Annotated in this window: 192 protein-coding genes, 8 tRNA genes, 6 pseudogenes and 1 riboswitch (2 of these 207 running past the window's edge); of the genes and pseudogenes, 97 read left to right on the forward strand and 109 right to left on the reverse strand. The window is 72.2% G+C overall.

The features are described from left to right. On the forward strand, nt 1–315 hold the end of the coding sequence (locus P3T27_RS00745) for a TetR/AcrR family transcriptional regulator C-terminal domain-containing protein (protein WP_280673559.1). 441 nt of this gene lie to the left of the window's left edge; the window shows 315 of its 756 coding nt (coding positions 442–756); its start codon lies off the left edge, out of view; its stop codon occupies nt 313–315. A 7-nt stretch (nt 316–322) separates the two neighbouring features. Here P3T27_RS00745 and P3T27_RS00750 read toward each other — a convergent pair whose 3' ends face one another. Beyond that, nucleotides 323–1195, reverse strand: coding sequence for an isocitrate lyase/phosphoenolpyruvate mutase family protein (locus P3T27_RS00750; protein WP_280673561.1), 873 nt, complete (start codon nt 1193–1195; stop codon nt 323–325). A gap of 157 nt (nt 1196–1352) precedes the next feature. On the opposite strand from P3T27_RS00750, the gene P3T27_RS00755 reads away from it, so the two are divergent. Next, entirely contained in the window at nt 1353–2039 is a 687-nt protein-coding gene (locus tag P3T27_RS00755) for a winged helix-turn-helix domain-containing protein (RefSeq protein WP_280673563.1), read from the forward strand. Nucleotides 2040–2071: 32 nt separating this feature from the next. On the opposite strand, the gene P3T27_RS00760 is transcribed toward P3T27_RS00755, so the two are convergent. Both P3T27_RS00760 and P3T27_RS00765 read right to left on the reverse strand, forming a co-directional pair. After that, complete coding sequence (locus tag P3T27_RS00760) at nt 2072–4594, reverse strand: terpene synthase family protein (protein ID WP_280673565.1); 2523 nt, start codon at nt 4592–4594, stop codon at nt 2072–2074. A gap of 176 nt (nt 4595–4770) precedes the next feature. Beyond that, entirely contained in the window at nt 4771–5562 is a 792-nt protein-coding gene (locus tag P3T27_RS00765; RefSeq protein WP_280673568.1) for an SDR family oxidoreductase, read from the reverse strand. A gap of 148 nt (nt 5563–5710) precedes the next feature. On the opposite strand from P3T27_RS00765, the gene P3T27_RS00770 reads away from it, so the two are divergent. Beyond that, nucleotides 5711–6283, forward strand: a complete 573-nt coding sequence (locus P3T27_RS00770) for a helix-turn-helix domain-containing protein (protein WP_280673570.1) — start codon at nt 5711–5713, stop codon at nt 6281–6283. A 276-nt stretch (nt 6284–6559) separates the two neighbouring features. Then, nucleotides 6560–7195: an HhH-GPD-type base excision DNA repair protein gene (locus tag P3T27_RS00775; protein WP_280673572.1), complete on the forward strand. Its 636-nt coding sequence runs from the start codon at nt 6560–6562 to the stop codon at nt 7193–7195. Nucleotides 7196–7357: 162 nt separating this feature from the next. Here the strand turns inward: P3T27_RS00775 and P3T27_RS00780 are convergent, their stop codons facing one another. Beyond that, entirely contained in the window at nt 7358–8842 is a 1485-nt protein-coding gene (locus P3T27_RS00780; protein WP_280673574.1) for an MFS transporter, read from the reverse strand. Nucleotides 8843–8947: 105 nt separating this feature from the next. Between P3T27_RS00780 and P3T27_RS00785 the strand changes: the two genes are divergently transcribed. After that, nucleotides 8948–9913 carry a YafY family protein gene (locus tag P3T27_RS00785; protein ID WP_280673576.1) on the forward strand — a complete coding sequence of 322 codons (966 nt, stop codon included), beginning with the start codon at nt 8948–8950 and terminating at the stop codon, nt 9911–9913. On the opposite strand, the gene P3T27_RS00790 is transcribed toward P3T27_RS00785, so the two are convergent. Next, the gene (locus P3T27_RS00790) at nt 9910–10302 is read right to left on the reverse strand and encodes a hypothetical protein (protein ID WP_280673578.1); all 393 of its coding nucleotides are present in this window, start codon (nt 10300–10302) and stop codon (nt 9910–9912) included. The genes P3T27_RS00785 and P3T27_RS00790 overlap by 4 nt on opposite strands. 5 nt (nt 10303–10307) lie before the next feature. Then, nucleotides 10308–10826, reverse strand: coding sequence for a YbhB/YbcL family Raf kinase inhibitor-like protein (locus P3T27_RS00795; protein ID WP_280673580.1), 519 nt, complete (start codon nt 10824–10826; stop codon nt 10308–10310). 259 nt (nt 10827–11085) lie between these two features. On the opposite strand from P3T27_RS00795, the gene P3T27_RS00800 reads away from it, so the two are divergent. After that, entirely contained in the window at nt 11086–12252 is a 1167-nt protein-coding gene (locus tag P3T27_RS00800; RefSeq protein ID WP_280673582.1) for a hypothetical protein, read from the forward strand. A gap of 21 nt (nt 12253–12273) precedes the next feature. On the opposite strand, the gene P3T27_RS00805 is transcribed toward P3T27_RS00800, so the two are convergent. After that, nucleotides 12274–13830, reverse strand: coding sequence for a helicase HerA-like domain-containing protein (locus P3T27_RS00805; protein WP_280673584.1), 1557 nt, complete (start codon nt 13828–13830; stop codon nt 12274–12276). A 190-nt stretch (nt 13831–14020) separates the two neighbouring features. Here P3T27_RS00805 and P3T27_RS00810 point away from each other — a divergent pair, with 190 nt between their 5' ends. Next, nucleotides 14021–14317 carry a type II toxin-antitoxin system VapB family antitoxin gene (locus P3T27_RS00810; RefSeq protein ID WP_030061387.1) on the forward strand — a complete coding sequence of 99 codons (297 nt, stop codon included), beginning with the start codon at nt 14021–14023 and terminating at the stop codon, nt 14315–14317. A 253-nt stretch (nt 14318–14570) separates the two neighbouring features. Continuing rightward, nucleotides 14571–15242, forward strand: a complete 672-nt coding sequence (locus tag P3T27_RS00815; protein ID WP_348534048.1) for a LytR C-terminal domain-containing protein — start codon at nt 14571–14573, stop codon at nt 15240–15242. Nucleotides 15243–15318: 76 nt separating this feature from the next. On the opposite strand, the gene upp is transcribed toward P3T27_RS00815, so the two are convergent. Beyond that, on the reverse strand, nt 15319–15954 hold the full coding sequence (upp, locus tag P3T27_RS00820) for a uracil phosphoribosyltransferase (RefSeq protein ID WP_189913140.1): 636 nt from the start codon (nt 15952–15954) through the stop codon (nt 15319–15321). 188 nt (nt 15955–16142) lie between these two features. Between upp and P3T27_RS00825 the strand changes: the two genes are divergently transcribed. From P3T27_RS00825 to P3T27_RS00840, 4 genes are all read left to right on the forward strand, one after another. Continuing rightward, the gene (locus tag P3T27_RS00825) at nt 16143–16379 is read left to right on the forward strand and encodes a hypothetical protein (protein ID WP_280673591.1); all 237 of its coding nucleotides are present in this window, start codon (nt 16143–16145) and stop codon (nt 16377–16379) included. Nucleotides 16380–16650: 271 nt separating this feature from the next. After that, nucleotides 16651–17214 carry a tRNA adenosine deaminase-associated protein gene (locus tag P3T27_RS00830; RefSeq protein WP_280673594.1) on the forward strand — a complete coding sequence of 188 codons (564 nt, stop codon included), beginning with the start codon at nt 16651–16653 and terminating at the stop codon, nt 17212–17214. Between the two features lie 51 nt (nt 17215–17265). Continuing rightward, nucleotides 17266–17793, forward strand: a complete 528-nt coding sequence (gene tadA, locus P3T27_RS00835) for a tRNA adenosine(34) deaminase TadA (RefSeq protein ID WP_280673596.1) — start codon at nt 17266–17268, stop codon at nt 17791–17793. A gap of 82 nt (nt 17794–17875) precedes the next feature. After that, nucleotides 17876–17965, forward strand: a tRNA-Ser gene (locus P3T27_RS00840). A 125-nt stretch (nt 17966–18090) separates the two neighbouring features. Here the strand turns inward: P3T27_RS00840 and P3T27_RS00845 are convergent. Then, nucleotides 18091–18514 (reverse strand): annotated as a pseudogene (locus P3T27_RS00845) (site-specific integrase); the annotation flags it as partial. A gap of 38 nt (nt 18515–18552) precedes the next feature. Here P3T27_RS00845 and P3T27_RS00850 point away from each other — a divergent pair. The 6 genes from P3T27_RS00850 to P3T27_RS00875 all read left to right on the forward strand — a co-directional run bounded on the left by P3T27_RS00850 (nt 18553) and on the right by P3T27_RS00875 (nt 24071). Then, on the forward strand, nt 18553–19080 hold the full coding sequence (locus P3T27_RS00850) for an HAD family hydrolase (RefSeq protein ID WP_280673598.1): 528 nt from the start codon (nt 18553–18555) through the stop codon (nt 19078–19080). 679 nt (nt 19081–19759) lie between these two features. Continuing rightward, the gene (locus P3T27_RS00855) at nt 19760–20683 is read left to right on the forward strand and encodes a hypothetical protein (RefSeq protein ID WP_280673600.1); all 924 of its coding nucleotides are present in this window, start codon (nt 19760–19762) and stop codon (nt 20681–20683) included. A gap of 641 nt (nt 20684–21324) precedes the next feature. Continuing rightward, nucleotides 21325–21489, forward strand: coding sequence for a hypothetical protein (locus P3T27_RS00860; RefSeq protein WP_280673602.1), 165 nt, complete (start codon nt 21325–21327; stop codon nt 21487–21489). Between the two features lie 113 nt (nt 21490–21602). Beyond that, nucleotides 21603–21896, forward strand: a complete 294-nt coding sequence (locus P3T27_RS00865; protein WP_280673604.1) for a Dabb family protein — start codon at nt 21603–21605, stop codon at nt 21894–21896. A 343-nt stretch (nt 21897–22239) separates the two neighbouring features. Further along, complete coding sequence (locus tag P3T27_RS00870) at nt 22240–23022, forward strand: RNA polymerase sigma factor SigF (RefSeq protein ID WP_280674093.1); 783 nt, start codon at nt 22240–22242, stop codon at nt 23020–23022. 143 nt (nt 23023–23165) lie between these two features. Beyond that, entirely contained in the window at nt 23166–24071 is a 906-nt protein-coding gene (locus tag P3T27_RS00875) for an RNA polymerase sigma factor SigF (RefSeq protein ID WP_280673605.1), read from the forward strand. On the opposite strand, the gene P3T27_RS00880 is transcribed toward P3T27_RS00875, so the two are convergent. Further along, nucleotides 24058–25056 (reverse strand): tyrosine-protein phosphatase, encoded by a 999-nt coding sequence (locus P3T27_RS00880; RefSeq protein WP_280673607.1) that lies wholly within the window; start codon nt 25054–25056, stop codon nt 24058–24060. The two genes, P3T27_RS00875 and P3T27_RS00880, sit on opposite strands and share 14 nt — an antisense overlap. A gap of 414 nt (nt 25057–25470) precedes the next feature. Here P3T27_RS00880 and P3T27_RS00885 point away from each other — a divergent pair, with 414 nt between their 5' ends. The 8 genes and pseudogenes from P3T27_RS00885 (at nt 25471) to P3T27_RS00920 (ending at nt 35693) form a co-directional block, all read left to right on the forward strand. Beyond that, nucleotides 25471–27822, forward strand: coding sequence for a hypothetical protein (locus P3T27_RS00885; RefSeq protein ID WP_280673609.1), 2352 nt, complete (start codon nt 25471–25473; stop codon nt 27820–27822). A 115-nt stretch (nt 27823–27937) separates the two neighbouring features. After that, nucleotides 27938–29452, forward strand: coding sequence for a GT4 family glycosyltransferase PelF (gene pelF / locus P3T27_RS00890; RefSeq protein WP_280673611.1), 1515 nt, complete (start codon nt 27938–27940; stop codon nt 29450–29452). After that, entirely contained in the window at nt 29449–30972 is a 1524-nt protein-coding gene (locus P3T27_RS00895; protein WP_280673613.1) for a hypothetical protein, read from the forward strand. Before pelF ends, P3T27_RS00895 begins: the two co-directional genes overlap by 4 nt. A 173-nt stretch (nt 30973–31145) precedes the next feature. Continuing rightward, nucleotides 31146–32138 carry an SDR family NAD(P)-dependent oxidoreductase gene (locus P3T27_RS00900; RefSeq protein WP_280673614.1) on the forward strand — a complete coding sequence of 331 codons (993 nt, stop codon included), beginning with the start codon at nt 31146–31148 and terminating at the stop codon, nt 32136–32138. 73 nt (nt 32139–32211) lie between these two features. Continuing rightward, nucleotides 32212–32913 (forward strand): annotated as a pseudogene (locus P3T27_RS00905) (sugar phosphate nucleotidyltransferase); the annotation flags it as partial. 125 nt (nt 32914–33038) lie between these two features. Continuing rightward, the gene (locus tag P3T27_RS00910) at nt 33039–33956 is read left to right on the forward strand and encodes an NAD(P)-dependent oxidoreductase (RefSeq protein ID WP_280673616.1); all 918 of its coding nucleotides are present in this window, start codon (nt 33039–33041) and stop codon (nt 33954–33956) included. Beyond that, nucleotides 33953–34648, forward strand: coding sequence for a spherulation-specific family 4 protein (locus tag P3T27_RS00915; protein WP_280673618.1), 696 nt, complete (start codon nt 33953–33955; stop codon nt 34646–34648). Before P3T27_RS00910 ends, P3T27_RS00915 begins: the two co-directional genes overlap by 4 nt. 73 nt (nt 34649–34721) lie before the next feature. Continuing rightward, nucleotides 34722–35693, forward strand: a complete 972-nt coding sequence (locus tag P3T27_RS00920) for an endo alpha-1,4 polygalactosaminidase (RefSeq protein ID WP_280674094.1) — start codon at nt 34722–34724, stop codon at nt 35691–35693. Between the two features lie 60 nt (nt 35694–35753). Here the strand turns inward: P3T27_RS00920 and P3T27_RS00925 are convergent, their stop codons facing one another. Beyond that, a complete protein-coding gene (locus P3T27_RS00925; protein ID WP_280673620.1) occupies nt 35754–35957 on the reverse strand; it encodes a hypothetical protein in 204 nt (67 codons plus the stop codon). Between the two features lie 154 nt (nt 35958–36111). Between P3T27_RS00925 and P3T27_RS00930 the strand changes: the two genes are divergently transcribed. Beyond that, on the forward strand, nt 36112–37077 hold the full coding sequence (locus tag P3T27_RS00930) for an aldo/keto reductase (RefSeq protein WP_280673622.1): 966 nt from the start codon (nt 36112–36114) through the stop codon (nt 37075–37077). 239 nt (nt 37078–37316) lie between these two features. On the opposite strand, the gene P3T27_RS00935 is transcribed toward P3T27_RS00930, so the two are convergent. The 7 genes from P3T27_RS00935 to P3T27_RS00965 form a co-directional block, all read right to left on the reverse strand. Next, nucleotides 37317–38357 (reverse strand): C40 family peptidase, encoded by a 1041-nt coding sequence (locus tag P3T27_RS00935; RefSeq protein ID WP_280673624.1) that lies wholly within the window; start codon nt 38355–38357, stop codon nt 37317–37319. Continuing rightward, nucleotides 38354–39625 carry an SPFH domain-containing protein gene (locus P3T27_RS00940; RefSeq protein WP_280673626.1) on the reverse strand — a complete coding sequence of 424 codons (1272 nt, stop codon included), beginning with the start codon at nt 39623–39625 and terminating at the stop codon, nt 38354–38356. The genes P3T27_RS00935 and P3T27_RS00940 overlap by 4 nt, the downstream gene beginning before the upstream one ends. Nucleotides 39626–39819: 194 nt before the next feature. After that, a complete protein-coding gene (locus P3T27_RS00945; RefSeq protein WP_280673628.1) occupies nt 39820–42522 on the reverse strand; it encodes an Ig-like domain-containing protein in 2703 nt (900 codons plus the stop codon). A gap of 44 nt (nt 42523–42566) precedes the next feature. Then, complete coding sequence (locus tag P3T27_RS00950) at nt 42567–42917, reverse strand: hypothetical protein (RefSeq protein WP_280673632.1); 351 nt, start codon at nt 42915–42917, stop codon at nt 42567–42569. A 403-nt stretch (nt 42918–43320) separates the two neighbouring features. Further along, nucleotides 43321–43396, reverse strand: a tRNA-Arg gene (locus tag P3T27_RS00955). A 33-nt stretch (nt 43397–43429) separates the two neighbouring features. Then, a tRNA-Arg gene (locus P3T27_RS00960) sits at nt 43430–43505 on the reverse strand. Nucleotides 43506–43723: 218 nt separating this feature from the next. Beyond that, nucleotides 43724–43817 (reverse strand) — tRNA-Ser (locus P3T27_RS00965). Nucleotides 43818–43995: 178 nt separating this feature from the next. Here P3T27_RS00965 and P3T27_RS00970 point away from each other — a divergent pair. Next, nucleotides 43996–47580 carry a PAS domain-containing protein gene (locus P3T27_RS00970; RefSeq protein ID WP_280673635.1) on the forward strand — a complete coding sequence of 1195 codons (3585 nt, stop codon included), beginning with the start codon at nt 43996–43998 and terminating at the stop codon, nt 47578–47580. A 65-nt stretch (nt 47581–47645) separates the two neighbouring features. Here P3T27_RS00970 and P3T27_RS00975 read toward each other — a convergent pair whose 3' ends face one another. Then, the gene (locus tag P3T27_RS00975) at nt 47646–49307 is read right to left on the reverse strand and encodes a long-chain fatty acid--CoA ligase (protein ID WP_280673637.1); all 1662 of its coding nucleotides are present in this window, start codon (nt 49305–49307) and stop codon (nt 47646–47648) included. A 166-nt stretch (nt 49308–49473) separates the two neighbouring features. Next, entirely contained in the window at nt 49474–50343 is an 870-nt protein-coding gene (locus P3T27_RS00980; protein WP_280673639.1) for a DUF1906 domain-containing protein, read from the reverse strand. 152 nt (nt 50344–50495) lie between these two features. On the opposite strand from P3T27_RS00980, the gene P3T27_RS00985 reads away from it, so the two are divergent. Beyond that, complete coding sequence (locus tag P3T27_RS00985) at nt 50496–51560, forward strand: EamA family transporter (protein ID WP_280673641.1); 1065 nt, start codon at nt 50496–50498, stop codon at nt 51558–51560. A gap of 44 nt (nt 51561–51604) precedes the next feature. On the opposite strand, the gene P3T27_RS00990 is transcribed toward P3T27_RS00985, so the two are convergent. The 7 genes from P3T27_RS00990 to P3T27_RS01020 all read right to left on the reverse strand — a co-directional run bounded on the left by P3T27_RS00990 (nt 51605) and on the right by P3T27_RS01020 (nt 58181). Further along, nucleotides 51605–52393 (reverse strand): pyridoxal 5'-phosphate synthase, encoded by a 789-nt coding sequence (locus P3T27_RS00990; RefSeq protein WP_280673643.1) that lies wholly within the window; start codon nt 52391–52393, stop codon nt 51605–51607. A 433-nt stretch (nt 52394–52826) separates the two neighbouring features. Then, complete coding sequence (locus tag P3T27_RS00995) at nt 52827–53156, reverse strand: hypothetical protein (protein WP_280673645.1); 330 nt, start codon at nt 53154–53156, stop codon at nt 52827–52829. A gap of 136 nt (nt 53157–53292) precedes the next feature. Next, entirely contained in the window at nt 53293–53547 is a 255-nt protein-coding gene (locus P3T27_RS01000) for a hypothetical protein (RefSeq protein WP_280673647.1), read from the reverse strand. Between the two features lie 63 nt (nt 53548–53610). Then, a complete protein-coding gene (locus tag P3T27_RS01005; protein ID WP_280673648.1) occupies nt 53611–54975 on the reverse strand; it encodes an FAD-linked oxidase C-terminal domain-containing protein in 1365 nt (454 codons plus the stop codon). Nucleotides 54976–55164: 189 nt separating this feature from the next. Beyond that, on the reverse strand, nt 55165–55992 hold the full coding sequence (locus P3T27_RS01010; protein WP_280673649.1) for a MerR family transcriptional regulator: 828 nt from the start codon (nt 55990–55992) through the stop codon (nt 55165–55167). Nucleotides 55993–56110: 118 nt separating this feature from the next. Continuing rightward, a tRNA-Ser gene (locus P3T27_RS01015) sits at nt 56111–56198 on the reverse strand. Between the two features lie 63 nt (nt 56199–56261). Continuing rightward, complete coding sequence (locus P3T27_RS01020; RefSeq protein ID WP_348534038.1) at nt 56262–58181, reverse strand: trypsin-like peptidase domain-containing protein; 1920 nt, start codon at nt 58179–58181, stop codon at nt 56262–56264. 247 nt (nt 58182–58428) lie between these two features. Then, a riboswitch (TPP riboswitch) is annotated at nt 58429–58576 on the forward strand. Here P3T27_RS01020 and P3T27_RS01025 point away from each other — a divergent pair. The 4 genes from P3T27_RS01025 (at nt 58569) to P3T27_RS01040 (ending at nt 62906) form a co-directional block, all read left to right on the forward strand. Next, the gene (locus P3T27_RS01025) at nt 58569–59999 is read left to right on the forward strand and encodes a cytosine permease (protein WP_280673650.1); all 1431 of its coding nucleotides are present in this window, start codon (nt 58569–58571) and stop codon (nt 59997–59999) included. Its footprint overlaps the riboswitch before it by 8 nt. A gap of 133 nt (nt 60000–60132) precedes the next feature. Continuing rightward, nucleotides 60133–60957, forward strand: a complete 825-nt coding sequence (locus tag P3T27_RS01030) for a glycerophosphodiester phosphodiesterase family protein (protein ID WP_280673651.1) — start codon at nt 60133–60135, stop codon at nt 60955–60957. Between the two features lie 317 nt (nt 60958–61274). Continuing rightward, nucleotides 61275–61817 carry an ATP-binding protein gene (locus P3T27_RS01035; RefSeq protein WP_348534039.1) on the forward strand — a complete coding sequence of 181 codons (543 nt, stop codon included), beginning with the start codon at nt 61275–61277 and terminating at the stop codon, nt 61815–61817. A gap of 105 nt (nt 61818–61922) precedes the next feature. Next, entirely contained in the window at nt 61923–62906 is a 984-nt protein-coding gene (locus P3T27_RS01040; RefSeq protein ID WP_280673653.1) for a DUF5926 family protein, read from the forward strand. 267 nt (nt 62907–63173) lie between these two features. Here P3T27_RS01040 and P3T27_RS01045 read toward each other — a convergent pair whose 3' ends face one another. Then, complete coding sequence (locus P3T27_RS01045; protein WP_280673654.1) at nt 63174–63851, reverse strand: bifunctional DNA primase/polymerase; 678 nt, start codon at nt 63849–63851, stop codon at nt 63174–63176. A gap of 616 nt (nt 63852–64467) precedes the next feature. Here P3T27_RS01045 and P3T27_RS01050 point away from each other — a divergent pair. Continuing rightward, nucleotides 64468–65901, forward strand: a complete 1434-nt coding sequence (locus tag P3T27_RS01050) for a PP2C family protein-serine/threonine phosphatase (protein WP_280673655.1) — start codon at nt 64468–64470, stop codon at nt 65899–65901. Nucleotides 65902–66026: 125 nt separating this feature from the next. Further along, nucleotides 66027–67526, forward strand: coding sequence for an aminopeptidase P family protein (locus P3T27_RS01055; protein WP_280673656.1), 1500 nt, complete (start codon nt 66027–66029; stop codon nt 67524–67526). Between the two features lie 68 nt (nt 67527–67594). Here the strand turns inward: P3T27_RS01055 and P3T27_RS01060 are convergent, their stop codons facing one another. From P3T27_RS01060 to P3T27_RS01070, 3 genes are all read right to left on the reverse strand, one after another. Then, the gene (locus P3T27_RS01060; RefSeq protein WP_280673658.1) at nt 67595–68851 is read right to left on the reverse strand and encodes a hypothetical protein; all 1257 of its coding nucleotides are present in this window, start codon (nt 68849–68851) and stop codon (nt 67595–67597) included. 262 nt (nt 68852–69113) lie between these two features. After that, nucleotides 69114–70580 carry a hypothetical protein gene (locus P3T27_RS01065; RefSeq protein ID WP_280673659.1) on the reverse strand — a complete coding sequence of 489 codons (1467 nt, stop codon included), beginning with the start codon at nt 70578–70580 and terminating at the stop codon, nt 69114–69116. After that, complete coding sequence (locus tag P3T27_RS01070) at nt 70577–71254, reverse strand: SigE family RNA polymerase sigma factor (RefSeq protein WP_280673660.1); 678 nt, start codon at nt 71252–71254, stop codon at nt 70577–70579. The genes P3T27_RS01065 and P3T27_RS01070 overlap by 4 nt, the downstream gene beginning before the upstream one ends. Nucleotides 71255–71487: 233 nt before the next feature. On the opposite strand from P3T27_RS01070, the gene P3T27_RS01075 reads away from it, so the two are divergent. After that, nucleotides 71488–72546 (forward strand): helix-turn-helix domain-containing protein, encoded by a 1059-nt coding sequence (locus P3T27_RS01075; RefSeq protein WP_280673661.1) that lies wholly within the window; start codon nt 71488–71490, stop codon nt 72544–72546. Nucleotides 72547–72596: 50 nt separating this feature from the next. On the opposite strand, the gene P3T27_RS01080 is transcribed toward P3T27_RS01075, so the two are convergent. From P3T27_RS01080 to P3T27_RS01115, 8 genes are all read right to left on the reverse strand, one after another. After that, nucleotides 72597–73370: a MerR family transcriptional regulator gene (locus P3T27_RS01080; protein ID WP_280673663.1), complete on the reverse strand. Its 774-nt coding sequence runs from the start codon at nt 73368–73370 to the stop codon at nt 72597–72599. 140 nt (nt 73371–73510) lie between these two features. Further along, nucleotides 73511–74671 (reverse strand): hypothetical protein, encoded by a 1161-nt coding sequence (locus tag P3T27_RS01085; RefSeq protein WP_280674096.1) that lies wholly within the window; start codon nt 74669–74671, stop codon nt 73511–73513. A 281-nt stretch (nt 74672–74952) separates the two neighbouring features. Further along, nucleotides 74953–76149: an LPXTG cell wall anchor domain-containing protein gene (locus tag P3T27_RS01090; protein WP_280673665.1), complete on the reverse strand. Its 1197-nt coding sequence runs from the start codon at nt 76147–76149 to the stop codon at nt 74953–74955. Nucleotides 76150–76578: 429 nt separating this feature from the next. Then, nucleotides 76579–77157, reverse strand: coding sequence for an NAD(P)H-dependent oxidoreductase (locus P3T27_RS01095; RefSeq protein ID WP_280673667.1), 579 nt, complete (start codon nt 77155–77157; stop codon nt 76579–76581). 108 nt (nt 77158–77265) lie between these two features. Then, nucleotides 77266–78150 carry an NAD(P)-dependent oxidoreductase gene (locus P3T27_RS01100; RefSeq protein ID WP_280673669.1) on the reverse strand — a complete coding sequence of 295 codons (885 nt, stop codon included), beginning with the start codon at nt 78148–78150 and terminating at the stop codon, nt 77266–77268. A gap of 65 nt (nt 78151–78215) precedes the next feature. After that, nucleotides 78216–78629 carry a hypothetical protein gene (locus P3T27_RS01105; protein ID WP_280673671.1) on the reverse strand — a complete coding sequence of 138 codons (414 nt, stop codon included), beginning with the start codon at nt 78627–78629 and terminating at the stop codon, nt 78216–78218. 43 nt (nt 78630–78672) lie between these two features. Beyond that, on the reverse strand, nt 78673–79089 hold the full coding sequence (locus tag P3T27_RS01110; protein WP_280674097.1) for a PPOX class F420-dependent oxidoreductase: 417 nt from the start codon (nt 79087–79089) through the stop codon (nt 78673–78675). A 70-nt stretch (nt 79090–79159) separates the two neighbouring features. Next, entirely contained in the window at nt 79160–79717 is a 558-nt protein-coding gene (locus P3T27_RS01115) for a heme-binding protein (RefSeq protein ID WP_280673673.1), read from the reverse strand. A 286-nt stretch (nt 79718–80003) separates the two neighbouring features. On the opposite strand from P3T27_RS01115, the gene P3T27_RS01120 reads away from it, so the two are divergent. Further along, nucleotides 80004–81242, forward strand: a complete 1239-nt coding sequence (locus P3T27_RS01120; protein ID WP_280673675.1) for a sensor histidine kinase — start codon at nt 80004–80006, stop codon at nt 81240–81242. 202 nt (nt 81243–81444) lie between these two features. Beyond that, nucleotides 81445–82083 carry a response regulator transcription factor gene (locus P3T27_RS01125; protein WP_280673677.1) on the forward strand — a complete coding sequence of 213 codons (639 nt, stop codon included), beginning with the start codon at nt 81445–81447 and terminating at the stop codon, nt 82081–82083. Between the two features lie 599 nt (nt 82084–82682). On the opposite strand, the gene P3T27_RS01130 is transcribed toward P3T27_RS01125, so the two are convergent. Then, nucleotides 82683–83201 carry a hypothetical protein gene (locus tag P3T27_RS01130; protein WP_280673679.1) on the reverse strand — a complete coding sequence of 173 codons (519 nt, stop codon included), beginning with the start codon at nt 83199–83201 and terminating at the stop codon, nt 82683–82685. A gap of 307 nt (nt 83202–83508) precedes the next feature. Between P3T27_RS01130 and P3T27_RS01135 the strand changes: the two genes are divergently transcribed. The 3 genes and pseudogenes from P3T27_RS01135 to P3T27_RS01145 all read left to right on the forward strand — a co-directional run. Continuing rightward, nucleotides 83509–84291: an alpha/beta hydrolase gene (locus P3T27_RS01135; protein WP_280673681.1), complete on the forward strand. Its 783-nt coding sequence runs from the start codon at nt 83509–83511 to the stop codon at nt 84289–84291. Nucleotides 84292–84494: 203 nt separating this feature from the next. Beyond that, nucleotides 84495–85610 (forward strand): nucleotide disphospho-sugar-binding domain-containing protein, encoded by a 1116-nt coding sequence (locus P3T27_RS01140; RefSeq protein ID WP_280673683.1) that lies wholly within the window; start codon nt 84495–84497, stop codon nt 85608–85610. 244 nt (nt 85611–85854) lie between these two features. Continuing rightward, nucleotides 85855–86217 (forward strand): annotated as a pseudogene (locus P3T27_RS01145) (hypothetical protein); the annotation flags it as partial. Nucleotide 86218: 1 nt separating this feature from the next. Here P3T27_RS01145 and P3T27_RS01150 read toward each other — a convergent pair. Next, nucleotides 86219–88756, reverse strand: a complete 2538-nt coding sequence (locus tag P3T27_RS01150) for an ABC transporter permease (protein ID WP_280673685.1) — start codon at nt 88754–88756, stop codon at nt 86219–86221. Nucleotides 88757–88761: 5 nt separating this feature from the next. Then, nucleotides 88762–89508: an ABC transporter ATP-binding protein gene (locus P3T27_RS01155; RefSeq protein WP_280674098.1), complete on the reverse strand. Its 747-nt coding sequence runs from the start codon at nt 89506–89508 to the stop codon at nt 88762–88764. A 466-nt stretch (nt 89509–89974) separates the two neighbouring features. On the opposite strand from P3T27_RS01155, the gene P3T27_RS01160 reads away from it, so the two are divergent. Both P3T27_RS01160 and P3T27_RS01165 read left to right on the forward strand, forming a co-directional pair. Further along, nucleotides 89975–90196 (forward strand): hypothetical protein, encoded by a 222-nt coding sequence (locus P3T27_RS01160; RefSeq protein WP_280673687.1) that lies wholly within the window; start codon nt 89975–89977, stop codon nt 90194–90196. Continuing rightward, nucleotides 90168–91328: a site-specific integrase gene (locus P3T27_RS01165; protein ID WP_280673689.1), complete on the forward strand. Its 1161-nt coding sequence runs from the start codon at nt 90168–90170 to the stop codon at nt 91326–91328. The genes P3T27_RS01160 and P3T27_RS01165 overlap by 29 nt, the downstream gene beginning before the upstream one ends. Before the next feature lie 363 nt (nt 91329–91691). Here the strand turns inward: P3T27_RS01165 and P3T27_RS01170 are convergent, their stop codons facing one another. From P3T27_RS01170 to P3T27_RS01210, 9 genes are all read right to left on the reverse strand, one after another. Then, on the reverse strand, nt 91692–92249 hold the full coding sequence (locus tag P3T27_RS01170; RefSeq protein ID WP_280673691.1) for a hypothetical protein: 558 nt from the start codon (nt 92247–92249) through the stop codon (nt 91692–91694). 22 nt (nt 92250–92271) lie between these two features. Beyond that, the gene (locus P3T27_RS01175) at nt 92272–93918 is read right to left on the reverse strand and encodes an alpha/beta hydrolase (protein ID WP_280673693.1); all 1647 of its coding nucleotides are present in this window, start codon (nt 93916–93918) and stop codon (nt 92272–92274) included. Further along, nucleotides 93915–94226, reverse strand: a complete 312-nt coding sequence (locus P3T27_RS01180) for a hypothetical protein (RefSeq protein ID WP_280673695.1) — start codon at nt 94224–94226, stop codon at nt 93915–93917. Before P3T27_RS01180 ends, P3T27_RS01175 begins: the two co-directional genes overlap by 4 nt. A gap of 960 nt (nt 94227–95186) precedes the next feature. Further along, entirely contained in the window at nt 95187–95777 is a 591-nt protein-coding gene (locus P3T27_RS01185; RefSeq protein ID WP_280673697.1) for a hypothetical protein, read from the reverse strand. Between the two features lie 7 nt (nt 95778–95784). Beyond that, complete coding sequence (locus P3T27_RS01190; RefSeq protein ID WP_280673699.1) at nt 95785–97458, reverse strand: DEAD/DEAH box helicase family protein; 1674 nt, start codon at nt 97456–97458, stop codon at nt 95785–95787. Nucleotides 97459–97461: 3 nt separating this feature from the next. After that, nucleotides 97462–99870 (reverse strand): ATP-binding protein, encoded by a 2409-nt coding sequence (locus P3T27_RS01195; protein ID WP_280673701.1) that lies wholly within the window; start codon nt 99868–99870, stop codon nt 97462–97464. 239 nt (nt 99871–100109) lie between these two features. Continuing rightward, nucleotides 100110–100298 (reverse strand): hypothetical protein, encoded by a 189-nt coding sequence (locus P3T27_RS01200; RefSeq protein WP_280673703.1) that lies wholly within the window; start codon nt 100296–100298, stop codon nt 100110–100112. Between the two features lie 102 nt (nt 100299–100400). Continuing rightward, nucleotides 100401–101093 (reverse strand): Eco29kI family restriction endonuclease, encoded by a 693-nt coding sequence (locus P3T27_RS01205; protein WP_280673705.1) that lies wholly within the window; start codon nt 101091–101093, stop codon nt 100401–100403. Nucleotides 101094–101289: 196 nt separating this feature from the next. Continuing rightward, nucleotides 101290–102123, reverse strand: a complete 834-nt coding sequence (locus tag P3T27_RS01210) for a GIY-YIG nuclease family protein (RefSeq protein WP_280674099.1) — start codon at nt 102121–102123, stop codon at nt 101290–101292. Nucleotides 102124–102239: 116 nt separating this feature from the next. Between P3T27_RS01210 and P3T27_RS01215 the strand changes: the two genes are divergently transcribed. Together P3T27_RS01215 and P3T27_RS40955 are read left to right on the forward strand one after the other, a co-directional pair. Then, entirely contained in the window at nt 102240–103559 is a 1320-nt protein-coding gene (locus tag P3T27_RS01215) for a DNA cytosine methyltransferase (RefSeq protein ID WP_280673706.1), read from the forward strand. Then, the gene (locus P3T27_RS40955) at nt 103556–104338 is read left to right on the forward strand and encodes a very short patch repair endonuclease (protein WP_348534040.1); all 783 of its coding nucleotides are present in this window, start codon (nt 103556–103558) and stop codon (nt 104336–104338) included. The genes P3T27_RS01215 and P3T27_RS40955 overlap by 4 nt, the downstream gene beginning before the upstream one ends. A 77-nt stretch (nt 104339–104415) precedes the next feature. Here P3T27_RS40955 and P3T27_RS40960 read toward each other — a convergent pair whose 3' ends face one another. The 7 genes from P3T27_RS40960 to P3T27_RS01260 all read right to left on the reverse strand — a co-directional run bounded on the left by P3T27_RS40960 (nt 104416) and on the right by P3T27_RS01260 (nt 112399). Further along, a complete protein-coding gene (locus P3T27_RS40960) occupies nt 104416–105729 on the reverse strand; it encodes an NUDIX domain-containing protein (RefSeq protein ID WP_348534041.1) in 1314 nt (437 codons plus the stop codon). Nucleotides 105730–106134: 405 nt separating this feature from the next. Next, nucleotides 106135–107181 (reverse strand): hypothetical protein, encoded by a 1047-nt coding sequence (locus P3T27_RS01235; RefSeq protein ID WP_280673707.1) that lies wholly within the window; start codon nt 107179–107181, stop codon nt 106135–106137. After that, nucleotides 107175–108197 (reverse strand): glycosyltransferase, encoded by a 1023-nt coding sequence (locus P3T27_RS01240; RefSeq protein WP_280673708.1) that lies wholly within the window; start codon nt 108195–108197, stop codon nt 107175–107177. The genes P3T27_RS01235 and P3T27_RS01240 overlap by 7 nt, the downstream gene beginning before the upstream one ends. Further along, on the reverse strand, nt 108198–109490 hold the full coding sequence (serS, locus tag P3T27_RS01245; RefSeq protein WP_280673709.1) for a serine--tRNA ligase: 1293 nt from the start codon (nt 109488–109490) through the stop codon (nt 108198–108200). Next, complete coding sequence (locus P3T27_RS01250; protein ID WP_280673710.1) at nt 109483–110193, reverse strand: histidine phosphatase family protein; 711 nt, start codon at nt 110191–110193, stop codon at nt 109483–109485. The genes serS and P3T27_RS01250 overlap by 8 nt, the downstream gene beginning before the upstream one ends. Next, nucleotides 110190–111149: an aminoglycoside phosphotransferase family protein gene (locus tag P3T27_RS01255; RefSeq protein WP_280673712.1), complete on the reverse strand. Its 960-nt coding sequence runs from the start codon at nt 111147–111149 to the stop codon at nt 110190–110192. Before P3T27_RS01255 ends, P3T27_RS01250 begins: the two co-directional genes overlap by 4 nt. Further along, nucleotides 111149–112399: a methionine adenosyltransferase gene (locus P3T27_RS01260; RefSeq protein WP_280673733.1), complete on the reverse strand. Its 1251-nt coding sequence runs from the start codon at nt 112397–112399 to the stop codon at nt 111149–111151. Before P3T27_RS01260 ends, P3T27_RS01255 begins: the two co-directional genes overlap by 1 nt. 210 nt (nt 112400–112609) lie before the next feature. Here P3T27_RS01260 and P3T27_RS01265 point away from each other — a divergent pair. The 4 genes and pseudogenes from P3T27_RS01265 to P3T27_RS01280 form a co-directional block, all read left to right on the forward strand. After that, nucleotides 112610–112828 (forward strand): annotated as a pseudogene (locus tag P3T27_RS01265) (helix-turn-helix transcriptional regulator); the annotation flags it as partial. A 186-nt stretch (nt 112829–113014) separates the two neighbouring features. Continuing rightward, nucleotides 113015–114001 (forward strand): hypothetical protein, encoded by a 987-nt coding sequence (locus P3T27_RS01270; protein ID WP_280674102.1) that lies wholly within the window; start codon nt 113015–113017, stop codon nt 113999–114001. After that, a complete protein-coding gene (locus P3T27_RS01275; protein ID WP_280673735.1) occupies nt 113998–114882 on the forward strand; it encodes an aminoglycoside phosphotransferase family protein in 885 nt (294 codons plus the stop codon). The genes P3T27_RS01270 and P3T27_RS01275 overlap by 4 nt, the downstream gene beginning before the upstream one ends. Before the next feature lie 45 nt (nt 114883–114927). Next, nucleotides 114928–116094, forward strand: coding sequence for a damage-control phosphatase ARMT1 family protein (locus P3T27_RS01280; protein ID WP_280673737.1), 1167 nt, complete (start codon nt 114928–114930; stop codon nt 116092–116094). A gap of 972 nt (nt 116095–117066) precedes the next feature. Here P3T27_RS01280 and P3T27_RS01285 read toward each other — a convergent pair. Both P3T27_RS01285 and P3T27_RS01290 read right to left on the reverse strand, forming a co-directional pair. Further along, a complete protein-coding gene (locus P3T27_RS01285) occupies nt 117067–117771 on the reverse strand; it encodes an endonuclease domain-containing protein (protein ID WP_280673739.1) in 705 nt (234 codons plus the stop codon). Between the two features lie 505 nt (nt 117772–118276). After that, a tRNA-Gly gene (locus tag P3T27_RS01290) sits at nt 118277–118350 on the reverse strand. Between the two features lie 278 nt (nt 118351–118628). On the opposite strand from P3T27_RS01290, the gene P3T27_RS01295 reads away from it, so the two are divergent. Beyond that, nucleotides 118629–118850 (forward strand): hypothetical protein, encoded by a 222-nt coding sequence (locus tag P3T27_RS01295; protein ID WP_153461495.1) that lies wholly within the window; start codon nt 118629–118631, stop codon nt 118848–118850. A gap of 72 nt (nt 118851–118922) precedes the next feature. Continuing rightward, entirely contained in the window at nt 118923–119498 is a 576-nt protein-coding gene (gene dcd, locus P3T27_RS01300; protein ID WP_280673742.1) for a dCTP deaminase, read from the forward strand. 73 nt (nt 119499–119571) lie between these two features. Here dcd and P3T27_RS01305 read toward each other — a convergent pair whose 3' ends face one another. From P3T27_RS01305 to P3T27_RS01320, 4 genes and pseudogenes are all read right to left on the reverse strand, one after another. After that, nucleotides 119572–120462 (reverse strand): metal-dependent hydrolase, encoded by an 891-nt coding sequence (locus P3T27_RS01305; protein WP_280673744.1) that lies wholly within the window; start codon nt 120460–120462, stop codon nt 119572–119574. 140 nt (nt 120463–120602) lie between these two features. Next, nucleotides 120603–121637 carry a YIP1 family protein gene (locus P3T27_RS01310; protein WP_280673746.1) on the reverse strand — a complete coding sequence of 345 codons (1035 nt, stop codon included), beginning with the start codon at nt 121635–121637 and terminating at the stop codon, nt 120603–120605. Nucleotides 121638–121937: 300 nt separating this feature from the next. Next, nucleotides 121938–123011 (reverse strand): annotated as a pseudogene (locus P3T27_RS01315) (NDP-sugar synthase); the annotation flags it as partial. A 378-nt stretch (nt 123012–123389) separates the two neighbouring features. Further along, on the reverse strand, nt 123390–125612 hold the full coding sequence (locus tag P3T27_RS01320) for a (Fe-S)-binding protein (RefSeq protein WP_280673748.1): 2223 nt from the start codon (nt 125610–125612) through the stop codon (nt 123390–123392). Between the two features lie 369 nt (nt 125613–125981). Between P3T27_RS01320 and dnaK the strand changes: the two genes are divergently transcribed. The 5 genes from dnaK (at nt 125982) to P3T27_RS01345 (ending at nt 131572) form a co-directional block, all read left to right on the forward strand. After that, entirely contained in the window at nt 125982–127820 is a 1839-nt protein-coding gene (gene dnaK / locus P3T27_RS01325; protein ID WP_280673750.1) for a molecular chaperone DnaK, read from the forward strand. Beyond that, nucleotides 127817–128446 (forward strand): nucleotide exchange factor GrpE, encoded by a 630-nt coding sequence (gene grpE / locus P3T27_RS01330; RefSeq protein WP_280673752.1) that lies wholly within the window; start codon nt 127817–127819, stop codon nt 128444–128446. The genes dnaK and grpE overlap by 4 nt, the downstream gene beginning before the upstream one ends. 224 nt (nt 128447–128670) lie before the next feature. Next, nucleotides 128671–129828: a molecular chaperone DnaJ gene (dnaJ, locus tag P3T27_RS01335; RefSeq protein WP_280673754.1), complete on the forward strand. Its 1158-nt coding sequence runs from the start codon at nt 128671–128673 to the stop codon at nt 129826–129828. Nucleotides 129829–129835: 7 nt separating this feature from the next. Beyond that, nucleotides 129836–130360 carry a helix-turn-helix domain-containing protein gene (locus P3T27_RS01340; protein WP_280673756.1) on the forward strand — a complete coding sequence of 175 codons (525 nt, stop codon included), beginning with the start codon at nt 129836–129838 and terminating at the stop codon, nt 130358–130360. A 201-nt stretch (nt 130361–130561) separates the two neighbouring features. Continuing rightward, nucleotides 130562–131572, forward strand: a complete 1011-nt coding sequence (locus tag P3T27_RS01345) for a helix-turn-helix domain-containing protein (protein WP_280673758.1) — start codon at nt 130562–130564, stop codon at nt 131570–131572. A gap of 43 nt (nt 131573–131615) precedes the next feature. Here P3T27_RS01345 and P3T27_RS01350 read toward each other — a convergent pair whose 3' ends face one another. Next, nucleotides 131616–131807 carry a hypothetical protein gene (locus P3T27_RS01350; RefSeq protein ID WP_280673760.1) on the reverse strand — a complete coding sequence of 64 codons (192 nt, stop codon included), beginning with the start codon at nt 131805–131807 and terminating at the stop codon, nt 131616–131618. 349 nt (nt 131808–132156) lie between these two features. Here P3T27_RS01350 and P3T27_RS01355 point away from each other — a divergent pair, with 349 nt between their 5' ends. Next, nucleotides 132157–132783, forward strand: coding sequence for a hypothetical protein (locus P3T27_RS01355; RefSeq protein WP_280673761.1), 627 nt, complete (start codon nt 132157–132159; stop codon nt 132781–132783). A gap of 7 nt (nt 132784–132790) precedes the next feature. Here the strand turns inward: P3T27_RS01355 and P3T27_RS01360 are convergent, their stop codons facing one another. The 4 genes from P3T27_RS01360 to P3T27_RS01375 form a co-directional block, all read right to left on the reverse strand. Next, nucleotides 132791–133777 carry a helix-turn-helix domain-containing protein gene (locus tag P3T27_RS01360; protein ID WP_280673762.1) on the reverse strand — a complete coding sequence of 329 codons (987 nt, stop codon included), beginning with the start codon at nt 133775–133777 and terminating at the stop codon, nt 132791–132793. Beyond that, on the reverse strand, nt 133770–133931 hold the full coding sequence (locus tag P3T27_RS01365) for a hypothetical protein (RefSeq protein WP_280673763.1): 162 nt from the start codon (nt 133929–133931) through the stop codon (nt 133770–133772). Before P3T27_RS01365 ends, P3T27_RS01360 begins: the two co-directional genes overlap by 8 nt. After that, nucleotides 133921–134910 carry a LuxR C-terminal-related transcriptional regulator gene (locus P3T27_RS01370; protein WP_280673764.1) on the reverse strand — a complete coding sequence of 330 codons (990 nt, stop codon included), beginning with the start codon at nt 134908–134910 and terminating at the stop codon, nt 133921–133923. The genes P3T27_RS01365 and P3T27_RS01370 overlap by 11 nt, the downstream gene beginning before the upstream one ends. Nucleotides 134911–135478: 568 nt before the next feature. Next, entirely contained in the window at nt 135479–136597 is a 1119-nt protein-coding gene (locus tag P3T27_RS01375; protein WP_280673765.1) for a TDT family transporter, read from the reverse strand. 70 nt (nt 136598–136667) lie between these two features. On the opposite strand from P3T27_RS01375, the gene P3T27_RS01380 reads away from it, so the two are divergent. The 7 genes from P3T27_RS01380 to P3T27_RS01410 all read left to right on the forward strand — a co-directional run bounded on the left by P3T27_RS01380 (nt 136668) and on the right by P3T27_RS01410 (nt 146421). Beyond that, a complete protein-coding gene (locus tag P3T27_RS01380; RefSeq protein WP_280673766.1) occupies nt 136668–137591 on the forward strand; it encodes a LysR family transcriptional regulator in 924 nt (307 codons plus the stop codon). Nucleotides 137592–137684: 93 nt separating this feature from the next. Then, entirely contained in the window at nt 137685–140291 is a 2607-nt protein-coding gene (clpB, locus tag P3T27_RS01385; protein WP_280673767.1) for an ATP-dependent chaperone ClpB, read from the forward strand. Between the two features lie 301 nt (nt 140292–140592). After that, nucleotides 140593–141153, forward strand: a complete 561-nt coding sequence (locus P3T27_RS01390; RefSeq protein WP_280673768.1) for a YbjN domain-containing protein — start codon at nt 140593–140595, stop codon at nt 141151–141153. A 694-nt stretch (nt 141154–141847) separates the two neighbouring features. Beyond that, a complete protein-coding gene (locus P3T27_RS01395; protein ID WP_280673769.1) occupies nt 141848–142249 on the forward strand; it encodes a hypothetical protein in 402 nt (133 codons plus the stop codon). 4 nt (nt 142250–142253) lie between these two features. Then, the gene (locus tag P3T27_RS01400) at nt 142254–144014 is read left to right on the forward strand and encodes an alpha/beta hydrolase (RefSeq protein ID WP_280673770.1); all 1761 of its coding nucleotides are present in this window, start codon (nt 142254–142256) and stop codon (nt 144012–144014) included. Nucleotides 144015–144031: 17 nt separating this feature from the next. Beyond that, the gene (locus P3T27_RS01405; RefSeq protein WP_280673771.1) at nt 144032–144577 is read left to right on the forward strand and encodes a hypothetical protein; all 546 of its coding nucleotides are present in this window, start codon (nt 144032–144034) and stop codon (nt 144575–144577) included. 683 nt (nt 144578–145260) lie between these two features. Then, the gene (locus P3T27_RS01410) at nt 145261–146421 is read left to right on the forward strand and encodes a pyridoxal phosphate-dependent aminotransferase (RefSeq protein ID WP_280673772.1); all 1161 of its coding nucleotides are present in this window, start codon (nt 145261–145263) and stop codon (nt 146419–146421) included. Nucleotides 146422–146446: 25 nt separating this feature from the next. Here the strand turns inward: P3T27_RS01410 and P3T27_RS01415 are convergent, their stop codons facing one another. Then, nucleotides 146447–147031, reverse strand: a complete 585-nt coding sequence (locus P3T27_RS01415) for a TetR family transcriptional regulator C-terminal domain-containing protein (RefSeq protein ID WP_280673773.1) — start codon at nt 147029–147031, stop codon at nt 146447–146449. Nucleotides 147032–147123: 92 nt separating this feature from the next. Here P3T27_RS01415 and P3T27_RS01420 point away from each other — a divergent pair, with 92 nt between their 5' ends. The 5 genes from P3T27_RS01420 to pyrE all read left to right on the forward strand — a co-directional run bounded on the left by P3T27_RS01420 (nt 147124) and on the right by pyrE (nt 153245). After that, the gene (locus P3T27_RS01420) at nt 147124–148551 is read left to right on the forward strand and encodes an amidase (RefSeq protein ID WP_280673774.1); all 1428 of its coding nucleotides are present in this window, start codon (nt 147124–147126) and stop codon (nt 148549–148551) included. A gap of 457 nt (nt 148552–149008) precedes the next feature. Continuing rightward, nucleotides 149009–149539 (forward strand): DUF2617 family protein, encoded by a 531-nt coding sequence (locus tag P3T27_RS01425; RefSeq protein ID WP_280673775.1) that lies wholly within the window; start codon nt 149009–149011, stop codon nt 149537–149539. A 139-nt stretch (nt 149540–149678) separates the two neighbouring features. Beyond that, the gene (locus P3T27_RS01430) at nt 149679–151319 is read left to right on the forward strand and encodes a polyamine aminopropyltransferase (RefSeq protein WP_280673776.1); all 1641 of its coding nucleotides are present in this window, start codon (nt 149679–149681) and stop codon (nt 151317–151319) included. 335 nt (nt 151320–151654) lie between these two features. Beyond that, nucleotides 151655–152677: a hypothetical protein gene (locus P3T27_RS01435; protein ID WP_280673777.1), complete on the forward strand. Its 1023-nt coding sequence runs from the start codon at nt 151655–151657 to the stop codon at nt 152675–152677. Between the two features lie 31 nt (nt 152678–152708). Further along, nucleotides 152709–153245 (forward strand): orotate phosphoribosyltransferase, encoded by a 537-nt coding sequence (pyrE, locus tag P3T27_RS01440; protein WP_280673778.1) that lies wholly within the window; start codon nt 152709–152711, stop codon nt 153243–153245. A gap of 124 nt (nt 153246–153369) precedes the next feature. Here pyrE and P3T27_RS01445 read toward each other — a convergent pair whose 3' ends face one another. Continuing rightward, the gene (locus P3T27_RS01445; RefSeq protein WP_280673779.1) at nt 153370–154095 is read right to left on the reverse strand and encodes a VTT domain-containing protein; all 726 of its coding nucleotides are present in this window, start codon (nt 154093–154095) and stop codon (nt 153370–153372) included. A gap of 342 nt (nt 154096–154437) precedes the next feature. On the opposite strand from P3T27_RS01445, the gene fbaA reads away from it, so the two are divergent. Next, nucleotides 154438–155460, forward strand: a complete 1023-nt coding sequence (fbaA, locus tag P3T27_RS01450; protein WP_280673780.1) for a class II fructose-bisphosphate aldolase — start codon at nt 154438–154440, stop codon at nt 155458–155460. Nucleotides 155461–155568: 108 nt separating this feature from the next. Here the strand turns inward: fbaA and P3T27_RS01455 are convergent, their stop codons facing one another. Further along, on the reverse strand, nt 155569–155988 hold the full coding sequence (locus P3T27_RS01455) for a DUF3151 domain-containing protein (protein WP_280673781.1): 420 nt from the start codon (nt 155986–155988) through the stop codon (nt 155569–155571). A 208-nt stretch (nt 155989–156196) separates the two neighbouring features. Between P3T27_RS01455 and P3T27_RS01460 the strand changes: the two genes are divergently transcribed. After that, entirely contained in the window at nt 156197–156991 is a 795-nt protein-coding gene (locus tag P3T27_RS01460; protein WP_280673782.1) for a DUF3152 domain-containing protein, read from the forward strand. A 104-nt stretch (nt 156992–157095) separates the two neighbouring features. Here P3T27_RS01460 and P3T27_RS01465 read toward each other — a convergent pair whose 3' ends face one another. The 4 genes from P3T27_RS01465 to purS form a co-directional block, all read right to left on the reverse strand. Further along, nucleotides 157096–157923 carry a maleylpyruvate isomerase family mycothiol-dependent enzyme gene (locus P3T27_RS01465; protein WP_280673783.1) on the reverse strand — a complete coding sequence of 276 codons (828 nt, stop codon included), beginning with the start codon at nt 157921–157923 and terminating at the stop codon, nt 157096–157098. 67 nt (nt 157924–157990) lie between these two features. After that, a complete protein-coding gene (gene purL / locus P3T27_RS01470; RefSeq protein ID WP_280673784.1) occupies nt 157991–160246 on the reverse strand; it encodes a phosphoribosylformylglycinamidine synthase subunit PurL in 2256 nt (751 codons plus the stop codon). Next, complete coding sequence (purQ, locus tag P3T27_RS01475) at nt 160246–160923, reverse strand: phosphoribosylformylglycinamidine synthase subunit PurQ (protein ID WP_280673785.1); 678 nt, start codon at nt 160921–160923, stop codon at nt 160246–160248. The genes purL and purQ overlap by 1 nt, the downstream gene beginning before the upstream one ends. Next, nucleotides 160920–161174: a phosphoribosylformylglycinamidine synthase subunit PurS gene (purS, locus tag P3T27_RS01480; protein ID WP_045692676.1), complete on the reverse strand. Its 255-nt coding sequence runs from the start codon at nt 161172–161174 to the stop codon at nt 160920–160922. The genes purQ and purS overlap by 4 nt, the downstream gene beginning before the upstream one ends. A 466-nt stretch (nt 161175–161640) precedes the next feature. Here purS and P3T27_RS01485 point away from each other — a divergent pair, with 466 nt between their 5' ends. From P3T27_RS01485 to P3T27_RS01515, 7 genes are all read left to right on the forward strand, one after another. Beyond that, the gene (locus tag P3T27_RS01485; RefSeq protein WP_280673786.1) at nt 161641–161958 is read left to right on the forward strand and encodes an Lsr2 family protein; all 318 of its coding nucleotides are present in this window, start codon (nt 161641–161643) and stop codon (nt 161956–161958) included. A gap of 140 nt (nt 161959–162098) precedes the next feature. Next, nucleotides 162099–162171: transfer RNA gene (locus P3T27_RS01490), tRNA-Gly, on the forward strand. A gap of 39 nt (nt 162172–162210) precedes the next feature. After that, nucleotides 162211–162286, forward strand: a tRNA-Gly gene (locus P3T27_RS01495). A gap of 203 nt (nt 162287–162489) precedes the next feature. After that, nucleotides 162490–163500 (forward strand): ABC transporter ATP-binding protein, encoded by a 1011-nt coding sequence (locus P3T27_RS01500; protein WP_280673787.1) that lies wholly within the window; start codon nt 162490–162492, stop codon nt 163498–163500. Continuing rightward, nucleotides 163497–164342, forward strand: a complete 846-nt coding sequence (locus P3T27_RS01505; RefSeq protein ID WP_280673788.1) for an ABC transporter permease — start codon at nt 163497–163499, stop codon at nt 164340–164342. Before P3T27_RS01500 ends, P3T27_RS01505 begins: the two co-directional genes overlap by 4 nt. A gap of 100 nt (nt 164343–164442) precedes the next feature. After that, entirely contained in the window at nt 164443–165672 is a 1230-nt protein-coding gene (locus P3T27_RS01510) for a histidine kinase (RefSeq protein ID WP_280673789.1), read from the forward strand. A 27-nt stretch (nt 165673–165699) separates the two neighbouring features. Further along, entirely contained in the window at nt 165700–166320 is a 621-nt protein-coding gene (locus P3T27_RS01515; RefSeq protein ID WP_280673791.1) for a response regulator transcription factor, read from the forward strand. A 33-nt stretch (nt 166321–166353) separates the two neighbouring features. On the opposite strand, the gene P3T27_RS01520 is transcribed toward P3T27_RS01515, so the two are convergent. The 4 genes from P3T27_RS01520 to purD all read right to left on the reverse strand — a co-directional run bounded on the left by P3T27_RS01520 (nt 166354) and on the right by purD (nt 172494). Further along, entirely contained in the window at nt 166354–167253 is a 900-nt protein-coding gene (locus P3T27_RS01520; protein ID WP_280673793.1) for a phosphoribosylaminoimidazolesuccinocarboxamide synthase, read from the reverse strand. Between the two features lie 101 nt (nt 167254–167354). After that, nucleotides 167355–168893, reverse strand: coding sequence for a N,N-dimethylformamidase beta subunit family domain-containing protein (locus tag P3T27_RS01525; protein WP_280673795.1), 1539 nt, complete (start codon nt 168891–168893; stop codon nt 167355–167357). A gap of 218 nt (nt 168894–169111) precedes the next feature. Beyond that, on the reverse strand, nt 169112–170695 hold the full coding sequence (locus P3T27_RS01530) for a hypothetical protein (protein WP_280673797.1): 1584 nt from the start codon (nt 170693–170695) through the stop codon (nt 169112–169114). A 551-nt stretch (nt 170696–171246) separates the two neighbouring features. After that, nucleotides 171247–172494 (reverse strand): phosphoribosylamine--glycine ligase, encoded by a 1248-nt coding sequence (purD, locus tag P3T27_RS01535; protein ID WP_280673799.1) that lies wholly within the window; start codon nt 172492–172494, stop codon nt 171247–171249. 368 nt (nt 172495–172862) lie between these two features. Between purD and P3T27_RS01540 the strand changes: the two genes are divergently transcribed. Further along, nucleotides 172863–173648 carry an SLATT domain-containing protein gene (locus P3T27_RS01540; RefSeq protein ID WP_280673801.1) on the forward strand — a complete coding sequence of 262 codons (786 nt, stop codon included), beginning with the start codon at nt 172863–172865 and terminating at the stop codon, nt 173646–173648. 103 nt (nt 173649–173751) lie between these two features. Here the strand turns inward: P3T27_RS01540 and P3T27_RS01545 are convergent, their stop codons facing one another. The 3 genes from P3T27_RS01545 to P3T27_RS01555 all read right to left on the reverse strand — a co-directional run bounded on the left by P3T27_RS01545 (nt 173752) and on the right by P3T27_RS01555 (nt 176495). Beyond that, nucleotides 173752–174399, reverse strand: a complete 648-nt coding sequence (locus tag P3T27_RS01545) for a hypothetical protein (protein ID WP_280673803.1) — start codon at nt 174397–174399, stop codon at nt 173752–173754. 115 nt (nt 174400–174514) lie between these two features. After that, nucleotides 174515–175639 carry a GntR family transcriptional regulator gene (locus tag P3T27_RS40965; RefSeq protein ID WP_348534043.1) on the reverse strand — a complete coding sequence of 375 codons (1125 nt, stop codon included), beginning with the start codon at nt 175637–175639 and terminating at the stop codon, nt 174515–174517. A gap of 58 nt (nt 175640–175697) precedes the next feature. Next, entirely contained in the window at nt 175698–176495 is a 798-nt protein-coding gene (locus P3T27_RS01555) for a carbon-nitrogen family hydrolase (protein WP_280673805.1), read from the reverse strand. A 173-nt stretch (nt 176496–176668) separates the two neighbouring features. Here P3T27_RS01555 and P3T27_RS01560 point away from each other — a divergent pair, with 173 nt between their 5' ends. Beyond that, nucleotides 176669–177490: a maleylpyruvate isomerase family mycothiol-dependent enzyme gene (locus P3T27_RS01560; RefSeq protein ID WP_280673807.1), complete on the forward strand. Its 822-nt coding sequence runs from the start codon at nt 176669–176671 to the stop codon at nt 177488–177490. A gap of 198 nt (nt 177491–177688) precedes the next feature. Here P3T27_RS01560 and P3T27_RS01565 read toward each other — a convergent pair whose 3' ends face one another. The 3 genes from P3T27_RS01565 to P3T27_RS01575 all read right to left on the reverse strand — a co-directional run bounded on the left by P3T27_RS01565 (nt 177689) and on the right by P3T27_RS01575 (nt 181763). Next, entirely contained in the window at nt 177689–179032 is a 1344-nt protein-coding gene (locus P3T27_RS01565; RefSeq protein WP_280673809.1) for an MFS transporter, read from the reverse strand. A 73-nt stretch (nt 179033–179105) separates the two neighbouring features. Continuing rightward, nucleotides 179106–180335: a M64 family metallopeptidase gene (locus P3T27_RS01570; protein ID WP_280673811.1), complete on the reverse strand. Its 1230-nt coding sequence runs from the start codon at nt 180333–180335 to the stop codon at nt 179106–179108. A gap of 204 nt (nt 180336–180539) precedes the next feature. Beyond that, entirely contained in the window at nt 180540–181763 is a 1224-nt protein-coding gene (locus P3T27_RS01575; RefSeq protein ID WP_280673813.1) for a benzoate/H(+) symporter BenE family transporter, read from the reverse strand. A 206-nt stretch (nt 181764–181969) separates the two neighbouring features. Here P3T27_RS01575 and P3T27_RS01580 point away from each other — a divergent pair, with 206 nt between their 5' ends. Then, complete coding sequence (locus P3T27_RS01580; RefSeq protein ID WP_280673815.1) at nt 181970–182959, forward strand: LPXTG cell wall anchor domain-containing protein; 990 nt, start codon at nt 181970–181972, stop codon at nt 182957–182959. Nucleotides 182960–183040: 81 nt separating this feature from the next. Here P3T27_RS01580 and P3T27_RS01585 read toward each other — a convergent pair whose 3' ends face one another. The 3 genes from P3T27_RS01585 to pdhA are packed head-to-tail and all read right to left on the reverse strand — an operon-like array spanning nt 183041 to nt 186626. Further along, nucleotides 183041–184477, reverse strand: coding sequence for a dihydrolipoamide acetyltransferase family protein (locus tag P3T27_RS01585; protein WP_280673817.1), 1437 nt, complete (start codon nt 184475–184477; stop codon nt 183041–183043). A 14-nt stretch (nt 184478–184491) separates the two neighbouring features. Beyond that, nucleotides 184492–185469, reverse strand: coding sequence for an alpha-ketoacid dehydrogenase subunit beta (locus P3T27_RS01590; RefSeq protein WP_280674103.1), 978 nt, complete (start codon nt 185467–185469; stop codon nt 184492–184494). Continuing rightward, nucleotides 185466–186626 (reverse strand): pyruvate dehydrogenase (acetyl-transferring) E1 component subunit alpha, encoded by a 1161-nt coding sequence (pdhA, locus tag P3T27_RS01595; protein ID WP_280673819.1) that lies wholly within the window; start codon nt 186624–186626, stop codon nt 185466–185468. Before pdhA ends, P3T27_RS01590 begins: the two co-directional genes overlap by 4 nt. Before the next feature lie 420 nt (nt 186627–187046). Between pdhA and P3T27_RS01600 the strand changes: the two genes are divergently transcribed. Then, entirely contained in the window at nt 187047–187706 is a 660-nt protein-coding gene (locus P3T27_RS01600; protein ID WP_280673821.1) for a response regulator transcription factor, read from the forward strand. A gap of 67 nt (nt 187707–187773) precedes the next feature. Next, nucleotides 187774–188874: a phosphotransferase gene (locus P3T27_RS01605; protein WP_280673823.1), complete on the forward strand. Its 1101-nt coding sequence runs from the start codon at nt 187774–187776 to the stop codon at nt 188872–188874. A 20-nt stretch (nt 188875–188894) separates the two neighbouring features. On the opposite strand, the gene P3T27_RS01610 is transcribed toward P3T27_RS01605, so the two are convergent. From P3T27_RS01610 to P3T27_RS01655, 10 genes and pseudogenes are all read right to left on the reverse strand, one after another. Continuing rightward, nucleotides 188895–190676, reverse strand: a complete 1782-nt coding sequence (locus tag P3T27_RS01610; protein ID WP_280673825.1) for a protein kinase — start codon at nt 190674–190676, stop codon at nt 188895–188897. A gap of 112 nt (nt 190677–190788) precedes the next feature. Continuing rightward, on the reverse strand, nt 190789–192243 hold the full coding sequence (locus tag P3T27_RS01615; RefSeq protein ID WP_280673827.1) for a protein kinase: 1455 nt from the start codon (nt 192241–192243) through the stop codon (nt 190789–190791). A gap of 257 nt (nt 192244–192500) precedes the next feature. Beyond that, the gene (locus P3T27_RS01620) at nt 192501–193109 is read right to left on the reverse strand and encodes a bacterial proteasome activator family protein (RefSeq protein ID WP_280673829.1); all 609 of its coding nucleotides are present in this window, start codon (nt 193107–193109) and stop codon (nt 192501–192503) included. A 222-nt stretch (nt 193110–193331) separates the two neighbouring features. Beyond that, the gene (locus P3T27_RS01625) at nt 193332–194141 is read right to left on the reverse strand and encodes a hypothetical protein (protein WP_280673831.1); all 810 of its coding nucleotides are present in this window, start codon (nt 194139–194141) and stop codon (nt 193332–193334) included. 150 nt (nt 194142–194291) lie between these two features. Further along, the gene (locus P3T27_RS01630) at nt 194292–195269 is read right to left on the reverse strand and encodes an NAD(P)H-quinone oxidoreductase (RefSeq protein ID WP_280673833.1); all 978 of its coding nucleotides are present in this window, start codon (nt 195267–195269) and stop codon (nt 194292–194294) included. 48 nt (nt 195270–195317) lie between these two features. After that, on the reverse strand, nt 195318–196364 hold the full coding sequence (locus P3T27_RS01635; RefSeq protein ID WP_280673835.1) for an NAD-binding protein: 1047 nt from the start codon (nt 196362–196364) through the stop codon (nt 195318–195320). Nucleotides 196365–196455: 91 nt separating this feature from the next. Beyond that, nucleotides 196456–197709: a molybdopterin molybdotransferase MoeA gene (locus P3T27_RS01640; RefSeq protein WP_280673837.1), complete on the reverse strand. Its 1254-nt coding sequence runs from the start codon at nt 197707–197709 to the stop codon at nt 196456–196458. Continuing rightward, a pseudogene (locus P3T27_RS01645) lies at nt 197706–198684 on the reverse strand (DUF6457 domain-containing protein). The gene P3T27_RS01640 and the pseudogene P3T27_RS01645 overlap by 4 nt, the downstream one beginning before the upstream one ends. 5 nt (nt 198685–198689) lie before the next feature. After that, the gene (locus P3T27_RS01650; protein ID WP_280673839.1) at nt 198690–199694 is read right to left on the reverse strand and encodes an MBL fold metallo-hydrolase; all 1005 of its coding nucleotides are present in this window, start codon (nt 199692–199694) and stop codon (nt 198690–198692) included. 122 nt (nt 199695–199816) lie between these two features. Continuing rightward, nucleotides 199817–200452 (reverse strand): NAD(P)H-dependent oxidoreductase, encoded by a 636-nt coding sequence (locus tag P3T27_RS01655; protein WP_280673841.1) that lies wholly within the window; start codon nt 200450–200452, stop codon nt 199817–199819. A 107-nt stretch (nt 200453–200559) separates the two neighbouring features. Here P3T27_RS01655 and P3T27_RS01660 point away from each other — a divergent pair, with 107 nt between their 5' ends. Further along, on the forward strand, nt 200560–200955 hold the full coding sequence (locus tag P3T27_RS01660) for a helix-turn-helix domain-containing protein (protein WP_280673843.1): 396 nt from the start codon (nt 200560–200562) through the stop codon (nt 200953–200955). Nucleotides 200956–201070: 115 nt separating this feature from the next. Here the strand turns inward: P3T27_RS01660 and P3T27_RS01665 are convergent, their stop codons facing one another. Further along, the gene (locus P3T27_RS01665; protein ID WP_280673845.1) at nt 201071–201835 is read right to left on the reverse strand and encodes a polyprenol monophosphomannose synthase; all 765 of its coding nucleotides are present in this window, start codon (nt 201833–201835) and stop codon (nt 201071–201073) included. A 328-nt stretch (nt 201836–202163) separates the two neighbouring features. Between P3T27_RS01665 and manA the strand changes: the two genes are divergently transcribed. Beyond that, nucleotides 202164–203354, forward strand: coding sequence for a mannose-6-phosphate isomerase, class I (gene manA / locus P3T27_RS01670; RefSeq protein ID WP_280673847.1), 1191 nt, complete (start codon nt 202164–202166; stop codon nt 203352–203354). Nucleotides 203355–203431: 77 nt separating this feature from the next. Here manA and P3T27_RS01675 read toward each other — a convergent pair whose 3' ends face one another. Together P3T27_RS01675 and dnaB are read right to left on the reverse strand one after the other, a co-directional pair. Continuing rightward, nucleotides 203432–204796 (reverse strand): acyltransferase, encoded by a 1365-nt coding sequence (locus P3T27_RS01675; protein ID WP_280673849.1) that lies wholly within the window; start codon nt 204794–204796, stop codon nt 203432–203434. A gap of 115 nt (nt 204797–204911) precedes the next feature. Further along, complete coding sequence (dnaB, locus tag P3T27_RS01680) at nt 204912–206561, reverse strand: replicative DNA helicase (RefSeq protein WP_280673851.1); 1650 nt, start codon at nt 206559–206561, stop codon at nt 204912–204914. Nucleotides 206562–207013: 452 nt separating this feature from the next. Here dnaB and P3T27_RS01685 point away from each other — a divergent pair, with 452 nt between their 5' ends. Then, the gene (locus P3T27_RS01685) at nt 207014–208354 is read left to right on the forward strand and encodes an MATE family efflux transporter (protein ID WP_280673853.1); all 1341 of its coding nucleotides are present in this window, start codon (nt 207014–207016) and stop codon (nt 208352–208354) included. A gap of 68 nt (nt 208355–208422) precedes the next feature. Here the strand turns inward: P3T27_RS01685 and rplI are convergent, their stop codons facing one another. The 4 genes from rplI to rpsF all read right to left on the reverse strand — a co-directional run bounded on the left by rplI (nt 208423) and on the right by rpsF (nt 210204). After that, nucleotides 208423–208869 carry a 50S ribosomal protein L9 gene (rplI, locus tag P3T27_RS01690; RefSeq protein ID WP_280673856.1) on the reverse strand — a complete coding sequence of 149 codons (447 nt, stop codon included), beginning with the start codon at nt 208867–208869 and terminating at the stop codon, nt 208423–208425. Between the two features lie 17 nt (nt 208870–208886). Beyond that, nucleotides 208887–209123, reverse strand: coding sequence for a 30S ribosomal protein S18 (rpsR, locus tag P3T27_RS01695; RefSeq protein ID WP_030304537.1), 237 nt, complete (start codon nt 209121–209123; stop codon nt 208887–208889). A gap of 79 nt (nt 209124–209202) precedes the next feature. Then, nucleotides 209203–209817: a single-stranded DNA-binding protein gene (locus tag P3T27_RS01700; RefSeq protein WP_280673858.1), complete on the reverse strand. Its 615-nt coding sequence runs from the start codon at nt 209815–209817 to the stop codon at nt 209203–209205. Nucleotides 209818–209913: 96 nt separating this feature from the next. After that, a complete protein-coding gene (gene rpsF / locus P3T27_RS01705; RefSeq protein WP_063348486.1) occupies nt 209914–210204 on the reverse strand; it encodes a 30S ribosomal protein S6 in 291 nt (96 codons plus the stop codon). A 316-nt stretch (nt 210205–210520) separates the two neighbouring features. Between rpsF and P3T27_RS01710 the strand changes: the two genes are divergently transcribed. The 3 genes from P3T27_RS01710 to P3T27_RS01720 all read left to right on the forward strand — a co-directional run bounded on the left by P3T27_RS01710 (nt 210521) and on the right by P3T27_RS01720 (nt 213199). Continuing rightward, nucleotides 210521–210820, forward strand: coding sequence for a hypothetical protein (locus tag P3T27_RS01710; protein WP_280673861.1), 300 nt, complete (start codon nt 210521–210523; stop codon nt 210818–210820). Between the two features lie 212 nt (nt 210821–211032). After that, on the forward strand, nt 211033–212151 hold the full coding sequence (locus P3T27_RS01715) for a peptidoglycan bridge formation glycyltransferase FemA/FemB family protein (protein ID WP_280673863.1): 1119 nt from the start codon (nt 211033–211035) through the stop codon (nt 212149–212151). A 13-nt stretch (nt 212152–212164) separates the two neighbouring features. Continuing rightward, nucleotides 212165–213199 (forward strand): alanine racemase, encoded by a 1035-nt coding sequence (locus tag P3T27_RS01720; protein ID WP_280673865.1) that lies wholly within the window; start codon nt 212165–212167, stop codon nt 213197–213199. Between the two features lie 3 nt (nt 213200–213202). Here P3T27_RS01720 and P3T27_RS01725 read toward each other — a convergent pair whose 3' ends face one another. Both P3T27_RS01725 and P3T27_RS01730 read right to left on the reverse strand, forming a co-directional pair. Continuing rightward, nucleotides 213203–214777 carry a glycosyltransferase 87 family protein gene (locus P3T27_RS01725; protein WP_280673867.1) on the reverse strand — a complete coding sequence of 525 codons (1575 nt, stop codon included), beginning with the start codon at nt 214775–214777 and terminating at the stop codon, nt 213203–213205. A 155-nt stretch (nt 214778–214932) separates the two neighbouring features. Further along, nucleotides 214933–217575: a transglycosylase domain-containing protein gene (locus P3T27_RS01730; RefSeq protein ID WP_280673869.1), complete on the reverse strand. Its 2643-nt coding sequence runs from the start codon at nt 217573–217575 to the stop codon at nt 214933–214935. 353 nt (nt 217576–217928) lie between these two features. Between P3T27_RS01730 and P3T27_RS01735 the strand changes: the two genes are divergently transcribed. From P3T27_RS01735 to P3T27_RS01755, 5 genes are all read left to right on the forward strand, one after another. Further along, complete coding sequence (locus tag P3T27_RS01735) at nt 217929–218630, forward strand: PadR family transcriptional regulator (protein ID WP_280673871.1); 702 nt, start codon at nt 217929–217931, stop codon at nt 218628–218630. 126 nt (nt 218631–218756) lie between these two features. After that, a complete protein-coding gene (locus P3T27_RS01740) occupies nt 218757–219839 on the forward strand; it encodes an inositol-3-phosphate synthase (RefSeq protein WP_280673873.1) in 1083 nt (360 codons plus the stop codon). 133 nt (nt 219840–219972) lie between these two features. Then, nucleotides 219973–221310 (forward strand): MFS transporter, encoded by a 1338-nt coding sequence (locus P3T27_RS01745; protein WP_280673875.1) that lies wholly within the window; start codon nt 219973–219975, stop codon nt 221308–221310. A gap of 90 nt (nt 221311–221400) precedes the next feature. Continuing rightward, a complete protein-coding gene (locus P3T27_RS01750) occupies nt 221401–222060 on the forward strand; it encodes a hypothetical protein (RefSeq protein WP_280673877.1) in 660 nt (219 codons plus the stop codon). A 55-nt stretch (nt 222061–222115) separates the two neighbouring features. Beyond that, the gene (locus tag P3T27_RS01755; RefSeq protein WP_280673882.1) at nt 222116–223153 is read left to right on the forward strand and encodes a hypothetical protein; all 1038 of its coding nucleotides are present in this window, start codon (nt 222116–222118) and stop codon (nt 223151–223153) included. Between the two features lie 62 nt (nt 223154–223215). Here the strand turns inward: P3T27_RS01755 and P3T27_RS01760 are convergent, their stop codons facing one another. Next, a complete protein-coding gene (locus tag P3T27_RS01760) occupies nt 223216–224640 on the reverse strand; it encodes a CCA tRNA nucleotidyltransferase (protein ID WP_280674104.1) in 1425 nt (474 codons plus the stop codon). A gap of 331 nt (nt 224641–224971) precedes the next feature. On the opposite strand from P3T27_RS01760, the gene P3T27_RS01765 reads away from it, so the two are divergent. The 3 genes from P3T27_RS01765 to P3T27_RS01775 form a co-directional block, all read left to right on the forward strand. Then, on the forward strand, nt 224972–227557 hold the full coding sequence (locus tag P3T27_RS01765) for a DUF6049 family protein (protein ID WP_280673883.1): 2586 nt from the start codon (nt 224972–224974) through the stop codon (nt 227555–227557). A gap of 57 nt (nt 227558–227614) precedes the next feature. Next, nucleotides 227615–230098, forward strand: coding sequence for a murein biosynthesis integral membrane protein MurJ (gene murJ, locus P3T27_RS01770; RefSeq protein ID WP_280673884.1), 2484 nt, complete (start codon nt 227615–227617; stop codon nt 230096–230098). Between the two features lie 307 nt (nt 230099–230405). Then, nucleotides 230406–230686: the beginning of a protein kinase family protein gene (locus P3T27_RS01775; protein ID WP_280673885.1), read on the forward strand. The gene runs 1786 nt beyond the window's last position; 281 of the gene's 2067 nt are visible here — the first part of the coding sequence; it begins with the start codon at nt 230406–230408; its stop codon lies off the right edge, out of view.

Raw genomic sequence — 230686 nt, forward strand, 5'->3', positions numbered from 1 at the left:
GAGGAGTCCGGCTTCGGCCTCGCCGAGGCCAACGACGCGATGGGCGCCGTCCTCGGCTACACCATCGGGACGGCCAGTGTGGAGGCCTCCTGGCTGAGAGCGCTGGCGCGGCACGGCCGGGAGGAGCAGGAGTGGATGGACCAGCTGCTACCCGCCGTCATCGACGCCACCAAGGACTACCCACGCCTGCACCGGCTGTACACCACCCAGGTGCGACAGGAGATCTCCGACGGCCGGGACAGCGAGTTCACCGGCGGCATCCGGCTGATCCTGGACGGCATCGAGGCCGGCCGGCGGACCCGCCAGGAGACCTGACGCGTCGTCACTCTCCGCTCAGCGCCTGGATCTCGGCATACCCCGGCACCGGACCGACCGCACCGCCCGCGGCGACGGCCGCCGCCGTGGCCACCGCCGCCGCCAGCGCGGAGCGGTACAGCAGCGAACCGAGGCTGACCCTGGCCACCCCCAGCGCGGCGAGTTCGGCGAAGCTCGGGCCGGTCGGCGTCCAGAGGATGTTGAGCGGGACGGCGAGCCGGCCGACCAGGCCTGTGATGGCCACCGGATCGGCCAGCCCCGGGACGAACACGCCGTCCGCGCCCGCCTGCTGGTAGGCCTCCAGGCGGCGGACCGTCTCCGGCCCGGGGTCGCGACTCCCGGCCCAGTAGGTGTCGGTGCGGGCGTTCACGAAGAGCCCCGGCGCGGCCGCCTTCACCGCCGCGATCTTCGCCGCGTGGACGGCCGACGGCGCCAGGGTGCCGTCCGCCCGACCGTCCTCCAGGTTGACGCCGACCGCCCCGGCCTGCGCCAACTCGACGGCCAGGGCGGCGACTTCTTCGGGGTCGTCGCTGAATCCGGACTCGGCGTCGACGCTCAGCAGGAACCCGTCGTGGCCGAGCCGGCGGGCCAGCCGTACGGTCTCCGCGCGGGTGGCGGCCGCGCCGTCGGGCAGGCCGGCGGCGGCCGCCACCCCCAGGCTGGTGGTGCCGATCGCGGTGTACCCCTCGGCGGCGAGGGCGGCCGCCGAGGCGTGGTCCCAGGCGTTCGGGAGCAGCAGCGGGCGGCCGGGGCGGTGGTGCAGGGCGGCGAAGGCGGTCATCGGGTCGCCTCCGGGCGTCACCAGGTCAGGGCCAGGGGTCATCGGGTCAGGGCCAGGGGTCATCGAGTCGTAGCGGGAGAACACCGTGGGATCGCTCATACCGGTCATCCTGGATCCGGCTCGTTTCGGCCCGCGCCGAAGTGTGCCGCCCCGGTTCGCTTAGGCCCGCGCCCTCAACGCTTCGGCCCGCGCCGCCCGGCCCCGCCCCGACGACGCTTCGGCCCGCGCCGAACCGTGCCGGGGCGACCATGGAGGCATGTCGCTAGCCGCCTTCGCCGCCCTGCTCGCCGACCCCACCCGCGCCGCGTTCTGCACCGCGCTGCTCGACGGCCGCGCCTGGACCGCCGGCGAGCTGGCCCGGCAGGCGGGCGTCGCGCCGTCCACGGCCAGCGAGCACCTGTCGCGGCTGATCGCGGGCGGGCTGCTGGCCGAGGAGCGGCAGGGGCGGCACCGGTACGTCCGGCTGGCCACCCCGGCGGTCGCCACCCTGATCGAGGACCTCGTCGTCTTCGCCGACCAGGGCGACGCCCCCACCCCGCACAGCCTGGGCGCGGCCACCCGGCAGAGTGCCGAGGCCCGCGCCCGCACCTGCTACGACCACCTGGCCGGCCGCCTCGGCGTGGCCGTCGCGGACGCGCTGCTCGCCCGCGGCCTGCTCACCGACGACGCCGGCCTCGCCGTCACCGGGCGCGGCCGGGCCTGGCTGACCGCGCAGGCGATCGAACTGCCCGAGCGGGCCGGCCGCCGGGGCGGGCGGCCGGTGGTGCGCAACTGCCTGGACTGGACGGAGCGCCGCAGCCATCTCGGCGGCGCGCTGGGCGCGGCACTCTGCCGGACGGCGCTGGACCGGGCCTGGGTGGAGCGGATCGGCTCCGGCCGGGCCCTGCGGGTCACCCCGGCCGGCGACCGCGCACTGCGCGAGCTCCTCGGCGTCAAGCTCTGAAGCGTCGCGCGCCGAGGAGCCCGGCTCGCCGATCAGCCCAGGGCCACCGCCCCGCCGGCCGGGGCCGCACCGGCCAGCGGCGGGCGCAGCGAGGCCGTCCCCAGACCGGTCGGCCCGACCGGCACACCGCCGGCGGGCACCGCACCACTCGGGGCCTTCGGCGCGGACACGACCCGAGCGGACACGACCGGCGCGGGCAGCGCCGGCACCGGAGCGGCCGGCGCCCGGAAGGCGGGTACGGCCCTCGCCTCGGCCGCCCGGCCCGCCCCCGCCCTCAGCTCCCGCTGCTCGCCGAAGTGCCGGAGCAGGTCCTCCTCGCGGTACCGACGGCAGTCCCGGTGCCAGACCAGGATGCCCGCGAGCCAGTTCTCCAGCTCCTTCACGTACCCGTCCAGCATCTCCCTGGCAGCCGGCTCCAGCGCGAAGTCGTCGTACAGGACGGGCAGTTCCTTCGCCGCGACGTGCTGGAACTGGTCCAGCCGGGAGTGCATCAGGTCGTCGACGATCCGGACGGCGGACGGGTAGTCGCAGTTGAAGAAGTTCTGCACCACCAGGACGGCGTTGTGCACCTCGCCCTCGTACTCGACCTCCTTCTGGTACGAGAACAGGTCGTTCATCATGCACGCGTAGTCCGCGGCCGAGTTCTCCAGCGAGCGCATCGAGCCGTGCTCGTAGACGCCCGGCGGCACGACCTGCCCGTGGGCGAGCCGGCACAGGCTCATGGTGAGGTCGGAGCCGAAGGTGGCGCGGCGCATCTCCAGGTAGTCCACCGGGTCCGGGATCCGGTTCTGCACCTGGTTGTTGAGCTCCCAGATCCAGCTCGCGGTCATGTCCTCGATCGCCTTGCGGAACCGACGCCGGGCGTCGGCCGTCATCGGGCCGGCGGTGCGCTCCCAGATGTCGGCGAGGCCGCGCTCCAGGGCGTTGGCCGGCTCGGGCGCGGGGCTGCCGTCGACCGGCATGAACAGCGGGAGCCGCTCGTTGGCGAGCTTGGCGCCGGCCAGGTCGCGGGTGCGCCCGAAGACCACCGGGTAGTAGTCGTCGGCCCAGGTGCCCCAGGCCAACCAGGCGGAGGAGACGTCGAGTTGGTCGGCGTTGGCGTCCGGGTGGATGCCGGCCGCGCAGAGCGGGAGGTCGTAGTCCCGCATGGACTCGGCGTCCCAGATGCCGGATCCGGGGATGCCGGGTTGCTCCTCCAGCATGCCCATCCGCTCGGCCCACTCGATCACCCGCTCCCGCGCGCCGTCCAGGTGCGGGCTCAGCGTGGCGGTGAACGGCAGCTTGAACTCGGGCAGTCGGGACGGACCGACGGGCCGGAACGGCACGTGGCCGTGCGACCGGGCCCGCCGCACCGCGGGCCCGACCCCGCCCGCACCGGCCGCACCGGCCGCGGGAGCGCCACCGGAACCGACCGCGGGAGCGCCGCCCATCGCCCCGCTGCGCAGGATGTCCAGCGCCGAGGTGCCCACCCCGCCGATCGCGAACGGGTCCCACCAGTTGCCGGTGCCGGGCAGCGCGCCGCCCGTCCCCGCCGCGACGCGGCCGCCCGAACCGGCCGCCGCGCCACCGCCGTTCATGTACCGGCTGGAGCGCATGTGCCACTCGTGGCCGCCGGACTGCCAGTCCTGCAGGCCCTTGACGTACGCCATCACCCGGGCGCGGTCCTCGGGGCCGAGCCCGGTCTCGGCGAACAGCACGGGCAGTTCGGTGAACACCGTGTTCTCGAACTGCTGGAGCCGCGAGGTGAGCAGGTCGTTGACCGCCTCGGCGGCCTCCTGGGTGGAGCACTCCAGGAACTTCTCCAGCACCAGGATGCCGTTGCTCAGCTCGCCCTCGTCCTCCACCTCCCGCTGGTACGAGAAGATGTCGTTGCGCAGGTGCACGCCGTCGGCGAAGGCGTCCATCAGCACCCGCAGCGCGCGCGAGCCGGAGACCTCCTTCGGGACCTCGGCGCCGGCCGCGTACTCGACCAGCTGGGCGGACCAGGGCGCCCCGCCGACCTTGCGGCGCATCTCGATGTACTCGACCGGGTTGGCGACCCGGCCCGCATCGATGTTGGCGAGCTCCCACAGCGACTCGTTGAGCAGGTTGCGGGTGCTCTCGGCGAAGCGGATCCGCCAGTCCCCGCCCATCGCCGGCACGGTGCGCCGCCACAGGTCGGCCAGGCCCGCCTCGACCGGGTTCTCCGGCTCCGGCACCGGGGTGGTCGGGTCGGCTGGCATGAACAGCGGCAGCCGGTCGAGGTGCGCCTTGCCGGCCTCGCGGTCGTTGGTGCGCTTGTACATGTCGAGGAAGTGGTCGTCGAAGAAGAAGACCCACACGTACCAGTCGGTGACCAGGGAGAGCGCCTCGGCGGAGGCGTCGGGGTGGGTGTAGGCGCAGAGCAGGCCGTAGTCGTGGGCGTCCAGGTCGGCCTGGTCCCAGATGCCGGATCCCTCCAGCATGCCCATCTCCCGGGCCCAGACGGTGGAATGGGCCCGGGCCTCGTCCAGATGGGGATTGAGGCGTGCCGGGTGCGGCACGTAGAAGGACGGCAGTTCGAACGGCTGAGTCACGGCGGGCGGGCCTTTCTGGACGCGTCGATTGGACCAAGAATGGCGCGCGCGGGCGGTGCCGCACCGGCGCAACGGAAACAGTCATATGAAATGACCCACTTGCTCGAACCCGCGCCGAACTTCCGCCCGAGTGAACGGTCCGGGCTGGATCGTACGTACGGAGCCCGGCCCTCCGGTCACACCGTCTTGACCGCGCCGCCGTCGATCACGTGGTCCGCTCCGGTGATGCTCCCCGCCAGCGGCGAGGCCAGGTACGCCACCAGCGCCGCCACCTCCGCCGGCTCGACCAGCCGGCCGGTGGTCATCCCGGCCGTCCCCGGCAGCGCCGCCAGCAGCTGCTCCTGCGGCAGGCCCAACGCCCCGGCCAGCGCGGCCCCGTAGCCGTCCGGCGCCTCCCACAGCGCGGTACGCACCGGACCCGGCGAGACGGTGTTCACCCGCACCCCGCCCGGCCCGAACTCCTCGGCCAGCGCCTTGCCGAAGGCCGTCAACGCCGCCTTCACCGTGGCGTACGGGACGGGCCCGGCGTGCGGCAGCCGGGCGCTGTTCGACGAGACGTTGACGATCGCGCCCCGCCGCCGGACCAGCCCGGGCAGCGCGGCCCGGGTGGTGCGGACGGCGGCCATCAGGTTGAGGTCGAAGGACTGCTGCCACTGCTGGTCCGTGAACGACAGGAAGCCGCCCACCTGCCGCTCGCCGCCGTCCCCGCCGCCGACGTTGTTCACCAACAGGTCGAGATCGCCGCCGAGTTCGGCCACCGCCGTCTCCACCAGCCGCCCCGGCCCGTCCGGCGTCGCCAGATCCACCGACACCGCGACCGCCCCGGTCCGCGCCAGCTCCGGTGTCACCGTCCGGGCGCCCGCCACCACGCGCACCCCCTCCGCCACCAGCGCCTCCACCACGGCCAGCCCGATCCCCCGGCCGGCCCCGGTCACCACGGCGGTCTTGCCGTTCAGCTGCAGGTCCATGGATGTCCCCTCCACACAGGCCACGAAATTGCGTCACTCCTGACGCAGAAAACGTAGAACATGCATCACCCATGACGCAACTAACCATCGATCGGCAACACCGCTGTAGCCTGTCCCCCGACCAGAGCCGCCACCCGGGAGAACCGCCATGCCGACGCCGCCACGCCCCCTCCGCGCCGACGCCGAGCGCACCGTCCGGGCCATCCTGGAAGCCGCCGAGCGCGTCCTGAGCGCCAATCCGGCCGCCACCATGGAGCAGATCGCCGAGGCCGCCGGGGTCGCCCGCACCACCGTCCACCGCCGCTTCGCCACCCGTGAGGCCCTGCTCGCCGCCCTCTGCGCCTGGGCCGCCCGCCAGTTCCACGCCGCCGTCGAGTCCGTCAGCGACAGCACCCCGCCCCTGGTCGCCCTCCACCAGGCCACCGCCAACGTCCTCCAGGTGAAGATCAGTTGGGGCTTCGCGATGAACGCCGCCGGCGACGACGACCCGGAGACCGCCCGGATCCACGCCGACGTCCTGGCCCGCTGCGACGCCCTCTTCCAACGCGCCCGCGCCGCCGGAGTGCTGCGCCCCGACACCGACCTCGACTGGGCCCGCCGCGTCTACTACGCCCTCATCCACGAGGCCGCCACCGCCGACCGCCCCGGCACCCCCGCCACCCCCGAAGCCCGCGCCACCCTCGTCCTCACCACCCTCCTCAACGGCCTCGGCACCCCCTGACACTCCCTCGACCGGATTCGCCGTCCGGCCGCACACCTTCAGGAGAGGCCGACCGGTCGGCGGGCTCGGCCGTGGGGGGCGAAAAATATGCCGTGAATTCCCCCGACCGATGGAGCGAACGCCTCCGGCAACCGCTCCGCCAACGAACAAACCAGGCATGACAAGGCCCTGGAACTCCAAGAGTTCCCCGGCTACGGGCGTGTTGACAGCCCCCGCCCCGGCCCCGTCCACCAGACTGGGCGCCGACCCGACGTCAACTCCGAGGAGGGCAAGCCCATGAACGTCACCGTCCGGCTCGCACAGCAGCCCGAGGCCGACGAACTACTCGGACGCAGTGCGCTGGCCGCGCTCGTCGGCATGCTGCTCGACCAGCAGGTGCCGATGGAATGGGCGTTCACCGGCCCGTTGACCATCGCCCGGCGGCTCGGACGGAACGACCTGGACGCCCGGGAGATCGCCGTGTACAACCCGGAGGAGTTCGTCGCCCTCCTCTCCGCGAAACCCGCCGTGCACCGCTACCCGGCGGCGATGGCCAAACGGGTGCAGCAGCTCTGCCAGTTCCTCGTGGCGCAGTACGACGGCGAGGCCTCCGCGCTGTGGAAGGACACCCGCACCGGCAAGGAGCTGCTCAGCCGCCTCAACGCCCTGCCCGGCTTCGGCAAGCAGAAGTCGCAGATCTTCCTGGCCCTGCTCGGCAAGCAGTACGGCGTGCGGCCGGAGGGTTGGCGGGAGGCGGCCGGCGCGTACGGCGAGGAGGGCTCGCACCGCTCGGTCGCCGACATCACCGGACCCGAATCCCTCGACCTGGTACGGGAGTTCAAGCAGGAGATGAAGCGCGCCGCGAAGGAGGCGAAGTCCGCGGCGAAGACCATGACCCGGACGACGGCGGCGAGCGCGGCCGGGGTGCGCTGACCACCGCCCGCCCCGCCCTGCGCCGCTCCTGATCCAGGCCGCTCGCGCGCAGCACCGAGGAGTCCACCGCCGTACGGTTCATGGCCCTCCCGGTGTGCGCCGAGGACCCCGGTCGCGCGGCGCGACCGGGGCCCTCGACAGCAGAACGTCACCGGCAGACCGTCAGGCCAGCGCGGGCTCCCGCTCCTCCGCGGCATCCGCCGCCGCCACGACGACCGGACCGGCCGCCTTGCGCCGCGGCAGCGCGAACATCAGCAGGAACACCACCAGCAGCGCCCCCGCGACCCACCACATCGCGTTGGTGAACGCCCCGCCGAACGCGGTGCCCACCGCCTCCGGCGCGACGACGTCGTCCATCACCCCGAAGAACGCCACCGACACCAGCCCGAGCCCGAGCGCGTTCCCCATCTGCTGGACGGTGTTGATCAGCCCCGACGCCGAGCCGGCGTGCTCGCGCGGCACCTCCGCCAGGATCGCGTCCGTGATCGGCGCGACGATCAGGCCCATCCCCAGGCCCATCACCACCAGCGGAAGCACCATCTGCCAGGACGCGATCGCCGTGCCGTACCGGTCCGCCTCCCAGATGTACGTCAGCACGCCCGCCGCCATCACCAGCGCGCCCGTCTGGAGCACCCGGCGCCCGAACCGCGGCACCAGCTTCTGCACGGACAGCCCGGCCGCCGTGGAGACGGCGAGCGAGAACGGGATGCCGGTGGAGCCGGCCTTGAGCGGGCTCCAGCCGAGCCCCACCTGCATGTACAGCGTCCAGACCAGGAAGAAGATCCCGCAGACCACGCCGAAGGCCAGCTGCACGCCGATGCCGGCCGCGAAGCTCTTCACCCGGAACAGCGACAGCTCGACCAGCGGCGAGCCGTCCCGCCGCGTCTTGGCCTTCTCGTACGCCACGAACAGCGCGAACACCGGCAGGCTGCCGGCCATCGACAGGTACCCCCAGAGCGGCCAGCCGGCCTCCCGCCCGTGCGTCAGCGGGTAGATCAGCATCAGCAGGCCGACGCTCGCCAGCGCCACCCCGACCAGGTCCAGCTTCAGCGCCTGCTCGGCCTTCGACTCGTCGATGAAGCGGCGTCCGAGCAGCAGCCCGGCGATGCCGACCGGCAGGTTGATCAGGAAGATCGGACGCCAGGCCAGGCCGAACAGGTCCCACTCGGTGAGCAGCGCGCCGATCAGCGGCCCGGAGACGGCTCCCAGCCCGACCACCGCGCCGAACATGCCGAACACCTTGCCGCGCTCCTCCGCCGGGAAGGTCGCGTGGATGATCGACAGCACCTGCGGCACCATCATGGCCGCCGTACCGCCCTGCAGCAGCCGCATCGCGACCAGCATCTCCGGGCCGGAGGCCAGACCGCACAGCGCGGACGCCACGGTGAACCCGCCGATGCCGATCAGGAACAGCCGCTTGCGGCCGTAGATGTCGCCCAGCCGGCCGCCGGTGATCAGCCCGATGGCGAAGGCCAGCGCGTAACCGCCGGTGACCCACTGGATGGCGCTGAAGGAGGCGCCGGTGTCCTCCTGGATGCTCGGGATGGCGATGTTGACGATGGTGACGTCCACCAGGTCCATGAAGGAGGCGACCATCACGATCGCCAGCGCGATCCACCTCCGCCGGTCCGTGTCCGCGGTCTTCATTCGGTACTCCTCATCCGTCCTGCTCGTCCTGCTCGTCGGCACGTCCGCGACCCTACGGGGGATGTAGGTCAGATCCTGTCCCAGTTGTCCGGCATGCTGGACGGCATGACCGATACGCCGGCCCGCCTGCTGAACCTGCTCTCCCTGCTGCAGACCCCGCGCGAGTGGCCCGGCAGCGAACTCGCCGAGCGGCTCGGCGTCAGCCCCCGGACGATCCGGCGCGACGTCGACCGGCTGCGCGACCTCGGCTACCCGGTGCAGGCCACCATGGGCGCGGTCGGCGGCTACCGGCTGGTCGCGGGGACGGCGATGCCGCCGCTGCTGCTGGACGACGAGGAGGCCGTCGCCATCGCGGTCGGACTGCGGGCGGCGGCCGGGCACGCGGTGGTCGGCATAGAGGAGGCCTCGGTCCGCGCCCTCGGCAAGCTGCTCCAGGTCCTGCCGGGCCGCCTGCGGCACCGGGTGGGCGCGCTCAACGCCGCCACCGTGCCGCTGCTCACCGGCGACGGCCCGACCGTCGACCCGGACGACCTCACCCTGCTCGCCGGCGCCGTCACCAACCGGGAGCGGGTGCGCTTCGCCTACCGGGCCGGCGACGGCGCCGAGACCAGGCGCAGCGTCGAGCCCGAGCGGCTGGTCTCGGTCGGCAGCCGCTGGTACCTGGTCGGCTTCGACCTGGACCGGGACGACTGGCGGCTGTTCCGTGTCGACCGGCTCAGCGAGCCCCTCGCCACCGGCGCCCGCTTCACCCCGCGCCCGCTCCCGGCCGAGGACGCCGCCGCGTACGTGGCGGGCAAGCTGCACCGCCCGTCACCGGCCCGCGCCCTGCTCGCCACCGTGCACACCCCGGCCGCGCACGTCCGGCGGCGGTTCCACCAGGGCGACGCCGAGATCGAGCCGATCAACGAGCACAGCTGCCGGCTGCGCTCCCGCACGGACTCCGTGGAGTGGACGGCGATGCGGCTGCTGATGCTGGACTGCGAGTTCGAGGTGCACGAGCCACCGGAGCTGATCGCCCACCTGCGCGACCTCGCCGCCCGCGCCAACCGGGCGACGGATAACGCTGGTTAGGGTCGGACGTCGTCGCCGAGCACGAGCTCCGCGGTGCGGGTCCCGTCGGCGCCGTACACGGCGGCGTTGGGCCGCCAGTCCGACCCGACCTGCTCGGCCCGGTAGCCGGCCAGCAGCATCCGGTTGCCCGGCAGCAGCGCCAGATGGTCCGGTGGGACCTCGGCGCCGGACAGCGGCACCCGCCGCGCCCCGCGCGGGTCGGCCACGACCACCTCGCCGTCGAACGGCAGCCGGACCGGCGGCCAGGATCCGGCCGGCTCCAGATGCTGCTCCGGCACCAGCAGGACGGCCAGGTCCCCGCCCGGCCCGACCGTCCAGGCCACGGCCCGGCGACCGGCCCGCCGATCCTCCTCGGACAGCCGCCAGACCTCGACCGGATGGGCGATCAACGCGCTCAGACCCCGTACTCGGCGGTCAGCAACGCCCGCCCCAGCGTGTGGAAGGTCAGGTGGAAGCCGATCTGGGCCGCCGGGGTGTCGGCGGAGACGTCCAGTTCCTCGACGTCCAGGGCGTGCACCGCGAAGACGTACCGGTGCGGGGCGCCGGGCGGCGGGGCGGCGCCGTCGTACTGGTTGCCCGGGAAGTCGTTGCGGCCGTGGAAGGAGGCCGCGCCCGGCAGGGTGTCGTCCGAGGAGCCCGCGCCGCGCGGCAGCCCGGCGGTCCCGGCGGGCAGGTTGAGGGCGAGCCAGTGCCACCAGCCGGAGCCGGTGGGCGCGTCCGGGTCGTAGCAGGTCACGGCGATGCCGCGGGTGCCCTCGGGCAGGCCCGACCAGGCCAGCTGCGGCGAGAGGTTGCCTGCGGCGTGGACGAACTCCTGGGCCAGCGTGCCGCCGTCGGTGATGTCCTGGCTGGTCAGCGGGAAGGACGGCACCTGCGGCAGGAAGTCGTACGGCAGCGGCGGGCGGACGCTCATGGGGTGGTCACCTCTCAACGGGCCGGGGGCGGCCTCGGGCCGGAACGGCGCCGAAGGCCGCCGGAATGACACGGCTCACTGTAGTGGGGGTGCCCCGCCGATCCGGCCGCCCCTACGGTCGGGCCTTGGCCTCCGCACTCCCGGGCCAGCGGCCTGGGCGACCTCGGCCGCCGAGCCGTCCGAACCACCAGGTATAGACCAGTCCGGCCCCTGCGGCTAGCGTGAGCAGCGCACCCGCCCCCTGCTCCGGAGCCGCACCGTGGAGTCGTCCGTCCTCGCCTTCGCCACCGACCTGCTCGACGAGGGCGCCGACACGTTCTTCGGCAACCTCACCGACCGCGCCGGGGTCGGGGGCGTCACCCTCGCCTCGGTCTACCACGAGGCCCGGGACGTCTTCCCGCACAACCCCCGCCGGGTGATCCGCTACCTGGAGCCCGGCGCGGCGTACTTCCGCCCCGATCCGGCCCGCTGGCAGGGCCGCCGCCTCGCCCCCGTCCCGTCCACCGCGATCGGCGACCGCGACCCCTTCGCCGAGGCCGCCACCGAGGCCCGCCGCCGGGGGCTGAAGCTGCACGCCTGGACGGTGTTCTGCCACAACGACCGGCTCGGCTTCGCCCACCCGGACTGCGCCCCGGCCAACGCCTTCGGCGACCGCCACCTCACCGAGCTCTGCCCGGCGAACCCGGAGGTCCGGGAGTACGCGCTGACCCTGGTCACCGAGCTGGCCCGGTACGGCGTGGACGCGATCCGGGCCGAGTCGCTGCACTTCCACGGGCTGCGCCACGGCTACCACCACGAGCGCTACTTCGAGGAGCTGGGCCCGACCGCCGAGGCGCTGCTCGGGGTCTGCTTCTGCGCGCACTGCCGCGCCGCCGCCACCCGCGCGGGCGTCCCGGCCGAGGAGGTCGCGGAGGCCGTCCGCACCGAGCTGCGCCGCCGGCTGGCCGACGAGGCGGCCGCCGCCGAGCCCGGCGCCCTGGACACCCTCGCGGACGGCGCCTTCGCCGCCTACGTGGACGCCTCCGCCACCACCGTCACCGCGCTCGCCGCCGAACTGTCCGAAGAGGCCCGGCGCCACGGCATGCGGCTGAGCTTCATGGACGGCGGCGGCCCGGGCAAGGGCTGGCTGTCCGGCATCGACCTGCCCGCGCTCGCCAGGGCGGCCGACCAGATCGAGACGCTCGGCTACGCGAAGACCCCGGAGGCCGTCCGGGAGAAGATCGCCGCGTTCGCCCTGCACGGCGTCCGCCCGCAGGGCCTGGCGGTGATCCTGCGTCCGATGGCCTCGGACTGCGACGGCCCGGCGAACCTCGCCGCCAAGATCACCGCCCTGCGCGAACTGGGCATCCCCGAGGTCGAGTTCTACAACTACGGCCTGATGCGGCTGTCCTCCCTGGACCGGATCGGCGCCGCACTGGCCGGGTAGCGGCCACCGGGCCCCGCAGCGCTACCGCCGCCGCTTGGACGTCCCGAACAGGCTGCGCGAGATCTCCTGCCCCAGCTGCTTCCCGGCCGAGCGGGCGAAGTTCTTCACCGTCGGGTTGCTGAGCAGCGATCCGAGCAACCCGCCCGCGCCCGTCGGCTCCTTCGGTTCCTTCGGGTCCGCGCGCCGCCGCGGGGCCTCGTCCACCGGGGCGCTCTGCGGCCGCGCCGCCCGCGCCGCCAGCTTCTCGTACGCCGACTCCCGGTCCATCGCGTCCCGATAACGGGCCGTCAGCGGCGAGGCGTCGACGACGGCCCGCAGCGCGCCCGCCTCGATCGGCCCCATCAGTGATTGCGGCGCCCGCAGCCGGGTCGCCGCGACCGGCGTCGGCGCGCCCTTCTCGGAGAGGACGGTCACCACGGCCTCGCCGGTACCCAGCGAGGTGAGCACCGCGCCGAGGTCGTACGAGGAGCGCGGGAAGGTCGAGACGGTGGCCTTGAGCGCCTTGGCGTCGTCCGGGGTGAAGGCCCGCAGCGCGTGCTGCACCCGGTTGCCCAACTGGGCGAGCACGTCGGCCGGGACGTCGCGCGGGGTCTGGGTCACGAAGAAGATGCCCACGGCCTTCGAGCGGATCAGCCGCACGGTCTGGGTGATGGCCTCCAGGAAGGCCTTGGAGGCGCCCTTGAACAGCAGGTGCGCCTCGTCGAAGAAGAACACCAGCTTGGGCCGGTCCAGGTCGCCGACCTCGGGCAGCTCCTGGTAGAGGTCGGCGAGCAGCCACATCAGGAAGGTGGAGAACAGCCGCGGCCGGTCCTGCACGGCGGGCAGTTCCAGCACCGAGACCACGCCCTTCCCCTCCGGTGTGGTCCGCAGCAGTTCGGCGGTGTCGAACTCGGGCTCGCCGAAGAACGCCCCGGCGCCCTCGTTCTCCAGCACGGTGAGCGCACGCAGGATCACCCCGGCGGTGGCCGCCGAGAGGCCGCCGATGGTCCTCAGCTCCTCCTTGCCCTCGGGCGAGGCGAGGAAGGCGATGACGGCGGTGAGGTCCTTGAGGTCGTACAGCTCCAGGCCCTTGGTGTCGGCGTAGTGGAACACCAGGCTGAGCGAGGACTCCTGGGTCTCGTTCAGGTCCAGCACCTTGGCGAGCAGCAGCGGCCCGAAGCTGGTGACGGTGGCCCGGATCGGGATCCCGGCGCCCTGGCCGCCGAGCGCGTAGAACTCGACCGGGCAGCCCTGCGGCGTCCACTCCTGCCCGACCTCGGCCGCGCGGGCGGTGGTGCGCTCGCTCGGCGCGCCGGGCGCGGCGATGCCGGAGACGTCCCCCTTGATGTCGGCGAGGAACACCGGCACGCCCTGTGCGGAGAGCTGTTCGGCGATCAGCTGGAGGGTCTTGGTCTTGCCGGTGCCGGTCGCACCGGCGACCAGCCCGTGCCGGTTGAGCACACCGAGCGGGATGCGCACCGGGGCGTCCGGGTAGGCGACGCCGTCCAGCAGCACCGCGCCGAGGTCGAGGGCGGGCCCGGTGAAGGCGTACCCGTCGGCGATCTCCCGGACGGTCGGCGGGGTGGGGGCGGAGGACATCGGGGCACACTCCTGGGCGGGGCGGGATCGGAACCCGGTCCTGAGCGGGCCGGAGCCCGATCGGAACCGGGGCGATGTTCGCGACATTTCCCATCAAACAGCCGCAATCACCCGCCCGCAGCTCACACCCGAGCGCGTGGCGACGCCGCGGCTGCTGCGCCATCCGCCGCCCAAACGGTAGGCTTTCCGTGTGATCTTCAAGCGCATCGGCAATGGGCGGCCGTACCCGGATCACGGCCGGACGAGCACCCGCCAGTGGGCTGACGTCGCCCCACGTCCGGTGCGGCTCGACCAGCTGGTGACCACCAAGGGGCAACTGGACCTCGAAACCCTGCTCGCCGAGGACTCGACCTTCTACGGGGACCTCTTCGCCCACGTGGTGAAGTGGCACGGCGACCTCTACCTGGAGGACGGGCTGCACCGGGCCGTACGGGCCGCGCTGCAGCAGCGCCAGGTCCTGCACGCCCGGGTCCTCGAAATGGAATGACGAACCCTCGCAGCGGGTTTTCGGACCGCCCCCTCGCCACCCGGCGGAGGGCGGTCCGCGCGTACCCGGGTACCTCCTTTCGGGTACCGAGGTACTCCAGACGATGATCGTTTAGTACCTTCGCAGCCGGACGGCACTACGCTGCTGACTACGGCCGCGACCAGGGGATCCACCCGCACCAGGGGATCCGCCCGCTGCGTCCGATCCGTCATCCCGACCCCGCCCTGGCACGAGGGGGAGACAAACCGTGAGCATGTTGACTCCCCAAGGCCTCAAGGGGAAGCAGTACCGCATCACCGGCAACGCCTATCCACGGCTCGGCCGTCCTCCGAAGAAGAGCCGCAAGGTGATCGCCGCGCTCGCGGCCCTGCTCGCCCTGGCGCTGATCGGCCTCGGCGGCGTGCAGCTCTACGACATCTTCAGCGGCAAGAACAAGAACGCCTCGGCCCAGGCCTGCGCGACGCCGTCCGGCAAGCCGCTGGCCGCCCCCGGCCCGGGTGATCCGGCGGCCTCCGGCGCCCCGGCCGCCGCCCAGGGCGACCCGCACGCCATCCCGCAGCCGGCCGCCGTCACGGTGAACGTCTACAACGCCACCGCCAAGAGCGGTCTGGCCGGGCGGACCGCCGAGGAGCTCAAGAAGCGCGGCTTCACCATCGGCAAGGTCGGCAACGCCCCGGCCGAACTGGACAAGAAGGTGCCCGGCACCGCCCAGGTGATCGCCGGCCCGGCCGGCGCCGGCGCCGCCACCCTGCTCGGCTCGCAGATCGCAGGTGCCACCGCCACCGCCGACGCCCGCACCGACGGCACCGTGGACTTCGTGATCGGCGACAGCTACAACGCCCTGCTGGACGAGACCCAGGCGGCCGCCGCCCTCGCCCTCGCCACCAAGCCCTCCCCCGCCCCGACCGCCACCGGCAGCTGCTGAGGCCCGGCCGACACGCAGACGCAGGAGAGCCCCCCGGCACCGCGCCGGGGGGCTCTCGTCCGTTCGGGGGGTCCGCTCAGCCGGCGGTGCCGTACAGGCGGTCGCCCGCGTCGCCGAGGCCGGGCACGATGTAGCCGTTCTCGTTGAGCCGCTCGTCCAGGGCGGCGGTGACCACGGTGACCGGCAGGTCCGCCAGCTCGCGCTTCATCACCTCGACGCCCTCGGGCGCGGCCAGCAGCACCACGGCGGTGACGTCGGTGGCGCCGCGCTCGATCAGCATCTTGATCGCCGCGACCAGGGTGCCGCCGGTGGCCAGCATCGGGTCGAGCACGTAGACCTGGCGGCCGGAGAGGTCGTCCGGCATCCGGGTGGCGTAGGTGGAGGCCTCCAGGGTCTCCTCGTTGCGCACCATGCCGAGGAAGCCCACCTCGGCGGTCGGCAGCAGCCGGGTCATCCCGTCCAGCATGCCGAGGCCCGCCCGGAGGATCGGTACGACCAGCGGGCGCGGATAACTCAGCCGGGTGCCGAGCGTGACCGCCACGGGCGTGGTGATCTCCACCTCGTCGGTGCGGACGTCCCGGGTGGCCTCGTAGGCGAGGAGGGTCACCAGCTCGTCGGTCAGGCGACGGAAGGTCGGCGAGTCGGTGCGCTCGTCGCGCAGGGTGGAGAGCTTGTGGGCCACCAGGGGGTGGTCGACGACGTGGAGACGCATGTACCGAGGTTAGCCCGGGTCTGCACGCCTGTACGACTCGCCGCGTGCCACCGGCCCCTCCGCCCCACCTCGGCGACCCGCCCCGGCGGGGTTCACGCTGCCGTGACACGCCGTGACGCACCGCGAATGTCCGGGCGCGAGCGCCCTCCCGTGGTATCAATCCGGCCGATCTGGGAATGTCACCTCTTATGACGAGCAACCCGAACGCCGGGGACGGCTCGGCGGACGAGCCCACAGGCCGGTCGGGCGATCGCCCCGGTCCGCCGCAGGACCCCCCGGAGACCGAGGCGGAGCGGCGCAGGCGGCGGGCCGTCTTCCTGCGCGAACTCACCGAGGCCCGCGAACTCCGGGAGCGGGTCCAGCCCCGGCGGACCAAGGAACGGCGGATGCGCGAGGCCATGCGAATGCGAACCTTCCGGATCTGACGCGGATTCGACGCGGATTCGACGCGGTTCCGGCGCGGTTCCGGCGCGACGCGCCCAGCGGTTCCGGCGAACCCCGGGCGGCGCGGCCGGCGCTTCACCGGCCGCCGGCCAGCCCTTCCGACACGACCTGCAAAGACGCGCTGCCGAACACCCCCCGCAAGGGCGGGCTTTCTGTCACGATTCCGATGGGACGGTCCGAACGAGCGGACCGCCTCTGGCGCGGGGGCGGCCAGTTTTCCGCGTTGCCCGAACGCGCCGACAGCCGAGACCGATGATCTTGGGAGTGTCCCTGGTGGCGTACTTCGCTGCAGTGCTTGCTCGCACCGAGGACGGGTGGGATGTGAGCGAGACGGAGCTCGACGACGTCGAAACCCTCGCCGACCTGACCGACCTGGCCCGCGACTCCACGCAGGACGACGACAGCGTCCTGATCTTCATCGAACAGGAGGATGCCTGGTTCGCCATCGTCCGGGTGGACGGCGAGGAGGACCCGCGGATCTTCGTGTCCGACGGCGCCGCCGCCGCCCGGAGCTCCTACGGCTCCGTCCTCACCGACGAACTGGTCGACCAGGCCGGCGAGAGCGAGTTCGGCGACCTGGACCACCTGGTCGTCGAGCTGGAGGACAGCGAGGAGGAGGAGTCGGAGGAGCCGGACGAGGACGCCCGCGGCGGCGTCCCGGTCGGCCCACTGGGCGACGCCCACCTGCTGACCGAGTTCGGCCTGGCCGCCGACGAACTCCTCGCCCTCAGCGGCGAGGGCGCCGTCCCGGGCGACGCCCTGGAGGAGATCGCCGAGGCCCTCGGCTGCGGCGAGGTCCTGGAGGCGGTCCGGTAGCGGTCGGTGGCCAGGCCGGTGCCCGTCGCCGGATACCCGACACTGGATTCCATGCAGCCCGCATCCGTTCCGCAGACCGTCCCCCGGATCGCCCCCCTGCCCGCCCCCGTCCGCCCCGACCCGGTCCGCGACCGCTGGGCGGCGCCGATGCGCCTCGCCATCGCCGAGGCCGCGCTGGCGCCGGCCACCGGGGACGTCCCGGTCGGGGCGCTCGTCCTGGGCCCGGACGGCGAGGTGATCGGACGCGGCCACAACGAGCGCGAGGCGGTCGGCGACCCGACCGCGCACGCCGAGGTGGTCGCGATCCGGCAGGCGGCCGAGCGGATCGGGGCATGGCGGCTCAGCGGCTGCACCCTGGTCGTCACCCTGGAGCCCTGCACGATGTGCGCCGGCGCCATCGTGCTGTCCCGGATCGACCGGGTGGTCTACGGCGCCCTCGACGAGAAGGCCGGCGCGGCCGGCTCGCTCTTCGACGTGATGCGCGACCGCCGACTCAACCACCGCCCCGAGGTGATCTGGGGCGTCCTCGCCGACGAGTGCGGCGAGCAGCTGCGCGAGTTCTTCGACACCCACCGCTGACGCCCGCCGCCGACACCCGCGGCCGGCCGCCCCGGCGATACGGATTTCGTGACCGCGCCACCCGTCCGGTAGAGTTCCCCTCGGTAGCGTGTCCGAGCGGCCAAAGGAGCACGCCTCGAAAGCGTGTGTGGGGGCAACTCCACCGTGGGTTCGAATCCCACCGCTACCGCCATTGAGCAGTAACGAAAGGGACCACTTACCAGATCTGGTAGGTGGTCCCTTTCGTTGCGGTCTCAGTTTTGGTCTCAGTTCACCTGTTAAGCGGCCCTCTCCGCGCCATCCGGCCCGTCCCGCTCGTCGTCGAACGCGCAGGGCGCCCGCCTCCAGGTCGACGTCACGCCACTGGAGTCCGAGCGCTTCACCCTGCCGCAGGCCGAGCGCCAGCGCGATCGCCCACCGGCCGCTGTTCCGGTTCTTGCCGGCCTCCAGGAGGAGCGCCTGCACCTCCTCCACCTCGTACGGCTCGACCTCCTCTTCCTCCACCTTGGGTGCGACGGCTAGCGACGCGACGTTCCGGGTGAGGTGTCCGCGCCGGATCGCCTGGTTGAGCGCCGTCCGGATGGTGCGGTGTGCCTGGTGGGCGGTGGCAGGCTTGCTGCCGTTGGCCTGCATCTTCTTTGTAGAGCCGTTCCAGGTGCTCCGGCTCCAGCTTCTCCAGCCGGTGAGCACCGACCCCGGGGATCAGGTGGACGTTCACCGCCACCCGGTACCCGGCGAGGGTGGGCCGATGATGAGAGCGATCCGCTTGCCCTGCTCCGGTTGGTCTCGGATGCCCGGCCAGACCTCACGGAGAGCACGGACAGCGCGCTGGCCACCCTGGAAACTGAGGCTGTCCAGGTTGGCCGGCCGCCCCCGGGCGGAGAATCGGTTCTCCGCGCCTGTGCCCGCTCCGGCCGGCTGGTCTCGGTGGTCAGCAACAACGCGGGTGCGGCTATCGAGACCTACCTCACCGAGCACGGTCTCAGCAGCTTCGTGGCGGGCGTCTTCGGGCGCACCCCGGGCGACCCCTCCTCCATGAAGCCGAACCCTCGCCTGCTCCTGGAAGCCATGGAAGCAGCGGGCGCGGAGCCAGAGCACTGCATCTTCATCGGCGACGCGGCCCGCGACGTCGAGGCCGGGGAAGCGGCCGGCGTCCCCACGATCGGCTACGCCAACAAGCCGGGGAAGGATGCCAAGCTGACCGCCGCTGGCGCAATCGTCGTTGTCGACTCAATGCAGGCGATTGCAGAAGCAATGCAGCAGAAGCAATGCAGTCGACCAGCTACTGATTCCCTGCAGCAGCGCTGAGCCCTGGGCGGGCGCTCCACAGAACGCCATCAAGGCCGCACTGGCATGCGATATGAGCTGTCAGGACGCCCAAGTGGCAGCTGTAACAGCTACGCTGATGTTCAGCCAAACAGCCGATACGTCAGTGAGTTACGAGACCTGGCAGACCCTCCTGCCAGGATCCGCGAGCGCGCAGAAGGGCACTCGTTGTCCCAGCACAAGGCCACACCACCCGCCCATGCGAAAGCGCGCTCAGGGCTGAAGGCTCGCCGCGAGGGTCACCCTCCGTGGATACGCAGCGAGGCCGACGGCCAGCCCAAAGAGGTGGACTGATGGTCGGTGCATCACTCCGTGCTTCGGATCACTCCAAGAAAGAGATCCGGAAGGTACTCGAGAAGCTGACTGCCGCTGGATGGACCATCCACGCCGATGGCCACTGGGGGAAGCTCTACTGCCCCTGCGACTCGCAGTGCACCACGATCCCCGTCAGTAGCACCCCGCAAAATGACGTGAACCATGCGCGTCGCATCGCCCGATTGGCGGCCCGCTGCCCGCTGCCCGAGGACTCGCCGCAGCGAAGCCTCACGGGCAAGCGGCGCGATTAGTCACATGGCAAAATGTCCGATTAGACCAGATTTTACTGTTGACGGTTGACAACACGTCTGCCATGGTTGACCCTAAGCAGAGTTGGGGGCCAACCATGGAGTACGAGTTCACGTTCGTCGTGTCGGGTGTCGACGTCGACGACGAATCGTCGGTAGACACCCTCCGCGAGTCCCTAGATGCAATGCTGTCGCGGGCTGGCGGCTTGGATCTTCTCACCGTCTCCTACGAAGGCGAGAGCGCGGTACAGGCCGCCCTGGAGTGTGCCGCGCAAGCTAAAACCGTCGTTCCGCGTCTGCGCGTGCTGCGACTCGACCGCGACCTTGTAGGCGTGCATGAGATCGCAGAACGGACCGATCGCAGCCGCCAGAACGTCGCCCAGTGGGTCAATGGCGAGCGCAAAGCCCAGGGATCGCCTTTCCCGGCCGCAGAGGGGACTGCAGGGCGGTCTCAGGTGTGGCTCTGGACAGAAGTGAACGCCTGGCTAGAGCAGCACGATCTCGCAGACGGCATGGCGTACCCGACGCGTGCTGAGATGACGGAGATCGACTTCGCGCTAGCAAACATGTTCTCGCTGTCCTTCCGCATGGCAACGACAGACGAGGCACACAGCTCGGCACGTAGCGCGATCATCGAGGAACTCCGCACGGGACACATCCCGGGCTTCCTCAACTACCTGCGCAGCCTTGAAGGGATTACCGACCCTTCGGGCAGCCATGTCCTCATCGTCGCCGCTGCCCAAGAGCCGGCCATCGAGGTGATGCGGCTCGTCTCCAGCTTCGAGCACCAAGTGGTGCTGATCACGATGGTCGACGGCGACTTCATCGGATCAGTGATGTCATCGCAGGTGCCCGCCCGGCCCACGCGCATCGTCGAGGTGCCGCTCGACGCCACTGTTCGCGACTGGATGCAGTTGCTCAAGGACAACCCTCGGGTCGCCTTCGTCCCAGCTGTCGACCGATCCGTCACCGACATCGATCAAGCGCCGAGCATCCAGCAGGTACTCGGTATCGCTGCCTAGCGCTGCCACCGCGTCTGGCAAGCGGTCTCAGTTCTGGTCTCATTCGCCCCCGTTCGCTGGGGTTCACCGCACCCCAAGCCCCTCTCACCAGGGGGCGGAACCCCGGCGAACACCGCCGAACCCGGCCGCACAGACCTCGAAAGCGTGTGTGGGGGCAACTCCACCGTGGGTTCGAATCCCACCGCTACCGCTTGGAAAGCCCGAGGGCCCGTCCGATCCGGACGGGCCCTCGGCGTTTCCGCGCACCCTCGAACGCGGAAAGGCTCCGTACTCAGGGCCGATGACCACCAACGCCCGGAGAGTACGGAGCCTGGAGGGGGGAGCGGCTCGGGGGGACTGACCGCTCCCCCGGCGGAGTCCCACAACCGGTGCCGCGTCGGGGGGAAACCGCGGCGCCCGGTCCCACAGCGGGGAACTCCGGATCCACGCACCGGGGATTCCTGCCAGATCCTCGGTACGTCTTCCATCCTGCCGCCCGGGCCGCGGACGGGCACCCGGAGAAAGGCCCCACTCACGGGGACCTTCGTCCCGCCAGGCGAACGCGTCGCACACTTGATAGCCCGTCCGGTGGATAAGCTGCTTCCGCAGGGCCGCTCGGGGACCCGGATGGCGGCGGCCCACAGCAGGGAGGAAGGCACCCGATGGCGCAGGCGAAGAAGATCGGCATGGTCCTCCTCCTCATCTTCGTCCTCTACTCGATCATCAGCTCACCGGCCCGCTCCGCCCAGCTCGTCCAGCTGGGGTTCGAGGGCATCTCGAACGCGGCCAAGGCGGTCGGCACCTTCATGACCGGACTGATCAAGTGACCGGGCCCATCACGTGACCGGTCCGGCCATCTAGCGGGCGGCGGTCGTCCGGCCCCGGCACACCGGCTACGGTGAGCGGGACCCTCTGCCCCCGTCCGCGAGGAGCGGCAATCGTGATCCGCCATCTGGTCCTGTTCAAGCTCAACGAAGGCGTCGCCAAGGACGACGAACGCGCGCTCGCCGGCGCCAAGGCGTTCTCCGAGCTCGGTTCGCTGATCCCCGAACTGCGCGCGTGGGAGTGCGGCTGGAACACCACCGAGCGGGACATCGCCTACGACTACGCGATCAACAGCCTGGTCGAGGACCGCGACGCCCTTCAGGCCTACCTGACCCACCCGGCCCACCAGGCCGCGGCCGGCCAGTGGCGCGAATTCGCCACCTGGGTGATCGCCGACATCGAGGTCTGACCCCTCCCAGGTACCCCGGCCCGTCCCCCGGACGGCCCGTTGCGCCCCGTCCGGTCGCCGGACGGGGCGCCTTGCTCTGCCCCGGAACGATCCTTGCGGCGCCTGGTCGGGAGGCCGGGTGAAGCCCCGACGCAGCACCAACACACCTCCATCGGGTGCTTGCCCGACCTGCGCCCACCTTGTGATGCTATGACCGGTTTTGCCGGACATGGCGAGGTGGTGAACCAGCCGCGACACCCGATCCGCAGGGCCCGTCGTTGTCGACTGAGGGAGGGGTGACGTGTCCGTGGACGAAGTACTGGCGGCGATCATCAGTCCGGCCGGCGAACTCCGCCCGGACGGTCTGCGCGGCCCCGGCGGCCGACCCGTACTGGACGTCCGGACGCTGACCCGGGTGTTGTTCGAACGGCTCGCGGAGCTGCCTCCGGACGCCCCCGAGCGGGAGCGGGTCCGGGCTGCCCTGATCGAGGTGAACATCCCGCTGGTGCGCTACGCGGCCACCCGCTTCCGCAGCCGCAGCGAGCCGATGGAGGACGTCGTCCAGGTCGGCACCATCGGCCTGATCAACGCGATCGACCGGTTCGACCCGAGCCGCGGGGTCCAGTTCCCCACCTACGCGCTGCCCACCATCCTCGGCGAGATCAAGCGCTACTTCCGGGACAACGTCCGCACCATGCACGTCCCGCGCCGGCTCCAGGAGCTGTGGGTCCAGGTCAGCGGCGCGATGGAGGAGCTGACGGTGCTGCACGGCCGGGCCCCCAAGGTGCCGGAGATCGCCGCCAGCCTGCGGATCCCCGAGGAGGACGTCCGGGCTTGCCTGGACGCCGGGCGGGCCTACAACGCGGCCTCGCTGGAGGCGGCGCAGGAGCACGAGGGCGGGCTCGCCCTACTGGACCGGCTCGGCTACGAGGACGCCGCGCTGGCCGAGGTCGAGCACCGGGACATGGTCCGCCACCTGCTGGTCCAACTGCCCGAACGGGAGCGACGGATCGTGATGCTGCGGTTCTTCGCCAACCTGACCCAGTCGCAGATCAGCACCGAACTCGGGATGTCCCAGATGCACGTCTCGCGGCTGCTCTCGCGCATCCTGACGAGGCTTCGGACCGGCAACTCCTGGGAAGACTGAGATTGCAGCGCGTTACCCCCGCGTGACATCTTGCGACGTTCGGGTTTGCCGTGGACCGTGTTCCGGTATGGAGGGGGAGGGCCCCGCCGGGAACCACCGTGCGACGGCCCCCGTTCAAGTGTCAGTCACAAGGGGGTGGGTGCATGTCCGGAGAGCTGGGCACTGCGGGGATCCACGCTGGTCAGGCCATTGGTACGGCGGTCGCCGAGGACCGGATCCCGCTCCAGCGGGTCCCGGCCGCCGCGCCGCCCGGCCCCGCGGCGCCGCCCGAGACGCCGACCGGCTCCGGGTTGGACACCCGGACGCTGTCCCGCTCGCTGTTCCTGCGGCTGGCCGCCCTGGAGTCCGGCAGCGAGGAGCACACGTACGTCCGCGACACCCTGATCGAGCTCAACCTGCCGCTGGTCCGGTACGCCTCCGCGCGCTTCCGCAGTCGCAACGAGCCGATGGAGGACATCGTCCAGGTCGGCACCATCGGCCTGATCAAGGCGATCGACCGGTTCGACCCCGAGCGCGGGGTGGAGTTCCCCACCTTCGCGATGCCCACCGTGGTGGGCGAGATCAAGCGCTTCTTCCGGGACACCAGCTGGTCGGTCCGGGTGCCCAGGCGGCTCCAGGAGCTGCGGCTGGCGCTCACCAAGGCCGGTGACGACCTGTCCCAGCGGCTGGACCGCTCCCCCACCGTCGCCGAGCTGGCCGCCTGCCTGGGGGTCAGCGAGGAGGACGTGGTCGAGGGCCTCGCGGTGGGCAACGCGTACACCGCCAGTTCGCTCGACTCCAGCCCCAGCGAGGAGGACGGCGACGGGCCGCTGGCCGAGCGGCTGGGCTACGAGGACCTCGCGCTGGAGGGCGTCGAGTACCGGGAGTCGCTGAAGCCACTGCTGGCCAAGCTGCCGCCGCGCGAGCGCCGGATCATCATGCTGCGCTTCTTCGGCAACCTCACCCAGTCACAGATCGGCGAGGAGATCGGCATCTCCCAGATGCACGTCTCCCGGCTGCTCACCAGGACGCTGACCCAGCTCCGCGAGGGCCTGATCAGCGAGGGCTGACCGGGTCGGCCGAGGCCGGACTCCCGCCGCCGTCCAGCAGGTTGGCCCGCAGGCCGGCCAGGACGGCGGCGTCCAGGCCGAGGCCGTCCCGCCAGAACGCGTCGAAGTCGGACCAGCCGGCCCCGACCTCGTCGAAGGCCGCCGCCAGGTAGCCGGGGTCGGCCCGGAACACCGGCTGGAGCAGCCGCGGCTCGCGCATCAGGCCGCGGGCCTCCAGGTCGCCCATCACCCGGCGGACGACCGGGGCCGAACGCTCGTTGGTGAGCAGGTAGTCGGCGAGGACGGTCTCGCGGTCGACACCGAGGGCGGTCAGCACGAGGGCGGCGGCCCAGCCGGTGCGGTCCTTTCCGGCCGAGCAGTGGAACAGCAGCGGCGGCCCGTCCGGAGCCGCCAGCAGCCGCAGCAGGATGGCGAAGCGCTGTCGGGCCACCGGGTCGGTGACGAACCAGCGGTAGAGGCCGACCATCATGGCGGCCGCCCGGCCTTCGCCGAGCAGGGCGCGCTGCTTCTGCGGGCTGCGGTCGGCGAGGGCGCTCCGGATTGTCGCATAGATGTCGAAGTCCTTTGCGAGCAAAGGGAGATGATGCAGGGTGACACCGTCCGGCGCGGCCGCCTCGACGGTCACCGCGGTGCCCGCGGTGACCGCGGGGGCGGCCGCGGCGAGGTCGGCGACGGGAAGTCCGGGCAGCCGGTCCGGTCCGGTCTCGCGGACCTCGTCGAGGCTCCGGAGGTCGACCACCCGACGCAGGCCGAGCGCGCGCAGCGGCGCGAGATCCTCGGCGATGACATGGTTCAGGCCATCGCTTCGCAGGGCCACACCGCGCCGCAGCACCCGTCCGCCGGCCGTCCGGTAGCCGCCCAGATCGCGGGCGTTGACCGCACCGCGCAGTCCGAGACTGCGCCCGACCAGCGCCGTTCCGGCCGGCTCCGGTACCGCATTCCGTCCGCCCCCGATTGCACCGGACTCGGTCCGCTGATCGGCCACGCAAGCGCCTCCATTGCATATTCGGACTGTCACATGGCACAGCGGTGTCAGATATTGCATGAACCTGCCCGACGGACCGGCAAGATGTGCAAGAGTGTCATGCGCGACGACGACAGTGTAGGTGTCCGCGCGACCCGCCCAAGCCGCACGGGCGGTAACCAGGTGTAGCCCTCAGCTTCCGCTTTTTCATTCTCAATTCATTATTTGCATGGCCGGTCCGGTTCCGGTCACAATCAGCGCCTTCATGACTTCGCCATGAACGTTGGTAACAGGTTCGCTGCACTCTCGCCCAATTGGTCCCGCGCGGAGCCACCCCTCGACCAGGATGGGCGCCGGGCAGCCTGCTGCCCGCGAACAGCTACAGGGCAGGCGAGCGCTGAGCAGCGAGGCGCCTACCCCAAGGGGAGGATCACCATGGGTCGAGCGACCCGAAGAGTTGCCGCGTGCGCGGCGGCAGTTCTGCTGGCCAGCGGCCTGCAGACCACCCTGGCCCACGGCGCCACGCCGCCCAGGATCGACCTCACCATCCTGGTCATCGACGACGGGGGCCCGTCGGTCGCGGCGATCACCGCCGAACTCAAGAACCAGGGCACCCCGTACAAGGTCGTCAACCTCAATGACACCAACCGTCCCGTCATCACCTCCGCTTTCCTGAGTGACACGGTGAACGGCCAGCCCCGCGGGAAGTACCAGGGCATCGTCCTGCCCAACGAAAACCCCTTCCCCAACAGTGCGGCCGAGATGACGGCGATCGCCGGCTACGAAGCCGCATTCGGAATCCGGCAGATCGACGCGTACACGTTCGCAAGTCCTGCGGTGGGCCTGAACTACGCTCAGAATCCCGGTTACTACGGCACGTTGGACGGTTTCCAGGGCGCGACCACGGCGGCCGGCACTTCGGGCCCGTTCGGCTACCTGAAGGGCAGCGTCCCGTTCGAGGACAACGACCCCACCGTCAGCGAGAGTTACGGATACCTGGCCACGCCGCTGGCCAACCTGCCGGCCGGCGCCTCGTTCGTTCCGCTGGTCGACGCCGCGATCCCGAGCACCACCTCGCGCGGTTCGCTGGTCGGTGAGTACACCCACGACGGCCGCAAGGAGCTGGTCGTCACCTTCGTCTACAACCAGTACCAGCAGCAGTACCGCCTGCTGGCCCGCGGCATGGTCGACTGGATCACCCAGGGCGTCCACCTCGGCTACGACCGCAACTACTTCGCGGCCCACGTGGACGACGTCTTCCTGGCCGACGACCGCTGGGACACCGTGCTCAAGTGCACCCCCGGCGACGTCACCTGCCCGCCCGGCACCCCGGACACGGCCAACCCGATCCGGATGACGCCGGACGACGCCCAGCACCTCAAGCAGTGGCAGACGGCCAACAACTTCACCCTGGACATGGTGTTCAACGGTGGCGGCAGCGAGGACTGGAAGGCCGACCACCAGACCACGGTGGACCCCACGGCCAACCAGATGATCACCGACCAGAACAGCTACCGCTGGGTCAACCACACCTACAGCCACCCGTACCTGGGCTGCGTCCAGGACGTCACCGTGGTGCCGTGGCGCTGCACCAAGGACGCCTCGGGCAACACCGTCTGGACCGACCAGGCCACCATCTCGGGCCAGATCAAGGACAACTTCGACTGGGCCGCCAAGAACGGCCTGAAGGTCGACCCGCAGGCCCTGGTCACCGGTGAGCACTCCGGTCTGCTGACCGCTCCGCAGGAGAACAGCGACAACCCGAACCTGGCGCCGGCACTGGCCGCCAACGGCATCAAGTTCACCGGCAGCGACGCCTCCCGCGAGTCCGGCCAGCGGGCCGTCGGCTCGTCCACGCTGACCGTGCCGCGCTACCCGATGAACGTCTTCTACAACGCCGGCACGGCGAAGGAGGAGGCCGACGAGTACAACTGGATCTACACCAGCAAGGCCAACGGCGGCAGCGGGATCTGCGAGAACAACCCGAACTCCACCTGCCTGCCCCAGCCGCTGGACGTCAACACCGGCTACCAGTCGTACATCGTGCCGCTGGAGGCCCGGATCGACCTCGGGCACGTGCTGAGCAACGACCCGCGGCCGCACTTCATCCACCAGTCGAACCTGTCCGAGGACCGGATCCTGTACCCGGTGCTGGAGAAGATCCTCGGCACCTACCGGTCGCTGCACGCCGACAACACCCCGATCGTGAACCTCGGCGAGCGGGAGATCGGCCAGGAGTTCCAGCGCCGCGGGGCCTGGAACGCGGCCGTCGCGGCCGGTCAGGTCACCGCCTACCGGGTCGGCAACACCGTCACGGTCAACGCTCCGGCCGGTGTTCAGGTCCAGGCCACCATGCCGACCGGAACTTCTCAGAAGCTGGTCATCGGATCGACCGCCTTCGGTTCGTCCTACGCCGGTACGCTCTCCGGTTGGGTGTCTCCGGGCACCCTGCAGAGCAGCGTCGCCCTGCAGCTCCCGTCGAGCGCCGCCCCGGCCGCCCCGGCCGCCGTCGCGCCCGGCGCCGCGGCCAAGTCCGTCCCGGCTCCGGCCCCGGCGGACAAGAAGGTCGTCCCGCAGGGTGTCGCCACTCCCGTCCCGGTGGGCCCGGGCGACACCGGCCGCACCAGTGCACCGTCCCTGGTCCCCGGTAGCGGAACCCCGGTGCCCGGCAAGGACGTCGCCACCAACGGCAACGGCGCGGCCGCCGCGGCCACCAAGAGCGGTAAGGCCACCGGGGGGGCGGCCTCGCTCGGCACCAGTACCACCGGACGCTCCGGCAACCGGTAACCCGCAGCACCCGACGGCGGGGCCGGGCCGGTCGCCCGGCCCTGTCTCGGGTACCGTTCCGGCCACCCAGGCCGGACACCGACGCAAGGAAAAGGAACAGGAGGGGGGACAGGAGATGCGCGTCACCCTGCTCACCGAGGGGACGTATCCGCACCAGCACGGCGGCGTGAGTGTCTGGTGCGACCAGCTCGTTCAGGGCATGCCGGACGTCGACTTCGACGTCATCGCCGTCACCGGTACCGGCCACGAACCACTGGCCTGGGAGCTGCCCGCCAACGTGCGGTCGGTCACGACCGCACCGCTGTGGGGCCCCGCCTCCGAGGCCGGGCCGCCCCGCGGCAAGGAGATGCGGCGCTTCCTCAACGCGTACGAGCGCTTCCTGCACTCCGTCCTCGATCCGGTCTACACCACTCACTTCGGCACCGAGCTGTACGGCTTCGCCGACCTCGCCCGGCGCGGGCTGCTCAGCCCGGCGCTGCGCAGCGAGCGGGCCCTGCGCACCCTCCAGCACGTCTGGACCCGCGACTACCTGCCCACGGCCGTCTCCCGGCCGACCATGCACGACGCCCTGAACGCCACCGACCTGCTGGAGCACGCCCTGCGGCCGCTCTCGGTCGAACCGCCCAAGGACGGCGTCGCGCACGCCGCCAGCGGCGGCCTGGCCACCCTGCCGGGGCTGATCGCCGCACAGCAGTACGGCGTACCGTTTCTGCTGACCGAACACGGCATCTACCTGCGCGAGCGCTACCTCGGCTACCGCACCGGCCCGTACCGCTGGCCGGTCAAGGCGCTGCTGCTCGGCTTCTACCGGATGCTCGCCGAGGAGAGCTACCGGCAGGCCGCGCTGGTCACCCCCGGCAACCGGTACAACCGGCGCTGGGAGGAGCGCGGCGGCACGCCGTCCGCGCACATCCGCACCGTCTACAACGGCGTGGACCCGGCGGCCTTCCCGCCCGCCGGGCCCGAGCCCGAGACGCCGACCCTCAGCTGGGCCGGCCGGGTCGACCCGATCAAGGACCTGGAGACGCTGATCCGGGCCTTCGCCATCGTCCACCGTGAGATCCCCGAGGCGCGGCTGCGGCTCTTCGGTGGAACTCCCAAGGGCGGCGAGGCCTACCGGGACGGCTGCATAGCCCTGGCCGCCGAGCTCGGCATCGCCGAATCGGTGGCCTTCGAGGGCCGCGTCGCCGACATCACCGACGCGTACGCGGCGGGCAACGTGGTCATGCTCTCCAGCATCAGCGAGGGCTTCCCGTTCACCCTGATCGAGGCGATGTCCTGCGGCCGCTCGACCGTCTCGACTGACGTCGGCGGCGTCCGCGAGGCCGTCGGCGACACCGGGCTCGTCGTCCCGCCCCGCGAACCCGAGCCGATGGCGGCCGCCGCGATCGAGCTGCTGCGCGACGCCGAGCGGCGCGCCCGGCTCGGTGAGCAGGCCCGGCTGCGGGTCATCGAGCAGTTCACGCTCCGCCAGAACATCGACGGCTTCCGGGGCATCTACACCGAACTCCTCGGCACCGCCCGCTGGATGCCGGACGGCGTGATGGCCGTCACCGACCAGTCCCCCGCCCCGGACTGGGACCAGCAGCTCGCCGCCGCCAGCCCGCAGCCGAGCGAGGTGGGAGCGTGAGCGGGCCCCTGCGCCTCGTGCCGGACGAGGGCGGCTCCGAGCGGACGATGCAGCTGCGCACCCTGCCGCTCAAGCGCCGCCGCCCCGCCGGGCCGGCCCAGCCCGAGCCCGAGCCCGAGGAGCAGCTCGACCTCTCCGCGGACCCGCTGGACGAGCTCGCCGAGCGGCTGCACGACATCTGCGCCGACGCCGTCCACCCGTACGAGATCGCCGCGTTCCTGGAGTCCGACGGCCTCTCCGACGAGCAGGCCGCCCTGCTCTACGGCCGGCCCGACTCGTTCACCCTCGCCGAGGAGCTGTTCGAGAAGGTCGAGCGCCGCTACCCCGGCCCGAGCTCCGAGTTCGCCAACCCGTGGCGGGCCGACCCCTGGCGCTGCGTGGTGCGCGGCCTGGTGTTCGCCCTGCCCGGGCTCGGCTACCTGCTCGGCGCCAACCTGTTCGCGGCCACCCGGATGCGCTTCGGCCTGCCCTCCGGCATGCTCGCGCTGTCCGTCGCGACGCTGGTCAGCTGGGGCTTCAACCAGGCGCTGGCGCACCGCTCGTATCGCTGGCTCGGCCGGCTGCGGCGCCGGGAGGCCGCGATCTGCCTGGCCGTCGGGGCGCCGCTCGGCGCGCTGGTCGCGTCCGCGGCCGCCTACGTGGTCGGCGGGCCGCTGGGCGCGCTCTGGTTCGCCGCCGGGCAGTCCCTCTACCTGGGCGCGGCCACCGTCCTGCTGGTGCTCGGGCGGGAGAAGTTCCTGCTGCTGGCCCTGGCCCCGGCCTCGGTGGGTGCGGGCGTGGTGCTGGCCACGGACGTCCCCCCGGTCGTACGGACGGTCGTGCTGCTCGTCTCGCTGGTGCTGGCGGTCGGCCTGGCCGCGCGGGAGCTGCTGTTCTGCGTCCGCGGCGGCGAGAAGGAGTCCGTCGCGATGAGGCTGCCGATCCGCCAGGAGATCCCGCACCTGCTGTTCGGCCTGGCCTGCGGCGCCCTCACGCTGATCGCCGGCCTCGGCGAGACCATCCACCAGGCGGTGCAGACCGGCGCCGCGCACGACGCGAAGGCCACCCCGACCGGGCCGGCCATGATCGCGCTGACGCTCAGTCTCGGCCTCGCCGAGTGGCTGCTCTTCCGCTACCGGGCGATGGCCGTGGCCGCGCTGCGCACCAGTCACACCAGCGGCCAGTTCACCCGCCGCACCGGCGGGATCCTGCTCGGCTGCCTGTTCATCTACCTCACCACCGTGGCCGCGCTGGACGCCGCCGCGACCGTGCTGTGGCCCGGCGCCCCCGCGCTCGGCGTGCCGCAGCTCGGCGCGATGCTGCTCCTCGGCGGCTCGCTCTGGCTGGCGCTGCTGCTGAACGCCTTCGGGTTCAGCTGGAGCACCGCCCTCATCTGTCTGGCCGCCGCGGGTGCCGAGAGCACCGGGCTGCTGACCGGTGTGGATCCGATCGTCCTGCAGCTGACCGGCTGCGGGGCGGCCGCGCTTCTCCTCACCGCCATCGCCGGGCCCGTGCTCGGCCGCACCACCCAGCACCGCTGAACACCGAAATCACGCACGCCCACATCGCGTGCACCGCAGGACCCGCTCCACCTGAACAGCACTTCACCTGAACAACGCTCCACCTGAACATGCTTCACGGCACAGCTGAACCACCACCGGCCGGTCACCACCGAGAGTCCGGCTGTTCCCAAAATCGAGAGAGCGAATCACGCATGAGCAGCGTCGCGGTCACCGGAGCCGAGGGCTTCATCGGCTCCCACCTCGTCGAAACCCTGGTCGCCGACGGGCACCACGTCCGGGCGATGGTCCAGTACAACTCCTTCTCCTCCTTCGGCTGGCTGGAGACCCTGTCCAAGGAGGTGCTGGAGTCGGTCGAGATCGTCCTCGGCGACGTCCGGGACCCGGGCTCGGTCAACGGCCTGGTCAAGGGCACCGAGGCGGTCTACCACCTGGCCGCCCTGATCGCCATCCCGTACTCGTACCGGGCCCCGCACTCCTACGTCGACACCAACGTCACCGGCACCCTGAACGTGCTGGAGGCGGTCCGCCACCAGGAGATCCCGCGCCTGGTGCACACCTCCACCAGCGAGACGTACGGCACCGCGCAGACCGTGCCGATCACCGAGGACCACCCGATCAACACCCAGTCCCCGTACGCCGCCTCCAAGGCCGGCGGGGACCGGCTGGCCGACAGCTACCACGCCAGCTTCGAGACCCCGGTCGTCACCCTGCGCCCGTTCAACACCTTCGGCCCGCGTCAGTCGATGCGCGCCGTCATCCCGACCGTGATCGCCCAGCTCGCGGCCGGCGAGACCGAGATCACCCTCGGCGACCTGCGCCCGACCCGCGACTTCATGTTCGTCAAGGACACCGCCCACGCCTTCCGCACGGTCGGCACCGCACCCGCCGAGACCGTGGTCGGCCGGACCTTCAACGCCGGCACCGGCGGCGAGATCTCGGTCGGCGACCTGGTCACCCTGGTCGGCAAGCTGATGGACGTGGACGTCGTGGTGAAGGAGGACGAGCAGCGCATCCGTCCGACCAACTCCGAGGTCATGCGCCTGGTCGCGGACGCCACCCGGCTGCGCGAGGCCACCGGCTGGGCCCCGCAGTTCACCCTGGAGCAGGGTCTGGAGCAGACCATCGAGTTCTTCCGCGACCCGGCCAACCTGGCCCGCTACAAGACGGACATCTACAACGTCTGACCGCCGTACCGATCATGCCCGTCCTGGTAACCAAGGTTCGTGTCCTGCACATCCTTTCCGTGGGGGAAACACCATGCATGCAGTGATCCTGGCCGGCGGTAAGGGCGTCCGTCTCCGCCCGTACACCACCGCGCTCCCCAAGCCGCTCGTCCCGATCGGCGACCAGCACGCGATCCTGGAGATCGTGATGCGCCAGCTCGCCGCCGCGGGCTTCAAGACCGTCACCCTGGCCATCGGCCACCTCGGCCACATCATCCGCGCGTACGTCGGCAACGGCTCCCAGTGGGGGCTGCGGGTCGGCTACGCCGTCGAGGACAGCCCGCTCGGCACCATGGGCCCGCTGCTCACCATGCAGGACCGCCTGCCGGAGCACTTCCTGGTGATGAACGGCGACATCCTGACCGACCTGGACTTCGCCGGGGTGCTCAAGCACCACGAGGCGTCCGGGGCACCGCTCACCATCGCCACCTACGCCCGCCAGGTGAAGATCGACTTCGGCGTGCTGACCACCGAGTCCGGCACCATCACCGGCTTCCAGGAGAAGCCGAGCATCGACTACCGCGTCTCGATGGGCGTGTACGGCGTCTCGCGCTCGGCGCTCGCCAAGTACACCCCCGGCCTGCCGCTCGGCTTCGACGAGCTGGTGCTGGACCTGCTCGCCGCCAAGACCCCGCCCGCCGCCTACGACTTCGGCGGCTACTGGCTGGACATCGGCCGCCCGGACGACTACGACCGGGCGAACGCCGAGTTCTCCTCCATCCGCCCGGTGCTGATGCCCTTCGAGTCGGCCGACGCCGTCCCGGGCGTGGCGGAGCTGCCGATCCCGGCCGCCCGCACCGCCCCGGACGACACGGCCGAGGTGCCCGCCGCAGCCGGTGCCCAGAGCGACGGACGGGCCGCGTGAGAATCCTGCTCCTCGGCGGCGACGGCTTCCTCGGCCGCCACGCCACCGCCGTCCTGCGGTCACTGCCCGGTGCCACCGTGCTGACCGCGGGCCGGCGGCCCGCCCACGACCTGCGGCTGGACCTGGCCACCGTCCAGGCCGGCCCGCTCGGCGAGGAACTGGCCGCGCTGGCCCCCGACGTGGTGGTCAACTTCGCCGGCGCGGTGGCCGGCAGCGCGGTCAAGCTCGCCGAGGTGAACGCGCGCGGTCCGGCCGTGCTCTGCGAGGCGCTGCAGCTCGGCGCCCCGAAGTCCCGGCTGGTGCACATCGGTTCGGCCGGCGAGTACGGCGTCTGTCCGGCGGGCAGCTCGCTGTCCGAGGACTCCGACGCCCGCCCGGTCGGCGTGTACGGCGCGACCAAGCTGGCCGGCTCCCTCGCGGTGGCCGGCTCGGCGCTGGACGCGGTGGTCCTGCGGGTGTTCAACCCGGTCGGCCCGGGGGCCCCGGTGGGCTCGCTGCCCGGCCGGCTGGCCGCCGAGCTGCGCCGGGTGGCGCCCGAGGGCGCCGACGGCGTGATCACGGTCGGCGACCTCTCCGCCTACCGCGACTTCGTCGACGCCCGGGACATCGCCCGCGCGGTCGGCCTGGCCGCCGCCGCGGACCGTCCGCTCCCCCGGGTGCTCAACCTCGCCTCCGGGCAGGCCCGGCAGGTCCGGGCGATCGCGGACGGGCTGGTCGCCGCGGCCGGCTTCACCGGCCGGATCGACGAGAGCGGGGCGGGCTCCGAGCGCTCGGCCGCGGTCTCCTGGCAGCAGGCCGACGTGTCGGCCGCCGCCCGGGAGCTCGGTTGGCACCCGGAGACGGACCTCGCCGACACCCTGCGCGACCTGTGGCTCGACACCGCCGAGCCCGCTACCCACCCGGTCGTCGCATGACCGGCGGGATCATCCCCGACGGCCGCCTGCTGGTGCCGCTGTACGTCCACCCCGCGGTGGACCCGGCGGCCTGGCAGGCGGTCGCCGCCGCCGACCCCGGACGGATCGCCGCCGTCGTGCTCAACCTCGCCGACGGGCCGGGCGAGAACCCGGACAACGTCTTCGCCGAGGCCGCCGACCAACTCCGCGCGGCCGGCCTGCCGTTGGTCGGCTACGCCGACACCGACTACGGCCGCCGACCGCACGCGGCCGTGGTCGCCGACATCCTGACGTACCGTCAACGCCACGACATCACCGGCGTCTACCTCGACCAGGTGACCACTCACCCGGGCGCGCTGGCGCACTACCGGCGACTGGCCACGGCCGCCCGCGCGGCCGGCTGCGGCACCGTGATCTTCGGACACGGCGAGCACCCGGACCCGGGGTACGCCGAAGTCGGCCTGGCCGACCTGCTGGTCACCTTCGAGGGCGACTGGGACACGTACCGCGCGATGACGCTCCCGATGTGGACCGGCCGCCACGCGGCCTCCCGCTTCTGCCACCTGGTGTACGACGTCCCGGCCGAGTACGCCGAGGACGCCACCGCGCTGATCGCCGCCCGCCGGGCCGGCGTCGGCTGCGCCGTACCGGGCGCCGGGGAGAACCCCTGGCGCACCCTGCCCTACGGCCTGACCGCCGCTGAACTGACCTGACCCGATCCGGAGTTCGACTACCGTGAACCGCCGTACCCGGCTCCTGCCGGCCGCCATCGCCCTCGCCGCCGCCATGCTGGCGACCTCGTGCAGCAGCTCGGGCTCAGACGACGACAACGGCTCCTCGGCCGACGGCTCGCCGAGCAGCCCGCCCGCGGCCACCGCCCCGACCACCCCGGACGGCGGCACCACCCCGGCCACCCCGCCGGACACCGGCACCGCGACCGCCACCCCCGGCACCCCCAGTGCCCCCGGCCCGCCCACCGCGCCCGGCGCCTCCACGCCCCCGGGCGCCACCCCCGCCCCGGGCACCCCGGGCGGCACCACCGCCCCGCCGCCGGCCGGCGCCCGCTGGCAGCCCACCCCGGGCCTCGCCTGGCAGTGGCAGCTCGGCGGCACCGTCGACCAGTCGGTGGACGTCCCGGTCTACGACATCGACGGCTTCGAGAACGACGCCTCGGTGGTGGCCGCGCTGCACGCCAAGGGACGCAAGGTGATCTGCTACATCAACGCCGGGTCCTGGGAGAACTTCCGCCCCGACTCCGCCACCTTCGCCAAGTCCCTGCAGGGCTCCGACACCGGCTGGAAGGGCGAGAAGTGGTTCGACATCCGCAAGCTCGACCAGCTCAAGCCACTGATGGCGGCCCGCTTCGACATGTGCAAGAGCAAGGGCTTCGACGCCATCGAGCCGGACACCATCGAGGCCTACAACCAGAACAGCGGCTTCCCGCTGACGCCTGACGACCAGCTCAGGTACAACCGCATGCTGGCCCAGCTCGCGCACGAGCGCGGCCTGGCCATCGGTCTAAAGAACGACCTCGACCAGATCCCGGCGCTGCTGCCGGACTTCGACTTCGCGGTCAACGAGGAGTGCTCGCAGTTCGACGAGTGCGACCGGGTCGCGCCGTTCGTCAAGGCGGGCAAGGCGGTGTTCCACGTCGAGTACAAGCTCGACACGAACCAGTTCTGTGCCAAGGCCAAGTCGCTCGGCTTCAGTTCGATGCAGAAGAAACTCGACCTGAACGCCTGGCGCAAGCCCTGCTGAGCGCCCACGCGCCGGTTTCCGTCGCGCGGGTGACCCTCGTCCGGGTCACCCGCGCGAGGATCACTTGACCGCCAGCCAGATGACGCCGCCCACCACGGCCAGCACGATGACGGCGACCAGCGCGATCACGCCGGTGCGGTTACCGCCACCGCTGCTGCGGCCGTAGGTGGAGACGGAGCCCGGAGCCTGCGGAGCCGGAGTCTCGTCGACGAACGCCCGGAACATCTGAGTGCTGCCGGCGGGGTCGTAGTCGTTGTCAGCCATGGCACGGACTCTAACGAATCCGCCCACCTCAGGGACACCCCGGACCCCTCCCCGGCAGGCCCCACCACCCGGCCGTGCAACGGCACTACGGCAAGCGCGTGGAGTCCGCCCGACGCGCGGAATGCCGCGCGGCGTGATCCGGTTTACTGCGACCATGACCGGAAACCACAGCGACGCCCCGGGCCGGGTCCGCCTCGGCGCCTCCGACCTGTCCGTCTTCCCGCTCTCCCTCGGCGGCAACGTCTTCGGCTGGACGGCCGACGAGCAGCAGTCCTTCGCCGTCCTGGACGCCTACGCGGCGGCCGGCGGCAACTTCGTCGACACCGCCGACGTCTACTCCGCCTGGGTTCCCGGCAACACCGGCGGCGAGTCCGAGACCATCATCGGCAACTGGCTGCGCAGCCGCGGCAACCGCGAGGACGTCGTGGTCGCCACCAAGGTCGGCCTGCACCCCGAGGCCCGCGGCCTGAGCGCGGCCAACATCAAGGCCTCGGCCGAGGGTTCGCTGCGCCGCCTGGGCGTCGAGCGGATCGACCTGTACTACACCCACCAGGACGACGACACCCCGGTCGAGGAGTTCGTCACCGCGCTGGACGAGCTGGTCCGCGAGGGCAAGGTCGGCGCCGTCGCCGCCTCCAACATCGGCGCCGAGCGGCTGGCCGCGGCGCTCGCCTTCGCCGATCGCGAGGGCCTGGCCAAGTACGTCGCCGTCCAGCCGCACTACAACCTGGTCTCGCGCGGCACCTTCGAGGGCCCGCTGGCCGACGTGGTCGCCGAACACGGCCTCGCCACCGTCCCGTACTACGCGCTCGCCTCCGGCTTCCTCACCGGCAAGTACCGCCCCGGCGGCCCCGGCGTCGACAGCGCACGCGCCGAGGGCGCCGCCCGCTACCTGGACGACCCGCGCGGCCCCAAGGTGCTGGAGGCCCTGGACACCGTCGCCGAGCAGCACGGCGTCGCCCCCGCCACGGTCGCCCTCGCCTGGCTGGCCACCCGCCCGACGGTCGTCGCCCCCATCGCCAGCGCCCGCACCGTCGACCAGCTCCCGCCCCTGCTGGCCGCCCCCGCCCTCCGCCTCACCCCCGAGCAGACCACCCTGCTCGACACCGCCTCCGCCTGACCCCACCACCCCCCGCAGGCTGCGAACCCGCCCCCACCCGGCCCCCGTTCGCAGCCTGCACCCGTTTCCCGCCGAACGTGAGGCGGCGAACCCCGTGGTGGAGCAGGACGCACTCCGGGTCTTCGCCACGCGCTCGGCCGAGCTCCACGGCTGCACCGACCTGAAACTCCCCTGACCGACACGCGGGCCCCCGGCGGATCACACCCGCCGGGGGCCCGAGCCATGAACCGTGATCCGCGCTACGGCCGCCCGAAGTGGGTCGGGTAGTAGCCCGAGTTGAGCGTGGAGACCCGGACCGTCTTGCCCGGCCGCGGCGCCTCCACGAACGTGCCGCCACCCAGGTAGATCCCCACGTGGTGGATCCCCGAGGCCCGGCCGCTGTCCGACCAGAACACCAGGTCACCGCGGCGCAGCTGCCCCGCACTGATCGGCGTGGTGGCCGCGTACTGGTCGTCGGCCACCCGCGGCAGGCTGATCCCGCTGCGCCGGTAGGCCTGCTGGACCAGCCCCGAGCAGTCGTAGCCGGACGGACCGTTGCCGCCCCAGACGTACGGCTTGCCCAGCTGGGCGAGCGCGTAGCCGATGGCCGACTCCATACTGCCGGAGGCCGACTCCTCGTCCGTGGACAGCCTGGCCGCGGTCCGGGCGGGAGCCGGGTCCGACTCGCCGCCGGACTGGCCGGTACGGCTGACGTAGACGTCGTAGTGGCTGGTCCACCGCCACTCGCCGCTGCCGCTCTTGAACCAGTACTTCGACCCGTCCCAGCCCTGGCGCAGCCCGGAGGACGAGGCCGAGCCGTTGGACACGGCGGCCGCCTTGACACTGGAACCGCTGGAGCCGCCCGAACCGCCGGACTGGCCGGTGCGGTTCGCATAGACGTCGTAGTGGCTGGTCCACCGCCACTCGCCGCTGCCGCTCTTGAACCAGTACTTCGACCCGTCCCAGCCCTGCTTCCCGGCCGCGGCGTGCGCGGATCCGGCACCGGCCGTCAGGCCGACCACGCCGGCGCCCGCCAGCACGGTGGTGGCCAGGCAGGTACTTCGCACGGCGCGGTGTATCCGGCTGCCGCCGGCCGCCGTCGCGGGGCGGGCGGCGCGCGGCCGGGCCGCGCAGTTCGGGCAGCCGCAGCCCGCGATCGCGGGGATGCTGCCGGTGCTCTCCTCGAACCCGATCAGGTCCCGGCCAAGGGTGTCGAAACCGGCGTCGAAATCGGCGTCGAGGTCTGCGTCGACATCGAGGTCGAGACCGGGCTCGGCGTACGCGCCGGTGGCTATCCTCATGCGGGTCGTCCTTCCTTCCGCCCGGCCCGGGCGGCCGGGGGCGGTACCGAGGCGGCCACTCCGGCCGGGGCGACGAAGGCGACCAGCAACTGCTCCATCAGCGCGCTGCGGGCGGCCTCGTCCAGTTCGTGGGCGGTGGCGCGCTCCAGGCGTCGGACGGCGAGCGCCGCCGCCTCGACCGCGTCGTCCACCAGCACCGTCCGCAGACCGGCGTCCAGGTCGGCCAGCCGGCGGCGGCGCATCGACTCGGCGACCTCGGGCGCGTAGTCCAGCGCCAGCGGCTGCGCCGAGTACACCTCCAGGCCCGCCGGGGCGACCTCGGCGGCCAGCGCCCTGGTCAGCTCGTCGGCGAACCACTGCCCGTCGCGCAGCGCGGGCCCGGGCGCCGCGTTGCTGTCGCACGGCAGGGTCGACGCGGTGCGGGTGAGCACGGCCTGGACCTGCTCGCGCAGGTAGCTCTCGTGGTCCTCGATCGCCATCAGCGCCCGCGCGGTGTCCTTGACCCGCCAGACGATCAGCAGCCGGACCACGATCGGCGTGCCGGTCCGATCGACCACCTTGACCAGTTCGCTGCGCCAGTGCCGCAGCCGCACGTCCACCCGGCGCCGGCGCAGCAGCGGGTTGACCCACACCAGGCCGGTGCGGCGGACGGTGCCCCGGTAGCGGCCCCAACGGGTCAGCACCCGGGTCTCACCGCCGGCGTTGGCCAGCAGCCCGGCGAGCGCGAACACCGCGAGCAGGCTGGTCGCGCTGACCGCGGCGATCGACTCGGCGTCCGCCTCGGCCCGGCCGCTCGCCTGGGCGGCGGCGCTGCGCAGGTCGGGCAGGACGTCCCAGTACGGGATGACGCCGTCGCGCAGCATCATCAGCAGCACGCCGGCCACACCGACCAGCACCACCAGCAGGGCGATCCAGCCCGGCAGGAAACTGGCACCGTACTCGCGCAGCGCCTGGTCGGCGCGCGGGGGGCGGCGGGAGGTGGCGGCGGCAGGAGCGCCGACCGGGGTGGCCTCGGGGATCTCGGCGGTCTCCGACGCGGCCTTCTCCAGCGGGTCGCGCAGGTCGGCGGCGCCGACGGCCGGGCCGGGGACGACGGCCAGCGGGGTGGTCACCGGGCCGCCGTCGGCCGGGCCGATCGACTTGGCCGTCTTGACCGCCGCGGCCTTGACCAGCGGGCTGGCGCCGGAGGCGGAACGTTCCGGCAGAGCCGGAGGGAGCGCCTTGGGCAGGTTGTCGGGTCGCTGCGAAGAATCGCGGGTGACGTCCATGCACGGATCCTCGGGGTCGGTGTGTCGCGCAACGGGCGGCCCGGATCTGACGGGCAGTGCCAGAGTCAGGCTAAGTTCATACGTCATCAAATGCGACATTTAAGGTGAGGTGTGTCGACATTTACTGACGTATCGTCCGAATCTGACCTGACGCGCAGACACATGCGCGGATGGTCGGGATGGTTCGGCGCGGGTCAGCGCCGCCGAGCACCGGGCCCCCAGGTGAACACCCGACGGGTGATCAGCCCGATCCCGGTGAGCACCAGCAGGCCCCCGGCGAGCCCGTCGCGCCAGCCGCTCGCGGCGGCCCGTTCGGACGCCGCGGGCGGGGCCTCCACAGGGGCACCCGCGGGCGACACACTCGGCGGCGGCAACGGCAACGGCCGGGCGTTGTCCGCGGCGGACGCGGCCGGTTCAGCCGTCGGCGCCGGTGCCGGGGTGGAGGTCGAGGTCAAGGAGGTCGGGGTCGGGGTCGGGGTCGGGGTCGGGGTCGGAGACGACGCGGCGACACCGACGGCCGCCCGGGACGGACTGGCACCCGGGGATGGAACGGCACCGGGAGTCGTTGGGACGGAGAGAACGGGAACGGTCGGGGCTGCTGAAGTCGCAGGAGTAGCGGGTACCGACGCGGAGGGCACGGCCACCGCCGCCTGCGGCGGAGCCACCGCCGGGACGACGATCGGCAGCAGCCCCGCCGGCCCCGCCGTGAGCACCGGCGCATCGGGTGCCGCAGCCGGGCTCGGCGAGGCGACTACCGTCGCCGAACGCACGGGCGTGGGCGTGGGCGTGGGCGACGCCGCCAGACCGGACGGGGAGGCGGCCACCGGAGCGGGCGCACTGGCCGAGGGCACCACCGGCACCGCCACACCAGGACTCGGCACCGCGGGGACCGACACCGCCGGGCTGGGCACCGCGGGACTCGACACGGCCGGACTCGGCACCGCGGGACTCGACACAGCCGGTGCCGACACCGTAGGGCTGGGCAGCCCAGAACTCGGCGCCGTAGAGCTGGGCACCACCGGAGTCTGCACCGCGCCGCTTGGCACCGCCACGCTTGGCACCGGGCTCGGCGCCACCGGCGCTGGCACCACCGGCACCGCCACGCTCGGCACCGCCGGGCTCGGCGCCGACGCCGCGACGTGGACCGGCACCGCGTCCGCCTCCGCCCCGTTCCCCGCCAGGTCGGTCGCCGTGACGACGAGCCGCTGCTCACCGTCCGTCAGATCCCGGTTGGCGGTGCAGGTCCAGCTTCCGTCGAGGGCCGCCGTCGCCCCGCACAACACCGTCCGCTCGCCCGAGGCCGATGCCGATGCCGATGCCGATGCCGCCCCCGCCGAACCACCCGCCCGCGCCGTGACCAGCACCTTCGAGCCCGGCTCGGCCCGCCCGGTGAACTTCGGCCGGCTGACTCGCAGGGTCTCCCCGGCAACCGGCGCGCCGAGCACCGGCCTGTCCGGCGGAACGGTGTCGACGACCAGCGCGATCGCCTGCCCGGCCGTCCGGTTCCCGGCCGCGTCGATCGCGACGGGGGTGAGCAGGTGGCGCCCGTCCACCAGGTTCTCCACCGGCAGGCAGGACCACTGGCCGTCCGCCCGGACGGCGCTGCTGCACAGTTCGGCGGACTGGTCGGTGACCGAGACGATGCTGCCCGCCTCGCCGGTGCCGGTGAGCTGCAGCCCCGGGTCGTTGGTGTACTCCGGGAGGGTGAGGACGGGCGGGGCGGGCGGCGCCGTCTTCACGGTGACCCGGACGGGCTCGCCGCGCAGCACCACGCCACCACTGGTGATCTCGACCGGGGTGAGGGCGTGCGGGCCTGCGGTGAGCGCGCCATCCGGCCGACAGGACCAGTCGCCGCCGCGCTCGACCCGGGCCCGGCAGACGGTGGCTTCGCCGTCCCTGATCTCCACCGAGGCGCCGGCGACCGCGCCGGCGCCGTGGATCCGCGGGCGGGCGTCGGCGAGGGCAGCGCCGTCGACGGGTTCGGCGATCTCGGGCCGGGCGGCGCCGACGGTCATCTTGATCCGCTGGTCGGCGACCTGCCCGGAGTCGGCGAAGCCGCCGGAGGAGACGAGTTGGCCGGCGTCCCGGGCGATCCGCAACCGGGCCCAGGTGTCGCCCGAGGCGGCACCGGCCGGGACGGTCCACTCCAGGGTCGCGGTGTCGGCGCCGGCCGGGACCTCGGTCTGCACCCGCTCGGCGGGGTCGAAGCGCCCGTTGTGGTCGAAGTCGACCCAGCCGGCCAGGGTCGCGGGCTGGTCGTCCACCGCCACCGGGACGGTGACCCGGTAGTAGCGGCCGATCGCGGCCTCGGTCGGGAAGCCGATCGACGGGTCGGCGCCCTGGTACTCGCCGCGGCCGGGCTGGAGCTCGGGCGGCAGCGGGCTGGCGAAGACGCTGCGCCGACCGGCCCCGTGGTCGAGTTGGACCAGCGGCTCACCGTCCTGGCCGGCCGAGCCCGGGGCGGCGGCGGGCCTGGACCGGGCCCGCCGGGTCGCATTGCCGGCGTCGGCGCCGAGGAACAGGTCGGAGACCACGTGCGAGGTGTTGCCGTAGCCCTGCGGGGCGGTGCCGAGGTCCTCGTCGACGGTGACGGTGTAGGCCTGGCGCAGGACGGGCGGCGCGGTGGTGCTGCCGACCCGGGCGGTGGCGCGTTGCTCGACCCGGAAGACCGCGGTGCGCAGGGTCCCGGCGAGTTCCAGGGTGCCCTCGGCGGCGGAGCCGGCCGCGCCGTCGGAGCCGCCGTCGGCGCCGGCGGGCGCGAGGGTGTTGGCGTCGACCGTCCAGCCGGGCCAGTCGGTGCGGTTGACCAGGGTGGGGGCGGCGGGTGAGCCACCGGTGACGGTGAGCCTGGTCGCGGTGCTGGTGGTGCCGGATTTCCCGGTCGCGGTCGCGGCCATTCCGCTGAGGTGCAGCCGGGGATTCCGGACCGGTCGGGAGAATGTCAGCCGGAGTGTTCCGACGGTGCGCCAGGATCCGTCCGTCTGCGGACGCTTCTCGGTGACGCTGAAGGTCTGCGCAGGGTCTCCGGGGTGCATTCCGTCCGCGTACAGGCCTGCTGCGCGCCCCCTCCGGCGCGGTCGGCCAGTTCGCCGGCCTCGGCCGTCACCCCGGCGCCCGGGGAGACGGCGAATTCGAACTGGACGGAGAGGCCGGAGGGCAGGACCGCCCGGTGCTCCCCCGACCAGGCGTCAGGGGATTGCTGGGCCACCGAGAGTGGGGCGTTCCAGCCGGTCAGCAGCCCGGCCGCGAGGACGGCCAGGGCGGCGGCCGTGCGGGGAAACTGTCGGCTCATCCGGCTCTCCTTCGCAGTCGGCTGCCGGGGTGCCGGGCAGTCTTGGTACAAGATCCGACAAAAAGGAATCACGATCCTGAACCGGTCATACTGCGACACCTGCGCTTCTGGCCGTGTCCCACCCGATTGGCGGTCATCCGAGCGGCAGGACGGGATGTACCCGAAACAGATGCATTTCATCCATTAGGCCCGCAAACCCGGCATGAACCGGACGAGGCGTCCTACAACGGTTACCCGGGGTACGAGCGGCACGCGGGGTGCGAACGGCACGCGGGGTGCGAACGGCACGCGGGGTGCGCGGCGAGCCGAGCCCGGCCGCCGCCCGGCCGGAGGCCCGACCACCCGGACGGCCTCGGGGCCGGAAACGGGAGAAGCCCCCGGCCGGTGGCCGGGGGCTTCTCGCTGGTGCGCTCAGCAGGATTCGAACCTGCAACCTCTTGATCCGTAGTCAAGTGCTCTATCCGTTGAGCTATGAGCGCAAGGAACGGGCGAACCCGATCTTGCGGAGGTTTTGGTGCGCTCAGCAGGATTCGAACCTGCAACCTCTTGATCCGTAGTCAAGTGCTCTATCCGTTGAGCTATGAGCGCTCGCCCTGGTGAACAGTGCCAGCGGGGCGGTGCGGGGACAACATTACATGACCTGCGACGCGGGGCGAAATCGATTGCCCCGGGGCCCCCGGCCGACCCCCTGGAGCCGCCTTGGCGCCCGCGGTCGGCCACGGTCGCCCGCGGTCGGCCACCCGCCCGGAACCGGCCCCGAGATGCGGAAAGCCCCGCCGACGGGACCGTCGACGGGGCTTTCCGACTGGCGGAGGCTGAGGGATTTGAACCCTCGATGGGCTTTAAGACCCAAACCGCATTAGCAGTGCGGCGCCATAGACCGGACTAGGCGAAGCCTCCTCCACATGGACCACGCCCGCGTGAGCGGACCCGTTCCGTGTGCCTGAGATGATGCCACAACCGTGGGGCTCGGCACCAACCACCGCCCACGTTACTAGGCGGGTCGTCCCCGCCGCAAAGAAGAATGAGATACTGCCGTCTCCGGAGGAGCTGCCCTGAGCCGAGGAGACCTGTCGACGTGAGCAGCAGGCCGATCCGAGGCGCTGCTCGCCTCGCCGCCATACTCGACGCCCTGCCCGACGCGTTGTTGCTGGTGAACAGCAACGGCACCGTCGTGGACGCCAACAGCGCGGCCGTCCAGGCGCTCCAGGCGCCCGGCACCTCGCTGGTCGGCATGGGCGTACTCGACCTCCTGCCCGAGTTCGACCCCAGCCGGATCCCCGGCTCGATGCGCCCGGCAGCCCGCGACGGCGACGAGCCCGACCGCCCGGTCCGGATGACCGCCCGGCGCACCGACGGCACCAGCTTCCCGGTCGAGGTCTCCGGCAACGACTTCCCCGACGACGGCGTCGGCGAGGGCCGCGGCTACGGGCTCGCCCCGTACGACCCGTACCGCGAGCGCTCCCGCCCGTCCTCGCCGAGCGACCTGCTCCTGCTGCTGGTCCGCGACCTCTCCAGCCGGCTCGGCGTCGAGGCCGAGCTGCGCCGCCAGCACAAGCAGACCGAGATGATCCTGCGCGCCGCCGCCGAGGGCGTGCTCGGCGTCGACCTCGAAGGCCGCTGCGTGCTGGTCAACCCGGCCGCCGCGCACATCCTGGAGTACCGGGCGAGCGAACTGGGCGGGCGCGAGCTGCACCCGCTGATCCAGCACTCCCGGGCCGACGGCACCCCGCTGGCGCTGGAGGAGTCCGCGCTGCTGGACACCCTGACCTCCGGGCGCAAGCACCGGGTGCGCGGCACCGTGCTGTGGCGCAAGGACGGCCGCCCGGTCACCGTCGACCTCACCACCGCCCCGGTCCGGGACGGCGACCAGCTGGTCGGCGCGGTGATGACCTTCACCGACCGCAGCCGCGAACTCGCCCTGATCGCCCGCAACGAGCACCTCACCGCCGTACTGGAGAGCGAGCTCGGGGGCGCGCTGACCGCGCTGAACCAGCGGCTGGACGCGCTCGCCGCCGACCCGGCCGGGCAGCTGTGGCCCGAGGCCAACTGGACGCTGCGCCGGCTCGCCGACGAGTGCCGCCGGTACGGCCGGCTGATCGAGGGCGTGCTCGCGCACCAGCGCTCCGAGGCCGGCGAGGCCGCCCCGGCGGACGGTAAGGACGACAAGGCCGGCACGGACACCGAGGACGGCAAGGCCGGTCGCCGGCCGACCGAGCGGCGGGTGCCGGTCGGCCTGGACAAGGTGGTCCGCCGGGCCGTCGAGGAGGCTGGCGAACTGGTCGGCCCGGGCCGGGTGCGGTTCTCGGTGCACGCCGCCGCCGTCGAGGTGATCGCCGACGAACGCCGGCTCGCCCAGGCGCTGGCCCACCTCGTCGCCGACGTCAGCGGCGTCGGCCTCGCGCTGGACGCCCCCAAGGCCCCCTCCCCCGGCCTCAGCGCCCCCGGCGCGCCGGCCGCGCTGCCGTCCCCCGGCGAACCACCCACCGTCGTCCTGGCCGCCGCCCAGCGCGGCGAGGTCGCCCGGGTCGAGATCCGCGGCCCCGGTCTCGGCGGCAGCCCCGTCCACCTGCCGATAGCCCGCGCGGTGGTCGAGCGCCACGGTGGCGTGCTCCAGCCGCACGAGCTGCCCGGCAAGGCCGGCACCACGTACGTCGTCGAGCTGCCGCTGGACCCGGCCGCCGCGAAGGCCGCCGCCGAGCGCGCGGCCGCCGAGGGCCGCTCCGACCGGCCCAAGGAGGGCGACAGCGCCGTCCTGCCCGACCTGCCGGGCATCCCGCAGCTGCCCAGCAGCGACGAGGCCGCCGAGTCGGAGGCCGACGGCGGCGAGCAGCCGGGCCGTGAAGCCCCGGCCCCGGAGGCGGAGCGCGCCCCCGCCGCGGAGCCCGTCGCCGAACGCCGCGGCCGCCGTGGCCGACCCGCCGCCGAGACCCCGGCCCCCGCCTCCCCCGCCGTCCCCGCCGACCAGTGGCCGAACGCCCCGGCCCGGATCGAGCGGGCCGTCCCCGAACAGTGGAACGGCACCGGCAACGACCCCGCGTACGGGCGCCAGGGCCTGGCCGGCCCGGACGGCGTGCAGCGCGACCCCTGGGGCAAGGACGACGGCCGCTCCGGCCCGGCCTACGCCGTACCCGTCGGGGGCGAGCGCCCGCAGCCGAACCGGACCGGCGGGCGCGAACCGCTCGCGCTCGGCCCCGGCACCGGCGGCGCCCCGGCGGGCGGCACGCCGGCGGGCGGCACGCCGACCGCGGAAGGCGCCCCGGCGGGCGGCACGCCGGCGGGCGGCACGCCGGCGGGCGGCACGCCGGCGGGCGGCACGCCGACCGCGGAAGGCGCCCCGGCGGGCGGCACGCCGACCGCGGAAGGCGCCCCGGCCGCCGACGGCGAGACCAAGCCCCGCAGACGCCGCGCCCTGCCCGCCACCGAGGACTCCTCCGGCGGCTTCGCCCTGCCCGGCGTCGCCGACACCCCGGTGTACCCCGGCCTGGAGCACGCCCTGCCGGCCTCTCCGGCGCCCGCACCCACCGAGCCCGCCGCCGCGCCGACCGGCCGCCGCCGCCGTCTGGCCGTGCCGCCCGGCCCCGGCCCGGAGGCCCCGGCCGGGCCGTCCGCTCCGGACGCCCAGCCGGCCCAGCCCGTCCGGAGCGGCCAGGACGCCCCCGGCGGCCCCGCCGCGCTGGAGTCGGCCCGCCCCGCGCTGCCCGCCGCCGAGGACCCGTCCGGCCCGCGCCCGGTCGGCACCGGCCTCGCCGAACTCGCCCCGCCGCGCCCGCTCGGCGGCTCGCCGGTGCCCGCCGTCGCACCGCAGCCGCCCGTCCCGGCCGAGGCCAGGACCGCCCCGCGCCCGATGGCCGAACTGCCCCCCGCCACCGGCGACCGGGCCGGCACCGAGCAGCCGCAGGTCGCGACCGGCACGACCGGCGAGGACGGCGGCACCCGCCGGCTGCTGGTCTGGCCCGAGCCCGACCCGGCCACCCGGCAGGCCCTCCAGGAACGCGGCTACCGTCCGGTGATCGTCCGCTCCCGCGAGGAGGTGGACGCCCAGGCCGGCGGCTTCCCCGCGGCGCTCTTCGTCGACCCGCTGACCAGCCCGATCACCCGCACCGCGCTGCAGTCGCTGCGCACCGCCGCGCTCAACAGCCGCATCCCGGTGCTGGTCACCGCCGGCCTCGGCCAGGCCACCCGGGACGCCGCGTACGGCGCCGACCCGGCCGTGCTGCTGCGTGCCCTCGCGCCGCGCGACGGCGAGCACCACGCCCCGCGCGTCCTGCTGGTCGAAGGCGACCCGGACATCGCCGCCGCCATGATCAGCAGCCTGGAGCGGCGCGGCATGCACGTCGAGCACGCGGTGGACGAGAACGACGCCGTCGCCCGGGCCAGCAGCGTGCAGCCCAACCTGGTGGTGATGGACCTGCTCCAGATCCGCCGCCGCCGGGTCGGTCTGCTGGACTGGCTGCGCGCCAACGACCGGCTGCACCGCACCCCGCTGGTGGTCTACACCTCGGTGGACCTCGACCCGCGCGAACTGCCCCGGCTGCGCACCGGCGAGACGGTGCTGTTCCTCGCCGAGCGCTCCACCAGCGCGGACGTCCAGTCCCGGATCGTCGACCTGCTCGGGCGGATCGGCGCGATGGGTGAGGCGGGCGTCGCCGCGGCGGGCTGAGCACGTCCGAGGGCCGGTCACCCCGTTCCAGCGGGGTGACCGGCCCTCCGTGTTCCACCGGGCGGCTACTCCTTGCCGAGCACCGTCACGTCCAGCTCGTCCGCCGCGTAGCCGGCCCGGATCACCTTCTTGTCGAACTTGCCGACCGAGGTCTTCGGCACCGACTCGACGATCGACCAGCGCTCCGGCAACTGCCAGGAGGCGACCCGCTCGGCCAGGAACGCCCGCAGCTCCCTCAGCCCGACCGTGGCGCCCGGGCGCAGCACGACCGTGGCCAGCGGGCGCTCGCCCCACTTCTCGTCCGGGACGGCGACCACGGCGGCCTCGGCCACCTCGGGGTGGGCCATCAGCTGGTTCTCCAGCTCGACCGAGGAGATCCACTCGCCGCCGGACTTGATCACGTCCTTGGCCCGGTCGGTGAGGGTCAGGTAGCCGTCGGCGGTGATGGTGCCGACATCGCCGGTGCGCAGCCAGCCGTCCTCGGAGAACTTGTCGTCCGGACGGACCGGATCCTGCCCGGCGCCGCCGTAGTAGGCGCCGGCGATCCACGGGCCGCGCACCTCCAACTCGCCCGCCGCGACGCCGTCGTGCGGCATCCGCTCGCCGGCCGGGCCGATCAGCCGGGCCTCGACGGAGGCCGGGAAGATGCCCTGAGTGACCCGGTACGGCCACTCCTCCTCCGGGGTGAGGCCGCCGGGCGGCTGGGCGAAGGAGCCGAGCGGCGAGGTCTCGGTCATGCCCCAGGCGTGCAGCACGCGGATGCCGTGGCGCTCCTGGAAGCCCTGCATCAGCGAGGGCGGGCAGGCGCTGCCGCCTATGACCACCATGCGCAGGCTGGAGGTGTCGTAGTCGCCCGCGTCGAGTTCGTCCAGCAGGCCGCTCCAGATGGTCGGGACGGCGGCGCTGACGGTGGGCCGGGCGGCGGCGATCATCTCGGCCATCGGCTTCGGCTGGAGGAAACGATCCGGCATGAGCAGGTTCGCACCGGACATGAAGGCGGCGTGCGGGATGCCCCAGGCGTTCACGTGGAACATCGGGACCACCGGCAGCGCGGTGTCGCGCGGGGTGAAGGCGAAGTTGTCGCCGGTGTTGACCTGCAGGCAGTGCAGGTACACCGAGCGGTGGCTGTAGAGCACGCCCTTCGGGTCCCCGGTGGTGCCGGAGGTGTAGCAGAGCACGGCCGCCTGGCGCTCGTCGATGTCGGTCCGCCACGGGTAGGCGGTGGGCCGGCCGGCGAGCAGCTCCTCGTAGTCGTGCACGGTGCCCGCGAAGCCGGCCAGCAGCGAGCGGTCACCGGGGCCGCTCACCACGATGTGCTTGAGCGTCGGGGCCAGGTCCGGCAGGACGGCGGCGAGCAGCGGGAGCACGCTGCCGTTCACGATGACGACCCGGTCGGCGGCGTGGTTGACGATGAACGACAGCTGGTGGGCGGGCAGTCGCAGGTTGAGCGTGTGCAGCACGGACCCCATCGCGGGGACGGCGAGGTAGGCCTCCAGGTGGACCGAGTTGTTCCACATCAAGGTCCCGACCCGGTCGTCCCCGGTCACCCCCAGCTCGTCACGCAGCGCGTGGGCGAGCTGCGCGGCCCGCGCGCCCACCTCGGCGTACGTTCGCACGACCGGCCCGGTGCCGTCCCAGGTGGTGACGGTGGACCGGCCGTGGACGGTGGACCCGTGCTCCAGAATCCGGGCGACGGTGAGCGGAACGTCCTGCATCGTGCTGAACACGGGTCCTCCTTGACCTGGCGGCACTGGCGGCTGCGCCTGCGGCACCTACCCGGCGGTAATGCGCGCGGACGTGCCCGATTGTCCCGCTCCGCCCGTCCGCTGTCAGCATCCCGACCCCGTTGAACGGATCACGGCCCCGCCCCGGGCCCTCCTCCCACGTGGTGCGTCAGTCGGCCGTCGGGCCGTCGACGTGGTTGCGGTCGATGGTGAGGGTGGCGCCGCCGTAGGTCTCCTCCACATTGCCGCGGTACTGGTGGACGCGCTGGTGGGAGCCCCAGAGGTCGGGGCTGAGCGCGCCGGAGCCGGCGGTGTCGGCGTGGTCGTCCCAGCGGGCGTACCAGAGGGCGTCGGGCAGCGGGGAGCTGCCGGCCCGGGCGGCGGCGGCCAGGTCGGCGATGCCGGAGTCGAGGCTGGAGTAGAAGCCGGAGCCGTAACCGGCGGTGTGCAGGGTCTGGGTCCAGCTGACGGCGAAGTCGACCACGGCTTGGCCGCAGGCCGGGTCGCGCATCGGGTACGCCTCGATGTCGAGGTAGACCGGGCTGCCCTGATCGAGTCCGAGCGAGCGCAGCGCGTGGACGGCTTCGGTGGCCTCGTCCCGGCCCTGCTGCACGGCGTGGGCGGGATCGATCCGGCGTGGTTTGCGGCTGAGTTCGCTGCACGGGGCCTGGAGCCCGACGTGCACCGGCAGGAACCGCCAGCCCAGGGCGCGGGCCTGATGCACCCACTCGGCGGTGAGCTGGGACTGCCCGCAGGCACGCTGGGCGCCGCTGACGTAGACGCCGAGCGCGCCGTACGGGGAGGCGCCGTGCCAGGCCCGCAGGGTGTCGAGGGGCGGCGCGGAGCAGGCGTCGAAGGCGGGGCCGGTGAAGCCGTCGCGGATCTTGGGCGGGCCGGCCCGGTCGGGCAGGGTGAGGGCCCGGATGCGGGGGAGGGCGGCGGCGGCCGGGTCGGCATCGACGCTCACGCCCGTCCCGTCGGTGGCCAGCAGGAGCACGAGGGAGGCGGCGAGCAGGGCCGCGGGGCGGAGATAGCGCACCCGCCCTTGCTACTGACGGACCATCGGACGAACACCGCAACCACGCCGCACGCTCCGGGCGAGCCCACCCTTTCGGGCGCACCCGTCCGCATCCGTCCCGATAGTTGTAACGAGCTTGCCCGTTTGTCACTCCTTACGGCAAACTCGCCCATATGCCCACCTCCCATCCCAGCGAAACCGCCGCCCCGACGCCGGCCGCCGCCGTCGCCGAGGCACTTGCCATGCCGCCCGCCCCCAAGGGCGAGCCCGCCGGCGAGCGGGGCAGCTGGCGACGAGGCGGGGCACCCGGCTCCACGGCACCGCCCGACGCGCACCCCGGCCGGCCCACCGGCCGGTTCCCGAAGGTCCTGCGGCGCCCGGAGCAGATCCCGGCGCCGCTTCTCTGTCTGACCGCGATGTTCCTGGTGCAGACCGGGATCGCCCTGTCCAAGCCGCTCTTCGGCCCGCTCGGGGTCAGCGGCACCACCTTCCTGCGGCTGGGCTTCGCGGCGGTCATCCTGCTCGCCGTCACCCGGCCCCGGCTGCGCGACAAGCGCCCGCGCGACCTCGCCGCGGCCGCCCTGCTCGGCATGGCCTCGGCCGGGATGACCTTCCTGTTCGCCGGGGCGATCGACCGGCTGCCGATGGGCACCGCCGCGACCATCGAGTTCCTCGGCCCGCTCGCGGTCGCCCTGGTCTTCGCCCGGCGCGCCAGCCACCTGCTCTGGGCGCTGCTCGCCGCCGCCGGCGTCGTCCTGCTGACCCTGCTCGGCGAGGGCGGCGACGGGGGCGGGCTCGACCCGGTCGGCCTGCTGTACGCCTTCGGGGCGGCCGCCTGCTACGCCGCGTACATCCTGTTCACCGACAAGGTCGGCGCCGCCTTCCAGGGCTTCCAGGGGCTGGCGGTGTCGATGACGGTCGGCGCGCTGACCCTGGCGCCGTTCGGGCTCGGCCAGGCCTGGGACGGGCTGACCGCGCCCGGCGCCTCGCCGGTGGCGCTGCTGGCCGCGGTCGCCGGGGTGTCGCTGCTGCTGCCGGTGATCCCGTACGCGCTGGAGATGACCGCGCTGCGGCGGATGCCGCAGCGGGTCTTCAGCGTGCTGGTCAGCCTGGAGCCGGCGGTCAGTGCGCTGGTCGGCCTGGTGGTGCTCGGCCAGCTGCTGGGCGTGCCGCAGCTGGCCGGGATCGGCTGCGTGGTGGCGGCCAGTGTGGGCGCCACGCTGACCGGGCGGCGGTAGGGGCCCGCGCGGTCGGGCGGCCACCCGGCGCGGTCGGGCGGTCGTTACGGCCAGAGCAGGGTGCGCGACCATTCCGGGGTGCGTACCGGGCCGGTGCGGGTGTAGCGCAGCCGGACGTGCCGGCGCTGCGCGTCGCCCTGCCAGTACTCCACCTCGTGCGCCCACAGGGTGTAGACCGCGTGCCCGGCCGCGACCGCGTCCGGGGTGGCCTCCAGCCGGCGGCGGGCGACGGCGACGGCCTCGTCGTACTCGGCGAGCGAGCTCATCGGCTCGCTCTGCCGCCCGACCAGTGCGCCGACCCGGGCGGCCGGCGAGCGGGTGGCGAACTCGGCGGCGGCGACCAGGTCGGCGGCCCGCTCGACGGTGCCGCGGACCCGCACCTGACGGCCCAGCTGCGGCCAGTAGACGCTCAGCGCGGCGGCCGGGTGGTCGGCGAGCTGGCGGCCCTTGGGGCTGTCGGCGGCGGCGGAGAAGTTCCAGCCGGTGCCGGCCGCGTCGACGTCGCGCAGCACCAGCACCCGGGCGTCCGGCATGCCGTCCGCGTCGACGGTGGAGAGGGTGAACGCCTGCGGGTCCAGCACCCCGGCGGCCAGCGCGGTGGCGAGCCAGTCCACGAACAGCGGGCCGGGCTCGGCGGGGGCGGCCTCGGCGTCGAAGGACGGCAGCGGGCGGGCCATCGGCGGGCGGCCGAGCAGCAGCTCGGGCACGGACCTCGGCTCGGGCCGGTGCTCGGGCCCCGGGCGTACGTCCGACCCCGATCCCGATCGCGGATCCGGCTCCGGTGCAGGCCAGGCCTCGTCCGGGCCGGTCAGGCCCTCCTCCTCCGCCGCCATCGCGCGCCCTCTCCTCCGGTTGCCGCGGTCGCCGCCCCGGCCGGGCCGTTCTTCCCGGGCCCGGGCACGTGGTGCGCTGTCGGAGCGCAACCGTACCGCCGAGGGCCGACGGCTCCGGGCGCGGGCCCTCGATGGACGCGTTCGGCCCGCCCGGGCGGGCGTCGGAGGGCGGGCGCGGACGGCCGGCACCAAGGGCCGTTGCGGGCGGACCCTCGCGTCCGGCTCCGGACGCACTCGTGGGCGGTGCCGATGGCGGCACCGCCCACGAGGCCGGTTTCGCGGCGACCCTTTCCGCTGGCCGGTCATGCGCTTTTCTGATCCGCGCCCGGACGGGAATCCCGCCCGGAGACTGGTTCGAGCCCCTCCGCGAGCGCTCAGCTCACCCGCGGTCACCCACCTCCGGCGCCCCCGCCGTCGGTGGTGCCCGATCGGATCAGCTGAAGATCGGAGCGAACACGACGTTGATGTTCTTGTTGGACTGCCCGGCCAGGATGGTGCCCGAGTTGTCCTTCACCGCGAGGGTGTTGTTCTGGTTGGAGGCACCGGCGCCGGTGGCGGTCTGCTGGGTGGAGATGTAGTTCCCGTCGACCGAGCCGAAGACGTTGCCCGTGCCGACGTTGGACACCACGCCGGCGTTGGAGCCGGCCCCGGCGCCCGCGCCGTTGTCGGCGGCCGCCGCGCCGGCACCGGCCAGCAGCAGGCCGGCCGCGAGCGGGGCGGCGAGCAGGAGTCCGGCCACCCGACGGGTGTGGATGCGAGCCATCAGAGCCTCCAAAAAGCTGTAAATCGTGCAATGTCGAGCATGGTGTGCGGGAGTTCGCCGGCCAGACGAACACCTGCGGGCTGCGACGCCGAGAGACAGACTTCCGCAACAAATCGACAAAGCACTAGCTCGTGGATCATTTTTCGCCCGTTTGCGTGATATCCACCAGGGCTGCGCATATCGGACCCAAAAACGGAGAGCACACCGATCCACCGCCGATGAGCTGGTATTTTGCCCGAACGGCGACCGTCCGGACACTCCTCGGGATGCGGCGCTTCGGCGCTGCACGAACCACCAGGCGCACCACCCAGCGCAGAGTGCGGACGGACGCGCTCCCCCAGAAAGTTCGATTGCCCTTCCATGTCGACATTTCCAGCCATGCGTAGACCATCGGAAAGTCATACCTAAAACGTCGACGCAAGGGCCCGAAAAGCTCCGTGCGGTCGGATGAAAATCAGACCATCTTGCCCGGGTTCAGAATTCCCAGCGGGTCGAAGACCGCCTTCAACTGCCGCTGCAGGTCCAACGCCACCGGCCCCAGCTCGCGCGCCAGCCAGTCCCGCTTGAGCAGCCCCACCCCGTGCTCCCCGGTGATCGTGCCGCCCAGCTCCAGCCCCAGCGCCATGATCTCGTCGAAGGAGCGCTGCGCCCGCGCCGCCTGCTCCTCGTCCGAGCCGTCGAAGATCACGATCGGATGGGTGTTGCCGTCCCCGGCGTGGCTGACCACCCCGACGGTCAGCGCGTGCCGCTCGGCGATCACGGCCACACCGTTCAGCATCTCGGCCAGCCGGGAGCGCGGCACCGCCACGTCGTCGATCATCGTGGTGCCCAGCCGGTCCAGCGCGGGCAGCGCCAGCCGCCGGGCCTCCAGCAGCAGCGCCGATTCGGCCTCGTCCTCGGCGGGCACCACCTCGGTCGCCCCGGCGGCCCGGCAGAGCTCAGCCACCCGCGCCAGTTCGGCCTCCCGGTCCGGCCCGTCGAAGGCCACCAGCAGCAGCGCCTGGGTCGACTCGGGCAGCCCCATCCGCCCCAGCTCGTTGACCGCCCGCACGCTGACCGCGTCCATCAGCTCCATCAGCGACGGGGTCAGGCCGTGCGCCATCACCTCGCAGACGGCCGCACCGGCCGCGTCCGCGCTCGGGAACTCCGCCGCCAGCGCCAACTGCGGCGCCGGCGCGGGCCGCAGCGCGAGCACCGCCCGGACCACCACGCCGAGCGTGCCCTCCGAGCCGACCAGCAGCCGGGTCAGGTCGTACCCGGCCACGCCCTTGGCCGTACGGCGGCCGGTGGACAGCAGCCGTCCGTCCGCCAGCACCACGTCCAGGCCGAGCACGTACTCGCTGGTGACGCCGTACTTCACGCAGCACACCCCGCCCGCGCCGGTGCCGATGTTGCCGCCGATCGTGCAGGACTCCCAGCTGGACGGGTCCGGCGGGTAGGACAGGCCCAATTCCTCGGCAGCACGGGAGAGTTGGGCGTTCACCACGCCCGGCTCGACCACCGCGATCCGGTTCACCGGGTCGAGCTCCAGGATCCGGTTCAGCTTCACCGTCGACAGCACGATGCAGCCGTCCACGGCGTTCGCCGCCCCCGACAGCCCGGTCCGCGCACCCTGCGGCACCACCGGCACCCGCAGCCCGGTGGCAGTGCGCAGCACGTGCTGCACCTGCTCGACCGTCTCCGGGAACACCACCACCGCGGGCGTACCGGCCGCGCAGAACCCGGCCATGTCATGACGGTAGGCCTCGGTCACATCCGGATCCACCACCACCGACCCGGCCGGAAGACCCTGCGCCAGTCGGTCCGTCAGGTCACTCATCGCCGCCTCCACTCGCCGCCCGCCGCCTCCACCGCACTCTGCCCGCCCGCCGGGGGCCGGGCAAGTGGGCCCCCGGCGGGCGGGGCGGCGGCCCCGGCACCCCCGGTCAGGCCCGACGCAGCGCAGGGGCGACCGGGGCCACCAGGCCGGCGAGGCCGGTGGCGAGCGCGCAGAGCAGCGTCGGCAGCACTACCGGCGGACCACCGGCTCCTGGAACTCGGTGACCCACCCCGCCGGGTCGTCCGGGCACTCCAGGTAGAGCTCCCGGGCGTAGCCGACCGAGCGGTAGCCGTTCGCGTCGATGAAGCGGGCCAGCTCCTGGAAGCTCCCCATCGCCTCGTCCATCGAGCCGCGGTGCACGATCGTCGCCGCCTGCTCGATCGGCGGCAGGTCGAGCACCTCGAAGTCGTGCCGACCCGGCTCCACCGACGGCCCGACCGGGACGGCCACCCGGATCAGCACCGTGCCGTCGCCCTCCGGCACCTCCTCGTACCGGGCGACGGACGGGCCGGTCTCGGCGATCCCGGCCTCGGCCAGCCGCCCGCACAGCTGCGCGAACAGCGGGCCGATCACCGGCCCGATGTCCTCGGGCTGGTAACTCGCGGCCACCCCGGTCAGTTCGGCCACCCGGACGGACGGCACCCGCTTCACCACGACATCGTGTGCGGACATGGTCCCCTCGCTCTCGATCGTCCGGAGCCTCGCCTCCACCCGGGCCAGCCGCTGCTCGTCCGCCGCGATCGCCTCGGCGAGTTGGGCCCGCCGCAGCCGCAGCATCCCGCGCAGTTCGGCCGCGTCCACCTGCTCGTCCAGCACGGCCCGCACCTGGTGCAGCGTGAAGCCGAGCTCCTTGAGCGCGATCACCCGGTTGAGCCGGGCGAGTTGGGCCGCCTCGTAGGAGCGGTACCCACTGACCGGGTCCACCCGGGCGGGCCGCAGCAGCCCGATCGCGTCGTAGTGGCGCAGCATCCGCACCGACACCCGGCCGTGGCTGGCGAAGTCTCCGATGTTCAACATGGTGCCCCCACTCCACCCCCTGCCGCCGTGTCAGGGTCAACCCCGCCCGCCGCAAACACCGAGGGCGGGTACCGACTCGATGTCGGCACCCGCCCTGAGCAGGTGGTTCCCCTACCAGCGGAGAGCGTGGGATTCGAACCCACGGTGACGGGTCACGCCACGACAGTTTTCAAGACTGTTCCCTTAGGCCGCTCGGGCAGCTCTCCAGGCGGGGGCCAGCCTAACGGGTTCGGCGGGGTTCGGTGCACACCGTTTCGCGCGGGTGGGGATCAGCCGTTGTCGCCGTCCCGCTGGCCGAGGGTGACCTTGGTGGTGAACTGCTGACCGTTGCGGGTGTACTCGACGTCGACGATCTCGCCGGGCTTGTGCGTCCAGATCCGGCTGACCAGGGCGGGGCCGTTGTCGATCGGCACACCGCCGAGCTTGGTGATGACGTCGCCCGGCTTGAGGCCGGCCTTGTCGGCGGCGCCGCCGGGGGTGACGGCCGGCTGGCCCTGGATGTCGCGGGTCTGGATCTGCGCGCCATCGCCCTTGTAGTCGTCGTTGCGCAGCACGTCGAGCTTGGCGTAGACCGGCTTGCCGGTCTTGATCAGGGTGTCGGCGACCCACTTGGCCTGGTTGATCGGGATGGCGAAGCCGAGGCCGATGCTGCCGGCCCGGCCGTTGGCGGAGGCGTTGGACTGGATCGCCGAGTTGATGCCGATCACCGCGCCGCCGGAGTCGAGCAGCGGGCCGCCGGAGTTGCCGGGGTTGATCGAGGCGTCGGTCTGCAGGGCGTTCATGTACGAGGACTGGCCACCGGTGTCGTCGCCGGAGGCGACCGGACGGTCCTTGGCGCTGACGATGCCGCTGGTGACGGTGGACTCCAGGCCGTACGGCGCGCCGATCGCGACGGTGGCGTCGCCGACGTTGACCTTGTCGGAGTCGGCCAGCGGAAGCGGGGCCAGCTTGCTCTTCGGCGGGTTGTCGATCTTGACCACGGCGACGTCGTAGCCCTCGGCGTGGCCCAGCACCGAGGCGTTGTAGGACGTCCCGTCGGCGAACTTGACGGTCAGTTTGCCGCCGTTGAGGGTCGGCGCGACCACGTGGTTGTTGGTGAGGATGTGGCCCTCGGTGTCGAAGACGAAGCCGGTGCCGGTGCCCGACTCGCCGTTGCCCTGCGCCTTGATGGTGACGACGCTGGGCAGCGCCTTCTGCGCGATGCCGGCGATCGAGCCGGGGGCGGGCTCGTTCTTCTGGGTGTTGCTGGCCTGGACGGTGGTGCTGCGGTGGTCGTCGGCACTGGTGCTGCTGTCGTTGCGGTCCGCGACGGCCACGCCGAGCGCACCGCCGGCCACACCGGCGACCAGCGCGACGGCGGCGATCAGGGCGACCAGGCCGCCGCGCTTCTTGCGCGGGCCGCCGGGGCCGCCGGGGCCGCCGGGGTAGTCGGCCGGGTAGCCGAGCGGACCGGCCGGGCCGCCGGGATAGCCCGGGCCGCCGCCGGCGGCGTCGTGGGCGGCGCCCCAGCCGCCGAGCGGCTGGCCGGCGCCGAACGGGTGGTGCGCGGGCGCGGGGTGCGCGGCGGGGGTGCCGTACGGGTCGTGCGGTGCGGGCTCGGCCGGGGCGCCGTACGGGTCCTGCGCGCCGGCGGCGGGGACGCCGTGGGCCGGGGTGGCGTACGGGTTGGCGACCGGCGGCAGGGCCGGGCTCTCGGCGGCGGGCGCGGCGGGCGCCACGGGCGCGGCCGGCGGGGCGGGCGGCAGGGCTGGCGGCGGCGCGTCGATGTAGCCGGTGGCGGGGTCGACGGGGACGGCGGGTGCCTCGGCGGCGGGGGCGGCCTGCGGGGCCGCCTCCGGCGCGGGGACCTTGCCGAAGGCCACGGTGGGCCGGTGCCCGCCCTGGGCCGGAACAGCCTCAGCCGGTACGCCCTCAGCCGGTACGTCGCCGGCCGGCGCCGCCTCGGGCTCGGGGACCCGGCTGAACGCCATGGTCGGCTGGTGCCCGCCGTCCGCCGACGCCGCCTCGGCCTCGGCCGGGGCGGGCGCCTGCGACGGGGCCGCTCCCGGCTCGGGAACCCTGCCGAAGGCCATCGTCGGCTGGTGCCCGCCCGAGGCGGAGCCGTCGGAAGCGGGAACAGCCGCCGCCTGGCCGCCCGAGGGCTGCTCCCCCTGCGGCCCGGTGGGCCCAACCTCGCGCTCGGTGCTCACGGACGACCTCCATAGCTGACAGAACCAAGGACCATAGTTTTTCGCACTGTCGATTCGATTGCCGTAAGGACCCCTCTGAAGAACTCATAAGAATCCTTAGCCGGCACCGACAGTCAACGCCGACGACCAGCGCCGACGGCCGACACCGACGGCCGGAGACTCCCCCACCTCCGTCGGACGTCCCGCGATGCGGACCGCACACCCCGTGGCCTTGGCGTTCAACCCCGTGCCGGTTAGCCTGGCGCTCTAACTGACACGCGGGAGCTTGGACCTTCCAGGCTGAGAGTGCGCTGGTCGACCGTACGCCACGGGATCGTGGGCGGACCGTCGAGGGGGCGCAGACCGCCGGAACCTGTCCGGGTAATGCCGGCGTAGGGAGTATCGGCCATGCCGCCTGCTTCGCCATCCTCTTCTTCGGACGCGTCCGCGTCCAAGGGTTTCCCCGATCCGTCCACGGGCGCCCCCGCCGGAGCGGCGACCGCCGTCCTGGACCGCCCGGAGCGTACCGAGGCACCGCTCGTGCTGGACACCGAGCCGCCGCGCACGCTGCGCTTCCGGGACCACTTCGCGCTCTGGATGAACCTGGGCGTCAGCCTGATCGGCTTCTCCACCGCCGCCACCGTGCTCGGCGCCAAGGGCAGCGAGCTGTCGCTGGCCGCCGCGGTGACCGCGATCGTGGCCGGCACCGTGGTCGGCACCGCGATGCTCGGCGTGGCCGCGCTGATCGGGGCCCGCACCGGCGCGCCCGCGATGGCGAACCTGCGCGGGCTGTTCGGCACCCGGCTGTCGTACGTCCCGACGGTGCTGAACATCGTCCAGTGCGTCGGCTGGGGCGTGTTCGAGCTGCTGACGATCGCGGCGGGCGCGCAGACCGTCGCCCACACGGACGGCTACCGCTGGCTGTTCGTGGTCCTGGCGGGCGCGCTGACCACCGCACTGACCATCTGGCCGCTGGGCTCGATCGCGGTGCTGCGCCGCTTCGTGGCCGGTGCCGTCGCCGTCGCGATGGTGTACTTCACCGTCCAGCTGGGCCGCCAGGGGGTGCCCGACCCGGGCGCCGGCAACTGGCACGGCTTCCTGGGCGCCACCGACGCGATGATCGCGGTGTCGATCTCCTTCGTCCCGCTCGCCGCCGACTACACCCGGCACTCGCGCACCCCGCGCTCGGCGTTCTGGGGCAGCTTCTCCGGCTACACGATCGCCCAGGTCTGGTGCTACGTGCTCGGCCTGATGGCCCTGCTGCAGTCCGACGGCGACCCGAACCGGATCTTCGACTCCTTCCTCGGCGTCTGGGCCGGCTGGCTGTTCCTGCTGGTGCTGGTGCTGCGCGAGACCGACCAGTCCTTCGCCAACGTGTACTCGACGGCGATGTCGGTGCAGAACCTGCTGCCGAAGGTGGACCGCCGGGTGCTGACCGGCGGGATCGGGCTGCTGATCACCGTGCTGGCGCTGCAGATCGACAAGTTCACCGACACCTACACCAACTTCCTCGGCCTGATCGGCTCGGTCTTCGTGCCGCTGCTGGCGGTGCTGGCGGTGGACTACTTCTTCGGCGCCGGCCGGCACGGCTGGAACCTCTCCGCCGACGCGCCGTCGCGCCCGCTGATGGTGCTGCCGTGGGTGCTGGGCTTCGCGGTCTACCAGTTCATCGCGCCGACCCCGGTGGCCGGCTGGTGGACGGACTTCTGGACCTCCGTCCAGCACGCCCTGCACTTCACCCCGCAGGAGTGGACGTCCGCCTCGCTGTTCGCCTTCCTGGTGCCGGCCCTGGCCACCTGGGCGCTCACCGCGCTGGCCCGCCGGACGGCGCGGAGCTGAGCGAGCGGCACCGCGGACGGAACCGCGCGAGCAACACCGCGCGGACGGAACCGGGCGAGCGACACCGAAGACGGCCCCGCAGGTTGGGGCCGTCTTCGCCTCCGCGTCACTTCGGCCGCCTATCGTGAGCCCTGTGACCAGCCCAGACCCGTCCTCGGCGGCGGCGCGCACCGCGCCGGCCGTCCAGGTGATCGCCCACCGCGGTTCCTCGCACGCCCTGCCCGAACACACCCTGGCGGCGTACCGACGCGCGCTCGACGAGGGCGCGGACGCGGTCGAGTGCGACGTCCGGCTGACCCTCGACGGCGAACTGGTCTGCGTACACGACCGCCGGATCGGCCGGGTCTCCAACGGGCAGGGCACCGTCTCGGCGATGACGCTCGCCGAGCTGGAGGCGTACGACTTCGGCGCCTGGAAGACCGGCCGCCCCAGCACCGACCCCGAACTGCGCGGCGTGCTGCGGCTGGAGCGGCTGCTGGAGCTGGTGGTGGACTGCGGCCGCCCGGTGGACCTGGCGATCGAGACCAAGCACCCGGTGCGCTACCGCGGCCGGGTGGAGGCCGAACTGCTGCGGACGCTCGAACGGTTCAAGATCGGCGCGACCCGGGAGGCCGAGCGCCCCGCGGCCCGGATCATGAGCTTCTCCTCGGTGGCGCTGGACCGGGTGGCCGCCGGGGCGCCGGACTACCGGCGGGTGTTCCTGTTCGAACGGACCCTGCCGCTGCTCGGCCGGCTGCGCCCGGGCTCCCCGCTGCCGGGCGGGGCGCGGATCGCCGGTCCGGGCATCGAGCTGGTGCGGGCCCGCCCACAGCTGGTGACGCGACTGCGCGAGCTGGGGCACGAGGTGCACGTGTGGACCGTGGACGAGCCGGCCGACGTGGAGCTCTGCCTGGAGCTCGGGGTGTCCGCGATCATCACCAACCGGCCCGCCGAGGTGCTGGCGCAGCTCGGGCGGTGATCCGCCGCCGGCTCGGGCGGTGATCCGCCGCCGGACCGGCAATGTCACCCGCAAAGCCCGGGACGCCATCCACTCCTTCTGGTCGGCAGTCAAACCTTCCGGGCACGTTATTGCCGGAATGCATGCGTCGGCGCGACGGAGGGTGAGCGGGGAATGACCTGAGGCCACCCTCGGTCGCCTCGCTTGAAATGTCCTCGCGGGATCGTCCGGTGGTCGTTTCCGACGCATTACCAAGGGGCATCCATCCCTCGGCATACGCTGAAGGAGGTCCGGGGGTGGCGTTGATGGTGGCGCGTGAAGTGCCGACTTCATCGACCATGGCAGTGCCGCACGGCCCAGCGAGTGTCGGGGTCGCACGGCGCCGACTGCGTCGAGATCTTGGCGACCGGGAGATACCCGAACCGGTCATTGATGATGCCGTATTGATCCTTTCCGAACTGTTGAGCAACGCCTGTCGGTACGCCCGTCCGCTCGGCCCGCTGCGGGCCCTGGGCCGCAGCGCCCGGGCCGAGGTGGTGGACCAGCTGCTGGTCGGCGTCCCCACCGGGACGCACCCCGCGCCGGGCGGCCGGGAGCGCGACGAACCCGGCGGCGGAACGGACGACGGCGTACTGGTCCGCTGGCAGATGCACGCCGACGGCGTGCTCACCCTGGAGGTCACCGACGGCGGCGCGACCACCCGGCCGCTGCCCGCCAGCCCCTCGCTGACCTCGCGCGGCGGCCGCGGCCTGAGCATCGTCGACCAGTTGGCCAGTGACTGGGGCGTGCGCGACGCGCCCGGCGAGGTGACGGTCTGGGCGGCGCTGCCCGCCCGCGCCCGGCACGCCCGGCGCACCGGTGGTGACGCCCGCAGCGCCTGAACCGACGCGCGCCCCGCCCGGCCGCCCGGCGCGTGCCCGCGCGCAGGGGGGAACGTCAGTAGGCTGCCCGGAGCAAAGGACCACCGTTCCCGGGAGAGCCGCACCATGGGCAAGAAGGCCGCCAAGAAGGCGCCGCAGCGTCAGTCCACCACCGCCGTCACGGGTGAGATCCCCGTGGTCGGGGCCCGCGAGAACTGCCCCTGCGGCTCGGGCCGCCGGTACAAGGCCTGCCACGGCCGGGAGGCCTCGCACGCGGTGCAGGAGCTGGTGCACCGCCCGTTCGAGGGCCTGTCGGGCGAGGCCGACTGGGTGGCGCTGCGCGAGCTGGTGCCCGCCGCCACGGTGCCGCTGACGCTTGCCGCCGGGGTGGCCGAGGGCGCCAACGGCGAGGTTCCGTCGGTGACCCTGGCCACCGTGCTGCCGCTGGCCTGGCCGGCCCTGCGCCGCCAGGACGGCTCGATCCTGCTCGGCCTGCAGACCCAGTCCGCCTCCGGCGACCTCAGCCGCGACCTCGCGGACGCCCTGGAGCTGGCGCTGGCCACCGAGCCGGGCACCCCGGTGCCGTCCCGCCGGACCGAGGCGGGCGGACGCCGGCTGCAGGACCTGCTGGACGTCACCGCCGAGTTCACGCCCGCCGTGCACGCCGGCTTCGAGTTCTGGCTGGAGGACGCCGAGACCGCCACCGGCGAGGTCGCCGCCTCCCTGGAGCGCGCCAACGCCTCGGCCATCCCGACCGAGAAGCTGGACAGCGTCGACGCCGCCTACTGGTGCGGCACCCCCGACAAGAACCACCTGCGCTGGGTGATGACCGTGCCCGAGGAGCGGCTGCTGGACGCGCTGGCCCGGCTGACCGCCGCCGACCGGTCCTCGCTCGGCCCGGACACCCGCCTGGTCGGCTCGTTCCGCGCGCACGGCCTGACCGTCCCGGTCTGGGACCTCCCGCTCGCCATGACCGCCACCGACTGCGAGAAGCCGGCCGCCGAGTTCGCCGAGCGGCTGACCGCCGTGCTCGCCGACGAGACCCCGCTGACCGCCGAGGAGCGGCGCGCCCGCGCGAACCTGGTGAACCGTCAGGTCACCTTGAACTAAAGCGCACGGGATCCGGGTGATACGCGTCACATTGTCGCCGTGAAGCCGCAATTTCCGGGCGTGCAGGGGGTCTTGGAAATTGGCGCGGGCGCGGATCCTTGTTACTGTCTAAAGAGTCCGGCCGCTGGTGCATCCCCCGTCGCCAGCGGCCGGATCTTTTGTTTTTCCGCCCGGCCCGGGAGCGTCACCAGGGGTGACCCCGAAGCGGACTCCGGCGGATCCCGGCGGATCAGTGCGCCGGACCGGTACGCCGAGCCGTACGCCGCGTCAGTACGCCGAGCGACCGCTGTCCAGTCGGACCGTCGCCTCCACCAACTCGCCCAGCAGTGGCCCGACCTGCGGCAGCCACACCCCGCCGTCGGCGGCCGGGCGCGGGGGCAGCACCCAGCGCACCCGCCCGGCCGCGCCCCCGGGCGGCAGCGGCAGGAAGCCGCCCGGCCCGTGGTAGCGCAACGAGCCCGGTACCCAAGGGAGTTGGGAGAGCATCTCGCCGAGCGCGTCCAGCGAGTACGGGGCCACCAGCAGCGCGTACCGGCCCGGCATCGCCGCCACCGGCCCGAGCGGCAGGCGCAGTGCGCCCAGGTGGACCAGCGCGCGGGCGCCGGCCGCCGCGGGCAGGCTGACCGCCGAGAGCACGGAACCGGTGGCGGCCAGCACCGGCGCGTCCGGGCTCTGCCGCTCCCACCACCAGCGCACCATCCGGGCGTCCGTGGTGGCGGCCAGCAGCGACGGGTCGTGCGGGTGCCCGCCCGGCACCGCGCAGTCCTGGTCCCCGCAGGAGCAGTGGCCACCACGCAGCACGGTCCCCGGCACCACGGGCCAGCGGTGCTCGACGGCGGCCGTCAGCGCCGCGGCGAGGCGGTCCGGGCGGTGCCGGGCGGCGTCCTCCTGGGCGGGGCCGTGGTGGGTGACGGGCGGACACGGATCTTTCGGGTTCTCACGCATGGCGCTCGTTCCTTTCCCTGACCGCTCGGTTCGCTCCGCCCCGCCGGCACCGTCGGTTCCCGCCACGCGGACCCGCGGCGGCACGGCCCCGGCGGCGCGAAGGAGGGCGGGCGGCATGGCGGGCGGCGCGGCGACGGCGTGGATCACGGTGTGGAGCACGACATGAGAAGGGCCGCGCACTGGAACAGCCCCTGGAACGAGAATCCCGTATGCGACCGGATGGACGCCGCCCGGGCGCGCTTGGTTCCACCGTACGAGTGAGAGACTTCCGGCCGACCCGGGCCCCGGGCGGCGCGGGCATACGATCCGGACGGCCGCCGGGTCCGTCCCCTCCGTTCTGCCCGCTCCCGGTCCGCTCCATGCCTCCCGGCCGGACCGGCGCGCGCACGAACCGTACGCGCCCCCCGACCGGGTCGTGGAGATGTGGAACCGGCCACCGCATCGTCCTGGATCTGGACATGCCCCAAATGGCCTGTGTAGAAGTGGTGGCATTGCTGTCGATCAATGACGAGTAGTAGCGAATCGAGGCGAAACGCGCCCTTTGGCCGTACTCGCTCCACCTCGGCCGTACCTGGGGGTTCCGCATGGCACGAAGCACCGCGTCAGGAGTGGCGGCATGACCGAGTCCCACCCGTCGTCGACACCCTCCGAGCCGGGCGAGCCCGGCAGCGCCGGCGGGCTCACCGTCCTCGACCCGCCGGGCTTCCCCGGCCCCACCGACGCGCAGGACGGCGCGGCGGACCTCCGCACGGCACCGTCCGCCGGGATGCAGGACCGTTTGGCCGGACGGCTGTCCGATTTCACCAAGCTGCACCGGCACACCGAGCAGCTCGCCCGCGCCCGCAGCCTCGCCGCCACCCTGGACACCGTCCTCGCCTCCGGCGCCGCCCTGCTCGGCGCCCGCCGCGGCGTCCTGGTCACCCGGGTGCCGGGCGGAAGGCCCGGCCAGCCGGTCGGCCTCGGCCTCGACCGCGCCAGCCTCGGCGCGCTGGAGACCGTCCCGCCCGACCAGAGCCTGCTCGCCCGGCTGCTGCGCGAGCAGGACCGGCCCGAGCGGCTGCACTCCCCCGACCTCGCCGGGGACCCGGCCACCGGCGACCGGCTGCGCGAACTCGCCACCCACCTCGGCCTCGGCGGCTGCTACGGCCTGCCGCTCGCCACCGAGGAGGACGGCCCGCTCGCCGCCGCCCTCTGGTTCTACGACGAGCCCGCCGAACCCACCGAGCGCCAACGCGAACTCGCCCACCGCTACTGCGAGATCGCCGCCCCGATGCTCGCCAGGCAACTGGAGGCGGACCGGGTCCAGCGCACCACCGAGGCGCTGCGCCGCGGCCTGCTGCCCGACCGGCTCCCCCAGCCCGCCGGCCTGCGGCTGGCCGCCCGGCTCGTCCCGGCCGGCCTGGACCGCTCCTGCGGCAGCGACTGGTACGACGCCATCCCGCTGCCCGACGGCACCGTCGGCCTCACCGTCGGCTCCGTCTCCGGCGACGGCCCCGGTGCGGGCCCCTGCTCCGCTCCCGGCGCGGCCGCCGCGATGGGACGGGTCCGGGCCGCGCTGCGGGCGTACGCCGTCCTGGAGGGCGAGGACCCGGTCTCCGTCCTCGGCGACCTGGAGCTGCTGCTCAAGACCACCGAGCCGGCCCGCACCGCCACCGCCGTCTACGCCTGGGTGGAACCCGGGGAGCGCCGGATCACCCTGGCCGGCGCCGGGCACTGCCCGCCCGTCCTGGTCAGCCGGCACGGCGCCGAGTTCGTGGAGACCTCGCTCTCCGCCCCGCTCGGCATGCTGACCTGCTGGGAGGCCCCCGGCGTCGAGCTCACCGCCGAGCGCGGGGACACCCTGCTGCTCTACACCGAGGGCCTGGCCCGCCGCTGCGGCCCGACCCTGCACGCCGGCCAGGCCAACCTGCGCCGGGCCGCCGCCGACGCCCCGCGCGACGTGCGGATCGACCCGGACCGGCTCTGCGCCCACCTGCTGGCCGTCTGCCCCGTCCCGGAGGCCGGACCGGCCACCGACGACCTGATGCTGCTGGCGGCCCGGTTCGAATAGCCGTCCCGACCCCGAAAGGGCGAGCGGCCGGGCGTCCGTACCATGGACGCACGGCCGCCCGCGCGTGTCGCGATCCGGCACTCCCCCGAGGGGCGGCCGGTACCACCCCCAAGGAGGCGTTACCCGTGACCGAGGACCGCACGCCCGCAGTGGCCGAGAACCCCGAGTCCGCCGGCGGCGAGGAGCCGCAGCAGTTCAAGGGCCGCAAGAACGGCCTGTACGCCGAGATCTCCGACGAGCTGGCCGCTTCGATGAAGACCGGCTGGGCGGACACCGAACTGCACGGCCTCACCCCGGTCGCCCAGGCCCCGTACGCGGCCGAGCGCCGCGCCCGGCTGTCCGCCGCCTACCCCGGCGAGCGGCTGGTCGTCCCGGCCGGCAACCTGCGGGTGCGCTCCAACGACACCGACTACAGCTTCCGCGCCGCCAGCGAGTACGTGCACCTCACCGGTGACCAGACCGAGGACGCCGTGCTGGTCGCCGAGCCCACCGGCGACACCGGCCACGCGTTCGCCCTCTACCTGCTGCCGCGCTCCGACCGCGAGAACGGCGAGTTCTGGCTGGACGGCTACGGCGAGCTGTGGGTCGGCCGCCGGCACAGCCTGACCGAGCAGGAGCAGCTGCTCGGCCTGCCGGTGCGCGACGTCCGCAAGGCCGCCGAGGAGCTGGCCGAGCGCGCCAAGGACTCCGCCGCGCCCACCCGGATCGTCCGCGGCTACGACGCCGGCCTGGAGAAGGCGCTGGCCGACGCGCTGGACGCCGACCGGGACGCCGAGTTCACGGAGTTCCTGAGCGGCCTGCGGCTGGTCAAGGACGAGTGGGAGATCGGCGAGCTGCGCGCCGCCTGCGACGCCACCGTCAAGGGCTTCACCGACGTGGTCCGTGAGCTCGGCCAGGCCGTCGCCACCTCGGAGCGCTGGATCGAGGGCACCTTCTGGCGCCGCGCCCGGGTCGAGGGCAACGACGTCGGCTACGGCACCATCGCCGCCGCCGGCCCGCACGCCACCACCCTGCACTGGGTCCGCAACGACGGCGACGTGCGCCCCGGCGAGCTGCTGCTGCTGGACGCCGGTGTGGAGACCACCACCCTCTACACCGCCGACGTCACCCGCACCCTGCCGATCGGCGGCCGCTTCGACGACCTGCAGCGCAGGATCTACGACGCCGTGTACGAGGCCCAGGAGGCGGGCATCGCCGCGGTGAAGCCCGGCGCCCGGTTCCGCGACTTCCACGACGCCTCGCAGCGCGTGCTCGCCGAGCACCTGCTCGCCTGGGGCCTGCTGGACGGCTCGCTGTACGACGTCGAGAAGGTCCTGGAGCTGGGCCTGCAGCGCCGCTGGACCCTGCACGGCACCGGCCACATGCTCGGCCTGGACGTCCACGACTGCGCCCACTCGCGCCGCGAGGAGCACGTCGACGCCCTGCTGGTGCCCGGCATGGTCCTCACCGTCGAGCCCGGCCTGTACTTCCAGCAGGACGACCTGACGGTGCCCGCCGAGTACCGGGGCGTGGGCGTCCGGATCGAGGACGACATCCTGGTCACCGCCGACGGCAACGAGAACCTCTCGGCCGGCCTGCCGCGCCGCTCCGCGGACGTCGAGGAGTGGATGGCCTCGCTCGCCTGAGCCTCCGGCCCGCGCGCCGAGGGCCCGGCTCCCCGCAGTGGGGGCCGGGCCCTCGGGCGTCCGCGGGATCAGCGGACGTCGGGCCGGACCGTCACGGTGTCGCCGTAGTGGCCGTCCGACCCGGCGCCCACCCGGAGCTCCAGCGGGCCGCCCTGCCACGGCTTCGCCATCCCGACCCGGAAGGTGTACGAGACCGGCGCGCCCGTCATCACGCCGACCAGCTGGGACGGGGCCACCCGGTACCGGCCCTCGCAGTCCTGGTCCAGCTCGAAGGACTTCCACTCGTCCCCGACCTTGGCCTCGATGGTCACGTCCTCCGGGTTCACCCGGTCGCTGCCGGGCGAGGCCAGCACGACCACCGGGCGCAGACCGGCGGCGCCGTCCGGCGACGAGACCTTGAAGGTGAACTCGGTCGGGGTCCGGCCGACGACCATCGCGGTCGGGGTGGACACCGAGGTCACCACCGGGCGGTGGTGGTCGACGACCGCCACGTTCAGCACGCCCCGGGCCATGTCCCGGAAGGACGTGACGAACGGCACCGGGGCGTCCGCCTCGATCGCCAGCCGGCCCGGGTGGTTGGCCGCGTCCAGCCGCATCCGGTACTCGACCGTCCGGCTCTCGCCCGCGCCCAGTGTGAAGGCGGCGTCGTTGCCGGTACCGGCGTAGTCCATGCCGCCGCCCTGGCTGAGCGAGGGCAGGCTCTTCCAGCCCGAGGCGTCCTTGCGCTCCAGGGTGCCCTGCGCCATGGCGAGCACCACCTGGCACGGCGCGCCCTCGAACTGTCGGGTCGCCACCACCGGCGCCACCGCGCGGCTGCCCGAGGCGTCGTTGTTCTTCCAGGTCACCGAGAACGACACCAGGTCGCCCACCTCGACGCTCTGGCCCTCGCCGAGGCCGTTGAAGGTGATCCCGACGCCGCCGGCCGCGACGGGGGCGGGCTTGGCGGCCGGCTTGGGCTCCGTCGTGGCGGCGGGGTTGGTGGCGGGCTTGGGCTCCGTCTTGGCGGCGGGGTTGGCAGCGGTCTTCGACGCGGCCTTGGCCTTGGCGGCCGCGACGGCGGGGACCTCGACACTGGCGGCCGGCGTCTCGGCGGTGGGCGCGGGCGCTGCGGTCGACGCCGTGGACGGGTCGGCCGACGGGGTGGCGACCGGGGTCTGAGACGCGGAGACCGCGGGGGCCGGGGCCGGCACGCTCGCGGCGGAGCGGACGGCGGTCGGGGCGGCCAGCGCGCCGGTCTCCGGCGAACCGCAGGCGGCGACACCGACGGCGGCGACGACGGCCAGCGGAACAATCTTCACAATACGGGCGATAACGGACGCGTTCATGTGACAGTCCCCCCAGAGGACAGAGCGATGGCGTGATGGTGTGATCGAAGAGGCGGCGCGTTCCTCGCGCCCCGAGAAGCCGGCCCGAGCTCCGGCCCCTGCCGGCTCGCCCTCCCCGCCTCTCACCCTGATAGACGCGCATCCCCCCGAGGGGTTGCAGGTGGATCCAGACGTTTTCCCGCGACGTCGGCCCGGAACGCCGAAAGGCGCCGTGAGCAGGGCCTCCCCTGCTCACGGCGCCTCAACGACGGCACGTCGCGCGCTACTTCACGACGCGCACCGGCACGCTCTTCTCCCCGATCACGGTCAGGCTCGTGGTGCCGTCGTACGGCAGCGTCGCCCGGGCCGTCACCGGCATCACTCCGGCGCCGTCGGCGGCGTCGAGCGCCATCCGGTACTTCACCGTCCGGCTCGTGCCCGGTGCCAGCGGGAAGGAGGCCGCCTTGCCCTGCATCGCGTAGTCCGTGCCGCCGCCGGGCGAGAGCGGCAGCGGGACCCAGGCGTCGCCGTCCTGGCGCTCCAGCTTTCCGGCGTTCATAGGGATTGTCTGGTTCTGCGGCGTCCCCGCGTAGGCCTCGGTGTAGACCAGCGGCTGGACCAGTGCGTACGAGGTCTGGCTGGTGTTCTTGTACGTCACCGAGAAGGCGACCGGGGTGCCCTTCGCGGACACCTGCTGGCCGACGCCGAGGCCGTCCAGCGTGATGGCGACGTCATTGCCGTTCGACGAGGTGAGCGGCGCCTGGCGACCACTGAGGTCGAGGGTGTCGAGGATCGACACCAGGCCCGCCTGGTAGTCGGACTTGAGGCCGTTCGCCACGATGAACACCTGGTCGTCCTTCAGCCCCCACATCTGGCCGGTGAAGTCGTCGCCCGGCTTGCAGGTGACCTGCCACTGGGTCTTGGCGATCGGCCGGCCGGCCACGATGTCCCTGGTCCGGACCGGCGTGCCGACCTTCGCGTAGGGGCCGGTGGGGACGTAGGGGTGGCCCCAGACCGGGCAGTCGGCCTGGCGGCTCCAACCTCCGTCCGAGTCCAGGTCGTTCATCGTCGGCCAGAGCGCGTTCTTGACCTCGTCGGCGGTGTTGTAGGCGACGATCCAGACGCCGTACGGCTCGCAGGCCTGCGGGGTCCAGTCACCTTGGGCGCCCGCCGACGCGCCCGGGCTCAGGATGCAGACCCGGTCGTCCGTCGACTTCGGCGGCACCACCGACCAGCCGGCCGGGACCTTGAACCTGACGCCGCGGAAGGTGTACGGCGTCGCCACCGACGAGGTGGGTGGCGAGCTCGGCGGCCCGCTCGGGGTCGGGGTGTTGTCGGCGAGCGGCACCTCGGTCTGGGACGGCGCCGAGGGGGTGCCGGTGTCCGTCGGGGTGGCGGCCGGCGGCGGGGTCGGAGTGGGGGTGGCGGTCGGCTCGGCGGTCGGGCTCGGCGAGGTCGACAGGGTGGCGGCCGGCGGGGGGACGTCCTGCCGGGCCACCGGATCGCCGTGGAAGGTGAGCAGGCCGATCGCCAGGGAGGCGGCCAGGGCGAAGATCGGCACGGCCGTCAGGTACACCGGGCGCAATCGGCGCACCCGGCGGTTCGGCGGCTCCGCCGGGCGCAGGTCGTGTGCGGTGATCAGCGAGGCGCGGGCGTTCATCGCCTCGCGCAGCAGCCGTTCGGTCGGTGTCTCGGCCGGCCCGTCACCGTCCCGGCCTCCGCTCTTTCGGCCGGGAAGCTTGTCGGTCATCGAACCTTCTCCAGATGCTTTTCCAAGGCGTCCAGGGCCCGGCTGGCGGTGGACTTCACGGCACCCCGGGACAGCCCCAGGGTCTCGGCTATCTGCGCCTCCGACAGGTCGGACCAGTAGCGCAGCACCAGCACCTCACGCTGGCGGGTAGTCAGCTCCTGCATGGCCACGAGCACCCGCCGGTGCTCGTCGTTGAGCACCGCGTGGTCCTCCGCGGAGGCGGCGTCGGGCTCGTGCGGCGGCACGTACTCGCGGGCGGTCTTGCGGCGGCGCAGCATCGAGCGGGCGCCGTTGACCACCGAGGTGCGCAGGTATCCGAGCGCGTTGTCCAGGTCGTCCAGCTCCTCGCCGTACCGCTGGTAGAGCTGGGTGAAGGCCTCCTGCACGACGTCTTCGGCGAGGTCCTGATGGTCGACCAGGAGCACCGCCATCCGGACCAGGCCCAACCGGTGGGCGTGGTAGAGGTCGGTCAGGGTGGGCCGGTCCTCGACGGGCTTGCGTCCGCCGCGCAGCAGCCGGAAGCCGGAGCGCCGCTGCGCCGCCGTCTGCTCACCGCTCGGACCGGCGGGTTCCGCACCGGCCTCCTGCGCGCCGAACAGCAACCCGACCAGTCCGCGGACGGAGAAGCCGCGCCCCCTCGTTGGAACGGCGATCGGCCCGATGGCCATGGACATGTACGTTCTGCTTTCCCCCAGGACGGTGCGCGCGGCTCCGCGAGCGCCCGTCAGGACACCTGTCAGTTCGTGATCGAGGGAATCCTGCCAGCGCCCCCTGCCCCGGCAACCGTCACCCCCTATCGATGGACGTCCGGGCCGGGCTGAGGTTGCAGGCGACTGCGCAGGGATTTCCGACTGGCCGGAACGGCTACACTCACCGCCATCCCGCCACTTGTCAGCAGGGGGTCCGTATGGCCGAACAGCACGTCGAGGGCCCGGTCGCCACCGGGTCGGGCCCGGTGGCCGTCACCATCGGCCGGCGCCCGGAACCGGTGCACGACGTCGCGGTGTACGCCTTCGAGGGCATGGCGCCCTTCGAACTCGGCGTGGTGGTGGAGGTGTTCGGGCTGGCCCGGCCCGAGCTGGGCGGGCTGCTGGCCGCACCCTGGTACGGACTGAAGGTGTGCGCCGACCGGCCCGGGACGGCGCTGGACGCGGTGGGCGGGTTCACGCTGACCGCCCGGCACGGGCTGGACGACCTGGCCGCGGCCGACACCGTGGTGGTCCCCGGGGTGGCGAACGCGTTCAGCGGCGAGGTCTCCGCCGGGCTGGTCACGGCGCTGCGGACGGCGCACGAGCGCGGCGCCCGGATCGTCTCGATCTGCTCGGGCGCCTTCGCCCTGGCCGCCGCCGGGCTGCTCGACGGACGCGAGGCGACCACCCACTGGCGGTACGCCGACCTGCTCCAGCAGCGCCACCCGGACGTGCGGGTCACCCCGGACGTGCTGTACGTGGACAACGGCGACGTGCTCACCAGCGCGGGCAGCGCCGCCGGGATCGACCTCTGCCTGCACCTGGTCCGTCGGGACCACGGCGCCAAGGTCGCCAACAGCGTGGCCCGCCGCTTCGTGGTGCCGCCGCACCGGGACGGCGGGCAGGCCCAGTTCATCGAGGCGGCGATCCGCCCGGTCGAGGAGGAGGACGACGGGGTCGCCCGCAGCATGCGGTGGGCGATGGACCATCTGGCCTCCCCGCTGACCATCTCGCTGCTGGCCCGCGCCGCCCGGATGTCGGACCGCTCGTACCTGCGGCACTTCACCGCCCGCAACGGCACCAGCCCGATGCGCTGGGTCGTCACCCAGCGCATCGCGGCCAGCCTGCCGCTGCTGGAGTCCCCGGAGGGGACGGTGGAGGAGATCGCCGCGGCGGTCGGCTTCGAGAGCGCCGCGACCTTCCGCCACCACTTCGGCCGGGTGATGCGCACCTCCCCGACCGCCTACCGGCGCTCCTTCGGACGCGGGGTCGCGTAGCCCCCCGACCACGCGGCTCCGTGCCCGGCCTGCGCGGCCCCGTACCCCGGCTACGCGTTCTCGTGCCGGTCCGCGTTGGCGAGGATGGCGTCGTGCAGCCACTGCGCGAGGCCCGGGGCGAGGTTCTCGTAGGTGGTGGTCCACCGCGGGTCGGAGACGTACAGTCCGGCCAGGCCGCGGTGGATGGTGAACGTGCAGTCGTAGAAGTTCTGGCAGATGTGCTGCCGGTGCGCCTCGGCGAGGTCCATGGCGGCGGCCCCGTCGGCGGGCTCGCCGGCGGTGAGCGCCTCCACCAGGCGGGTGTTGAGGTCGGTCATCTCGGCCTGGATCCGCTGCCAGTCGGCCTTGCCGTAGCCGCCGGTGCGGCGCTGCGACTGGGCCCAGGCCTCGGTGGTGCCCCAGCGCTGCTCGGCCTCCTGCTCCCATTCCTCCTGGTAGCCCTCGCCGAAGATCTCGAACTTCTCTTCCGGGGTCAGCTGAATGCCCATCCTGCGTGCCTCCATGGCGTGTTCGACGGCCGTGGCGAGGTCCTGGAGGTGCCTGATCCGGTCGGTCAGCAGCGCGTGCTGCCGCCGGAGGTGCTCGCTCGGGCTGACCGAGTCGTCGTCCAGGATCGCCGCGATCCCTTCCAGGGGGAACCCGAGTTCGCGGTAGAACAGGATCTGCTGCAGCCGGTCGAGGTCGGCGTCCACGTACCGGCGGTAGCCGGCCCGGGTGCGGCCCGCGGGGGACAGCAGGCCGATCTCGTCGTAGTGGTGCAGGGTGCGGACGGTCACCTTGGCGATCTTGGCCACGGCACCGACCGAGTAGCCCTCGCTGCTCATCCGGTGTTCCTCCTTCGTGCTGACCACCACCCTCCGCTCTCACGCCGCGTGAGGGTCAAGCCGTCGTCGCACGGTCGGCCGGGGCCGCCTCGGAGGCCGGGCCCGGCCGGTCGGGCCTCCGGCGGTCGGGCCCGGACGGGTCAGGCCCCGGTGCCGGCCAGGACGCGCTCGCGCCGCCGCGAGGAGCGGCGCCGCCCCTCACCGTCCGCCGGGGGCCGCGGGCGGCGGGTCTGCTGGGTGGGCCAGAACAGCACGTACGCGGCGGAGACCACGACGAAGGCCAGCCGGACGAGGCCGCGGGCCGAGTCGGACGGGATGAACAGCGTCCCGCCGTACAGCGCGGCCAGCGCTATCCAGCTCCACCACGGGACGAGCCGCTTCTGCCCGACCGCGTCCCAGAGCAGGGTGCCGAGCAGGATCGAGGCGGTGTAGTAGGTGTAGACGCTCGGGTCGAGCAGGATCCGGGCGTCCGCGCCGAGCAGCACCACGGCCGGCCAGCGGCCGCGCCAGACGGCGACGGTGCCGAGGCCGAGGCCGAGGGCGAACTGGGTCGGGCGGTCCCACCAGGGGGTGGCCGGGTCGGTGACCCCGAACCAGCGCAGTGCGGAGGCCGGCTGGTTCGGGATGGTGAACTTGGCCGCGGCCAGGGTGTCCAGGTTGCCCAGGTAGAACGGCAGCCAGGCGATCGCCACCAGCCCGACGAACCAGATCGCGGTGCGCAGCCAGGCGGGCCTGGGAAGCGCCAGGATCAGCGGGGCGAAGGCGATCGCCCAGGGCTTGGAGTCGACCGCCAGCGCCAGGTAGACGCCGACCATGGTGGGCTTGCCGCGGGCGAGGGCGTGCGCGGCGAGGGTGGTGAAGAACAGCGCCAGGACGTCGTCCAGGTGCGCGAAGCGGACCGAGACCTCGACCCACATCGGGATGAACGCCAGCCCGGCGATCAGCAGGCGCTGCTGGAGCCGGCGGTGGTTGATGCCGGTGCCCAGGTAGTACAGGGCGGCGGTCCTGCCGATCAGGACCAGCATCACCAGGCCGAGCCCGGACATCGCCGCCTCGGCGATCAGCTGGCCGACGTGCGGCGAGAACGGGGCGGTGAGCCTGGCCGCGGCCAGGCTGACCGGGCCGATCTGCAGCTCCGGATGGTGGGCGTAGATCGCCAGCCCGCCGTCCGGCTGGCCGCTGAAGAGCAGCTGCTCGCCCTGGCGCAGGTAGTGCCAGGAGAAGCCGCCGCTGGGCTCGACCAGGAAGAACCAGAGCACCGTCCAGACGACCAGCAGAACGTGGTGTCTGCGCAGCGGCAGTCCCGCGATCCGCCCGGTCGCCGCCTCGTAGTCGGTGGCAGCCCGTGCCGTGCGTGATTCCCGCACCTGTCCCTCTCCCCGCCGGTTCCGCCCCCCTCCGGCCGGACATCCTATGTGACGGAGGTGTACCGTCCGCGCCGCCCGGAGGTCCGTGGGACGGACGGCCGGGCGACGCGGACGGCATTCAGGCAGTACCGCCTCGGTGTGGCGGCAGGGCTTGTCCGACAATTCGCGTCACATCAGCGCGCGGCGGGAATTGTGAGACAAGCCATAGGCCGCGATCAGCCCTGCTGGGCCGACTTGCGGCGGCGCAGCACCACGAGGGTGCCGACACCGGCCAGCAGCACGGCGCCGCCGGCGGCGGCGATGGCGGTGGTGTCGTCACCGCCACCGGTCTGGGCCAGGGCCTTGTCGCCGCTGTCGGCGGCGGCCTTGGCCTTGGCCACCACGGCCGGGGTGAGCGGCGGGGTGGGGAGGGTCGGGACGGCCACCGGGAAGTCGATCGGGCCGGCCGTGTCGCCGTTGCCGTCGCCCGGGGCCGGGGCGGCGGTCGAGGCGGAGGCGGAGGCGGACGGCGCGCCGGTGGCCGGGGTGGTCGCCGGGGCCGAGGTCGACGGCGTGGTCGGCCCGGTGCTCGGGGTGGTGGTGGCCGTCGCGGTGGCGGTGGCCGTCGGCGAGGTGCTCGCGCTGGGCGAGGTGCTCGCGGTCGGCGAGTGGCTGGCCGTGGGCGAGGTGGAGGCCGTCGGCGAGTGGCTGGCCGTGGGCGAGGTGCTCGCGGTCGGGCTGGGCTTGCCGGTGTGGGTCGGGCTGACGGTCGGGCTCGGCTTGCCGCCACCGCCGGCCTTGATCACGAAGCCCGCGCCGCGGACGCCGTCGCAGCTGAGGCGGCCCTGGTCGACCGGCTCATGGGTCTCGTCGTCGAGCTCGGCGGAGAACACCACCGGGACGACGCCCGCCCGGCCGAGCGGTGCCTCCGAGGTGAAGGAGACCCGGACCTTGATCGAGAAGCTCTTGCCGCGGTTCACGACGAGCAGGTCGTCGCCGGTGGGGTTGCCGTCCGGGCCGAGGGCGCCGAGCAGGGTGAGGACGGACTTGTCCTCGTCCTCGCTGCCGTCGGGGGCGACCGAGCCGGTCTGCCACTGGCCGCCCGGCAGCTGGTACTGGACCTTGAGGTCCTTCGCCCTGAGCGAGTCGGCCTTGTTCTTGAACTTGAGCAGCGGCAGGAAGATGAAGTCGTGGTTCGTCGAGTTGTCGACCTTGAAGGTGAAGTCGCGGGCGTCGCCGCCCGCGATGAAGGTGCCGGGCACCCCGTTCACCGAGAGGTCGAGGCTCTGGTGGGAGCCCTTCCCGGCCTGCTGGGCGGCGGCGGACGGAGCGCCGGTGGTGCCGACGGCCATGGCGCCCTGGGCGCCGGACAGCACGAGCGAGGACGTGAGCGCGGCGGCGCCGGCAAGGGCAAGACTGCGACGTATGGACAAGGGAGACCTCACGGAAGAGTCCGGGCGAGGCCCGGGGCGCGGTGGGGCGGCCGTGGACGCCGTGAACCCCCGCGAAGCTTGAAAGTCCGACGGAGATTACCGAAAGATCCGGCCACTCCGGAAGGCGGGTGTCACACGACGGTCCGCTCATGGGACAGGGGTGCCCGAATCGTCCAACTCCGTCCGTCGATAAGGCTTTTGCTCTTTACCGAAAGATGACCGGAGAGTGACGGGTACACGCCCGGACGACCGTATCGCACGGGCCCGGCATGGCTGGAAGCGATCGGTCGTGTGAACGTCCGGCGAACGCCCTGCGGTCGACCGCCTGAACATCCCGTGCACGCCGGTCGGAGTGTTCTCGTGCTCGGACCGCGACGAAGCGCGCGCTCAGTCCGGGTTCTCGTGCTCGGACCGCGACGAAGCGCGCGCTCAGTCCGTGAAGAAGGACTTGGCGGCGATCAGCGCCCGCTCGTCGCGCAGCACGTCCCCCGGACGGGTGCCGTTGCCGAGCAGCGCGCCGCCCCACCGCATCCCCAGGTACTCGGCCGTCAGCCGGAGCGTACCGATCAGCGGCTCGGCCTTGTCGACCTCGGTGGCGAGGGCGGTGACACCCCAGATCGTGCCGCCGCGCATCCGGGCGCGGAAGTCCGCCCCGGGCAGCCGGAGCCAGGCCGACCAGTGGTCGAGGTAGAGCTTCGCGCTGGTCGGCAGCGAGTACCAGTACAGCGGTGCGACGAAGACCAGGTCGGTGGCCGCCAACGTGGCCTCCAGCAGCGTCCGTTCGTGGCCGACCGGCTCGGGGTAGCGGCCGTCCCCGGTGTGCCGCAGATCCTCGAAGGGCGGCAGCGGGTGCTCGCGCAGCCGCAGCCAGCGCTGCTGCGCCCCGGCCGGCAGGCTCGCCCCGGCGGCCAGCCGGGCGAGCTGCTCGGAGTTGCCGTCGGCGCGTGAACTGGCGTTGAGGAACAGGAAGCTGCGCGGCGCGTCGGCGCCGGCGTGCTGATCGGCCATCGGTACTCCCCCGGTCTGGTGGTGCGATCGGAGGTGCGAGCACGCCGTGCGCCCCGGTTATTCCGGGCCGGGGCCCCGGAGTCCGCTTGGGCCGGAGGGGCCCAAGCGCTAGTCGGGCAGGCCGGCCCGGCGGCGGGCGACGGCCGCGACGGCCGCCCAGTCCTTGTCGGCGTCGCCGTGGGCCAGCGCGTCCAGGAAGGCGTCCCGCAGGATGCCGCCGAACGGCAGCGGGACGTTCCGCGCGGCCCCGGCCTCCAGGGCGAGGCCGACGTCCTTGAGGCCCAGCGGCAGCCTGAACCCGGCCGGCTCGTAGCGGCGTTCGGCGACCATCGCGCCGTACCCGGAGTAGACCGGCCCGGGGAACAGCGTGCCGGCGAGCATCTCGACCAGGTCGGTCGGCCGGACGCCGTGGGCCTCGGCCAGGCTGCACGCCTCCGCCATCGACTCGATCGCGCAGGCCAGCAGGAAGTTGGTGCTGATCTTGGCGGTGTTGGCCTGCCGCGGGCTCGCCCCGAAGTGCCAGGTGCGCTCCCCCATCGCGGCGAACAGCGGCTCCGCCCGGGCCAGCAGCTCCGGCGCGCCCGCGGCCAGGATGTTCAACCGGCCGGCCGCCGCGACCGGGGGCCGGCCGAGCACGGGTGCGGCCAGGTAGCCGATGCCGTGCTCGGCGTACACCGCCTCGGCGCGCTCGGCGAGCCCGACCGAGACGCTGGCCATGTTGACGTGCAGGGTCGCGGCGGCGCCGGAGAGCAGGGCGGGGTCGAGCAGCAGCCGCTCGACCGCCTCGTCGTTGGCGAGCATGGAGACCACCGTGTCGGCGGCGAACACCTCGGCGAGCGTGCCGGCCGCCTCGGCACCCTGGGCCGCCATGACGGCCACCGGCTCGGGCGAGCGGTTCCAGACCCGGACGGTGTGGCCGGCCCGCAGCAGGCTGCCGGCCATGCCCTGCCCCATCGCACCCAGCCCCACGAAGCCGACCGTCGTCCCGGCCATCCCACACTCCCGTCGCCGTCACCGTATCTGCGGCCGACTGTACGTCAGGTGCGGGCGGACCGCGTTCACGCGCAGGCGCGCTCCGGCAGGCGGACGCGGCCGCGCTCCAGTTCGGTGACCACCCGGTGGCGCAGCAGCTCGTACTGGGCCTGGAGCCGGCCGGGGCGGGCCGGGCGGGCCACCGGACGACCGGGGCTGACCAGCTCGTCCGGCCCGAACTGCTCGCGGGTGAGGTCGATCTCGAAGCCGGTGGCGAAGCGGTTCCACCAGTGCAGGTCCGTCCGGATCCCGCCGACGTGCACCTCGCCCATCATCAGCTCGCCGCCGAGCAGGTCGTGCACCACCATCGCCGTCACCCCGCACTGACCGCGGGCGGGGTTGTCGGGACGCCAGTGGGCCAGATCCTCGGGCGCACAGGTGTCGACACCCCAGGAGGAGCGGATCGCACGTTCGATGTCGTTGAGGGTCCACGCCGTCATAGCGGGAAGCCTGCCATGCACCACTGACAGCAGCACCGGCTTTTCAGAGGGCCACCCCGTGTTCTGCGGAGACCTTCTCGATCTTCACCCGAACGAGCAGTTCCCCCGGCACGCCGTTCCGGGCCCCGTACTGCTCCGCGAGGTCCTCGCCCATGTACCGGGCGGCGATCCGGGTGGCCCAGGCGCGCACCTCGGCCAGGTCCTCGCTCAGGCGGGCGGTGCCCTGCAGGAGGACGTACGAGAAGGGCGGCCGGTCGTCGTCCACGCAGAGCATCACCCGGCCGTCGCGGGCCAGGTTGCGGCCCTTGACGGTGGCGGCGCCCGTGTTGAGGACGAGCTCGTCGCCGTCCAGCAGGAACCAGATCGGCGCGACGTGCGGGCGGCCGTCGGCTCGGGTGGTGGCGAGCTTGGCGGTGCGGGTGCCCTCGGTGAGGAACGCCCGCCACTGGTCATCGGTCATCGTCGGCATGGCGCCCATCCTGGCCCGTCGGTCCACCCCGCGCATCGGGGACGGACCGACCGGCCGGGGGTCACTTCGCCAGCGCGGCGACGCCCGCCTGCGCGAACTGCTCGTCCAGGTCGCCGCTGGGCGCGCCCGCGACACCGATCGCCGCGACCGGGGCGCCCTTGGACTGCACCGGGGCGCCGCCGGCCAGGAACAGCGTGCCCGGGATGTCCTTGAGGGTCGGGGCCTGGGCCAGCCGCTTGGTCAGCTCCGAGGTCGGCGCGTTCCAGGAGACCGCCGTGAACGCCTTGCGCTGGGCCGACTCCGGGGACTGCGGGCCCGCGCCGTCGCCCTTGAGCAGCACCCGGGTGACGCCGTCCCGGTCGACGACCGCGACCGAGACGTGCTGGCCCGCCTTGGCCGCCGCGTCCAGGGTGGCCTGGGCCGCGCGGGTGGCGGCGTCGATGGTCAGGCCGGTGCTCTGGGCGAGGTTCTTGTTCTGGGTGTCGACCTTCACCGCGGCGGGCGCGGCCGGGGTCTCGGAGGTCTCGGCGCTGGCCGAGACGGCGCCCGCGGTCGCGGCGAGCGCGGCGGCGGCGAGGGTGCCGGTCAGCACCCGGGTGCGCACGGAGATCTTCTTCATGGTCCAGCTCCTCAGCGGGTCGGCGAACGGGATCGGGGACGCCGGGCGACAGGGGGTCCGTCCGGCTCTGCCTCGATCCTCCGGCCGCGACCGGCCCGGCCACATCGACGCTCCGGCGCGACCGCGCGGGCATGATGGAGGACACCGGCGTCAACCGATCGGCTGATGCGGGACCGGGCCGGACGGGTCACCATCGAGGGATCGGTGCAGGTCAGTGCGCCGAGCTTCCGTCCAGGTACCGGGTGCCCGCCCGGAGCCCGAGCGCCCGTCCAGCCAGGAGCCACCCGTGCAGCAGTCCCGCCCCGCCGCCGGCCGCGACAGCGAGCTTGGCAGTGACGGCCCGGACGCGGGCCGGCTGGCGCTGTTGCTCGACTCCGCCTTCCTGCTGCTGCTCGCCGCCGCGCTCAGCCGCTACCTCTCCCACCACGCCGGCAACCCCTGGACCCCCTGGGTGATCGGGCTGAGCGCCGCGCTGGCCGTCGCCCAGCCGGCCGGCTCCTGGCTCGCGCACCGCCACCCGCCCGAGCCCGGGCCCGGTGGTCGGGCCCCGCGTCAGCGCCGGTGGCCGCTGGCGATGGTGGTCGCGCTCTGGGTGGTGCTGGTGCTGCTCGCGCCGAGCTTCGCCTGGTGCGCCGTCCCGCTGGTCTACACGGCGCTGCGCACGCTCCCCGCCCGGGCCGCGATCCCGCTGGTGGCGGCCCTGACGCTGCTGGTGGTGGTCGGCGAGATCCGGCTCCCCGGCGGGGCGGACGCCACCCTCGTCCTGCTGCCGCCCGCGGTGGCCGCGCTCGCCACCGGCGTGTTCCTGTTCATGGCGCGGCAGGACGCCCGGCAGCGCGCCCTGATCGCCGACCTGGTCCGCACCCGGCGCGAACTCGCCGCCACCGAGCGGCGGGAGGGCACCCTCGCGGAGCGCGAGCGGCTGGCCATGGAGATCCACGACACCCTGGCACAGGGACTGTCCAGCCAGCAGATGCTGCTGCAGGCCGCCGAACGCACCTGGGACACCGAGCCGGCGACCGCGCGCACCCACGTCCGGACCGCCGCCGACGTGGCGGCCCGCAACCTGGCCGAGGCCCGCCGCTTCGTCCACGACCTCGCGCCGGCCGAACTGGCCGACGGCCGTCCGCTCGACCGGGCGCTGGCCGCGCTCGCCGAGCGGGAGGCCGCCGAGAGCGGACTGCCCGTCCGCTTCCACCTGGACGGCACGCCCGTCCCGCTGCCCGCCGCCGCGCAGTCCGCGCTGCTGCGGATCGCCCAGGGCGCGCTGGCCAACGTCCGGGAGCACGCCGGAGCGTCGGCCGCGGCGATCACGCTGTCCTTCCTCGGCGACCAGGCCGTCCTGGACGTCGCCGACGACGGACGGGGTTTCGACCCGCGGGCGGTCGGGGCGGCCGGCGGCCGCGGGTACGGGCTGCCGGCGATGCGCGCCCGGCTGCGGCAGTTCGGTGGCACGCTGACCGTGGAGAGCACCCCTGGCGAAGGCACCGTCGTCTCCGCCGCGATCCCCCTGGAGCACCAGTGAGCGAACGAAGCCAACTCGTCCTCGGCAGACGGGCGGTGGGCCCTTCCCGCCGCCCGGTGGCGGCGCTGTCGGCCGACGGCCGCCGTGGCAGCGGGCGCGACGAAGTGAGCGGGTGCGGCGGGGTGGGCGGGTGCGGCGGGGTGGGCGGGCTCGGCGGGGTGGGCGGGCTCGGCGAAGTGAGCGGGCGCGACGGGGTGTGCGTATGAGCACCGCCGGCTCCCCCGTCCGGCTGCTGGTCTGCGACGACCACGCGGTGGTCCGTGCCGGGCTGCTGGCGCTGCTCGCCAGCGCGGGCGACATCACGGTGGTCGGCGAGGCGAGCACCGGCGAGGAGGCGGTCGCGCTGGCCGCCCGGCTGGCCCCGCAGGTGGTGCTGATGGACCTCCAACTCGGCGACGGCATCGACGGCGTGGAGGCCACCCGCCGGATCACGGCCGCCGCGGGCGGCCCGCACGTGCTGGTGCTCACCACCTACGACACCGACGCCGACATCACCCGGGCGATCGCCGCGGGCGCCACCGGCTACCTGCTGAAGGCCGAGCAGCCGGAGGAGTTGTTCGCCGCCGTGCACGCCGCCGCGCGGGGCCGCACGGTGCTCTCGCCGCCGGTCGCCTCCCGGGTGATGGCGCAGATGCGGGCGCCCGCGCCGCAACTCACCGAGCGCGAGCAGGACATCCTCGCGCAGCTGGCGCAGGGGCTGGGCAACCGGGAGATCGCCCGGGCGCTGTTCATCAGCGAGGCCACCGTGAAGACCCATCTGGGCCGGATCTACGACAAGTTGGGGGTGGACACCCGGGCCGGCGCGGTGGCGGTGGCCAAGGAACGCCGGCTGCTGCGCTGACGGCACCTCACCTTCGGCCGCGTCACCGGCCATACCGCGCACCGCGACCCGCCCGGCCCGCGACCCGCGACCCGCCCGAGCCGGCTCGACCACCCGCCGACGAGCCGCTCGACCGCCGACCGGCCCGTCGGCTGCGCTCAGCGCTCGCGCGGTGTCACTGCGTGCTGCCATGATGATCGGAGTGTCGGATTCCACCGCCGCCCGTGTCGAGCGCGCGGCCCGTACGGTCGCTCGGCGCGCGTGTCGCCGTACGGTCGGCGGATGCCCCGCGGTACTCAACCCGCTGGTCCGACGCCTTCCGGGACCTTCCGGGCCGACCGTCACGTTTGTGGATTTTTCGTGGATCCCGCTATTGACAAACCAACCACGCGGTTTGTTAGCGTGATACCAACGACGTCCCCGGGGGTGGGGGCTCGCCGGGGCCTGTGCGGACCGCTCTCGCCGGAGGGTGCTGCCAGGGGGGAACGGCGAGGCTGCCGGGGAGTCGGGGGGAGCGGCAGCGCCGAAGCCGCGCGACGAGGCGGTGCGGAGCGAGTCCGGGGGGACTCGCTCCGCGCCTCCCCTTCCCCCTCCCGTTTCCAGCCTTCGGCCCGGCCCGGCTAGACCATCGCGCTCCAGTACGGGCAGCACACGTGCGGCAGCGGCGCGGGGCCGCGACCGCCGGCGCCCTGCAGCGGCGGCAGCCGCTCCGAACGGGCCACCCCGGGCGAGTCGGCGGTCAGCCCGGCCTCGCCCAACTCGCCGAAGCGCAGCGCCAGTCGATAGCCGTCCAGGGTGACGGCGGCGACTCCGGGGCGGTCCCGGCAGGCGTTCAGCGAGGTGATCGTCCAGCCGCGCTGCCGCCAGTGCCGCTCCACCGCGCCCACCAGCGCCGCCCGGCGGGCCGCCGAGACGATGGTGAGGATGTCCCGCCCCCGGGTGACGTACCAGAGCACGTCCGAATCCGGCCCCGGCAACGGCAGCCGCGCACCCGCCCCGGGTGCCGCCCCTTGCCAGGCCGGCGCCGGCCGAACGGCGTCCAGGGTGTCCTGGAGAAGCGTCTCGCAGCGCTCGGCGGCGTCGAGTTGATCGACCGCCACCGCGGGGCCGGGCCACCGGGCGGGCGGCACGACCGGCACACCGCCTCGGCCTCCGTTCGGGAGTCCGACGTTGAGTTCGGCACCACCTGGCTGCACTGGGCCCCTCCGCTCCTCCCGGCGTTCAGGCCGGGCAGGGATTCCGTCACTGCTTGGACGGCGGACGCGGGTGGACAGTTCCGCCCTCACCGTTCCCACACCCTCCCCCGCGCCCCTCCGGTGCGCCCTTCACGCCCCCTTCATTGCACTACACGGTGCAGTTGAATCACTGATCTGCACCGTGTAGTTTACTTCTCGTCGACGGAAACCGCCCGCCGACCGCCCGACCAGCCGGAAAGGCCCAACACCCATGCCCACCATCACCGTCGGCACCGCCCGCATCCCCTACCGCGTCGTCGGCTCCGGCCCCGACACCCTCGCCCTGGTCCACGGCACCGGCCCCGGCTCCGCCATGTGGGACGGCCTGCTGGACGCCTTCACCGACCGCTACACCGTGCTGCTGCCCGACCTGTCCGGCAGCGAGGCCGCCGAGGACGACGGCGCCGCGCTCACCCTGGAAACCCTCGCCGCCCAGGTCAACGCCGTCATCGACGCCGCCGGCCGCGGACCCGCCGATATCCTCGGCTTCTCGCTCGGCGCCGTCGTCGCCACCGCGGCCGCCGCCCTGCGCCCCGACCAGGTCCGCCGCCTGGTCGCCGCCGCCGGCTGGATCAGCGCCGAACAGGACGAGTACCTGCGCCTCTCCATGGCCACCTGGCTGTCGCTCGCCGACCACCCCGCAGCCTTCGGCGGCTACGCCACCCTCACCGCGTTCAGCCGCGGCTTCCTCAACCGGATCGGCCGCGAGGCCGTCGAGGCCAACGCCGCCTACCTGCAGCCGACCCCCGGCACCCTGCGGCACATCGCCCTCGACCTCAGCCTGGACCTCGCTCCGCTGCTCCCCCGCGTCCAGGCCCCCACCCTGGTGATCGGCTGCACCCAGGACGCCACCATCCCGGTGGAGAACACCCGCCGCCTGCACGCCGCCCTGCCCGGCAGCGAGTACGCCGAGTTCGACACCGGCCACATCGTGATCGCCGAGGAGACCGCGAATTTCACCAGGACCGTCCGGGACTTCCTCGCCGCCGCCTGAACGCCGCGACCCGGCCGACCCGTCTGACCAGGGACGCCGTCCCGTCAGAGCACACCGAGCGCACCTTGGCAAGACCCGTGACAGAACGTCCGATAACCACGCCCCCACACAAGTTCGAATTGACCGATCGTCAGCTCGCGAGGAGAGACTGATTTGACCGCCGATGTTCGCACACAACCCGCGATTCCGACCGGGAGACCACCATGCGCATACTCTTCACCGGCCCGGCCGCCGCCGGCCACCTCTTCCCGATGGTGCCCACCGCCCAGGCCCTGCGCGCCGCCGGACACGACGTCCTGTTCGCCAGCGCGCAGCCGCTGGAACAGCTCCGGTCCGCCGGATTCCCGATCGTCGAGATCGGCGACGGACGCGGCCTGCGGGAGATGTTCCAGGAGTTCCTCGGCGAGGAGATGCAGTACGTCTCCCCCGAGCGACCGCAGGCCGAGATCCTCGCCAACGCGGCCCGCGCCTTCGCCCACGGCTCCCGACCCGCCGTCGACCACCTGCTGGAGGTCGCCGCCAGCTGGAGCCCCGACCTGCTCATCCACGACTCCTTCCACGCCGCGCCCCCGCTCGTCGCGGCCAAACTCAAGATCCCCTCGGTGGTCCACAACTTCGGAGTCACCCCCGGCGGCGCCATGGTCAAGCTCCTCGCCGAGAGCTTCACCGACGTCTACGAGCGGCACGGCCTCACCGGGCCTGCCGAGGCCACCGCGCTGAACCTCGGCCCGCTCGGCGGCGACCCGGACGGCCTGCGGATGCGCTACGTGCCCTACAACGGCGGCGGCGTGGTCCCCGCCGAGTTCCTGCACGCCGCCGACCGCCCCCGGATCACCATCACCCTGGGCACCGTCCTCACCGAACTCGACGGCGTCAACGCGGTCGTCCGCCTCGTCCAGGCCGCCGCCGAGGTCGACGCGGACTTCCTGCTCGCCGTCGGCGGCGCCGACCTCACCCCGCTCGGCACCCTGCCCGCCAACGTCCGCGCCCTGCCCTGGGTGCCGCTCAACGAACTGCTCGGCCGCTCCGACGCCCTGATCCACCACGGCGGCTCCGGCACCATGCTCACCGCCCTCCAGGCCGGCCTGCCCCAGCTGCTCCTGCCCCAGGGCGCCGACCACTTCGCCAACGCCGAGGCCCTCACCGCCGCCGGAGCCGCCCTGCGCTCCACCTCCGACACCGTCGACACCGCCACCCTGAACCGTCTCGTCACCGACCCCGACCTCCGCGCCGCCGCCCGCTCCGTCCAGGCCGCCAACACCGCCCTCCCGACCCCCGCCGCCCTCGTCCCCGCCCTCGAAGCCCTCACCACCTCCTGACTCCCGTCCCACCCCGAGGAAGCCGCAGGCCGCCAACCTGCGGCTTTCCGCACACCCTCTGACCTCGCGTGGATTCTGCTCAACTCCCCCGCAGCGCCTCGGCCCTCGGCCCTCGGCCCTCGGCCCGACTCACAGCCCGATGGGCCTTCGTCCAGACGAAGTACCGCCGAGGTTTCTCGCCTCACCGCGATACGTCGACACTTCCGGCTTCAAGATCGGACACAGCGGCCACAGCGGCCCCGAAGTCCTCCACCCGAACATCTGGCACGGCCACGGTCCCGGCCAGGTCCCTCTCTGGCTGGACAGGGCCAGACGGGCCGGGCTCGCCCTCGTCGACCCGCTCGAAGGTTGGCGTCAGGCCCTGATCGCCGCGGACGTGGTCCTGGGCGACTTCGGCTCGGTCAGCTCCTACGCGGCCGCGTGCGGCACCCCCGTACTGCTGGGAGCCGCCGGTCTCGATGCGCTCGGGGAGTCGTCACCCGTCGCGGCGTTCGTCCGGTCCTCCCCCCGCCTCGATCCGTACGGCCCGCTGTTGCCCCAGCTGGACAAGCTGCTCGCCGACCACCGCCCCCTCGACGGGCCGGCCGAGTCGACGACCTCGGTTCCCGCTACTCGCGCAGTCCCATGGCCTCGACCGGCTCTCTGCGCAGCGCCAGCCGGGTGGTCAGCAGCACCGTGCCCAGACCCAGCAGCGCCGCCCCGCCCAGCACCGCGGCCGCCCAGGCCGCGGGAACGGAGGGCCAGGCCGAGCCGGTGAGCGCGAGGCTGACGGGCACCAGGACGGCGGCGGTGACCGCGGCGCCGAGGACGAGGGCCACGCCGACCGTGATGCCGCCCTCCCAGGCCATCATGCGCAGGATCTGTCGGCGCGTGGTGCCCACCAGGCGCAGCAGGGCGAACTCGCGCAACCGCTCGGTCGTGGCCATCACCAGGGTGTTGACGACGGCGATGGCGGTGAAGAGGCTGATCATGCCGAGGAGCAGCCGGCCGACGGCCGTGGCCGACTCCTGCCGGTGCCTGCGCGCGTTGTCGTACGTGGCCCGGTCGCTCGTACGGGCCATGGGGTAGGCGGAGGCGAGGTTCTGGAGTTCCCGGCCGACCTGCTGAGGGTCGGCGTCGGGGGCGGACCGGACCAGGACCGTCGGCGCGAGAAAGTTCGGCGTGTGGGCGGCCGCGAACTCGGTGGGCAGGAGCGCGTCGGCGAACCGCAGGTCGCGGTCATAGACGGCGACCACCGTGGCGATGCTCTCGGTGCCGTCCGGCCAGCCGATCCGGACCTCGGTGCCGACGCCGGCGTCGAGGGCGGAGGCGGACCGCTGCCCCAGCGCCACGCCGTCTCCGCGTAGTTGGGCCAGCGAACCCGCAGTGACCCCGGGTTCGAGCAGCTCGGACAGATCCTGGGGATCGACCACCTGGGCGTCGATCCCCTGCGAGCCGGCGGTGCCGGGCGACGCGGCGGACACCATGGTCATGGTGGGGACGACCCCACTGACCGCCTTCACACCGGGCAGTCGGCGAGCGGCGGCGACGAAGTCCGGGGGCAGCCCGATCCCGTCGGCCTGGACCACGTGATCGGCCCGCAGCCTTCGACCGTCCTCGGTCACGGCGGCCTGGGCCTTGACGCCGGGGACGAACAGCACGGTGCTGGTAAAGGCCACGGCCAGCGCCAGCGGGGTGACGGCGGCGGCGAAGCGGCGAGGCTGGGTGCGCAGGGCTGCGGACGCGAGGAACCCCGCTACGGGGAAGAGCCTGCCCACTGGTCCACCGATCACCACACTGGCGACCCGCCCGATCACCGGTCCGAGGAGTGCCACCCCCAGGAGGAGGAGCAGCACCATGCTCTCGGCCGTGCCGGCCCCGCTGCGGCTGCCTGTGGAGGACGACAGCACCACGGCGCACACGGCGAGCGTCCCGGCCCCGAGCACCGCCCGTACCCAGCCGATCCGTGGCGCGGGCGCAGAGGACTCGCGCAGGGCCTGGGTCGGTTCGACCCGGGACGCCCGGCGCGCGGAGGCCCACACGGCGAGTTGCGCGGTGACGACGACCCCGCCGACGACGGTCAGCAATGCGGTGGGCCCGACGTGGAGCGGTACGTCGGAGCGGACCACACCGCGGTCGACGAGTGCGCCGCGGAGCAGCGAGGCGACGCCGACCCCGACCGGGCATCCGACCAGCGCGGCGCCGATGGTCAGGACCAACGTCTCCATCGCGATCATCCGCCGCACCTGTCCCGAGGTGGCGCCCACGGCCCGTAGCAGTGCCATCTCCCGCAGGCGTTGCTGGACGGTGAGCGCGAGCGCTCCCGCCACCACGAACACCGAGATGAGCAGGGACAGGATCCCGACGGTCCCGGCGAGCGAGGCCAGGCCGTCCCCGGGCCCGGGTGTGTTCGAGAACTCCCACTCGCCCCGCTGGGCACCGGTGTTCACCCAGGGCCCGGACCAGAGCTCCGTGCCAGTGGCCGGGAAGGTCTCGGCGAGGACCTGTTCGGCCTGCGCGGCCAGCGCCCGCGGGTCGGCTCCGTCCCGCGCCGTGATGCCGATCGCGTCCGCGCCCCTGGTGGTACCCGCGAGCCGGGCTGCCTGGTCGGGGCTGAAGAAGAGGACCGTCTGGCGTGCCAGCTTCCTTGGGGGTGAGGCCAGTCCGGCCACCGTGTAGGCGCGGGGGGCCGTGGTGGTGGCCAGCCGTACGGTGTCGCCGGGCTTCAGCCCTCCGCGTGCCGCCGTCGCGCTGTCGAGGACCACCTCGTCAGGGCCGGTCGGCGGGTGACCGGAGGTAAGTTCGAAGGGGGCGAGGACGGCGCTGGTCCAGGAGTGCCCGAGGGAGGCTCCGCCCTGCGGGCCGGAGAGAATCTGCCCCGATTCGGTGATCACAGCGGCAGGGAAGGAGACCTCCGGGGCTGCAGTCCCGGCGCCGGGCAGCGCGGCCAGCTGTCCGATCAGCGGATCGACGTCGGCCATACGGGTCGAACCGCCGATCACGACCGGGGCCGCGGCGTAACGTTCGGTGGGGGTGCCCGCGCGCAGAGCGGACTCCAGCAGGACGCCGCACGCGGCGGTCAGGACGAGGGCGAACGACAGTGCGGTGAAAGCCCCGGCGAAGCCCGCTTTCCGGGCGCGTACCGTCTGCCAGGCCAGTAGGAGCATGCCGTTCAGCGCCTTCCCAGGTGGGTCATCCGGTCCGCGACCTGCTCGGGCGAGGGGGCGGCAAGGGCCTCGGCGAAGGAGCCGTCCGCCAGGAAGAACACCTGGTCCGCGTAGGAGGCGGCGACCGGGTCGTGCGTCACCATGATCACGGTCTGCCCCAGTCCGTCGACCACGTGCCGCAACAGTCGGAGGACCTCTGTTCCGGTGGTGCTGTCCAGGGCGCCCGTGGGCTCGTCCGCGAAGACGACCTCGGGCCGTGTCACCAGGGCCCGAGCAATCGCCACTCGCTGCTGTTGGCCGCCGGACAGCTGTGTGGGCAGGTGCCGCACCCGGTCGGCGAGGCCGGTCCGGTCGAGGATCTCCGTCAGCCATGTCCGGTCCGCCCGGCGCCGGGCCAGTCGCAACGGCAGAGTGACGTTCTGCTCGACCGTCAGGGACGGCAGCAGGTTGAAGGACTGGAAGACGAAGCCGATCCGCTGCCGGCGCAGGACGGTCAGCTCGGTGTCGCCGAGCGTCCCCAACTCCAGTCCAGCCAGCCGGACCTGCCCGGATGTCGGGCGGTCGAGTCCGGCAGCGCAGTGCAGGAACGTGCTCTTCCCGGACCCGGAGGGGCCCATCACCGCGGTGAACCCACCCCGCCGGAATTCCATCGACACCTCGCGCAGGGCGTGCACGGCCCCCGCTCCGCGCCCGTACACCTTGCTCACCCCGTCGAGCCGGACCGCCAGGTCCGGTTCCGAAGTGGAATGGATCTGTTCCGGATCGCTGGAATCCGCAGTCCGAGAGAAAACGGGAATCCCCTCCTCGATGTGGCACCCTGCCCTCATCGACCGCAAGCCTAGCCAAATCCACACCGCCCGCCTGAACCTCCGGCGACTTCCGGACAGCGGCCGGGCGGCGGCCACGAGAGCATTTCCCCAGGCCATCCGGTCGCCAAGTCTGCCGATTGCCCGCCCGGGAGGGTCTGGAAGTGGACAATCCATGGACACATCCATGCGAATCGCATGGGGCATTTCATGGAGTACCTCGTAGCCAAAAGCGCGCCCGGATGCCGGGATCGTGCTTGTTCGAAATAATCAAACGCGAACCTCCGGAATGCGGCGGAAAAATCTTCCAGTCCGACTGCCCGGACTTCCGACGGTTCGGCCGATCATTGCCTTGGAGTACTTCAGAGAAGTCACGGGGGCGGCAATGCCTCGGCATTATGACGTGTATTGCATGGCCGATCCGACATTCTTCGACTCACCCGTCGAGTTGAAGGAGGAGGGCCTGGATTTCGCCCTGTCCGACCGGGCGGTACCCGAGGGCTGGAGCCGGATCCAGAACGGTGACTGGGTGATATACCGACCCGAGGGTGGCACGCCGCTGCCCAAGCAGGGCTGGAAGATCCACACGTCCGGCCGGGCGGAGAATGCCGGCACGGCGCCCCGGCGCTGGTAGCTTCCAGGCTCGGTACCTCGACGCGAACGGCATCCTTCGGCCGGCGCCGGAGACCTTCGAGACCAAGACCGACGCGGATGACTGGCTGGCCGAGATGCAGACCAGCATCCGGAAGAAGGACTGGCGTGACCCCGACGCCGGGGCGGTCAACTTCGCCAAGTACGCCGACGCCTGGACCACCGAGCGCGGCCTGATGCCGACCACGCTGGAGCTGTACCGCCGACTGCTCCGGCTGGACCTCGAACCGGCCTTCGGGGAGCTCGACTTGGACGAGATCACGCCGCCGCTCGTCCGTGCTTGGAGGGCCGAACTCCGGGCCACCGGCAAGCACACCACGGCCGCGAAGGCGTACCGCTTGCCGAAGTCCGTCATGGCAACCGCTACCGATGATGAGCCGATCCGCCGGAACCCGTGCCGGCTCAAGGGTGCGGGCAAGGAGTCGGCCGAGGAGTGCGGCATCGCCAGCATCGAGCAGGTCTACGAGCTGGCCGAGTTGGTGGGGCCACGTTGGCGCGCCATGGTCCTGCTCGCTGACTTCACGGCGCTCCGCCCGGAGGAGCTGGCTGAACTCCGGCGCAAGGACATCAACCTCGTGGCCGGTACGGTCCAGGTCCGGCTCGCGACCCCCGAACTCAACACCGGCCGGCGCGCGCTCGGCGACACCAAGTCCGAAGCGGGCAAGCGGGTCGTCACCATCCCCGCGGCTGTCCTGCCTGCTGTCCGGCTGCACCTGGAGCCGTTCGCGGGGAAGGAGCGGGAGGGTCTGCTGTTCGTCGGCGAGAAGGGCGCCCCGTTCCACCGGACCACCTTCGGCCGGGGCGTGGCGCAAGGCACGCGCCAAGGCGGGCATGCCGGGCTTCCGCTTCTACGGCCTCCGGCACACCCTGGCCGCCGCGACCGGGTCCAGCCTCAAGGAACTGATGGCGCGCATGGGGCAGTCCTCCGTCCGATCCGCGCTGATCTACCAGCACGCCACCCGCGAACGGGATCAGAAGATCGCAGACGGCAGGGACGCCGAGATCGACCGCACCCTCGGTCGGGGCGCGACACCGCCCGACGAGTCATAGGGGCATGCAGGGGGGCGCGAGAGCCCAGAAACGCGAAAGGCCCGGCTCGGGGATCACGCCCCTGAGCTGGGCCTTTACTGCTGGAGCGGGCGACGAGAATCGAACTCGCGCTCCAAGCTTGGGAATCTTTGGACCTTCGAGCCCGAAAGGCCTCTGACCTGCGGCGATGCTCGACAGTCGAAGTACTGGCGCGGCTGGCCCAGCCCCCTGCCGACCGCTGTCTTCCGCCCGTTCTGGCACGGATCTGGCATGGGACTGTCGCGAGACGCCGCTATCCGTGCCAGTTGGCGCCAGTGCTGGCGTCGACCGGTGCTCAGCTCAGGTCGCTCGTTCCTCCACGTTGCGGTTGTGCGGTCGCACAGCCGCAACGCCCCGGAGAACGGGAGCAAGTGCTTGCGGATGGGGCGTTGCAACCGGCGACGGACCGGTCAAGGGGTGGGGGCAGGCGATGCGGACGGGGGCATCAGGCACGGGGTGGTGACGCTCAGGACCATGCGGTCGTTGCCCGCGGTGCTGGCGACGTCGACGACGTACCGGCTGCTGGGGTGGCGTGCGCTGACGGTGGAGTCCGGTTCCGCGCCTTGCGTCTCCTGGTATTCGGTGATCTTGAGGCCCTCGCTCGTGAGGCGGTCGCGGACCTTGCGGACGACATCGTTGTGCTGGGCGTTGGGGACGTTGCTGTGGACGCCGTAGATCAGGATGTAGCGGTCGTCCGGCGCAGTTTCGCCGTTCTTACCGATGCACGAGGTGAAAACGGGGTCGGCGGGTTCGTCGTTGATCCGGATCCCGGCGGTCTGGGCCAGGTGCTCGGTGAGCTGCTTCGCCCAGTCGAGTGTCTCCTGGCGGGTTTTGACGGGCAGGGGGTCGTTCTTCCCTGTTCCGGGGCTGGACATGCAGGCTCCGAGAGTCGTGACCATCAGCGCCGTTGCCAGGAGCTGCTTCAGCCGGGTGCCGATGACAGGCGGGTGGGTGGTCAGGTTGCGCATGGGATTCTTTCCGGTCAGCGGTTCAGTGGGGTATCGAACCCCAGAGCGGATCCTCCTTCCATGTGGTGTGGGGTGGCTTCCCGGCGATGATCTTGCCCTGGTTCTTCACGCTGTCCGAGTTCTCATCCCAGTAGCCGCCGTGTCCGGACGTGTCGATGTTGATGTTGTTCCCGCCGAATCCCGCGATGTGCGGGCTAGGACCGAGCGAGAAGCCGCCGACCAGACGTGTGGGGTCGTCAGTGGCCTCGCCGATCCAGAGGTGATCGGGGTTGACATTCAACTGTTCGGCAGTGAGCACGCCCATGCCCGGGCTACCGAGGGTGACGATGTCGTCGGCGTCCAGGCCGTGGCTTCCTCCGCTGTCGGCGACGCCCACGGCGAAACTGCCGTAGCTGTGCGCGATGTAGCTGAGGTGAGTCCTCGGCTCGCCGTGCGCCACCCTGAGGCCGTTGGAGAAACGGCGCATGTCCTCGGCGCCGTCGAGTCCGCGCATGGGACTCGACGCCCCGGGGAGACTCTCCGGGGCGTCATAGCCGAGGTAGGAGATGACCGAAACGGTTTCGCCGGCCTTGGCGTACTGCTTGCCATAGCCCTGCAACTGTCGGATGCGGTCGATCTGGCCCGGCACCCCGTTGAAGTCGGTGTTCGTTCCGGGCACGAATACCGAGGTGTGGCTCGCCTTGTCGGGGTTGCCGGTCGCAACGATCGCGCGTCCGTCGCCCCCGTACGCCTCTGGGTCGATCGCGAGAAGGAACAGCTGATGCTCCTCGTCCTTCGCGTTGGCGTTTTCCTCGAGCTTCTTCTTGATCTCCGCCAGAGCGGCCTTGCGCTTGTCGTACGCGGCCTGGTCGAGGCCCAGAGAGGTAGGCGTCCCGGCCTGGAGGGCATCGAGTTTCTGATCGAGGACGAGGCGGTTGGCCTCGTCGCGGGCGCTCGCCGGAATACCGTCCAGGTTTCCGATCTGGGCCGCGTTCAGGGCGAGGTAGGTCTCTTGCTGGTCGGGTGTGAGGCCCTTCCACCAGTCGGCGTTCTTCTGCGGGTCCTTGCCGTCAGGAATGTACGGATCGACCAGCCCGAGATCCTTCATGACATCGGCGACGTCGGTGCGAGTCTCGGCCATGGCGCCGTTCGCCCGCTGGTCGCCGAGGATGTCGGCGCCGAGATGGCCGAGGGCCTTGTTGCCCTGGTCACTGGCCGCCTGTGCGTCCTTGATGGCCGTGTTGATCCGGTCCTGGAAGCCGCTCTTGAGATTAGCGAGGCTACGGCGCGCGGCCTGCGCATCGGGGTCGTTATGCTCCCCCGGGCCTTCGGGTGGGAGATCGACGATCCCGTCGGCGGACACCGTCAACTTGGCATCCAACGCGCGGTGCACGGCGTTGGTCAGGTTGGTCTGCGCCTGGTACATCCGGTCCGCGACGGTGTTCAGAGTCAGCGCGGCCGCCTCCGCCTCGACCCGGACGACACCGAGTCGCTGCTCGGTCCGGTCCATGAATGGAAAGGCGGCATCGGCGTCCGCGCCCTTCCACCCACGGCGCAGCGGGCCGTTCACCTGGTTGCGATGCCGCGTGCTCGCACTCTCCATACTGTGGGCAAGGGCCTTCCACGCCTTCGCGGCGTCGCGCAGCCCGTGCGGGTCGAACGCGACCAGCAGTTCGTACGCACTACTCACTGCGCCGCCTTCTGCTGGCTCCACGCTCCTGCGGTCGCCTGCTCGTTGTGCGCGTGGGCGTCGGCGTTGGCCTGCAGGTTGGCACTGGTGTCGGAGAGTCGTTTCCGGAGCGCGTCAAGCGGCGCGGTCCAGTCACTGCCGATCTTTCCGAGCCCTTGGGCAATCGACCAGCCGGCGAGCTGACCAGAGGCGGTAGTGGCCGAAGTCAGCGCGTCCTTAACAGGTTTGGCGACTTCCTCGGCGAGGTTCTTCGCCACTCCCGAGGAGGCGATGAGCGCTTGTGGATCAACGGTGACAGTGTCCGCCAAGGCGATTCCCCCCAGAATCAGATGATGAGCGTGTGCATGGACCAGCTCGACGGCATTCCGTTGGCACGGCGTTAGGCATCCATACAAACACTAAGATGATATGAGCATTAGGGGGTGCTGCGGTACGCCTTCTGCCCGTCCAGCCTCAGCACGAGGTGCGGCCCGGGCGACTGCGAGGGGGAAGGCGGAGAGCCGGACGGCCAGGGATGGCGGCGAAGACGGCCTGCTGTTCGTCGGCGAGCACGGTGCCCCACAACCCTCGCACCGTCCGCTTCGGACTCTCACCCGACCAGGACGCCCGCCCCGCCCAAGCCCTCGGTACCGCCGGCCGACTACGGCCCCTGACAATCCCACCGAGCACACGACTCCTGGAGACAAGTGGGTCTTGCCGTTCTTGTGATCGACGAGTGGCCGGCAGCAAGTAGATCTCGCCATTGGAAGAAGATCGCCACTCGCCCGCCCAGGGTGCACGGCCCCGAGTAGAAATCCGTTGATCAGACCCAGCGGCAGCCTTCCAGCACGGATCTAACAGGCATGCCCCGATTGGCCCAGACAACGCGAAAGCCGCAGGTCAGCTGACCTGCGGCTTTCGGTATGGAGCGGGCGACGAGAATCGAACTCGCGCTCTAAGCTTGGGAATCTTTGGACTTCCCGGCCGGAAACAGCCTCTGACCTGCGGCGATGCCTGGCCAGATGGGTCAGCCGAGCTGCCAGCTCTAACCACTGCTGCCCCTCGTTCACCGCTGGTTCTGGCACGGATCTGGCACGAGACTGATTAGCTCCTCCGACCGGCCTCGCCAACAGATCTCCGCGTGCCGCGATGCCGCGCTTCAGCCTCTCACGCTTGGCCCCTCAGTCATAGACCTGATGGCCCGTCTCCCCTTGTGCAGCGTCGCGACTCGTAGGGACTCGACAGTCACCGAAGCCGATGCCGGCCGACTCCATCGTCGCTCGTCGCCATCACACGCGCGTGAGCCGGAGGGTGATGTGGCGTAGCTCGATGCCCGCCACCTTGGCGAGGAGGCGATGCCGATGCATCTCACCCTCGCTGAGCCGCGTTCCCTGGGGGGAGGTGACGACGATGAGCGGTTCGGCTCCGCCATCCACGCGGGCGTTGATGCCGGCCCAGACAAGGTCGGCTAGCTTCGCGGCGGGCCCCCAGATCATCAAGGCCTTCGATCCGGGCCCTCGCACCAGGCAGCGGTTGGGCTTGACGTCCACCGTGTCTGGGTCGGCCTGCCAGTCTGGGCCGATGGCTTGGTGAGCGATCTGCTCCATTCCGGGGTAGCGGCTCACGGCGAACTGCGCGTAGGAGCCGATGCCGTGGCGGGCCCGGGGCAGTTCTTTGATCGGCCCGTCCTTGATCCACACGCGGACCCGATCGCGTTCGATGAACCGTGTCAGCTTTCCGCCAATGAGCGGGTCGTCGATCCAGCGCACGTACCACTGCGAGCGCTCGCGTGGAGCCATGCCGTCCCAGTCGAGCTCGTCGACCTGCCGGTAGACCTCGGCAATCACCTCGCGGCGAATCCCCTCGTCGATGTCACTCATCGCTACCTCATCCCCCAAAGGCGGCCGGGTCGGGAAACTGGAGGCGACTCTCCTCCAACGAGGTCTCCAGACTGGCCGCGTCCTTGATCCATTCGCGCATCAGGCTCTCCGCGCGCTGGTCGGTGAAGTCGAAGCTCGTACCGCGCTCCGCCAGGCGCAAGGTCTCGACTTCGTCTTCGGCGATCTGTTGGCGGATGTTCAAGATAGCGGCGACGCGGCGGATGTCGCTGACGAAGTCCAGGACCTCCACGTGCGACTTTCCCGGACGGAGCCGCAGGCCCCGGCCGAGTTGCTGGACGAAGATCCGGCGGCTGTGCGTGACCCGGGCGAAGCAGAGGATGTTCACGTCCGGAATGTCGACGCCCTCGTTGAGGATGTCGACGGCGGTCAGGATAGGGACCTCCCCGCTGCGGAAGCTCATCAGCCGGGACTGCCGCTCCCGCTTGTTCAGGCCCGCGTGCACGGCGAGCGCCCCGCGCCACTGTGGTACCTCCGCGAGCAGCGCCGCCAGTCGTTCGGCGTGTTCGACGGTGCGGCAGAAGACGACCGCGCGGGGCTGCTGAGTTCGCGCCCAGACCTCCATCAGCTGCTCCCGCACTCCTTCGTCCCGTTCGGGGAGGAAGAGGCGGGCGTTGAGGTCCTTGATCGAGTAGCTGTGGTCGCTGACGCCCCGGACGAAGTCCCAGTCGATGTTGTCCGCGTAGAGCCGGTAGCGGACCTCGGACAGGTAACCCAGCCGCATGCCGTCCTCGATGCCGAGCGTGTAGCTGGGCTCTCCGAAGCGCTTGCGAATGTCGAAGCGGTCGCCGCGCCAGGGGGTGGCCGTGACCCCGAACTGCCGGCTGGCATGGAGGATGTCGAGCAGCTCAGCCAGTTGCCCGTCCTCGGCGACGTGATGGGCCTCGTCGACCATAACCAGTGCGGGTCGATAGCCAGCGCGGGCGTAGCTGAGCGCGCTGGCGGTAGTGGCGCAGGTGACGCCTCGCAGGTCGTCGGGTCGGTGATCGCCGGTCAGGAGCTGAGTGCGCACTGTCTTAGGCAGGTGGTGCCACAGCGCCCGCTCCAGCTGTTCCACCAGGTCCTTGGCCGGGGCAACGACCAGGACCTTGTCTTGGGGGCGTTCGAGCAGGTGGTGATTGATGGCCTCGCCGCCGACCACGGTCTTTCCCAGGCCTGTGGCCAGCACCAGCAGGGCGCGGTCAGCGCTATCGAGGTCGGCGAGGACCGCCCGCAGAGCCTCGTCCTGATAGGGACGCAGCGCGCGGGCCGGGAGCCGGTCGGTGGTGAACTGGTCGTCGGCGTAGAGGTCGGCCAGTTCCTGGCCCGACCATAGTTCCACTCGCATTCCAACCGCCGCGAGGCTGTCGCGGCGCTTGCGGGTGAGCGGCCCAAAGCGGCTGTTGGTGACTACTACGGCGTGGTCGGCGCCGTACTGGGCTTTGGCTTCCAGGACCTCGTCGATGGCACTGGGCGGCACCGCCGCTCCCGCCTTCCACTTGGCCTGGAACACCCACAGGCGCCCCTCGCGGGTGGCGAGGATGTCGCCGCCCTGGTCGTTCGCACCGTCGATGTTGACGACATCGGTGAATCCCAGGTGGAGCGCCAGCCGTTCCAGCTGGCGGGTGAATCCGAACGGTCCCACCCAACGCAGGAAGTCCGGGGCCGTGAACGAGGTGATCATCGGTTACACCGGCCCGGCGACGCTCTGGTCGAGCATGTCGAAGGTGATCCGCGCCAAGGACAGCTCCAGGCGTGTCTTCGTGCCCGGATCGGCCAGGAATTCGCTGACGACCTCCAGGGGCCGCACGGTCTGCGCCACTTGCCGGTCCTTGACCGCAGTGTCCGACCAGCCGCTCCAGGACGTCTTGAACACCGCCCCGTCCAAGAAGGCGGCCGGGCCGACCCGGACGACGGCCGCGATCCCGGCTGCGTCCAGGTGGGCGACAAATGCCCCGTCCTTGACTACGGCAGGCCAGTCCAGAGAGGCGTCGGCTCGCCCGGCGTCCCGCTCGGCGCGCAGCTTGACCACCTCTGGCAACGCCTCCCACAGCTCGCCAGCCATCGGCGCGACGATCGGCGCCATCAGCTCGCGCACCCGGCCCAGCAGCGAGTCGGCCCGGTCGCGTAGCGCTGACTCGGTAACCCGCTGGTCGGGGAACTGCCGGGTGACCTCGGCTGCGACCGCCGTGACCTTCTGCCCGTCCGGTTCAAAGGCGTGCAGGGTCTGTGCGATCTCCATCAGCGCGTAGTCGCGCGGATCGCGTCCGTACTCGCGGAACACCTGGTGCTCGCCGTGGACGAACACCTCCAGATTCACGCCCTTGCCCATGCGGGCCAGCGAGGGAACCTGCCGCTCGCGGTCGTCCAGCAGCGGCGTACGCGTGTCGAAGACCGTCACGACTTTGCGGCCCAGTCGCGGCAGGGTCACCTCGCCCGTCAGATCGAAGACCTGACGGGCGTCGGCGCGGTAGCGCTCGAAACGCTGCTCTTCCGTCTCCACCGGCTCGGGCTCGGGAGCCGGGGCAGGCGACGGTGCGGGCGACGCGCCGCCCAACCCGTGACCGCCGGTCGACGAGCCGCCCAGGGGGGTCAGCCCGGTGCGGCCGGTCAGCGACGGGCCGCCGGCCCCGCTGTTGCCGGTCGACCGCGCGGGCGCTCCGCCGTTGTCTCGGGCCTCGTCATGGGCCAGGACCGCCTGGTACCAGATCTCGTCCGAGAGGAACTCGGGATGCTGGCCCGAGTGGAACTTCGCGCCCCACTCCCGAGCCGTGTCGTGAATGGCCGTGCTGCCGTTGCCAGGAATCAGGCAGCCAGCACCAGGGCGGTTCTCCTGGTAACCCTTGAAGATCTCTCCGAGAGGCGAGGCGTTCAACGGGTACCCGAGGGCCTTGGCCTTCTTCGGGCGCATCGGACCCTCGCCACGCAGCGCGATGACAGCGTGCCGCCAGTCGCGGCTCTCCCGGTTGAAGTCGGTCTTCTGGTAGCCCACCGGGACGTGGTCAAGGTGGATCTCGCCCACGATGCGGCCCTGAGTCGCGGGGATATCCACCGGGTACTCCGGGACCTGAGTCCCGTCGTTCGGGTTCTCCCAGGAGAACAGGGAACGGTCCCCGATCCGGATCTTCCTGCCGTTGCGCAGGAAGTCGATTCCGTAGTCGCTCTCGTCCAGGTATCGCTGAACCCCGAACCAGCCGTGGATGCGGCGCTCGCGCAGCTGCATGTCGTCGCCGTCACACTCCGCGCATCGGTCCAGCGCGAGGTCTGGGCTCTGCCAGTGGCCGCACTTCATACACGCCAACGCCGACGCAAGCGGAATGTCCACCGACCTGACAGCGGCGATCTCCCGCCCTTCCTTAGTCACCGTCCGCGACGCCGACCAAACGCAGGGCAGGCGAGGGGAGACGGTCTTCCCGTTCACCTTCAGCCGGAAGCCGCGCCCTGCCATCGGGCCGTCCGGAACGCCGGGGACCGGGTTCTCGCCGCGCAGTAGGTACGAGTAGACCCGACCCAGATCCGCGCGGACCGAGGCGTGGCGGTTGGCCTTCTTCAGATCTTCGGCGATCTCGGTGCGTAGACGACGGACGATCACCTCGGTGCCGTGCTCGGAGATGTCTTGCTTGGGCTCCCGCCGAAGCGGCGTCCTGAAGCTGTCGTTCTGCGCGAGCCGGCGCAGATCGATCTCCACGACCAGCCAGTCCGGGTCGCCCGCCCGTGTAGTCCGCACCTCGGTGTGGTGCCCCAGGCGGGCCGTGGCGATGTTGAATCCCATGCCGAACAGGCCCAGGCTGCCGTACCGCCGCTTGCCGCTGTAGCCGGCCTTCAACGCGCTCTGCAGCGTCTCCAGGCTCATGCCCCGCCCATTGTCGAGCAGGCCCACGATCGGATCGTCGTCGGTCGGCTTCGGCAGCGTGATCCAGACCTCCTGCGCCTCACTGCGGTCTGGGTCCGTCAGAAAGTCGTCGAAGGAGTTGTCGATCAGCTCTGCCAGACACTGCCACGGCTTGTAGGGGATGTCCCCCAACGCCTCCAACAGCTGCGGAGAAGGCGTGAGGTCGACCTCCTCGAACGATGCCCCTTCGGCGTCAGTCGACAAAGCACTGCTCCCGTCTGAAAGTTGTTCTGAAGGACACCAGATGATCCAGCTCTGGCAAGAGATATCGCACGGCACGGACAATTAGGCAGAGTCATGTCGGCCTGCCACTGCGCGGCGGGCCTCCTCGCCGCGTGACTCGCAGCCCAGCCCTGGTCGATGATGACGCCTCGTCAAGTAAGTCCCGAGATCCATGACTTCGCCCGCACCCCCGACCTGCCGCGGGCCGGAGGCCGGGGGCCTCAGAGGTTGCCATGCTCCAGAAGATCACGGAGGGCGTCGCCCTGGCGTCGGATGACGATGCGCCCATCCCCGTCGCTGTAGATCATGACGACCGCTCCGGGATACAGACCCGTCTCCGCAAGCACCCCGAGCGGGACCTCCACAGTGCCGTTCTCACCAACGGTCGCTTCAGCCGGTTCTCTGATCATGCGTTCAGTGTTCCATCCCCATCCCGGTGTTGGTCGACATCGGCTTTCGGGGGGGGCTCGCCCTCGCGCTCCCTGCGTACAGCAAGCTCGCGCTCGCGTCGGTCAGATCACGCCCGGTGGCTGACCGGCGGCATCTGGGTGGGGCTCCGCGTGGAGTGCCAGGTGAGCACGTACTTGCTGCCGCAACGGCTCGGGGCCGCTGGGCTGAGGCGGCATCCCGTCGGCCCAGTCGACGCCGACATGCACTTCGTGCCACTTCGGGCGTAGCTGGGCGCCCTCTCGGCCAGACCCCTGCGGGTTCACGCCGAAGCCTTCGAGCACCACGTTCCAGACAGGTCGCAGGTCGCTGATCATCAGGCGCTCGGCCATCGGGGTGAACAGATCGTCGGCGGGAAGGTATCGGGCGAAGAAGTCCTCCACGTTCAGATCGCTAGTCTTATGGATCTTCGCCTTGTGCTTTCCGAGCCTGCTCCACAGCGGGGTTCCCTCCCAGGCTTTCCCCACCGTCACACCCTTGCGCCCCCCGCTCGGGTCGGCCTTGCCGACGTAGATCGGCACTTCGAACTTGTCGGATGCGATCGGAGCGTAGAGCTCGTGGTCGCCCGCGTAGTAGATCGCGTAGATCCCGCAGCCGTTGAAGCGCGGGATCCGGTCCAGCCGCACAGCTTCGCGGGAGGTCAGCGCCCACAGCACACTGCGCCCGAGGTTCTCCCGTCGCAATGGGTCGTAGATGGAGTCGGGCCCGGTGTGGGGCTCGGCGTCTATGACACCGTCGAGGGCGGGCTGCGTGGCCACTGTTGGGTTCTCCGCTCCGGTCGAGGGTCGTGTGGTTGGTCGTCGAGGCGGGCGTTCGCGCCCCTGGCGCTTCGAAGGGATGGTGCTGCTCGCAGGCGCCGACAGTTCGAACAGGGGGTCCATCTCCACGGTGGCGATCCGTTCCCAGCTGGATGGTGCCAGCGGCGGCCGGGCACGTGGCGGCCGACCCAGTCGGTCAGCCGTCTTGATCCGGCTGGTCGACCTCCACGTCTCCCGCTGGCTCGGCTTCGGGCTCGACATCGATCGCTTGGCCAGCCCGGTAGTAGCGCCAGGCACTGTTGTAGGCGGCGGGGCTGTCGTCGTACATGATCACGTAGCCCACGAGAGCGGTGATCTGCCATTTGTCGGGTATCGCCGCCGAGATCAGCCGGAAGACCTCGTCAGCGGTCGCCTGGCCTTCGGGCACCGTGATGAGTTGGTCCTTGAACGCGGCGGACCTCCCGTACCTGAAGTTGTACGGAAGGCCAGCCTTCACCTTCTCCAGCAGGTCGTGCAGGGTGATCTCGCCGGGCTCAAGGCCCTCGACCGGCCGATCGAGGTCGATGGGGAACTGCACGTCGAAGCGGTTTGGGATGGTGTGGTCGCGCTGGCGGCCGGGGTCCTTGTTGCCGAAGCCGTTGTTGTTCCAGGGGATGTTGCCCATGCCCTTGTGGTGGCTGATCAGCAACTGTTCCGGGGCGAGCGCGGAGAAGTCTTCCGCCACGTACAGGCAGGAGAAGGTCGTGTCCTCCAGCGAGATCCGGCGGCGACCGGAGATCTTCAGGAGGTGATTGCGGAGGCGGGCCGGGAGAGACCGGTCGGCCTTGCCCACATAGACGAACTCGCCGTTCAGATAGAGCTGGTAGACGCCAGCCCTCTCCTTGAGCTCCTTGATGCTGTCCTCGTGCAGCGGCACCGGCTCCAGGCCGTTCAACGCGGCCGCCAGCTGATCCCCGAGCGCCTTGGTGATGCTCAGCGTGAAGTCCTTGTGGTACTGCAGCCCTTCGTCGAGCCCCACCCCCGGCGTCATCAGCGCCACTCCCTAGGTCGACGTGATCTAGGAAACCCTATCGGCGCACGCCACACCCGGACGAACTTTCGCGTCAAATCACTTGAAGATCGACAACTCCGCGGTATGCTTTCACCATGGCTGAGCTGCATGAAGAATCAAAGAAAGATCGCACCGGCGTCGAACTGTTCGCCGGTGCTGGCGGCCTAGCCATGGCCGTGCACCGCGCGGGGTTCCGGCCGCTGCTGTTCAACGAGTTCGCCAAGCGGGCCTGCGAGACCCTGGAGGCCAACGGGGCGAAGCGACTGCCCGAAGGCGAGAAGCCGACAGAAGCCCCAGAACCCGGCCAGAAGGTCCCACTCGTGGCCGGCGATGTCCAGGACCTGGAGATGGGCTACCTGAAGGGCCAGGTGGATGTCCTCGCCGGCGGTCCGCCCTGCCAGCCCTTCAGCCTCGGCGGTGTCGCCAAGGGCGACGAGGACAAGCGGAACATGTTCCCGCAGATGTTCAAGGCTGTCCGCCAGATGCAGCCGAGAGCCGTGATCTGCGAGAACGTCCGCGGCCTGCTCAGGCCCTCGTTCAAGGATTACTTTCAGTACATCCTGCGCGAGCTGGAGCTGCCCTTCGAGGAACGTGGCGAGGGCGTCGACTGGCGGGAACACAACGACAAGTTGATCGAGCGGCTGGCGCAAGAGCCGGATGACCTCAAGCTGGACGACCTCAAGAAGCGGTACAAGGTCGTCATGACGCCGGTGAATGCGGCTGACTACGGTGTGCCGCAGATCCGCAACCGCGTCATCATCGTCGCCTTCCGCCGCGACCTGAACGTCGACATCGAGCTATTCAAGGAACTCGTGAAGCCGACGCACTCCGAGACCGCGCTCATCCGATCCATGATGGACGGGGGAGGCTACTGGCAGCGGCATGCGGACGTTGAACCGCATGTCCGCGAGTGGGTCAAGAAGCGCCTACCGAAGGTCGCACCCAAGGATGATGGGCTGCTGCCCTGGTACACGCTGCGAGATGCGATCAAGGGCATCGGCGACAACAAGCCGCTGCCAGAGATCACCGATGACATGCTGGACCGCACCGAGCGTTACATCAAGGGCTTCACGGAGCACATCGGGTGGCCGGGCGCGCGCATTTACGACGGCCACACGCCCAACGAACTGGACCGACCGGCCAAGACCGTGAAAGCCGGCGTCCATGGAGTGCCAGGTGGCGAGTCCGTCATGCTCACCGACGAGCTGATGCCCGACGGCGTGACCTACAAGCACCGCTATATGACGGTCCGCGAGACGGCCCGCGTGATGACGTTTCCGGACACCTGGGAGCTCAAGGGCCCACGCGGCGAGAAAATGCGTCAGCTCGGGAACGCGGTGCCCGTCGTCCTAGGAGAGGTTTTCGCGAAGGCCGTCGCCGCCGTCCTGGACGAGGCGGAGGAGCGTCAGAAGTGACCAGGGCAGCCAGCGTGGCGCAAGGGCGCTGGAAGCACGACCCGCCACCAGACCGTGCTTGGAAGGGGCGGCCACACCGGACCCGTGAGGCTCTGGCGGCTGAGCAGGATCGGGCCGCCGGCGGCCGCCATCGGCGCTCGGTCGATCTCGGCGACGGCCGATTCGCCCGCGCTTCCGTCGAATTGAAGGTGCTGCCGGATACGCGGCGCATTCGCGCCTACCTTCGCTGGTCGGATGCGGGCAAGTCCCCTGCCCGCTACCTGGGGGAAGTCGAGCACGACACCCGTGCGGCGAACCTCGCTGAAGGCTGGAGCCTGGCCTGGCAGAAAGGTCTTCTGACCGAGGAGCCGCCAGTAGAGGGCTCCTGGGCTTCCTCGGCCGCCGTCCGAGCTTCGATGCAGGGCAACCGGAACAAGGACACCAAGCCAGAGCTTCGGCTGCGGTCGCTGCTACACAAGCAGGGATTCCGATACCGCGTCGCGGCCAGACCCCTCCCCGAGCTGCGACGCACCGCCGATGTCGTCTTCCCGAGACTCAAGGTGGCCGTCTTCGTCGACGGCTGCTACTGGCATGGCTGTCCCGAGCATCTGCGAGCTTCCAGCAAGAACGCCGAGTTCTGGCGGGCAAAGATCGAAGGCAACCAGGCCCGGGACGCGGAGACGGACCGTCTCCTCCGCGAGGCCGGGTGGACGGTCATCCGCGTCTGGGAGCACGAAGATCCAGCCGAGGCGGCTGCCAGGATTGCTGGCGTTGTCCGAGCCTCAGCGTCACACGGATAGGCGCCTCAGCGACCGAAGGTTTCCCACCCGCTGTTGAGCGGCCAGCGTCTCGTCATCGAGCGGCCTGGTCGTCTGAGTCAAAGGCGAGCCGTCCCGTGCTCCAAGTAGGAGGTTGCCGCGCGAGATCGGGCGTCAAGGGCGGCCTGGACCCGCCGGGCAAGGCGAGGGATGAGGAGCATGTCGATCTGGTCGGCGGTGTGGAAGGCGTACTCACCTATCTCCACACCGTCCAGGTTGATCTGAGCTCGCTCCTCCGCGGGGAGGATGCCTCCGTCGAAGACGAAGAGCAGTTTGTCGCCCTCGGTCGGGTGGGGTGCCCAGTCCGCGACGAGGAGGCGGCCGACGGGCGGGGTGATGCCGAGCTCCTCCTTGACCTCCCGGGCCGCGCCATCGCTCGGGGTTTCACCGGGGTGGAGGTAGCCGCCCGGGATCTCCCATCCCGGCTTGTACGTGGGCTTCACCAGGAGCACGCGGTCAGCTTCATCGAAGAACAGCACGCCGGCGGCGGTGCGGGGCTGAGCAACAGCCTCGGGTGCGTCGGGGCCGGAGGTGCGCTCGGTTCCACTCACGGATGCCAGTCCACTCACGACGCTGTTCAGGCTTCGGTGTGGCGCCGCAGGCTGGCGGCCGGGCAGCACAGGTGATTTGGATGACCGAGCGGGCACATCCGATGACGCGTGCGAGGGGGGTAGCATCCGCGAAGGGCGTCTTACGGCGGGGTAAGGTGCGGGCAAGGCCGGATCATCCAGTACACGGACCACCGGCTTCCGGTAACAGACGGCCACACCGGACGCGGTGGTGAGTTCCACCAGTTCAAGTGCGAGGTCGCACGTCGTCGGGCCGTCGGCCTCGGTCAGTGCTCGCTGCAGGTCGGCGACCGTCTTGGCCAGCTCCCACGAGCTACTCACGAAGCGGAAGCGCCCAAGCGCCGGCTCGTCGGCGAGCTTGAAGTTGATGCAGATGCTCGGCGCGGGGCCTCGGCCGGACTTCGCCGCCAGCTTCCGCTCCTCGAAGGTCTCGGGGCACCCGCACGGCTTGCCGGCGTTCGCCTCTGGTGCGAGCAGGCGGGTGCCGTCGCAGTCGTGAAGCACCTTGCCCTGGTAGCCGAAGAGCAGCATGCGGGCCCGGATGGCGGATGGACCTTCGACGATGATCCGGACCATGTCGTAGTCGGTGAGCACCTCCAAGGAATCCTCGGCCGTCGTCTCCCACTCCGCTGGCTCACCGCCGAGCAGGCTTGCGACACCTGTGGCAACGTCCAGGGTAGCCGTGGTCACACGCCATGTGTCCAGCGCCTCCGGTCGGTTGCCGGCCAGCCGCCCGGTCCGAAAGCGTCCGACGTATTCCGACTGGCCCTCCGAGCCGCAGGCGGAATCCTGTTCTCTCCGCACCACAGTCAGCAGCTCCTTCGCAGGTGTACAACGACCAGTCAGGTTGGACGGCGAACCTCCCGGCCGGTGATGAGCGTATGTCGGGAAGGGACAGCCTTGGTGCAGTGCGCCGTTGGGGCACCGGCCGCTGCGCCCCGCGCTACATGCAGGATGCCGCCCGTCTCGTCGCGGCGGCCCACGCATCGGCCAACTGGGCACGGAGATGCGCCTGGCGGGCATGGTGGTGCTGCCTCTCCAGTCGCCAGGCGCAGAGATGGCACGCCGCAAGTGTGACGGTCTGCCCTTCAACGGTGAGCGTGCCCATCTCGGCGACTTGGGTGACCTCCTCGCACTTGAAACAGAACCCGGTCGTCCAGACGAAGCGGAGGCGGAACTCGGCAGGCGGGTTCCGGTCGCGTCGGGGTCTCACGTCCTGTCGCTCCAACTCGACCGAGGTGTTGGAAGTGAGGCGGCTGGGGCAGCGACGCGGCGGCATATCTCGCGCTCTATGACGGACGCGACCTCCGGCCATGGCACGGCCATCGGTGAGGTGAGGCTCCAGAAGCCATGGCTCGCCCGGACCAGAGCGCCGACTCCGAGCGGTGCGGCGCCGGCGGGAACGGCAGCGAGAATTCGACGGACCACGCCGCCAGCCCCTCGCGCCGCTGGGGCAATACCGTTGCCGACGAGGATCGTCGCGGTTCGGACGGCATCGAGCACGTCGGGAGCCACGTCGACCGTAGCGAAGGAATCGAAGACCAGCTCCCACCAGGGGCGGCGGGTGCGTGCCCAGGCCAGGCGTTCGAGTCCGGAGCCCAGGTCCACCGCCATGCAGCTGGGATCCGCAGCGTTCCAGAGCAGGACGATGTCACCGATGGGAAGGTCCAGGTGTCGGAAGTGCACTGTGAGGCCGCAGACCTCGCGGCGCTGCCAGACGGCGTTGCGGCCGTGGATGGTGATGTGTCTGGCGTGGAGGCCGATTCGGGAGAGCAGCGTGAGCCAGTGGTCGAGGATTCCGGTGAACTCGGCCTTCCGGGTGACGGGTTCGATGCGTGAGATGTTGACGAACGAGGTGAGAAATCCGTCTCGGAGGGCACCCGTGCCGTCTCTCTCCCCGGTTAGCCTGACGACCGGTTGAGGGAGGTACCCCCGGCGAAGGACGTACGGCTCGCCGTCCTTGAGGAGGGGATCGAGCGCTTGAACGGCGGAGATCGTCAGCTCGGTGTCCCGGCCCCATCGCATGGGCAGTGGTCGGGCGCGGCTGACGCCCGCCGCACGGAAATCGCTCTCCAACCGCTGGAGCAGACCGGCCCACGGTAGCGGTCGAGTCGTCGGCCGGTAAGGCGTCCCTCGGTCACGGTGACGGATTTCGAAACGGCCGTCAGCACTGTGCTCGATCTCCCAGTTCGGTCCGAGCCCGAGGCCGTCGCTGAGGAGATCAACCTGCCGCGACGGTGGGTCCGCGGTCAGCACGGACTGGCCGCCAGAGCGCGGAAGTGCCGCTCAGGGTCGAACCGGTGCAGGCCGATGTCCTGCACGGTCGATGCGTTCAGTTCCAGGCAACGCTCGATCGCTGTGGCAAGCGCCAGGGCCGCGACCTCGTCGTCGTGCTCAGGATCGACCCTGGCAACGGCTCCGGTGATCTCGCACAGGGCTGCCTCCGCGCAGGTGCCGTCTCGCCAGCAGAGCGCGGCGACGGGTGTGCCGGCGCGCAGGGATTCGCCAAACACGGCGGCGCCGGCCTCCACGTAGTTTCGTGAGCAGGTGTAGACGTAGACCGCGGCATCGGAGAACGCGGCTGTCTTGGCCGCCCCGCCGACTTCGCCAACCCAGCTAACGTGCTCAGCTGCGAAGAGCACCTCGTGCCGTCGCACGTAGTCGTTGTCGAATACCGGTCCGACGATGCGTATCCGTCGGCCGAGCAACTGGGCCGCGCGCACCGCGAGGTGCGGCGCCTTCTCCTCGTCGATCCGGCCGAGCCAGACGAGGTCATGGCCAGGCACGGCTGGTGGTTCAGCTTCACCAAGCCCGAGGTGGACTGCATGCTCCAGCACCGGCGCGTGGGCGGCGTACAGCCCTGCCATCTCGGACGAGTAGCAGTACAGCCGGGAGCGCTTCGCATCAAAGGCGTCGGCCGCGTGCTGAAAGACCGGTGAGTGCTGGAAGGTCGCGACGTCGCAGTCGAGGTCGGCCCAGGCTCGACGCCACCCGGGGTGCGAGGGGTACTCGTGGCCGACCACCAGCAGGTCGTAGCTGGTGGAGCGGAGTTCGCGAGTCTTCCGGGTACCCGGCCGGAGGTCCTCGAGGCGGACCGGATAGGTGGTCCAGTCCTCACCGAGGTCGGTCCTCCAGCCGGAACCGAGGAGGTGTACGTCGGCGCCTGCGGCTCGGGCGCCTTCCGCCACTGCCCAGAGCCAGCGTTCGATCCCGCCGTAGCCGGCGGGCGGGAAGGTGTAGCTGCTGGGGAAGTCGCAGATGCCGACTAGCACTTATGCCTCCGTTGTTCCGTCCGCCGAGATCCGGCGGAATCCGAGGTAGGGCACCAGGGCCTCGGGCAGGACGATCGAGCCGTCCTGCTGCTGGCACTGTTCGAGAAGGGCAGCCAGGGTGCGGCCGATGGGCAACCCGGAGCCGTTGAGGGTGGCGACGGGCTTGGTCTTGCCGTGCTCGTCCCGGGTGCGGATGCCGGCGCGGCGGGACTGGAAGGTGCCGCAGTCCGAGACGGAGGAGATCTCGCGGTAGGTCTGCTGGCTGGGCAGCCAGACCTCGATGTCGTAGGTGATCTGGGCGGAGAAGCCGAGGTCGCCAGCGGCGAGCTGGACGACCCGGTAGGCCAGTCCCAGCTCCTTGAGGCAGGCTTCGGCGTGGCTGAGCATCTTCTCAAGCTCGGCCTGCGAGTTCTCGGGGGCGCAGATGCGGACCATCTCGACCTTGGAGAACTGGTGCTGGCGCAGGATGCCGCGGGTGTCGCGGCCGTAGGAGCCGGCCTCCGAGCGGAAGCACGGGGTGTAGGCGGTCAGGGCCAGGGGGAGTTCGGCCGGCGGGATGATCTCGTCCGCGTAGAGGTTGGTGAGCGGGACCTCGGCAGTCGGGATGAGGAAGAGCTCGCGGTCGCCCATGCCAGTGGCGAAGAGGTCCTCTTCGAACTTCGGCAGCTGGCCGGTACCGGTCATGGTCTGCCGGGTCACGAGGTACGGGACCGCGTGCTCGACATAGCCGTGCCGCTTGGTGTGCAGGTCCAGGAAGAACGTCGCCAACGCGCGCTCGATGGCGGCGCCGGCACCGCGCGAGACGCTGAACCGGTAGCCGGAAAGCTTGCTGGCACGGGCGAAGTCGAGGATGCCGAGCGCCTCGCCGAGGTCCACGTGGTCCTTCGGCTCGAAGGAGAAGGACGGCGGCGCACCGACCCGCCGGATCTCGACCGCGTGCTCGTCCGAGTCGCCCTCGGGGGTGCTGTCGAGCGGAAGGTTGGGGATAGTCAGGAGGACGTCGCGCAGCTCCTGCTGTACCTGTTCCTGCTCCGCCTCGGCCGAGCGGATCTCTTCCTTGAGTTCGCGGGCCCGATCCTTCAGCGCCTCGGTGTCACCGCCCTGGCGAGCCGTCTGCTGGACCTCCTGGGCGACCCGCTTCGACTCGGCCCGCAGCTCGTCCACGCGACTGATGAGCTGGGATCGGCGGGACTGAAGAGACTCCAACGCAGAGAGATCCAGGGTGTAGCCGCGGCGGGCGAGGCGGCGGACCGCCTCGGAGCCCATCTCGATGAGGGCGCGGGGATCATGCATGGGAGTTCGTCTCCTCCAGCTGGACAGATGGTCCATCGAAGGTAGCAAGCACGCGCCGGTCTTCTGGCCGCGATGACCATCCGCCCGCTGCCACGGTCTCCTTCTCCTCCGACTCCATGACTTCGAACAGGGTCGCGGTGAGGTCTTCGAGTTCGCCGTCCTCGATCCTGACCAGGTACAGACAGGGCACCTCATCAAAGAAGATCGGCATCGCCCGACCCCGGTCGTCGCGCGAGGTCTGTCTCTGCCACCGCAGCACGGAAGCCAGCAGCCCATGCGCGACGACCGCCCGAGGCGAGGGCAGCTGGAGCGCGCTCCGGAGGCCGGTCAGCATTCTGCGGATGGCTCCGCGCTGGGACTCGGCAGCGCCGGGCGGATGCTCCCATGATCCGGCGGTGGCGAGCCAGCGCGCGTACTCCGTGAAGGGACCGCCTTCGAACTGCCCGTAGTCCACTTCGTTGAGGGCGGCCTCGACCCTGACGGGTTGATCGGCATCGCCCATCAACAGCCGGGCCGTCTCACCCGTCCGGGCGAACGCCGAGGTGAGCCAAATCTTCGGCTGAACGGCAGCGATCACGCCGCTACCGGTCCGGCAGGCGACGCGCCCCGCCGGATCCAGTGGAAGATCGACAGTCGGGTCGCCGTTGACCCGGTGGGCCGCGCTGTAGTGGGTACTGGAATGGCGCAGAAGGTAGGTGGTCACGCCTGGCCGCCCTTCTCCGGCAACGCAGTGAGATCGAGGTCGCCGGCAAGCCCCGCGATCACCCGCTCCATCACGGAGGCGCGGTTGTCTTCCACCTCCCGGTAGTAGAGGAGCCCGTCCACGCAGAGTGCGAGGCTCCAGTGGCGCAGCCGCCGCGGATCGAGGCCAGCGGTGGTGACGGCGATCTCGAAGCGGTCCCGGGTGCCCGTGCCCAGGTCGTAGTAGACGGTCCAAAACGCCCAGTCGAAGACCTCGTCGCCGACCATTGGCAGGGGGTCAGCCAGGACCGGCTTCCGATGGTCGTCGAAGAGGACGTTCTCCCGGTAAACGTCCGCGTGGAGGACCAATGCCCGTGTCGCGTCCGGGTGCAGCCCGGTGACCAAGCGCTCGCCGAGCCTCGCCCAGTCAACCGGCAGCTGGGGACGTTGCGCCGCCAAGCGACGGTGCACTCGCGGGATCAGCTCACATTCGAGGAAGTCATGGAGGCTGGGAAGCGCTGCGGCCATGGTGTTCGCGCCCCGGCCGAGACGATGCAGTTGCCGTAGAGCGGAAGCCACTGCCTCGTACTCGTGCATCTCCGGTCCGGCGGAGCCGCCGGGTACGGCTGCCACCACCTCCAGGGCGGCGACGCCGAGGTCATCTGCGTGCTCGAGCACCCTGACGGCCGGCCCGGCTGCCCAGATCCCCAGTGCGATCATCTCGTTGCGGTAGCGGCTGTGGTCGGGCCATGCCTTCAACAGGACCTCGCGCCGGCTGCTTCGCTCACGCGCCACCATCAACAGGGAGGCGTGGCCGGCGTCGTGGTAGCTGTCGAGAGTCAACTGCCAGCGGCGCGACGCTTCGTTGAAGAGCTCAGGGGCGCGTGCCAGCCACCCGTGCACCCCCGGGCCGTAGTGCTCCCGGAGTCGCTGCCAAGCGGCGCGCGGGGGCAGGAGCGTGTGCGCTTCGGTCTGCATCAGCTGAGCCGGACGCCGTGGTGAACCAGCTCGGCGGTGAGCTCCGGGAAGCCACCGAGGGCCAGGGCGACCTGGGCCTGCACCTTCTCGATCTCCGGCTCCTCAGCCCCGAGCCGGACCAAGACCTTCCAGGGCTGGTCGAGACGCTGGCCGGTCGCGCTGACCAGGTGCACCTCGGCGTAGCTGCCGGTCTCCTCGTACAGGCGCTGGGCGAGCCGGGTGGCCGCCAGGTTGTACAGCTTCCCGACGTGGTAGACGGGGTTCTTGCCGCTGGCCCCTTCCAGGTTCATCGGGCGAAGCGGGGTGATCAGGCCGTTGACCCGGTTGCCGCGACCGACGACCCCTTCGTCGCCCGACTCGATGGAGCTGCCGGTGTAGGTCAGGTAGAGCTCGTCCTTGTCCGGGACGTCGCGGGCGTTGAGGAGGAAGGTGACCTCGACGCCGGGAAGGTGCTGTTCCGCGAACCGGCTGCACTCGGCCAGGACCTCCTCCTTATTGGCGAGGTACGCGGCGCGGTCGGGCACGTGCGCGGACTTCTGCGGGACGCACAGGACCGCCTCGGCCTTCGTGCCGTCGAAGTGCCCCATCAGCTTCACGTCGGAGCCGCACCACGGGTTCGCCCGGGTGAACTCGCTGACGCCGGACAAGTGGTTGACGAGCGCGTGGGCGAACTGCTCGAACGGGGCCATCGGCGCCCAGCCGGTCCCGAGCGAGGTGTCGTTGGCGAGCAGGACCTGGCGCTCGCGCAGGTCGTCCACCGAGCGGGGGGCGAACCAGCGCGATCGGTCGGTGCCGCCCTCGTCGGTGACGACCGCGCCGGGGCTGGGGTTGCTGGTGATGTTGAAGACCAGGTCGAGGTGGCCGGCGAGCTCAGGGAGCCGGTCCTGGAAGAAGGCCAGGACGGCCTGTTCCGCCAGTTCCCGTACCGGGATGTCCTCACCTCCGCAGGCGTACGCGGCCCGTCCGTTGATCAGCACCTTCACCGGGACCGTCATCCGCCCTGCGCCGTAGCGGACCTCGCAGGACCCACCGAGCAGAGCGAGCTTGTCGAAGTTGTGGTGGAGCACGGCGCCGAACCGGTCGAGCGTGTAGCGGCTGTACGCGCGGGAGAGCTCCTCCGCCAAGTGGTCGGCGAGGGTGTCGGGGTGGCCGAGCCCCTTACGTTCCAGCAGGACGAGGTCGGTGGGGAGCTGACGCCCAGTCTCGATGGTGATGCTGCTGTTCTGCACGGTCGTGCTGACTCGCTGCATGGCGATCTCCTCTTCCGTCGGTCCGGCTACGGCGGGCAGGCACGCGCCTTCGTCGCGCTGATGTGCCGAACACCTGCACGTCAGACCCGTAGCGGTGTGTAATGGGCGCTGAGCGCTGGGAAACATTCAGCCCTGCCGGTGAGCCGCCCGACCAGTGGTGGCATTCGGACAGCGACCGCTGTCCACAAGAGACGCCCTGGGGGGGATCAAATGCCGCGACCACTGAAGCCTCTGGACCCCACTCGATCCGCAGCCCACTGGTTCGGCGCGGAACTTCAGTACTGGCGGAAGCTCAGAGGGCTGAGCCAGGACCGGCTCGGGCAGTTGGTCCACCTGAGTGGGGACCTGATCAGCAAGATCGAGCGGGCGGTGCGGCCGTGCAAGCTTCACCATGCCCAGGCGTTAGACGCGGTCTTGAACACCGGCGGAGTGCTCGCGCGAAGCGTGTCGCTGGCCGAGGCTGAATTGGACAACCGCTCACGGGAAATGGACAAACGGCTCGGTGGGGCCGTCAAGCCTCCTCGAGGAGCTCTGCTCGGGGGCACGCTGGAAGAGCCACCGCCCGCCCCCGAGTGGAACGAGTCCGACGCCGTGGAACGACGCAACTTCCTTGCCGTGACGAGTGCAGCTCTCGCCGCAGGCCCGCTGGCCCAGCTGCTGACCTCCACCCCGGCCGCTGCCGTACCCACGGTGGTTCGGCCCGCCGACGTCGAGCAGATCCGCACCGCAGCGACCACGCTCCGCAGCTGGGACAACCTCTACGGCGGCGCCGGCGTCGTCCGCGACACGGCTCTCGCCCAACTCCGCTGGGCCGCAGGTCTCCTGAACAGCCGTTGCCCTGCCCCACTGCGGGCTGAGCTGTTTGGCGCCGTCAGCCGCCTGGCGACCGTGGTCGGCGCCTCGGCCTTTGACGCCTTCGCCCACGACGACGCCCACCGTCTGTTCGCCTTCGCCACCTCGTGCGCCGAGGAAGTGGACAACTGGCCACTGCGAGCTATCTCCTACAACCTCCGCTCTCGCCAGGCCATCTGGCGCGGCGATCCCGACACCGGTCTCACGTTCGCCGAACTCGGCCTGGCCCGCGCCGACCGGCTCTCCCCCGCAGAACAGTCCATGCTCCACAACGCTCGCGCCCGAGCCCTGGCCAAGATGGGCCGCGCCCAGCAGACCCTTGCCGCGATCGGCGCGTCCGACGACTCGTTCGCTTCGATCTCCCCGGCCGCTGAGGGACCGTGGATGGCGTACTACGACGGTGCCCAGCACCACGGCGACACCGGCCACGCTCTGTTTGACCTCGCCCTGGCCGGCCATCCACCGCAGGAGGCACTCCGGAGGCTGCAGGCCGCAGTGGACGGCCACGGCGACGGCTTCGCCAGATCCCGCGCGTTCTCCCGCACCAAGCTCGCCACGCTGCAGATGGCGTCTGGCGACCCCGAGCAGGCGTTGGCCGAGGGCCGCAGCGCACTCACCGAGGTCAGCGACCTCCGCTCGCTGCGTGCCAACCACGAGCTGGCCGAGCTCGGCCGGGTCGCCCACCGTCACCGCAGCCTCGGCGATGTCCGGGATCTGCGGGAACAGATCGCCGCTACGGTGGCAGCGTGAGCAACATCGAGGACTCCCGCTCCACACTGCTCAAGGCGTGCGCGACGGTCGGCCTGTCCGCAACGGGCGCCGAACCGATCCGGATCGGGGAGAACGCGCTGTGGCGCTTGCCGCTGGGGGTCGTGGCCCGGATCAGCCGCCCAGGGCAGTCGGCTGCCGCCAGCCGCGAACTGGCGGTCACCCGGTGGCTGCGCGACTGCGGGGTGCCTGCGGTGCGCCCGCTCGATCATCTGCGGGAGCCGCTGGATGTGGACGGCAACCCGGCGACCTTCTGGCATGAGCTGCCCCCACACCTGCCAGGAACCGCTGCCGACATCGCGCCGCTCCTCCGACGCGTCCATGAACTTCCAGTTCCTGACTTCCCATTGGGCAAACTCGACCCGTTCGTCCGGCTCGCCAACAGGATCGACGGCGCGGCCACGCTCGACGACACGCAGCGGCAGTGGCTCCGCGACCGCCTGGCCGAACTCCAAGGAGCATGGTTGAGCCTCCCGCCAGGCTTGCCCGCGAGCGTCATCCACGGCGATGCGTGGGGCGGCAACGTAGCGGTCACACCGACCACCACCTACCTGCTCGACTTCGAGCGAACCTCCCTGGGGCCTCCCGAGTGGGATCTCACCGCCACCGCCGTCGGCTACGGCACCTTCGGCACCGTTTCGGACAGCGAGTACGCCGCCTTCTGCAAGGCCTACGGAGCCGACGTGATGACCTGGGCCGGCTACCCGGTACTGCGGAGCATCCGTGAGCTCCGAGTCACCTGCTTCGCCCTCCAGCATGCGGCGGCCGATCCGGTCCGACACCGAGCGGAAGCCCACTACCGTCTCTCCTGCCTGCAAGGGGAGAACGGTCCACGCCCGTGGGGTTGGACAGCCGTCAGCTGAGAGGGCGACAACCATTCGCCGCCGACGAGAGAGACGAGCCCAAACGTGTCGACCGCACCCGTAATCAGCATCGACGTCCCGGGATCTTTCGCCTGGGGCGTCTTCCACGAACGTCACCCCAAGCTCATCCAGCAGGTCCTCGACGCGCTGCCGCACGGTCCCGACGAGCGGACAGCGGTCGAGCGGCTGCTCGCGGAGAGCACCACCGGCGTCCTGGAACCACTGGGCGCGGACGCTCCAGATGCCGCCCAGTGGCTGGAGTGGGGCGAGGGCCTGTGGGGCAAGCCCTGGGACGAGGCGCCGTTCCTATGGGCAGAGAGCTATTTCTACCGCCGACTACTCGACGCCACCGGCTACTTCCGGCCCGGCGCGTGGCAGGGCGTCGACCCGTTCGCGCCGTTCAAGAACGCCGAGCTGGCCGGGGCTGCAGTGGACGACGAGCTGGCCGCGCTGAGCAAGCTCCCCGGACTGACGGAGAGCCAGCGAGCGGAGGCACTGCTGTCGTCCGCGCTGTGGGGCAACCGCGCTGACCTCAGCTTCCAGATCACCGCAGAGACCGGCGCGCCGACCACGTCCGATCTGGTGGCCGACGACAGCGACTTGCTCTGGGCTGAGCTGGAGCGGGCCAAGGGCGGGCGCGTCTGCGTCGTCGCGGACAACGCCAGCCGGGAGCTGCTGCCGGACCTCGTGCTGGTCGACCATCTCCTGGCCTGCGGTCTGGCGGCGCAGGTCGTCCTGTACGTGAAGCCGCAGCCGTACTACGTGTCGGACGCGACGATGGCCGACGTCCTCGCCTCCGTCGAGCGCCTGCGAACCGCGCCCACGGAGGCCGCCAAGGCCGTCGGCGAGCGGCTGTGGCACGCGATGAACAGCGGCACGCTCGCGGTCCGTACGCATCCGTTCTTCTGCGCGCCGCTGCCTTTCCACGACATGCCCGCCGATCTCCGGGCCGAGTTCACCGGCGCGGCGATGACGATCCTCAAGGGCGACCTCAACTACCGCCGCCTGGTCGGCGACCAGCTCTGGCCGCCGACCACCTCGTTCACCGAGACGGCGGGCCACTTCCCCTCTCCCGTCGCGGCGCTGCGGACGCTGAAGTCGGACGTGATCGTCGGTGTCGACGCCGCTACCGTCGCCCGGCTCGACAGCACCGGGACGCCGTGGCGCACCGATGGCCGCCACGCCGTCATCCAGCTCCACCCCCGCCCGTAGCCGCAACACCGGCCCGATGCCCCGCCGACTCCGTACCTCCGAGGCTCACCCAGCGGTCGCTGTATCCGGACTGATCTGCAGCATGCCCTTCGCGGCGCGGAGCAGGCACAAGCCCGTTAGCCGAGGTAGGTGTACCGGAAGAGCCCGTCGAATCCGAGTCCTCGGTACATGTCCTCGAAGGATGCCCATTCCCGCTCGTCTCCGGTATCGCTTCGGGCGGCGGTGACGTGGGCGGTTTCCAGGTCGTGTTCGCGCCATTCATGGGCGCAGCGGCATCGGACGAAGACGAGGTCGAGTTGGACATGGATCAGCAGCCAGTCGCGGGCGGCGTGGCAGACCGCACAGGTGATGGTGATGCCGCGCGGGTTCAGGGGTGCGGGGTGGGGAACGGCGAGGACGGCGGTGCGGGCGGGTTCGGGGGCGGGGAGCGGCGTCCTGGTCGACCCAGACGGCGCCCTCCTCGTCCCCGATCGGCTGCAGGCACACGTCGCAGATTGCCTGAAGGTCTGGAGTGGGTCGATCGTCGCTCATAAGGGCTCCATCGAACTGCAGGGTGGTCGAACAGGCAGAAGCCGTTGCAGTGATCAGGTCTGACGGGCGGTGGAGCTGTCAGGACTGTCGTCGCCCAGCATGTGCTGGAACGTGGGGCAGTCCACTGCGTGCCACTCCCTCGCGAGAACCCCGTCGCCGTCACGGATCATCTCAGCGTGCCAGGGCAACAGTCGTGGCACGGCCAGATCTCGTAAGGCGTGCCGTCCGGACGCTCGGCCGAGAGGGCGGTACGTGAGTTTGGCCTTTCCTGGTCGCCGCCGCCACGGTCGGCAATCGCAAGCAAGTCGCCCGCTCTATCGCCAAGGCGGCAGTCGCGACACAGTGAACCTGCACCCGCAGCTGGATCCCGGCATCGGCCCTCGGGATCCTCATGTCGGCGACGGCTCAATTTGGGTTCTGGGCTCAACTTCTATGGAGCACCTACTCGCTGTGACCCTTGATCTCCGTTCGGCCCTCGGCGAGATCTTCCCGCTCGGGGGATTCGCTACTGGACTGCTGCTGGCAGCCGTAGCTCACCCTCACATCCGCCGAGTCCGGCTCTCCGTGGAAGCGGATACGGCGCCCGACCCACTCCTCAAGGACAGGGATCGGCTCGTTCCCTTCCTGCCGCATCCATGCGCCCTCGTACCAGGAGACCGCACGCCGGTTACACGGCACACACAGCAGGCCGCGCACACAGGCCGTGCAGTAGGACATCGGCTGGTGGCCGGCGGTGCAGTCGTGAGAGTGGTCGAGCTCCCAGCCTTCCGGCCCCGGATCGACCGTCCCACACAGGCAGCGTCCGCCCTGCAGCGCGAGGATCGCATCCCGGGCGAACTGCGATATCCCCCGCCCGTAATGCACGATGCACAACCCCCGCGAATGAACGTCGCTCCTGCAAGCCCCATACCGGCAGAGCGGCCCCCATTCCGACTGAGACCTCCAACCCCGAATCCGGGTGAGCGGCTTGCCATCGTTCTTCTGCTGGTAGTGGGTGGAGCAGTACCCACCGGAGGAATGAGGCCGGTCACACTGCGGATCGTCGAACAGGCACCCCGTGTACTGGCCCGCCTTCACCTTCGCCTTGATCGGCTTCAGCAGGCGCCCCGTACGCGCCTGCTCATAGTGCGACTTGCAGAACAGCACACCATCTCTCTGGGCGTGCCCCGCCCTCCCACACCCCTGAAAGCCGCACTCCTCCACGACGTCGCCCGCCATCAGCGACCCCCTCCCGGTCCGTAGCCCTCCCCGCCCGGGAATCTACCCCACCACCGACACCACGGCTCTTGGAACTGGTCCAGCACCCACTACGGCCCCACACCGCCAGCTTCGGGCTCTCCGACAACCCCATCAGACGCTCCAGTTGTCGACCATCTACAAGTCGGCTGGGCTGACCACCAAGCTCCGAGGGCCGCCCTCTCGTGATCCAGATCGGCCAACCAAGCTCGCGGCAATGTGATGCAGATCACCAAAAGTTGATCTCATGATTTGAGACGCCCGCTGCCCGCCCACCCAAGGAGGCACCGACAGTGACCGAATTTCGCCGAATCTAACGCCACACCAAGGCCCATCTGGCACGAATCTGGCACGACGACCCAATATTGGTCCAGACAACAAGTAAACCCCAGGCCATTGACCTGGGGTTTACCGCTGGAGCGGGCGACGAGAATCGAACTCGCGCTCTAAGCTTGGGAAGCTCATGTTCTACCATTAAACTACGCCCGCCTGATGAGCTGTCAGAGACCGCTCGATCCAGTGTCACTGTACCCCATCCGTGACTGTGGTCGCACGGCCCGCCCGGGGACGTGGCGGAGCGGGGTGGAGGCGGGTGAGGGGCGTACTGTGTGGGCCGCGTACGAGTGCTCCGGTGGGGTGGGGTCGGGGCGGCGAGCCATGGTGTGGAATGTCCGGAACATCCCCTAATGTGACGCTGTCCCGGGGCTCGGTCCGCCGGGGCGCGATGAGTACGGGTGAGTACTGGGTTAGGGATGGGAAGGGGATCGATGGAGCAGCGCGCCGTCGTTCGTTGTGCCGAGGGGCACCTGTTCAGCACCACCACGTTCCCGATGCAGAACCTCGGTCCGGGCCGGCTCGGGCCCGGGCGGCTGATCCGCTGTCCGCAGTGCGGACGGCTCAGGAGTTCGGTGCTGGCCGACGTGCAGGAGCTGTCGGCGCCGCAACTGGCGCGGGCGATGCGGCTGGAGGCCGCGGAGTTCCTGGCCTGACGGTCGACGCGAGGACGGAACGGGCCCCGGGCGGATTCGTCCGGGGCCCTGTCGTGCACGTAACCTCGAAGCGTGCTGCTCTCTGACAAGGACATCCGGACCGAAATCGACCTGGGCCGGGTCGTCATCGACCCGTTCGACCCGGCGATGATCCAGCCGTCGAGTATCGACGTGCGCCTCGACCGCTTCTTCCGCGTGTTCGAGAACCACCGCTACCCGCACATCGACCCCTCCGAGGAGCAGCCGGACCTGACCCGGCTGGTGGAGCCCGAGGGCGACGACGCGTTCATCCTGCACCCGGGCGAGTTCGTGCTGGCCTCGACGTACGAGGTCATCTCGCTGCCCGATGACGTGGCGTCCCGGTTGGAGGGCAAGTCGAGCCTGGGCCGGCTGGGCCTGCTGACGCACTCGACCGCCGGCTTCATCGACCCCGGTTTCAGCGGCCACGTGACGCTGGAGCTGTCGAACGTCGCGACGCTGCCGATCAAGCTGTACCCGGGGATGAAGATCGGGCAGCTCTGCCTGTTCCGGCTCTCCTCGCCGTCGGAGCACCCGTACGGCTCGGAGCGGTACGGCTCGCGCTACCAGGGCCAGCGCGGCCCGACGCCGTCCCGCTCGTACCTGAACTTCCACCGCACCGAGGTCTGACCCGCAGCAGAGCGCACCGGACGGGCGGCCATCCCTCGACGAGGGGTGGCCGCCCGCGGCATTGGTGGGCGGCTCAGGCCCGCTTGGGGCGGGTGACGGCGACCAGTTCGGTGCCGTCCTCGGAGAGCCGCAGTTCGGTGCGGAGTTCGGCGAGTTCGCCGAGGTGGTGGAGGTGGGTGCCGCCGCAGAAGATCTGCGCGCCGCCTTCGGGCAGCTCGCAGTGCCACTGGCGGCGGGCGGTGAGCTCCGGGCCGGGGACCTCGATGCGGACCGGGGCGTCGGAGGCGACCCAGGCGGCGAGCCGGGTGTTGACGGCCTCGGTGAGGGCGGGCAGGGCGTCGGCGAGCGAGGGGAGCTCGTCGGTGGCGTCCGCCGTGAAGCCCTTCTTCTTCAGCGACTTGCCCAGCCGGTAGGTGTCGGTGCTGGCCTCGGTGTCCATCACCGAGGTGGCCATCGCGAGGCTGTCGAAGTCGGGGTTCCCGAAGGCGTCGGAACGGCCCGGGTCCTTGCGCCAGCGCGGGGCGAGGGCTTCGTTGAGGGCGAGGGCGAGCAGGTGGCAGCCGCTGTGCGAGGCGCTGAGGGCGCCCCGGCGGTGGGCGTCGACGGTGAGGACGGCGGTCTTGCCGGCCAGGTCGCCCGGGTCGCCGTCGACCACGTGCAGGACCAGCCAGGACCACTCCTCGTCGCCGCGGCGGACCGGGATGTCGGCGCCGACCAGGGGGGCGCCGCCATCCGGGCCGACCGCGCCGGTCAGGCAGTCGACGACGGCCAGTTCGGCGCCGTCCACGGTGAGGGTGCCGAGGTCGGCGGGCTGGTCGGGCCAGGTGTGGTCGAGCGGGTGGAACGGGGTGGCGGCGGTCACGACGGCGTACCGGCCGTCGGCCAGCGAATGCACCGCGAGCACCGGGGACTCCCCGGTCACCGCCCCGGACGGGAAGCTGACGTGGGTGCTGGGGAGGGTCATTCCTGGCTCCGGTGACGTGAAACGACGAGGGTGGACGGGGCCCGGTACGACCGGGCCCGTCCACCATTCTGCCGTCCGCGGTGCGGCGCCTTGATCAGTACGGGGTCGGCGGCTCGATCAGTACGGGGCCAGCGGTTCGATCAGCCCAGGGTCGGCAGCTTGATCAGCACCAGCAGCGCGAGCAGTTGCAGCGCCGAGGCGGCGGCCGCCTTGCCCCAGGGCAGGTCGTGCACCCGCCGGACCATGCTGGTCAGCAGGAACGCGCAGAGGGCCCAGGTGGCCCAGCCGGCGACCTGGACGACCGCGCTGCCCGAGGGCAGCACCAGGTCGAGCAGCAGCCGGGGTGCGTCGGTCAGCCAGCCGATCAGCGCGGCCAGGCCGACCGTCGACTTCCACGGGCCGTCCCCGCCGAGCTGGCGGGCCAGCGCGTAGGTGACCCCGCCGAAGATCGCTCCGGCCACGGCGAAGCCGATCGCGGCGGCGACGATGCCGGTCAGCGCGACGGTGAAGGTCGAATTGACGATGTCGTCGTGGGTCAGGCCGATGCCGAGCACCGCGAGGGCGCCGTACAGCATCGAGACGGTGAGCGCCGGCAGCCAGACCTGGTGGTCGCGGGTGCGGTCGAAGGTCGCGGTCGGGGCGCGGAAGATGCCGAGGAGCAGCTCGCGCCAGTGCGGGCGGGGCCCGGCGACGTGCGGGGCGGACTGGCCGCCGGCCCGGTAGACGGTGACGTTGTCCTGGCCGTACGGCTGCTGCTGCGAGCCGTAGCCGCCCTGGTCGTGGCCGTCGCCCGGCGGGTACCCGCCCTGGTCGTAGCCCTCCGGGCCGTACCCCTCCGCCGGGTACCCCGGGTACCCGGCGTACTGGCCCTGGTCGTAGTACCCCTGGTGGGGCGGCTCCTGGCCGTACGGGTCGCCGCCGGTCGGGAAGGCCCGGGTGCTGCCGGGCCGGTCGGCGGCGTACGGGTCGTAGCCGCCGCCCTGTGGTCCGGGCACGCCGCCCGGCCCCCCGGGTATGCCGTCGGGGCCGCCGGGCGCAGCCCGGTGCTGGGCCGTGAAGTACTCCGGCCCGTCCGTCTGCCCGTGCCCCCCGGGCGTCCCCGCCGGCGGCGGAGGGGGCGCCCACCCGCCGTGGGGGTCGGCGCCCTGACCGCTGTCGTATCGATTACCAGCCACGCTCTGACGGTACCCGTCCGGCCCAATCCGCGTACGGCCTGGACGGAGCCGGGGCCGGTTTGCAGCGAGCCTGAGACGAACGCGGCCGAAACCCGGCCTCCCCGGCGGAGCCACGGCCGTTCGGCGGCCCCGCCTCGGACACCAGCGGCCGAACCGCAGCCCTACCGCTGCGCGGCCCTACCAGCCCGCAGCCCTACCGCTGCGCGGCCCCACCGGCCCGCGGTCCTACCGCTGCGCGGTGACCGAGGGCCCGTGCACCGCGGCCGCCGCGGCGGTGCCGGCCGGGCAGCCGCCCGGGCCGGCCGAGGTGCGGACCGCGCCGACCGGCAGCAGGGTGCCGCAGGCGATCCGGATGCCGTTCGGCAGCTCGTTGTCGGACTCGACGATCGCGCCGTCGCCGATCACCGCGCCGTCCAGCGCCGAGCGGGCGCCGACGGCGGCGAAGGAGCCCACGATGGAGTCCTTGACCAGGGTGTCCGGGCCGATCACCGCGCCCGGCAGGATCACGCTGCCCTCGACGATCGCGCCGGCCTCGACGACCGCGTCCGCGGAGACCACGGTGCCGCCGCTGAGCACCGCGCCGCGGTGGACGGTGGCACCGGGCAGCAGCAGGGCGTCGCCGGTCGGCCCGGGGACGGCCGGGGAGTCGACCTTGCCGAGCACCAGGTCGGCCGAGCCGCGGACGAACGCGGCCGGGGTGCCCAGGTCGAGCCAGTACGAGGTGTCGACGACACCGCGCAGCAGCGCGCCGGTGGCCAGCAGTTCGGGGAAGGTCTCGCGTTCGACGGACACCTCCCGGCCGGCCGGGATGCGGTCGATGACGGACCGGGTGAAGACGTAGCAGCCGGCGTTGATCTGGTCGGTGACGATCTGCTCCGGCGTCTCCGGCTTCTCCAGGAACTCCAGCACCCGCCCGTTCTCGTCGGTCGGGACGAGACCGAAGGCGCGCGGGTCCTCGACCCGGGTGAGGTGCAGGGTGACGTCGGCCCCGGCGGCCACGTGGCCGTCGCGCAGGGCGGCGATGTCGACACCGGAGAGGATGTCGCCGTTGAAGACCAGGACGGGCTCGTCGGGGCCGCAGGTCAGCCCGGTCGCGGCGTTGCGGATGGCGCCGCCGGTGCCCAGCGGCTCGCGCTCGGTCAGGTAGACCAGCTCTATGCCGTACGGGGTGCCGTCCTGGAAGTGGTCCTCGAAGACCTCGGCCAGGTACGAGGTGGCCAGCACGACGCGGGTGACGCCGGCGGCGGCCGCGCGGGCCAGCTGGTGTGCGATGAACGGGACGCCTGCCACCGGCAGCATCGGCTTGGGGGTGTGGGTGGTCAGCGGACGCAGTCGCGTGCCCTTACCACCGACCAGCATGATCGCCTCGGTCATGGTTTGCGCTGTTCCCCTTGTGGTCTCTGCGGCCCGGCCCGGCGGGCCGATACCTCCGTCGGTGGTCTGGACCCGTTCCGGGCGTCCGGAACGGGTCGACCGGCACGAGGCCGGTCTGGCGCCTACTGTATTTCCTTCCAACCGGGGCGCACTCAGGCGGCCGTGCGATTGGCACCACTCCCCCACAGGTCCGGCAGCGCCTCCGGCCCGCCGCCCGCTCCGCGCCGGACCCCGAACAGGGCCCCAACAAGCGCCGAACGGGCCCCGAACAAGCCCGCGACAGGCCCGCCGCAGGCGCCCCAAAAGCCCGGCCCGGCGGGCGCTCTCGCGGCGCCCACCGGGCCGGGCAGTTGTAGCAGAACTGTCGAACAGGGGTCGCTACGCGTCCACCGTCGCGGGCTCGTCGGCCGCGGCCGGCGGGGTCGCCTTCACCGAGTCGAGCAGCAGCTGGGCGACGTCGACCACCTTCAGGTGCTCCTTGGCGGCGCCCTCGTTCTTCTTGCCGTTGACCGAGTCGGAGAGCATCACCAGGCAGAACGGGCAGGCGGTGGAGACGATGTCCGGGTTGAGCGACAGCGCCTCGTCCACGCGCTCGGTGTTGATCCGCTTGCCGATCCGCTCCTCCATCCACATCCGGGCACCGCCGGCGCCGCAGCAGAAGCCGCGCTCCTTGTGCCGGTGCATCTCCTGCTGGCGCAGCCCCGGGACCTTGTCCATGATCTCGCGCGGCGGGCTGTAGACCTTGTTGTGGCGGCCCAGGTAGCAGGGGTCGTGGTAGGTGATCAGGCCCTCGACCGGGTTGACCGGGACGAGCTTGCCCTCGTCGATCAGGTGCTGCAGCAGCTGGGTGTGGTGGATGACCTCGAAGTGGCCGCCCAGCTGCGGGTACTCGTTGGCGATGGTGTTGAAGCAGTGCGGGCAGGTGGCGACGATCCGCTTGACCGGGGCGTCCTCCAGGGCCGCGTTCAGCGTCTCGACGTTCTGCGCGCCGAGCATCTGGAAGAGGAACTCGTTGCCCAGACGGCGGGCGGAGTCACCGGTGCAGGACTCCTCCTTGCCGAGGATGGCGAACTTCACGCCCGCGGTGTGCAGCAGTTCGGCGAAGGCCTTGGTGGTCTTCTTGGCGCGGTCCTCCAGGGCGCCGGCGCAGCCGACCCAGTAGAGGTACTCGACCTCGGCGGGGTCGATGTCCTCGCCGATCACCGGCACCTCGATGCCGGTCTCCTTCTTGAGCTCCTTGACCCAGTCCAGGCGGGCCTTGGTGGCCATGCCCCACGGGTTGCCCTTGTTCTCCAGGTTCTTGAGCATCGTCCCGGCCTCGGTCGGGAACGAGGACTCGATCATCACCTGGTAGCGGCGCATGTCGACGATGTGGTCGATGTGCTCGATGTCCACCGGGCACTGCTCGACGCAGGCGCCGCAGGTGGTGCAGGACCACAGGACGTCCGGGTCGATGACGCCGTTCTCCTCGGCGGTGCCGATCAGCGGGCGCTCCGCCTCGGCCAGGGCGGCCGCCGGGACGTCCTTGAGCTGCTCGGCCGTCGCGCGCTCCTCGCCCTCCATGTCCTTGCCGCCACCGGCCAGCAGGTACGGCGCCTTGCCGAAGGCGTGCTCGCGCAGGCTCATGATCAGCAGCTTCGGCGAGAGCGGCTTGCCGGTGTTCCAGGCCGGGCACTGCGACTGGCAGCGGCCGCACTCGGTGCAGGTGGAGAAGTCGAGGATGCCCTTCCAGGAGAAGTGCTCGACCTGGGAGACGCCGAAGACGGCGTCCTCGGCCGGGTCCTCGAAGTCGATCGGCTGGCCGCCGCTGGTCATCGGGCGCAGGGCGCCGAGCGCGGTGCCGCCGTCCTCCTCGCGCTTGAAGTAGATGTTGAAGAAGCCGAGGAAGCGGTGCCAGGCCACCCCCATCGAGGGGTTGATGCCGATGGTGGCCGCCCACGCGAACGAGATGCAGATCTTCAGCATCGCGAACAGGTAGATCAGGTTCTCCAGCGTGCCGTGCGACAGCCCGCTGAACGCGGAGACCAGCGGGTACGAGACCAGGTGCTCCGGCCCGTAGGAGTCGACGCCGTTGAGGGCGCCCTCCAGCGCGCGCAGCATCAGGATGCACAGGCCGATGCCGAGGATCGTGTACTCGACGTAGAAGGCCTGCCAGGCGATCGAGCCGGCGAAGCGGGACTTGCGGCCGGACCTCGACGGCAGGCTCATCAGCCGGATCACCATCAGCGTCGCGATGCCCAGCGTGGTGAGGGTGCCGACCAGTTCGACGAAGAGCTGCCACAGCATCCAGTGGCCGATGATCGGCAGCGCGAACTCGGCGTCGAAGAGCTGGCCGAAGGCGTTGACGATGGTCAGCACCAGGCTGAAGAAGCCGACCGCGACGAACCAGTGGGCGATGCCCACGATCCCCCAGCGGTTCATCCGGGTGTGGCCGACGAACTCGACCGCGACGGTCTTCACCCGCTGGGCGGGCTGTCCGAAGCGGCTGGAGTCCGGCTGGCCGGTCCGCACCACCTTGTAGATGTACAGCGCCGCACGGGCGGCGAGCGCGGTGCCGATCACGAACGTGACCAGCGAGATGACGATCGCTGCTAGCTGCATCGGCTCTCCGTCTCCTGCGGCTTGCTGTTGAGCAGTCTCTTGGTTCTGAAGGTGGTTCTGGAGGTGGTTCTGAAGGTGCTTCCAAAAGAAGTGTACTCGTCGGTAACTTTCCGGGCCGACGGCCCGGACAATACCGCCCACCGACAGTTCTCCAGAAGGTTCCCAAGCTATGGCGACAGTCACGTGGCGCCACACGTGACGCCACCCGCGCCGCCACCCGCGCCGCGATCCCGGGGGCCGGCCGTCCACACCCGGGCCCGCACCCGCTCAGCAAAGTTGAGTGGGTCCGGCTCATACCTGTTGACGGCGCCCGCCCCGTCGTGCATCCTTGAGCCTGTAAAGCTCAACTCTTCCGTGGAGGTACCTACGATGGCACGCGCGGTCGGCATCGACCTCGGCACGACGAACTCGGTCGTCAGCGTTCTGGAGGGTGGCGAGCCCACCGTCATCACGAACGCCGAGGGCGCTCGGACCACGCCGTCCGTCGTCGCCTTCGCCAAGAACGGCGAGGTCCTGGTCGGCGAGGTGGCCAAGCGCCAGGCGGTCACCAACGTCGACCGGACCATCCGCTCGGTCAAGCGCCACATGGGCACCGGGTGGAAGATCAACCTGGACGGCAAGGACTTCAACCCCCAGCAGATCAGCGCCTTCGTGCTGCAGAAGCTGAAGCGGGACGCCGAGGCGTACCTGGGCGAGACGGTCACCGACGCCGTCATCACCGTCCCGGCGTACTTCTCCGACTCGGAGCGCCAGGCCACCAAGGAGGCCGGTGAGATCGCGGGCCTCAACGTCCTGCGCATCGTCAACGAGCCGACCGCGGCCGCCCTGGCCTACGGCCTGGACAAGGACGACCAGACCATTCTGGTCTTCGACCTCGGCGGCGGCACCTTCGACGTCTCCCTGCTGGAGATCGGCGACGGGGTCGTCGAGGTGAAGGCCACCAACGGTGACAACCACCTCGGTGGTGACGACTGGGACCAGAAGGTCGTCGACCACCTGGTCAAGGTCTTCCAGGCCGGCCACGGCGTCGACCTGTCCAAGGACAAGATGGCCCTGCAGCGTCTGCGCGAGGCCGCCGAGAAGGCCAAGATCGAGCTGTCCTCGTCCTCCGAGACCTCGATCAACCTGCCGTACATCACGGCCTCCGCCGAGGGCCCGCTGCACCTGGACGAGAAGCTCACCCGGGCCCAGTTCCAGCAGCTGACCTCGGACCTGCTGGAGCGCTGCAAGGTCCCGTTCCACAACGTGATCAAGGACGCCGGCATCTCGCTCTCCGAGATCGACCACGTCGTCCTCGTCGGCGGCTCGACCCGTATGCCGGCCGTCGCCGAGCTCGTCCGCGAGCTGACCGGCGGCAAGGACGCCAACAAGGGCGTCAACCCGGACGAGGTCGTCGCCATCGGCGCCGCGCTCCAGGCCGGTGTCCTCAAGGGCGAGGTCAAGGACGTCCTGCTGCTCGACGTCACCCCGCTGTCCCTCGGCATCGAGACCAAGGGCGGCATCATGACCAAGCTGATCGAGCGCAACACCACGATCCCGACCAAGCGCTCGGAGATCTTCACCACGGCCGAGGACAACCAGCCGTCCGTGCAGATCCAGGTCTACCAGGGCGAGCGCGAGATCGCCGCGTACAACAAGAAGCTCGGCATGTTCGAGCTGACCGGTCTGCCGCCGGCCCCCCGCGGCCTGCCGCAGATCGAGGTCACCTTCGACATCGACGCCAACGGCATCATGCACGTCGGTGCCAAGGACCTCGGCACCGGCAAGGAGCAGAAGATGACCGTCACCGGCGGCTCCGCGCTGCCGAAGGACGACATCGAGCGCATGATGCGCGAGGCCGAGCAGTACGCGGAGGAGGACCACAAGCGCCGCGAGTCGGTCGAGACCCGCAACTCCGCCGAGCAGCTCGTCTACTCGACCGAGAAGTTCATCGCCGACAACGCCGACAAGCTCCCCGCCGACGTCAAGACCGAGGTCGAGACCGCCATCGGCGAGCTCAAGGAGGCCCTGAAGGGCGAGGACATCGCGAAGATCCGCGAGGCGTCCGAGAAGGTCTCCACCACCGCGCAGAAGCTCGGCCAGGCGCTGTACGCCAACGCCGACGCCGCCGGTGCCGCCCCGGCCGGCGAGTCCGCCCAGGCCAAGGACGACGACGTCGTCGACGCCGAGATCGTGGACGACGAGAAGCCCAAGGGTGGTGCGGCATGACGGAGAAGCCGCAGGGCGGCAAGCCCGGCGACGACTCCGCCGCCGACGAGGCCGTGATCAAGGCCGCCGAGGAGGCCGCCGCGGCCGGTGCCGCCGAATCCGGTTCCGGTTCGGACGAACTCGCCACCGCCAAGCGGGAGTTGTCCGAGCGCACCGGCGACCTGCAGCGCCTGCAGGCCGAGTACCAGAACTACCGCAAGCGGGTCGAGCGCGATCGGCTGACGGTCCGCGAGATCGCGGTCTCCAACATCCTGGAGTCCCTGATCCCGGTGCTGGACGACATCGGCCGCGCCCGCGAGCACGGCGAGGTCACCGGCGGCTTCAAGTCCGTCGCCGAGTCCCTGGAGACGGTCGTCGCCAAGCTGGGCCTGCAGCAGTTCGGCAAGGAGGGCGAGCCCTTCGACCCGACCATGCACGAGGCGCTGATGCACAGCTACTCCTCGGACGTCACCGAGGACACCTGTGTGCAGATCCTCCAGCCCGGCTACCGGATCGGCGAGCGGATCATCCGCCCCGCCATGGTCGCCGTCGCGGAGCCCCAGCCGGGCACCCAGACCACGGCCGCGCCGGACAGCGAGGCGAAGTCCGGGGACGCGGACAAGTCCGACGGTGGCTCGGACAGCTGACAACCCGTGACAGCTGAAAACCAGTGCGCTGCGGAGTCGTACGCCGGCCAGTACGGCGGCCGGCTCCGCAGCGCGTTGTCAGCGGCGGCCGGCGGACGGGCTGTTGACAGCGCAGCGACGATGGACATCGGGAGGTGGCGGCAGCTGATGAGCAGGCGCAGCGAGCGAATCGTTGGCAGGTGCGTGTTGCGCGAAGCGGCTGCCGAGCGGAGCGAGGTGGACGCATGAGTGGCAAGGACTACGTGGAGAAGGACTACTACAAGGTCCTCGGCGTGCCCAAGGACGCCACCGCCGCCGAGATCAAGAAGACCTACCGCAAGCTCGCACGCGAGTTCCACCCGGACGCCAACAAGGGCGACACCAAGGCCGAAGAGCGGTTCAAGGACATCTCCGAGGCCTACGACGTCCTGTCCGACGAGAAGCGCCGCAAGGAGTACGACGAGGCCCGCAGCCTCTTCGCCAACGGCGGCTTCCGGGCCGGCGGCCCCGGCCAGGGCACCGGCAGCTACAGCTTCGACTTCGGCGACCTCTTCAGCGGCAGCCAGAACACCGGCAGCGGCGGACTCGGCGACGTCTTCGGCGGACTCTTCAACCGGAGCGGCGGCCGGCAGGCCCAGCCCCGGCGCGGCGCCGACGTCGAGACCGAGGTCACCCTCGCCTTCGACGAGGCCGTCGACGGCGCGACCGTCCCCCTCCGGATGACCAGCCAGGCCCCCTGCCGCAGCTGCAACGGCACCGGCGCCAAGTCCGGCACCACCCCGCGGGTCTGCCCGACCTGCGTCGGCGCCGGCACCGTCAGCCGCGGCCAGGGTGCGTTCGCGCTCTCCGAGCCGTGCAAGGACTGCCGCGGCCGCGGCATGATCGTCGACGACCCGTGCGCCGACTGCCACGGCAGCGGCCGGGCCAGCTCCGCCCACACCATGCAGGTGCGCATCCCGGCCGGCGTCCAGGACGCCCAGCGCATCCGGCTCAAGGGCAAGGGCGCCCAGGGCGAACGCGGCGGCCAGCCCGGCGACCTCTACGTCACCGTGCACGTCGACCCGCACCCCGTCTTCGGGCGCAAGGGGGACAACCTCACCGTCACCGTCCCCGTCACCTTCCCCGAAGCCGCCCTCGGCGGCACCATCGAGGTGCCCACGCTCAACGGCCCCGCCGTGAAGCTCAAGCTGCCCCCCGGCAGCGCCAACGGCCTCACCATGCGCGCCCGCGGCAAGGGCGCCACCCGCAAGGACGGCACCCGCGGCGACCTCCTCGTCACCGTCGAGGTCGTGGTGCCGCAGCGCGTCTCCGGCGACGCGCTGAACGCCCTGGAGCAGTACCGCGAGGCCACCGCCTCCGACGACCCACGAGCCGCCCTCTTCCGGGCGGCGAAGGGAGCGTGACGACCAGATGATCCCCGACAGCCCCATCGGCCCCGGCATCGGCCCCATCGGGCCCGGCATCGGCGAAGGCCTGCCCGGCGACGGCCGCCGCACCCGGCGCCCCGCCGCCCCGCCGCAGTACGTACTCACCGAGGACACCCCGGTGTACGTCATCTCCGTCGCCGCCGAACTCTCCGGTCTGCACCCGCAGACCCTGCGCCAGTACGACCGCCTCGGCCTCGTCTGCCCCGACCGCACCGCCGGCCGCGGCCGCCGCTACTCCGCGCGCGACATCCAGCAACTGCGCGAGGTCCAGCGGCTGTCCCAGGACGAGGGCATCAACCTGGCCGGCATCAAGCGGATCATCGAGCTGGAGAACCAGGTCACGGCCCTCCAGTCCCGCATCACCGAGCTCGTCGACTCCCTGGAGGGCGCCGCCACCGCCCTCCAGCAGCGCGAGGCCGCCGTCCACGCCTCCTACCGCCGCGACCTCGTCCCGTACCAGCCCCCCACCCAGTCCAGCGCCCTCGTCGTCTGGCGCCCCAAGCGCTGACTTGGCTGAACACCTCCAGCCGCCGGCTCCCCTCCACCCGGGGGGTGCCGGCGGCTGGTGTGTAGTGAGAGAGTGCCCCTGTGCCGCAGCAGCGCCCGGAGTTCGCCAGGACACCCGGGAGTGGATTTGGTGCCTAAGATCCTCATCGAGCGCCGCACACCTAAGCTGCAGAGCAGTCCAGTCAGTGACGAGGAGCCACCGATGAGTGGGACCGAGGATCCCGGGGTGACCACGGGCGGATTGGGCGTACTTTCCTCCGAGGCCCGGGCTCTGTACCGAAACACCGTGCTCACCGGGGGAAGAGTTGTCACCGCGGATGTCAGCAGCGACGACAAGGACCGTCTCGCGGAGCTACTCGACATCGGGCTGCTCGTCGCGGACATCGACGCTCCCGGCGTGCTCATCGCGGTCGACCCGGCACAACTCTCCAAGGGGCTAAGCGCCGCCTGGCAGCGAAAGGCGCTCAATCTGCTGACGCGCGCAGCTGCACTCCCCGGTGATCTGCAAGAACTCGCCGACACTTATCACCGGCCGGAGCAGGCCGGTGGAACCATCGAATACATTCGGGGGAAGGTTCTTATCAACCAGCGGCTGCACCAGCTGGTGACCAGCGCCTCCGAGGAGATACTCGCGGCGCAGCCCGGTGGCCCGCGGCCACCCGAGGCGTTGACCACGGTCATAGGCCGCGACCTGGACACGCTCCGCCGGGGCGCCTCACTGCGGACGATCTACCACCCCAGCACCCGCTACCACGCGCCCACGCGCGAGTACGTCGCCACCGTCACCTCGGCGGGCGCCCAGGTGCGCACCCTGGACGAGCCCTACACCCGGCTGTTCGTGATCGATCGCCGGTCGGCCGTCATACCGGTGATCGAGGACCTCAACGTGGCCGCTTTCATCCACGACCGGGCCATCGTCAGCTACCTCGCCGACGAGGTCTTCGAGCGCAACTGGAGCCGGAGCCTGGACTTCGACGGCTCGCGTGCCGTTCCGCAGGAGGTCGTCTCAAGCCTTCGCCAGGCGATCATCGACCTGCTCCTCGACGGCGTGAACCACCGCGTCATCGCCCGCAGACTGGGGATCAGCGAACGGACCCTGGCCCGGCACCTCGCCGAGATGCGCGAGGACTACCAGGTCGAATCGCTCTTCCAGCTGGGGTACGTGCTGGCGCGTTCGGCGATGTCGGACGCGGAGAAGGACTCGTTCGGCTGACGCGGCCCGCACTGGCCGTCGACACCACCCCCGCTCAACAGGCTTAGGTCCAGGCCGTGTCGGACTCGGTCTGCATGGCGGCGACGATGTGCGTCGAAGCACTCCCGGCGCCCTGGTCGGCCCGGACGAACGACCAGTAGGTGTCGTCCCCAGGTGTTCCACCGGAAACACCGGCGACGAAGGCAACTGCAACCGAAACGATGACAGCCGCGGCAAACCTGCGTATACGAGACATCCGAGACTCCTTCTCAGTACCTTCCAAGCTCGCACGCTCCGGCACGTCGAACAATCGACCACATAATGCCGCAGACAAGCGGCTCGTGTCACCAAGGCCCTGACCCATGAGTGCGTCATCTCTCTGCCATGCAGAGAGATGACACCGTGCGGCGGTGGACTCCCGAGCCGCCCACTAGGGACGATCAATGGCACGCTGACGCCACCAGCTCGATCACGAAGACAAAGCAGAGCAGCAATGCATCATGGCCGCGACAAAAGTAGTCGGCGTTAATTCCACCACAAATCGTTCAAAACGTCGCCAAATGCCGGGAATTGACACAACTCGGCGCCCCTCCCCCGGAGTCGACATGACTGAGCCCTACCTGCGTCACCACGACAGCCAGGCCCCCGAGGGCCGGCGTGCACGTGTGTTTCTGGCCGCGCCGCTGATGCGGTTGACCGGGCCCGCGGACAGCGTGGTGACGCTCGCCAGCCGGACGCGGCTGACGACGCTTCGCACCACGCTGCTCCGCAGCGGTGCCGCCGTGTACAGCGCGCACCACAGTGATGCCTGGACCGTCGCCGGGCAGGCGCCGGAGCCCCGGGTCCCGTCCGACTTCCGGGCCCTGCAGTCCGCGGACCTCGTGTTCGCCTACGTCGGGGCGCCGCTGTCGGCCGGGGTGAGCCTGGAGCTGGGGTGGGCGTCGGCGCTGCGGAAGCCGATCGTCCTCCTCGTCGACGAGGCCATCACGCACAACCCGCTGATCGCCACCATCGAGCAGGTCGCCCCCGTCCTGCCGCTGGTCTTCGACGACACCTGGTCGCAGGAGGCCCTCAACCACACCGTGGAGACCGCGCTCGACTGGGCCGGCATGGCGCTGTCCCTGCGCGAGGGCTTCTGGACCGCCCCCGGTGAGCAGTTCAACGTCCCCCGGCAGCAGCCCCCCGTCGCCGGCCGGGCCGGCTACTGGCCGACCAGCGCCGCCACCGGCTGAGCGACGCTCACCCACCGGACTCTCCGTCCCCCGTCCGGGATCCCCGCATCTGCCAGCCCAGTTGGAACAGCGTCTCCGCGTCGTACAGCTCACGCAGCCGGGCGATGTGACCGGCCACCGTCCGCTCGCTCAGCCCGAGACGGCTGGCGATCGCCCGCTGCGTGAGCCCCTGCGCGAGCAGGCGGCCGACCTGCTCGTGGATGGTGGGCTCCGCCCCGCCGACGGCGAGCGCGGCCCAGTTCACGCCCTCGGCCTGCCGCCAGTGCAGCTCGAAGTCCCGCACCAGGAAGTCGACCACGGCCGGATCCTCGACGAAGGCCGCGCTGCCGTGGTCCGAGGCGGCGGGGATCACGGCGACGGCCCGGCCGAAGATCATCAGCCGGGTGAACGAGACGGGCAGGACCCGGATCGCGGCGCCGAGCTCGGTCGACCTGGCCGCGAAGGCGACCGTCGCCGGATCGAGCCGGGCTGACACCTCGTAGATCGTCCGCAGCGCGCCGCCTCGTGCGAGGTGGCGTCGGCTCTGCTCCAGCCCGTCGTCCATGAGCGCGGAAGGACGAGCACCCCCGGGCTGCATGGCGAGGGCCTCGCTCGGGTGGTCGTTCTGCACCTGGGCGATCCGGTGACGGATCTGCAGCATTCCGGCGACGTACTCCACTCCGGGCGAACGCTCGGGGTAGCGGCGCGGCACCGCGTCGTAGGCCTGGGTCAGGTCGTCCAGCATCCTCGGCAGGAGCGCCGCCCGGGTGATCAGCCGGGCGCCCTCCTCCCGGAGTTCGGTACCGATCCGCTCACTGACGGCTCGTGGGTTCATCGCCGAGTAGACGCCGTCCGCGGCCCGCAGGACGAGCAGGCCGAGGTCGGTGAGCTGCTTCACCGCCGCCTCGTCCTCGGGGCGGATCTCGCCCACCCGGATCCGGCCGCCCTCACCCAGGATCGCCCGGTAGAGGTCGCGGGCGGCGTCGTCGGGAGGGTCGAGTACGGCTTCAGGCATCGCGGTCTCCCCTCATCTGCCGGCCGAGTTGGAAGAGGGTGTGGGCGCCGTAGTGGTGGCGGAGCCGGGCGATGTGGGCGGCGACCGTGCGTTCGCTGAGGCCGAGGCGGGTCGCGACGGCGGGCCGCTCGGCGGGGCCGGGTTCATCGGTCATCGCGGGCGCCTCTCATCAGCCAGCCGAGTTGGAAGAGGGTCTGGGCGCCGTGGCGGTCGCGCAGGCGGGAGACGTGGGCGGCGACGGTGCGTTCGCTGAGGCCGAGGCGGGTGGCGACGGCGCGCTGGGTGAGGCCGCGGGCGAGCAGCCGGCCGACCCGGTCGGGGATGGTGCGGGTGGGGCCGAGGGTGGCGGCGGTCTCGGCGGTGTCGGCGCGGGCCCAGTCACGTTCGAAGGCGCCGACCAGGAAGGTGATGGCGGCCGGGTCGGTGATGAAGGCGGCGGTGCTGTTGTCGTCGTTGGCGGAGATCACGGCGACGGTGCGGTCGAAGACGAGCAGCCGTTGGAACGGTTCGTCGAGGACGCGGATGAGGGAGCCGTGCCGGGTGACCTCCTCGGCGTAGGCGCGGGCGGGCGGGTCGGCGAGGGCGACGGGCTGGTAGATGGTGCGCAGGGAGCAGCCGCGCTGGAGGAGTTGGACGTCCTGGAGGAGGGCGACCTGCAGGGTGTCGGCGGGGCGGTGGCCGGGTTGGGCGGCGAGGACTTCGGAGCGGCAGTCGGAGACGAGCTGGGAGATCCGCTGGCGGATGTGGACGTGGCCCTCGACGTGGACGGCGCCGCCGGCCCGGCCGGAGGGCCGGGGCATCGCGTCGTAGGCGCGGGTGAGGCCGTCGAGGGCGCCCGGCAGGTTCTCCGCGCGGACCAGCAGCCTGGTCGCCTCGCTGCGGAGTTCGGCGCCCAGGCGGTCGCTGACGGAGCGTGGGCTGATGGCGGTGTAGCAGTGGTCCATCGGGTTGGCGATGAGCAGGCCGAGGTCGATGAGCTGCTGGAGCGCGGTCTGGTCGGCGTCCTGGGTGTCGGTGAACGGGATGCGGCCGCCCTGGGCGAGGGTCGCCAGGTACAGCTGCCGGGCGGCCTCGTCGGGCTCCTCGCCCGGGGGCTGTCCGTGCCGCGGCGCGACCGCCGGTTCCGCCGTCACGTCGCACACTCCCTGCCGGACTCTTCTCCCCTGGTGCCGCCTTCGCGCCGTCCGGCGCGGGGCTCGGCGGTCACGGTACCGGCCGGACGGCGGGCCCCCGGGGGCCGGGTGCCGTCGCACTCCGGGGCGTCCGGGGGCCGCCGTCGCCACGCCATGGCCTGGCGCCTTCCGTCGAGGCGGAGCAGCAACGCCTCGACGGCTCCGGTTCCGGGGGCCATCACCACACATGGCGCCCCGGCCGGCGCTCTTCCCCCCCGTTCCACAGGTACGGGTCGTTGCACCTGCAGTCAGTTCCGAAGAGCAAGTCGCCACCATCGGGCTGCGGTGCCCGGACGGCCTGGCGTGACTCCCACCCTCACAGCGTGACGGCCGGTGAACAAGTGGCGCCCGAGTGCATGTTCGCGCAATTGCAGCTATCTGCACGGGGGGCTGGGCGGGGCGGGCCGAGCGGTGGGCCGGGTTCCGGTAAAGGCCGAGGCCAGCGGGGTGGGTGGGCGGATCCCGCCCGTACGGTCGGTTGGCTGCGTACGGTCAGGTTGCGGGGCGGGTTCCTGCAACGGCGGCGTGCTCAGCGCGCCAGCAGCCGCCCGCGGGCGAGCCCGGCGGCCGTCCCGCCGGCGGCGAACACCCAGGCGACGGCCAGCAGCAGGTAGAGCCCGGCGGCGAGCGCGGTGAAGCCGCCGAACCCGGTGTGCCGGGCGAGCGCGGAGGCGCCGGTGACGCAGGTGCCGATCGGGAAGGTGTACGCCCACCAGGTCATCGCGAACGGCATCCCGGCCCGGCGGGCACGCAGGTTGGCGGTGAGCGCGACGGCCAGCCAGAGCATCGCGACGCCGATCACCGCGACGCCGTACAGCTCGGCGAAGGGGAGCATGGCGGGCGCCAGGGTGGGCAGCACCGGCCGGGCGGCATCGGCGAGTTGGTGGACGGCGGTGACGGACTGGCCGAGCGGGCCGAGCACCAGGAACAGCGAGGGGGTGAGCACCAGGGTGGGCAGCTTGCTGTGGAACAGCCCGGTGAAGACCACCGGCAGCAGCACCAGGGTGGCCAGCAGGCCGACCCCGAAGAGGGCCCAGCAGCCGTACAGCATCGCCTGCTGCGCCGGCCCGGCTGGCAGGTGCGGGATGAGCGCCGGGCCGGTGGCGGAGGCGACCAGCGGGGCGACCACCGGCAGCAGCCAGGTCGGGTTGGCCTCCAGGGCGGAGATCGGGTGCCGGGTGATCATCAGGTACGGGATGCCGCCGGCGACGGCCAGCGCGTACAGGGTGCCGACGCCCCACAGCACGGCGTCGACGGCCACCGCGGGGCCGGTGCCGATCACCCGGGAGCCGAGCAGCAGGGTGCCGAGGCCGACCGAGAGCAGGGCCATCGGCGGGCAGCCGTAGAAGACGGCGGTGGCCGGGTTGTCCAGCAGTTGGGTGCGGGCGGCCTCGCGGTGCCGGGTGAGGTGGACCAGCCGGGCCGCGCCCAGCACCAGCAGGGCGGCGAGTCCGAGCGCCCACATCACCTCGCCGAAGCCGGTGAGCCCGGGCAGCCGGACCGGCAGGACGGCGGCGCCGTTGCCCAGGATCGCGGTGCCCATGACGGCGGCGTACCAGTTGGGGCCGAGCTGGGCGAGATCGAGGCGGGCGAGGCGGGAGTTCAGCGCGGGGCGGGCGAGCGGGCGGGCATCGGCCAAGGTGGACATGGTTCCACCGTGCCGATCCGGGCGGGGCTCCGGTAGCGCCGCGGGCTCTATGAGGACATAGCCTGAACCTATGGCCCTCTCCCCCCGTGTCCCCGAGCTCGGCGCCCTGGAGCTGCTGCTCGCGGTGGCCCGGCTGGGCAGCGTCGGACGGGCGGCGGCCGAGCTGGGCGTCAGCCAGCCGACCGCCAGCGCCCGGATCAAGGGCATGGAGCGGCAGGTCGGCGTCCCGCTGCTGGAGCGCTCCCCGCGGGGCAGCAAGCCGACCGAGGCGGGCCGGCTGGTGGTCGAGTGGGCCCGGCAGGTGGTGGAAGCGGCCCAGTCGCTGGACGCCGGGATCGACGCGCTGCGCGAGCGGCGGGACGCCAAGCTGCGGGTGGTGGCCAGCCTGACCGTCGCCGAGTACCTGATGCCGGGCTGGCTGCTGGCGCTGGCCGAGGTCAGTCCGGGGACGTCGGTGACGCTGCGGACGGCGAACTCGGCGGAGGTCGCCGGGCACGTGCTGGCCGGGGACGCCGACCTCGGCTTCGTCGAGGGCCCGTCCACCCCGCCCGGGCTGGCCGGCGCGGTGGTGGCGGCGGACCGGCTGGTGGTCGTGGTGGCGCCCGGCCACCCGTGGGCGCGCCGCCGGACGCCGCTGACCGGGCCCGAGCTGGCCGCCACCCCGCTGGTGCTGCGCGAGTCGGGCTCCGGCACCCGGGAGGTGCTGGAGATGGCACTGGCGCCGTACGGGGGCGCGGTGCGGCCCCGGCTGGAGCTGGCCTCGACCACCGCGTTGAAGGCGGCGGCGATGACCGGGGCCGGGCCGGTCTGCCTGAGCGAACTGGCGGTGGTGGAGGAGCTGGCCACCCGGCGGCTGGTGGCGGTGCCGCTGGCGGAGGGGCTGGACCTGCGGCGGCCGCTGCGCGCGGTGTGGCCGCCCGGGCAGCGGCCGAGCGGGCCGGCCCGGGAGCTGCTGGTGCTGACCCGCCGGACGCCCGGGTCGAAGCGGTCCTGAGAACGCGAGGTGAAAACTTGAGCGTAATAGACTCAACTTAGTGCATGCTGTAGGTAGCAGCACTGAAGGACAACGAGGGAGGATCCCCCAGCAGTGGACGCCAGCAAGTTCACCACCAAGACGCAGGACGCCCTGTCCGCCGCGATCCGGCAGGCGGGCGCGGACGGAAACCCGGACGTCAAGCCGGTGCACATCCTGATCGCCCTGCTGGAGCAGCCCGAGGGCATCGCCCGGCCGCTGCTGGAGGCCGTCGGGGCGAACGTCACCCGGATCGACGCCGAGGCGCGCCGCCAGCTGGCCGCCCTGCCCACGGCGATGGGCTCGACCGTCGCCGCGCCGCAGCTCGCCCGGGACACCCTCGCGGTGCTCACCGAGGCCGGCAAGCGGGCCGACGACCTGGACGACCAGTACGTCTCCACCGAGCACCTGCTGGTCGGCCTGGCCGCCGAGGGCGGGCCGGTCGCCGAGCTGCTGGTGCAGCAGGGCGCGACGGCCAAGGCGCTGCTCGCCGCGTTCAAGGACGTGCGCGGCAGCGGCCGGGTCACCTCGCCGGACCCGGAGGGCACCTACAAGGCGCTGGAGAAGTACGGCACCGACCTGACCCAGGCCGCCCGGGACGGCAAGCTCGACCCGGTGATCGGCCGGGACCAGGAGATCCGCCGGGTGGTCCAGGTGCTCTCCCGCCGGACCAAGAACAACCCGGTGCTGATCGGCGAGCCGGGCGTCGGCAAGACCGCCGTGGTCGAGGGCCTCGCCCAGCGCATCGTCGCCGGCGACGTGCCGGAGTCGCTGCGCGGCAAGCGGCTGGTCGCGCTGGACCTCAGCGCGATGGTGGCCGGCGCCAAGTACCGCGGCGAGTTCGAGGAGCGGCTGAAGGCCGTCCTGAACGACATCAAGCAGAGCGACGGCCAGGTCGTCACCTTCATCGACGAGCTGCACACCATGGTCGGCGCGGGCGCCGGCGGCGACTCCGCGATGGACGCCGGCAACATGCTCAAGCCGATGCTGGCCCGCGGCGAGCTGCGGATGGTCGGCGCCACCACGCTGGACGAGTACCGCGAGCGGATCGAGAAGGACCCGGCCCTGGAGCGCCGCTTCCAGCAGGTGCTGGTCGGCGAGCCCAGCGTGGAGGACTCGATCGCGATCCTGCGCGGCCTCAAGGGCCGGTACGAGGCGCACCACAAGGTGCAGATCGCGGACGCCGCGCTGGTCGCCGCGGCCACCCTGTCCAACCGCTACATCACCTCCCGCTTCCTGCCGGACAAGGCGATCGACCTGGTCGACGAGGCGGCCTCCCGGCTGCGGATGGAGATCGACTCCTCCCCGGTCGAGATCGACGAACTCCAGCGCTCCGTCGACCGGTTGCGGATGGAGGAGCTGGCCCTGGAGAAGGAGTCGGACGCCGCCTCGATCGACCGGCTGGCCCGGCTGCGGCGCGATCTCGCCGACCGGAACGAGCAGTTGAGCGCCCTGAACGCGCGCTGGGAACAGGAGAAGAAGAGCCTCAACCGGGTCGGCGAGCTCAAGGAGCGGCTGGACGACCTGCACGGCGCGCTCGAACGGGCCCAGCGCGACGGGGACTTCGAGCGGGCGTCGAAGCTGATGTACGCGGAGATCCCGGCCGCCGAGAAGGAGCTCACCGACGCCCAGGAGCGCGCCGCGGACCAGGACGCCTCCGCCTCGATGGTGAAGGAGGAGGTCGGCCCGGACGACGTGGCCGACGTGGTCGCCTCCTGGACGGGCATCCCGGCCGGCCGCCTGCTGGAAGGCGAGAGCGCCAAACTCCTGCGCATGGAGGAGGAGTTGGGCCGACGCCTGATCGGCCAGGCGGAGGCCGTGCAGGCGGTCTCGGACGCGGTGCGCCGTACCCGTTCCGGCATCGCCGACCCGGACCGCCCGACCGGCTCGTTCCTCTTCCTCGGCCCCACCGGCGTCGGCAAGACCGAACTCGCCAAGGCCCTGGCCGACTTCCTGTTCGACGACGAGCGGGCCATGGTCCGGATCGACATGAGCGAGTACGGCGAGAAGCACTCGGTCTCCCGCCTGGTAGGCGCCCCGCCCGGGTACGTCGGCTACGAGGAGGGCGGCCAGCTCACCGAGGCGGTCCGCCGCCGCCCGTACAGCGTGGTGCTGCTGGACGAGGTGGAGAAGGCCCACCCCGAGGTCTTCGACGTCCTGCTCCAGGTGCTGGACGACGGCCGGCTCACCGACGGCCAGGGCCGCACGGTGGACTTCCGCAACGCGATCCTGATCCTGACCTCCAACCTGGGCAGTCAGTTCCTGGTGGACCCGGCCATCCCGGAGGACCGCAAGAAGTCCCTGGTGCTGGACTCCGTCCGGGCGACGTTCAAGCCCGAGTTCCTCAACCGGCTGGACGACATCGTGGTCTTCGACCCGCTGGGCACCGCCGAACTGAGCCGGATCGTCGACCTCCAGGTGGCCCGCCTCGGCGAGCGGCTGCGCGAGCGGCGGCTCACCCTGGACGTCTCCGAGGCCGCCCGCGACTGGCTGGCCCTCACCGGCTACGACCCGGCGTACGGCGCCCGACCGCTGCGCCGGCTCATCCAGTCCGCGATCGGCGACCAGCTGGCCCGGGCGATCCTGTCCGGCCAGGTGCACGACGGGGACACCGTCCTGGTCGATCGGGACGAGGAAGGCGACCGACTCACCATCCGCAGTCGCGGCCCGCTGGAGAAGTAGCGCCGCAGGTCCGGGCCGCCCGCACAGTCGAGCGGGCGGCCCGGACAACCTCTGTGTGGCACCGCACAGTTGAGGCGCGATGCGCCGGCGGACGGGCCGACCGACACCCTCGCCCGAACGCCACCCGACCGGACACTCTCCGTCACCAAAGCCCCGTCCACCAGGCGTCGGAACGCCCCGATCGAAGATCGACGCGTGCCCGGGTGCCCCTGTGAGGCGAGCCCCGAATGAGGCAGGATGGGAGGTGGAAAGGGCGGCCTCTCATTGCCGGCCACCACGTGCACTGAGGAAGAGGACCCCCATGAGCATCGACCCGTCGTCCATCCCGTCGTTCGGCGCCCCCCAGGGCGGTCAGCCCGGCGGCCAGGGGCGGCCGGCCGGCCCGCCGCCGATCATCGTCCCGGACCAGGGCCTGGTCACCCAGCTGCTGGACCAGATGCAGCTCAAGCACGTCGTGGACGAAGAGGGCGACCTCACCGCCCCCTGGGAGGGCTTCCGCGTCTACTACATGTTCCGCGGCGAGCAGAAGGAGCTCTTCGCGGTGCGCGCGTTCTACGACCGCGCGTACCCGCTGGAGAAGAAGGGCGAGATCCTCGACCTCATCGACGAGTGGAACCGCGAGACCCTCTGGCCCAAGGTCTACACCCACACCCACGAGGACGGCGTGGTCCGCCTGATCGGCGAGGCCCAGATGATCGTCGGCACCGGCGTCAACCTGGACTACTTCGTCACCACCACCGCCAACTGGACCCAGGCCTCCGTCGGCTTCGAGCAGTGGATCGTCGAGCGCCTCGGCCTGCAGAACGACATCGAGGGCGAGGACGGCGAGGGTGGGACCCCCGAGGGCACCAACGAGGCCTGACCCCTTCCCGGCACGCGAGCACGGCCCGACCACTTGGCCCCAGGTGGTCGGGCCGTCCTTGTCCCCGGCCCCCGGCTGTCCAGGATGGGGCCGACGACGACGCGTGAGGAGCCACCGATGGGTAACAGGCCACTGCTGAACCGCAGGCTGGCGGGCATGGGCACGACCATCTTCGCCGAGATGTCGGCGCTGGCCACCACCCCATCGCCGCCCTGCCCGGCATGCACGAACGCACCGTCGCCATCTCCTCCGCCGGCAAGACCTTCTCCTTCACCGGCTGGAAGGTCGGCTGGGTCAAGCCCTGCTCGGCTACCTATTCGCTGGCGACCTGAGGACGAATGCGGTGGCCCTGCCGAGGTGCCAGGTCAGCCTGCGAACGCTCCCATGCCTTGGTTGAAGGCCGAGAGCGGCATCTGCTGAACCACAGGGTTCGAGGACGCCGCCAAGAGAGTCCCCCGGATCCGCCGCCCATGTTCCTCAGTCAACCCTCACTTGGATCGGCGCTGGTGTCGGTCTGCTCCAGGATGTCCGCGTCCTGAACAAGGTCCACCCGCTGGGTCTCGGAAAGTGCATGCCAGCGCCCGGGTCCGCCGATCGCAGCCAGGAGCAACCGATTACTATCCGACAGTAATCATTTCTGGGGGGGAATGCGGGCGACGGGCAGCGCCCGTGAGCCGGCTACAGGGGGGAACACATGGCGGATCCTGATCTGGCCTTGGAGTTCAAGGTCAATCCGGCCGAGCTGGACGGCTGCGGACAGAGCGCCCAGCACATAGGCGGTCTCATACCGGGCGAGACCGCGAAGATCACCGATCCGTGCAGCCAGGCCGCCTCCGGCCTGCAGGGCTTCCTCTCCGCCGCCGCCATCACGAACTGCGGCACGAACTGGAAGACGCTGCTGGACAAACTCGGCGGCGACATGGGCGACGTCGGTACCAAGCTCGCCGCATCGGCCGCCTACTACCGCCAGGTCGAGAAGGACGTCCACACGAGCATGAGGAACCCGGCCGCACCGATCCCGGACGAGCCGGACCCCTTCGGCACGACCGTCGTGCCGGGCCCCGTGAAGCCCGCCAGCGCGAAGGCGGCCGAGTAGCCCAATGGACATCAAGACCCTTCACGACGCCGACGTCATCGGCATCACCACCGCGAAGAACGCCTTCGACACCCTGGCCACCGCCTTCGGCCAGCACAAGGACAACTGGCAGAGCGAGGTCGTCGACCGGCTGAACCGCTCCCAGTGGACGGGCACCGCCGCCGGCCACGCCCAGGCCCGGATCCAGCTCCTGGAGAACGAGCTCCAGGCCGCCCAGCAGGAGATCGGCCTCGTCAGCAGGGCCCTGCAGGACGCCTACGACGGCTTCGCCGCCGCCCAGTCGCACCTGATCAGCGCCCTCGACGACGCCAAGACCCACAAACTGACCGTCGCCGCCGACGGCGGGATCACCTGGGACAAGGACCCGAACTCCGCGAACTTCGCCGGCACCGACGCCGAGAACCAGGCCAAGCAGATCCAGGCCCGGATCACCGCCGCGCTCAACGAGGCCGACCACACGGACCAGACCATCAGCGCCCGGCTCGCCCACCTCGCCACCAACGCGAGCAGCGGCACCGGCCTCGACTCCGCCACGGCGAAGGCCGACACGGACGCCGCGAACGCGCTCCAACAGATCCCTGCCGCAGGCACCGACCCGAACAGCGTCAAGGCCTGGTGGAACGGCCTGACCGACGACCAGCAGCAGCGGATGATCCTCAACCACCCGGACCAGATCGGCAACCTCGACGGCATCCCCGCCGTCGCCCGCGACCAGGCCAACCGGACCAACCTGAAGAACCTGATCCAGGACCGCCAGCGCCAACTCGCCGACCTCGGCCCCGAGCCGAAGAAGATGCTGAGCGTCGCCGAGACCAACGGCGGGCCCGTGGAGAACCCCGACTACACGGAGTGGAAGCGCAAGCGCGACGCCCTCAAGGAGAAGCTCGCCGGCTTCCAGAACATTCAGAAGCGGCTCGACGGCAAATTCGACGATGGTGGCGGGCCGAACTCCGACCCGCCGCTGCTGTTGCTGGGCATCGGCGATCAGGGGCAGGGCCGCGCGATCCTGTCCTGGGGCGACCCGGACAAGGCCAAGAACGTCTCGTCGTTGGTGCCCGGGCTGAACAGCACTCTGGCAGGCGTCGGAGCGGGCGACGCCTCCACGGCGAAGCGCGTCTACCAGTCAGCCACGACCGCTGCGACGGCCAACGGTGACGTGCCCCCGAGCGTCGCGTCCGTGTTCTGGCTGGGGTACGACGCCCCGCAGCTGGAGGGCTCCGGCTCCTCGGTGCTCATGCAGGACCGGGCGGAGGAGGGCGGGGCCGCGTACCAGAAGTTCCTGACCGGACTCCGGGCCACTCACGAGGGGGTGCCGGCGCACATGACCGCGCAGGGGCACAGCTACGGCTCCCTGGTGGTCGGGAAAGCGACCCGGCAGCCCGGTGGCCTGCCCGTCGACGACATCGTCCTGGTCGGCAGCCCGGGTGTCGGGGTGGACAAGGCGTCACAGCTCGGGGTCGGCGCGGATCACGTGTACGTCGGCACGGCCAAGTACGATCCCGTCGCGGCCGCACCGGCCCCCGGGATGTTCGTTCCCGGTTGGGCTGCGTACGAGGCGATCACGAATCCCGACGGGTTGTGGCACGGCACAGACCCGGCAAGCCAGAGCTTCGGCGCGCAGCGCTTCTCAGTGGCGGACGGGACCGTGACCGACTCCCACGACAACTACTTCGGGAAGCACGACAAGGGCGGCGACTCGCTCCCCAACATCGGGAAGATCGTGAGCGGCCACGGGAACACGATCACCCGGGAGGATCCGAGGTGAGGGCCACGGTATGGCGCATGACCGTGCCAGGGGTACTGCTGGCGCTCCTGGTCGGCTGGTACGCCTGGCCGGAGCCCGAGGAACCCACCGTGCCGGTCGAGCAGGCGCAGCACCGGATCGAGGCCGAGCTCGCCGACGTCGCGGGGGCCTTCCACCCGGGGCTCCAGTGGACCGAAGCGAGGTACTACAGCCTGGCCGACACCACTGGGTTCTGCGGTACCCAGGGATGCAAGAAGACCGGCCGCGCGGAACTGCTGGCCGAGCAATGGGGCCGGGTCCGGATCGGGCCGGGGAAGCAGAATGAGCGGCTCGACGAGGTACAGAAGCTCTGGACCGCGAAGGGGTACGCGGTTCGACGTGAGCAGCGGCTGCTGGAGGTGAAGGATTCGCAGCAGCACCTCCAGTTCCTGATGGGCGCGGACGGCTGTGCCGAGCTGCATGTCTCCGTGGTCGATGTCGCCGACTCCACCGAGCCCGACGGCTCAGGCGGATTCGCGCAGGGGCCACCGGAGTCCGTCAAGGCGGAGTGCGCGACGGTCGACGACTCCTACTGGTCACACTGATACCGCCGAGCCCGCCCGGGTCGGCTGGGAGTCGGCGCTCCGTGGGCCCAACCGGCGGGCCATACGCGCGGCTGTCTCCGGTGCCACCAGCTCCACTCGGCGGCGGAACAGCCCCTTGACCACGAAGAAGCACGAGAACTTCCCGTACGGGCCGATCTCGCGACACCCGTAGAGGCCGAAGCGGCCAGCCATACGGCTGGCCGCTTCGGCTGAGAAACGTACGCGCGTACACGTACCACTCGTTCGTGCCGCGGATCTTGGCAACCCAGCCAACCGAGACGGGGCAGATAAGGCACTGGGGCGTGATGGACACGTCTGGAAACGGGGCGGCGGGATCCGCACTCGCAACGTCAAGGGGCACATCAAGCGCCGCGGTCGATGCGGCGGTCCACTCGGCGGTGGCGTGCCGTGCGCACACCCCTGGGTGCTCGCCAATGCCGTACCAGGGCATCAGCTCGTTGCGGCAGCGAGTTCCTGCCTTCGTCGTGGTCGTGCACTGGTTCACACGCCTCTCCCCCAACCAGCCGTTCGACCTTGGCGGCGGTGATCCCATCTGCCCGGACCGCCGTCGGTCCGGCTGCGACACCAACTGGACTACTGCTTCAGGCGGGTTGCAGATGCTTGTCCATCACTCGCCAGTCATCAGAGGATGGCCCTGACTACGAGCCGTGAGGAGCCTTCGCATGGGAACCAGGCCGCTGCTGAACCGCCGACTGGCCGGGATGGGCACGACGATCTTCGCCGAGATGTCCGCCCTGGCCACGGCCACCGGCTCGATCAACCTCGGCCAGGGGTTCCCCGACACGGACGGGCCCGAGGAGGTCCGCGAGGCGGCCGTACGGGCCCTGCGCGAGGGCCACGGCAACCAGTACCCGCCCGGCCCCGGCATCCCCGAGCTGCGCACCGCCATCGCCGAGCACCAGCAGCGCTTCCACGGCCTCACGTACGACCCGGACACCGAGGTGCTGGTCACCGCCGGCGCCACCGAGGCCATCGCCGCCACCCTGCTCGCCCTGCTGGAGCCCGGCGACGAGGTGATCGCCCTCGAACCCTTCTACGACTCCTACGCCGCCTGCATCGCCATGGCCGGCGCCACCCGCGTCCCGCTCACCCTGCGCGCGCCCTCGTTCCGCCCCGACCTGGACGAACTGCGCACCCTGATCACCCCGCGCACCCGGCTGCTGCTGATCAACACCCCGCACAACCCCACCGGCACCGTCCTCACCGCCGACGAGCTGGCCGCCATCGCCGCCATCGCCGTCGAACACGACCTCCTGGTCGTCACCGACGAGGTCTACGAGCACCTCGTCTTCGGCGCCACCCACCACCCCATCGCCGCCCTGCCCGGCATGCGCGAACGCACCGTCGCCATCTCCTCCGCCGGCAAGACCTTCTCCTTCACCGGCTGGAAGGTCGGCTGGGTCACCGCGAGCCCGGCCCTGGTCTCGGCCGTCCGCACCGCCAAGCAGTACCTCACCTACGTCAGCGCCGGCCCCTTCCAGTACGCCGTCGCCGAGGCCCTCCGCCTCCCCGACGACTACTTCGACGGCTTCCGCGCCGACCTGCTCCGCAAGCGGGACCTGCTGGCCGACGGCCTCACCTCGGCCGGCTTCCGGGCGTTCACCCCCGAGGGCACGTACTTCATCACCACCGACATCACCCCGCTCGGCGAGAAGGACGGCATCGAGTTCTGCCGCTCCCTGCCCGAGCGCTGCGGCGTCGTCGCCATCCCCAACGCCGTCTTCTACGACAACGCCGAGGCCGGCCGCAGCCTCGTCCGCTTCACCTTCTGCAAGAAGGACTCCGTGCTGGAGGAGGCGGTGTCACGGCTGCAGCGCCTCTGATCCGACGGCCGGCCGGCGGGAACGGTCAGACCCGCCCTGGACCAGCCAGGTGGGCGTGCAGGATCGCCCGGGCCTCGGGGGCGGTGAGGCGGCCGACGAGGACGTGCGTGGTGAGCCCGTCGGCCAGGGCGAGCAGTGTCCTGGCCGCCCGGACGGCGTCCGGGCCGGCGGTCGGCGACGCCTCGGCGATCAGCCGGGTGAACAGGCCTTCCAGGGCGGCGTAGTCGGCGTTCAGCGGCCCGGCCAGCCGTTCGTCGACGGCGGCCTGGGCGACGAAGGCCAGCCAGACCCGCGCCTCGGAGCGCTGCCCCTCGCCGAGCAGCGCCACCTCGGTGGCCGCGTGCGCCAGGGCGGCGGCGGCCGTGGGCGCCGGGTCGGCGGCGGGGGGCGTCCGGACCCGGGCGGTGATCCGCTCGCCGACGTAGCCGAGGGCGAAGCGCAGCATCTCGTCCTTGGTCCGGAAGCAGCGCTGGACGGCGCCGGCCGAGACCTGCGCGCGGTCGGCCACGTCGCGCAGGGTCACCCCCTCCAGGCCGCGCTCGTCGGCGAGCCGGCAGACGGCCTCGGCGATCCGCCGGCGCCGGCTCTCGTGGTCCACCTGTCTGGGCACGGGCCCCGCCTCCGGTTTATTCGATGCGCTCGTATCGGTTCCCAGACTACGGTACCGATACGAGTGCATCGGTACGAAGAGGGGAGCACATCATGCCGGACGCCCTGTGGCGCCTGACGGCCACCGCGCAGGCGGCGGCGGTACGCAGCGGAGAGGTCTCGGCCGTCGAGCTGCTCGACAGCCACCTGGAGCGGATCGGTGCGGTGAACCCGCAGGTCAACGCCGTCACCCAGGTCCTGGCGGAGCGCGCCCGCGCGCAGGCGCGGCGGCTCGACCGGGCGCGGGCCGCGGGCGAGGAGCCCGGCCCGCTGGCGGGCGTGCCGTTCACGGTGAAGGAGACCACCGCCGTCGAGGGGGTGGCGACCACCTTCGGGGTGCCGCGCTTCCGCGACCTGGTGGCGCGGGCCGACGCTCCCCCGGTCGCCCGGCTCCGCGCGGCCGGGGCCGTACCGATCGGGCACAGCAACATGCCCACCATGATCCTGGCCGGGATGCACACCCGCAGCGAGCTGTACGGGGACACCGCCAACCCGTGGGACCGCGGCCGCACCCCGGGCGGGTCCAGCGGCGGCGACGGCGCGGCCGTCGCGACCGGCCTGGCCGCACTCGGGCTCGGCAACGACTCCGGCGGCTCCATCCGCGTCCCGGCCGCGTTCTGCGGGGTCGCCGGGCTGAAGCCGTCCACCGGCCGCTTCCCCGCCGACCACCGCGCGTTCGGGCCGCAGGACCCGGGCCCGGCCTCGCAGTGGCTGGTCACCGACGGCCCGCTCGCCCGGAGCATCGCCGACCTGCGGCTCGCCTACGAGGTGCTGGCCGGCCCCGATCCACGCGATCCGCGGGCCCTGCCCCTGCCGCGCTACGGCGAGCCGCTGCCCGGGCCGGTGAAGGTCGCGGTCGTGGCGGACCCGGGCGGGCACGGCGTCCACCCGACGGTCCGGGCCGCGATCGAACGCGCGGCGGCGGCGCTGCGGGACGCCGGGTACGACGTGCGCGAGGTGGCGGACGTCCCACGGATCGACGAGACCCTGGACGTGTACGACCGGATCGTCATGACCGAGTTCGCGCCGATGTGGCCCTCCGTACGCACCCTGCTCGGCCCGGGCGGCGACCGCTTCATCGAGCTGACGATGGCCCGGACCCCGCCCGCGACGGCCGCCGAACTCATGCAGCTGATGGGGAGTTGGCTGGGCATCCGCCGTTCCTGGGCCGAATTCCTGGACGAGTACCCGCTGTTGCTCGGACCGGTGTTCACCGAACCACCGGTCGAACCGGGCGTCGAGTCCCGGGACGCGGCGGGGCGGGAGCTGGTCCGCACGGCGATGCGGCTGTGCGAGGCGACCAGCTTCGCGGGGCTGCCCGCGGTGGCGGTGCCCACCGGCCTGGCCGACGGCCTGCCGACCGGGGTGCAGCTCGTCGGACGGGCGTTCCGGGAGGACCTGTGCCTGGAGGCGGCCCAGGCGGTCGAGGACCGGCTCGGGGTCCTCGCGCCGATCGACCCCCGGCCGCGGGGGGAACAATGATGGCCCGGCGAGCGGGCTGAATTTGCCTCAACTCGCCTGGCACCTATGCCAGATTGATGCCCGTGAGGCAATTCTGCCGACCTCTCCGGAACGCTCCGACCGCCCTGCCCGCCCGGCGCGTGCAGGGCGGCGGCGCGCGAGGCGAGCGCACGGCGCACTCCCAGCGTGCACGGCGCACGATTCAGCGAAAGGGGCGCGCGCTGTGCAGAGTCGCACACCGGCTCGATCAGAGCCGCGAAGCAGGCGCGCTCGAAACAGTGAATGCTTGACAAAGTTGGGTAAATCACCGACGGACCCGGCGTATTCGTGCTTCTCTGCTGCTGAATCTCCAGCCGGAATCCTTCCTTCCACGGTCGGCCGCGCCCAGGGCCGCACAGCCACGAACAGCCTCGCCATCGCCTAGGCGTACTCGATGCTGCTCGGCGGGCGCGCACGGAGCTGAAACGCGGAGCCGAGCATGCTCACCACACTGCAGACCTCCTACACGGACACCCGCGCCGGTGACCTGGCCTGGTGCCTGGGCGGCGAACCGCTGCCCGCTCTCGCGGTCCGCGACCTGAGACTCGACGGCGGCGGCCGCCCGGGCACGTCCGGCACCCTCCAGCTGCGGCTGCTGGGCGCTTCGCACCAGGTGGTGATCGCCGCCGGCCCGGGCAGGTGCCTGGAGACCGTCGCCTGCCTGCCCGGCCGTCGCACCCCGCTGCCGGCCCGGGTGGCCAAGCAGGTCGGCGGCTGGGAGTACGAGTTCGCGGCCCGGATCGAGGCACTGCCCCCGCACGACTTCGCGGCCCGCGCCCAGGAACTGCTGGCCCTGGTCGAGGGGCACCCGCGCGGCCTGGCCGGGGTGTTCCCGGGCGACCCGAGCGCCTTCACCGCGCTGGTCACCCAGGGCGGCGCGGACCGGCTGCTCTGGCGCACCTGGCACGCCTACCCGCAGGAGGGCCAACTGGTCTGCACCCGGTCCTCGCTGGTGGTGCCCGAAGCATGACGGCCGCCGATCCGACCAAGGGGGCCGATCCGACTACGGCCTATGAATCGTACGCAGGAACGGTTCGTCAATGCGGCGTTCTGCACTGTCCGTCGAATGGGCGCAGCTATCCGTCCCGAACGTCCCCTAGCGTTTGTTCGTGATCAACCATCCGGCCGGTCCACCCGCCCGCTCGCGAGTGGACCTCGACGACGGCGCCCCACCCCGGCCCGCGCGGAGCCTCGCCCCCCTGCCCGCCCGCCGTCGGTCCCGGCTGCGCTCCCACCCCCGGCTGGCCCGCCTGACCGTCCTGCTGGCCGCGTTCGTCTGCGCGGCCTGCGGACTCGTCTACGAACTCGAACTCGTGGCACTCGGCGACTACCTGCTCGGGGACTCGGTCACCCAGACCTCCGTCGTGCTCTCCGTCATGGTGTTCGCGATGGGCCTCGGCTCACTCCTCGCCAAACGCCTCACCCGACGGCCCGCCACCGCCTTCGCCCTGGTCGAATGCGCCCTCGCGCTCACCGGCGGCCTCTCCGTCCTCGCGCTCTACTCCTGCTGGGCCTGGATCGGCCGCTACCAGGCCGCCATGGTCGGCCTTACCTGCCTCATCGGCATCCTCATCGGCGCCGAGATCCCGCTCCTGATGACCCTCATCCAGCGGATCCGGCGCGAGGACGCCGGACGCGCCGCCGCCGACCTCTTCGCCGCCGACTACGTGGGCGCGCTGATCGGCGGCCTCGCCTTCCCCTTCCTCATCCTCCCCGGCCTCGGACCCGGCACCGGCGCCCTCGTCACCGGCGCCGTCAACGCCGTCGCCGGAGCCGCCGTCGTGCTCTGGCTCTTCCGCGAGGAACCCACCCCCCGGATACGACTCCTGCTCTGGGGCGGCTGCGCGCTCGTCCTCGCCCTGCTCGCCGCGGCCGCCGCCGGCTCCGACGCCATCGAACGCTCCGCCCGGCACGCCCTCTACGGCGCCCAGGTCCGCTTCGCCACCCGCAGCCACTACCAGGAGATCGTGCTCACCGGCCCGGCCGAAGGCCCGCTCCGGCTCTACCTCGGCGGACGGCTCGCCGTCTGCGGACCCGACGAGTACCGCGGCAACGAAGCCCTGGTCCACCCGGCGATGGCCGCCGGACCGGACGCCCGGATCCTGCTCCTCGGCGGCGGCGACGGGCTCGCCCTCCGCGAGGCGCTCCGGCACCGCGGCGTCCGCTCCGTCCGGCTCGTCGACGCCGACCCCGCACTGCCCCGGCTCGCCCGCACCGACCCCGGACTCGCCGCCCTCACCGGCCACTCCCTCGACGACCCCCGGGTCCACACCACCGCCGCCGACCCGATGGCCTGGCTGCGCAGCGGCGCCGCCACGGCCGACGGCACCTACGACGTGGTGCTCGCCGACCTGCCCGCACCCACCGACGGCGGACCGGTCACCTTCCACTCCCAGGAGTTCTACGGCCTCGCCACCCGGCTGCTCTCCCCCGGCGGCCGCGTCGCCGTCCGGGGCGGCGGCGACGTGGGTGGCCTCTGGCAGATCGAGTCCGGCCTGCGGACGGCGGGGCTGCAGACCGTCCCGTACGCCGTCCAGGGCGGCGCCACCGCGAGCTGCCGCGCCGACCCGCCGGACACCGCCCAGAACTTCCTCCTCGCGGCCGCCGCCCAACCCCCGCTCGCCCTCGCCCCCGACGCGCCACCGCCCCGCGCCCTCACCCCCGACGGCCTCCTCAGCTCGGCCACCCGCCTCACCGCTCTCCGCCCCGCCCGCCCCCCGGCCGCCCTCACCCTGCTCGGGCCCCGCTGAGGGCAGGACGGAGGCGTGTGAGGCGGCGGCGTGCCCGCCACGACGGCCCGGCGGCGGGCGGCGGGAGGTGCCGAGCGGCCGCGCGGCGGCACCGACGGAACGGCGGCCGGGCGGGAGCGCCACGGCGGCCCGGGGGCGTACGTGGCGCGAGACCCCGACGGCCCCCACCGAGCGAGCCCGATGAGGCGGCGGCCGGTGCCCGCCACGGCGACCCGGGGCTGTCCGGCAGCAGGAGGTGCCGGCCGGGGGCGCGCCGAGGCCGCCGGGGGCGGGACGGGGAAGTCGGGTGGCGGTAGGTGGGGACCGTGCGGGGTTGGGTCGGTAGGCTCCGTGGCATGGAGCATGAGGTTGTCGTCCCGATGTCCGCCGAGTTGGTGCGGCAGGCCCTGCAGGATCCGGCTCTGCTGGCCCGTAGCGTGCCGGGGCTGAGCACCGAACCGGCCGCGGTCGGTGCCGGGCCGGCGGAGGAGATCGGCGGCCGGCTGAAGCTGCGCATCGGCGGCTCCACCATCACCTACAAGGGCGTGCTGTCGCTGATCGAGGGGCGCGAGGGCGTGCTGACCGTGTTCGCCGAGGGCCAGGAGGCCCGCGGCAGCGGCGAGGCGACCGCCACCGTCCGGGTCAGCGTCGCGGACGGCGCCGAGGACGGTACCGCGGTGGTCCGCTTCACGGGTGACCTGAGCGCCACCGGCCGGCTCACCGAGTTCGACGAGGAGACCCTCGACGCCACCGGCCGCCGGCTGCTGGACCGCTTCGCCGCCGCGCTCGCCTCCCCGGACGCCGAGCAGGAGCCGGAGAGCGACGGCGAGGGCGAGGGCGACCCGGAGACAGGCACCGACGCCGACACCACGGCCGACACCGACGCGGACACCGACAGCGCCGACGACGCCGACGACGCCGACGTGGTCTTCATCGAGGAGCACCAGGACCAGCCCGGCGACGACCTCGACGACGACCTGTCCGACCTGATCGCCTTCTCCGACGCCGACGCCGAGCGCTTCGGCCTGCCCACCGGCGCCACCGGCGACGACGGACACGAGGAGGGCGTCGCCGAGGAGCTCCCCGCCGAGCCGCTGTTCGAGTACGAGGACGAGCCGGCGGGCGGCGGCCCGGTGCGCCGCAGCATCGTCGGGCGGTCGGCCGAGGAGGTGGACCACGCCCCGCCGCGCGGACGGTACGCCCCGGCGCTGCCGGCCCGCAGTGCCCGGGCCCGGGCGGCGTCCCGCTGGGGCGGCGAGGCCGGCGGGATCGTGGTGCCGGGTTCGGGCGGCCGGAGCGCCGTGCCGTGGGTGATCGGCGGCGGGGTGGCCCTGCTGGGCGGCGCCGTGGTGCTGGTCAGGGCCTTGCGTCGCCGCTGACCGACCCAGGAGCGGACTAGACTGAACGCTCATGAGCAACGACCGCGACGCCCTGCTGGCACAGATCAAGGACAAGGCCGTCGTGCACGGCAAGGTCACCCTTTCCTCCGGCAAGGAGGCCGACTACTACGTCGACCTGCGCCGGATCACGCTGGACGGCCAGGCCGCCCCGCTGGTCGGCCGGGTGATGCTGGACGCGACCTCGCACCTGGAGTACGACGCCGTCGGCGGTCTGACCCTGGGCGCCGACCCGGTGGCCGCCGCGATGCTGCACGCCGCCGCCGCGCGCGGGCGTGAACTGGACGCCTTCGTGGTCCGCAAGGCGGGCAAGGCGCACGGCCTGCAGCGCCGGATCGAGGGCCCGGAGGTCAAGGGCCGCCGGGTGCTGGCGGTCGAGGACACCTCCACCACCGGCGGCTCGGTGCTGACCGCCGTCGAGGCGCTGCGCGAGGCGGGCGCCGAGGTGGTCGGCGTCGCGGTGATCGTGGAGCGCGGCGGCGCGGCCGCGGTCGAGGCGCAGGGCCTGCCCTACGTGACCGCGTACACCCTGGACGACCTGGGCCTCTGAGCCCGGTCGGCCCGACGCACGGACGGCCCGGCGCACAGACGCCTGACACACACACGAGGGGCCGGGTCCTGTTTCACGTGAAACAGGACCCGGCCCCTCGGCATGTGCCCGGAAGCCCCGGTGCTCAGCCCCGCCGGTGGCGGCCGCCGCCGCTCTGCACGGTGTCGGTGTCGGTGTCGGCGCTCTCCCCGCCACCGGCCTTCTTCTTCTTGCGCTCGCGCAGGACCTCGATCAGGATCGGCGAGACCGAGAGCAGGACGATCAGCAGCACCGCCGGGATCAGGTACTTGTCGATCACCGGGGCGAGCGCGTCGCCGAAGAAGTAGCCGATCAGCAGCATGGATTCGGTCCAGAGCACACCGCCGATGACGTTCCACAGGAAGAACGTCCTGGCGGGCATCTCCAGGGTGCCGGCGACCGGGTTGAGGAAGGTGCGGACGATCGGCATGAAGCGGGCCAGCACCACGGCCTTGCCGGGCCCGAACTTGTTGAAGTACTCCTCCGCCTTCAGCACGTACTCGCGCCGGAAGATCTTCGAATCGGGCTTGTCGAACATCTTCGGCCCGACCTTGACCCCGATCAGGTGCCCGAGCTGGGCGCCGGCGATCGCGGCCACCGGGGTCCCGATGAGCAGGACGGCGATCGGCAGCTTGGCGCCGTCGCCGAGCACCGACGAGGCGGCGTTCGAGGCGGCGACGCCCGCGATGATCAGCAGTGAGTCACCCGGGAAGAAGAACCCGACCAGCAGGCCGGTCTCCGCGAAGATGATCGCGATCAGCCCGATGGCGCCGAGGGACGAGATCAGTGATTTGGCGTCGAGCAGGTTGACGGCCAGCAGGTTGTAGTCCACGGGCGCAGGATAGCGGGCCGTCCTGTACGAAGGCTTCGCCCAGCGGGTGGATCCGGTGTCCTCCCGGCGTCGCACGCGGGGCGGTCCGCACCGCCGGCGGCGACGGTCCGACTGGCGGGCTCCTGCTGACCTGCGGGCACGAGTCTGGGAAGATGGCCCAGGCGTCCGGTCCGCAGCGGCACACCACCCTCATCGCCGTACCGCGGAGGTCGCCTCGAACCTTGGTGCCGGAGAGCCACACCGCAGCGCCGCGCGTCGGCGGCCGGCACGGAGTCGTACCGAAGGCGTACACAGCGTCGGACAGCACCGTCCGTACGCCGCAACCCGACAGGAGCGGATCGCATGCCCATCGCAACTCCCGAGGTCTACAACGAGATGCTGGACCGGGCCAAGGCGGGCAAGTTCGCCTACCCGGCCATCAACGTCACCTCGTCGCAGACCCTGCACGCCGCACTGCGTGGTTTCGCCGAGGCCGAGAGCGACGGCATCATCCAGATCTCGACCGGTGGCGCGGAGTTCCTGGGCGGCCAGCACAACAAGGACATGGTGACCGGCGCCGTGGCGCTGGCCGAGTTCGCGCACATCGTCGCCGCCAAGTACGACATCACCGTCGCGCTGCACACCGACCACTGCCCGAAGGACAAGCTGGACGGCTACGTCCGCCCGCTGCTGGCGATCTCCGCCGAGCGCGTGGCCAAGGGCCAGAACCCGCTGTTCCAGTCGCACATGTGGGACGGCTCGGCCGAGACCCTCGCCGACAACCTGGCCATCGCCCAGGAGCTGCTGGCCCAGGCCGCCGCCGCCAAGATCATCCTTGAGGTCGAGATCACCCCGACCGGCGGCGAGGAGGACGGCGTCACGCACGAGATCAACGACGAGCTGTACACCACCGTCAACGACGCCGTGCGCACCGCCGAGGCGCTGGGCCTGGGCGAGAAGGGCCGCTACCTGCTGGCCGCCTCGTTCGGCAACGTGCACGGCGTCTACAAGCCGGGCAACGTCGTGCTGAAGCCGGAGCTGCTGCGCGAGCTGCAGGACGCGATCGGCAAGCAGTACGGCAAGACCGACCCGTTCGACTTCGTCTTCCACGGCGGCTCGGGCTCGACCGCGGCGGAGATCGCCACCGCGCTGGAGAACGGCGTCGTGAAGATGAACCTGGACACCGACACCCAGTACGCCTTCACCCGCCCGGTCGTGGACCACATGTTCCGCAACTACGACGGCGTGCTGAAGGTCGACGGCGAGGTCGGCAAGAAGAGCACCTACGACCCGCGCACCTGGGGCAAGCTCGCCGAGGCGGGCATGGCCTCCCGCGTGGTCGAGGCCGCGCAGCAGCTGCGCTCGGCCGGCAACCGCCTGAAGTGAGCCCGGTGGCCGGGCTGAGAGCCCGGCCACCGTGCGAACGCGGAGGTGCCCCCCGGTGAGTCCACCGGGGGGCACACGTGTGTGGGTCTCCTACTGCTACTGCTACTGCTACTGCTTCAGCTCCGCGTACGCCTCCGCGCTGCTGTCCTTCAGGAACTGCCAGCAGCGGGCCTCCTCCTCGGTCTCCTTGATCGCGCCGGCGGCCCGTGCGAGCGCCGCCAGGCAGCGCAGGAAGCCGCGGTTCCCGCGGTGCTCCCACGGCACCGGCCCGTGGCCCTTCCAGCCGTTGCGGCGCAGCGCGTCCAGGCCGCGGTGGTAGCCGGTGCGGGCGTAGGCGTAGGACTCGACGTAGCGGCCGGCCGCGTAGGCGTCGTCGGCGAGCATCGCCCAGGCCAGGCAGAAGGTCGGGAAGTCGGCGGCCACCTGGGTGGGTGAGGCCGACTCCTCCGCCAGCATGCGGTAGGGCTGCTCGTCCTCCGGGAGAAGGGTCGGGTCGGGGCCGTCGAGAAGATTCCGGTGAATCGCCATGCAGGCAGTCTGCCACCCGAGGCGCTGGGGTCAACCGCCCTCCCGGGTTCGGCACCGGGTGACGGTGCCTGCATACCCGGTATGTGGACATTCACCCGTTCGCCATGCCAGGGTGTCGATCGTGCCCGCAGCCCGATCCGCCGCCCGACGCAGGAACACCCAGGGCGGCCGCCGACGCCGACGGCAGCGGCGCAGACTCGGGCCTGGCATGCTCGCGGCACTGGTCACGGCGGTGGCGGTGCTGGGCGGTACGGCGGTCGTGCTGAATCGTTCCTCCGGTGCGCCCGACGCCGGGCCGACCGCCCAGGCACGGGTCGCCCCGCCCGCCGAGCAGACCCCCGTGCCCGCCACGCCGACGCCGACCGCGGCCGACACCCCGAGCGCGCCGCCCGCCCCGGCCCCGGAACCCACCCCCATGCCCACCGCGCCCGACCCGGGCCCGGCCAAGGGCGCGGGCACCTTCAGCATCGCCCCCGCCACCGCCCAGCCGGTCGGACGCGGCAACGTGCGCCGCTACCGGGTGGAGGTCGAGGACGGCATAGGCATCGACGCCCCGGCCGCCGCCACCCAGATCCACGGCGTCCTCGGTGACAAGCGCGGCTGGACCAACGACCGCAAGAACGGCTTCCAGCTGGTCGCCGGCGGCGGCTACGACTTCACCGTGAAGATCGCCTCACCGGCCACCGTGGACAAGATCTGCGGCGCCTCCGGCCTGGACACCCACGGCGAGGTGAACTGCAACGTCGGCAACCAGGTGCTCGTCAACTCCAAGCGCTGGAACACCGGTTCACCGCAGTTCAGCGGTCCGATCGACGAGTACCGGGCGCTGATCGTCAACCACGAGGTCGGCCACCGGATAGGCCACGGGCACGAGGGCTGCCCAGGCCCGGGCAAGCCGGCACCCGCGATGATGCAGCAGATCTACGGGCTCAAGGGCTGCGCGCCGAACGCCTGGCCGTACTCGGAGAACGGCACCTACCTGAGCGGACCGTCGGTGCCGTAGCCAGGAGCGCCGTAGCCCGGAGCGCCGCGAACCGGTGAGCCGCTGCGCAAGGCCGCCCCGCCGGGGCCCCCGCCGAGGCCTCGGCGCACCGGCCCCGGCCCCGGCTACCCGAGCACCGGCAGGTAGGCCCGCAGGTCGCTGCGCTCGCCGGAGGCGGAGACCGCCGCGGCGTCCACCGCGGCCGCCCAGTCCGCCCGGCCGGTGGCCAGTCGGATCCAGGTCAGCGGATCGGTCTCGACCACGTTCGGCGGGGTCCCCCGGGTGTGCCGGGGCCCCTCGACGGCCTGCACGACGGCGTACGGCGGGATCCGCAGCTCGACCGCGCCGCCGGGGGCGCGCTCGGCGAAGGCGTCGGCCAGCAGCCGGGTGACGGCGGCGACGGCCTGTCGGTCGTGCGGGAAGCCGTCGAGGCCGAGCGCCGCCGCCAGGTCGTCGGCGTGCACGACGGTCTCCACCAGCCGGGTCACCAGCATGTCGGCGAGCGTCATCGAGCCGAGCCGGATCTCGAACCGGCGCTGCGGGTCCCGGACTTCGTCCGCGGAGAGCAGCTGGACCAGTCCGCTCGCGGCCCGGTCGAAGGCCTGCGCCACCGAGGCCGGATCCCCGGCGAACTCGCCCCGGGCCGTCGCCCGCGCCTGCTCGTCGAGCAGCGGCGCGACCGTGCCGACCGCGGCCACCCAGCCCGGCAGGTCCAGCGGCGGCCGGCCCTCCTGCGGATCGTCGACGTGCGCCGGGACCCAGTCGATCTGGACGGCGAGGTGGGCGAGCAACTCGCGGACCGTCCACTCCCCCAGCCTGGTCGGCCGGGCCAGCCGCTCCGCGGCGTCCGGGCGGGCGCAGAGCTCGTGGACGGCGGTACGCAGCGCGCCGGCCTGCGCGACCAGGGCGGCGATCACCTTCGCGGGCTGGTACGTACGGGGTTTGGGAGGCATGGGCCCCAACATACGCCGAGGGGCGGACGGTTCGACCGAACCGTCCGCCCACGCGGGGCCGCCGCGATCAGGCGAGCAGAGCCTCGATGACGCCGGTGTGGGCGTCCTTCAGCTCGGCCAGCGAGACGGTGAACTGGCCCTGGACGTCCAGGGATTCGCCGTCCACGACACCGATGCGGGTGGCCGGCAGGCCGCGCGCGGTGCACATGTCGTTGAACCGGAGCTCCTCGCTGCGCGGCACGGCCACGACGGCGCGGCCGGCCGACTCCGAGAACAGGAGGACGAACGGGTCCATGCCCTCGGGCACGATGATCCGCGCGCCGCGGCCGCCCTTGAGGCAGCTCTCGACGAGCGCCTGGCCGAGGCCGCCGTCCGAGAGGTCGTGCGCGGCGTCGATCATGCCGTCGCGCGAGGCGGCGATCAGGATGTCGCCGAGCAGCCGCTCGCGCTCCAGGTCGACCTTGGGCGGCAGGCCGCCGAGGTGGTCGTGGACCACCTGCGACCAGGCCGAGCCGCCGAGCTCGTCCGCGGTGTCACCGAGCAGGTAGAGCAGTTGCCCCTCCTCGGTGAAGGCGATCGGGGTGCGCCGGGTGACGTCGTCGATGACGCCGAGCACCGCGACCACCGGGGTCGGGTGGATGGCGACCTCGCCGGTCTGGTTGTACAGCGAGACGTTGCCGCCGGTGACCGGGGTGCCGAGCACCAGGCAGGCGTCGGCCAGGCCGCGGGTGGCCTCGGCGAACTGCCACATCACGTCCGGGTCCTCGGGGGAGCCGAAGTTGAGGCAGTCGGAGACCGCGAGCGGCTTGGCGCCGCCGGCCGCGACGTTGCGGTAGGCCTCGGCGAGGGCCAGCTGGGCGCCGGTGTACGGGTCCAGCTTGGCGTAACGGCCGTTGCCGTCGGTGGCGACCGAGACGCCGAGGTTGGTCTCCTCGTCGATCCGGATCATGCCCGAGTCCTCGCCGACCGAGAGCACGGTGTTGCCGAGCACGTAGCGGTCGTACTGGTCGGTGATCCAGGACTTGGAGGCCTGGTTCGGGGAGCCGGCGACCTTCAGCAGGTCGGCCTTGAGGCCCTCGCCGGTGGTCGGGCGGGCCAGCCGCTCGCCGGTGGGGGCGTCGGCCTGCAGCGCGTCCTGCCAGCTCGGGCGGGCGTACGGACGCTGGTAGGTCGGGCCCTCGTGGGCGACGGTGCGCGGCGGCACGTCGACGACGAGCTCGCCGTGCCAGAAGATCTCCAGGCGCTCGCCGTCGGTCACCTCACCGATGACGGTGGCGATGACGTCCCACTTCTCGCAGATCTCCAGGAAGCGGTCGACCTTGTCGGGCTCGACGATGGCGCACATGCGCTCCTGCGACTCGCTCATGAGGATCTCCTCCGGCGAGAGCGTGGTGTCGCGCAGCGGCACGGTGTCCAGCTCGACCCGCATGCCGCCGGAGCCGGCCGAGGCCAGCTCGCTGGTGGCGCAGGACAGGCCGGCGCCGCCGAGGTCCTGGATGCCCTTGACGAGCTTCTCCCGGAAGATCTCCAGGGTGCACTCGATCAGGAGCTTCTCCTGGAACGGGTCGCCGACCTGGACCGCCGGGCGCTTGGTCGGCTTGGTGTCGTCGAAGGTCTCGGAGGCGAGCACCGAGACCCCGCCGATGCCGTCGCCGCCGGTGCGGGCGCCGTACAGGATGACCTTGTTGCCGGCGCCGGAGGCCTGCGCGAGGTGGATGTCCTCGTGCTTCATGACGCCCACGCACAGCGCGTTGACCAGCGGGTTGCCCTGGTAGCAGGAGTCGAAGACGACCTCGCCGCCGATGTTCGGCAGGCCCAGGCAGTTGCCGTAGCCGCCGATGCCCGCGACGATCCCGGGCAGCACGCGCCGGGTGTCCGGGTGGTCGGCCGCACCGAACCGCAGCGGGTCCATCACGGCGACCGGGCGGGCGCCCATCGCCAGGATGTCGCGCACGATGCCGCCGATGCCGGTGGCCGCGCCCTGGTAGGGCTCGATGTACGACGGGTGGTTGTGCGACTCGACCTTGAAGGTCACCGCGTAGCCCTGGCCGACGTCGACCACACCGGCGTTCTCGCCGATGCCGACGAGCATCGCGTCCGAGTCGGGCTTCTTGTCACCGAACTGCTTCAGGTGGACCTTGCTGCTCTTGTACGAACAGTGCTCCGACCACATGACCGAGTACATCGCGAGTTCGGCGCCGGTCGGGCGGCGGCCGAGAATCTCCCGGATGCGCGCGTACTCGTCCTCCTTGAGGCCGAGTTCGGCCCAGGGCTGGGCGACGTCCGGGGTCTGCTCGGCGTTCTTGACGGTGTCGAGGCTCATCAGGCGTTCACCAGCTGCTTCAGGACGGAAGTGAAGAAGCCCAGGCCCTCGACGGTCGGACCGGTGAGCGGCTCCACGGCGTGCTCCGGGTGCGGCATCAGGCCGACGACATTGCCGGCGGCGTTGGTGATGCCTGCGATGTCGCGATACGAACCGTTCGGGTTGACGTCCAGGTAACGGGCGACCACCCGGCCCTCCGCCTCCAGTTCGTCCAGGACGTGCTCGTCGGCGACGAACCGGCCCTCGCCGTTCTTCAGCGGAACGACGATTTCCTGGCCCGCCGAGTAATCCCGGGTCCACGCGGTGCCGGCGTTCTCGATGCGCAGCTTCTGGTCGCGGCAGACGAAGTGCAGCGAGTCGTTGCGGGTGAGCGCGCCGGGCAGCAGGTGCGATTCGCAGAGCACCTGGAAGCCGTTGCAGATACCGAGGACCGGCATTCCCAGCTTCGCCTGCTCGATGACGGTCTCCATGACCGGCGAGAAGCGGGAGATCGCGCCGCAGCGCAGATAGTCGCCGTAACTGAATCCGCCCGGCAGGACGACGGCGTCGACCTGGTGGAGATCCTTGTCACGGTGCCAGAGGGCGACCGGCTCGGCGCCGGCCAGACGGACCGCGCGCTGGGCGTCGCGGTCGTCGAGGGAGCCGGGGAAAGTGACGACGCCCACGCGGGTGGTCACTTCGCCGCCTCCTCGACCCGGACGGTGAAGTCCTCGATCACGGTGTTGGCGAGAAAGGTCTCGGCGGCTTCGCGGATACGGGCGAGCGCGGCGTCGTCGACCGGGCCCTCCACTTCCAGCTCGAAACGCTTGCCCTGGCGGACGTCGGCGATCCCGGTGAATCCGAGGCGGGGCAGTGCACGCTGCACCGCCTGTCCCTGGGGGTCGAGGATCTCCGGCTTGAGCATGACGTCGACTACGACGCGTGCCACTGGCACTCCCGGTGGTGTCTTCGGTGAGGCGGGGGAACCCCAGACTACCGGGGGTTTCGGGCAGGATTGCTGGCCGGGGAGGGCGACGCGCGTAGACTCGAGACCCTTACGCGGCAAGGGATCCAGGCCCGCCGGCCCCCGCCCGGGCCGACCGGTTTCAGTGGATTCGGCCCCCGGAACGAGAACACCCGAAGAACACCCGAATACGGCACTCCGGGACAGATCGACCCGTCGGCACTCCGGTATCCGGCATCCCGGCGAAGACACGTGAATATCCGGAAAAGAATGCCGGACTCTTCGATTTCGACCCCCTTCGGGTGCAGAATAGGGCCACCTGTCGCGGCAAGTGCTGCGTATCCGGCAGGCCACCAGGCCTGCCCGTATGCGCTTACGCGAGTGGTGCACATCAGGCCCCCGGACGCACCCCGCGGACCAGCGGCCGAATTGCCCGAGAGGATTGACACCCATGGCTCAGCGTGTAGTTGTCACGCTCTCCGACGACCTGGACGGCGGCGCCGCGGCGGAAACCGTCCACTTCGGCGTCGACGGGAAGTCGTACGAGATCGACCTGTCCGTGGACAACGCGGAAAAGCTGCGGGAGGCCCTCGCTCCGTTCGTCGCGGCCGGCCGCCGCCAAAGCCGTACCGGAAAGTCCTTCCGCCGCACCGCGCTCACCCCGGACCCGGCCGCAGTCCGCGCCTGGGCCCAGTCGCGCGGCATGGAGCTGCCGGCCCGCGGCCGCATCCCCAAGCACGTGTACGAGGAGTTCGCCGCGGCGAACTGACCGCCCCGGGTACCGCCCCGGTCGCCCCGCCCGCCTGGACCGAAAGGGTGGGGCGACCACCCCGAACGATGCTGTAGAGTATTCCTCGTCGCCGCAAAGGAGTGATCCGGAGAGGCGGCGGGTGCCCCACCAGGCACCGTGCGGACGTGGCTCAGTTGGTAGAGCATCACCTTGCCAAGGTGAGGGTCGCGAGTTCGAATCTCGTCGTCCGCTCGCAGTGCGCGAGCACAGCACAACTCCATAGTTTGACCTGCGGACGTGGCTCAGTTGGTAGAGCATCACCTTGCCAAGGTGAGGGTCGCGAGTTCGAATCTCGTCGTCCGCTCCACAAGGAAGGGCCCCCTCGATCGAGGGGGCCCTTCGGCATTCCCGCCGAAGTCCCGCCCAAGGACAATCCGGCCGAACCGCATTCCCGCTCCGGCCACGGCGGCCCGGCCCATGACATTTGTCACCGCCGACCCGTGGATCCCCACCCCCAGGTCATGACGGCGCGCACTGCCCGCGCGGCCGGGGCGGCGGAAGGCTGGAGGCATGGAAACGAGCCAGCCCTTCCGCTCCGGCGACAGCGTGATCGAGGTCACCGACCTGCACCGCCACTACGGCACCGGCACCACCGGCTACCACGCCGTCCGCGGCGTCGACCTGGCCGTCGGCCGCGGCGAGCTGTTCGCCCTGCTCGGCACCAACGGGGCCGGCAAGACCTCCACCATGGAACTCATCGAGGGCCTGGCCGCCCCCACCGGCGGCACCGTCCGGGTGCTCGGCCACGACCCCCACCGGGAGCGCTCCGCCGTCCGCCCGCGGATCGGCATCATGCTCCAGGAGGGCGGCTTCCCCGGCGACCTCACCGTCGCCGAGACCGGCCGCAGCTGGGCCGGGATGACCAGCGGCGCCCGCCCGGTGGAAGAGGCCCTGGAGCTGGTCGGCCTCGGGCACCGCCGCGGCGTCCGGGTCAAGCAGCTGTCCGGCGGCGAGCGGCGCCGGCTCGACCTCGCGATGGCCCTGCTCGGCCGTCCCGAGGTGCTCTTCCTGGACGAGCCCAGCACCGGCCTCGACCCGGAGGCGCGCGCCGCCGTCTGGCGGCTCGTCCGCGAACTGCGCGCCCAGGGCACCACCGTGCTGCTCACCACGCACTACCTGGAGGAGGCGGAGGAACTCGCCGACCGGCTGGCCATCATGCACGGCGGCCAGGTCGTCACCACCGGCACCGTCGCCGAGGTGATCGCCGGCCGGCCCTCCCGGGTCAGCTTCGAACTGCCCGAGTACACCGGGACGGCGCTGCCGGTCCTCGCCGGGGCCGAGATCACCGTCGACGGCCGCAAGGTCACCGTGCAGACCACCGGCCTCCAGCGCACCCTCTTCGACCTGCTCGGCTGGGCCCAGCAACACGGGATCGCGCTCGGCGCCCTGGACGCCCGCAGCGCCTCGCTGGAGGAGGCCTTCCTCGCCATCGCCTCCGAGGCCGCCCACCAGGCCCCGCCCCGGTCGCCCGCCACCACCGCCCGCACCGCCCGCCGCCGCCTGATCGGATCCGCCCGATGACCACCGCCGCCACCTCCGGACAGACCGCCACCACCGCCGTCGGCCCGCAGAGCACCGCCGCCCGGCGCCTGCTCTCCCTCGGCCGCGCCGAGGCCACCCTGCTGCTGCGCAACCGCACCGCCCTGTTCACCGCCCTGCTGCTGCCGTTGCTGCTGATCGCCGGCCGGCGCAACATGCTCAAGCAGCAGGCCGAGTCCCACCCCGGACTGGACGTCGACACGCTGCTGATCACCGGCACCATCGGCGGCATCCTGGCGTTCGTCGTCTACTACAACCTGACCGCCGCGTACGTCGCCCGCCGCAACGAACTGGTGCTCAAGCGGCTGCGCACCGGCGAGGCCCGGGACGTGGAGATCCTGGCCGGCACGGCGGTGCCCTCGGTGACCCTCGCGCTGCTGATGTGCGCCGTGGTCTCCGTCGGCGGCGCCGCCGCCCTCAAGCTCAGCACGCCGGTGAACCCGCTGCTGCTGGCCGCCGGGCTGGCCCTGAGCATCGGCACCATGATGGCGCTGGCCGCCGTCTCCAGTGCCTTCACCAAGACCGTCGAGACCGCCGGCATCACCACCCTCCCGGTGCTGCTGATCTCCCAGTTCGGCTCCGGCCTGCTCATCCCGCTGGAGGTCATGCCCCCGCAGCTGGCCGACTTCTGCCGGCTGCTGCCCACCACCCCGGCCTTCCAGCTGATCCGCATCGGCTGGACCGGCACCGACGGCTCGGCGGCCGCCACCGGCTTCGCCGGTACCTGGTCCACCGCCGCCCCGCACCTGGTCACCGGCGCCGTTTGGCTCGGCCTGGCGGTCTGGGGCGCGGTGCGCTACTTCCGCTGGGAGTCGCGCCGCTGACGCCCCGGCGGACACGGCTTCGAGATCCGAAGGTTCTGCTCCCGTTCCGCCTCTGATATGAAGGCAGCGACAGGGTAGTGATCGAACGGGGAGCAATTCGATGGACGTCCGGGGGCCGGTCCGCCGGTGGAAGGGCTTCGGCAAGGCGCAGCGCGCCGAGCTGTACTTCCGCTGGTCGCTCTACCTGATGGCCTGGATCATGCTGCCGGTGAACCTGCTGGCCAGCGCGTCCACCGTGCAGGTCCCGCAGTCCGGCACGGCCGTGCAGGTCGCCCTGGTCGTCTCGCTCGCCTCCACCCTGGTCACCCTCCGGGCGTACCGCACCTCGCTCGACCACTACCTGCGGCGCCCCAGCGAGTACCTGCGCTGGCTGATCGTCAACGGCACGCTCACGGTGGTCGGTTCCTGGGCCGTCCTGCTGCTCGGCCCGTCCTCCGCCGGACCGTCGAACCCCCACGGAGCGCCGTTCACCGCGGTGATCGCCACCTGCCTGCTGGGCGCGAGCGTCGGCCCGATGAGCGTGGGACTGCCGCTGCGCTGGGCCTGCCTCGGCGGACTCGGCCTGCTGCTGCTGCTCGCCCCCGCACTGCTGCTCGCCGGGGTCGGCGCCGCCACCACGGCCGGGCTGCTGATCGGAGCGGCCCTCGGGATGGCCCTGCTCGTCGGCAGCTGCCGCAGCTTCGCCTGGATCACCGCCATCGTCTGGGAACTGGACACCGCCCGCGAGGCGCAGTCCCGGCTCGCCGTCGCCGAGGAGCGGCTGCGCTTCTCCCGCGACCTGCACGACGTGATGGGCCGCAACCTCACCACCATCGCGCTCAAGAGCGAACTCGCCGTCCAACTCGCCCGCCGCGGGCGCCCGGAGGCCGCCGACCAGATGGCCGAGGTGCAGAAGATCGCCCAGGAGTCGCAGCGCGAGGTCCGGGACGTCGTCCGCGGCTACCGCACCGCCGACCTGCACGCCGAGGCGATCGGCGCCAGCGCGGTGCTCCGCTCCGCCGACGTGGCCTGCGAGATCGACCTCGGCGAGGACGCCGACCACCTGCCGCCCCCGGTCCAGTCGGTGCTCGGCTGGGTGATCCGCGAGGCCACCACCAACGTGCTCCGGCACAGCGAGGCCCGCCGCTGCCTGATCCGGCTGCACCAGGAGGACGGCCGGGCGGTACTGGAGCTGGAGAATGACGGGGTGCCCGCCGCCCCGCTCCCCTCGCAGGGCGGCGGCACCGGGCTGCGCGGGCTGCGCGAGCGGCTGGCCGCCCACGGCGGCGACCTGACCGTCCCGCAGGCCGCTCCGGGCACCTTCCGGATGCTCGCCTCCGTCCCGCTCTGACCCGACTCCACGGAGGAAGACCCGCCGATGACCGACACCGCGCCCGTGCGCATCCTGCTCGCCGACGACGAGCACCTGATCCGGGGCGCGATGGCCGCGCTGCTCTCCCTGGAGGAGGACATCACCGTGGTCGCCCAGGCCGGCTCCGGCCCGGAGGCGCTGGCGATGGCGCAGGCCCACCGCCCGGACGTCGCGGTGCTGGACCTGCAGATGCCCGGCAAGGACGGCATCGAGGTGGCCACCGAGCTGCGCCGGCTGCTGCCGGACTGCCGCTGCATGATCGTCACCGGCCACGGCCGCCCCGGCTACCTGAAGCGGGCGCTGGAGGTGGGGGTGCGTGGCTTCCTGCCGAAGACCGTCTCGGCGGCCGACCTGGCCGGCATCATCCGGACCGTCCGGGCCGGCGGCCGGTACGTGGACCCGGAGCTGGCGGCGGACGCGATCAGCGCCGGCGAGACCCCGCTCACCCCGCGCGAGACGGACGTCCTGGAGCTGGCCGCCGACGGCACCTCGATCGCCGAGATCGCCGAGCGGGCGGCGCTGTCCCCCGGCACCGTCCGCAACTACCTGTCCTCGGCGGCCACCAAGCTGGGCGCGGAGAACCGGCACGCGGCGGTGCGGATCGCCCGCGAGCACGGCTGGATCTAACGGGTCCAGGCCCGGCCCGCGGGCGGTCGGGCGTCAGGCCCAGGAGGTGCCGGTCAGCCGCTCGTACACCTCGATGTACTTGGCCCGGGTCTGCTCGACCACCTCGGCCGGCAGCTCCGGCGGCGGCTGCTCGCTGTGGCGGTCCCAGCCGGAGGCCGGGGAGACCAGCCAGTCGCGGATCAGCTGCTTGTCGAAGGACGGCTGCGAGCGGCCCGGCTGCCACTCGTCGGCCGGCCAGTAGCGGGAGGAGTCCGGGGTGAGCACCTCGTCGCCGATCACCAACTCGCCGTCCAGCAGGCCGAACTCGAACTTGGTGTCGGCCAGGATGATGCCGCGGTCGCGGGCGATGTCCCGGGCCCGGGCGTAGACGTCCAGCGTGGTGCGGCGCAGCTGGGCGGCCAGCTCGGCGCCGATCCGGCGCGCGGTCTCCTCGTACGGGACGTTCTCGTCGTGCTCGCCGACCTCGGCCTTGAGCGCCGGGGTGTAGATCGGCAGGGGCAGTTCGGAGCTGTTCTCCAGGCCCTCCGGCAGGGCGATGCCGCAGACCGTACGGCTCTCCTCGTACTCGGCCAGGCCGGAGCCGGCCAGGTAGCCGCGGGCGACCGCCTCGACCGGGATCATGTCCAGGCTGCGGCAGATCAGCGTGCGGCCCTTCCAGTCGGCGGGGGCGCCGGCCGGGACCTCGGTGGAGATCACGTGGTTGGGGATGATGTCGGCGATCCGCTCGAACCACCACAGGGACAGCTGGGTGAGGATGCGGCCCTTGTCGGGGATCTCGTTCGGCAGCACCCAGTCGTGGGCGGACATCCGGTCGCTGGCGACCATGACCAGTTCGCCCGACTCGGTGCGGTAGAGATCGCGCACCTTGCCGGTGTGCAGGTGGACCAGGCCGGGCACCTGGACCGGCTCAGGCTTGGTGACAAATCCGCTCAACGTGTCTCAGTCCTCAGGGGTCGTTCGCGGGCGCGAGCCCGCGAAAGGGGAGGTCACTGCCCCGGCAGTCTTTCATGCCCCCTGAGCCCCCGGGCCTGGTGCTAGTTCTTGGCGAGGTGGTCCAGCAGGTTGGCGGTGGCGCGCTGGATGCGCTCGTCGGTGAGGCCGGGGCGGCCGAGCGCGGGCGACCAGGCGAAGGTGCCGGCCGCGAACACGTACGCGCCGCTGGGCGCCCGGTACAGCGAGGTCTCCTGGTAGCGGGTGCGGCCGGCGAGGTCCTGGTACGGCGAGTGCGCGAGCAGCACCCGCTCGGTGTGCTCGGGCAGCGCCACCTTGGGGTAGTACCGGTCGGCCTCGCCGGCGACCAGGCCGGGCAGTTCGTCGCCCTCCTGCAGGCCGGTGCCGTCCCACAGCCAGTGCGCGGTGTGCCGGGCGACCAGCGGGACGGGCGCGGCGACCCGGCCCGAGTACTGGACGCCGAGCACGTGCTGCTCGGGCTCGCCGGCGTCCCGCCACAGCGCGCTGGCCGAACCGGGCACCCCGGCGGCCGGGCTGCCGGGCCCGACCTTCTGCCGTTTGCGGCAGTTGAGCAGCCGGTTGGGTTCGCCGGAGGCGGCGGCGGTCAGCTCGACCCGCCAGTACATGGTGTTGGCGGACAGGAACACCAGCGAGGTGCCGTCGTCCCTGGCCTGCTCGACGGCCCGGCGCATCGGCTCGGACCAGTACTCGTCGTGGCCGGGGAAGATCAGCGCCCGGTGCCGCCCCGGGTCGACCAGGCCCGCGTGCAGGTCGGTGGCGGTGGCGTAGGAGAGGTCGTAGCCGTAGCGCTCGGCCCAGCGGATGAAGTCGTACGCGTGGCCGACGTGCAGCGGCAGCCCGGCGGTGGCGTGCGGGCGGTCGAAGGAGACCGTGACGGCCGCCTCCGGCTCACCGACCAGGCCGCCCCGGCCGTCCCAGGCGTGGTAGAGGCTGGCGCCGCTGCGGCCGTCCTCGGGGAACAGGTTGTAGGCCTGCCAGGTCACGTCCGGGACCACCAAGAGCAGTTCGGCGGCGTGCTCCCGGTCCTCGAAGTCCCTGACCGTGAACGGGATGTGGCTGCGGTGCAGCATGTCCGCGGTGGTCAGCACGGCGACGTACGCGCCGGGCTTCCAGTGCACCGGGATCTGCAGCCGCCAGGAGTGCCACCAGTGGTGGCAGGAGACCGTTCGCTCGACCACCAGCGGGGCCGGCTGGGCCAGCCCGGCGATCAGCGGGCTGGACGTCATGTGGCTGGCGCCGTCGCCGCCGTAGTGGCCGATCCGGAAGACGTCCACGGTGAACTCGCGGGGCGGGTTGACGGTGACCCGGAAGTCCACCGAGCCGCCGGGGCGGATCACCCCGGCCGAGGCGAAGCCCTTGATCTGCTGGTCCACGTCGTTGGCGCTCTGCGGGGTGCCGACCGGCGGCTTGGGCCGGGCGCCGGCCGCCAGCGGCCGCTGGCCGGGCGCGTCCACCGAGACGTACCAGGGGATGGCACCCTCCGCGCCGGCCAGGTACTGGTCCGGGCTGCGCAGCCAGGGCAGCGGACCCTGACCGAAGGGGTCGGAGACGCTGTAAGCGTGCGTTCCGGACTCCCAGCGGCGGTTGGGTTCGGTCTCCACGCGCCCCTCCCAGGTGCACTTCCGCCCGGTTGGCACGTGCCCCCCGGATGTGCGTGCGGACTAATACACCACAGAGTGCAGGCGCTCCGTCACCCTGCGGTCGCAATTCGTGCCGGGAATCTCACGGCCGCCCCGGACCAGGCCTCCGGCCTGCGGAGACGGCCGCCCGCGGAACCGTTCGGGGGCGCGCGCCGGAGCGCCGAGCGCCGCCTGCCGGCTCACAACCGGACGGGTTTCTCCAGGCGGACGTCGGCGGCGTCCAGCCAGGCCCGTAGCGGGCCGTCCTGGCCCTGCTCGACGGCCTGGGCGACCGGCCCGGCCAGATCGGTGCGGCGGATCCCGCCGAGCAGCAGCACCGGGCCGTCCAGCCAGTCCAGGCCGGGTGCGCCCCCCGCGGTGTCGACGGCGGCGCAGCAGACCATCGCGGTGACGTGGTCGACCAGCAGGTCGCGACCGCTACGGGCGGGTTCGAGCAGCGGGGCCGGGGCGGTGGTGCGGGCCAGCTGGGCGGTGAGCGCCGCGGCCAGCCGCTCGCCGTCGCCCTCGGCGAGCCGGCCCAGCAGCCGGGTGAGCGTCGGGGCGCCGGGGCGGGCCTGCGGGGCGAGCCGGTCCAGGGCGGCCTGCAGGACGGCGGCGCGGGCCCTCCAGCCGGCGTCCACCACGTCGGCCGGATAGTCGCCCCACTCCAGCTCGTGCCAGGCTCCGGCGGCCGGACGGCCGAAGAACAGCTCGGCGGCGAGCCGGGAGACCGCCCGGTCGACGGTGCCGGGCTCCTCCAGCAGGTCGCAGGCGGGGCGGTCCCCGAGCCGGTTGCCGTAGCCGTCGGCCAGCCGGTCGCGCCGGGACAGCTCGGTGAGGGCGGCGACCACGCCGGCGTTGAGGTGGGCGGGGTGGCGGCCGAGCCGCCAGGCGGGCAGCGCGACCCGGGTGAGCAGCCGGTCCCAGCCCGCGTAGGCCAGACCGACCTGCTCCTGGGCGGCGATCCGCAGGCCGTAGTCCACCGCTCTGGCCTGTTCGGAGGCCCAGCTCGCGACGGAGCGCTCCAGTTCGGCGGCATGGCCGCGGCAGGCGCCGAGCAGCCGGCGGGTGATCCCGCCGGTGATCCGCTCGGCGAGCGCGGCCAGGCCGCGACGGGGCGGCCGGGGCGGGCTCGCCAGGGTGCCGCCGCCGAGGCCGGGGGCGGCGACCTCGCCGGAGTCCAGGCTGGCGTCCAGGCCGCGCAGGAAGCGACGGGCGGCGGCGATCTCCGGGTCGGCGGAGGCGGCGGCGCCGGCCACCACGGGGGCGAGCAGGGCGCGCAGTTCGCCGGCCCGCATCCACCACAGGAACGGCGAGCCGATCACCAGGACCGGGCCGGGCGGCTCGGGGTGCGGCCGGAACAGGCGGGCCGGCCGCACGGGCGGGACGTCCTCCAGCCAGCTGTCGCAGTCCGGGGTGAGCGCGACGCCGGAGGGCGCGGGCACGTCCAGCCGGTCGGCGAGTTCGTCGATCAGCCGGTACAGCTCGGGGGCCTCCGCGCGTTTCAGCGGGATGGCCGGGGTCTGGGGCGGGACGGCCCCGCGGTAGCCGCGGGCGGTCAGCCCGGCGACCAGGAGGGTCAGCGCGGCCACCGCGCAGACCACCCAGCGGGCGGCGTCCCACCCGGCGGTGTCGGCGGAGCCGGGCTCACCGATCCGCCCGGTGAACCGGCCCGCGAGCAGGACCACCGCGACGGCGGCGGGCATGGCGGCGGCGGCCAGGGCGAGACCTCGGACCCGCAGGACCGCCTGAGCGTGAGCGCGCGCGGTGTCGACTGCGGCCATACGGTGCGGCACCCCCTTCGGAGCCCTCGGGCGCCCGGCGACGGGCCCTGAGCCGACTCGAAACGATCAGTTCCGACCGGGAAGCGGAGGCGTCCGATCCCCGGTAGTGCATGCTGTGTGGCGCTTCTGCCATTTTCGACGCCCGGGCCCGGGTGGGTGTTCCGGATCGCTCCGGTTTCCACTCGTCCCGGTGACACCGCCCGGATTCCGGACGGCCGCGACCGGTCCGGTGCGAAGCACCCGGGCCCGCCCGGCCGGACGCCGTCCAGCATCCCCCCGCGGGAGCGCCGCTACCCGGCGGCGACCCCGGCGCACGGCCACGTCGCACTGCGATCCAGCGCACCATAAGGCCGGGCGCCCGGTTACGTCAGCTGGATGCTGGTGCTGTCACCCGATGGGCTGGATTCCGCCCGCCGAACGGTGCGCCGGCCCCCGGAGCCACTCCCGCCCCGGAAACCCGCAGGGCGCTGCGTCCATGGGGGGAAATCCCACGATGCGCAGCGCCCTGCGGGCGGGTGCCGGGAGTATGCGAACGGCCCCTGGGACAGGCCCTAGGCGGTGGCCGCCTTCAGGGCGATGTCGGTGCGGTGCTGGCCACCCTTGAGGGTGATCCGGTCCACGGCGGCGTACGCGCGGTCGCGCGCCTCGACGAGGTCGGTGCCGGTCGCGGTGACCGACAGGACGCGGCCGCCGGCGCTCAGCACCTGGCCGTCCGCACCGGCCCTGGTGCCGGCGTGCAGGACGAACGCGGTCCCGTCGGCCTCGGCCTCGGCCAGGCCCTCGATCGGGTCGCCGGTGCGCGGCGCGGCCGGGTAACCCTCGGAGGCGACGACCACGGTGACGGCCGCGCCCTCGTCCCAGCGCAGCGGCTCCAGCTGGTCCAGGGTGCCGGTGGCGGCGGCCAGCAGGACGGCGGCCAGCGGGGTGCGCAGCCGGGCCAGCACGACCTGGGTCTCCGGGTCGCCGAAGCGGGCGTTGAACTCGATCACCCGGGTGCCGCGCGAGGTGAGCGCCAGGCCCGCGTACAGCAGGCCGGAGAACTCGGTGCCGCGGCGGCGCAGCTCGTCGACCGTCGGCTGCAGGACGCTCGCCTGGACCTCCTCGACCAGCCCGGCGGGCGCCCACGGCAGCGGCGAGTAGGCGCCCATGCCGCCGGTGTTGGGGCCCTCGTCGCCGTCCAGCGCGCGCTTGAAGTCCTGCGCGGGCTGGAGCGGGACGACGGTGGTGCCGTCGGTGATCGCGAACAGCGAGACCTCGGGGCCGTCCAGGAACTCCTCGATGACCACGCGCTCGCAGGAGGCGGCGTGCGCCAGCGCGGCCGCGCGGTCGGAGGTGACCACCACGCCCTTGCCGGCGGCCAGGCCGTCGTCCTTGACCACGTACGGCGGGCCGAAGGCGTCCAGCGCCTCGGCCGCCTCGGCGGCGGTGGTGCAGACGTAGGACAGGGCGGTGGGCACGGCCGCCGCGGCCATCACGTCCTTGGCGAAGGCCTTCGAGCCTTCCAGCTGGGCAGCTGCCGCGGACGGGCCGAAGACCGGGATGCCGACCGCGCGCACGGCGTCGGAGACGCCCGCGACCAGCGGGGCCTCCGGACCGACGACGACCAGGGCGGCGCCGAGCCGCACGGCCAGGTCGGCGACCTGCGCACCGTTCAGCTGGTCGACCGGGTGGACCGTCGCCACCTGCGCGATCCCGGCGTTGCCCGGGGCACAGTGCAGCTCGGACACGGCGGGATCTTGGGACAGAGAGCGGCACAGGGCGTGTTCGCGGGCGCCGCCGCCGATGACGAGGACCTTCACGGTTGGCAAGGGTAGTCGGTGGCCAGTTCCGGCCGCTCTCCGGTCCCGTCCGATCCTCCAGGAGAAGAGCTCCGTACGCCGACGAAGTCGGAGGAACCTCCAAACCCGCCCCCGGTCGGTGCGCGCCGGGTGGCCGAGTCAGGACGGCGGGTCACCGGGCCCTCGCTCGGACGGGTGAAATCTCGCCGACCCCCGCATCCCTCCCACCTCGGGTTCCGGTGGCCGAATCCGGTAACGATCACCGGGGAAGCGTCCCCATGGTCAGCCATTTGGCGGTAAGAAGTGCTGTTGGACAACCACCGGCAGACGCCGCGTCAGTCGATGGACCGCCAGACCCAGCAGTCCGCCCGCCACAGGGAGCCCCACAGGTGAGCCAGCCGGAAATGCAGCCCGAGGAGAGTGCCTGGGGCAAGGAGATCGGCGAGGAGGACCCACCCGCCGCGACCGTCGCCCACCAGGCGTCCACCCGCCGACGGGCCGATCTGAGCGCCCGCCAGTTCCCGCTCGGGGACTGGGGTGAGCCCGCCGAGCGCCTGGAGGAGCTGTACCGCTGGTCCGAGGAGCGGGCGGTCGAGGCGATCGACTGGTACCGCAAGGACCGGGTCTGGAAGCGCCGCTGGGCGCGCCTGCTGCGGTTCGGCACGGCCGGCTTCGCGGTGGGCGGGGTGACCGCCCCGCTGGTCGACCTGACCGGGGCGGTGTCGCACGGCACCAGCTGGGGCTACGTCGGCCTGGCGCTCGCCGCCGCCTGCTACGGCACCGACCGGGTGTTCGGCCTCACCTCCGGTTGGATGCGCGACGTCAGCACCGCGCAGGCGCTGCAACGCCGCCTGGAGGCCTTCCAGTTCGACTGGGCGTCGGAGTGCGTGCGCGAGGTGCTCGGCCCGACCGAGGGCACTGCGGGCGAGGCCGCCGAGCGTTGCCTCGGCGTGCTGCGCCGGTTCTGCGAGGACGTCTCGGACATGGTCCGGACCGAGACCTCGGAGTGGATGCTGGAGTTCCGCGCGTCCATGACCCAGCTGCCCACCCAGGCCCCGGGGACCTGGGGCGGGCGCAGCGAGACCGGGGTGGGCGCCCAGGTGCGGGTGCTGCCGTCACCGGGCACCCGGCCCACCATGCCGCGCCAGCGGCCGCCGGAGGGGCCGCTGCGGTAGCGGGCGGCCGCGGTAGCGGGTGCCGGAGGGCCGCTGCGGCAACGGGCGGCAGAGGGGCCGCTGAGGGGCCGCTGCCGCGAAGGGGCAGCGGCCTGCTGAGGCTTCAGGCGAAGACGACCATCGAGCCCTGGGTGAGGCTGCGGGTCGCCGCCGCGTACAGGCCGGCCCAGGCGTGCCGCTCGCGGGCGAAGGGGTGCAGGTCGTCCAGCGGCGGCCCGAACGGCTGCTCCAGGCCGGTCGGGCCGAGCGGCCGGGTCGGGTCCGGCGGGTTGAGCGGGTCGATGCCCAGCACCGGGGCGACGGCCTGCAGTTCGCGCAGCAGCCCGTGGCTGGAGCCGAGCGGACCACCGGAGGCGAGCAGCGCGTCGTCCACCAGCGGCGCCGGGAACTCGATCGGCACGTAGGCGCCCGCGTGGTCGAAGTGCCAGACCAGGTGCGACTGTTCGGCGCTGCTCTCGAACATCTCCAGCAGCTGCTCGTAGTCGCCGCCGAGCGAGTCCACCGGCGTGATGTCCAGCCCGGTGAGGCCCAGCAGGTAGGCGCGGCGCAGGAAGTGCAGCGAGTCGTAGTCGAAGGCGGCTATCGGCTCGACCGCACCGCTGATCCCCGGCACGAACTGGTAGACCGGCACCTCGGGCAGCCCGCGCGATGCCAACACGGCGTTGTAGAGGGCGAGATCGTCCCGGAAGGGGTTGTCGGGGCTGTGGCTCAGCACGTCCACGAGCGGGACGAGCCAGAGGTCGCAGGCCATGGCCGGCAGTTCCTCTCCGGGTGGCGGGGTCGCCCGCAGGGCGGGACGACGACGGGGGCGGGGTCGGTACCCGGACGGCCGTTGTGCGGAGCGCCCGGTTCGACGACCGCCCACCCTACCGGCCCGGGGCCGGGTGCGGGTGCGGGTCGGGCCGTCCCTGCGGGGCGTCCGGGGGCGGCTCGGGCAGCCGCCGGCCGAACCGGCTGTACGGCACCGCACGCGGCTGCGGCACCAGGCCGAGGCCCAGTCCGAGTTCGCGGCCGAGCTCCCGGCCGACCTCCTCGCCCGGCCGGCGCCGACCCGACCCGACCCGACCGGCGGCCGCTGTGGCAGCCGCCTGGGCCGCCGTGGGCTGGGCGGAGACGGGCGGGGCAGCGACAGGCTGGGCGGAGCCGGGCGGGGCCGGTGGCGCGGGCTCGTCGTCCACGAGTTCGGTGAGCAGCGCCAGCACCGTCACCGACTCCAGCGGCCGTCCGGCCAGCCCGGCCAACAGCCGGGCGGTGTACAGGTTGTACTCGCAGATGATCCGGTGCGCGCCGGCCAGGTCACCCGCTCCGATGGCGTCGACCAGGTCGAGGTGGCGGTCCCAGCAGACCCCGGCCAGGACGGGCATCTCCCGCAGGTAGGGGGCGGCGAACATCCACGACTGCACCCGCAGCCAGTCCAGGTAGTCGCCGATCCGGCGGTTGCCGATCAGCGCGGCGACCTCCTGCCAGAACCGGCGGTCGCAGCCCACCATCACGTCCAGGTTCCCGGCCCGGGCCGCCCGGACCGCCGCGTCGGCCCGGCGGCGCAGCGAGGGCAACCGGGTGAGGTCCGGCAGCGCCCGGCGGGCGGAGAACTGGCGGTAGTAGCTGTCGGTGACCAGGACCCGGGACTCGAAGATCTCCAGGAAGTCGTCCCAGCCCAGCGCGGGCACGGTGAATCCGCGGTGGTGCTCGGCCCGCAACAGCCCCTGCGAGCCGAGGTCCACCAGCGCCTCGCGGGCCGGGGTCGCCGAGACGCCGTACAGCTCGGCGATCTCCTTGACGGTGAAGTTGCGACCGGCCGCCAACCGGCCGGCCATCATCTCCTCGCGCAGTGCGCCGGCGATCTGCGCGCGCAGGCTGTTGCGCTGGATGACGGGGCGGGTGTCGCCTGCGCCGTTGCCGGACATGCGCGCGGCCTCCTCGGGCGGGCCGACCAGGCCGACCCTCGGTGGACCGGCCATCGAGCGGCGGGGAACACGACGAGTGCTCATCTTCTCAAACCCGCCCCGAGAGGGTACAAACCAACCCCCCGGCCGGCCCCGCCCGGGGTCAGCGCTGGACCGGCGCCGGGATCCCCAGCAGGCGGTCCCGCAGCACCGGGAACTCCTCGCGGGCCTTGGCCACCTCGGCCGGGTCGAACTCGACGGTCAGTACCTGCTCCTCCGTACCGGCCTCGGCCAGCACCCGGCCCCACGGGTCCACCACGATGCTGTGCCCGGCCTGCTCGACCCCGGCGTGCGTCCCCGCGGTGTTGCAGGCCAGCACGAACGCCTGCTCCTCCACCGCGCGCGCCCGGGCCAGCAGCGTCCAGTGCTCGCGCCGCCGGGCCGGCCAGGCCGCCGGGACCACCAGCAGCTGCGCGCCGGCGTCCAGCAGCGCCCGGAACAGCTCCGGGAAGCGCAGGTCGTAGCAGGTGGCCAGGCCCAGGGTGGCGAACTCGGTGGGCGCGGTGACGATCTCCTGCCCGGCACCCATCACCACCGCCTCGCCGCTGTCGAAACCGAAGCGGTGGATCTTGCGGTAGGTGTGCACCAGCTCGCCGTCCGGCGCGAACAGCAGCGAGGTGTTGTAGATCGGCCCGTCCGGATCGCGTTCGACGATCGAACCGGCGTGCAGCCAGACCCCGGCCGCCCGGGCGGCGGCCGCCATCGCGTCCGAGGTGGGCCCGTCCAGCGTCTCGGCGCCGTCCGACCACAGGTCGTACGCGAAGCCGCCGAGCGGCCACAGCTCCGGCAGGACCACCAGGTCCGCACCCTGCTGCGCCCGGACCAGGGCGGCGGCCCGGGCCCGCCGCTCCGCGGGCGGCTCGGCGTCGGATACCGCGAGTTGGATCAATGAAGCGCGCACAGTACCACCGTCCACGGCAAGAGACCTACGATCGTCACCCGAAAGCGCTGCCCAGCTGTCTCCCGGCAGCGTAACGTGCGGTTAGCGTGTGCGCCCGGAAGCCGGACCAACCCGGCCGACCGGGGAGGCCGGGCGCAGAGGGCAAGGAAGCTGACGGAAGGCCGGAAATTCCCGTGACGGACAACCAGACCGTGCAGGCTTACACGGAGGCGTGGACCCAGAGCATCGAGTCCATATCGGAGCTGGTCGCCCCCCTCCCCGAGGGCTCCTGGAACCGGGCCACCGAATGCTCCGGCTGGTCGGTCCGGGACGTCGTCTCGCACGTCATCGCGGTCGAGTCCGAGCTGCTCGGCGACCCCCGCCCGATCCACTCGCTGCCGCGTGACCTTCGCCACGTGACCACCGAGTTCGCCCGCTACATCGAGCTGCCGGTCGACAAGCGCCGCTGCCACACCGCGCTGGAGATGACCAGCGAGCTGGAGTACACGATCATCCGCCGCTCCCGGGCACTGCGGAATGCCAAGCAGACGCCCGAGGAGCCGGTGCGCTGGCCGGCCGGCCCGCACAGCCGCGACGTGCCGTACCACGAGCTGCTGCGCCTGCGGGCCTTCGACGTCTGGGTGCACGAGCAGGACCTGCGCCGGGCCCTGGACACCCCCGGCAACCTGGACGCCCCGGCCGCCCTGATCACCCGGGACGTGCTGCTGGGACTGCTGCCCAAGGCCGTCGCCCACCAGGCCGGCGCCCCGGCCGGAACGGCCCTGGTGCTGGACGTCACCGGCCCGGTGGAGTTCCTGCGCACCGTCCGGGTCGACGCGGCCGGCCGTGGCACCGTCGACGAGTCGATCAGCCTGGCCCCGGACGTCCAGCTCACCATGGACTGGGAGACCTACCTCCGGCTCGCCTGCGGCCGCGGTCGCCCCGGACCGGTGACCGTCGAGGGCGACAAGGAACTGGCCGACCGGGTCCTGGCCGCCTTCACCGTCACCGTCTGACCCCCGCCGCATCCGACCCCTCCGCATGATCGCCGGGGAGCCGTGGTCCGTCACGGCGGACGTGTGCGCGGTGCCCGGCAGGTTGAACCCGAGCCGGGTGCGCCACGTCGTCGACGCGGCCCGCCCGCGGGTCGTCGACTCGCGCTCGATCAACCTCGCTTTCGGGCTGGTTGATCACGTTTCCACCGGTCGGAAGCCCTACGCCGCCGCCGCAACCTTCCGCCGGAGCCGCAGGATCATCACCGTGCCGACCACCAGCGGGGCGTACTGCCAGCAGAACGCCCAGCGGAAGGCGTCGGCCGAGTACTCCCCGGCGCCGGCCGGCGAGAGCCCGTCCAGCAGCACGCCGATGCCGAACAGCGTGATCATCGTCCCGATGAAGCCGCCCATGTTGACGATCCCGGAGGCGGTGCCGAGGCGCTCCACCGGATTGCGCGCCCGGGCGTAGTCCAGGCCGACCAGTGAGGCCGGGCCGTTGCTGCCCATCACCACGATGATCCCGGCCAGCAGCCAGCTCGGCGGGTGCCCACCGGGCCAGGCCAGCACCAGCGCCCAGCCGAGCCCGGTGGCCGTGATGACGGTGAGCACGATCGGCATCCGGGCCCGCGCCGAGACCGAGAGCACCCGGCCGAACAGGAAGCCGAAGGCCATGTTGCTGAGCACCAGCAGGGTCAGCAGCCCGCCGGCCTCGGCGCGGGACATGCCCTGCGCCTCCACCAGGTAGGGCAGGCCCCAGAGCAGGCCGAAGGCGTTGCCGGGGAACTGGGTGGTGAAGTGCACCCAGAGGCCGAGCCGGGTACCCGGCTCGCGCCAGCAGGCGCGGACCTGCCGCCCGACCTTCGGCCGCGCCGCGGACGGCTGCTCCGGCGGCCGGGCGGCCGGCGCCGCCGGGGCCTCCTTCAGGAAGAGCGCGACCAGCGCGAAGACCGCGACGCCGAGCAGCGCGATCGCGGTGAAGGTGGGCGTCCAGCCCTCGTGGTGCAGGGCCTGGGCGAGCACCACGGTGGTGACCAGGTTGCCGCCCATCCCGGCCAGGCCGGTCAGCTGGGCCACGAACGGGTTCCGGGCGGCCGGGAACCACCGGGCAGCGATCCGCAGCACGCTGATGAAGGTCATCGCGTCGCCGCAGCCGAGCACCGCCCGGGAGGCCAGCGCGGGGGCGAAGGAGGAACTGAAGGCGAAGGCCAGCTGGCCGGCACTCAGCAGGACGATGCCGAACAGCAGCACCCGGCGCGGCCCGAACCGGTCGACCAGCAGGCCGACCGGTATCTGCATGGCCGCGTAGACCAGCACCTGGAGGATCGAGAAGGTGGAGAGCGCGGAGGCGCCGATGCCGAAGCGGTCGGCGGCGTCCAGTCCGGCCACACCGAGGCTGGTGCGGTGGATCACCGCGAGGATGTAGACGCTGACGCCGATGGACCAGGCCAGCCAGGCCGCGCGCCCGCCGGGCGGGGAGGGGGCGGGGACGGCCGGGGGCTCGGCCGCGGTTCGGGGAGTGGAGACGGACAGGGGCGCGGCTGAACGGGCGGGCTCCACGGTCATAGTGCGACCAGATTAGTCATCCCATGATGGGAGGCCTGGCACGGGGTGCGGTCGATCGGGCACGAACCCGGCCTCAGCCGGTCACCGTCCAGGACACCGACCGGGTCATGTAGCGGTCCCGGAAGGCCTCGTCCCGTACCCAGTCGGTGGTGTCCCGGACGGTCGCGGTCACGGTGGCCGTCCGCCCCGGGGCCAGGTTCAGCTGGGCGGTGTCCAGCGCACCGCCGCCGGCCTGCGGCACCACCGGGACGCCGTCCACCGTCCACTGCACCTGCAACTGGCGCGAGCCGGCCAGCGGCAGCGGCCGGACCTGCAGCCGGGGGCGCCCGGCCACCTCGCCGGGCGGCGGCGTCGGGGCGTCGGTCGGCCGGACCCTGCGGTACAGCTCCTCGATGATCGCCTCGCGCGACGGCAGGTTGTACGCGCTGCCCAGGGTGCGCATCACCGAGTCGGGGGTGGGCCGGTAGAGGCCGTTGGCGCTGCGGTAGGCGCCGACCGTCCCGGCGCCGTCCGGGGACTCCACGCCCAGCCAGCGCCACCACTTGGTCTGCTTCTTGCGCATGTCGTCGGCGCCGAGGGTGGAGAGGTTCGGGTACTCGGCGTCGTCCGGGGCGCTGTCGTACTCGTCGCCGAGGTCCCCCACGGTGTGCCCGATCTCGTGCTGGATGATCCGCCCGGCGTCCGGGCTGCCGCCGGCCAGGGTGGTCACCCCGGTTCCGCCGGCGCCGCCGTACTCGCTGGAGTTGGCCAGCGCGATCAGGTACTGCGGCCCGGAGCCGTCCCCCGCGTACCGGGCGGTGGCGGCCTCGTCGGCGCAGAGCAGCCGGGCGGTGCCCTCACACCAGAAGTGCATGCCGAGCGGGGTGGCGGGATTGCGGCCCCGGCTCTCGGTCTCGGCTATCCCGGAGACCGGGGAGACCACCTCGACCCGCCGTATGTTGAAGTACCCCTGGTAGGTGCGGAACGGCTCGATGTCCATCAGCGCGCGCCAGGCCCGGTCCGCCTGCTGCCGGAACAGGTCCTGTTCGGCACCCGTGTAGCCGTCGCCGAGCAGGACCAGGGTGATCCGGTTGGCCGGGTCACCGGTGCGCCGTATGTCGACGGTCGGGGCGGCCGCGGCCGGCCGGTGGTCGGCGCGCTGGACTGCGTGCGGCGGCACCGCCCGGTCCGCGGGGGCGCCCGGCCCGATCGCGCCGAACGGCGAGGGGCCGACCAGCTCCAGGGCGGAGGGGAGTACGGCGGTGGACACCAGCACGAGCGCGGCCAGACTCCGGACGAGACGGCCAGGGTTGCCAGGCGGCATACGGGTGCGTCCTCGGGGCTCCGGTCACCCGGCGTCGCCCGGGTGGTGGAGCGGAGACGTACCCGTACGGGTGTGTCGTCCCTACCACTCCCCGAAAAAGTCACCGACCTGGCCGAATGACTCACCCCACACCAGTCATTCCAACGACTGGAACAAGCATCAGAGCAACCGTCCGGACAGCGACCGGGGAACGCCCTTGCCCCGTCAGCGCTTGCGGAGGTTCAGCACCAGATGGGTGCCGAGCCCGAACAGCAGGCCCCAGAAGGCCGAGCCGATCCCGAACAGGCTCATCCCCGAGGCGCTCGCCAGGAAGGTCACCACCGCCGCGTCCCGCCCCTTCTCGTCCGCCACCGCCGCCGCCAGGCTGCCCTGCAGCGAGGCCAGCAGGGCGACCCCGGCGATCACCGCGATCAGCTCCTTCGGCAGGCCGGTGAACAGGCTCACCAGCACCCCGCCGAAGCTGCCCACCAGCACGTACAGCGCGCCCGAGGACATCCCCGCGACGTAGCGGCGGCGCGGGTCGGGGTGGCTCTCCGGGCCGGAGCAGATCGCCGCCGTGATCGCCGCCAGGTTCACCCCCGGCGAGCCGAACGGCGCCAGCAGCAGCGACATCACGCCGGTCGACCCGATCAGCAGCCGGTCGTCCGTCCGGTAGCCGAAGGCCCGCATCACCCCGAGGCCCGGCGCGTTCTGCGAGGCCAGCACCACGATCGTGAGCGGCAGCGCCAGCCCCACCATGGCCGCCCAGGAGAACGCCGGCACGGTGAACACGGGCCGGGTCGGCCCGCTCGATCCCAGGTGCAGCGGCAGTCCGACGGTCAGCGCCGCCAGCACCCCGCCCGCCAGCAGCGCCACCGGCACGGCGTACCGCGGCGCCAGCCGCTTGGCCAGCAGGAACGCCGCGAAGCTGCCCACCACCAGCACCGGCGCGCTGTGCACGGCGCCGAAGATCCCGGCGCCGAAGGAGAACAGGATGCCCGCCAGCATCGCGTTGACGATCCCGGCCGGCACCGCCGCGATCAGCCGGCCGAACCAGCCGGTCACCCCGAACAGCGTCACCACCACGGCGCTCACCAGGAACGCCCCGACCGCCTCCCGGTACGGGTACGCGCCCAGGCTGGTCACCAGCAGCGCGGCCCCCGGGGTGGACCAGGCGGTGATCACCGGGGTCCTGGTCCACCAGCTCAGCGCGAAGCCGCTCAGCCCGCTGCCGATGGACACCGCCCAGATCCAGGACGCCGTGTGCGCCGCGTCCAGCCGCCCGGCGGCCGCCGCCGCGAGCACCACCACCAGCGGCCCCGAGAACGACACCGCGATGCAGACCAGCCCCGCCAGCAGCGCCGGCCCCGACACGTCCCGCCGCAGCGACCGACGCTCCCCGCCCCCGTCCGACCCCGTCTCCGGTCGGACTGTCAGCTCCTCAGTCATTCCGGAAGTATCCCGAACGCCGCGTCCAAGGCTCCCGAAAAAACTTTTGAACCCACCTGCAACCACCGCCGGGGATGCGCGTCTATACGGATGAAGGCACGGAGAGCGAGACCGGCGAGACCGGGGGGCGCTCCCACTCGACACCGAGCGGGCCCGGTCGTCTTCACCCACACACCGTCAGACCCATGACCCTGGGGAGTCACGTCATGCGCACGTCCGTTATCACCCGTTTCGCGAAGAACGACCGCGCCTTCTCCGGCCGCCGCCGCATCGCCACCCTCGCCGCCGCCACCGTCCTCGCCGGCGGCGTCCAGTTCCTCGCCACCGACTCCGCCTGGGCCTGCGGAGGCCCGGACAACGCGGCCGTCGCCGACCAGAGCGGGCCCGCCGCGGGCGACCAGGGGGACGTGCGCACGGGCATCAGCGCCGGCTTCCACATGACCCCGCCCGGCCAGACCATCACCCCCGGCGGCCCGAAGCTCGAGATCGGCGACAGCGTCGGCAACTTCACCGGCGCCACGGTCCAGAACGCCTCCCCGCTGCTCGCGATCTACAACCCGCGCGGCGGCCTCCGGCCCCAGGACTTCGTGGTCGAGGTCTCCTCCGACCAGGGCTGGAAGACCGTGCCCCTGCGCCACGGCTGCGACCCGACGCTGTGGGCCGACGCCCCCTCGGCGAAGGCCGACCGCCTGGAGACCGGCCGCGTCGCCAACTTCATGTACCGCGTGCGCCTGTCGGCACAGGCGCCGAAGGACCTCACCGAGCTCCAGGTCACCGTCGGCGGCCGGGCCAAGGGCTTCCCGGTGGAGACCAGCGAGGCGCGCACCGTCCGCGTGGTGCGCCAGGCCGAGAACCCCGCCCCGGCCCCCAAGCCCACCACCACCGCGAAGCCGACCACTCCGGCCAAGCCCGCCCCCGCCAAGCAGGACAAGCCCGCCCCGGCCAAGCCCGCCGCCGACCAGACCTCGGCCCCGGCCGCCACCAAGGCGCCCGCCGCCGCGCCCACCAAGGCCCCCGCCGCGCCGAGCGCGACCCCCAGTGCCGCCCCGGCCACCACCGCGCCGGCCGGCACCCCCGAGCTCGCCCAGACCGGCTCCAGCTCCTCCAACACCTTCCTCCTCGCCGCCTCCGCCGCCCTGCTCGCCCTCGGCGCCGGCGTCCTGATCGCCGTCCGTCGACTCCGTCCCCAGCGCTAGTCGACGGGCGGGCACAAGCGAAGGGGCCTTCCCCCCACACGGCGGTGTGGGGGGAAGGCCCCTTCGTGACGTTCCGGGCCGTCAGCCCCAGGTGATCAGGCGCTTCGGGCGCTCCAGCAGGGCGGCCACGTCGGCCAGCACCTTGGAGCCCAACTCCCCATCCACCAGCCGGTGGTCGAAGGAGAGCGCCAGCGTGGTCACCTGACGCGGGACCACCTTGCCCTTGTGCACCCACGGCATGTCCCGGATCGTGCCGACGGCGAGGATCGCGGCCTCGCCGGGGTTGAGGATCGGGGTGCCGGTGTCGACGCCGAAGACGCCGACGTTGGTGATGGTGATGGTCCCGCCCTGCATGTCGCCCGGCGAGGTCTTGCCCTGGCGGGCGGTGTCGATCAGCTCGCCCAGCGCGACGGCGAGGCCCGTGAGGGTCTTGCCGCCGGCGTCCTTGATGTTGGGGACGATCAGGCCGCGCGGGGTGGCCGCGGCGATGCCGAGGTTCACCTGGCCCTTGATGACGATCTCCTGGGCCGCCTCGTCCCACTGCGCGTTGATCTCGGGATGCCGCTTGACCGCGGTGAGCAGCGCCTTGGCGACCAGCAGCAGCGGGCTGATCCGGACGTCCCGGCCCAGTTCGCCGCTCTCCTTGAGCCGACGGACGAACTTCATCGTGCGGGTCACGTCGACCTGGACGAACTCGGTGACGTGCGGGGCGGTGAAGGCCGAGGCCACCATCGCCTGCGCGGTCGCCTTGCGGACTCCCTTGATCGGCACCCGGACGTCGCCCGTGGTGCCGACCGGCGCCGGCAGCGCCTCGACCGGCGCGGCCTCGACGGGCCGCTCCGCCGGAGCGGCCCGCGCGGCGGCCAGGGCCGACGCGTGGGCGTGCACGTCCTCGCGGGTGATCACGCCGTCCTGGCCGGTGGCGACGACGGCGCGCAGGTCGATGCCGAGGTCCTTGGCCAGCTTGCGTACCGGCGGCTTGGCCAACGGCCGTCCCCCGACGGGCTGTTCGGCCACCACGGGCGCGACCTGCGCCGGCACCGGAGCGACCGGAGCAGCCGGCGCGGCCGGAGCCGGCGTCGCGTTGACGGTGGTCGTGGTCGTACGCCGGGCCCGGCGCTGGGCGGTGCCGGTGCGCGGGCCGTAACCGACCAGCACCTCGCGCCGCTCGGGCTCGGGCTCGGCCGACGCAGCGGCCGGAGCGGCGGCCTCGGCGGCGGGAGCAGCCGGAGCGGCGGCAGGAGCCACGGCCCCGGCCTCCCCGGCGACCGCGACCGAGATGATCGCGGTGCCGACGTCGACGGTCGCGCCCGCCGGGAAGAAGAGCTGCTCGACGACCCCGTTGAACGGGATCGGCAGCTCCACCGCCGCCTTGGCGGTCTCCACCTCGCAGACGACCTGCCCGTCGGTGACGGTGTCACCCGGCTTGACGTACCAGCTGAGGATCTCGGCCTCGGTCAGGCCCTCGCCCACGTCGGGCATCTTGAACTCGCGGAGCGAGCGAACTTCGGTGGTCATCTTCGCTCCCCGGATCAGTACGCGAGCGCGCGGTCGACGGCGTCGAGCACACGGTCCAGGTCGGGGAGGAACGCCTCCTCGACCCGGGACGGCGGGTACGGCGCGTGGTAGCCGCCGACCCGCAGGACCGGCGCCTCCAGGTGGTAGAAGCACCGCTCGGTGAGCCGGGCGGCCAACTCGGCGCCCATGCCCAGGAAGACCGGCGCCTCGTGCACCACGACGGCCCGCCCGGTGCGCTTGACCGACTCCTCCAGGGTGGTGAAGTCCACCGGGGAGAGCGAGCGCAGGTCGACGACCTCCAGTCGGCGGCCGTCCTCCTCGGCGGCCGCGGCGGCCTCCAGGCAGACCTTGACCATCGGGCCGTAGGCGAGCAGCGTGGCGTCGGTGCCGGGCCGCACGATCCGGGCGTCGTGCAGCGCGAGGTCGGCGGCGGGGCCGATCTCGCCCTTGTCCCAGTACCGGCGCTTGGGCTCCAGGAAGATCACCGGGTCGTCCGAGGCGATGGCCTGCCGCAGCATCCAGTGCGCGTCGTGCGCGCTGGACGGGCTGACCACGCGCAGGCCGGCGGTGTGCGCGAAGTACGCCTCGTGCGACTCGCTGTGGTGCTCGACCGCGCCGATGCCGCCCGCGTAGGGGATGCGGATGGTGACCGGCATCTTGACGTGCCCGAGCGCGCGGGCGTGCATCTTCGCCAGCTGGGAGACGATCTGGTCGAAGGCCGGGTAGACGAAACCGTCGAACTGGATCTCCACCACGGGGCGGTAGCCGCGCAGCGCGAGGCCGATCGCGGTGCCCACGATGCCGGACTCGGCCAGCGGGGTGTCGATCACCCGGCCCTCACCGAAGTCCTTCTGCAGGCCGTCGGTGATCCGGAAGACGCCGCCGAGCTTGCCGATGTCCTCGCCCATCAGGACGGTCTTCGGATCGTTCTCCAGCGACTTGCGCAGCGCGTCGTTGAGCGCCTTCGCGATGCTGAGCTGACCGGCCATCAGTGGTTCTCCCCCGCCTCGAAGGAGGCCGCGTACTCGACGTATTCGGCCCGTTCCTCATCGACCAGCGCGTGCGGCTCGCTGTACACGTGGTCGAAGATCAGCGTCGGGTCCGGGTCCGGCATGCCGCGCACGCCCTCGCGCACCCGCAGCCCCAGCCGCTCGCTCTCCGCGTCGATCGCGGTGAAGAACTCCTCGTCCGCCAGGCCCTCCTTCTCCAGGAGGGTGCGCAGCCGCAGGATCGGGTCCTTGGCCTTCCAGGCCTCGGTCTCCTCGGTGGCCCGGTAGCGGGTGGGGTCGTCGGAGGTGGTGTGCGCGCCCATCCGGTAGGTGAAGGCCTCGATCAGCACCGGGCCGTTGCCGCTGCGGGCGTGGTCGAGCGCCCAGCGGGTGACCGCGAGGCAGGCCAGCACGTCGTTGCCGTCGACCCGGACGCCCGGGAAGCCGAAGCCGGAGGCGCGGCGGTACAGCGGGATCTTGGTCTGGGTGGTGGTGGGCTCGGAGATCGCCCACTGGTTGTTCTGGCAGAAGAACACCACGGGGGCGTTGTAGACCGAGGCGAAGGTGAAGGCCTCGTTGACGTCGCCCTGGCTGGAGGCGCCGTCGCCGAAGTAGGCGATGACCGCGTCGTCGGCGCCGTCCTTGCTGACGCCCATCGCGTAGCCGGTGGCGTGCAGGGCCTGCGCACCGATCACGATGGTGTACAGGTGGAAGTTCTTCTCGTTCGGGTCCCAGCCGCCGTGGTTCACGCCGCGGAACATGCCGAGCAGGTTGAGCGGGTCGACGTCGCGGCACCAGGCGACCCCGTGTTCGCGGTACGTGGGGAAGGCGTAGTCGCCGGTGCGCATGGCGCGGCCGGAGCCGACCTGCGCGGCCTCCTGGCCGAGCAGCGAGGCCCACAGGCCGAGCTCGCCCTGGCGCTGGAGTGCGGTGGCCTCGCCGTCGAACCGGCGGACCAGCACCAGGTCGCGGTAGAGGGCGCGCAGCTCCTCCGGAGTGGTGGTGAGCGGGTAGTCCGGGTGCTCGACCCGCTCGCCTTCCGGGGTGAGCAGCTGTACGAGCTCCGGCTGGGCGTCCGTCCCCGTGGCGCGGAGGGTGTCAGGGACGCCGGGGGCCGCCTTCTTGCGAGCCCTCGCCGTGCTTTTGACGGTCACGTTCACTCCTCGGTCTGTCCGGCCGCCCGGGGTCGCCGGTGACCGGTCCGGTCACCGCCTCGCGGGGCGCGCGTGGGTGTGCGCACCTACTGCGGGGCAGGTGGTGATCCTGTTCCGACGGCGTCCCTCACGAGAACGTTACCCAGCGTCCGCCCTTGGCGCGCTTGCGCTAGGACGTCCTACTTGTTCAGGGCCTACAACCCCGAGGGTGCCGCGGGTAGCGCGCCGTCGGAAGGGTGGGGGTGACGGACCGCGTGACGCAGCTCTCAATTCGGGCGCCTTCAGGACACCAGCGCACGTTATCCGGGCAGCGGCCCGTACGTAAGGGGGTTCTCGGTATCGGTTTTGGAGCGCTCCGGCCGGATCGCGTTGCCGTGGTGATAGGGAGGATAGGTCTTTCGTGCGGTGGTATGGGAGTCTTTGGAGGTGACTGATAACGGACAAATCAGGGTATTCCTGCTCGACGATCACGAGGTGGTCCGGCGGGGCGTGCACGATCTGCTCTCGGTCGAGGACGACATCGAGGTGGTCGGCGAGGCCGGCACCGCCGCCGAGGCGCTCACCCGGATCCCGGCGGTGCACCCGGACGTCGCGGTGCTCGACGTCCGACTGCCGGACGGCAACGGGGTCGAGGTCTGCCGGGAGGTCCGATCCCGGCTGCCGGAGATCAAGTGCCTGATGCTGACCTCGTTCTCGGACGACGAGGCACTGTTCGACTCGATCATGGCGGGTGCCTCCGGCTACGTCCTGAAGGCGATCCGCGGCACCGACCTGATCACCGCCGTCCGGGACGTCGCGGCCGGCAAGTCGCTGCTCGACCCGGTCGCCACCAGTCGGGTGCTGGCCCGGCTGCGCGACGGCGGCGAGAAGGAGGACGAGCGGCTGGCGCAGCTCACCAAGCAGGAGCGCCGGATCCTCGATCTGATCGGCGAGGGGATGACCAATCGTCAGATCGGCAACGAGTTGCACCTGGCCGAGAAGACGGTCAAGAACTACGTCTCCAGTCTGCTCGCCAAGATGGGCATGGAGCGGCGCACCCAGGCGGCGGCCTTCGTGGCACGGCACCAGGCGGACCAGCAGCACTGATCAGAACAGCAAGCACAGATCTGATGCTCTGTCAAGGGCCCCCGCACGGGGGCCCTAACCTCTGGCTGTGACTTTCAGCCAGACCCTCTCCTGCTCCCCGGCCCGCCCCGACCTCTCCGCGCCGCCGATAGGGACCCTCAGTCCGCCCGTCCCGCGCGCCGCACTCGCCGAGGTCCTGGGCCGTTACCGGGTAGGGGGGCTGCTGGCCGCCGAACCGGTCGCGGAAGGCCTGCTGAACCGCGGGTACCGGGTCACCACCGAGACCGGCGGGTACTTCCTGAAGTGCTACGTCGACGCCGCCACCGCCAGCCGTCCGAAGATCGTCGCCCACCACCGCGCGATGGCCGGGCTGCAGGCCCTCGGGCTGCCCGTCGCACCCCCGCTGGCCTGCGCCGAACGATCCGGCACGGTGGCCGGCTACGGCGGCCGGCTGTTCGCGCTGTTCCCCTGGGTCGATGGCCGACACCGGCACGGTACCGACCTCTCCCCGCCGCAGTGCGACGCGCTCGGCGCGCTGCTCGGCCGACTGCACGGCGCGCTCGACGACGTGTGCGCCCCCCTCGATCAGCCCGCCGGCTACCGCGCCGCCAACCCCCTCGACAGCGCCGACCTCGCCCGCGACCTGCGGCGGCGCGCCCGCGACCACCGCCCGTACGGCGACCTGGACGCGCTGATCGAACTGAGGCTCACCGAACGGCTGGAACTGCTCGCCGAACACGCCCACCGCCGCCCCGACCCGCAGACCGCCCCGCCCACCGGCTGGACCCACGGCGACTTCCACGGGCTGAACCTGCTGTACGGCGACGGCCCCGACGGCGGCCCGGTCGCGGCCGTCCTGGACTGGGACAAGCTCGGACCGCAGCCGCGCGCCGAGGAGGCCGTCCGCGCCGCCACCCTGCTCTTCAACGACCGGACGTCCGGCACGCTCGACCTGGTGCGGGCCCGCCACTACTCGCAGGCCTACCGGGCCACCGGGGCCGCCACCGCCGAGCACCTGGCCGCCGCCGCCCACCGGGTCTGGTGGGAGCGGCTGAACGACTTCTGGATGCTCCAGTGGCGCTACCAGCGGGCCGACCACCGGGCCGACCCGCTCTACCCCGCCTCCGCGGGCCAACTGGCCTGGTGGTGCCAGGAGTACGAGCAGGTCCTGGACGCCTTCGCCAACTGACCGGCGTCAGCCCGGACCGATCAGGGCGTCGCCGGCGGCTGTGTCACCGGCGGGGCCGTCACCGGCGGAACCGACTTGCTCGGCGGCGGCGGCGAGGTGGCCGTGTTGCCACCGCCGCCCGTGCTCGGGGTGGTGGGCGCCGTGGTGGGCGGGTTGGTCGTCGTCGAAGGGGCCGTCGGCGTGTGGCTGGCGCTCCCGGTGGGCGTCGGGGTCTGCGTGTGCTTGCCCGAACTCGACGACGGCGACATGTTGTTGTTGCCGCTGTTGTTGTTGCCGCTGTAGTTGCCGTTGTCGGTCGGCTGCTGCGGGCGCCGGGTGCCGGTGCTGGGCGCGGGCGGGCTCTGGGTGCCGCTCTGGGTCGGCGTGGTGGGCTCGGTCGTGCTGACCACCGGTGCGGGCGTCGGCGGCACGACGTGCGAGGTCCCGCCGTCGCCACCGCTGAACGCGAACGCCATGCCGACCCCGGCCGCGACCAGCACGGCCGCCACTCCGGCCACCCAGCCCCACGGCCCGCGCCGACGACCGGAGCCGTCCCCGTCACCGCCGTCGCCCTCACCGCCACCGCCGTAGGGGCCGCCGGCCCCCGGGTAGGGCGTCGACGGGGTGTGCGGTCCGCCGGCCCCCTGACCCGTCCCCGGGTAGGGCATCATCGAGGTCTGGTCACCGGGGCCGATCGAGCCGAAGGCCGCGGTGGCCGCGGTCTGGTCCGGCCGGATCACCTGGGTGGCGCCGGTGTTCCCCTGCCCCGCGGCGGCCAGCCCGGCCGCCGCGCCCGCCCAGCCCGCACCGGCCGCGCCGTGCATCTCGCGCAGCGCGTGCTGGATGTGCGCACGGAACTCGTCGGCGTCCTGGAAGCGGTCGTCCGGGTTCTTGGCCAGCGAACGCAGCACCAGCGGGTCCAGCCCGGCCGGCACCCGGCCGTTGGCGTGCGAGGGCGGCACCGGCATGTCCTGGACGTGCTGGTAGACCACCGAGAGCGGGGTGTCGCCGGTGAACGGCGGGCGCAGCGTCAGCAGTTCGTAGAGCATGCAGCCGGCCGCGTACAGGTCGGAGCGGTGGTCGACCGGCTTGCCGAGGGCCTGCTCGGGCGACAGGTACTGCGGGGTGCCCATGACCATGCCGGTCTGGGTCATGGTGCTGGCGGTGCCGGTCAGCGCCCGGGCGATGCCGAAGTCCATCACCTTGACCGCGCCCGCGGTCGTGATGATCACGTTGGCGGGCTTGATGTCCCGGTGGACGATGCCGTGCCGGTGGCTGTAGGCCAGCGCCTCCAGGACCCCGGCGATGATGATCAGCGCCTGGTCGACCGGCGGCGCCTGCTCGTCCACCAGCAGCTCGCGGACGGTCCGGCCCTCGACCAGCTCCATCACGATGTACGGCGTGGACTCGTCCCCGACGTACTCCTCGCCGGTGTCGTAGACGGCGACGATCGAGTGGTGGTTGAGCGCCGCGACGGCGTGCGCCTCACGGGTGAACCGCAGCCGGGCGATGTCGTCCTGGGCCAGCTCGCCGCGGAGCAGCTTGACCGCGACGGTCCGGCCCAGCCGGACGTCCTCGGCGGCGAACACCTCGGCCATGCCGCCGCGGCCGAGCCGGTGGGTCAGCCGGTAGCGGCCGTCGCCGACCGTACCCAGCGGGGCGGCGGTGCCGCGACCGGGGGTGTGCGGGCCGCCGGCCCCGATGACCGGCGGGAACGCGGTGGTCGCGGCGTCGCTGCCGGGCTCGGGAATCCTCGGCGTCCCGCCGGTCCGGCCGTTCGCACCGGCTCCCGTGTCGTCGTCCGGCTGCTGCGTCTGTGCCATCGCTCCTCGCCCCGGGCGTTCGCTCGGATCGCGGTGCCCTGTCGCTTACGTATCCCCGAACGCTACCGCTTCCGGCCCGGACCCGTGGCACGCCCGAACCGGCCGGAAAGCGTCAGAGCAGGCCATACCGGTCGGCCGGAAGGTCCACCACCAGCACCGCCGCGGGCCGCTCGCCGCTGGTGTGCCCGGTCTTGGTCTTCGTCTTGTTGTCCTGCGCCTTGTTGACCACGATCGCGATGATGATGCCGGCCAGCACGAGCACGCCGACGATGATCCCGATGACCACCGCGGCCGTCGAGCAGCCACCGCCGCTGGGCGCCTTCGGCTGCTGGTACGGCGGCATCGGCTGCGGCGGCGGGGTGTGCGCCTGCTGCGGCGCCCCCCGCTGCAGGTACTGGGGGTGCGGCGTGTGCGGGCCCTGCTGGTGCGGCGGCTGGAAGGCCGGCGGCGGGGTCCGGTACTGCGGCTGCTGCGGCGCCCCCTGCTGCAGGTACTGGGGGTGCGGGGTCTGCGGGCCCTGCTGGTGCGGCGGCTGGAAGGCCGGCGGCGGGGTCCGGTACTGCGGCTGCTGCGGGTACTGCGGCTGCGGCGTCTGCGGGGCCGGCGGCGCGGCGTGCACCGAGCGCGGCCCCTCGTTGATCACCAGAGGCGTGCTGGCCTGCAGCGGGTGCCCGCTGCCGCCGCCCTTCGCGGCCGCGATCAGCCGCTCCGCCTCGTCCCGCATCGCCGCCGCGCTCTGGAACCGGTGGGCCGGGTCCTTGCGCAGGGCCTGGGCGACGAAGGCGTCCACCACCGGGATGATCGACCGGTTGAGGGTGGACGGCGCCGGCGGCTCCTCCTGGACGTGCTTGTAGGCGATCGAGAAGGCCGAGTCGCCGTCGAAGACCAGCTGGCCGGTGAGCATCTCGAAGAGCATCACGCCGACCGAGTACAGGTCCGAGCGGGCGTCCACCGGCTTGCCGAGCGCCTGCTCGGGCGACAGGTACTGCGGGGTGCCGACCACCATGCCGGTCTGTGTCATCGACGTGACGCCCGATTCCAGCGCCCGGGCGATGCCGAAGTCCATGACCTTGACGTTGCCCTTGCGGTCGAACATGACGTTGCCGGGCTTGATGTCGCGGTGCACCAGGCCCATGTCGTGCGAGGCCTCCAGCGCGTTCAGCACGCCGACGATGACCTTCAGGGCCTCCTCGGTCGGCATCGCGCCGAACTGGGCGACCGCCTCGTTGATCGCCTCGCGCAGGCCCTTGCCGTCGATCAGCTGCATGACGATGTACGGCGTGCTGGAGCCGTCCGGGGCGACGTCCTCGCCGCTGTCGTACACCGTGACGATGTTCGGGTGCTCCAGCCGGGCCACCGCCTGCGCCTCGCGGCGGAACCGCTCCTTGAACGAGTCGTCCCGGCCCAGCTCGCTGTGCATGCTCTTCAGCGCGACCTGCCGGCCCAGCACGCTGTCGTACGCGAGGTGCACGGAGGCCATGCCGCCCTCGCCCAGCAGCCGCTGCAGCACATAGCGGCCGTTGCCCAGGGAGGAGCCCTCGACCGCCGCGTTGCCGTGCTCGCTCATGGTCCTCTGCTCCCCCTCGGCGCGGCCGTGGCGCCGCGACCGTGACGTTCGGTCTCGTCCGTGCGTGGTGGGCCCGGCCCGCTGGCCTGGCGGACCCCTGCCGCGGCGGTACGACCGGCCTGCGACAGGGGTCAGGGTATCGGCTCACGCCGACGGTGATCGGTCCAGGGCCGATCCTGGCCCCGGGCCGCCGACGCCGTCCGGCGGCGCCTCGATCCGGGGCGGATCGTCGCGGTACGTCCGGTTCCGACGGCCCGCTACAGGTACGGGCCGGACCGGATGCCGCGGCCCTGACCCGGCTCGTCCTCGTCCGGCTCGCCACCGTTCAGACCGGGCGGCAGCGCCCGCCGCATCTGCTCCAGCTGGGCCCGCGCCGCCATCTGCTGGGCGAACAGCGCGGTCTGGATCCCGTGGAACAGGCCCTCCAGCCAGCCGACCAGCTGGGCCTGGGCGATCCGCAGCTCGGCCTCGGTCGGAATGCTGTCCTCGGTGAACGGCAGCGAAAGCCGCTCCAGCTCGGCGACCAGCTCGGGGGCCAGACCGAGCTCCAGCTCCTTGATCGAGCTGGCGTGGATGTCCTTCAGCCGGGCCCGGCTGGCCTCGTCGAGGGGCGCCGCCCGGACCTCCTCCAGCAGCTGCTTGATCATGCTGCCGATCCGCATGACCTTGGCGGGCTGCTCGACCATCTCGGTCACCGGGAGCTCACGCGGCAGGTCTCCCTCGTCGTCGCCCGCCGAACCGGCGAACCCCTGGCCCACCGGCAGCCCGTCCGGTCCGACGATCAGCACCTTCTGGCCGTCCTGCGACTGCCCGCCCGCGGCCTGGAAGGGCTGCTGCGACGAGCGCTCGTTCATCGGATTCGTCATGAACAACATTCTCTCTCACTGGGGTTGGTCGGGCGGAAGCCCCCGTACGCCCGCCGTCCTGCGCCGCCGCTGACGACGGTACGCCGACGCGCGCCGCCCCGGGCATCCGTACGGATACTCAGTTTCCGCCCCGGCCCACCACGCCCCGGCCCACCTACGGCCGCCACACACCCCTCACCGAACCTCCCCCCACCACCCGGCGCAACCGCTCCACCGCGGGGTTCACCCCCGTCGCAACCGCAACCCGATCAACCCGAGCCCGCACCCGATCATCCCCAGCCCCGCACCCAGCGGGAACTGCAGGGTGGAGGCGTCACGCCAGCGGGCGGGCAGGACGGTGGGGGCGGCGGCGGCCACGGCCTGGTCGGTCGCGGCCGTGGCGGTGTCCAGCGCGGCGTCGTCGGCGGGAGCCGTCGCGTCCGGGGCGCCCTGGTCGGCCTCGGGCGCTTGATCCGGGGCCTGCGCAGGAGCCTGCACAGGGGCCCGGTCCGGCACTCGCTCCGGCACCTGCTCCGGGACGGCTTCGGCACGCTGGGGTGCCCACACGCTCCGGTGGCGATGCGCCCGGGGGCCGCCACCGTCCGGGTGCGGGCGGGGCACCGGGTGCTGCGGCGGCGCGGCCGCCGGAACTGCCGCGTCGGTCGGCACAGGAGTCGGCGGCGCCGAGACCACCGGGGCCGTGAGCACGGCGGCCACGGCCACCGCCGGCGCGGTGCCCGGCGTGGCGCTCCCGCCAGGCGTCGTCGCCGGCGTGCCGGGCCGGGTCGGGCCGGTGGTCGGCGCCGCAGCCGGCTCCACGATCGTCTCTGCGGTCGGCTCCGCCTGATCGCTCGCCTCGCCCGTCGGCGACGGGTACAGCGCGGGGGACGGCGCGGCGACGGCCGCCGAAGCGGCGGCCAGCGGGAGCGTGAGCCCCAGCACGACCGCCGCGATCAGCCGATGGGCCCGGCCCGGGCGGGTGCGGTGGTGGTGGGGACGACGGTGGTGTGGCGCGGAGGGCAGCGGCCCGAAGAGGTGTGTAGGTGCGGCCACGGTCGGAGGTCCTTCCGACGGCCGACCGCCCGCGGGCGGGTCGGCGGCGGGACAGCTCGGGACCAGCCTCACACATTCGGCCAATTAGAGCATTTCGGACCATTCGCACCAGGACCCAGCCCTCAGCACTCAGGCCTCAGACCTCAGACCTCAGACCCGCAGCACGACCTTGCCGACCTGCTCCCCCGCCGCCAGCACCCGGTGCCCCTCCCCGGCCTCGGTCAGCGGCAGCACCCGGTCGACCACCGGCTTCACCACCCCGGACTCGACCAGCGGCCACACGTGCTCGCGCACCGCCGCCACGATCGCCGCCTTCTCCGCCAGCGGACGCCCGCGCAGGTTGGTGGCGATCACCGCGGCGCGCTTGCGCAGCAGCGCGTTGAGGTCGAGTTCGCCCTTCACACCGCCCTGCAGCCCGATGATCACCAGCCGCCCGTTGACCGCCAGCGCGTCCACGTTCCGCTGCAGGTACTTGGCGCCCATGATGTCCAGGATCACGTCCACCCCGGTCCCGCCGGTGGCCTCCTTGACCACCTCGACGAAGTCCTGCTCGCGGTAGTCGATCGCGATGTCCGCGCCGAGTTCGGTGCACCGGGCCAGCTTCTCGGCGCTGCCCGCGGTGACCGCGACCCGCGCGCCGACCGCCTTGGCCAGCTGGATCGCCATGGTCCCGATGCCGCTCGCGCCACCGTGCAGCAGCACCGTCTCGCCGGGCCGCAGGTGGGCGGTGAGGAACACGTTGGACCACACCGTGCAGGCGACCTCGGGCAGCGCGGCGGCCTCCTCGAAGCCCAGGCCCTTGGGCAGCGGCAGCAGCTGCCCGGTCGGCACCGCGACGCGCTGCGCGTACCCGCCGCCGGCCAGCAGCGCGCACACCTCGTCGCCGACCGCCCAACCGGACACGCCCGCCCCGAGGGCGACGATCCGCCCGGCGCACTCCAGCCCGGGGTAGGGCGAGGCGCCGGGCGGCGGGTTGTAGTTGCCCTGCCGCTGGAGCAGGTCGGCACGGTTGACGGCGGTGGCCGCCACCTCGACCAGGACCTCGCCCTCGCCGGGCACCGGGTCGGGCACCTCGGCCCACACGAGCGCCTCGGGACCGCCGGGTACGGGAATCGTCATCGCATACATGTCTCGAACCTACTGCGCGTCAGGGCGCGGCGGCGGGCAAGGCCCGCGTCAGCCGGTCGACTTGATCACGATCACCCGGTCGGTGAGCTGGAGCACGGCGGCCTCGGGCTCGGTGTAGTTGAGCACCCGCCGGCCACGGACCACCGCGACCACCAGGTCCTCGCACTCGCGCGGGCTGTGCCCGGCCTCGGCGCGGGTGACGGGGCGCTCGACCACGTCCAGGCCGTGGCCGTAGGTGAGCAGGTCCTCCATCACGGCGCCGGCGTGCGGGCTGAGCATCGACAGGCCGAGCAACCGCCCGGCCGAGCTGGAGCTGGTGACGACGACGTCGGCACCGCTCTGCCGCAGCAGCGGGGCGTTCTCGTCCTCCCGGACGGCCGCGACGACGGTGGCGCCCTTGTTCAGCTGGCGCGCCGTCAGGGCGACCAGGACGGCGGTGTCGTCCCGTTCGGGCGCGATCACGACCCGGGCCGCGGTGGGCAGGGCGGCGCGCAGCAGGGTGTCGGTGCGGGTGGCGTCGCCGACCACGCCGACCAGGCCGTGCCGGGCGGCCTGCTCGATCACCTTGCGCTGCGGGTCGACGACGACGATCTCCTCCTTCTTCACGCCCTGTCCGAGCAGGGTGTCGACGGCACTGCGGCCCTTGGTGCCGTACCCGATGACGACGGTGTGCTCGCGCACGGTGGACCTCCAGCGGTTCAACCGCCACTGCTGGCGGGTGCGTTCGGTGAGCACCTCCAAGGTGGTGCCGACCAGGATGATCAGGAACACCACGCGCAGCGGGGTGATCACGAAGATGTTGGTGAGCCGGGCGCCGTCGCTGTACGGGGTGATGTCGCCGTACCCGGTGGTGGAGAGCGTCACGGTGGCGTAGTACGCCGCGTCCAGGAAGCTGAGCCCGCCGCCCGCGTTGTCGTTGTAGCCGTCCCGGTCGACGTAGACGATCAGCGTGGTGGCGACCAGCACGGCGAGCGCCAGCAGCAGCCGCGAGCCGACCTGCCGCCCGGCGGGCGCGGTCCGGCGGGCGGGCAGCACGATGCCGGCGTCCGCCCACGGCTCGCTGCCCGGGGCGGCCACCCGTCGCAGCCTGCTCATCCGCCCGCCTCTCCCCCGGCCGTCGGCCGCGGGTACCCCCGCCGTCCGGCGGCCGCTCCGCACGACACCTGCGCCGCGACGGTTCGCCCGTTCACGGCGCCTCCAGCAGTTCGACGGGCTCGCCGGCCGCCGCGCCGCCGGGCGGGACCACGGCGAGCGCCTCGGCCCGGGCGAGGCCGCGCAGCATCGCGGGCCCGTCGAAGGCGAGCGGCACGACGCCGTCGGCGGTGCGCCGGACGGGCAGCAGCCGGGTGTCCACCGGGTGCCCGGGCAGTCCGACCGCGGCGGGCGCGAGGGCCGGCGCGGGGGCGGACCGGCCGCTGCGGGCGTGCAGCAGCGGCAGGGCGAGGGTGACCGCCCCGGCGACGGCGGCCAGCGGGTTGCCGGGCAGGCCCACCAGGTGCCGCCCGCCCGGGAGCCCGACCGGGGAGGCCTCGGCCGACGGGAGTCCGGTGGGCGGGAGTTCGGCCAGCAGCATCGGGTGTCCGGGGCGGACGGCCACACCGTCCACCAGGAGCCGGGCACCGGCCTCGGCGAGTGCCCGGTGCAGGAAGTCGACCGGGCCGGCCGCCGTTCCGCCGGTGGTGACGACGACGTCGGCGGTGGAGTGCCGCAGTGCGTCCCGGAGCAGCCCGAAGTCGTCCCGGACGAACCGGACTTCGGCCACCTCGGCGCCGGCCGTCCGCAACCAGGGCGGCAGCAGCGGCCCGAGCGCGTCCCGGACCAGGCCCGGCCCGGGGACGCCCGAGGCGAGCAACTCGTCGCCGAGGACGAACAGTTCGACCACCGGGCGGCGGCGGACGGCGAGCCGGTCGTGGCCGCAGGCGGCGGCCAGCCCGAGCACGGCCGGGCCGACCGGGAGGCCACCGGGCAGCAACACCTCGCCGCGGCGGCACTCCTGGCCGCGCGGGCGGACGTCCTGGCCGGTGGTCAGCGGCTGGCGGCCGCGGTCGTGCAGCAGCGTGCCGTCCGTCCAGCCGTGCTCGCGGCGCAGTACGGCGGTGGCGCCGGACGGCAGTTGGGCGCCGGTGGCGATCTCGACGGCCCTGCCGTCGGCCAGCGGCGCGGCCTCGGCCCGGCCGGCCAGCACCTGCCCGGCGACCCGCCAGGGGCCGGGCCCGGCAACCGCCCAGCCGTCCATCGCGGAGGTGTCGAAGGCCGGCAGGTCGGTCAGCGCGGTGAGCGGCTCGGCGAGGGTGCGGCCGAGCGTCTCGGCGAGCGGCAGCCCGATCGCGGGCAACGGGCACAGCCCGGCCCGGCGGGCGGCCTCGCGGGCCTGCGGCCAGCTCAGCACGCCCGGCCCGGCGGGCGGGGCGGCCACGGTGACCTGCCCGACGGCGCTCACGGCTCGCCCGGCCCGGCGGCGGCGCTCCAGCGCTCGGCGAGCGCGGCGGTCCGACGGGCGGCCTCGGCCACGGCCTCCGGCCCGCCGCCCTGCTGGGCGGCCGCGTAGCCGATCAGAAAGGCGGTCAGCGGTGCGGCCGGGCGGGCCACTCCGTGCGCGACCACCCGGGTGAGGTCGAGCAGTCCCCGGACGTCGACGTCCAGGTCGATGCCCAGGTCGGCCCTCACCTCGGCGATCCAGTCTTCCAGCGTGCGCTCCATGCGCCCATGCTGCCTGATCGGCGGTTTCCCCGAGGTGTTCGCCCCAGGTGCAGCGCGCGTCGTTTCCCGCCCGGGCTCCCGCCCGGGCCGTGCGCGAGCGCCCTGAGACGCCCTGGCAAGCGCTAGGACCGGTCGCGCTCCCGGGCCTGTTCGAGGTCCTCCCAGGTGTCGCAGTCGTAGGCGACGTTGTCGGTGTCGGCCACCAGCAGGCGGGCCAGGCCGCCGGTGAGGCGGCGCAGCGGAAGGCCGGCCGGTTCGCCGATGGCGGCCAGCGCGGTGCGCAGCGGGGCGGTGCGGTAGGCGGCGGCGAGCGGCTGGTCGCGCCCGCCGGCGTCGACCAGGACGGCGGCGGCGACGGCCGGTCCGGCCTCGGCGAGGGCGGTGGCCAACCGGTCGACCGTCCGCCGGTCCAGGAACGGCAGGTCGGCGGCGAGGAGCAGCACGGTCGGCGCGGTGACCAGGTCGAGCCCGGCCGCGACGGCGGCTACCGGCCCGCCCCCGGGCGGCTGCTCCCTGGTCCAGCGGACGCCGGTGTGCGTGGTCGGCCGGGTGGGGCCGACCACGACGGTGCTGCGGGCGCCCGCGCAGGCGGCGAGCACCCGGTCGAGCAGGGTGGTCTCGCCCACGGTCAGTCCGGGTTTGTCGGTCCCGCCGAGGCGCCGGGCGGCCCCGCCCGCCGGGACGATCACGTCGTACGGCGTCATGCGGACAGTATCCGCCCTACTCGGCTTCGCCCTTCTCGGAGCCCTCGGAGCCCTCGGAGCCCGTGTGCTCCTCGGACTCCGCGGGCTCCTCGGACCCCGTGTGCTCCTCGGACTCCGTGGGCTCCTCGGCGGCCTCCGCCGCCCGCCCGGTGTTGGCCGCGGCGCCCAGTTCCAGGATGGCCGGCAGCGTCAGTTCCCCGTACCGCTCGTTCATCGCGGTGACCAGCGCCTCCGGGTCGTCCGGGTGCTCGGCCAGCAGCCGGTCGAAGTCCTGGAGGTACTCGCCGGTGAAGGCGAGCACCCGGGCGGCCTCGTCGCCCTGTTCGGGGGCGCGGTGGCCGGCGATGACCCGGTCGACGCCGAGCTCGGCGATCCGGCCGAGGTTGTGGCCCCAGGTGGTGCGCTGGGCCGGGGTGGTGTCGGCGGTCCAGACGTGGGTGCCGTTGTAGGCGAAGTCCCCGGCGATCACGGTCCGGATGCTCGGCACGTGGACGACCGTCGAATCGCCGCAGTCGCCCTGGCCGAGCAGCAGCACCGGGATGACCTGGCGGTCGAGCATGAGCGGCTGCGGCAGCAGCGGGGCGGGGATCAGCGGGTGGTCCGGGATGTCGTCGCCGTAGACCGGCTTCCACTGGGCGACCTTGGCGGCGGCGGTGCGCCGGATGCCGTCCACCACGACGGGTGCGGCCAGCAGCCGGGCGTCGGGGAAGAGCTTCAGCACCTCCTCGGCGCCGAAGTAGTGGTCGGGGTGCTGGTGGGTGACGACGATGGCGAGCAGTCGGCGGCCCTTGCCGGCCACCCATTCGGCGAGTTCGCGGCCGGCGCTGCGGGTGAGCTGGGCGTCGACCAGGATCGCGGTCTGCTCGCCGAGGATCAGGGTGGAGGTGGCGAAGAAGGCCGATTCGGGGCCGGTGAAGACGGCGACCTCCAGCGGGCGGGCGGGCCGCCCGGCGGCCGGGGCGGCGGCCTCGGCGTCCGTACGCTCCGCGCCGGTGCCCTCCTCGGGCGGGGACGACGTCACTGGCTGCTCCCTCTGGTCGGCGGTCGGATCTCCTGCGCCCTACAGCATGGGAGCACCGGCGGCCGATCGCGCGGAAGGCGCGCCCGGCGGGGCGCGCCTTCCGGCTCAGGTCACATCGGGGCTCAGACGGCCGCCACCTTGGCCCGGTGGGCGGCCTGCTCCAGCGCCTGGGCCTTGGACTCGGCGGCCTGGGGCACGAAGTCGGACAGCGCGGGGACGATCGGCGCCAGGGTGAACTCGGGGACGATGAAGTCGACCTCCAGCCCGAGCATGCCGGTCAGCACCTTCTCCAGGTAGGTGGTGACGAACTCGTACGGCTCGCGCGGGGCGCCGGGCGCGTAGGAGCCGCCGCGGGCGGCGACGACGGTCACCGGGGTGCCCTTGGCGGAGGGGGCGTCGCCGGCGGTGCGGCCGACCAGGATCACCTGGTCCAGCCAGGCCTTGAGGCTGGACGGGATCGTGAAGTTGTACATCGGGCTGCCGATGACGACGGCGTCGGCCTGCTCCAGCTCGGCCATCAGCTGCTCGCGCAGGGCGAAGGCGGCGGCCTGCTCGGCGCTGCGGCCCTCGGCCGGGACGTACGAGGCGGAGATGCCGTGGATGTCCAGGTGCGGCACCTGCTCGACGGCGAGGTCGCGGTAGACGACCGTGCCCTCGGGGTGCTCGGCCTGCCAGGCGGCCCGGAAGGCCGCGGTGACCTCGCGGGAGACGGAGCCGTCGGCGACGGCGGAGGAGTCGATGTGCAGAAGCGTGGGCATGACGGAACCTCCATAGGATTAGCAGCTGCTCTTTCCCCCGCAGCTGCAACTACCGTAGCAGCTTACTTTTCTGCAGTCACTACGGAAGGGTCGGGTACGCTGGAGCCATGTCCGAGCAAGAGCTAGCGACCGACCGGCTCCAGGGCCCGCCCGGTGTGCCCACGGGACACTGTGCGGCCGCCTCCCCCGCCCTGACCCGGGTCTTCGCGCTGCTCGGCAAGCGCTGGTCCGGCATCGTGGTCGCCGTGCTCAGCCACGGGCCGGCCTACTTCTCCGAGCTGCGCCGCACCATCCCCGGCATCAGCGAACGGATGCTCTCCGACCGGCTCACCGAGCTCGCCGACGCCGGGCTGGTCCTGCGCGAGGTCGACGCCGGCCCGCCGCTGCGGGTCAGCTACCGCCTCACCGAGGCCGGCATCGCGCTGAAGCCCTCGCTCACCGAACTCGCCCTCTGGGCCGACCGCCACCTGCCGGAGCGCCCGCTGCCCCCGGGCGGCTGCTGATCCTGCCGCGCAGGCGCGCGCACCACACGCGAAGCCGCCCGGAGAGCGTCCGAGCGCGCAAACGCCCGGGGCCCGTCCGTTGCGAGAACGGACGGGCCCCGGGCGTACGGGAAGCTCAGCGCCGGGCGGCGCCACGCAGGCGGGCCAGCCGGTCGGCGACGCCCCAGGCGGTCACCCGCCACAGCGCCTCGACCACGATGTTGCGGCTCATCTTGGACGCGCCCAGCTCGCGCTCGACGAAGGTGATCGGCACCTCGGCCACCTTGAACCCGGCCTTCACCGTGCGCCAGGCCAGGTCGACCTGGAAGCAGTACCCGGCCGAGGCGACCTCGTCCATGCCCAGGCCCTGCAGGGTCTCCTTGCGGAAGGCCCGGTAGCCGCCGGTGACGTCCCGGATCGGCACGCCCAGCATCAGCCGCGAGTAGGTCGAGCCGCCGCGGGAGAGCAGCAACCGCGACTTCGGCCAGTTCACCACCCGGCCGCCCGGCACCCAGCGCGAGCCCAGCACCAGGTCGGCGCCGCGCAGCGCGCCCAGCAGCCGGTCCAGCTCCTCGGGCTGGTGCGAGCCGTCCGCGTCCATCTCGACCAGGACGTCGTAGCCGTTGTCGATGCCCCAGCGGAAGCCCGCGAGGTAGGCGGCGCCCAGGCCCTCCTTGCCCTTGCGGTGCATGACGTGCACGTTCGGGTCCTCGGCGGACAGCTTGTCGGCCAGCTCGCCGGTGCCGTCGGGGCTGTTGTCGTCGGCGACCAGCACATGGGCCTCGGGCACCGCGGCCCGCACCCGGCCGACGATCCGCTCGACGTTCTCCGCCTCGTTGTAGGTCGGAATGATCACCAGGACCCTGCCGAGATCAGCAAAACTCTGCTGGTTCACGGTCACGTACAAACCTCTCGGCCGATGACGGGGAGTGTCAGAACACCGTCGCCCGCACTCTGGAACGCGGCTCCGCCGGCAGCCCGCCGACGGGATGACCACGGTGGAATCTGCTGCGCAGGGCGGAGACTACTGCGTCCTGGCATCCTACTACCGCGCCCGGGAACCACCGGTCCGGCCAGGGCACTCCCCTCCGGCACCGGCCGTTTCCCCGGTGGCGGCACCGGTCGGCTAGGGTCGATGCCCTTGCCTGTGCCCGGACCCCCGCACCGCCGGTCCCGTTGCCCGGCGATCCGGCACACCCGCCACCCAGCGAAGGAGTAGGACCGCGCGCATGGACAGGCTCGTCAACACCGTCCGCCCGTACGCCTGGGGGTCGCTGACCGCCCTGCCCGACCTGCTCGGGCAGGAGCCGACCGGCGAACCGCAGGCCGAGCTGTGGATGGGCGCCCACCCCGGCGACCCGTCCCGCGCCGACCGCGGCGACGGGCCCCGCCGACTGGACGAGCTGATCGCCGCCGACCCCGAGGGCGAACTCGGCGCCGCGACCGTCGCCCGGTTCGGCCCGACCCTGCCGTTCCTCTTCAAGGTCCTGGCCGCGGGCATCCCGCTGTCCATCCAGGCCCACCCCACGCTCGACCAGGCCCGCGCCGGGTTCGCCGCCGAGAACGCCCTCGGCATCCCGCTGGACGCCCCCGAGCGGAGCTACCGCGACGCCAACCACAAGCCCGAAATGGTCTGCGCGCTGGGCGAGTTCGAGGGCCTGTGCGGGTTCCGCCGGCCCGCCGAGGCGGCCGGGCTGATGGCCGGGCTCGCAGTGCCCGGGCTCGCCCCGCTGATCGATCTGCTGGCCGTCGAGGACGAGTCCGCGGCACTGCGCGGCACGCTGGCCGCCATCCTCACCATGGACGGGACGGCCGCCGAGGAGACCGTCCGGGAGACGGCCGAGGCACTGGCCGGCACCGACCCGGAGGGGATCTACGGGCCGTACGCCCGGATCGCCAAGGACTTCGCGCAGGACCGCGGCCTGATCGCAGGCCTGCTGCTCAACCACGTCCGGCTGCGGGCCGGCGAGGCGCTCTACCTGGGCGCCGGGGTGCCGCACGCCTACCTGGCGGGCGTCTGCGTCGAGCTGCAGGCCAACTCCGACAACGTCCTGCGGGCCGGCCTCACCCCCAAGCACATCGACGTCCCCGAGCTGCTGAAGGTCGTGATCTTCGAGGCCGGCGCCCCCGAGGTGCTGCACCCGGCCGCCGTCGAGGGCACGCCCGGCGAGGAGCTCTACCCCGTCCCGATCGACGAGTTCCGGCTCTCCCGCTTCACCCTGGACGGCCGGGACCGCGAGATCGACGGCCGCACCCCGCAGATCCTGCTCTGCACCGCCGGCACCGCCCGGCTCACCGGCGCCGACGGCACCACCCTGGACCTCGCCCGCGGCCGGTCGGCCTTCCTCCCCGCCACCGGCACCCCCACCCGCCTCTCCGGCACCGGCACGACCCTCTTCCGCGCCACCGTGACCGTCTGACCGCACCACGCCCGGAAACCGGCCAGGGCCCGTGCCCCCTCGTGGGGGTACGGGCCCTGGCCGTGTCGCGAGGCCGGTCAGCCGCTCCGGGAGCCCGCCTCGACGGGAACCCTCGGCTCGGCGGGCCCGGCCTGCTCGACCGCCGGCGCGGGCGCGGGCGCCGGAGCGGGCGCGATCCGTTCGAGCGCCTTCAGAGCCTTCTTGCCGAGCTTCTGGAAGGGCAATTCCACCAACCGGTACATCAGATAGGCCGCCACCAGCGTCACCGCCAGGAACTCGACCGTCCACAGCACCTTGGCGCCGGTCTCGGTGGGCCGCGGCGGAACGCCGACCAGCGGGCCGATCGTGTGCAACAGGTGGACGTGCAGCAGGTACACCGAGAAGCTGACCGCACCGAGCCAGGTGAGCACCTTCGGGAAGCGCTTCTTGCGCAGCGCCATCGCGCCCAGGAAGGTCGCCCAGGCGCCGGTGTAGGAGGCGCACCAGGCGATCCAGCCGGAGTTCCAGGTGTAGTTCTCCATGCCGTTGCGGTTGTACATCCACCCCATGGCCACCCCGGCGACGATCACGAAGCCGCAGCAGATCCAGGCCTGCGTCCGGTCGATCTGCCCGTGCTCGGCGCGGTAGAGCACCGTGCCGGCGAACATCGTCGCGAAGATCAGCATGGTCTCGAAGCCGGGTGCCCGGCTGTTGGTGAACAGCAGCACCGCGGCGAGGCAGCCCACCAGCAGACCGCCCAGCTTGGTCAGCGCCGGGTTGCCGCTGAGCATGCAGACGAAGCCCATCACCACGACCAGGGCCGCCGCCAGCACCAGGTGCCGGGTGGAGTCCAGGTCGTGGCCGAAGGTGTCGGCGGCGAGCACGCCGCCGAAGACCAGGCCGATCGTCGCGAAGCCGACCGCGATCACGCTGCTGCGACGATGCCAGCCCACCGAGAACAGGCCGGTGACCAGGAAGTAGAAGACCATCTCGTAGGTCAGCGTCCAGGTCACGCCCATGCCGTTCACGACGTTCAGCATGTCCTGGAGCATGGTGGCGTTGGCCACCAGCGAGATCAGGTTGTGGCCGGTGCGGAACAGCGCGACCGAGCCGTCACCCTCCGGCAGGATCATGATCGCAACCACGAAGGTGGCGATCAGCGCCGGGTAGATGCGGAAGAGCCGCCCCACCCAGAACGCCCGTACGTCGCCCCGGCGTTCCAGCGAGGCCGGGATGATGTAGCCGCTGACCAGGAAGAACACCATCACGCCGTACAGGCCGAGATCGAAGTGCGACCAGACCGCGCCACCGAACGGCAGCATTTCGAGGATGCCGAAGTGATGCAAGGCCACCACGAGGGCGGCCAGGCCGCGTAGGGCGTCGAGCCAGCCGAGACGGGATCCGGCGGCCGTAGCGCGCGCGGTACCGGCTCTGCCGGACGGCCACAGTCGTATCTTCTTCACCGCAGGGACAGTAGTCCATACCCGACGGCCCATCGTTCCCGAAGCGCCCCGCACACCACGTCTCGCCCGTCCTCCGCCCGTTCTCCGCGCGGAGGACGGGGGGTGAAAACAGGCCCTAGTCGCGGGTCATGTCGACGAAGCGGGAGTAGTGGCCCTGGAAGGCCACCGTGATGGTGGCGGTGGGGCCGTTACGGTGCTTGGCGACGATCAGGTCGGCCTCGCCGGCGCGCGGGGACTCCTTCTCATAGGCGTCCTCGCGGTGGAGCAGGATGACCATGTCGGCGTCCTGCTCGATCGAGCCGGACTCGCGCAGGTCGGAGACCATCGGCCGCTTGTCGGTGCGCTGCTCGGGGCCACGGTTCAGCTGGGAGAGCGCGATGACCGGGACTTCCAGCTCCTTGGCCAGCAGCTTCAGGTTTCGCGACATGTCGGAGACCTCCTGCTGGCGGTTCTCGGCCCGGCGGGAGCCGCCGGACTGCATCAGCTGGAGGTAGTCGATGACGACCAGCTTGATGTCGTTGCGCTGCTTGAGCCGGCGGCACTTGGCCCGGATCTCCATCATCGACAGGTTCGGGGAGTCGTCGATGAACAGCGGCGCCTCGCTGACGTCGGGCATCCGGCGGGCGACCCGGGTCCAGTCGTCGTCCGTCATGTTCCCGGAGCGCATGTGGTGCAGCGCGACCCTGGCCTCGGCGGACAGCAGGCGCATGGCGATCTCGTTGCGGCCCATTTCGAGCGAGAAGATCACGCTCGGCAGCTTGTGCTGGATCGAGCAGGCGCGGGCGAAGTCCAGCGCCAGGGTCGACTTGCCCATCGCGGGGCGGGCCGCGATGACGATCATCTGGCCGGGGTGGAGGCCGTTGGTGAGCTGGTCGAAGTCGGCGAAGCCGGTCGGGACGCCGGACATCTGGCCGTTGCGGGAGCCGATGGCCTCGATCTCGTCGAGGGCGCCCTCCATGATGTCGGCGAGCGGCGCGTAGTCCTCGTTGGTGCGCTGCTCGGTGACGGCGTAGATCTCCGCCTGGGCGGCGTTGACGATCTCGTCCACGTCACCCTCGGCCGCGTAGCCCATGCCGGCGATCCGGGTGCCGGCCTCGACCAGCCGGCGCAGGACCGCGCGCTCGTGGACGATCTGGGCGTAGTACTCGGCGTTGGCGGCGGTCGGGACGGAGTTGACCAGGGTGTGCAGGTAGGAGGCGCCGCCGACGCGCTGCAGTTCGCCGCGCTTGGTCAGCTCGCCGGCCACGGTGATCGGGTCGGCCGGCTCCCCGCGGGCGTACAGGTCGAGGATCGCGCCGTGGACCATCTCGTGCGCGGGCCGGTAGTAGTCGGCCGGCTTGAGCACCTCGACCACGTCGGCGATGGCGTCCTTGGACAGCAGCATGCCGCCGAGGACGGACTGCTCGGCGGCGAGGTCCTGCGGGGGGACCCGCTCGAAGCCGTCCACACCGCCCTGGCCCTCGTCGTCGCCCCGGCGCTGCCAGCCGCCCTCACGCTGCGAACCGTCGCGCTGGGAGCCGTTCCGGCCGCCCTTGCCGCCCTGGGAGCCGCCCTTCTGGAAGCCGCCCTCGCGGCCTCCGCCACCCTGGCCGCCACCCTGGCCACCGTTCTGGCCGGCACGGCCGCGGGAGACCGGGAGCCGGTCGCCGGGCCCGTCCGGGAAGGGCGCGTCGTCGAAGGCGCCGGCCGGGAAGGGGTCCTCGGCGGTCTGCCACTCCTCCTCCGGCGGCGGGGCGTCGTGGTCGTCGTACTGGGGGCCGGTCACGCGTGTTCCCCGATCAGCGAGTGGTGCGAGTTGGAGCGGGCCTTGCCGGTGGCTGGGTGGAACGGAGCCGCTCCTCTTTGTACGCCACGGCACCGACAAATCGGACGCCGGGGCGGGCGGGAGTGTCGGGCGGAGGGCCCACGCTAAGGCGCCGGGAGCCGTTCAGCCAAGACGGTTATCCACAGGGGGTGTGGACGAGCGGCCCTGGGCTGTGGAGAAGTGCCGCAAAGCTGTGGACACCCCTGTGGAAGGTCCTGTGGATAACCAGACCATCCGTCCACCGTCAACCCACTGACCAGGTATTACCTCTTACCGGGCCTGTGCATGAGAAATTCTTCACACGCCGCCGGGTGACTGTGGGCGCACAGCGGGCCGAGTGCGTCGCTCAAGAATTCGAGTAATGACCAGATGCCCCTAGCAGTCATTACCTGTGGATGAGTAGCCTGGAGCCCATGACCGCCTCTCCCGCAGCCCCGACCCCCGCCAGACGCCGGCACGACCGGGAGATCCTCGCGCTGGCCGTTCCGGCCTTCGGAGCGCTGGTCGCCGAGCCGCTCTTCCTGATGGCCGACTCGGCGATCGTCGGCCACCTCGGCACCCCGCAGCTGGCCGGCGTGGGCGTCGCCGCCGCCGCGCTCTCCACCGCGACCGGCGTGTTCGTCTTCCTCGCCTACGCCACCACCGCCGCGGTGGCCCGCCGGATCGGCGCCGGGGACCGCCGGGGCGCCGTCCAGCAGGGCGTCGACGGCATCTGGCTCGCCCTCGGCCTGGCCGTCCCGGTGGTGCTGCTCACCCTGCTGCTGGCCCCCTGGGCGGCCGACGTCCTGGGCGCCTCGCAGACCGCCGCCCCCTATGCAGTGACGTATCTGCGGATCAGCTCCCTGGGCATCCCCGCGATGCTCATGGTGATGGCCGCCACCGGAGTGCTGCGCGGACTCCAGGACACCCGCACGCCGCTGCTGGTGGCGATCGCGGGCTTCACCGCCAACATCGGCCTGAACGCCGGCCTGGTGTACGGCGCCGGGCTCGGGGTGGCCGGCTCGGCCTGGGGCACCGTGCTGGCGCAGACCGGGATGGCCGCCGTCTACCTGGTCGTGGTGGTGCGCGGGGCACGGCGTGAGCACGCCTCGCTGCGGCCGGACACGGCCGGCATCCGGGCCAGTGCGAAGGCGGGCGGTCCGCTGCTGGTCCGGACGGTCAGCCTGCGCGCGGTGCTGATGATCGCCACCGCGGTGGCCGCCCGGCTGGGCGACGACCAGGTGGCCGCGCACCAGATCACCATGACGCTGTTCAGCTTCCTGGCCTTCGCCCTGGACGCCATCGCGATCGCCGGCCAGGCGATCATCGGCCGCTACCTGGGCGCCTCGGACGCCCCGGGCGCCAGGGCCGCCACCCGCCGGATGGTCGAGTGGGGCATCGGCTCGGGCGTGCTGCTCGGCCTGCTGGTGGTGGTCGCGCGCCCGCTGTACGTCCCGCTGTTCACGCCCGATCCGGCGGTGCAGGGGCAGCTGGACACCGCCCTGCTGCTGCTCGCGCTCAGCCAGCCGGTCGCCGGACTGGTCTTCGTGCTGGACGGGGTGCTGATGGGCGCCGGGGACGGCCCCTACCTGGCCTGGGCCGCGCTCGCGACCCTGGCGGTGTTCATCCCGGCGGCCTTCGCGGTGCCGACCACCGGCACCGGGCTGGCCGGGCTGTGGTGGGCGATGAACCTGTTCATGCTGGTCCGCGCGGCCTTCCTGGTCGGACGGGCCCGCGGCGGCCGCTGGCTGGTCACCGGGGCCGTCCGGAGCTGAGGGCCCCGGAGCACGACCGAGGGCCGGGCTCCCGGAGGAGCCCGGCCCTCAGGCCACTGCTACGGAACTCAGGCAGCGACGACGGCGACGTCGAGGTTGGCCTGGACGTCGGCGTGCAGCTTGACCGAGACCTTGTGGGTGCCCACGGTCTTGATCGGCGAGCCGATCGCGACGGCGCGCTTGTCCACGGCCGGGCCGCCGGCGGCCTTGATGGCCTCCACGACGTCGGCCTGGGTCACCGAACCGAACAGACGGCCGGCGTCACCCGAGCGAACGGCCAGCTTGACCTGGACGCCCTCGAGCTTGCCCTTGACCTCGTTGGCGGCCTCAAGGGTCTGGATCTCGTGGATCTTGCGGGCGCGACGGATGGCGTCGACGTCCTTCTGGCCACCCTTGGTCCAGCGGATGGCGAAGCCACGCGGGACCAGGTAGTTGCGGGCGTAGCCGTCCTTGACCTCGACGACCTCGCCGGCGGAGCCGAGACCCGGCACCTCGTGCGTGAGGATGATCTTCATTACTTGGTCACCCTCTCTTAGCGCGCGGTGCTGGTGTAGGGCAGCAGCGCCATCTCACGGCTGTTCTTCACGGCCGTGGCGACGTCACGCTGGTGCTGGGTGCAGTTGCCGGTGACCCGGCGGGCACGGATCTTGCCACGGTCGGAGATGAACTTCCGCAGCAGGTTCGTGTCCTTGTAGTCAACGTAGTTGACCTTGTCCTTGCAGAAGACGCAAACCTTCTTCTTCGGCTTGCGAGCAGGCGGCTTCGCCATTGTGTGCTCCATTTGGGGTTCACGGCCCGGCGGGCGTCCTTCGACGCCGGCGGCCGGGCCGCACGAAATCTGTCAGCTCTTAGAACGGGGGCTCTTCCGAGAAGCCGCCACCGGACGGGGCACCCCAGCCACCGCCACCGCCGCCCTGCTGGCCGCCGGAGGGAGTGCTGGACGCCCACGGGTCGTCGGAGGGGCCGGACTGGCCGCCGCCGGAGTTTCCACCCCAGCTGCCGCCGCCCTGCTGGCCGCCACCGCCGCCGCCCCAGCCGCCCTGCTGGCCGGCGCCGCCGCCCTGCTGGCCGCCGAAGCCGCCACCGGGGCCGCCGGACCGGTTGGCCCGGGTGACCTTGGCGGTCGCCGAACGCAGGCTCGGGCCGACCTCGTCGACCTCGACCTCGAAGACCGTCCGCTTCTCGCCTTCCTTGGTCTCGTAAGACCGCTGGCGCAGTCGGCCCTGCACGATGACGCGCATGCCGCGCTGCAGCGACTCGGCCACGTTCTCCGCCGGCTGCCGCCAGACGTTGCACGTGAGGAAGAGGCTCTCGCCGTCCTTCCACTCGTTCGTCTGACGGTCGAAGGTGCGGGGGGTGGACGCGATACGGAACTTCGCGACCGCCGCACCCGACGGGGTGAAGCGCAGCTCGGGGTCGTCGACGAGATTGCCGACGAGGGTGATGACGGTCTCGCCTGCCATGGTGGTGATGACCTCTCGGGAAGATGTCCGTTCACCGCTGTTTCACGTGAAACAGCGGTCGCGAGCTACCCGAGACCCGAAGGCCTCAGAGGTGGCTCAGTGGGTGTCCGGGCGCAGGACCTTGGTCCGCAGAACCGACTCGCTCAGGCCCATCTGGCGGTCGAGCTCCTTGACGACCTCAGGCGTGGCCTTGAGGTCGATGACCGAGTAGATGCCCTCGGACTGCTTGTTGATCTCGTAAGCCAGACGGCGACGACCCCAGGTGTCGACCTTCTCCACCTTGCCGCCCGCGTTGCGGACGACGGTGAGGAAGTTCTCGATCAGGGGGGAGACAGCGCGCTCCTCGACCGAGGGGTCGAGGATGACCATCACCTCGTAGTGACGCATGGGTAACCCACCTCCTTTGGACTCAACGGCCACGGTCTCTCCGTGGCAGGAGGGTTGTGCAGCGTCGGCACCGGAGCAGTGACGACACCGGCCCACCGTAGCGGCCGGGTCCGACAGTCGGCCCCCACTCACCCGGTGGGGCGGTCGCCCGGAAGAGGGCGCAAGGGGGCACAACTACACCAGTGCAGAGGGCACAGCCTACCCGCACCCGTACGGCCGAACAAAACGCATAGGGGTTGTGAGACCGGCCCAACCGCCGCAATCTGGACGGAACGGGATTCCTGCCCGTTCGTCTCCACGCCAGGAGGTGGGACTCATGGCCCAGTCCGTCCATCGCATGCCCGCGCTCACACTGAACACCGACGGCCACCCGCACCCCCGGGAGAACGCCCTGGTCGGCCTCACCGCCGTGCTGGGCGTGATCGCCTTCACCACCTCGTTCTTCCACAACCTGCACGTGCTGACCTCGTGGACCGGCCTGTTCGGGATCATCACGGGGCTGCTCGGCATGTTCGTCTCGGTCACCACGGCCGAGCGCTTCGTGCTGATGATCACGCTCGGCGCCTCCGCCGTCGGCTTCTACCTCGGCGTCGCCCGCGGCGGCCTCTGGGGCTGAGCCGCCCCGCCGGACCGCTGCGCTCCGGTCGGACGGCCCCACCGGACCGCCCGCACGGAACCCTCGGCGCCCCCGTGACGTATCTGCAAGAAGACAGGTACGCGACGGGGGCGCCGTCGCGCCCGCAGCGGCGGGTGCCCGGGCCCCGGACGATAGGGTCAGCCCGAGAACCTGGGGCCCACCGCAGCCCGACCGACGAGGAGCACCGAGCAATGAGCCTGCGCCTGAGGACGATCACCCGCGAGGAGCACCTCGCCTTCATCAGGAGCCGTGCCTCGGCCAGCCACATGCAGGTGCCGTCGTGGGGCGACGTGAAGGCCGAGTGGCGCTCGGAGTCGATCGGCTGGTTCGACGACGCCAACCAGCTCGTCGGCGCCGGCCTGGTGCTCTACCGCCAGCTGCCGAAGCTCAAGCGCTACCTCGCCTACCTGCCCGAGGGCCCGGTCATCGACTGGTTCGACCGGGACCTCGACCGCTGGCTCTCCCCGATGCTGGCGCACCTGAAGTCGCAGGGCGCCTTCTCCGTGAAGATGGGCCCGCCCGTCGTCATCCGCCGCTGGAACGCCCCGACCATCAAGGAGGCCATCGCCGCCAAGCAGGCCAAGCGCCTGCGCGACGTCGAGGCCGACTGGTACGAGGCGCGCGCCTTCGAGGTGGCCGACCGGCTGCGCAAGTCCGGCTGGCTGCAGGGCGAGGACGGCGGCGCCGGCTTCGGTGACGTCCAGCCCCGCTACGTCTTCCAGGTGCCGCTGGCCAACCGCTCGCTGGACGACATCCAGAAGGGCTTCAACCAGCTCTGGCGCCGCAACATCAAGAAGGCCGAGAAGAGCGGCGTCGAGGTGTACCAGGGCGGCTACGACGAGCTGCCGATCTTCCACCAGCTCTACCTGGTGACCGCCGAGCGCGACAAGTTCACCCCGCGCCCACTGGCCTACTTCCAGCGGATGTGGAAGGCCCTCACCGCCGAGGACCAGAACCGCATGCGGCTCTACATCGCCTACCACGAGGGCGAGCCGCTGGCCGCGACCACGATGCTGGTGGTCGGCGAGCACGTCTGGTACTCCTACGGCGCCTCGGCCAACCACAAGCGCGAGGTCAAGCCGTCCAACGCGATCCAGTGGCGGATGATGCGCGACTCCTACGCGCTCGGCGGCGGAGTGTACGACCTGCGCGGCATCAGCGACACCCTGGACGAGAACGACCACCTGTTCGGCCTGATCCAGTTCAAGGTCGGCACCGGCGGCCAGGCGGCCGAGTACCTCGGCGAGTGGGACTTCCCGCTCAACAAGCTGCTGCACAAGGCCCTCGACCTCTACATGTCCCGCCGCTGAGGAGGCTGCCCCGATGACGCTGTCCCTCTACCTCGACACCGAACGCTGGCGCACCCACCAGCGATCCGTCCTCGCCGAGTTCCCCGGCCTGGTGCCGGTCGCCAAGGGGAACGGCTACGGCCTGGGCAACCACCGGCTGGCCGAGGAGGCGACGCTGCTCGGCACCGGGGTGCTGGCCGTCGGCACCGCGTACGAAGCCGCCGACGCCGCCGAGTGGTACGGCGGCGAGCTGCTGGTGCTCACCCCGTACCGGGTCGGTGAGGAGGCGCTGCCGCTGCCGCACGCCCGGGTGATCCGGACGGTGGCGAACCTGGACTCGCTGCGGGCGCTGCACGGCGCCCGGGTGGTGGTGGAGTGCATGACCTCCATGCGCCGCCACGGGGTGAGCGCCGCCGACCTCCCGGCGGTCGCCGCCGAGCTGGACGGCGTCGCCTTCGAGGGCCTGGCGCTGCACCTGCCGATGGACCGGCCGGACGGCTCCAGCCCGGTCGAGGAGGTCGCCCACTGGGTGGACACCGCCCGGGCGGCCGGGGTGCCGGTGCACACCGTGTACGTCAGCCACCTCGGCGCGGCCGGCATGGAGCAGCTGGCCCAGCGCTACCCGGACATCGTCTTCCGGGCCCGGATCGGCACCCGGCTCTGGCTGGGCGACCACGGCGCGCTGGAGGTCCGGGCCACGGTCCTGGACGTCACCCCGGTGAAGAAGGGCGACCGCTACGGCTACCGCCAGCACCCGGCGCCGTCCGACGGCCACATCGTGGTGGTGGCCGGCGGCACCGCGCACGGCATCGGCCTGGAGGCGCCCAAGTACGTCCAGAGCATGGCCTCGCGGGCCAAGGGCATCGCCCGGGCCGGCCTGGCGACCGTCAACAAGACCAAGTCGCCGTTCCACTGGGCCGGCAAGCAGCTCTGGTTCGCCGAGCCGCCGCACATGCAGGTCTCGCTGCTGTTCCTGGACGGGGAGACCAAGCCCCCCGCGATCGGCGACGAGCTCGGCCTCCAGGTGCGGCACACCACCACGCACTTCGACCGCGTGGTGGACCGCTAACAGCTACTTCTCGGCCGGCTCCGACAGTTCGGGCTCGTTCAGCCACTGCTCGGAGCCGGCCGGCGCGTATCCGGCGTAGCTCTCCTCCTCGCGCAGCGCCCGGGCGGCGCCGACCACGAACACGTCCGGGGCCCGGTCGAGCACCCCGCCGGACGGGTCGTCGCTGCCGTCCAGGCGCACCGGGTCGCGGTCCGGCAGCAGGACGTCACGGACCACCAGGGCGACCAGGTAGAGCGTCCCCAGCAGGTGCAGCACGACCGCGAAGTGGTACCAGGACTCGCCGATCCCGTGCTGCTTGGTCCCGGTGACGAAGCCCAGGTGGGACCAGATGCCCAGGGTGTACAGCACCTCGCAGGCCTGCCAGACCAGGAAGTCCCGCCAGCGCGGCCGGGCCAGCACCGCGAGCGGCAACAGCCAGAGCGCGTACTGCGGCGAGTACACCTTGTTGACCAGCACGAACAGGGCGACCACCAGGAAGGCCAGCTGCGCGAAGCGCGGGCGGCGGGGCGCCGAGAGGGCGAGCCACGCTATGGCCAGGCAGCCCAGCACCATCAGCACGCCGATGTAGAGGTCGAGGTCGGCCAGTCCCGTGCCCCGGGCCTGCATCAGGATCAGCCAGAACGAGCCGTAGTCCTCGGCGCGGTGCTTGCTGAAGACGTAGAAGGTCGACCAGCCCTGCCAGTTGGCCGCCATGATCGGCAGGTTGACCAGCAGCCAGGCGCCGACCGCGCCGCCCAGCATCACCCGGAACTCGCGCCACTTCCCGGCCCGCCAGCAGAGCACCAGCAGCGGGCCGATCAGCAGCACCGGATAGAGCTTGGCCGCGGTGGCCAGGCCGATGAAGACGCCCGCCCAGCCGGGCCGGGAGCCGGCCCACCAGGCCATCGCCACGGCGGCCAGCGCGACCGCGAGCAGGTCCCAGTTGACCGTGCCGTTCAGCAGCAGGACGGGCGCGAGCGCGAACAGCAGGGCGTCCCAGGGGCGGCGGCGGTGGGTGCGCGAGAGCGCCACCACGGCCACCACCGCGCAGGCCATCAGCATCCCCGCGTTGATCGCCCAGAACCAGCGCTCCTGGTCCTGCTGGGTGCCGGCGCCGGGCGTCAGCCAGGCCGCGACCTGCATGAACAGGCCGGTCAGCACCGGGTATTCGAGGTACTGCAGATCCCCCGAGGTGCCCGGGATGCGGTCCACGTACGGGTGCAGCCCGGCCGAGAAGCCGCGGCCAGAGAACAGGTGCGGGATGTCGCTGTAGCAGGCGTGGATGTACTGCGGCGAACCCGGCTGGAACCAGGCCTGGTTGTAGCAGGGCGCCTTCTGCACCATGCCGAGCACCGAGACCACGATCACCGCCAGCGCCAGGAAGCGCGCCGGGATCCACCAGGAGACGCCCAGCAACGCCCGGCGGCCCGGCGGGCCGCCGATCACCTCGCTGCCGGCCGCCGCCACCGGGTCCTCGTCGGCCGGGACGACCACGGTGTTGACCGGCGGCGCGGCCGTGGCGACGGCCGTCGGCGCCGGCCCTGCGGCGTCGCCTGGCCCGACCGGGCCGGCGGATTCGTCACGATCGCTCGACGTCATGCCGGACATCCTGCCGCACCGGCCCCACCAGGACGAGGAGGCCCCCGCAACGGGCCCGGCCCCCGTCGCCCGGGGTGCGGCGAATCATGACGAAACGGCGGTGGCGGCCCTCCGGGGAGGGCCGCCACCGCCGTTCATCCGCTCGGCGGGTGGCCTCAGGGCAGCAGGGCGCCGCCCTGTGACCCGCCTGTGCTGGACGGTGTCGGCGGCTTGGTCGACGGCTTGCCGCTCGGGCTGGTGTCCGTCGGCGGCGTCGTGGGCGGCGGCGTGTGACAGCCGAGGAAGCCGCAGCTGCTCGTCGGACCGGGGTTGGTCTGCGTCGGCGTCTGGCTCGGCGACGCCGGGCAGTCCACGCCCGGGACACAGCCCGGGCCCTGGGTGGACACGGGCGGCTGCGGCGGGTTGTTGCCGGCCGGCGGGGGCTGGTTGGCGGTCGGCTGCGTCGTGGGCGGGGCCGACGGGGTGTCGGTCGTCGTCGGCGAGGACGTGGGGGACGCGGTGCTCGGGGCCCCGGAGGAGTCGACCTCGGTGCCGACCGGGGTCGGCGTCGGGAAGTCCAGCTTCTTCTCGTTGGCCAGCGCGACCTTCATGTACCGGGTGAAGATGTCGGTGGGGATGTCACCACCGTGGATGGACTCCTTGCCGCCGGTGCCGTTGAGCGACAGCCGCTCGTGCTTGGTCGGGTCCTCGCGCCACATCGCGACGCTGGTGACCAGCTGCGGGGTGTAGCCGACCCACCAGGCCGACTTGTTCTGGTCGGTGGTACCGGTCTTGCCGGCCACCGGGCGGCCCAGGGTCTTGGTCTTGGTACCGGTACCGTTGCTCGCCACGTTCACCAGCACGTCGGTGACGTTGTCCGCGACGGCCGGCTCCAGCGCCACCCGGGGCTCCTTCTTGCCGAAGCCCGGGCGCTCCTTGCCGTCCACCTCGACCTTGGTGACCGAGTAGGGCTCGGACTCCTTGCCGCTGGCCGCCAGCGTGCCGTAGCCGGTGGCCATCCGGATCGGGCTGATGGTGGAGGTGCCGAGCGCGAAGGTCGGGGTCTTCGGGTCGGCGAAGCTCTCCTTCTTGATGCCCATCTGCTCGGCGATGTTGGCCACGTTCTGGCCGCCGACGTCCTGGTTCAGCTGGACGAACGGCACGTTGTAGGAGTACTGCATGGCCTGCCGCAGCGAGACGTAGCCGTGCTTGCTGGTGTCCTCGTTCTTCTGCCGGTAGGGCTTGCCGTCGTCGCCGATCACCAGCGAGCCGTCCGGCTTGCGGATCTCGGACAGGTCGTCGGACAGGTAGCGGCTGTCGGCGTTGATCCGCTTCGGCTTGCCCTTGTCGTCGGTGGCCGTCTGGACGCCGACCTGCATCGCGGTGGCCAGCACGAAGGGCTTGAAGGTCGAGCCGACCTGGACCCCGATGGCGTCGGCGTTGTTGTCGAAGTGGCCGTTCTCCACGCCGTCGCCGCCGTAGAGGGCGACGATCGCGCCGTCCCCGGGGCGGATGCTGGCGGAGCCGAACTGCACCCACTTGTCCAGGTCGGGGCGCTTCTGCAGGTTGAGGTTCTCGCCCTTGACGTCGTCGACGGCCTTCTTCAGGGCCTCGACCTTGTCCTTCTCGAAGGTGGTGTAGACCTTCAGGCCACCTTTGTCGATCATCTGCTGGGTGATCGTCTTGTCCGTGGCCATCAGGTACTTGTTCGCGGTGTCGACCAGGTAGCTGACCTCACCGTTCATGCTGGAGCTGGGCTTCTGCGGGACCGGGTCCGGGAACGTGGTGCACTTGGCGCGCTCCTCCGGGGTGATGGCCTTGGTCTTCACCATCTGCTCGAGGATCCAGGTCCACCGGTCGTTGGCCCGCTGCTTGTTCTCCGGCTTGGTGGGGTCGAAGTACGCGGCGCCCTTCAACAGGCCCGCCAGCATCGCGCTCTGGCAGACGTTCAGGTCCTTGGCGTCGACCCCGTAGTAGGCCTGCGCGGCGGCCTGGGCACCGTTCGCTCCGCGACCGAACCAGCTGGTGTTGAGATACCCCTTGAGGATCTCGTTCTTGTCCTTCTCCTGGTTGATCTTCAGCGTGATGAAGAACTCCTTCACCTTGCGGCTCAGGGTCTGCTCCTGGCTGAGGTAGGCGTTCTTCACGTACTGCTGGGTGATCGTCGAGGCGCCCTGGGTCTCGCCGCCCTTCGCCATGTTGTACACGGCGCGGAGCATGCCCTTGGGGTCGATGCCGCTGTCGGTGCGGAAGCTCTGGTTCTCCGCGGCGATCACCGCGTTCTGCAGGTTGGGGCTGATGTCGGAGAGCTCGACGATCTGACGGTTGGTCTCGCCCTTGCGGGTCATCTCCGAGTTGTCGGCCCAGTAGTAGATCGTGTTCTGATCCTTCACCAGGTCGTTCAGCTGCGGGACCACGGTGGTCTGGTACAGGTAGAAGACCAGGCCGACGAAGGCGGCGAAGACGGTCAGACAGGCCGTCAGCCACTGTCGCCAGGACGGCAGCCAGCGCTTGATGCCGGTCTTGCCGAACCGCGGGTAGTCGATGAACCGCTTCTTGCCCGGGCCGGCGGCGACGGCCGCCGATGCGGCGGCGGCACCGCGCCGGCCGCCCTTGCCACCCTTCTGCGCGGCCTTGCGCATCTCGGCACGGCCCATGCGGGGCTGCTGGGCGGTCTCCCGCACGCCCGGCGGGCGGCGGCGGCCGATTCCGGCCGAACCCAACTCGTCACGGCCGGGTCCGCCCCGACGGTCTCCACCTCCCGGGGGCTGCTGCCCGTCACCGCCCGGGTTGGGCGTCCTTCGCCGTCGTTCGCTCATGTTGCAGCCACTCCTCGCCAGGCGGTTCCAGCCTGAAGGCAGGGTTCACGTCCGATGCCCGCCAACCGCCCTAACCCCGGAGGTGGTCCTCGTGCACACGCGACAGCGTACGCAGCCGTTAATCACACCTAATCGGGCATCAGTCGCCAATGGCCGCAAAACGGCAACAGATCATTACACGCCCGTTGCCAATCACCGCCGCGCGTCGCCTTGTGATCACATTCACGCGTGCCCCCCTTGCCCGTTCCGGGGGCCAGGTTTACTGTTCTCGATATATCGAGCCGATACATCGAAGCGGCATACCGCCGGATGCAGCGGCCGGACGAGGGCCGAGAGGAAGGAGGACGACGGCAGTGGGCAGGCGCTCAGGAGTGCTGGAGTTCGCCGTTCTCGGCCTGCTCCACGACGCCCCGATGCACGGCTACGAGCTGCGCAAGCGGCTCAACGTCCTGCTCGGAACGTTGCGGGCGTTCTCCTACGGAACGCTCTACCCCTGCCTGAAGAGCCTGGTCGCCCAGGGTTTCCTGGTCGAGGACAACCCGGACGTCGAGTACGTCCCGGCCACCGCGCTCAACGGCAAGCGGTCCAAGACCGTCTACCGGCTCTCCCCCGAAGGCAAGCAGCGCTTCGAGGAGTTGCTCGCCGACTCCGGGCCCGACGCCTGGGAGGACGAGCACTTCGGCGTCCACTTCGCGTTCTTCGGCCAGACCGACCGGGCCGTGCGGATGCGCGTCCTGGAGGGGCGCCGCAGCCGGCTGGAGGAGCGCCTGGAGAAGATGCGCAACTCGCTGGCCCGGGCCCGCGAGCGGTTCGACGACTACACCGTCGAGCTGCAGCGGCACGGGTTGGAGTCGGTGGAACGCGAGGTCCGGTGGCTCAACGAGCTGATCGAGACCGAGCGCGCCAACCGCACCGGCCGGACCGGGCCCGCCACCGGCGGGAGCACCACCGCCGTACCCCACAAGACTTCGGACGGCCGTGGCCAGGAGGAAGGGTCCCTGGACCCGCCCGGGCCACCGTACGACCGCCCGGGGCGCTCCGACCAGGAGCGCTGACACCGCGTCAGCCCTGTGCCGCGCGGCAGGAGTGGGCGCCTTGCGCCCGTACATGCAGTCATCGAAGAAGCAGGACGAGTGCCGTCGACCCCGGCGGCCCTCATGAGATCACAGGGAGCAACCGGAATGGGTTCGGTTCGCGTAGCCATCGTGGGCGTGGGCAACTGCGCCGCGTCGCTGGTGCAGGGTGTCGAGTACTACAAGGACGCCGACCCGGCCGGCAAGGTCCCCGGGCTGATGCACGTCCAGTTCGGCGAGTACCACGTCCGTGACGTGGAGTTCGTCGCCGCGTTCGACGTCGACGCCAAGAAGGTCGGCTTCGACCTGGCCGACGCCATCGGCAACAGCGAGAACAACACCATCAAGATCTGCGACGTGCCGCCCACCGGCGTCACCGTCCAGCGCGGCCACACCCTCGACGGCCTGGGCAAGTACTACCTGGAGACCATCGAGGAGTCCGACGAGGCCCCGGTCGACGTCGTCCAGGTGCTGAAGGACCAGCAGGTCGACGTCCTGGTCTGCTACCTGCCGGTGGGCTCCGAGGCCGCCGCCAAGTTCTACGCCCAGTGCGCCATCGACGCCAAGGTCGCCTTCGTGAACGCCCTGCCGGTGTTCATCGCGGGCACCAAGGAGTGGGCGGACAAGTTCACCGAGGCCGGTGTGCCGATCGTCGGTGACGACATCAAGTCCCAGGTCGGCGCCACCATCACGCACCGCGTGATGGCCAAGCTGTTCGAGGACCGCGGTGTCATCCTCGAGCGCACCATGCAGCTGAACGTCGGCGGCAACATGGACTTCAAGAACATGCTCGAGCGCGAGCGCCTGGAGTCCAAGAAGATCTCCAAGACCCAGGCCGTCACCTCGCAGATCCGCGACCGCGAGCTGGGCGCCAGGAACGTCCACATCGGTCCGTCGGACTACGTGGCCTGGCTGGACGACCGCAAGTGGGCGTACGTCCGCCTGGAGGGTCGCGCGTTCGGCGACGTCCCGCTGAACCTGGAGTACAAGCTCGAGGTCTGGGACTCCCCGAACTCCGCCGGTGTCATCATCGACGCCGTGCGCGCCGCGAAGATCGCCAAGGACCGCGGCATCGGTGGCCCGATCCTGTCGGCCTCCTCGTACTTCATGAAGTCCCCGCCGGTCCAGTACTTCGACGACGAGGCCAAGGAGAACGTCGAGAAGTTCATCCGCGGCGAGGTCGAGCGCTGAAGCTGACGGCGGGTACCCGCCGCTAGGGGCCCTGGCCTCATCGAAGGGCCCACGATCGGATCGTGGGCCCTTCACCGTTTCCCGCCGAATGTTTCACGTGAAACAGCGACCGGTTCCGTGGGACCCTGGGCGGGTGGCGATCACCGAGAACGGCAGCACCCACCAGTCCGCGCACCGTGCCACGCTTCTCGGCCTGCTCCGCGGTCGGGACTTCCGCCGACTGCTGACCGCCCGGGTGCTCTCCCAGCTCTCGGACGGCGTCTTCCAGGTCTCGCTCGCCGCCTACGTGGTGTTCTCCCCGGAGAAGCAGTCCTCCCCCGCCGACATCGCCTCGGTCCTGGCCGTGATGCTGCTGCCGTTCTCGGTGATCGGCCCGTTCGCCGGTGTGCTGCTGGACCGCTGGCGCCGCCGCCAGGTGCTCTACTACGGCAACCTGGCCCGCTTCGGACTCGGGCTGGTCACCGGCGCCCTGCTCCTGGCCGAGGCGCCGACCTGGCTGTTCTTCGCCTCGGCGCTGCTGGTCACCGCGCTCAACCGGTTCATCCTGGCCGGGCTGTCCGCCGCCCTGCCCCGGGTGGTGGAGCAGGACCAACTGGTCACCGCCAACGCGCTCTCCCCCACCCTCGGCACGGTCGCCGCCGCCTCCGGCGGGGGCGTCGGCTTCCTGCTGCACCAGGTGATGACCCCCGGGCCGAAGGCGGACGCCGCGCTGGTCACGGTGGCCGCGCTGCTCTACCTGTCGGCCGCGCTGGCCGCCCGCCGGATGGACCGGGACCTGCTCGGCCCGGAGAAGCACGGCGACCGCCCGGCGCTCGGCCAGGCGCTGGTCCGGGCCGCCGTCGAACTCGGCGCCGCCGTCCGCCACCTGGTGCGGGACTGCCGGCCCGCCGTCCACGCGCTGGCCGCCGTCACCGCGGCCCGGTTCTGCTACGGCGTGCTGATCGTGGTCGTGGTGATGCTCGCCCGGTACACCTTCAACGACCCGACCGACAGCGCGGCCGGGCTGGTCACGCTCGGCCAGGCGGTCGGCCTCTCCGCCGCCGGGTTCTTCGTCGCCGCGGTGGTCAGCCCCTGGTGCACCCGGCGGCTCGGCCTGACCGGCTGGATGACGGTCTGTCTGGCGGCCCCGGTGGTCTTCGTCCCGGCACTGGGCCTGAGCTTCACCCTGCTGCCCTGCCTGATCGCGGCGCTGCTGCTCGGGGTGGTCACCCAGGGCACCAAGATCTGCGCCGACACCGTGGTCCAGGAGTCGGTCGAGGACGAGTACCGCGGCCGGGTCTTCGCGATCTACGACGTGCTGTTCAACGTCGCCTTCGTGGTCGCCGCCCTGGTCACCGCGCTGGTGCTGCCACTCTCCGGCCGCTCGGTCGCGGTGCTCGCCGGGGTCGCGGCGGTGTACGGGCTCGCGGCGGTCCTCTACCTGCGCGCCGCCCGGCGCCACGGTCCGCTCCCCGGTGACCAGCACTCCTGAAGTCCCCTGGGCACCGGTGGCGTCCGACCGACTCGCTAAGGTACGTCAGACCTGTCGGAGCGACAGCACTCGGTCTCGGGGGACGAACTGATGAGCACACCGCCCGGCCCGTACGGGCCGCCGCCGCCGTACGGGCAGCCGCAGCAGGCCCCGCAGTTCGGGCCGCCGCCGCAGTACGGGCAGCCGCAGCCGTACATCCCCTCGCAGCCGCAACCGCAGCCCGGGCCGCCGCAGCCCGCCCCGCCCGGCTTCGGGCCGCCCCCGGCGTACGGCCAGCAGCCTCCAGGCTACGGCGCCCAGCCGCCGTACGGGCAGCAGTCCCCGTACGGTCAGCAGCCGCCCGCCGGACCGTACGGCTATCCGCAGCCCGCCCCGGCCGCCGACGCGCCCGGTGGGAAGAAGCGCGGCGTCAAGGCCCGGCTGAAGGCCGTCGGCGTGGTCGGCGGCTGCATCGCCCTGGCCGTCGGCTACTTCGTCAGCGGCCCGGCCGTCAGCAGCGCCAAGCCCGGCGACTGCGTCCGGGTGAGCGGTACGCGCGATGTCGAGATCGTCAAGTGCACTGACTCCACAGCGAATTACCGAGTGCTGTCGAAGTTCGACGACACCACCGACGTGAACCGCTGCCGCCAGACACCGCAGACCACCAGCGCCGTCTCGGGCAAGAGCGGGCGCCGCTGGAACAAGAAGCGGTACGTGCTCTGCCTCGGCCCGATGGCCCCCGCCGGCACCCCGCCGGTGAAGAAGTCCTGACCTCTCCACCACCACCGTTTCCCCGGGGGACCTCTTGTCCGTTCCGCCGCCCCAGATGCCCTACGGCTCTCAGCCGCCCGACGACGGCAACCCGTACGCCGCCGGGAACCCCTACGGCGCACCGACCCCGCCCCCGCCGCCGGGCCCGCCGCCCGGCTACGGCCACCCGACCGCCCCGCCGCCGCCCGACCAGCCGTACGGCTACCCCCCGCAGCCCGCGCCCGGCTACGGCTACGGGTACCCGCCGCCGGCGCCGCAGGACGGGCCCACCTGCCGCTTCTGCGGCGGCTTCCCGGCTGTGGACACCACCGTCCGCGGCCACCAGGGCCTGCTCCTGGCCTACCGGATGCTGCGGATGCCGGGCCCGTTCTGTCGCACCTGCGGGACGGCGACGGTGCGCGACATGTCCGCCCGCACCCTGGTCCAGGGCTGGTGGAGCCCGGTGTCGGTGCTGCTGGCGCCGATCACCCTGCTGTTGAACCTCGTCCCCAACGGCCGGATCAAGCAGCTGCCGCCGCCCGTCCCGGGCAGCCACGGCCCCCAGCTCGACCCCGGCGTCCCGCTGGGCCGGCGGCCGCACGCGCTGATGCTGCTGCTGCCGCTCTCGCTGGTCGTCACGCTCGTGCTGGCCGCCACCGGGGCGCTCGGCCCGAAGCAGGACGACCCGGCCAAGCCGATCGCGATCCCGACGGTGACGGTGCCCCCGGTGTCCACCTTCTCGCCGCCGCCACTGCCGACCTACACGCCGCGGCCGTTCCCCTCGCCGACGTTCACGATGCCGCCGCTGCCCAGCATCACGCTGCCGCCGCCGTCCGACCCGAGCACCGAGGCGAACAGCATCGACCAGGCCAAGTCCGGCGACTGCCTGCGCAACGAGAACGGCACCGGCGCGACCCACGACGCCAACCCGAAGATCACCATGCTGCCCTGCGGCGACTCCCGCGCCCAGTACAAGGTGGTCTTCAAGTACCTCGCCACCTCCGACGAGAAGGTCTGCGAGAAGCAGCCGAAGTCGGACAGCACCTACACCCGCACGTACTCCAACCTGCCCTCCCTCAGCTACGTGCTCTGCCTGCAGAGCCTCCACGGCTGACCTTCCGGCACGCCCGAGGGGTGGTCCCGGCCGACGGCCGCGACCACCCCTCGTCACACCCCTCAGCCCTGCTGCCCGGCCCACCAGGCCCGCAGCGCGGCCACCGCCTCGTCGTGCTCCATCGGGCCGTGCTCCAGCCGGAGTTCGAGCATGTGCTTGTACGCCTTGCCGACCTGCGGGCCGGGCCTGAGGCCGAGCAGCTCCATGATCTGGTTGCCGTCCAGCGCCGGGCGGACGGCGTCCAGTTCCTCCTGGGCCCTCAGCTCGACGATCCGCTGCTCCAGGCCGTCGTAGGTGCGCGACAGCGCCGTCGCCTTCTTGCGGTTGCGGGTGGTGCAGTCGGAGCGGGTGAGCTTGTGCAGGCGCTCCAGCAGCGGCCCGGCGTCGGTGACGTAGCGGCGCACCGCGGAGTCGGTCCACTCGCCGCCGCCGTAGCCGTGGAAGCGCAGGTGCAGCTCGACCAGGCGCGAGACGTCCTCGGTGAGCTCCTTGGAGTACTTGAGCTCGCGCATCCGCTTGCGGGTCATCTTGGCGCCGACCACCTCGTGGTGGTGGAAGGAGACCCGGCCGTCCGACTCGAAGCGGCGGGTGCGCGGCTTGCCGATGTCGTGCAGCAGCGCGGCCAGCCGCAGGATGAGGTCCGGGCCGTCCTGCTCCAGGGCGATGGCCTGCTCCAGGACGGTCAGCGAGTGCTCGTAGACGTCCTTGTGCCGGTGGTGCTCGTCGCGCTCCAGCCGCAGCGCGGGCAGCTCGGGCAGCACGTGGTCGGCCAGGCCGGTGTCGACCAGGAGCCGCAGGCCCTTCACCGGCTGCTTGGCCAGCAGCAGCTTGTTCAGCTCGGCCTGGACGCGCTCGGCCGAGACGATGGTGATCCGCTCGGCCATCGCGGTCATCGCGGCGATCACCTCGGGGGCCGGGTCGAAGTCGAGCTGGGCCGCGAAGCGGGCGGCCCGCATCATCCGCAGCGGGTCGTCGGAGAAGGACTCCTCGGGGGTGGCGGGGGTGCGCAGCACCCGGGCTTCCAGGTCGTCCAGGCCGTGGTGCGGGTCGACGAAGCCGCGGCCGGGCAGGTCGACGGCCATCGCGTTGACGGTGAAGTCCCGGCGGACCAGGTCCTGCTCGATGGTGTCGCCGTAGGTGACCTCGGGCTTGCGGGAGGTCCGGTCGTACGCCTCGGAGCGGTAGGTGGTGATCTCGATCAGGAAGGAGCCCTCGGCGGTGTCCTTGCGGGCACCGACCGTGCCGAAGGCGATGCCGACGTCCCAGACCGCGTCCGCCCAGCCCTTGACCAGCTTGAGCACCTGCTGCGGGCGGGCGTCGGTGGTGAAGTCCAGGTCGTTGCCGAGCCGGCCGAGCAGCGCGTCCCGCACCGAGCCGCCGACCAGGGCCAGCCGGTGACCGGCCGCCTCGAACCGGCGGGCGATCTCGTCGGCGACCGGCGACACCCGCAGCAGCTCTTGCAGCCCCAGGGTCTGGGCCTCGCTCAGGCCTGGGACGACCTGGACGGCGGTGCTGGAAGGGTCGATGCGCGCGGTGGGCTCATTGGCAGTGGACACGGCTCACAAGAGTACGTGGCCCGGCAGGTCAACCGCCCGCGCGTTTTGGGCGTCTCACCCCAAGGCCCGCAACACTGCATCCCGGGCTGCATCGTTACCATGCCGGTGGACGAGTCTCGGGCACCGGACAGGGGATGCGGTGTCGCGCGCCGCCGTGGCCGGCGGAGCATCCGCGGCACCGGCACGGCGAACAGCGTCAAGCGAAGAGCGTCAAGCGAACAGCATCAGCAGCGAGCGATCGAGAACGGCGAGGGCGGAACGAGTGAGTGAGCCGGCACGGCACTCGGGCCTGGGGGCGCACCGACAGCCCGAACGGACCGAACGGACCGTCGAGGGGCGCGGACCGGGACTGCGCGCGAGGCGTGCGGCCCGCCGCCTCGCCGCCGCCTGCGGGGCCGCCATAACCCTGTTCGCGGCGGTCGCCCCCGCCGAGGCGCTGCCGAGCGGGGGCAACGTCCGGCCGGCCGCCGACAGCGGGTCCACGGCCGAGTACCCGGTGGTGATGACCATCGACACGGTGGCGCCGCAGGTGGCCAGTCCGAACGGCACCGTGACGATCACCGGGCACGTCACCAACACCGGCAAGTCGGCGCTCAAGGGCGCCCACGCGGCCGTCCGCAAGCCGGTGTCGGGCAAGCCGCTGCAGCGGCGCAGCGAGCTCTCCTCGGTGGCCGACCGCTCCGGCCCGGCCAACTCGGACGGCGTGGAGCTGGACAGCCCGCAGTACGCCCTGCCGGAGCTGGGCCCGGGCCAGAGCCAGCCGTACACCCTGGGCGTCGCGGTGAGCGACCTCGGACTGTCCGAGAGCGGCGTCTACGAGCTCGCGGTGGACGCCTGGGGCTCGACCGCCGACAACCAGCGCGACCGGCCGCTGGGCATCGCCCGGACCTTCCTGCCGTACAACCCGGGCGGCGCCGAGGCGCAACCCACCAAGATCACCACGCTCTGGCCGCTGGTGCACGCGCCGGTGCTGGCCGCACAGACCACCTCCGAGAACGACCAGACCGTCCCCGTCCTGCGCGACGACAGCCTGACCGCCGAGTTCTCCCCGGGCGGCCGGCTGTACGAGCTGGTGGACACCGGGGCCAAGCTGCCCGGGCTGACCTGGGTGGTCGACCCGGACCTGTTGGACGCCGCGTTCGCGATGACCAAGCAGTACCGGGTGCAGAAGCCGGGCCACGACTCCGTCGGCAAGCCGGCCAAGGACGACAACACCGTCCTCGGCAACGGCCAGGCCGCGGCCACGGCCTGGCTGGACAAGCTGCGGGCCGCCGTCGCCAAGCCGGGCGCCCAGGTGGTGTCGCTGCCGTACGCCGACCCGGACCTCGCGTCGATCGCGCACAACGGCGCCGACCTGACCGGGATGGGCACCGCCCTGAACAAGGCCGCCACCGCCGGCCGGCTCACCGTCGAGGGGCGGCTGTCCGTCGACACCCGCTCGGACGTGGCCTGGCCGTACCAGGGCTACCTCGACCAGCAGATCGCCGGCGTCGCCCAGCAGGCGGGCAGCAACCTGCTGCTGGTCAACGGCACGAGCATGCCGGAGTCGGACTCGATCACCTACACCCCGACCGCGGTACGCCCGATCGGCAACGGGCAGAACGCGGTGGTCGCCGACGAGACCGTCTCCGGGCTGTTCCAGACCGACCTCACCACCCCGCAGGCGCAGACCCAGGCGACCCAGCGCTTCCTCGCCGAGACGTACACGATCACCCACGAGCAGCCGCAGAACCCGCGCGGCCTGCTGGTGATGCCGCCGCGCGAGATGACCGTGAGCACCGCCAAGGCGCTGGCGGGCGCCCTGCAGACGGCCTCCGACAAGTGGCTCTCCCCGGTCAAGCTGGACACGCTGGCCCAGGCCTCGCCCGACCCGAAGGCCACCACCGCCGTCCCGGCGGCCACCGACTACCCGGCCCAGGCCCGCGCCTCGGAGCTGTCGGCGGACGACCTGAGCAAGACCGACGGCATCCAGCACGACCTGGACACGCTGATGCGGGTGCTCACCCTGCCGCAGCGGGTGCGCGGCCCCTTCAGCGCCGCGATGGTCCGCTCGCTGTCCACCGAGTGGCGCACCGACGCGTCGGCCGGCAGCAGCTACCGGGACGGCGTCACCGACTACCTGGACGAGCTGACCAGGGCCGTCCGGGTACCGCCGAAGACGGTGGTCACCCTCTCCGGTGACACCGGTCTGCTCCAGGTCAGCGTCCGCAACGACCTGACCCAGGCCGTCACCAACCTCAAGCTGGTGCTCACCTCGACCCAGCCCAACCGGCTGCGGGTGGGCAAGGACGAGGAACTGGTCATCCCGGCCTCCCAGAGCGTCACCCTCCGGTTCCAGGCCGAGGCGCACAACAACGGGCCGGTCACCATGACCGCCCAGCTCTGGACCACCGGCCCCAACCCGCAGAAGTACGGCGCGGCGCAGACCTTCCAGGTCGAGGTCACCTCGGTGACCAACGGCGTGCTGTACGTCTTCGCGGGCGCCGCCCTCCTCCTGCTGCTCGCCGCGCTGCGGTTCGTCCGCCAGCGCAAGCGGCGGGCCGGGCAGCCGCACGCCGACGGCGACCAGCCGGTCGACGACCCGGCGACGGGTGGCCCGGCCGGGGACAGCCCGGCCGGGGACAGCCCGGCCGGGGACAGCCCGGCCGGGGGCGGTGCGGCGGACCCGGCGAAGGACGGGGGCCCCGACGGGGACGAGTCCGAGGACGGTACCGGCGAACCCGCCGAGGACGGCCCGGAGGACGGCCCCGACGACGGCTCCGACAGCGCCGGCTCAGCGCAGACACCGCGCGGCAGCAGCGCGGATGGGCGGGATCGGACCGCCAGTGATGAGAAGGTTGGTCCTTGATACCGCCGACCCCCCGCAACGCCGGGCCGGCCACCCCCACGACAGCGAAGAGGTGACATGACCGGGCGCAGCGAGGAGCGGCCGCCGGGCCGCGGTGAGAACCGGCCGGGCGCCGAGTCGCCGTCCGGCGACTGGTACGTGGCCGACACCTACGCCCAGGACCCGTACGCGGCCGACGCGTACGGGAACCCGCAGGCCGGCCAGGACCCGTACGGCCTGCGGGCCGACCGGCCCGCGACGCCGCAGCCGCCGGCCACCGCGTACGACGTGCCGCCGCAGCTGCCACCGCACGGCGGCGGCTACCCGACACCGGTGCCGCCAGCCCAGTTCCCGTCGCCGGCGCCGTTCCCGTCACCGGTGCCGCCGGTGCAGCCCGGCTGGGACACCCCCGCGCAGGCCGCCTGGCAGGAGGCGCCGGCTCCGGCCGGCGGCGGCCAGTGGGGCGGCCAGGAGCAGCCCCGGCAGCAGTGGGAGCCGGGCCCGGCGCACGCGACCTGGGACAGCGAGACCACCGAGTACGTCGGGGTGGACGCGCTGTTCGGCGGCCACCCGGCGCACGCCGCGGCCCAGCCGCCGGCGCCCCAGCCCGCCCCGATTCCGCCGATGACGCCGCCGGGCGCTCCCGTGCCCCCCACCGCCGGGCCGCCGGTCGCCCCCGCGCCGTACCCGCCGGTGGGCGGCTACCCGGGCCAGCAGCCGCCGCACGGCGCTCCGGACGGGTACCACCCGTACGTGCCTCCGATCGAGTTCGACCCGCCGCTCTCCGAGGAGGAGGCCACCATGCAGGTGGCCGCCGTGGCGGTGCCGCCGGCGGTGGAGCCGCTGGCGGACATCGTCGCCGACGAGCACGCCGCCCAGCAGGCGCCCGCGGCCGAGCCCGCCCCGGCGGCCGGCGGCGGCAAGGTCGCGAGCCTGCTGAACTCCAGCGCGATCATGGCGGCCGGCACGCTGGTCTCCCGCGGCACCGGCTTCGTCCGGACCATGGTGATCACCGCGGCCATCGGCGTCGCCGTCATGGGCGACTCGTACAACGCCGCGTACACCCTGCCGACCCTGCTGTACATCCTGATCGGCGGCGGCGCGCTGAACGCGGTCTTCGTGCCGCAGCTGGTGCGCAGCATGAAGAACGACGAGGACGGCGGCACCGCGTACGCCAGCCGGCTGCTCACCCTGGTGATGGTCGGGCTCGGCGGCGTGGTGTTCCTCGCGGTGCTCGGGGCACCGCTGCTGGTGCAGCTGATCTCGCACCCGATGATGGAGAACGCGGCCCGCGCCGAGACCACGGTGGCGTTGGCCCGGTACTGCCTGCCGACCATCTTCTTCATGGGCGTCCACGTGGTGATGGGGCAGATCCTCAACGCCCGCGGCCGGTTCGGCGCGATGATGTGGACCCCGGTCCTGAACAACATCGTGGTGATCTTCACCTTCGGCGCGTACATCTGGGTGTACGGCGGCTACGACGGCACGGGGGTGTCCCCCGAGACCATCTCGCCCGAGGGCGTCCGGCTGCTCGGCCTCGGCACCCTGCTCGGCCTGGTCGTCCAGTCCCTGGCGATGATCCCGTACCTGCGGTCGGCCGGCTTCCGCTACCGGCCCCGCTTCGACTGGCGCGGCCACGGCCTGGGCAAGGCCGCCCGGCTGGCCAAGTGGACCTTCTTCTTCGTGCTCGCCAACCAGGCCGGCTACCTGGTCATCACCCAGCTGGCCACCGCCGCCGGCAGCGCCGCCAAGACGGGCGGCCACGAGGGCGTCGGCCTCGCGGCGTTCTCCAACGCCCTGCTGATCTGGCAGCTCCCGCAGGCCGTGATCACCGTCTCGATCATGAGCGCGGTGCTCCCCCGGCTCTCCCGGGCGGCCGCCGACGAGGACGCCGGCGCCGTCCGCGACGACCTGTCGTACGGGCTGCGCACCAGCGCGGTGGCGGTCGTCCCGGGCGCCTTCCTGTTCCTGTCGCTCGGCCCGGCGATCGGCCGCTCGATCTACGCCGTCGGCGGCGGTGACCGGGCCCTGGACAACGCGACCAACGTCGGCCTGATGCTCTCGGCCTTCGCGCTCGGGCTGATCCCGTACTCGGCCCAGTACGTGATGCTGCGCGGCTTCTACGCCTACGAGGACACCCGGACTCCCTTCTCCAACACCGTCTGGGTCGCCGTCTGCCAGGCCGGGTTCTCGCTGGTCTGCTGGTTCACGCTGCCCGCCCAGTGGGCCGTGATCGGGATGGCCTTCGGCTATGGTCTGGCCTACGCCGTCGGAGTGGCGGTCGCGCTGCCGAAGCTGAAGAAGAAGATCGGCGGGCTGGACAGCAAGCGGATCGCCAGGACCTACAGTCGGCTGGCCACCGCCTGCGTGCCGGCCACGGTCGTCGGCCTCGGCGTCAGCCTGGCGGTCCAGCAGGTGCTCGACGGTTGGATGGGCAGCGTGCTCTCCCTCGTCGCGGCCGGCGGCCTCCAACTGGCGGTGTTCGTGTTCATCGCGAAGCGCCTGCGGATCGAGGAGCTCAACGCCATGCTCGGCATGGTTCGCGGCCGGCTGGGCCGCTGATCCACCGCACCAACCGACCGGACGAGCGGGCGCCCTGACCGGGCGTCAACCGGAGCCACCGGCTCCTCCGCCCGTCCGGCCGGGTGTCGGGCCGCCGCCCGCGCCCGGATCCGCCCGGGCCGCCAGATGGCGGCCCGGTGTCGGGTCTGCACCACATCTCTCCACCGTCATGCAACCGAGCAGGCCCTTCAGCGGTCGTACTCGGTGGAGAAGAGTGGGCACAATTGTCCTGGAGCACGGGACCGCCAACCCGCGGGCTCCAGCGACTCTCTCAGGCCGGGGCGACACAAGGGGAGGCAGGACCACGGTGGCTGATGGCACCAAGGCGGTCGTCGACACGTCAGCAGCTGACGCGGCGGCGGACGAGGCCGCACTGGCCGCGGCGATCGACGAGCTCGCGGGCGGGAAGACCGCCCCTGCGGGCGACGCCGGCGCGCCCTCTCCGAACGCCTCCACGGACGCCTCCACGGACCCCGAGCAGGGCTCCGCCCCGGACACCCCGGTGACCGCCGACGCGGACGGCGCTGCGGATCCCGCTGCGGATCCCGATGCGGCCGCGGAAACGGCGGCCGACAAGGACGCGGAGGC

The sequence above is a fragment of the Kitasatospora sp. MAA19 genome (assembly GCF_029894125.1).
In the GTDB taxonomy this organism is placed as follows: Bacteria; Actinomycetota; Actinomycetes; order Streptomycetales; family Streptomycetaceae; genus Kitasatospora.

Coding starts and splice junctions, on each gene's coding strand:
- P3T27_RS00750 (WP_280673561.1), bottom strand. CDS start 1,195: ATGAGCGATCCCACGGTGTTCTCCCGCTACGACTCGATGACCCCTGGC.
- P3T27_RS00755 (WP_280673563.1), top strand. CDS start 1,353: ATGTCGCTAGCCGCCTTCGCCGCCCTGCTCGCCGACCCCACCCGCGCC.
- P3T27_RS00765 (WP_280673568.1), bottom strand. CDS start 5,562: ATGGACCTGCAGCTGAACGGCAAGACCGCCGTGGTGACCGGGGCCGGC.
- P3T27_RS00770 (WP_280673570.1), top strand. CDS start 5,711: ATGCCGACGCCGCCACGCCCCCTCCGCGCCGACGCCGAGCGCACCGTC.
- P3T27_RS00775 (WP_280673572.1), top strand. CDS start 6,560: ATGAACGTCACCGTCCGGCTCGCACAGCAGCCCGAGGCCGACGAACTA.
- P3T27_RS00780 (WP_280673574.1), bottom strand. CDS start 8,842: ATGAAGACCGCGGACACGGACCGGCGGAGGTGGATCGCGCTGGCGATC.
- P3T27_RS00785 (WP_280673576.1), top strand. CDS start 8,948: ATGACCGATACGCCGGCCCGCCTGCTGAACCTGCTCTCCCTGCTGCAG.
- P3T27_RS00795 (WP_280673580.1), bottom strand. CDS start 10,826: ATGAGCGTCCGCCCGCCGCTGCCGTACGACTTCCTGCCGCAGGTGCCG.
- P3T27_RS00805 (WP_280673584.1), bottom strand. CDS start 13,830: ATGTCCTCCGCCCCCACCCCGCCGACCGTCCGGGAGATCGCCGACGGG.
- P3T27_RS00815 (WP_348534048.1), top strand. CDS start 14,571: ATGTTGACTCCCCAAGGCCTCAAGGGGAAGCAGTACCGCATCACCGGC.
- upp (WP_189913140.1), bottom strand. CDS start 15,954: ATGCGTCTCCACGTCGTCGACCACCCCCTGGTGGCCCACAAGCTCTCC.
- P3T27_RS00825 (WP_280673591.1), top strand. CDS start 16,143: ATGACGAGCAACCCGAACGCCGGGGACGGCTCGGCGGACGAGCCCACA.
- P3T27_RS00830 (WP_280673594.1), top strand. CDS start 16,651: ATGATCTTGGGAGTGTCCCTGGTGGCGTACTTCGCTGCAGTGCTTGCT.
- tadA (WP_280673596.1), top strand. CDS start 17,266: ATGCAGCCCGCATCCGTTCCGCAGACCGTCCCCCGGATCGCCCCCCTG.
- P3T27_RS00855 (WP_280673600.1), top strand. CDS start 19,760: ATGGAGTACGAGTTCACGTTCGTCGTGTCGGGTGTCGACGTCGACGAC.
- P3T27_RS00860 (WP_280673602.1), top strand. CDS start 21,325: ATGGCGCAGGCGAAGAAGATCGGCATGGTCCTCCTCCTCATCTTCGTC.
- P3T27_RS00875 (WP_280673605.1), top strand. CDS start 23,166: ATGTCCGGAGAGCTGGGCACTGCGGGGATCCACGCTGGTCAGGCCATT.
- P3T27_RS00885 (WP_280673609.1), top strand. CDS start 25,471: ATGGGTCGAGCGACCCGAAGAGTTGCCGCGTGCGCGGCGGCAGTTCTG.
- pelF (WP_280673611.1), top strand. CDS start 27,938: ATGCGCGTCACCCTGCTCACCGAGGGGACGTATCCGCACCAGCACGGC.
- P3T27_RS00900 (WP_280673614.1), top strand. CDS start 31,146: ATGAGCAGCGTCGCGGTCACCGGAGCCGAGGGCTTCATCGGCTCCCAC.
- P3T27_RS00915 (WP_280673618.1), top strand. CDS start 33,953: ATGACCGGCGGGATCATCCCCGACGGCCGCCTGCTGGTGCCGCTGTAC.
- P3T27_RS00920 (WP_280674094.1), top strand. CDS start 34,722: ATGCTGGCGACCTCGTGCAGCAGCTCGGGCTCAGACGACGACAACGGC.
- P3T27_RS00925 (WP_280673620.1), bottom strand. CDS start 35,957: ATGGCTGACAACGACTACGACCCCGCCGGCAGCACTCAGATGTTCCGG.
- P3T27_RS00930 (WP_280673622.1), top strand. CDS start 36,112: ATGACCGGAAACCACAGCGACGCCCCGGGCCGGGTCCGCCTCGGCGCC.
- P3T27_RS00935 (WP_280673624.1), bottom strand. CDS start 38,357: ATGAGGATAGCCACCGGCGCGTACGCCGAGCCCGGTCTCGACCTCGAT.
- P3T27_RS00940 (WP_280673626.1), bottom strand. CDS start 39,625: ATGGACGTCACCCGCGATTCTTCGCAGCGACCCGACAACCTGCCCAAG.
- P3T27_RS00945 (WP_280673628.1), bottom strand. CDS start 42,522: ATGGCCGCGACCGCGACCGGGAAATCCGGCACCACCAGCACCGCGACC.
- P3T27_RS00950 (WP_280673632.1), bottom strand. CDS start 42,917: ATGAGCCGACAGTTTCCCCGCACGGCCGCCGCCCTGGCCGTCCTCGCG.
- P3T27_RS00985 (WP_280673641.1), top strand. CDS start 50,496: ATGCCCACCTCCCATCCCAGCGAAACCGCCGCCCCGACGCCGGCCGCC.
- P3T27_RS00990 (WP_280673643.1), bottom strand. CDS start 52,393: ATGGCGGCGGAGGAGGAGGGCCTGACCGGCCCGGACGAGGCCTGGCCT.
- P3T27_RS00995 (WP_280673645.1), bottom strand. CDS start 53,156: ATGGCTCGCATCCACACCCGTCGGGTGGCCGGACTCCTGCTCGCCGCC.
- P3T27_RS01000 (WP_280673647.1), bottom strand. CDS start 53,547: ATGGTCTACGCATGGCTGGAAATGTCGACATGGAAGGGCAATCGAACT.
- P3T27_RS01005 (WP_280673648.1), bottom strand. CDS start 54,975: ATGAGTGACCTGACGGACCGACTGGCGCAGGGTCTTCCGGCCGGGTCG.
- P3T27_RS01010 (WP_280673649.1), bottom strand. CDS start 55,992: ATGTTGAACATCGGAGACTTCGCCAGCCACGGCCGGGTGTCGGTGCGG.
- P3T27_RS01025 (WP_280673650.1), top strand. CDS start 58,569: ATGCCGCCTGCTTCGCCATCCTCTTCTTCGGACGCGTCCGCGTCCAAG.
- P3T27_RS01035 (WP_348534039.1), top strand. CDS start 61,275: ATGGCAGTGCCGCACGGCCCAGCGAGTGTCGGGGTCGCACGGCGCCGA.
- P3T27_RS01040 (WP_280673653.1), top strand. CDS start 61,923: ATGGGCAAGAAGGCCGCCAAGAAGGCGCCGCAGCGTCAGTCCACCACC.
- P3T27_RS01045 (WP_280673654.1), bottom strand. CDS start 63,851: ATGCGTGAGAACCCGAAAGATCCGTGTCCGCCCGTCACCCACCACGGC.
- P3T27_RS01050 (WP_280673655.1), top strand. CDS start 64,468: ATGACCGAGTCCCACCCGTCGTCGACACCCTCCGAGCCGGGCGAGCCC.
- P3T27_RS01060 (WP_280673658.1), bottom strand. CDS start 68,851: ATGAACGCGTCCGTTATCGCCCGTATTGTGAAGATTGTTCCGCTGGCC.
- P3T27_RS01065 (WP_280673659.1), bottom strand. CDS start 70,580: ATGACCGACAAGCTTCCCGGCCGAAAGAGCGGAGGCCGGGACGGTGAC.
- P3T27_RS01070 (WP_280673660.1), bottom strand. CDS start 71,254: ATGTCCATGGCCATCGGGCCGATCGCCGTTCCAACGAGGGGGCGCGGC.
- P3T27_RS01075 (WP_280673661.1), top strand. CDS start 71,488: ATGGCCGAACAGCACGTCGAGGGCCCGGTCGCCACCGGGTCGGGCCCG.
- P3T27_RS01080 (WP_280673663.1), bottom strand. CDS start 73,370: ATGAGCAGCGAGGGCTACTCGGTCGGTGCCGTGGCCAAGATCGCCAAG.
- P3T27_RS01095 (WP_280673667.1), bottom strand. CDS start 77,157: ATGGCCGATCAGCACGCCGGCGCCGACGCGCCGCGCAGCTTCCTGTTC.
- P3T27_RS01100 (WP_280673669.1), bottom strand. CDS start 78,150: ATGGCCGGGACGACGGTCGGCTTCGTGGGGCTGGGTGCGATGGGGCAG.
- P3T27_RS01105 (WP_280673671.1), bottom strand. CDS start 78,629: ATGACGGCGTGGACCCTCAACGACATCGAACGTGCGATCCGCTCCTCC.
- P3T27_RS01110 (WP_280674097.1), bottom strand. CDS start 79,089: ATGACCGATGACCAGTGGCGGGCGTTCCTCACCGAGGGCACCCGCACC.
- P3T27_RS01115 (WP_280673673.1), bottom strand. CDS start 79,717: ATGAAGAAGATCTCCGTGCGCACCCGGGTGCTGACCGGCACCCTCGCC.
- P3T27_RS01125 (WP_280673677.1), top strand. CDS start 81,445: ATGAGCACCGCCGGCTCCCCCGTCCGGCTGCTGGTCTGCGACGACCAC.
- P3T27_RS01135 (WP_280673681.1), top strand. CDS start 83,509: ATGCCCACCATCACCGTCGGCACCGCCCGCATCCCCTACCGCGTCGTC.
- P3T27_RS01140 (WP_280673683.1), top strand. CDS start 84,495: ATGCGCATACTCTTCACCGGCCCGGCCGCCGCCGGCCACCTCTTCCCG.
- P3T27_RS01150 (WP_280673685.1), bottom strand. CDS start 88,756: ATGCTCCTACTGGCCTGGCAGACGGTACGCGCCCGGAAAGCGGGCTTC.
- P3T27_RS01160 (WP_280673687.1), top strand. CDS start 89,975: ATGGCCGATCCGACATTCTTCGACTCACCCGTCGAGTTGAAGGAGGAG.
- P3T27_RS01165 (WP_280673689.1), top strand. CDS start 90,168: ATGCCGGCACGGCGCCCCGGCGCTGGTAGCTTCCAGGCTCGGTACCTC.
- P3T27_RS01170 (WP_280673691.1), bottom strand. CDS start 92,249: ATGCGCAACCTGACCACCCACCCGCCTGTCATCGGCACCCGGCTGAAG.
- P3T27_RS01185 (WP_280673697.1), bottom strand. CDS start 95,777: ATGAGTGACATCGACGAGGGGATTCGCCGCGAGGTGATTGCCGAGGTC.
- P3T27_RS01190 (WP_280673699.1), bottom strand. CDS start 97,458: ATGATCACCTCGTTCACGGCCCCGGACTTCCTGCGTTGGGTGGGACCG.
- P3T27_RS01200 (WP_280673703.1), bottom strand. CDS start 100,298: ATGATCAGAGAACCGGCTGAAGCGACCGTTGGTGAGAACGGCACTGTG.
- P3T27_RS01210 (WP_280674099.1), bottom strand. CDS start 102,123: ATGACGCCGGGGGTGGGGCTCGACGAAGGGCTGCAGTACCACAAGGAC.
- P3T27_RS01215 (WP_280673706.1), top strand. CDS start 102,240: ATGGCTGAGCTGCATGAAGAATCAAAGAAAGATCGCACCGGCGTCGAA.
- serS (WP_280673709.1), bottom strand. CDS start 109,490: ATGCATGATCCCCGCGCCCTCATCGAGATGGGCTCCGAGGCGGTCCGC.
- P3T27_RS01255 (WP_280673712.1), bottom strand. CDS start 111,149: ATGCAGACCGAAGCGCACACGCTCCTGCCCCCGCGCGCCGCTTGGCAG.
- P3T27_RS01260 (WP_280673733.1), bottom strand. CDS start 112,399: ATGCAGCGAGTCAGCACGACCGTGCAGAACAGCAGCATCACCATCGAG.
- P3T27_RS01295 (WP_153461495.1), top strand. CDS start 118,629: ATGGAGCAGCGCGCCGTCGTTCGTTGTGCCGAGGGGCACCTGTTCAGC.
- P3T27_RS01305 (WP_280673744.1), bottom strand. CDS start 120,462: ATGACCCTCCCCAGCACCCACGTCAGCTTCCCGTCCGGGGCGGTGACC.
- P3T27_RS01320 (WP_280673748.1), bottom strand. CDS start 125,612: ATGCAGCTAGCAGCGATCGTCATCTCGCTGGTCACGTTCGTGATCGGC.
- dnaK (WP_280673750.1), top strand. CDS start 125,982: ATGGCACGCGCGGTCGGCATCGACCTCGGCACGACGAACTCGGTCGTC.
- grpE (WP_280673752.1), top strand. CDS start 127,817: ATGACGGAGAAGCCGCAGGGCGGCAAGCCCGGCGACGACTCCGCCGCC.
- dnaJ (WP_280673754.1), top strand. CDS start 128,671: ATGAGTGGCAAGGACTACGTGGAGAAGGACTACTACAAGGTCCTCGGC.
- P3T27_RS01340 (WP_280673756.1), top strand. CDS start 129,836: ATGATCCCCGACAGCCCCATCGGCCCCGGCATCGGCCCCATCGGGCCC.
- P3T27_RS01345 (WP_280673758.1), top strand. CDS start 130,562: ATGAGTGGGACCGAGGATCCCGGGGTGACCACGGGCGGATTGGGCGTA.
- P3T27_RS01350 (WP_280673760.1), bottom strand. CDS start 131,807: ATGTCTCGTATACGCAGGTTTGCCGCGGCTGTCATCGTTTCGGTTGCA.
- P3T27_RS01355 (WP_280673761.1), top strand. CDS start 132,157: ATGACTGAGCCCTACCTGCGTCACCACGACAGCCAGGCCCCCGAGGGC.
- P3T27_RS01360 (WP_280673762.1), bottom strand. CDS start 133,777: ATGCCTGAAGCCGTACTCGACCCTCCCGACGACGCCGCCCGCGACCTC.
- P3T27_RS01365 (WP_280673763.1), bottom strand. CDS start 133,931: ATGACCGATGAACCCGGCCCCGCCGAGCGGCCCGCCGTCGCGACCCGC.
- P3T27_RS01375 (WP_280673765.1), bottom strand. CDS start 136,597: ATGTCCACCTTGGCCGATGCCCGCCCGCTCGCCCGCCCCGCGCTGAAC.
- P3T27_RS01380 (WP_280673766.1), top strand. CDS start 136,668: ATGGCCCTCTCCCCCCGTGTCCCCGAGCTCGGCGCCCTGGAGCTGCTG.
- P3T27_RS01390 (WP_280673768.1), top strand. CDS start 140,593: ATGAGCATCGACCCGTCGTCCATCCCGTCGTTCGGCGCCCCCCAGGGC.
- P3T27_RS01395 (WP_280673769.1), top strand. CDS start 141,848: ATGGCGGATCCTGATCTGGCCTTGGAGTTCAAGGTCAATCCGGCCGAG.
- P3T27_RS01400 (WP_280673770.1), top strand. CDS start 142,254: ATGGACATCAAGACCCTTCACGACGCCGACGTCATCGGCATCACCACC.
- P3T27_RS01405 (WP_280673771.1), top strand. CDS start 144,032: ATGACCGTGCCAGGGGTACTGCTGGCGCTCCTGGTCGGCTGGTACGCC.
- P3T27_RS01410 (WP_280673772.1), top strand. CDS start 145,261: ATGGGAACCAGGCCGCTGCTGAACCGCCGACTGGCCGGGATGGGCACG.
- P3T27_RS01420 (WP_280673774.1), top strand. CDS start 147,124: ATGCCGGACGCCCTGTGGCGCCTGACGGCCACCGCGCAGGCGGCGGCG.
- P3T27_RS01425 (WP_280673775.1), top strand. CDS start 149,009: ATGCTCACCACACTGCAGACCTCCTACACGGACACCCGCGCCGGTGAC.
- P3T27_RS01435 (WP_280673777.1), top strand. CDS start 151,655: ATGGAGCATGAGGTTGTCGTCCCGATGTCCGCCGAGTTGGTGCGGCAG.
- pyrE (WP_280673778.1), top strand. CDS start 152,709: ATGAGCAACGACCGCGACGCCCTGCTGGCACAGATCAAGGACAAGGCC.
- fbaA (WP_280673780.1), top strand. CDS start 154,438: ATGCCCATCGCAACTCCCGAGGTCTACAACGAGATGCTGGACCGGGCC.
- P3T27_RS01455 (WP_280673781.1), bottom strand. CDS start 155,988: ATGGCGATTCACCGGAATCTTCTCGACGGCCCCGACCCGACCCTTCTC.
- P3T27_RS01460 (WP_280673782.1), top strand. CDS start 156,197: ATGCTCGCGGCACTGGTCACGGCGGTGGCGGTGCTGGGCGGTACGGCG.
- P3T27_RS01465 (WP_280673783.1), bottom strand. CDS start 157,923: ATGCCTCCCAAACCCCGTACGTACCAGCCCGCGAAGGTGATCGCCGCC.
- purL (WP_280673784.1), bottom strand. CDS start 160,246: ATGAGCCTCGACACCGTCAAGAACGCCGAGCAGACCCCGGACGTCGCC.
- P3T27_RS01485 (WP_280673786.1), top strand. CDS start 161,641: ATGGCTCAGCGTGTAGTTGTCACGCTCTCCGACGACCTGGACGGCGGC.
- P3T27_RS01500 (WP_280673787.1), top strand. CDS start 162,490: ATGGAAACGAGCCAGCCCTTCCGCTCCGGCGACAGCGTGATCGAGGTC.
- P3T27_RS01505 (WP_280673788.1), top strand. CDS start 163,497: ATGACCACCGCCGCCACCTCCGGACAGACCGCCACCACCGCCGTCGGC.
- P3T27_RS01510 (WP_280673789.1), top strand. CDS start 164,443: ATGGACGTCCGGGGGCCGGTCCGCCGGTGGAAGGGCTTCGGCAAGGCG.
- P3T27_RS01515 (WP_280673791.1), top strand. CDS start 165,700: ATGACCGACACCGCGCCCGTGCGCATCCTGCTCGCCGACGACGAGCAC.
- P3T27_RS01530 (WP_280673797.1), bottom strand. CDS start 170,695: ATGGCCGCAGTCGACACCGCGCGCGCTCACGCTCAGGCGGTCCTGCGG.
- P3T27_RS01545 (WP_280673803.1), bottom strand. CDS start 174,399: ATGGCCTGCGACCTCTGGCTCGTCCCGCTCGTGGACGTGCTGAGCCAC.
- P3T27_RS40965 (WP_348534043.1), bottom strand. CDS start 175,639: ATGAGCACTCGTCGTGTTCCCCGCCGCTCGATGGCCGGTCCACCGAGG.
- P3T27_RS01565 (WP_280673809.1), bottom strand. CDS start 179,032: ATGACCGTGGAGCCCGCCCGTTCAGCCGCGCCCCTGTCCGTCTCCACT.
- P3T27_RS01570 (WP_280673811.1), bottom strand. CDS start 180,335: ATGCCGCCTGGCAACCCTGGCCGTCTCGTCCGGAGTCTGGCCGCGCTC.
- P3T27_RS01575 (WP_280673813.1), bottom strand. CDS start 181,763: ATGACTGAGGAGCTGACAGTCCGACCGGAGACGGGGTCGGACGGGGGC.
- P3T27_RS01580 (WP_280673815.1), top strand. CDS start 181,970: ATGCGCACGTCCGTTATCACCCGTTTCGCGAAGAACGACCGCGCCTTC.
- P3T27_RS01585 (WP_280673817.1), bottom strand. CDS start 184,477: ATGACCACCGAAGTTCGCTCGCTCCGCGAGTTCAAGATGCCCGACGTG.
- P3T27_RS01610 (WP_280673825.1), bottom strand. CDS start 190,676: ATGGCACAGACGCAGCAGCCGGACGACGACACGGGAGCCGGTGCGAAC.
- P3T27_RS01615 (WP_280673827.1), bottom strand. CDS start 192,243: ATGAGCGAGCACGGCAACGCGGCGGTCGAGGGCTCCTCCCTGGGCAAC.
- P3T27_RS01620 (WP_280673829.1), bottom strand. CDS start 193,109: ATGACGAATCCGATGAACGAGCGCTCGTCGCAGCAGCCCTTCCAGGCC.
- P3T27_RS01630 (WP_280673833.1), bottom strand. CDS start 195,269: ATGTATGCGATGACGATTCCCGTACCCGGCGGTCCCGAGGCGCTCGTG.
- P3T27_RS01635 (WP_280673835.1), bottom strand. CDS start 196,364: ATGAGCAGGCTGCGACGGGTGGCCGCCCCGGGCAGCGAGCCGTGGGCG.
- P3T27_RS01655 (WP_280673841.1), bottom strand. CDS start 200,452: ATGCCCACGCTTCTGCACATCGACTCCTCCGCCGTCGCCGACGGCTCC.
- P3T27_RS01660 (WP_280673843.1), top strand. CDS start 200,560: ATGTCCGAGCAAGAGCTAGCGACCGACCGGCTCCAGGGCCCGCCCGGT.
- manA (WP_280673847.1), top strand. CDS start 202,164: ATGGACAGGCTCGTCAACACCGTCCGCCCGTACGCCTGGGGGTCGCTG.
- P3T27_RS01685 (WP_280673853.1), top strand. CDS start 207,014: ATGACCGCCTCTCCCGCAGCCCCGACCCCCGCCAGACGCCGGCACGAC.
- rplI (WP_280673856.1), bottom strand. CDS start 208,869: ATGAAGATCATCCTCACGCACGAGGTGCCGGGTCTCGGCTCCGCCGGC.
- rpsR (WP_030304537.1), bottom strand. CDS start 209,123: ATGGCGAAGCCGCCTGCTCGCAAGCCGAAGAAGAAGGTTTGCGTCTTC.
- P3T27_RS01700 (WP_280673858.1), bottom strand. CDS start 209,817: ATGGCAGGCGAGACCGTCATCACCCTCGTCGGCAATCTCGTCGACGAC.
- rpsF (WP_063348486.1), bottom strand. CDS start 210,204: ATGCGTCACTACGAGGTGATGGTCATCCTCGACCCCTCGGTCGAGGAG.
- P3T27_RS01710 (WP_280673861.1), top strand. CDS start 210,521: ATGGCCCAGTCCGTCCATCGCATGCCCGCGCTCACACTGAACACCGAC.
- P3T27_RS01715 (WP_280673863.1), top strand. CDS start 211,033: ATGAGCCTGCGCCTGAGGACGATCACCCGCGAGGAGCACCTCGCCTTC.
- P3T27_RS01720 (WP_280673865.1), top strand. CDS start 212,165: ATGACGCTGTCCCTCTACCTCGACACCGAACGCTGGCGCACCCACCAG.
- P3T27_RS01725 (WP_280673867.1), bottom strand. CDS start 214,777: ATGACGTCGAGCGATCGTGACGAATCCGCCGGCCCGGTCGGGCCAGGC.
- P3T27_RS01730 (WP_280673869.1), bottom strand. CDS start 217,575: ATGAGCGAACGACGGCGAAGGACGCCCAACCCGGGCGGTGACGGGCAG.
- P3T27_RS01740 (WP_280673873.1), top strand. CDS start 218,757: ATGGGTTCGGTTCGCGTAGCCATCGTGGGCGTGGGCAACTGCGCCGCG.
- P3T27_RS01750 (WP_280673877.1), top strand. CDS start 221,401: ATGAGCACACCGCCCGGCCCGTACGGGCCGCCGCCGCCGTACGGGCAG.
- P3T27_RS01755 (WP_280673882.1), top strand. CDS start 222,116: ATGCCCTACGGCTCTCAGCCGCCCGACGACGGCAACCCGTACGCCGCC.
- murJ (WP_280673884.1), top strand. CDS start 227,615: ATGACCGGGCGCAGCGAGGAGCGGCCGCCGGGCCGCGGTGAGAACCGG.